Source organism: Arcanobacterium hippocoleae, from assembly GCF_040360365.1.
Taxonomy (GTDB): domain Bacteria; phylum Actinomycetota; class Actinomycetes; order Actinomycetales; family Actinomycetaceae; genus Arcanobacterium_A; species Arcanobacterium_A hippocoleae_A.
Map to the genome: position 1 here is coordinate 1 of NZ_CP136412.1, position 230,686 is coordinate 230,686.

Here is a 230,686-nt window from a genome sequence, read left to right on the forward strand (position 1 = left end):
TTATGTGGTGGGGGTCATGTTGTTTTGGTTTGGTGTTTTGGTTTGTTTGTGTGTAGAGTATTTATTCGTTGCGAGGGCGATGGTGATTGGCTGTGATGGTGGTTTTGCTGCTTGAGTGGTTGTGATTGTTGTTTTTGTGATGTGTCTGACTGGGTTTTGATTTGACTTTTGTTGGTTGGGTTGGTAGGCTTGGTTGGGTTGCTGCTTTGGATGGCTGTCCTGGTTTTGGGGTGGTTGTTTGGGTGTTGGTGTGTTGTTTGGAATCTCAATAGTGTGTCAGCTTTTTATGATGATGTTTTTTGGTTGACTGGCTTTTGATGTGGGCTCTTTTTGGGGTTTGTGTTTTTGGTTGGTTGATTGTTTTTGCCTGGCTGATTTTTTTGGTTGGGTTTTTGTTTTGCCAGATTGTTCTGGTTTTTGTTGAGTCTGTTTTCGGGCTTTCCTTTTATGGATTGGATGCCTTTTTGGGTGTTTGGTTTTTGTTTGGAGAGTTTGATCCTGGCTCAGGACGAACGCTGGCGGCGTGCTTAACACATGCAAGTCGAACGATGAAGCGGAAAGTTTTCTTTTTGTGGATTAGTGGCGAACGGGTGAGTAATACGTGAGTAACCTGCCCTCTTCTCTGGGATAAGCCTTGGAAACGGGGTCTAATACTGGATATTCTGCTTTAACCGCATGGTTTTTGTTGGAAAGGGTTTCTGGTGGGGGATGGGCTCACGGCCTATCAGCTTGTTGGTGGGGTGATGGCCTACCAAGGCTTCGACGGGTAGCCGGCCTGAGAGGGTGACCGGTCACATTGGGACTGAGATACGGCCCAGACTCCTACGGGAGGCAGCAGTGGGGAATATTGCACAATGGACGCAAGTCTGATGCAGCGACGCCGCGTGGGGGATGAAGGCTTTCGGGTTGTAAACTCCTTTCAGTACAGAAGAAGCGTAAGTGACGGTATGTGCAGAAGAAGCGCCGGCTAACTACGTGCCAGCAGCCGCGGTAATACGTAGGGCGCGAGCGTTGTCCGGAATTATTGGGCGTAAAGAGCTCGTAGGCGGTTTGTCGCGTCTGCTGTGTAAGACCGGGGCTTAACTCCGGGGCTGCAGTGGGTACGGGCAGGCTAGAGTGCGGTAGGGGTAACTGGAATTCCTGGTGTAGCGGTGGAATGCGCAGATATCAGGAGGAACACCGATGGCGAAGGCAGGTTACTGGGCTGTTACTGACGCTGAGGAGCGAAAGCATGGGGAGCGAACAGGATTAGATACCCTGGTAGTCCATGCCGTAAACGTTGGGCACTAGGTGTGGGGCCTTTCCACGGGTTCTGCGCCGTAGCTAACGCATTAAGTGCCCCGCCTGGGGAGTACGGCCGCAAGGTTAAAACTCAAAGGAATTGACGGGGGCCCGCACAAGCGGCGGAGCATGCGGATTAATTCGATGCAACGCGAAGAACCTTACCAAGGCTTGACATACACTGCGACATGCTAGAGATAGTGTGGCCTTCGGGGTGGTGTACAGGTGGTGCATGGTTGTCGTCAGCTCGTGTCGTGAGATGTTGGGTTAAGTCCCGCAACGAGCGCAACCCTTGTCTTGTGTTGCCAGCACGTTATGGTGGGGACTCACGAGAGACTGCCGGGGTTAACTCGGAGGAAGGTGGGGATGACGTCAAATCATCATGCCCCTTATGTCTTGGGCTTCACGCATGCTACAATGGCTGGTACAGAGGGATGCGATTCCGTGAGGTTGAGCGGATCCCTTAAAGCCAGTCTCAGTTCGGATTGGGGTCTGCAACTCGACCCCATGAAGTCGGAGTCGCTAGTAATCGCAGATCAGCAACGCTGCGGTGAATACGTTCTCGGGCCTTGTACACACCGCCCGTCACGTCACGAAAGTTGGTAACACCCGAAGCCCGTGGCCTAACTTTTGGGGGAGCGGTCGAAGGTGGGATTAGCGATTGGGACGAAGTCGTAACAAGGTAGCCGTACCGGAAGGTGCGGCTGGATCACCTCCTTTCTAGGGAGCCTTTTGGTCGCTGTTTTTGTCTAGTTTGGTGGCCGGCTTTGGATTTTTGTTCAGGGTTTTGGTTTTCTTTTTGTGGGCGTCATTGTTTTTGGTTGGCATGCTGTTGGGTTTCGGGGTAACACCTGGTTTTTGCTGCCTGGGCTGATGGATGCTTTTTTGGTGTTTGTTGGTTTGGTGTTGGTTTGGTGGTTGAGAATTGTATAGTGGACGCGAGCATCTTTGGTTTGTTGAAGAAGCATGTTTTTATGTTTTTTGATTTAATTGTTTTTGTTTTGTAAGTGTTTAAGGGCGTTCGGTGGATGCCTTGGCACGCATGGCCGATGAAAGACGTTGTAGCCTGCGATATGCCTCGGGGAGTTGGCAAACGAGCTGTGATCCGAGGATTTCTGAATGGGGGAACCTGGCTGGAGTTGTGTCCAGTTACCGGCATCTGAATGTATAGGGTGTTTGGGGGTAACGCGGGGAAGTGAAACATCTTAGTACCCGCAGGAAAAGATATTGCGTTAGTAGTGGCGAGCGAAAGCGTAGGAGGCTAAACCGGGTGTGTGTGATAGCATCGGGCGTTGCATACTCGGGGTTGTGGGACCGTCTTAGACCTTCCGATAAGGGTCTGGCGAGTTATAAAACCAGGGCATAGATGAAAAGGCTGGGAAGTCTTACCGTAGAGCGTGATAGTCGTGTAGTTGAAATGTTTTGGTCTTGTTGGCGTGTTTTCCCAAGTAGCACGGGACTCGTGAAATTTCGTGTGAATCTGCAAAGACCACTTTGTAAGCCTAAATACTGTGCGTGACCGATAGTGGATTAGTACCGTGAGGGAATGGTGAAAAGTACCCCGGGAGGGAGTGAAATAGTACCTGAAACCGGACGCTTACAATCCGTCAGAGCCTTCTTGGTGGGGGTGATGGCGTGCCTTTTGAAGAATGAGCCTGAGAGTTAGTGGCATGTAGCGAGGTTAACCCGTGTGGGGAGTCGTAGCGAAAGCGAGTTTTAAAAAGCGTTTAGTTGCATGTTCTAGACCCGAAGCGGGGTGATCTACCCATGGCCAGTGTGAAGCACGTGTAAGAGCGTGTGGAGGCGCGAACCCACTTCAGTTGAAAATGGAGGGGATGAGCTGTGGGTAGGGGTGAAAGGCCAATCAAACTCCGTGATAGCTGGTTCTCCCCGAAATGCATTTAGGTGCAGCGTTGCGTTTGCTTGCTGGAGGTAGAGCTACTGGATGGCTGATGGCCCTTATCGGGGTACTGAGGTCAGCCAAACTCCGAATGCCGGTTTAAGTTTAGCGTGGCAGTGAGACTGCGGGGGATAAGCTCCGTAGTCGAGAGGAAACAGCCCAGATCATCGGTTAAGGCCCCTAAGCGTGTGCTGAGTGGGAAAGGATGTGGAGTTGCTGTGACAACCAGGAGGTTGGCTTAGAAGCAGCCATCCTTGAAAGAGTGCGTAATAGCTCACTGGTCAAGTGATTCTGCGCCGACAATGTAGCGGGGCTAAGTACACCGCCGAAACCGTGGCAGCAATTTTTTATTGTTGGGTAGGGGAGCGTCGTGCATGAGGTGAAGCAGCCAAGTGATTGTGTTGTGGATTGTGTGCGAGTGAGAATTCAGGCATGAGTAACGAATGAGGGGTGGGAATCCCCTCCGCCGTATGACCAAGGGTTCCAGGGCCAGGTTGTTCCGCCCTGGGTTAGTCGGGTCCTAAGGCGAGGCCGACAGGCGTAGTCGATGGGCAACCAGTTGTTATTCTGGTACCGGCGAAGAACCGTCCGTGCTGAAGCTTGTGATACTAACCATCCAATCCTGGCTTTCTTCCTTTTGGGTTGAGAGTTTTGGTGCGCGTGGGAACTGATCTTGTTGTAGGCAAGCGTGTTAACAGGGGTGACGCACAGTGGTAGCTTCCGCGTGGCTTATGGCTTGCCACGTTTAACAGCGCAGCCCGTTTCTTAGGTAAATCCGGGAGACTTTGTGGGTGAGGCTGGATGATGACCGTTTTTACGGGAAGTAGGGTGATCCTGTGGTGCCAAGAAAAGCCTCGACGTTAGGTTCTAGCCGCCCGTACCCTAAACCGACACAGGTGGTCGAGTAGAGTATACTAAGGCGTTCGAGTGAATCGTGGTTAAGGAACTCGGCAAAATACCTCCGTAACTTTGGAAGAAGGAGGACCAGAGACTTGAAGCTCTTTTACGGGCTAGGGTTGATGGTGGCACAAACCAGGGAGAAGCGACTGTTTATCAAAAACATAGGTCTGTGCGAACACGTAAGTGGATGTATACGGACTGACGCCTGCCCGGTGCTGGAAGGTTAAGAGGACTGGTTAACCCTTTTTTGGGTGAAGCTGAGAATTTAAGCCCCAGTAAACGGCGGTGGTAACTATAACCATCCTAAGGTAGCGAAATTCCTTGTCGGGTAAGTTCCGACCTGCACGAATGGCGTAACGACTTCTCCACTGTCTCAACCGCGAACTCGGTGAAATTGCATTACGAGTAAAGATGCTCGTTACGCGCAGAAGGACGGAAAGACCCCGGGACCTTTACTATAGCTTGGTATTGGTGTTTGGTACGGTTTGTGTAGGATAGGTGGGAGACTTTGAAGCATTGACGCTAGTTAGTGTGGAGTCATTGTTGAAATACCACTCTGATCGTGCTGGATGTCTAACCTTGGACCATGATCTGGTTCAGGGACAGTGCCTGGTGGGTAGTTTAACTGGGGCGGTTGCCTCCTAAAATGTAACGGAGGCGCTCAAAGGTTCCCTCAGCCTGGTTGGCAATCAGGTGTTGAGTGTAAGTGTACAAGGGAGCTTGACTGTGAGACCGACAGGTCGAGCAGGTACGAAAGTAGGAACTAGTGATCCGGCGGTGGCTTGTGGAAGCGCCGTCGCTCAACGGATAAAAGGTACCCCGGGGATAACAGGCTGATCCTGCCCAAGAGTTCATATCGACGGCATGGTTTGGCACCTCGATGTCGGCTCGTCGCATCCTGGGGCTGGAGTAGGTCCCAAGGGTTGGGCTGTTCGCCCATTAAAGCGGCACGCGAGCTGGGTTCAGAACGTCGTGAGACAGTTCGGTCCCTATCCTCTGCGCGCGTTGGAGAATTGAGAAGGGCTGTCCCTAGTACGAGAGGACCGGGATGGACGAACCTCTGGTGTGCCAGTTGTACCGCCAGGTGCATGGCTGGTTAGCTACGTTCGGGAAGGATAACCGCTGAAAGCATCTAAGTGGGAAGCCTGCTTCAAGATAAATTCTCCCGGACACATTAGTGTTGAAAGGTCCCCGGCAGACTACCGGGTTGATAGGCCAGAAGTGGAAGCATGGTAACGTGTGTAGAGCTGACTGGTACTAATGACCGATCACTTAAAAACAATAAATCATAAACATTTTGTCCTCGCGTCTGCTATACATATCTGGACCACCACAACCAGTAAAAAACACACACATACAGCAAAAACACAACACACAAGAAGACTTGTTCTCATGTTGTTACTCCAAAGCTTTGACGGTGGTCATAGCGGTAGGGAAACGCCCAGCATCCATCCCGAACCTGGAAGCTAAGCCTACCAACGCCAATGGTACTGCCCCCGCGAGGGAGTGGGAGAGTAGGAAACCGCCGTCACCAAACCAAAAAACAATTTTAAAGCCTTAACCCACAAAAAACAGGGTTAAGGCTTTAAAACAACACAAAAACAAAAAAACGCCTTGTGTTCTTCCTTCTACGATAAGCACGCTGATATGATACGGGCGAGTATACGGATAGTCCCGCAGTTATTGCTGATTCGATTGATTGTTTCTCGTCATTGCAATATTTTGGAAATCGCTAAAGGAATGGAGCATTTTGTTTGCCGCGAAGTCTGCGGCAAATGTTTTTTGCTTTCTAATCAAATTTTTTGCATAATTCGGATTATCTAATTTGGATAAATAAACGGAAGAAAAATCGGATTATTTCCCGCAGCATTAAATTATAAAATCTTTATTTATACGTAAAATGCAATTAAGTAATGTTAGAACACAAAAGTTCTGGGTTATCAATAATAGCGAACCCAGAACTTTTAGTTTATCAGCAAAATATATTGTCAAAGTTTGTGCAGCAGCAGTGCAGCTTACAGTAACCAGCACCATCCCTTTGGTTTATTCGACGCATATCAAACAAACTAAAAGGATAGTGCAATCCAGAAGCGTACTGCACCTGTACAAGCAGAAACAGAATCCGACACGATGATTGTGTTAATTCAACCTTTTATTTGAAGGTAAATTATCGAGTTACACGTGCACCTTTCGGAACAACAACTATTCCGCTTTCCGTAACACTAAATCCGCGCTCAATATCATGTTCGCGGTTTATGCCCAGCTGCGCACCTTCCTCAATTACCACATTTTTATCGATAATCGCGTTCACGACGGTTGCATTACGACCGACATTTACACTATCGAAAAGTACAGAATTGCGTACGGAAGCCCAAGAATTAACTCGCACATGCGGCGAAAGTACTGAACTCATTACTTCGCCGCCAGAAACGATTACTCCGGGAGAAATAATTGAATCAAGTGCGTGCCCGAGACGTTCATGATGTCCGTAAACAAACTTCGCCGGCGGCAGACCAGTATAGCCAGTGAGAAGCGGCCACTTTGAGTTATAGAGATTAAAAATCGGAGTGACCGAAATTAAATCCTGATTTGCTTCAAAGAAAGCGTCAATTGTGCCGACATCCCGCCAATAATTGCGGTCGCGATCGGTTGAACCCGGCACGTCGTTAAAGGTGAAGTCGTAAACCCCGCAATCGTCGTTATTTACGAAATTCGGCACGATATTACCGCCCATATCATGGCTTGATTCAGAATCTCCGGCATCACTATGGAGCGCTTCAACAAGCGCATCTGCGGTGAATACGTAATTTCCCATTGAGGCAAGAATCTCATCTGGAGAATCGGGCAGGCCGGCGCACTCAGCAGGTTTTTCAAGGAATTGGCGAACCTTGCCGGGATGATTCGGATCGGTGTCAATTACACCAAAATCTTTTGAAAGCCCTTTCGGCTGGCGGATACCGGCAACTGTGAGACCGTAGCCAGATTCAATATGCTGTTCAACCATCTGCGAGAAATCCATCCGATAGATGTTATCCGCACCAGTGATTACCACATAGTCCGGCCGTTCATCATCGATAATATTTAAAGACTGATACACAGCATCTGCTGAACCTAAATACCAGTTCTTCCCCACACGCTGCTGCGCCGGAACTGATGCAACAAAGTTGTTGAGAAGTGTCGACATTCGCCAAGTCTTCGAGATATGACGATCAAGTGAATGCGATTTGTACTGTGTGAGTACCACAATCTTTAAATAGTCTGAATTAACTAGATTTGAAAGCGAAAAATCGATAAGACGATAAATTCCGCCGAAAGGAACTGCCGGTTTTGCGCGTTCCTGAGTAAGCGGCATCAGGCGTTTACCTTCACCGCCAGCTAGGACAATTGCAAGCACATTTGGTTTTGACTTCATACCAACACCTTAACTTATTAATCTCGTCATTGAGGAAGCGTTTCACACTCGCTTAATAATCAGTTTACTAGTTATTTATCTTCCAGTCATCGCAGATCGGGAAAAAGTTTAGAATTGCCGAATCTAACCAATTTTTATTCCGCACCATTATGGATAAATATTTTTCTCAATCTGAAAACCGGGAACTTTGTAATGAAATTGGTCTACACTTGGAAATAAGTAAGTTTGTACGCTGGCAATGCTGCGTATAGATTTATATTTCATATTCCGCAGCGATGCCGTCGTAAAGGCATAAGTAATAACCATAGTCAAAGGGGATTTTCATGCGCGTCGATCTTTTAACCCGCGAGTTTCCGCCGCACGTTTATGGCGGGGCAGGGGTACATGTAACTGAGCTTGCGCGAGTGCTGAAAGAACATATCACAGTGCATGTACATGCATTCGACGGGGCACGCCAAGAATCCCCGATTTCCGGGGTGGAAGTTCACGGTTATAACTATCCGGATGTACTGAAAGCAGAAAATGATGCTTTAAAAACTATGGGACTCGATTTAGCGATGGTTCCTGATACACAAGGTGCGGACATTGTCCATTCGCATACCTGGTACGCGAATTTCGCTGGTCAGATAGCTTCATTGCTGCACGGAATTCCGCATATCATTTCGGCGCATTCACTTGAACCGCTGCGTCCGTGGAAGCGGGAGCAGCTTGGCGGCGGATATGAGCTTTCCTCGTGGATTGAAAAGACGGCATACGAAAATGCGGCCGGAATCATTGCTGTTTCGTACGCGATGCGGAAAGATATCTTGCGCTGCTATCCGAGTATTGATCCGCAGCGTGTGCATGTGATTCACAATGGGATTGATCTTGATGACTGGCAGGCTCCAACTACTGATCTGCAATGGCAGCAGGCACGCGAATATTTTGCAAGCTACGGGCTCGATCCCGATCAGCCGACAATAATTTTTGTCGGGAGAATCACACGGCAAAAAGGGGTTCCGGGTCTGCTTCGCGCACTTGGGAAAGTAGATCCGAATGTACAGGTGATTCTTTGTGCGGGTGCTCCGGATACTCCGGAGATTGCAGCCGAAACTCGCTCTCTTGTAGCAGAATTACAGACGAAACGGAAAGGAATTGTTTGGATTGAGGATCATCTCCCGCATGACCAAATCGTTGCACTTGAAGCATGTTCTACCGTTTTTGTTACTCCATCGGTTTATGAACCGCTCGGTATTGTGAATCTTGAGGCGATGGGGGTAGGGCTGCCGGTTGTCGGTACTGAAACCGGAGGTATTCCCGATTGTATTGAACACGGGAAAACTGGCTTGCTCGTACCAATCGAGCAAATGGACGACGGTACTGGAACACCGCTCAATCCGGACAAGTTTGAAGCAGATCTTGCTGCAGCTTTGAATGAACTTTGTGCTAATCCGCAGAAAGCAAAGGAAATGGGAGCTGCTGGCCGGAAGCGGGTGGAAGAACATTTTGCTTGGAGTGAGATTGCGAAGAAGACTGTCGCTTTTTATGAACAAGTGCTGCAAAATCGTTAAACTCGAAAATAGAAACGGGTATCGCTGTTAGTAATTGCGGGACCAGGTATGTATTTACGTTTCAGTGTGCGCACTCCAAACGCAGATACATAGACTCTTTTCTTTCCGCGCTAGGTACGCGGCATGAGGTTTAGCTAGTTTGAAGATTGGAGAAGTCATGGGAGATGTGCTCACTATAAGTGATGTCACTGTGCAGCGAAATGGAAAGAAAATCCTGCAAAATTTAAATTGGTCAGTGAATGAAGGCGAGCGTTGGGTAATTTTTGGGCCGAATGGTGCCGGAAAAACTACGCTTGTACAGCTCATCTCCGGTTTTTACATCCGACCGTCGGAAAAGTAAAAATTCTTGGTGAATCAGTTGGAAATGTTAATCTAGCTGAGCTGCGTCCGCTGGTCGGGCTGGCCTCGGCCGCACTCGACAAGAAAATTCCAGGTAATACCAGAGTGCTTGATGTGGTACGTACCGCGGCATACGGGCAGACGGCTGCTTGGCGGGAAGAATATGAAAAAGAGGATGATGCGCGTGCAATGCAAATCCTGCGTCTGCTAGGTGTGGAAATGCTTGCCGAACGTAAATATAACTCAATTTCATCTGGTGAAATGAAACGTGTCGGCATTGCGCGTGCGCTTATGCCGAATCCAGAAATTTTAATCCTTGACGAACCAGCTTCCGGGCTTGATTTGGGCGGGCGTGAACAGTTGCTTACCGCGCTCACTGCACTTGCAAATGATCCGCACGCTCCAGTGATTATTCTGGTAACTCATCATATAGAGGAAATTCCGGCAGGGTTTACTCATGGTTTGCTATTGAAACAAGGGCAGATTTACGCACAAGAGCAGCTCACGCAAGTTTTTACTTCGGAAAATATTTCCGGGCTATTTGATTTTTCTGTAGAAATTAAACCGAACGGCGCGCGTTTTGCCGTATCAGGCATCCGATCAGGAATAGAATAAGGCTGGTTGATTTTTTGCAGTTTTAACTCGGATTATCTGGCGGCAGATGCAGCGTTTTGTTAGTTCTGCCGCCAGTTTATCTTTAAATCAATACTTAAGTATGAGCTGGTATACAGCGGCAGATAGCGTTTATTGATATCCTGATTGTAGTTGTCAGCAACAATTCTAAACTCGATATTGCGTGTTTCGAGAGCTCTGGTTACTGAGCGAAAAATAATTTCGTGAATATCAGAAATAATTTAAGGAGCAGGTATGGCATGGGGGATTTGGGCGTTAATCGCCATTGTACTTTTGATTCTTGAGACTATCACTGTTGATTTTTCTCTTTTGATGATTTCCCTTGGTGCTTTTGCGACGGCAGTAGTGGCTGTTTTCAGTTCCAGTCTCGCCTTGCAGATTATCGCGTTTTCTGTGGTTTCTGTAGTCGCGCTGTTTTTCGTTCGCCCATGGGCGCGAGATCATGTGAATACAGCTTCTGGAAAAGAATCGAATATTTATGCGATGGCTGGTCGGGAAGCTATTGCGCTAAGTGATATCACTGAAACTTCCGGTCGAGTGAAAATTGGCGGCGAGGTATGGAGTGCGCGCGCTGCGGACGATACAGTTATCCTTTCCGGTATGGAAGTGATTGTGGAAAAGATTGACGGTGCGCATGCCGTCGTAAAAGAGATTCAGGCTTAATTCAAAGCAAAACAAAATCGACTTTTCACAAAAGAAAGAGTTAGGAGCGAGAATGACGCCAGAAAATATTGGCGGCACCGTCGTCACAGTTGTGCTAGTGGTCTTTGCACTAGCTGTAGTTATTGCAGTTATTCGGTCAGTGCTGCAGGTGCATCAAGGATACACTTATATTATTGAACGGCTCGGTAAGTATCATAAAACGCTGACTCCGGGTCTGCACTTTTTGGTTCCGTTTATTGATTCGGTACGGCAGCGAATTGATATGCGTGAGCAGGTTGTGCCATTCCCGCCGCAGCCCGTAATCACATCAGATAATATCGTCGTCAATATTGATACGGTGATTTATTACCAGGTAACTCAGCCCGAAGCTGCTACTTATGAAATTGCAGATCCGATGTCCGCTATTGAGCAGCTTGCTGTTACTACATTGCGAAATATTATCGGTTCAATGGATATGGAACAGGCGCTCACCGGGCGAGATCAAATTAACGGTCAGCTGCGTGGTGTACTTGATGAAGCTACCGGCCGTTGGGGTATTCGCGTCTCACGTGTAGAACTGAAAGCAATTGATCCGCCGGCAACTGTCCAATCTGCGATGGAACAGCAGATGAAAGCAGAACGTGACCGGCGTGCGGCTATTTTGACTGCGGAAGGTGTGAAACAGTCTGCAATTCTCACCGCTGAAGGTGAAAAGCAATCGGCTATTTTACGGGCAGAGGGACAAGCACAGTCCACAATCTTGAAGGCGCAAGGCGAAAGCCGTGCGATTTTGCAGGTGTTTGATGCTGTACATCGCGGAAATGCTGATCCGAAGCTGCTTTCCTATGAGTACATTAAGACATTGCCGCTTATTGCCAACTCTTCATCTTCGAAGCTTTGGATTGTGCCGACAGAACTTACTGCGGCACTTGATTCGGTTACTAAAGGTTTTGCTGGAAAGACTCCGGAAGAGGACATCAAGGTTGATTTCTCTGGCGGGGAAGAAAGCATTTCTGCCACCTTGGCAAATACAGTACTTCCAGATATTAATGAAGCATTAGCAAATGCAAAGGGCGAAGCCGACCGTGCAACCAGCGAAGCAGAAGAATCTGGAACCCGTTCCGGGAAATCGGTTAATCCGGAAGATTTGCTTGGGCAGCAGCCGAACTAAAATCTGAACTAAATCAAATATCTGGATGGATATTTGATTTTGGATTCACGGTATTAAAAGTAAATAACTTTACCCCCAGCTGCGATAAGTTATGCAACGGCTGCGGGGTAAAGTTTATTTCGCCGAAGTTTAAAATATATTCAGATACACATTCATGATCTGCGGTGTTTTCAGAAAACAGAGATTAAAATCAACTGGCAGGGATAATGATAACGATGGGGAGGGGTGAATACCTTGCGGATTATCGAAAACCTTGATCTGAATGATTCGCGGCTGAAAGATTTTACACAGCTGACGGATGTGGCTTTGCGCCGTAAACTCGAGACAGAACGCGGGCTGTATTTGGCGGAAGGACTGAAAGTTATTAAGCGGTCTCTTGCTGCCGGGCATATTCCGCGTGCGGTTCTTTCCGCACGCAAGTGGCTGGGGCAAATGGAAAAGCTTTTTGCTGATAGTGCTTTTGACACTTCACAGCTGCCAATCTTTGTGGTTGACGAAGATCAGATTAAGGAAATTACCGGTTTTCGGATTCATCGCGGAGCTATTGCTGCAGTAAATCGCCCTCCGCTTGAGTCATTGGAAGTATTTCTGCAGCGTTTTTCCATTGATCGGCCCGCACGAATTTTTATTCTTGAAGATCTTGTTGACCACACAAATGTGGGCGCGATTTTCCGCTCTGCCGCGGCTCTTGGAGTTGACGGTATTCTTGTTACGCCTTCATGTGCGGATCCGCTTTACCGGCGTTCAATCAAAGTTGCGATGGGAAATGTTTTTCATATTCCGTGGACACGTCTTGAAAATTGGCCGGCAGATTTAGCGTTATTACATCAGAGAAACTGGGTTAGCGCAGCTCTTGCTCTTGGATCAGATTCGATTAGTCTTCGTGAATTTTCGGCATTACCGCAGGTTCGGAAGTATAACTCGCATCTTGCACTCGTACTAGGTACTGAGGGCGACGGATTGTGTGAGAAAACAATTGCATCCACGCATTATCGTGTAGTGATTCCGATGAAATCGGAAGTTGATTCGCTAAATGTCGCAGCTGCCGGTGCGCTTGCAGCTTGGGAGCTGCAGCCAGCAAATATTCGGGATTAGCGGATAATTTATTCATTTGCGGATAATTTATTCATTTTCGGCGAGTTTATTCCTTAAACAAATTGAGATTTGGCTTTGGTGTAAATGTAATTTACATGGACTAAATGTTAATATGTTCGTGAAAATGCCGTCTTGCTGTTTTTCGCAGCAAATTTTCATCCGCGGCTATCTCAATGATAGTTGTTGCCTGGTTGCAATGAGCGATGGTTCAGCATAGTATTTGTGCAAGAATACTGGCAAATAGGCTTTTAAAGGAATTGACTCGTGAGTTTTCATGCATTGTTTGTATACGATTCTGACTGCGGGTTTTGCTCCCGTTTTGTTCGATATTTTTCAGATAAAGAGCGGATTAATAACGTAAACTGGGTGACCAGTATCGAATATAACGGTGCATTTTCCGGTTACGTTTCGCAGTCTGCGCTTTTTATTGAAGATGAAAAAGTGTTTCTTGAAAATAGGGCTATTGGAAAGCTGCTTATTCAGTCCAGTAGAAAAATATGGAGGTTCGTCGGCCGGATACTCTTGATTCCCAGATTAAACTTTTTATTTAGTAAGTGTTATCGGACTATCGCTAAAAACAGAAAGTCTCTTGGATGCCGTATTCGTTAAAGTATTTTGCAATATCCATGAAAATATCCGTAGTATCTAAAATCGGAAAATCTGGGAAATGGATTGCCTAAGACGGCAGTTTCTATTGACGGCTGCAGCAGTTGTTGTAGTTAGTTAGATTATTTGTTTTCTTCGTTTGCTCCAGTTGAGTGTTTTTGTCCGGTCGTTTAATTCTTGGACTGCTGTGTCTAAGCAGGGTTCGGAGTATTGGCTCAAATTGAGATACCTTTGGCGAAGTATTGACAGAGCAGACTGCTAGTGTTTTTGTTGGTACTGCGTTGCCAGGGCGAGTGTGAATCATAAAAGGATTGACTTCCCGACGGGATGAGAAAAATTGGTTCGAAGATGAAAAACTGCCCTCCGCACGTTTTATTATCACCTTGAAAGATTACTTGCTTGCAGCGAAAGAAAACTAGAAAACTATATAGTTTTTGAGATGGTCTCTGTCAGGCAAGTCCGCTGCGAACCGCATTGAGGGTGAGCTCCCCGCGGGTTGCTGAGCTGGTTAGTTCGAGAATGTGGGAAACGTAGGAACGAACGGTTGATTCGGACAAGTGCAGCTCTTCGGCGATTACTTTATTTGACTTTGCTTGAATAACAAGTTTAAAAATGGGTTTTAAGTGTTCGGGAAGCTCGTTGACGTCTTGCACAAACTGTTCATATTGCTTTTGTTTCGCTTTCTTCTCGAGGTACTCCTGAGTAAGCAGTTCTGTTGGTCTCTCTCCCATGACTGTTTTCCTTTTCACGGCTTCTCTGAGGAAAAGAACCATTTTTTCGATTGGTGTGTCTTTAGTAAGGAAAGCACGGACGCCGACGGCGAGAGTTTCTTCGAGGGAGTCTTCGTGGGCGAAGGCTGTAAGCATGACAATAGTGATGTTCGGAAGCATCTTTTAATTGTTCCAGCGGCTTGAATACCATCCAAAACTGGCATATCAACGTCGAGAATTACGATGTCAGCGTGTACGCTGGAGCAAGCCCCGATAGCTTCGGCACCATTTTCCACAGCGGCAAGAACTTTAAAGCCTTCTTGAGCTTCGAGTAGTTTGGCGAAGTTTTCGCGAAAAAGTTATCATCATCAGCAATAACGACATTAAGGTTATCAGTCATTTTGCCCCTCCGGCTTTATCGGGATTTCGGCGCTTAAAATCCATGTTAAATCTGTTTTTCCAAAAATAAGAGTTCTGCCTTCTTGGCTAATTTTGTCTTCCAAATTCCTCAGTCCGAACCCTCCCGTGATTCCAGTGTCGGAGATTTCTGCTACCTCATTTTGGAGCACAATGTATATATTGTGCTCGGAATCAAGTTCTGCCTCAAGTTTCGCTATGCTCTTCTCGGGTGCATATTTCAAAATGTTGGTGGCAGATTCTCTCACTACAAGAGCAGAGATGAGTTTTTGCTGCCTGGTGAGAGACTCGTCGAGGTTATCGGGCGCGCATTTTGCATTGCTGTGCGCCTTGCATCAATCCGCCGAGTCATTTCACGAACCAAATCTAGCCATTCATCAAATGTTTGAGGATTCATGTTCGGCAACATGATTGCCTGACCTTGCTCGTCAATCCATTCACTAAGGAATAAAGCGTCGCCTTGTTCGATGCTGGCAGAGACAAGCTTGTGAAAGGGTGTGCCAACGTCGTAACGCCTTTTTGGGGGTGACTGCCTTGGTGGGGTGTACTCTAGCGGGGACTTCGAATTGAATTCCTCGAAATAAAGCCGCATAGTTTTGTCCCAGTAATCGTCGGTACCACGATTACTGCGCGCTGTGTTAAACCCATCAGGAACGACGATGAAGTTAGCTAAGGTACATGCTGACCGTACAAACTCTTGCACAATCTTGAGACCAAATACTTCATCAAACTCGTCAAAGTGATTAAGAATTCCTTTATACGTGCGTTTTGTAACTCCATCATTCTCATCGAACGTATCGATAATGCCCGGTTTTTGCCACCACACATCATTCCCACGGTCGTTTTTACCATATGCAAGCTGCAGGCCAAGTTTAAGAGTTGTCCACACTGAGCACATCCAATCGCCCTGAACATACCTAGACGGGTCTTTGCTAAACTCTGTCGGCTCCGGTCGCAACGACGTTCCAACAGACATCAGGAACTCACCCCACACTTCCTGATAGAACTCGCGGGTCTCAACCGTCGCGTCAGGATCTGGCCATAATTTAAGCGATGTCAACTCATATTCAAGCCATTGCCGAATATGCTGTTCCGAAGTCCGAATTGCCGATAGTGAAGGATTGAGCAAAAAATTGTTGAGATCAAAGTAGTTCATGACATTTCCTAACTATATTTATCAGTGTTATTTCGTTTGTTATCGCTGTTTTCATACTTCTTTAACGCCTCTTCTAGCCGCTCTTTAATTGCACGGCGCAAACTCTGCGGGGATAAAATCTCGACGGACTCTGCGTATTGGAGCGACCACCACACCATTGAATTCGGCTCTGCCCGAACCTCAACTTCATACTCCTTGTCTGCATCATTAACGAGCTTCGCCCGCGCGTGAGGAAACCAGGCGTAGGTTCCGTCCAGTCCTCCTTTGACGCGATAAATCACGTCAATTGCCTGACCGCTATAGAGATATGGACGTTCGTTTATATATCGGACGAAATCAAAATCCGATTGCTTGGCATTTCCATCACCGTCGTCGAGAATCTCGATGTCTATCATGCGATCAATAACAAAATGCCGAATCCATGTACCTGAACTTACTTGCGGGTCTTCACCAGCTAGGAGAAAGTAATCGCCTCTCTTAAAGACCGTGGAGTACGGGTAATACTCGTAGACCTTATCTCCAGTTTCGATATCTACTCGTGGTATCCGATAACGTCTGCCAAGTCGCTGTGCTTCCAATGGGCTATAACGAGGTTTGAGTGCGACGTGCCCGTACCGGAATCGGATCTTGGTCCCTGCACTGATAGCCCGACTGAGTCTTTCGATAGTTTCGGGCACACCACGAAAGAGCGGCATGCCTGGCTGCAGAATCTGACCGTTTTCTAGCCAGTCTGATCCCACACCCGCAAAGGACGCAAGAAGTGAACGCAAATCTGTTACGTCATCAGGGTGAAAATGTGAAAGCTGAAGACTATCTGCGAGCATCCTCATCTGAGCCAAACTAATGATTGGTGATGCAAACCAATTCGTGCGTCGCTCGCCCGCAGGAATCTCTGCATCTTCACCCAAATCTGAAAACTGTTGAATTCGAACACCGAAAGGCAAACTATCGCCGAGAGCTCTCAGATCACGCAGGCACTCTCGAACAGTTTTCTCAGTCAGAACCGGAGCACCCCACCCGAGATCATCAGAGGAAAGTATTTCCGCAAGCTCACTCGCACCAACCCCGAGAGATGAGTTGGTGTTTTCAACCATGTACTTGAGTATCGCTAGCGTATTTGTGCGCTGTCGATATTGGGCATAGCCGCTTAGCTCGTCGAATTCCATACCTCAACGGTACCAACACATACACTAAAGCGGAAGAAATTTACTGTTTTTGATGTTACGTTCTATATTACTCGGTACAGATTCTTATTTAGTTGGAAGAATTAGAAAGCGGAGAGAATAACGAAATGATCTATGCACTCAGCGACATTCACGGTTGTCTCGATGCGTTGGAAGACGCGCTTGCTCACATTGGGGACTTAGCCGAGATTCTTTCCGACGACTCCGAGAACCTTCTCATCTTCCTTGGGGATTATGTCGACGGCGGCTCTGATAGCGCAGCCACACTACGCCGAATTTACGACATACAACAACGCTACCCTGGTCACGTCGTGGTTCTGAAAGGAAACCATGATGAATGGCTTCTGGACTTCCTCACCACTGATGAACCAATCCTCACGACTAATTACACCAGCGAAACGTTGACGAGCTTTCTTCCGGAGTCCTCTACTAAATTCCTGCCCAAGTGCAACCTCGAAGAAAATCTGATTCAGATACGTCATTACATTTTAGTGCATTACTCATGGTTGGTGCCTTGGCTAGAATCCATGCCGTTGTACTTCAAGACTAAGACTCAGGTATTTGTCCATGCCGGCATTGATGAAGATGCGGGCGAATTGTGGGAGCTCGGCACAAGCGAAGACGTGATGCTCAACAAGTACCCACCAACCACCGGCCCCTTTCTCATTGATGTCATAGCTGGGCATAATGGATCGTGCCAACTAGCGGAGGATCCTGATTTTCATGGCGTATATTTCGACGGGAAATCTCACTATTTCATCGATGGAACAGTACTAATCTCCCATCGAATTCCGGTTCTTACCTACGATATAACCACCGGGAAGTACAGTTCACTCTGAGACAACCAGTTCGTACACAAAGTGGGCAATCACCTCGTCGGTTCGTGAAAAGAAATTGCTAGTTTCATCGTCAGGCCCTGCCGATGCCAGGAGTTCTTCACCGGAAATAACCTTCACGTCATCCGAAAATGCTCTCAAGTCTGTCAATGCAGCTTCGGCCACTTCATACCGACGTTTACCTTCAAAAACCATCGGCGTGGTGACAATAGCCTTGACTTGCGCACCCAGATTCTTCGCAATCTTTGCAACATAGGGACATGTGTATGAGCCGGCTAAACCGCCAAGCCCGGCAACGACGATGACTCGTTCGGAGTTGCTAAGCAATTCGTGAATTTGCTCTTCATATATCTCGACTAGCTTTAACCAGTATGTTGGCGACACGTTTCCATCGGCCACAGAGCAGTCATTCGGTACAACGATTCCCATTTTGTATTCCGCTTTGGAACTCTCAAGGCTCTTCTGGCTCCGATTAATTGTGATAGTGCGGACGCCATCCCTTGAGTTTTCTCCAAAAGCTTCAATGTAGTCGTTGAGAACCGACGTTCCCATGCCGCCAATACCAACAATTGCACTCTTCATTACACTCACATCCTTCTCAGAATTAGGAAATATCGCTTGCCATCATAGATTCACTGTGAGAAAGACGGAAGATTCCTACCGTCGCTTTACCTGGCGCTTTAGCCTTGATGCTACGTCCTCATAATCCGGATCAGGATACGAAGACGCTCAAGTTTGAGGGGAGGGAGTCACCGACGGCTCTAGTGATGCAGGCTTGCCATTCGCAAGCCTCCGTCAATCAGAACGGTATCGGGTTTTCCGCACCATTGGTTCATAGATTGACATGATGTAAGCCGCCCTACGGCCGCCTCACCTAAGCCCTAGGCTGACAGTAGATCGTTATGGAACTTCCTCCTTTCACTCCCATAGTTCTTCCGGCGAGAGTTATCCCTGTAGAGATTCGCTCGCTACGACACCTCATCCGCATGTACAACCAGCAGAACCCGGAAGAACCCATTTCATATAAAGCCGCCCATGTTGCGGTGAGCAGTCATTGCACCGCAAAAATACAATTGAGCACTGATGATTGTCCGCTGTTTTATGCGTATCGTAGTGTTCCCAAGTCTTCTGGTGGAATGCGAAAACTTTCGTCGCCAAGCTCGAGTTTGAAGAGTTTGCAACGATGGATACTTCGTAACTGCTTTACGGACGAGATGATCTCTACTTCTGCATACGCGTACCGACCAAAGCGATCTATCCAAGATTGCGCGGCAATTCATATCGGCTCTCGATGGCTCATTAAGTTCGATCTCACGGACTTCTTTGGATCAATCTCCGAAGCACGTGTCTATGAGCTCTTCCGCGCACTGAGCTATGGAGAGCTCGTATCGTTTGAACTAGCGCGCCTGACAACCTTCGTTCCTGATATCAACACAAGGCGCAATATCCAAGGCTCTTATAGCGAACGAATTAAACGCAATCTGGATGCCTGGAAGTACTCGAATATCGGATTGTCGATCGAATCAAAATCGGGGCCGTATCCGAAGTATTTGAGCCGGGAAGGCAAACCGATTCGAGGGGTGCTTCCACAGGGTTCGCCTACGGCAGGAATCATCGCGAACATCTGTGCTGGGGAGCTTGATAGGGAGCTCGAATTGTTAGCAATCCAATTCAAACTTCGGTATTCGCGATACTGTGACGATCTTTTCTTCTCAACGGATTGTGCGCAAGGAGAGTTCGATCGTCACGAGGCAGTTCGTTTCATCTGCGAGGTGAATCGTAGCGTATTGCGACACGGTTTCCGGACAAACCAGAAAAAGACACGAGTGGTACCGCCAGGATCAAAGAAGCTCATTCTCGGCTTACAGGTCGATGAATCCGTCAGGTTAGACACGACGTTCAAGCGAGATCTTGACTACCACATTCGTGGTATTGAAAAATTCGGTCTATATAATCACACCGCCCATATTTCTGGAAAACCACGAATCGTAAGTTTCCTTCATCACTTAGAAGGAAAAATTGCATTCGCCAAAGGCGTTGAGCCTCGTTACGGGCGTTCACGCGAGCTTAGCTTAAAGACCGCATTACAGGCGGGGAACGACACCGATTCGAATCACACGACTCGAATCACTGAGTGAACCCACTTCCCGCGTTACGCGACAAATCCAGAAAGCGCCAAGCTGCGCCCCATGTTTGATCGCTAATTCATCAGCAAATTGTGACGCAGTAAGCCTAACCAAGAAAGACAGACTACCGAACCGTCAATGCTACACCGGAATTACTCATTACTAGCAGGTGCTCGCCCGTAACCGCGCAGGAAAGGCAGGTCAACACCCACCACGCCGCGCCAGCATTGCCAATCAGCCCGGCTTCAATCAGTCAGAGGCAATATTGCGGGGTTAGAGGAAAATGGACTACGGACGTTTATTTAGAGGGTTTTGTGGTTAACGTTTTTTCACGGTGGACCTGGATTGTCAGTCTACCGAGTTCGGTTTTGATTCTCGTATTGTTGTGCCAATTGACGTACCAGTCGATAGCTTGTTCAATTTCGGTTACCGATTTCCAGCTACGCCCGTAAAACATTTCATTTTTCATTGTTCCGAAGAATCCTTCGCAGCGAGCGTTGTCCGGACTACATCCTTTCTTGCTCATAGAGCGGCGAATCCCGGCCTGGTTGGTTCGGGCGATCCAGTCTTTGCATCGGTAGTGCCCTCCACGGTCTGAGTGCAAGATTGGCAGTTCATCAGCGTTGTCAATCTTAGACAGGGTAGCGATTGCGTCTTCGAACATTCCTTGCGTTAGCGTTTTCTCAGCATTGCGTTGCCGCCGGTAAGCAACAATATAGCCGTCATAGCAATCCATGATTGGGCTAAAATATACTTTTCCGTCCGGTCCTGCGAACTCCGAGACGTCAGTGAGCCATTTCTGATTAGGCTGCTCAGCATGGAAATCACGCTTAATGTGGTCTTCAGGGGCGGGGCTAACTTCACCTTCATACGAAGAATAACGACGCTTCTCTACACGCATACAGAGTTCCCACTCACCGCCAACGAGATCCACCACGCATGATGCCATGACAGCAGACCAGAGCGGACAATCATCTCCCGTAAAAAGAAACGCAAACACTCTCGCCCAGGACCAGTCGAGATCGATCACGCTATCAGCCTCACCACACCCTACGAGGACGGGCTCACCCTACGAAAAGGCTGGGCAGGACGATCAACATAAACCACGACACGCCGCCATAAGCAACGATTTTTGGCGCTTAGCCCGCGGAACCCATACTTTTTAGCGGCAACAAGAACTCACCGCCCAAAGCCACCTAAACCGACAGGAAAAGGAAGCGAAACCACCGCCGCAAACCCTCACCAAACACCCCAAAGACAGGACCAAAACCGGCGCAGCACCCTCACTAATAACGCCCTGACAAGCACAAACACCCCCGACACAGCAAAAACGCTCACCTTGATACTTTGTATCAAAATGAGCGTCTAAATGGTGTTCCTCGCAGGCTTTGCCTGCTCGTCAACCATTTCCTTGGTCTCGGAAATGCAAGCGAGCTTGCATTTCACTCAGCCTGCGTCGTGGTGGAGCATAGGGGATTCGAACCCCTGACCTCTTCCATGCCATGGAAGCGCGCTACCAACTGCGCCAATGCCCCGAACACTTCTCAATGGTACCTATTGGTATGGATTTTTCCAATTTTCTATGATAGCTACCTGTGTGGGGCATGTCACTTAGATTTTTGGTAATTTGATTTTACAAATTTGTAAATACTCCGTAAACTCATTTACGGACTCTTAGCTCAGTTGGTAGAGCACCTGGTTTACACCCAGGTTGTCATCGGTTCGAGTCCGGTAGGGTCCACCGCTAAATGTCGCTCTTTCGAAAGAGCGACATTTTTGCATTATACGAAAATAAGAGCTAATAACGGATTGCGGGTTTTACGTTGGGGTTAAACGTGGGCTAAGTGCGGGCTAAGTGCCAAAATGTGGGTCTTATGGCGGCGTGTAGTTAGAGGCTAAGCACAGGCCAAGTGACAGGTTTGCGAATCGAACGTAACTGGTGGAATAATCCGCATTTTTTAACGTAACTGGTGGCGAAATGCCCGCGAGCTTACGTAAGTGGTGGTGAAATCCTCTATATGGTTACGTAACTGGTGGCGAAATGCGCGGTTTTATGTAACGACGGCAATCCCGTCGTTACCTTAAGCCTGTGACCAGTACAAACACAAGCACTTCCGACGGCAAAAATCTCAGCCCGAGTTCTTGCCACCTCTTACGTAACGAAACCAACTTCCCGCCATCAGTTGCGTAACTTTTCCTGCTTTTGCTGCTTCTTGTGCAGTGTCGGCTTTTCCGTCGTTAATGTGTAATAAAAACGTAATCTTGCCGCTAGTTGCGCAGACATTCCCGTTTTCCCTGTATTTCACCTTATATTTTTCGCAATATTTCGCTGCGCTTCACCCTGTATTTCACCTTATATTTCGGTGCAATTCGCGTTAAACTTTATCCATGTCTATTACAGTTGCGCACATAGTTGAAATGATGAACAAGTTTTACTCTCCGCAGATTGCTGAGGAGTGGGATCGAGTCGGTCTTATTGTGGGCGACCCAAGCCGTGAGGTTAACTTAGTAGGATTCGCAGTTGACCCGTGTGAAGCTACAGTCTTGGAGGCTATTGAGCGCAAAGCACAAATGCTGATTGTACATCATCCGTTATATCTGCGCGGAACCTCATCAGTTGCAGCTACCAGCGGAAAAGGGAGATGGGTGCATGAACTTATCAAAAATGATTGTGCGTTATTTGCGGCTCATACGAACGCAGATGCAGCCGAGAACGGTTCCGCTGACGCTCTGGCAAATCTCCTAAAACTTGAAGATCAGCAGCCATTAAATCCGCGTCCGGAAAATCCTAAAATCGGTATCGGGAAAGTTGGAAATCTTCCGCTAACAATGAGTGTACGGGAATTAGCACACCGTTTAAAGGAGCTAATTCCGCAAACTCCCGTCGGGATTACAATTGGCGGCAATCCGGAAAAGATTGTGAAGCGTGTGGCGCTATCTCCTGGAGCAGGAGATTCTTTCCTGGATACAGCTAATTCGGTTGGTGCAGATGTTTATATCACTGCAGACCTCCGCCATCACCCGGCGACAGATCATTTATGGAACGACGGATGTGCATTGATTGGTCTGACGCATTTTGCTTCAGAATGGCCCTTGCTGCCGAACCTGCGGGATCGGGTTGCGGCAGCATTTCATGTAAATACCTATATTTCGACAATTGTTACAGATCCGTGGGCGGAACGGATTTAACCGAAATAAGCTGATGATTTCTGCTCGGCTGTAAGTTGCTGGCATAAATCATGTATCTCCAAAATCATGTATCTCCAACAATAAGCAGTAGACTGAAGAAAGAGGAAAAGGAGAATCCTATGCTTACTGCGCCGCGGGCAGAACAATTACGGCTGCTTGACATTGCTGAACTTGATTCGCAAATTGCACGGATAAAAGCACAAATTCGAAACCATTCGCTCAAAAACGAAATAGCCGTGCTTAATACGGAGCTTAATACATTAAAACAGCAGCTTGCAGCTGCAGCGGAAGCAAAATTAAACGCCGAAGACGCGGCTCGCAGCTTAGCTGCGCAAAATTCTGATTTAGCTGTGAAAGTTGCGGCAAAAGAATCGCAGCTGCGAACTGGTACTGGGATGGATTCACGCCAGCTTCTCGCACTGCAGCAGGAAATAGATAGTGCTCGCGCAAAAATTAATCAAATTTCCGATGCAGAGTTTTCACACCTTGAACAGATTGAGACACACACGAGCGAAATCGAAAGTTTGAATAGTGAAATTGCGGGCAATAATGCTAAACTCGCACAAACTCAGAGTCAGCTCGAAATAGAATTAGCTGATTTCACAGTTCAGCTGCATGAGTTGAATCATAAACGCGAAAGTGAGTTCAGCACTATTTCTGAATCATTAGCGAAAGTTTATGAAACCGCCCGGATTTCAGGAGGGCTCGCCGTTATTGGGGTGCAGCGAAATGGTGATTCAACTGGCGGAGTAGAGATTTCACCAACTGAACTTGCCTCGCTGAAGTCAGCTGACCCGGATTCAGTGTATATCTCTGACGACTATGATTGCGTGGTTGTGCTGCTCGAGAGCTGAAAAACTAGTTGCGGTGATATCTTGCAGCAGAATTATCAGTGAAGTTTAGCTGCAAAATGAAAAGGTTTGTAACCTAGTGCTGCCTGGTGCTTTCAGCATTTCTGAACCAAGATTAGCTTGCGTGCCCCGTTTGCAGCTGCCGGTGTGAGCTCGGCACTATCAATTTTGCTGTTGCCAGCCAGATTGGTCAGGACAAATTCGGTAAGCTGCTCTCCGTCTTCAATATCTATCTGGGATTTTATCAGCGCATTTGCAAGCAGACCGCGGAAATACTTGGTATTATGCGAAATTACTTTGCGCTGTCCGTTTTTATCGCGCACTGCAGTTACCGTAATCCAATCTGCGCTTTCCGGCGGATTCCAAACTTGGTAACTGCCGGAACGGCAGTCAATAACAAGTTCGCGATTCCCGGCAGAAAAATCTTTCAGCTCATGTTTCCAAAGGGTCTTGTTATTTCCGAGGTTCGGCAGTTTTGTTCCCATTGCGAGCCGATATGCTGGGATTGAATCATTTGGGCTGAGAATACCGAATAAGCCGGAGAAAATTAATATTTTTCTGCAGCAAAAGCGAGTTCGGATGGGGTTGCATGGGAAAAGTCCAATGCTTCGAAGAGTACACCAGTATAGATATCGCGTGCAGGTGCGCAGGGAAGTGAATACAGTTGCGTCTGTGCAAAAACAGTTTCCGATACAGACGCACCCGCCTGCAAAATATCAAGCGCATTTTCGCGTCCGGAAATTTCTATCAGTTCGTCGGCTAAATTTTTCCGCAACCCGTTGAACTGGGGATACCGCAGTTGTGAAAAATCGAGTGCCGGCCCGGCAGTTGGCGCCGTCTTTCCTTCAGAGGGCGGAAGTAAAATCAACATACAATAATCCTATCAATCCCGTATCGTATTATCCGCAGGAAATAGCTGACGGATTGAAATGATGTGAAAATATTTTCAAAAGGCGCCGGATGCAGCGGATACGATACATTGTGTTATTTGCCGGCGGCAGATTTATTCGAAAATTGCCTGCAGTTTATATCCCGCACTAGGTTCGTGCGAATCTCTAGTGCTACTATTGGAGAGCGAACGAGTTGGCCAGGCAGCCGCGTGTGTTTTTGCGTTTGCGCATTTAACACCCGAGGAACGTCCGGGCTCCGCAGGGAACAGTGGTGGGTAATACCCACTCGGGGTGACCCGCAGGAAAGTGCCGCAGAAAACAGACCGCCAGTGATTCTATTTCCAGCTTCGGCTCGGTAGATTCCAAGGTAAGGGTGAAAAGGCGAGGTAAGAGCTCACCGCGTTTCTGGTGACAGAAACGGCATGGTAAACCCCACTGGGAGCAAGACCAAGCAGCACACATTGAGGCTTCCCGCTGAGTGTGCGGGTAGGTTGCTAGAGCCTTGCAGTAATGCAAGTGCGTAGATGGATGGCTGCCGCGGGGCTGCGCTTTGCGAAAGCTCCGAACAGAACCCGGCGTATCGGCCAACTCGTTCGCTGCAGCTTCCGCCTGCGCTTCACCTTTACACATTTTTTCACATGAATACATTCGGATCTGCCTGCGAAATCGGAGTAATTGTGCGAAAAATTGCCTGTCAGTTATTTTGTGCTTCTTGATGTGCCAGCAGTGCAGCGCCGACAATTCCTGCACCGTTTCGGAGCTCAGCAGGGACAATTGGGGCACGGGTATCAATCAGCGGAAGAAACTTTTTATATTTCTTTGAGATTCCGCCGCCGATAATGAATAAATCTGGGCTGAAAAGCAGTTCGTAGTAACGGAAAATCTCTTGCAGCCGCCCGGCCCATTCTTCATAGGAAAGTTCTTCCCGTTCAAAAACTCCCGAAGAAGCCCATTTTTCAGCCGCAAGACCGTTTGGCATCAGCACATGACCGAGTTCAGAATTTGGTAAAAGTATGCCGTTTCGTACGAGTGCTGAACCAATTCCAGTGCCGAGTGAGCACGATAATTGTGCCGTCGTGCCGATGCGCTGCACCAAAATGTACTTCCGCATATCCGGCTGCATCGGCGTCATTAATCACCGTTATCGGACGCCGCAGCGTTTTCGTAAGCAGCTCGCTGATTCGCATATCTTTCCATTCTTGGGAAAGATTCGCAATCATCGGCACCACACCGTTTACAATCGGGGCTGGGAATGATACGCCGACGGGAATCTCATCCGGCAGTTCAAATGAATCAGCAATCTGTTTAATAATTGCAGCAATCTCTGTCGGGCTGCCATTTTCCGGAGTCGGAATCCGCAGCCGTTCGTCTAAAAACTTTCCGGTATTTAAACTTACCGGCGCTCCTTTGATTCCGGAACCTCCGACATCAATACCGATACTAATTTTTCGAAATTTTCGCTTCACGGCAATAATCCTTTCTTCCGGGAAAGCAGTGAGTGTTTTTCCTGTTGGGAATGGCTCTGTAAGTATTTAAAGCAGCCGTAAATATTTTCAGATGGCTTGCAGCTGTAAGCATACTTGAGTCTCCCGTGAGGCACAGTTTCAGAATCTGCGAATCTATTTTGGCATTGCCGGCGAAACTTGACCTCGTGTCGGGAGAGTAAGAATCTCAGCCCCGTTTTCTGTGACTAAAATCGTGTGCTCCCACTGGGCGCTTCGTCCGCGGTCTTTTGTGAGCACAGTCCATCCGTCGTCCCATTGTTCCCAATCAATCTCGCCGAGAGTGAGCATTGGTTCAATCGTGAAAACCATGCCCGGCGCAATTAAATCGTTGTACAGCGGTGCAGCGTCATAATGCGGAACAATCAGCCCGGAATGGAATGCTTCACCAACTCCGTGTCCGGTAAAGTCTTCCACCACGCCGTAGGAAAACCGTTTTGCATAAGATTCAATCACACGGCCAATCACATTAATTTCACGGCCAGGTTTCACGGCTTTAATTCCGCGCATCATTGCAGTGTAGGTGCGTTCGCACAGCAGCTGTGATTCTGAATCCACTTCGCCAACATAGAACATCGCATTCGTATCGCCGTGAACACCGCCAATATAAGCTGTTACATCAATGTTTACGATATCGCCAGCTGCAAGCGGACGTGAATCGGGAACCCCATGGCAAATAACTTCATTTACTGATGTACAAATCGATTTTTTGAAACCCATATATCCAAGACACGACGGATATGCCCCGTGATCACACAGATATTCATGTGCAATCCGGTCAAGCTCGTCAGTTGTTACACCCGGTGCGACTGCACTGCCTGCTTCGTACAATGCGTCAGCTGCAATCTGGGAAGCAACTCGAATCCGCTCAATAGTTTCAGCATTTTTAATTTCAGACGCATTCACCTGTTCGGGGCCGTCGTGAAATAAATATTCTGGGCGCTCAATGCTGTTTGGAACTGCGCGTTTCGGTGAGAGTTTCCCTGGATTCAATGTGCCAAGAGGAGCGCGGTGCGGATCTTTATTCAACTTATTAACCTCAAATTTCTTTCGCCGGTAAGTATGTGCTGCTGTAATTTTTGCTATTTTCCCGTGACCTTGCAGTCTTGCAATCTTTAACTATTGCAGGCAAGATTTCGAAACTCTGCAATGTGAATGCCGGTTCGGGAAAAATATCATCCGAACTTTACGGAAAACAAAGAATCGTGTGCGGAATCAGCCTTCGAAAGAGTGCTGATAATCAGGGAACTGGCGTGTGCGGACGGCTTCATTGTATTCGAGTGCTGCTTGAGTGAGCGCTTGCCCGACTTGCCCGAATATTTCCGCAAAGCTTGGCCGCCAATCAGTCATCCCGGCCATATCAGACCAGACAAGTACCTGACCGTCACATTGATTTCCTGCCCCGATACCAATAGTTGGAATTTCGAGTGAAGCAGTAATATCTGCAGCCGTATCAGCCGGCACCATTTCGAGTACGACGGCAATTGCGCCAGCTTTTTCAACGGCAAGCGCATCAGCTTTTACTTGCTCTGCAGCATCTCCGCGTCCTTGCACGCGAACCCCGCCAAGTGCATTTGTAGACTGCGGAGTGTAGCCAATATGCCCGACTACAGGAATCCCTGCCTGGACAATTGCTTGAATTGTGTGTGCCTGGCGTTCTCCGCCTTCAAGTTTTACCGCTTCCGCACCGGCACGCACAAGTTCGACAGCTGAACGCACTGCCTCTTGAGTGGAGGCTTCATAAGTGCCAAAAGGAAGATCTGCAACTATAAACGCACGTTTCACTCCGCGTGCTACTGCCGCGGTTGCCCGAACCATATCTGGAAGTGTTACTGAAACAGTGGAATCGTATCCGAGACACACGTTTCCGTAGGAATCTCCGACAAGCAGCATGTCTGTTCCGGCTGTATCAAAAATATGCGACGTTATCGCGTCATAGGCGGTAAGCATCGTAATTGGAGTTTTCTCATTTTTCATTTGCTTCAGATGGTGTATCCGCACCTTCTTGGTCATTGCTAATCTCCTAAAATTAACTGTTATCCGCGCCGAATTTCGCCGCGGGCAGCAACTATTTTGTATTTCGTGGTACCCCGAGAAACGAGAGGTCTGCGATTTGGAAAGTCGAAAACTTCCTGCAAATTCCGGCAGCGGTACCAAAGTTAATTTCAATCTTACATCCGTCTGCGAAGATTGCAGATAATAAGGCAGAATAGAAGTAGTTTCAGAGATAGGAATACCGGTATGGATCGTCAAGAAGAAGCAGTACTGCGAAAAGTGCAAGAACAGGGTGTACGTTTTATTCGGCTCTGGTTTACCGATGTAGTCGGCACACTAAAATCAGTTGCAATCGCCCCGGCAGAACTGGAATCGGCGTTTAATAACGGAATTGGTTTCGACGGTTCCGCTATTGAAGGCCTGACGCGAGTGCATGAATCAGATATGATTATGCACCCGGATGCCAGTACTTTCGAAATTTTGCCGTGGTACGATTCGGGAGAACTCACAGCACGAATGTTTTGTGACATTCGCACCCCCGACGGTCTGCCGGCACGTTCGGATCCGCGTGCGGTACTCAAACGTGCTTTAGAGCACGCATCCGATATGGGGTTTACTTTCTATGTGCATCCAGAAATTGAGTTCTATCTTTTCCACCAGCAGGAAGATCCGGCATTGGAGCCGCGTCCAATCGATAACGGATCATATTTCGATAATATTTCTCGTTCGTTGGCGCGAAATTTCCGTTCCGACGCGGTCAAATGTCTTGAAGAGCTCGGAATCTCTGTAGAATTCTCACACCATGAAGCCGGACCAGGGCAAAATGAGATCGACTTGCATGTAGACGATGCGCTCGCGATGGCAGACGCTGTAATGACTTTCCGTGTAGTTGTCGATCAGATTGCAATCCAGCAGGGTGTGCAAGCATCATTTATGCCAAAGCCGTTAATTGAGTATCCCGGCAATGGAATGCACACTCACTTTTCACTTTTTGAAGGTGAAAATAACGCATTTTTCGATCCGAGTTCACAATTCCAGCTTTCAAAAATTGGACGGCAATTCGTAGCCGGATTGATTCGGCACGCCCGCGAAATTACTGCAATCACAAATCAGCATGTGAACTCTTATAAACGGCTCTGGGCAGGATTCGAAGCGCCGGCGCATATTGCCTGGGGAAAAAATAACCAGTCTGCCCTAATCCGAATCCCAACAATCAATTCGCGCAAACCGCGTTCGGCACGCATTGAATACCGCGCGCTTGATTCTGCTGCGAATCCTTATCTTGCCTATGCTGCAATTTTGAACGCTGGTCTAGCTGGAATTGAAAATAATTACGAGCTAATCGAACCGGTAGATACTGACGTTTCTGATCTTTCCGATCGTGAACGCCAGATTCTTGGAATCGAGCCGCTGCCGTTCTCACTGAAAGATGCAATTGATGCAATGCAGCGCTCTGAACTGGTTGCGGCCACGCTCGGTGAAGATACTTTTGCATACTTCCTCCGAAATAAGCGGCATGAATGGGAACAGTATCGCTATCAAGTCACCCCTTTTGAGCGCCTAGGTTTTATGCGCGGGAATTAAATCGGGGTACGCGGATGAAATGCAGCTGGGAAACTAAATAACTGAATAAGACGGGTATAAGAGCGGGGAAGAACGGGGAGAGCTGAGCATGGATTGAAATCACGTCTTGAAAACAATATTTCATAAAGAAATATGCGCAATATGCACGAAATGATTTTAAGCGAGCCGAAGTGAAGGTGGGAAATGGTAGAAAGAGCTGAAAGTATTCAAGCAAAACTCGCGCGCGCCGGTTTTCAAGATTCGCTGCAGGCTGCGCGTTTGTTTACTGATCCGCTATTAGAAAACACGGATAAAGATTGGCTTTTGGCACTTCTCGGGGAAACTGCAGATCCAGATTTAGCACTGCTCGGATATGTACGTTTAACTGAAGCAGTTAATAATATCGGAAAACCAGCATCTGAAGTCCTCGCGCACACATGCCAAACTAAAACGGGGAGCAGTTTACTTTTCGCCGTTCTCGGCTTTTCCGCTGCACTTTCAGAGTTCCTCATCGCCAATCCCTTACTCCTTGAGATCTTTACACCAGCACAGATTGCGCACTCTTCATTGCACTGCACTCCAACGCAGGAGCGGGAGAAAATGTATTATGCGCTCGCGGAATATTTAGATTTAACAGCTGATATTATGCCGCACTTTGCTGCGGGGAAAACTGTAAATAAGAACTGGCAGATTCCGACTGGAAGTAGTAAAAAACTTTCTGCTGATAACTACAAGCGGGCTGTGAGCGCATTGCGCCGCTATTATTGGCAGCGAATTGCGCAGATTGCGGCAATTGATTTATCCGCGTTAGATGCAACCGAAATTTTCACAGATGTTTCGCAGGCGATTACCCGGCTTGTTGATGCTGTGCTCGACGGGGCTCTGGCAATTGCGGGCAGACAGGTCAGTGAATCTGAACGTATAAAATTTAGCATTATTACAATGGGGAAAGCCGGCGCCCAAGAGATTAACTATATTTCGGATGTAGATGTAATCTATTTAGCTGCTGAAAACAAAAACGAAACTGAAGCCGAATTAGAAAATGAATCCGGCAGTATCGAAAATAGCAAAAATGCTGATTCCGTTTTAGATGAAGCAAAGCTAATTGAAATCGGGACGAAAATCGCTTTCGAAATTGCAAAAATTGTTAGTGCTCCTGGGGAAGTGCCCGCACTGTGGGAACTTGATCCGAATCTGCGTCCGGAAGGGAAAGACGGTCCGCTGGTGCGCACACTTGATTCTTATCTGAGCTATTATCAGCGTTGGGCAAAAGGATGGGAATTTCAAGCTTTGCTCAAAGCACGTCCAGCAGCAGGAGATTTAACGCTTGGCTCAAAGCTAATCGCTGGTGTGCAAGAGGGGATCTGGAATGTGGCGCAGCGAGAGAGCTTTGTTGCAGAATCGCAGGCAATGCGGCGGCGTGTGCTTGATCTTGTTCCTGCAAAGGAGGCGCCGCGCCAACTTAAACTTGGGAAAGGCGGATTGCGCGATATCGAATTTACTGTCCAGCTGCTGCAGCTCGTTCATGGACGAACTGATGAATCTTTGCGGGTTTGTGCTACGCTCGACGGCTTAGCTGCGCTTAGTGATGGCGGATATATTTCCCGCGCAGACGCAGCGAAATTGGCGCAGTATTACAAATTCTTGCGGGTACTTGAACATCGGATTCAGCTTTATCGCTTCCGTCGTTCACATCTTGTACCGACGGCGCAGCTGCAGCTGCAGCGAATTGCACGAAGTCTGCGGAAAAGTATTCCGGGGATTTACAGCGGAGAAGATCTTGAGCGGTATTGGCAGCAGGTTCGCGGCAATGTGCGTGCCTTGCATTTGGAAATCTATTATCGTCCATTGATTCCGGCTGTAGCAAAACTTAGCGCTGATGATGCGGCGCTGGAACCGGAAGCGGCAAAAGCACGGCTTTCGGCAATCGGTTATCGCGACCCGCGGGGAGCTTTAATGCAGATTAGTGCGCTTACAGCAGGAATTACGCGCACAGCTCTCATTCAGCGGCATTTACTGCCGGTGCTGATTGGGTGGTTTGGTGCTGGAGCTGATCCGGATCAAGGATTGCGTTCATTTCGGATTCTTTCCGAGCAGATGGGGGCAACTTCCTGGTATTTACGCACATTGCGGGACTCCGGCACTGCAGCAAAACGCCTCGCGAAGATTCTTTCTTGTTCGAAATATCTTGCGCAGGAGCTTCCCAAACTTTCGGAAGCAATCTCCTGGCTTGATGACGATGCTTTACTTCTTCCGCGTTCTGCTGAAGAACTGCAGGAAGAACTTGATGCACTTCTTTCGCGGCGTACGGAACCATCTGAAATCGCAATGGCGGGGCGGTATTTGCGGCGAAAAGAATTGTTGCGCACAGCTTTAGCGCAAGTACTAGGCCTAATTGATGAACGGCAGGTGCAGAGAGTAATCTCAGCTGCCGGTGATATTGCAATTGCGGGAGCGCTGCGGGCAGCTGAATGTAAATTTCGGCAAAAATATTGTGTCTCCGAGCTGCCGTTCGAATTTGCTGTGATTGCACTAGGGCGTTTTGGCGGAAATGAGCTGAGCTATGCTTCAGACGCTGATGTGATTTTTGTCCATCGTCCGTTTTTATCTGACAGCGTTTTATCTCACACTGTTTTATCTGACAGCGGCGAAATAAAAACAAATAACGAAAATGTACAGCCGGCTGATGTCTGTGCAGATAGTTCGCGGTTGAATCCTGCACAGCTAAATATTACGCAGTCAGATAGTGCACAGCTCGATAATGATCAGCTTGCAATTGAATTTACACGTGATGTGCTGAATTTTCTGAACGATCCTGGCAGCGAGCCAACCTTTGAGATTGATACGAGATTGCGTCCGGAAGGGAAAAATGGTCCGCTTTCACGTTCCCTTGCAAGTTATGCTCAGTATTATGAACGTTGGGTGGAGCTTTGGGAACGGCAGGCACTATTGCGGGCACGTTTTTGCGGCGGCAGCACAGAGTTGGGGAAAGATTTTTGCAGCTTATCGATTCTTTGCGGTATCCCGTTAATGGGCTTAGTGAAAGTGAAATCCGGACGATTCGCACAATGAAGGTGCGGATAGAAAATGAGCGAATTCCGCGCGGTGTTGAATCGGTGCGGCATTTAAAGCTTGGCCCGGGAGGATTAAGTGATATTGAGTGGCTCGCACAGTATCTGCAGCTGATTTCGGCAAAAGAAAATGTGAATCTGCAAACTGCAAGCACGCTTGAAGCTTTAACTGCTGCAAGCACCGCAGGTTTACTTACCGAAACAGACAGTCAGGTACTGCAAGAAGCATGGATTCTTGCTTCGAATTTACGCGACGCAAATTTTCTTGGCACCGGCAGAGGGCAGGCTTCAAAAGTTGATGTGATCCCGCTCGACGTAAATGAATTTGCTGCCGTCGCGGCAATTATCGGATATTCTCGGGAACGGCGGAAAGATTTATATGATGATTATCTGCGTCTTGCGCGGAAATCCCGTGAGATTATGGTGCGGGTTTTCTATGGTGATAACTGAAAAGAGTTTTCAGGGATAAAACCTGCATTTAAAGTTATGTGTTACAAGAAAAAATGCTTGCGGACCAGCTTAAAACAAAAAGCTTGTATTGTTCCAACGAGCGTTATCGTACTTTTGAAAGGAAATCTTTCGTGCGCGGATGCTGCGGATTTTCAAAAATCTGCTCTGGTGCGCCAGATTCAACGACAATTCCAGCATCCATAAAAAGTACGTGGTCTGATACTTCACGGGCAAATCAATTTCATGGGTTACCACAATCATTGTGGTTCCGGTATACGCTAAGTCTTGCATTACGGAAAGAACTTCATCAACAAGTTCTGGATCGAGTGCAGAGGTTGGCTCGTCGAATAACATTAGCTGCGGATTCATTGCTAATGCGCGGGCAATTGCTACGCGTTGCTGCTGTCCGCCCGATAATTCGGCAGGGTAGTGCGAAGCTCTTTCGGAAAGCCCAACGCGTGCAAGTAACTCCCGAGCCTGGATTGCGGCTTGTTCTTTTTCTTTACCAAGCACATGAATTGGAGCTTCCATCACATTTTCAAGTGCATTCATATGCGGAAAGAGATTGAAGCGCTGGAATACCATTCCGATTTGTGCACGTTGGTGTGCAATCTGCTTTTGATTCAGCTCGTGGAGTTTGCCGTTTTTCTCGGTGTACCCAATTTGTTCTCCATTGACTGAAATTTTTCCAGCCTGGATTTTTCGAGCTGGTTGATGCAGCGCAAAATTGTAGATTTTCCAGATCCGGAAGGGCCGAGTATTGTGCAGACTGATCCGGTTGGCACATCAAATGAGACGCCTTTCAGCACATGCAGATTGCCGAAAAACTTATGTACGTTTTGCACACTAACCATTGGGCTGCAGGGATTATCGGATTGCATTGTCATTCCTAGAAGTAAAGCTATGCTGTGAATTTGGAAAATCTGGAGAATCTGGAAAATTAGGGAGTATATTCAATGAACGGATCACGGTAAATTGTTTCAGCGCGATTGATAGCTTCCTGCCTTGCGGTGCGCAGTTTCTTTGCCCGTTTTGTCTGCATTTTGCTGCCTTGATATTCCATTGTTCCTTTTCCGTAATACTGTTCGAGATAGTGCTGCCCAACCATTAGGATTGAAGTGATTACCAGGTACCAAAATGCGGCCACAAGCAGATAGGGTATTGGTTTGAAAGTTGAACGCCCAATAGCGTTTGTGAAATAAGTCAATTCAAGAGTGAATGGCACTGCAGTTACCAACGATGTTGTCTTTAACATCGAAATAGTTTCATTTCCTGTTGGCGGAATGATTACGCACATTGCCTGCGGTAAAACGATTCTCCGCAAAATTTGTCCATTGCTTATGCCAAGGGCTTTTGCGGCTTCTTCCTGCCCGGAATCTACGGAATTCAGCCCTGAACGCACGATTTCAGAAAGGTATGCACCCTCGTTTAATCCCAATCTGAGTACTGCGCAAATAAACATTGTGTGCTGCATATTTGCCAGCACTTTATAGGGTTCAAAGGTGAAGAAATTGATTGATGTAAAAGGGATTCCAAATTTTATTTAAACATTTCACGATGCTGTGCGGTAAAAGTTTGAATCGATTCAATCTGGCGTTCAACTTCTTTACGTGCCGGACCGCCGATTACTTTACGCCCATTTACGCATGTGTTTAATTCGAGCGCATCATAGATGTCGGTTTCGAAACTATCGCAAACGGCACGGAAGTTTTCAAGCGAGAGTGTTTCAAGTGTTCTTCCGCTCTCGATACAGATGTTCACAAGTTTGCCGACAATCATATATGCATCACGGAAAGGCATCCCTTTCCGGACAAGATAATCTGCACAATCAGTGGCGTTAATGAACCCATAAGCGGCAGATTTGCGCATATTTTTGGTATTTACCGTCGCTGTTGCAAACATTGCCCCAAATACTGGAAGGCACTGTTTTACGGTATCAATTGCGTCAAACACGGGCTCTTTATCTTCTTGCATATCTTTGTTGTACGCAAGCGGAAGTGCTTTCATTACGGTTAAAAGCGTGATGAGATCACCGTAAACACGCCCGGTTTTGCCGCGAACCAGTTCCGCCACGTCTGGATTCTTTTTTGCGGCATAATTGACGATCCGGTGGAGTATGCGTCGTCTAATTCAAGGAATCTGAATTCCCCGGTGCACCAGAAAATTATTTCTTCAGAAAATCGTGAAAGATGCATCATGATAATTGAAGTTGCGCTGATGAATTCGATTGCAAAATCGCGATCAGAAACGGAGTCAAGACTATTTTCAGTCGGTTTGCTAAACCCGAGGTCAAAAGCTGTAGAAAAACGGTCAATCGGGTAGGTTGTGGCTGCTAACGCACCTGCCCCAAGCGGGGATTCATCCATGCGCACTAAACAATCTTCAAGCCTTGTGATATCGCGGCGGAACATATTTGCGTAAGCCATAATATGGTGTGCGAAAGTAGTTGGCTGAGCGTGCTGGAGGTGAGTAAAACCGGGCATTACCGTATCGAGATGCGCTTCGGCTTTTGAAATTAACACTTCTTCAAGGTCGAGTATTAATTCGCGGATTGCAATGATTTCTTTCTTTAGGTGGAGCCGTAAATCGAGTGCGACCTGATCGTTTCTGCTGCGGGCTGTGTGGAGTCGTTTTCCGGTATCGCCGATTCTTGAGGTGAGCAGGCGCTCCACATTCATATGGATGTCTTCGTTTTCAAGTGAAAACTCAACCTGATCAGCTTCAATATCGTGCAAAATTAGCTGCAGCGCCGCAATAATTTTTTCTGCTTCTTCAATTTCAATAATTCCTTGTGCGCCCAGCATTTTTGCGTGTGCAATGCTGCCGGTAATATCTTCATGATACAAGCGTGCGTCGAAAAGAATCGAGGAATTGAAATCGTTTACGGCGGTATCGGTTTCTTTTTGGAAGCGTCCGGCCCAAAGCTTCATTATTTTTCCGTTCTGATGTAGTTGGGTTTGTCTTCGGTGAATCTTGAATGATTTTTAAAGACAAACCCAGCTTTTAGTTTTTTAATTCTTCAGATTATTCATTGTAATTAATTATGTAATTAATTATCGAGCAGACCCTGTGCAAGCATTGCTTGAATCTTGACTGGCAAGCCGTAGAGATTGATGAATCCCTGTGAATCCATTTGGTCATAATCGCTTTCGTCAAATGTGGCGATTTCTTCACTATAAAGCGAGTTTGGCGACCATACGCCTGCAGTGATGATATTTCCCTTGTAGAGCTTGAGTTTTACTGTGCCCGTCACTTTCTCTTGCGTCTTATCGACGAAAGCTGAAAGTGCTTCACGCAGCGGAGTGAACCATTGCCCGTTGTAAACAAGATCTGCGAAAGTGAGTGCAAGTTCTTCTTTCTTGTGTGCGGTGAGTTTGTCAAGCGTAACTGTTTCAAGTACTTCGTGAGCGCGGTAAAGGATTGCTCCGCCCGGTGTCTCATAAATGCCGCGGCTTTTCATTCCAACCAGCCGGTTTTCAACAAGATCAAGCAGCCCGATTCCATTTTCTCCGCCGAGTTTATTTAGCTCGGTAATGATTTCGGCGCAGGTTAACTTTTCACCGTTAAGAGCTGCCGGTGTGCCTTGTACGAATTCCAGTGTGAGATATGCGGGGAGTCTGGGGCAGTGAATGGTGAAACACCTAATTCAAGGAAACCTGGCTTGTCGTATTGCGGTTCATTGCCGGGGTTTTCAAGGTCAAGCCCTTCATGTGAGAGGTGCCAAAGGTTCTTATCCTTTGAATAATTGGTTTCACGGTTAATTTTGAGCGGTATATTGTGTGCTTCGGCGTAGTTGATAGCATCTTCGCGGCTGCGGATATCCCAGACCCGCCACGGAGCGATAATCGGCATATTCGGGGCAAAGGCTTTGATTGCAAGTTCAAAACGTACCTGGTCATTACCTTTTCCGGTGCAGCCGTGAACAATCGCATCTGCATTTTCCGCAAGCGCAATTTCGACGAGCCGCTTTGCGATCACTGGACGGGCAAAAGCGGTTCCGAGCAGGTAACCCTCATATTTTGCGCCGGCTTTCATGGTCGGAATAATGTATTCGTCAACGAACTCATCTACCAAATCTTCAATATAAAGTTTTGCAGCTCCGGTTTTTAGTGCTTTTTCTTCAAGACCTTCCAGTTCTGAGTCGCCTTGTCCGACATTTGCGGCTACTGCGATTACTTCGCAGTTATTATAATTCTCTTTTAACCACGGGATGATTACGGAAGTGTCTAGTCCGCCAGAGTAGGCGAGAACTACTTTCTTGATTTCTGACATATTTACTCCTTAAAAGCTTTTAGTATAAATATACGTTATTGTGTATATAATTCCAAAATTAAATAAAATTTATTTTGTGGCAATTGCTGCATGCAGCGAAAAGGAGAAAATAAAAGCCGCTTAACCTGCGGACGAACTCAAGTTAAGCGGCGAAAATATTTCGGAAGCGGTAAAAGTTTAAAGATCCCAGTAGAGCGCATACTCATATGGGTGCGGACGCTGTGCAAGCGGCGCAATCTCTTTCTCGCGTTTGTATTGAATCCAAGTCTGAATCAAATCTTCGGTAAACACATCACCTTCGGTGAGGTAATCATAATCAGCTTCAAGTGCGCGCAGCGCATCCTCAAGTGAACCTGGCAGCTGCTTAATCTGTGCATGTTCCGCTGGCGGAAGCTCATAAAGGTCTTTATCAATCGGATCATCTGGTTCAATCCGATTCTTAATTCCATCTATCCCCGCCATCAACTGCGCTGCAAAAGCTAGATACGGATTCGCCGACGGATCTGGAGTACGATACTCAACACGTTTTGCTTTCGGTGAAGATCCGGTTACTGGAATTCGAATACAGGCAGAACGGTTACGTGCAGAATAAACAAGATTTACCGGAGCTTCAAAACCCGGCACTAACCGGTGGAAAGAATTAACCGACGGATTTGTGAAAGCTAATAGCGAGGGAGCATGTTTGAGCAGCCCGCCGATGAACCAACGAGCCAAATCTGAAAGCCCGCCATAACCTTTCTCATCATAGAAAAGCGGCTCGCCATTCTTCCAGAGTGAATGATGGCAATGCATTCCCGAGCCATTATCTCCAAACAGCGGCTTCGGCATAAAAGTTGCCGTTTTTCCAGCTTGGAATGCAGCATTTTTAATCACGTACTTAAACTTCATCATGTCATCAGCTGCCGCAAGCAGTGAGTTGAAAGTATAGTTGATTTCCTGCTGACCGCCAGTGCCGACTTCATGATGTTCACGCTCAATATTTAATCCAACCTGTTGGCAAATAGCCGTCATTTCATCGCGCAAATCAGCAAGCTGGTCATTCGGCGAAACCGGGAAATACCCGCCCTTAATACGGGTCTTATAACCAAGATTTCCTCCGTCTTCTGCTTTATCAGTATTCCACCATGCTTCCTTTGCGTCGAGCTCATAGAAGGACTTTTGGGGTGAATCTCCAAAGCGAATCGAATCGAAAATATAGAACTCAGCCTCAGCGCCAATGTACGATGTATCGGCAATACCGGTTGAACGCAGATATTCTTCTGCCCGCGCAGCAATATTCCGCGGATCACGACGGTAGCTCTCACCAGTAAAAGGATCAACTACTGAACAATTAATCGCCAATGTTTTCCGCTTGCGGAAAGGGTCAAGAAACGCTGTTTGCAAATCAGGAATCAGCTTCATATCCGATTCATGAATTTCAGTAAAACCGCGAATCGATGATCCGTCGAACATCAATCCCTCGGTCAAAATATCGGCTTCGAATGCGTGGACCGGAATTGCAAAATGCTGCATTACGCCAGGCAAATCACAGAATCGAATATCAATAAATTCGATTTCTTCATTTTTAATAAAAGCGATAGCTTCGGAAACAGACTTAAACATCGAGCTAACTCCTTGACTTCACAAACTTATTTGCAATTCGAGCAAACGGGCAAACCGAAAGATTTTGCTGGAATCAACGAACGATGCAGGCATACATTGATTTTCTAATGTATATCATGCGTCAATTCCACAATTAGAAATTTTAGCGTACAAAACGATACAGTTTCGCATTTGCACAAATCTCGGACAATGCCAGCGCAGATACGGAAATGGGCAGACCAAGCTCCGGAAAAAGATGAGAACTTCAGCCAATACCTGCAGCAGTAAAGCAAAAATAAACAAGTTATTTCAGCAATCTATAATCCGGATTTTATCAGCTTTGGCTATTGTGCAGATACACTTGCGGGCTGAAGTCAGCCAATGTATCACACGCCGGCATTACTTCAACCCGCAGCAGAAATTTCTGCAGCTCACAAGCTGCAACACTTAAAATAATTCGCAAATTATCCGCGCATCGCCCGGCGATTTGCCCGGGCTTTCATCGGATCAATTCCCTTTGGAATCGGAAGTGAATTTGTGCGCACTGCGCTAAGGCGATTGGTTAGTGCAGCAACTTCTTGGTTCGTAATCTGTTTTGGCAGCTTCCGCATTGCTCGCTGCAACTTCGCAATCGGTACCTGCCCATCTTCCATCCCAACTTGAATTACGGAAATTGGTGCTGAAGGAGCAACACGTTTAATCGCCTGGCGTTCTTCGCGAATCAACTTTTGGATACCAGCTCCGGATCCTTCCGATACCAGCACTACTCCCGGACGCCCGACTGCACGAAAAACAAGATCTTTCGTCCGCGGATTAAAACGAACCGGTTCTTCTGAAATTGCCCAGCCGCGTTTGATTTGCCCCATAACTGCAGCGGAAGCGCCAGGCATATTCTCAATTTGCTTATAGGAAGCACGCTTTACTAATTCAGTAAGGAATAGCAGCGGACAAATTATCGCAAACATCAGACCGAAAATTAAGCTGAAAATCCAATTTTTTGTGAATACACCAAGGAGAATTGCGAGAACGATAATCCCAAAAATACTCCAGCCAGTGCCCAGCCGGTCCACGGATAGGTTTTTTGGATACGCGATATGCATCTGCAAGATATGACCACCAACGCTTCTTCTTTGGCTTCTTTGGTTTTATTTGTTTATCTTCAGACTTCGCCATTTTCAGAAATCCCCTTTAATTCCGACTAATTTTGCGCACAATTACTTCTTGAGTCTAGTTGAAACAGATAATTTGTGCCAAATATTTTCCGTCGGTTTATATTCCAGTTTGTTCGCGTCGGATTTATTTCGCACCATATTTCTTTGATATCTATGCGATCCGAACCTGTTAATTCCTGTTATTTTTTGATTTTACAAGAACCGCAATTGCAGTGGAAGCTGCCATCAGGAAACCTGCTGCAGCCGGTACATAAAATCCGGCATGGAGACTAATCTCCACTACTTGTCCGGCTGTAATTGATGCGATTGAAACACCAAGTACATTCATCGATCCAAGCGCTGTTACGGCTACAGCACTGCCGCCTTTTGGTGCGCTATCTCCAGCAAGAGTAAAGATTGCGACGGATGGCGGACCAATCATCATGCCTGTGATGAATAATACGATAATCATCATTGCCGGAGAGACAATCAACGAACAGACGGCTGCGCCGATACCTACGCCAAGTGCGCCGAAAATAATACGCCGTTCTGATGTAATATGCTTCGGAATAAACACTGCTCCGAGTGCGGTAAGTGCAGCGCCGAGCCCTTGGAACGCATAAACCAGACCAGATTTTCCGGCAATGCCAAGATTCTGCATAAAAGCAGCAAGTGCTGCTTGTATTGAACCGAAAAACATGCCCAGACAAAACATTGCTATCAGCGGCACAATCACTGCACGCATCACAACAAAAAAGCCTGGACGTATTTCACCCGGAGTAAGAACAACCGGTTTTGTCGCGTGCTTTGAAAGTGCAAACGGGATTACGCAAGTAATAATAATCACTGCTGTAACCGCAAGGGGCGCAAGCGGTGAAATTGCAGCTGCCATAATTCCGACGAAAGCCGGACCGAGCACAAAAGACAGCTCATCAATCGTTGACTCCCAGGAGAGCGCTGTGGCGAGCTGGGGAGCAGTATTCGTAATTTCATACCAACGAACACGTGCAAGCGCCCCAATAGGGGACGTTGTAAAACCGACGATTCCAGCCAGCACTGAAAGCAGCAGCAAGTCAGCGTAACCAAAATAAACCGTGCAGATAATCCCAACTATTGCGGTAAAACTAATCGGAGCTGCAATAAGAAGCGGCAGACGCTGCCCGTATTTATCAGAAATTCGACCGATAATTGGATTGCCGATACCGGTTGCGATTGCGTGTACGGCAGAAACAATTGCTGCATTCGCAACAGAACCTGTCACTACGGTCACTAAGGTCAGGATGGCGATGATATTCATTGCCAGCGGCATCCGCCCAAGGAAAGATATCACCATCTCACGCCCGCCCATTAGACGTGGTAAATCACGGTAATTACTGAATATCGCGAATATTGACCGACTTTTGCGCAAAAATCCCTCACTCAAATAAATAAACAAGATAACGGCGATACTGCGTTATCTTACTTGCAAGTAAACTCAAATAACTTTACCGAAACTTTGAATTAAAATTGCAGTTTAATGAGTTAGGTACCCCACCGTTGGAATAAATGCTCAACCAAAGTATTTCTGGTTTGCTGCTGCGCGTACTTGCGCTTGAATCTTTTCGTACAAGTCAGATGTTTCTTTTAAGAGATCTATTATTGAGCAATCTAAAGTGTCGGCTATTTGCAGCAGTGTGTTTAAACGCGGATTAGCGGGAGTGCGCGTCTTTCGATTCGCAAGACCAGCCTCAATTATTTGATAATGCGAACGGTCAATTGACGCCTTGTATGCGACCTGTTCTTGCGAAAGGTGAAGTTCTTCGCGGCGTTTTCGAATTGTTTTTGCAAGCGATTTCGCTATTAGTCTTTCAATCTCGCTATGTTGACTCATGATAAACATGTTTAAGGGGTTTCCTGCTTATTACTGCAGGGTATACCCCTCATCTCTGTGACTTTTGCAGAACTGAAATGAACAAACGAATCGAAAACTGTTTTGGGTTGTGCGGTATCGATAAAGCGGCATCGATAAGTATGCGGCGGCGAATTTATTTCATCAGATGTTTCACAAAGATTCGATGCTGATAACAAGAATCTTAGTTGGGATTAGTTTGCGGCTCCCGCTCCGGGAAAACCGAGTTGGCGCCAGGCTTCATATACAGCAATCGAAGCTGAATTGGAAAGATTTAGTGAACGACGTGCTGGAAGCATTGGAATCCGCAATAATTTAGTGATTCGGGAGTCATCTAGAATCTCTTGCGGCAGCCCAGTGGGTTCTGTGCCAAAAAGTAGAATATCGCCGTCGTGATATTTTTCCGCAGCATAGTTATTTTCAGTATGTGAAGTAAACGCAAAAATTCGGGCTTCACTGCCGAAATATTCTTTTGCAGCTTCCCACGAGGGATGAATCTGCAAATCTGCTAAATCGTGGTAATCAAGTCCGGCACGTTTCAGATGCGTATCAGCAAAATTGAAACCGAGCGGTTCAATTAAATGCAAAGTTGCTCCGGTGCAGGCGGCAAGCCGAATCGCGTTGCCTGTGTTTCCGGCAATTACTGGGTTATGAAAGACGAAATGCAGCATTCTAAATTAATTTCTTTCAGATTCGATTAACAAACGGTAAATTTCGCGGGTGTGCCGCGCAGCTTTTCCAGGCATCGCAAAACTCTGCTTTCGCGGTCGGCGGAAAGCAGCAAAACGAAAATTTTAATTTTGGTGGGTAACAGTAATCCTTGCGCGGGCGATTGTATGGAATAGCGCCGCAAATGCGGCGGCTGCAGGTGAAGTATTTTCGGGGTCGATTTCAAGACTCGGAACATCGAGAGCATGGACAGCGAAAATGTAGCGGTGCGGGCGGTCGCCAGCCGGCGGATTAGCGCCGTAGTACGAAGGTTCATTGATATCATTGCGGATATGCGTCGCTGGACCAGGCAGAAATAAATCAGATTTTCCGGCATTGAACGGCAGCGAGGTTACATCGCCAGGCACATCGATAACCGTCCAATGCCAGAAACCAGATGGAGTTGGGGCGTCAGGATCAAAGCAGGTTATCACAAAACTTTCTGTTTCCGGCGGGAATCCTTGCCAAAACATATCCGGAGAAGAGTTTCCTCCTTCGGCGAGTAGTCCGCAAGGCATCGGTTCCCCGTCGCGCATAATTTCACTGCGAAGTTCGAAACTTGGAACAGGAGGAAGCTGATCATATGGGTCTGGAGCAATTGGGCGTTCTAAATTCATATTTTTAGAGTATCCATTTGTGTACTTGATAGCTAGTTAAATGCTGCGCTTAATTTGTTTTAAATATCGCGGGAGCAGTTTCGCAATCAGGTTTCGCGGGTAATTTATTTTGCAGCATATTTATTGTTTTACAGTATCGGATTTTCCGACAATCAGCGTGTTGCCGAAAACAGCGAATTATGCATATGGGATTATGCGCTGATTTGCCGGCACTGCATCTGCACTGCTGACGCATCCGGATAATGCGGTATAAATGCGAAATATTCCGCAGATGTGATAATCGAATGATATTATGCAACGTCTGTAATGTCAGATTTCCCGCAAAATATTTTATTCTGAATTTTATCCAATTTATTTTTAGTGCAGCGGTGACTCGTAGTTCGGGTAAATCTTCGCAGCTGTTTTTGGAAAATGCCTGGCAGCAAAGAGGCTTTTCAGCTAATACCGAAGCGTGAAGAATAGCTGGGATTTTTTCACTATTCAGATACGCTTGAGAGCAATAAACGTGAAATGTTCTGATTTTGAATACGATGTTGGAGGAAAATTGCTCAACCCGAAGTTACTTTTTAAACTCGTGACGGTTGCCGGACCGGCGATATTTAAGATTGTCCGCAAATACGGACCGCAGCTGCGTGAAATGCATCAGCGCAATCCAGAAATGTTTCAGCGTGTTACCGGGAAAATCGGGGCGATTGCAAATGCCCGAAAGAGTGAACTAAGCCCGGAAAATCTTGGTAAGCGTGTTGAGATTCTCCGTGAGCAAATCACTTATCTTTATGCTTCTGCAAATAATTCAGAAGTTGCCGAACAGACGCGGAAATGGCGTACGGAATTAGCGGGGATTCAGAAATCTATTCCGCTTCTTGAGGCGATGGCGCAGAAAAATCGAAAAATTGAGATGAAACTGCTTAATGAACGGATTGATAAATTATCGGCAGAAATTATTGCCGCAAATATTGCGGATCAAGTCGAGGATGCAGAGCTTGACGATACCGGAAAAACAAACGATCGATTTTTCCGTGACGATACTGCATACTGAGCACACTGGGGGTGCTGCGCATACTGACCATGCTGGATATGCTGAGCATACTAGGGCGGGGAGTATTAACGGAGAGCGTTAACGGAGAGTGCTAAATCGTTTTTAGATATTTGCGGGTGCCTGATTTGAACTGCTCTCCGTTAGCTGGATTGCAGAATTAGTTTTCAATTAACGGAGGAGCAGTTCAAGTCAATTCGCAATTTATGTGAGATTAGTGCGAGTAATTGCGTTAATAGGTTAATCCAGACCCAGTGCGCGGGCGATATTCGGCGGAAAAAGTTTGGCCCTTTCAGCACTTTTCCATCTTCACGGTAGATAGGTTTCCCGTCTGTGCCAAGTTTTGAAAGATTTGAAGCTTGAACCTGCGCTAATACTTTCGCGAGCGGGATTCCCATCTCAAGCGCCATCCCGTATATAACGTAAACCAGGTCAGCCAGTGCGTCAGCAGTTTCGACGACATCACGGTTTTGATTGTCTAATTCTACTGCTTCTTTATACGCAGTTTCGATTTTTGTGCGGGCTTTCTGGCCGTAAATCGCACCTACTAATTCCGAGAATTCTTCAGCGATGAGATTCATCCGCATACCGACTCGTTCACGGCGAACATTTGGTCCATCTGCAGCAATCGGAAGATTGTAAGTTTTGTGGAATTCCCGTACAAGAGATTCGGGGTTTTCAGAATTTACTGCTGCTTTTTGCATATGTGCTCCTGAATCTATTAATAATTTTGCTAATTTTGATTTGCAGTTTCAAAAAGATTTGTTCTATCTAATGATAGACATGGGAGAGATGATATTTAACTTGCTGTAAATCACACTCTCCAAGGGGATGAGAATTGGAAAATTGTGAAGAAGGGTGATAGATTATTACCCGTTGCAAACGCAAACGTGCTGCGCGGGTGGCGGAATAGGCAGACGCGCTAGCTTGAGGTGCTAGTCCACATATTACGTGGGTGGGGGTTCAAGTCCCCCTCCGCGCACGTTTTAATGTCTCGCGAGATAGTTTCGGCTATGTCGCGAGACATTTTATTTTCAGACTGTGCATAGACTCTTGGGGCTTGGGCTATTTCGCCACCACTTACGTAGTCTCGTGCCCGTATCGTCGCCGACGGGTGTAGTCCTGTAGTCCGAAAATACGGAAAGTTCTTTTGTTTGGGTCCAGTTTGGTCGGTTCCAAGCGGTGTTTTTGCATAGCGGTCAGGTTTGATCTATACAAAAACACCGCTTTCCACCCCGAACAGACACCGGCTTTTTATTCCGCTAAGCCGAACAAATGTGAAGAGTCGTTAAAGTCGATTTCGCCACCAGTTCCGTGTGTTCGTGGGGATTTCGCCGTCAGTTACGTAGTCTCGTTCCTGTTCCGCTATCGTCTGGCGTATTCTCGCAGCTTGAAGAACCCAGAACACCAACAATTAACAACACGAGCAGCTTCCCTCTACGTAACTGGTGGCAAGAAGTGGAAAAGTTACGTAACTGGTGGCGGGAACTCAAGTTCCTTACGTAAGTGGTGGCAAGAACTCAGTCTGTATTTTTCACCGTCGAAAGTATTTGCGTTTATGCTGGTCACAGGATCACAGGAACGACGGATTTCCCGTCAGGAAATAAAACCGCGCATTTTGCCGCCAGTTACGTTAAAAAATGCTGATTTCGCCACCAGTTACGTAAGTGAAAGTAGATCTTGCCGCCAGTTACGTGCGCTCACGGGGAATATGCCATCACTTACGTAACCTTGCAAAGATCCTGCCGCCGCTTACGTCAGCCAATACCCGCGGAGAAACAAAATATGCAGCACCCTCTTAGTTGGGTCAAGTTTAGCCGGGTCCAAGCGGTGTTTTACGCGGCAGTTAAACATACCTGCACAAAACACCGCTTTCCACCCGAACAAACACCAGCTTCATCACGCCAACACATACAAAATTGTGAAGCGCCCGGAAGCTGATACTTGCGGCATAACAAAATGAAAAACGCCCTTTTAGCTGCGGGCTGCAATAAATTCAAGCAGCGTACGCAGCATCACTCCGGTTCCGCCCTTTGGGGTATACCCATAAGCAGCGCCGCGGTTGAACGAGGGACCGGCAATGTCAATATGCCCCCATGGCGTATCTCCCACAAATTCCTTCAGGAATATCCCGGCAACCAGCATTCCGCCATAACGGGATCCGGAATTTTTCAGTGTCGCAATATCCGATTTGAGACTTTCGCGAAGCTGCGCTGGAAGCGGCATTGCCCATGCTTCCTCATCTGCAGAATTAGCTGCAGCCACGATTTCGTCACGAATTGTGTCGGTACCCATCACTCCTGTAATCCGTTCGCCGAGCGCAACCATCTGTGCGCCGGTGAGTGTTGCAATATCGATAACCGCATCTGGTTTTTCTTCGGCTGCCATAATCAAACCATCAGCCATCACGAGACGGCCTTCAGCGTCAGTGTTATTGATCTCTACGGATTTACCATTTCGGTAAACAATTACATCGTCTGGGCGGGAAGCAGCAGCAGAAACCATATTTTCAGCTATGCACAGCCAACCGACAATCTTTACTGGTGTATTGAGTTTCGCTGCAGCAATGACAGTTTCGAGTACGGTTGCCGCTCCGCACATGTCGGTTTTCATCTCGGTAATGTGAGCTGCCGGCTTAAGCGAGTATCCGCCAGTGTCGAATGTAATCCCCTTGCCGATGAGAGCGACGAATGACTTCGCATTTTCTGGCGCCCACTCCAAGCGTACCAAACGCGGCGGTACAGCCGAGCCTTTCCCAACTGCAGCGAGACCAGCGAGTTTTTCTTTTTCCAGATCTTCGCCTTCGTAAATCTTTACACTCACGCCAGCTGCTTTCGCTGCTTCGGAAGCAAAATCTGCAAATGTCTGCGGGGTGAGGTCGTTTGCCGGAGTATTGGTTAAATCACGTACATGATTCATTGCTGTTGTGATGATTTTTGCTTGCGCAAGCAGAGATTCCGAATCCACGTCAAGGTCGGTGATGATGTTAATCTGTGTGATTGCCTGATCGGCATTCTGTAAATACTTGTTGAAAGTGTACGCGCCAAGGAGTGCGCCTTCAGTGATTGCGGAAAGTTCTGCCGCACTCTCGTGCGGAAATTCGATGGTGAGAGATTCCTTTCCTGCGGCGGCGCGAGCTGCAGCTCCTGCGCCTTGACGCAGTTCGTCGCGCTTTAATTCGCCAAGGCCTACTGCGTAAACGATGGAACCATCTACAGCGAGTTTCGTGATTTCCCCGGGATTCGTACCGGCTTCCAATGTGTCGATTCCGTTTGCTACAGCTGTTGTGAAATCACAAACACCCTTAATAGTAGCGCGGTCGTTTCCGTCTTTTTGTAGACGCCTACTGCAAGAATCTGTGTTTGTGCATAAATTTCGTGATCAGCGGACTTTGCAAATGTAATCTTTGGCATGAGAGGGTTTCACCTTTCTGTTGAAAATTCAGTGTTTAAGTACAATAAATCTGTGCTGGCTGGAGGTTCACACTTTGGTTTAGCGATTTTACTGACTCCAGGTTTAGTTTGCTGCAGTTTCCCGATCGGCTTTCTTTGCTCCATGCGGAAATTCTCCGCGCTTGACCATTGGTTTTGGCAGCCGCCACCGCCGCGGGTAGAAGCAGCGGGCAATCATTTGAAATGCGTATCCGCGCGGCACTTGCGATATGCCGAAAATTTCACGTGCGAGTTTCTTTGTGCGGTTTCCGAGATAGACTGCATGCGCACCCATTACAATAAATATTGCGTAAAGGAAAATAGTCAGATATATGGCAGCTTTCGGGAAATAGCTTTGGACAACTACAAGCGGCAAAATCATAAAAGCAAGCGGCATAAACCAACCTGAAATCGGGCCGGACGCATCGATATAGTCGCGTCCCCAACGGCGTACTTTTCCTTTGTGCTGATAAGGCAGATTGTTTTCATCGCCAGTGCGCAAAGCTTCTTGCTGCTTCCGGTAAATCTCATCAGCACGGCGGCGCTCTTCAATTCGGCGTTCTTTCTTTTCCGCTTTCGTCAGATTTGCTTTATTTGCAATTAGCGGACGTTTATTTTTTGCTTCGACGATTTTCCGTTTCGGGGTAGCACTGCCTTTTGGCGGATTGTAACCCTTGGGTAGTTTTTCTGGCTGCGAAGCTTCGTTGCTTGTGCTATCAGTATTGTCATGCCTGGAATTTTTCTTACCGAACACGAATTAACCATTCTCTTTGTTGAACAAAATATAACGAACGTGGTTAAGTCTAGCGTATTTGGCGGGAGAGCGAATTTTTGATTACGATCCGGCAGAACCGGACGGCAGTGAAGATGACTAAACATCTGATTCGGCGAATATGACTAAACGTCTAATTAAACGTAAAAACTTTTAATATGCTGCGGCTTTTGGAAATCGCGCTAGGATAGAGACATGAGTATTGATAATGTTGCCGGCCGGGTGGCCGAAGTTTATTCAAAAACGTTAAAAGAACTGACTGAGCTAGTTGCGATTCCCTCGATTTCCGCAAGTTCTTTCGATCAGTCAGCCTTGGTTGATTCTGCAAATTGGATTGCGGAAAAAACTAGAAAACTTGGGCTGGAAACTGAAGTAATTCAGCTCACTACTGCTGATGGTAAAGTTGGGCGTCCGGCGATTCTCGCAGCGCGCAATGCTGATCCCGGTAAACCAACAGTTTTGCTTTATGCGCATCATGATGTGCAGCCGGTTGGCGAGCTCTCGCTTTGGGATCAAGCTGATCCGTTCAAAGCAGAGGAGCGAGATGGGCGGCTCTTTGGGCGGGGTGCTGCTGATGATAAAGCCGGTGTGATGCTGCATTTGGCGGCAATTGAAGCTGCACAGCCCGGTGTGGGAATCGTACTTTTTATCGAAGGTGAAGAGGAAGTTGGTTCGCCGACTTTTGTTGATTTTCTGGAAGCTTATCGGGAGCGGTTGGCTGCTGACGTAATTATTGTTGCCGATTCGAATAATTGGAAAGTCGGTATTCCGTCGCTTACTACCTCGCTGCGTGGTGTGGTGCAGGTGAGCGCCACTGTTTCTGTACTTGATCATGCCCTCCATTCGGGAGCATATTCCGGGCCGATACTTGATGCGCCGACGATTGCCTGCCGGTTAGTCAGCACTTTGCATGATGAAAATGGTGAAGTTACTGTCGGCGGTTTATTGGCATACGACAATGCGCAGGTAGACTACCCAGAAGCAGATTTGCGGCGGGATATGGGAATGCTGGATGGGGTGCAGCTCACCGGCACTGGTTCGCTGACTTCGCGGCTATGGACTAAGCCGACGGTGACACTGATTGCGATGGATATGACGCCTACTGCGAAAGCTTCAAATACTTTGCTTCCGAGCTGTAAGTTTGTGCTTTCCCTGCGTGTAGCTCCGGGGCAGGATTCGCGTGAAGCCGGTGCGGCATTAGTGAAGCATCTGGAAGAAAATGTACCTTTTGGCGCACATCTTGATGTGCAAATTAACGAGTGCGGGCCTGGTTTTGAAGCCGGTGCGCAAACGGAAGTAACTAAGCTTGCAAAGTGGGCTTTGCGTGAAGCATGGGGTACGGATTCTGTCGATATTGGCGTTGGCGGTTCGATTCCGTTCATTTCTGAACTTGCAAAAGTTTTTCCGGCAGCTGAGATTCTTGTCACTGGTGTGGAAGATCCGGATACTCGAGCACATTCGGCAAATGAATCGCTCGAATTAAGTGACTGGAAAAATGCAATTGTTGCAGAGGCATTGCTTTTAAGCAGGCTTGGAGAATAGTTTCCGTATTTATTCGCTGTGCTGGTGCGGTTGTTCTTTGAACTTACTTACCTGCGAACCAGTATTTGATGAAAAACAACAGTAAGGGTTAAGCGTTTGCGTATTACCGCGATATGCAATCCGCTCTCGTGCCTGCAGTCTGCTGAAGTTGCAGAGATTTTTGCGCAGCAGTGGCTGCAGGCACGGAGTGTGCAAGTGCAGACGAACGAAAATAAAGCTGCAGGTGATTCTGGCAAGTTAGCTGTTAACGCAGAGCATACTGCGGCAGATGCAGTTAAGACTTTCCTTTTTTCGCAAGGCCGTTTTAGTGACGGCGGCGGTACTGGTCTGCGCGCGGCGCTTGCGCATAATTGCTCAGATGCAGATGATGACTATTTACTAATTGATTTGGCGGAGCTGAGCGCGTGGAATGGCGGAGCACAGGCTCCTGTCGGCAGTTCGGCTGCTGTTGGGATGCTGCTTCGCCGTGCTCTGCACGCGAATAAGCGGCAGATTCATATCCATTTACCGCGTTTTTCGCAATACTCTGATCTCGGGCTTGGCTTGCTTTTGGCTTTTAATAATTTGCAGACTGCTGATTTGGGCGGATCTGACTTGTATTTTTGGAACAAAGTGAATTAGCTTCTGAAGCAGGACTTGCAGAATGTGTGAACAATCTGCGTACTGCATTGAGTGAGACCGCACTGACTCTCACTTATAGTGATGAACAGCAATTACTTGGGTTTTCCGGTATGGCAAAATCATGGACAAATTATGGGGTATCTCATGAAGCAGCGCAGGAAGCTGAAACTTTGTTTAGTAAGGTGAGTGCGCGCATTGAGCGGGCTGTTTTCCCGCGGATGCTTTTCACTTCTGCAAAGCAGCAGCCTTTTCCGGCGTCGGCGGCGGTCTTGGTTTCCTCTTTCACTTGTTGGGATACGATCTTTTGGAGGTTAGTCAATTTCTGTTTTCAAACACTGCTTTGGGCAGAGAAATTCGCCGGTCAGTTGCGAAATCAGATTTAGTGTTTTACATTTGTGCGAAACTTGGCGCACAAGTTCCCGGCGGTTTGATTAAACTTAGTGAAGTTGCTGCCGAGTTCGCTGTTCCGCTGGTATTAATTTCCGAGGAAAGTGAGCTGCGCCGCGGTGATTTGCCGCGGTTTGGTCTTGCCGGCAGCTATGATTTGTTTCCTGCCGATACTTCCCGCGGTACTTTTCATACATTTAATTTTGCTGCGGATAATAATGATTCTGTTAAGCGAAATGATTTTTCGTTTAAATATGCGCATACACTGCGGGAAACAGTAAACCGATGTGTAAATACGTGGGGCTGGTAGAGATTTAATTTCGCTGGAGGTAGAAGCAGTGCGGTTTATCTTGGTTGTTTAATATTAATCCATGTAGAGTAGCACTACTTGAATCTTTAGCTATGAAAGGTTATAAATGAGCGAATCTGTTGAGAATGCTGCTCATGGTGTGGATCTCACCGATGTGGCAGCGCAGAAAGTGAAATCGCTTCTTGAACAGGAAGGCCGTGATGATTTGCGCCTTCGAGTGGCGGTACAGCCGGGCGGATGTTCCGGTTTGATGTATCAGCTTTACTTTGATGAGCGTTTGCTTGAAGGGGACGCTACTCGTGAATTCGACGGGGTAGAAGTAGTGGTAGATAAGATGTCTATCCCGTATCTTGATGGTGCAACTATCGACTTTGCAGATTCAATCGAGCGTCAAGGCTTTACCATTGATAATCCAAATGCTAAAGGCACCTGCGCTTGTGGAGAGTCTTTCCACTGAGTTTCAGCAAGCTGCCAAACTGAGAAGAAAATTCGGCTGGCGTTTTGAATATCTTCTCGTTTGGCAGCTTTGCTGCAACTTTCGGCTGCTATCTGAAGGAAAACAATTTTGAATATGCGAAGAATTGCTTCTGCTTTAATTGCTGTTTCGATGCTTGTCGGGTTATCTGCGTGCAGCTCGGATGAAGAGCAGAAAAAACTACACAGTCTGAAGAAAAAGATCAGAAAGCTCCTTGGAAAGATACCAAGCTAACTACTCAGACAAAGAATGGGGTGGTATCGCTCGTCTTTCCGGATACTTTACCGCCAAAGGACCTAGTCGTACAGGTACTCGCGGAAGGGACCGGGAGGAAAGTAACGGAGCAGGATTTTGTGATTGCAAACTATACTGGTCAGGTCTGGGGGAATGAGAAGCATTTTGATTCCTCATTTGAGCGCGGCGCGCCTTCTGGATTTTCGTTGCAGCGGGTGATTCCGGGATGGACGAAAGGTCTTTCCGGGCAGAAAGTCGGATCGAAGGTTGTGGTCATAGTTCCGCCCGAGATGGGATATGGAAAGTCTGGCGGTAATGCCAATGCCGGCATTGGTCCCGATGATGTGATTGCATTTTATGTTGAAATTGCTGACGCATATAGTCTTGATCAAGCGAATGATCCAGCAGCAAAAGTTGAGGCAGATTTAGCAGCACTGCCGGTGGAGATTACTGGAAGTAATGGTAAACCGGTGCAGATTAAGGTAAAAGCAGGGCAGGAGCCGCCAAAAGAACAGCAAATTACGGTGATTGCCCGCGGTAATGGCGAGCTGATTCAAGAAAAAGATTCGGATATTTATATACAGTATGCGATGAAATTCTGGGATAATTCTTCAGGCGAAACCACATACGGTACATCTGGTCCGGAGGCTGTTCCTATGGGAGCGGGGACAATGTTTGATTCGCTTCAGGGTTTGCCTGTCGGGTCGCGGGTGCTAATTACTATTCCGAAGATCGGATCTCCTGGTTCAGAGAAACCAGGTGCAGTAGTCGTTGATATTATCGGGCAGCTTCCGCATCAAAAGCCTGGAAATGCTGAAGATAAATAGCTAAAGCTTAGTAAGCAGCTGCCGGATTACGGAAAATAGTGCAGCCGCGGCTTAGCTTATTGTAAGTGAGGGGTCAACCAATCTTGGTTGACCCCTCACTGCCGTATCTGCTGGAAATTCAACGAGATATCTGATGAATAACTAAATCTGGCCGAATTACTTCAAGACAAGCTTATTTGTATTTGCTTTTGCGTTTTCAAGACGTTCGTTTACGTCCTGCCAGTTTACGATATTCCAGATTGCCTTAACATAATCAGCTTTCACATTCAGGTAATCGAGATAGAAAGCGTGTTCCCACATGTCAAGCATAAACAGCGGGACGGTCGCTACCGGCACACCCTGCTGCTGATCATAAAGCTGGAATGTGCGCAGACCGTGCGAAATCGTATCGTATGCAAGTACCGCCCAGCCTGATCCTTGAATACCGGCAGCAGCGGCAGTGAATTGCTTTTGGAAATCTGCAAATGAACCGAATGCGGCATCGATTGCGGCTGCGATTTCACCTTCTGGCTCGCCGCCGCCATCCGGGGAGAGGTTTTTCCAGAAAATTGAGTGATTTGTATGCCCGCCGAGGTTAAATGCGAGATCTTTTTCGAACTGATTAATTTTTGAAAAATCTCCAGCTTCACGTGCCGCTGCGAGATTCTCAAGAGCAGTGTTCGCACCGGTTACATACGCTTGATGATGCTTATCATGATGCAGTTCCATGATTTTACCGGAAATATGCGGCTCGAGAGCTGCGAAGTCGTATTCGAGTTCAGGCAGAGTATAGATAGTCATTTCGGTTTTCTCCTTCGTGTTGTGAATTTCGCGATGGATAAGCTCACTGTGCATTTATTGCTTCCTCTTACAAGCGAACCATGCCGTCGCGATAGGTCTAAATGCCTAATCTGACTATCCCATTTTATAGTGCGGATTGTTCATTCCGGCAGAATTTTTTCGCAAAGTGCGCCAAAAGCAGAAAATATCCGCAAATTGATGAAAATTTTATTATTTATATCTGCTTCCGATTCCGAGAATCTGTTTTTTCTAGGTAGAATGAATCATATATTCGGCTTGTTTGTCTTTATAATGTTTACGAAACCGGATAACGGATAAGATATTCAGCCAACCGATTCCTGGAGGAAATAATGGCGCAAGATTTTGCTCCCAACAGCAAAAATGAAGAATTTTTGCATATTCTGGTCTATTCAGACAACCGTCTTATTCGTGAGGATGTGATGCGTGCTGTGGGGAAACAGGCTGCCGCGAATCTTCCGGAAATTCGTTTCACTGAAGCCGCTACTTGGGAAGGCGCTGAACTGAAAGTTCAAGAGCAGAAGTTTGATTTGCTGATTCTTGATGCGGAAACACCGAAGCTCGGCGGGATTGGTCTTGGCATGAAGATTCGCGACGAAATCGATCCGAATGTACCATATATTGTGTTGATTGCCCGTCCGCAAGACGACTGGTTGGCACGAGTTGCGAAACCAAAAGCAATTCTCTCTTACCCGATTGACGCCCGTGCGCTGAGCAGCGCCGTCGCAAAGGTGCTTGCTGCGAAGCAACAGTAAATGCTGCGCAGTTTCTGCAAAGTGATTCAGGTGTTTTCGCTGCAGGATCAGCTTTGCAATGTTTGTTTTCGGAAAAGAAATTTAATTTAAGCGAACTAACTCAAAGTTTGTTAATACAAAAATCAGAGAAAGGGAAACGGATGACTATCCGTCGTGTAGCTCTCCTCACCGCAGGCGGTTTCGCACCATGCCTCTCCACTGCAGTAGGCGATTTGATTAAGCTCTACACTGAGAAAGATCCAAATATTGAAATTATTGGTTACCAGTATGGATACCATGGTCTGCTTACTGGGAATTACGTAGTTTTCGATGCGGAAGCACGGAAGAATGCTGAGGTACTGACTCGCTTTGGCGGTTCCCCGATCGGTAACTCCCGCGTAAAGCTGACGAACTCACAGAATCTTGTTGACCGCGGTTTAATCAAGGAAGGCGAGAACGCGCTGGAAGTTGCTGCAGAAAATCTTCGTCGCGACGGTGTTGACGTCCTCCATACTATCGGCGGTGATGATACCAACACTACTGCTGCTGATTTGGCTGCATATCTGCATGAAAATAATTATGAGCTGACAGTCGTTGGGCTTCCAAAGACCATCGATAATGATATCGTGCCAATCCGCCAGTCGCTTGGTGCTTGGACAGCAGCAGAGCAGGCGGCGGAATTTGCCCAGAATGTAATTGGAGAACACCGTTCTAATCCGCGGATGCTGATTATTCATGAAGTCATGGGCCGTAACTGCGGTTATCTTACTGCGCAGGCTGCACACGATTACCGTGCATGGCTTGCGCAGCAAGAATGGGTGCCTTCGGCTGGTTTGACCAAAGAGCGTTGGGATATTCACGGTCTTTACATTCCGGAAATAACTTTCGATCTCGATGTAGAAGCATCGCGTTTGCGCAAGATTATGGATGAGCAGGGGAATGTAAATATTTTCCTTTCAGAGGGTGCCGGAGTAAAAGAGATTATCGAAGAACTGCTTGAAGAAGGGATTGAAGTTGAACGCGATCCTTTCGGGCATGTCAAACTGGATACGATTAATCCGGGGCAGTGGTTTGCAAAACAGTTTGCAAAGGCGATTGGTGCAGAAAAAGTAATGGTTCAGAAGTCCGGTTACTTCTCCCGCTCTGCAGCTTCAAATGAACGTGACCTGGAACTTATCGGCAAAATGTCTGAAATGGCTGTGGAATGTGCATTGCGCGGCGAATCCGGAGTAATCGGGAACGATGAAGAAGATAACGACGTGATGAAAGCGATTGACTTCAAGCGGATTGCTGGAGCGAAACCTTTCGATATCAGTCAAGAATGGTTCAAAGCAACAATGGCAGCAATCGGTCAGGATTGGGAACCGCAGAACTAAGCGTTTATTTGAATGTGTTATCTTATTTTGTGAAATATTATTTGATTGCACATGAAAACGTTTATTGCTGCAACAGAATATAAAGAAAACTATTTGGACTTCGACGCGGTTTTGATATTTGCAAACTGCGCGAAAGTTCCGGGGATGTGCTCGCAGAATAGATTAATTCCAATTCTGCGAGCACAGCTATCGAGAATCCGAGCATCATACCGCAAATGTTTGAAACACTTCCAAAAGAATTTACGTCGTGGCGTGAGCTGCCTGCCGCTCATCAGCCGCAGTATCCGGATGCCGAAAAAGTCGCGTTGGTAACGAAAGAATTACGCAGTTATCCTCCGCTTGTATTTGCCGGCGAGGCGGATAAACTTACCAGTTTGATTGCGAAAGCCAGTGCCGGTGACGCATTTGTACTGCAAGGCGGGGATTGTGCTGAGACTTTTGCAGATTCAACAGCAGAACGGATTCGGGCAAAAATCCGCACGATTTTGCAAATGGCTGTGGTGCTCACTTACAGTGCTTCTGTGCCGGTGGTAAAACTTGGGCGGATGGCTGGTCAATATGCCAAACCGCGGTCAAAGCCGTTTGAGGAACGTGATGGTGTCAGTTTTCCGTCTTATTTTGGCGATGCGGTGAATGGATTTGAATTTACCGCCGAATCTCGTATTCCGAATCCGCAGCGCTTAATTGATGCATATCATCGATCAGCTACTACGCTGAATCTGATTCGGGCTTTTACCGGCGGCGGATTTGCTGATTTAACGAAAGTGCATGAATGGAATAAGGGATTTTCTGCGAACCCTGCATACAAAAAATACACTCAGTTGGCGCATGAAATTGATCAGGCAATGCGTTTTATGCATGCGGCCGGAGCAGATACCGAGTCTTTGCGCACAGTTGAGTTATATTCTTCGCATGAAGCTCTGCTGCTTGAATATGAAGACGCCATGACACGGATCGACTCACGTACCGGGAAACTTTATAACACTGGTGCGCATTATCTTTGGATTGGTGAGCGTACACGGCAGGTTGCGGGTGCACATGTTGAAATGCTTTCAAAAATTGAGAATCCGATTGGGGTGAAACTCGGTCCGAATGTTTCGCATGATGAAGTGCGTGCGTTGATTGATAAGCTAAATCCGGAGGGTATTGCCGGCAGATTAACATTTATTACCCGAATGGGAGCTAAGCAGATTACGGAAAAACTTCCGGCATTAATTGCATCTGTGAAAGAAGACGGCCGGCCAGTTACCTGGGTTTGTGATCCGATGCATGGGAATACGATTAGCGCTTCAAACGGATATAAGACGCGGCGGATGAGTGATGTGCTTGCTGAAATAAAGGGTTTTTTTGACGTCCACAGCGCTCTGGGAACGCATGCGGGCGGAGTGCATATTGAATTAACTGGTGATGATGTAACCGAAGTTCTTGGCGGAGTGGAAGAAATTGTTGAAGACACACTTGGCAATCGGTATGAAACTCTGGTTGATCCGCGGCTCAACCATCAGCAGGCGCTTGAAATCGCATTTTTAATGTCGGACATATTGCGTTATCGGTAAGTTTTCCCGGTACCGATTATTGCTTATTGCTTATTGCTTATTGCGGAAAATGAGTGTTTTCTGATTTCAGCTTTTAAATGCAGCGGTGTTTTCGTATTCGTTTTCCGAAATTACGAAAACACCGCTGTTATTTGCTGCAGCTGATTCGTTAATAATCTTCAGTATTTCAACGGTTTTCCATTTACGGATTTTCCGGGAAAGAATTTTCGTTTCAAAACTGCCAAGCGGAGCTTTTAGACTACGCTGAGTTTGATTACGCTTCCCGGGTGAACCATTTCACCTGATCCGGGAGATTGCAGGCGAACCGTGCCGAAGAAACCGCCAAGAATTCGTTCAATTTGTACTTTAAAACCGGCTTGTTCTAACGTTTTTTCGCAGATCCTTCTTGCTGGCCAACTACATTTGGCACTGCCACAAGCTCTGGACCTTTCGATACTGTAATCTTGATAACATCATTACGGTAACGAGTTTCACCTTCTGGTGTATCCTGTTTCAGTACTGTTCCTTTTTCGATTTCATCAGAAAATTCTTCAGTGACCTCAGATTTTAACCCGAGGTTAGTGAGTGCCGATTTTGCATCTTCGATTTTCAATCCGGAAACATTTGGAACTGTGATTGGTTGTCTCCCTTTTGAGACAATAATTTTCACATTTGAATCGTGCGGGATTAATTCCGCTGCTGCAGGCGCTTGGCTGATTACTGCGCCTTCTGGGACTTCTTCTGACCAGTCTTCGCTTGTTTCCACATGGAAAGTCGCAGCTTGCAGCATCGAAATTGCTTCTGCCATGCTCTTTCCGATAACATCCGGCACGGTTTTCTGTTCGACGCCGTCGGAAATAATCAAATCCACTGGATTCGACGGATGAATCTTTGTTCCCGCTCCCGGTTCAGTACCGATGGCAAGGTCCTTTGCAATATGGTCGGAAAAAGCGTGTTTGAGCTGAAATTTCAACCCGGCTTGCTTTAACTTGGATTCAGCATCTTTTTGGGAAAGTGATTGTATTGCCGGTACGGTTACACGCAAACCGGGACCAGCGGTGAAATACCAGTATCCTCCGGCTGTAAATAAACCCAGTAAGAGTAAAATTACGGGAATTAAAATTGCGAGACGGCTTTTGCGCTTGTGCTGCCGGTGCGGCTGCTTCGGTACACTGCTGGTTGTGCTGAGATCTGCGGTTCCAGCAGTGGAAGACGTGCCGAGACTATTAGTATTTTCTTCCGGACGCAAATCTAACTGGTCTGTTGGGAGTATTTGGAAATCAGAAATATTATTTTGTTCCGCGAAAATATCCGGTTCTGAATCGTGATCCGGCAGAGCTGCAGCAGTCTCGGCTGTGTCAGCAGTGCCGGATTTATTGCTGTCTGCTGTAATTCGCTGCGTGCCGAAAAGTGTGCTGGTACGTTTTGCCGGGAATACTGGAATTCTGCGGATCATTAATTCTTCCGCAATGGCAGCAGTGATATCTTCCAGTACATTGAGTGCCGCCCGCGCATCCTGCGGGCGTTGCTGGACGTCTTTTGCCGTGAATAATGCAATAAGCGAGTCGATTGCCGGCGGCATCCAAATCACATCATCGCTTAAACGCGGGACGGGTTCATTTACATGCGCATAGGCAATCGCAAGCGGAGATTCTCCTGAATAGGGAGTTTTCCTGCAAGTAATTCGTAAATCATAATCCCGACGGAGTAGATATCGGCAGCTGGGGTAACTTTTGCGCGCGAAACTATTTCCGGAGCAATATAGGCGACGGTTCCAAGCACAGACGATGTTTGCATTCCGGTTGAGTCTGATGCAGCCCGCGCCAGCCCGAAGTCTGCCACTTTCGCATTTATGCTCCGTCGATATGACAGGTCGGAATTAGTAAGCTGCGCGGAAAGGAGAATATTCTCTGGTTTTACGTCGCGATGTACGAATCCTTTTTCGTGAGCAGTGGCGAGTGCAGTTAGTGTTTGCCGTGCAATTTCGAGTGTAGTTCCAAGTGAGAAAGAACCATTTTCACTTAAAGCACGGCGCAGATTTGGCCCGGTAACCAGTTCCATTACGAGATAGGCGCGGTCTCCGTCAGGCGTTTGCGCAATACCTTGATCGTGGACGCTGACGATGTGGGCGTTCGAAAGGGCAGCAGCAGAGCGGGCTTCTTGGATGAAACGTTTCGTAAAATCTTCTTGTTCAGCCAAATGCGGATGAATGATTTTCATCGCCACTTCACGCCCAAGGCGCTGATCGGTTGCCTGATAGACACTTGCCATTCCGCCGCGCGCTAATCGTGCGTTTATTAGATAGCGGCGGTCGATAGTTTTGCCAATTAGGGAATCGAGAGTACTCACTTGTTAAGCCTATCGAAAAAGATGCGAGCCGAATTGACGGCCCGCATCGTGTGTTTGTTTTTTAATCGCGCTGTTTCGAAAATATCCGGGATGAGAATCGGTTAGATATTGGGGTTGAAATCAGAAGCGAGCCATTGCTGCCTTTACAACATTAACATATCGAACCGTGTCAGTTTTCATTCCATATTTTCGTACTCCGCCAAGCCCCTGGTAATATCCGGCAATACCTTGTTCCAGCGAATCTGCATTTGCCTGCAGCCAACGAATAATTGCAACGCCGGCAGTGATATTATCGCGGGGATTAAGTAAATCGAGTTTTCGGCCAACAAGCTGGCTTGCCCATTTGCCGGAGCTGGGGATGACTTGCATGGCGCCGATTGCGTTTGCGGGAGAGACGGCGGTGGCATCAAATCCGGATTCAGTATATGCGTGTGCGAGTGCAAGACGCGGGTTTACTCCCATCTGATTCGCAGTCTCAATAATCATTTGCTGAACCTCCGCTTTCGAAGGAATAGCGCCCATTGCGTTTAATGCGTATTTATTATTGTTTGCTGCAGCAACAGTTTCCTCAGCGTAAGTGTATCCGGGATAGTTATTTGTAACCAGCTGTTTGCGGGCAGCGGTGGATGCAGATGCGCCTGCAGCGGATTTTGCAGGTGCATTGCCGATTTGGAGTTTTTGACCGACGTATATTAACGACGGGTTGGCAATATTGTTTGTTTTTGCGATTGCTGAAACGGTGGTGCCGTATTGACGGGCGATTGCACCGAGAGTGTCGCCTGCTTTTACAGTATATGTATCGCTCGGATGCAAAGCCGGGGAGGTGTTTGCGGTATTCCCGGTATTTGCGGGGGCAGCTGGTTTTGCTGCGGTTGGCAGGGAATTTGCCGTATTTGTAATTTTGAGTTTTTGGCCTGCGTAGATGAGCGACGGATTTGAGATTGCGTTTGCGTGTGCCAGAGCGGAAACTGTGGTCTTGTATTTTGCGGCGATTGCGCTTAGCGTGTCACCGGGTTTTACGGTGTAGGTTGCGCCAGCGGTTGCCGGTGAAGATTTGGCAGCGGGTGCCGCAGCGGTTTGCGGGAGGTTTTTGCTGGGAATTACGAGACGCTGACCTGCGTAGATGTAATTACGTGCGTCGATATTATTTGCAGCTTCAATTGCTGCAACTGTAGTTTTGAAACGTTTTGCGATTGCCCAGAGACTGTCGCCTTGTTTTACCTGGTAGTTCGTTTTTAGTACTGCCGTCGTTTTTATTGTCTGCGGTAGTGAAATATTATTTTTCACCGCAAGGTTGCCGTGAATCGTTGGGGTGAAAGTGGCTGCCTGCGCTGCGCTGGGTGATAGCAAACCAATTACGGTAGCCGTCGCAATTGCAGCACTTGTGCCCTTTGCTATTTGTTCTGCCAAGATCGCCTCCGTGAGAGTTGAGAATTTTGTGAATCATGTGATTTTTGCGGTAAATAATTGTAGATGAGTAATGTGATTCAAATGTTACAAATGAGATAATAGTGCACTCATCGGCGTGTCGTAAAGCTGTCGCGTAAATTTGGGTTTACTGTTCGAATGATGGATGAGAATAAAAACCGTGAAACTGTTCATTTTAATCAGGCGGAAAGCGGCGAGTGGCTTTCTATTCCGGAGGTTGCGGGTCTGCTGGGAGTGCGGCAGCGTGATGTGCGCGCAATGCTTGCGAAAAACGAATTAGTTGCAGTTCGGCGCGGTGCTAATAATTCACTGCTGATTCATCGGCTGCAGCTAACGGAAAATGACGGGATATTTTCGGTGCTTACCGCACTTAAAGGAACATATATTTCACTCTCGGATGCGGGTTTTAGCGACGAAGAAAAAATAGCTTGGATTCTTGAATTTAACGCAGAGCTTGATGCTGCTCCGATTGCGGCACTGCATTCCGGGCGGGTTCACAGCGTACGGCGTGCAATTATGACGGCATAACAGCACAATTGAAACTTTCCTGTACGCTGCACCGAAACGAACGCACTGAAATCTGCTTTCTGCAGAATTAGCTTTTACACAAGATGAAATCGCAATCTGACCGCAGCAAGATTGTTTCAGTGTTCGTCTGATTTATGTGTTGTTCGTCTGATTTATGTGTTTTCACGTAATTCAACTAGGATTTGCGTGAACTAAGCTGCTGCACTAACGCATTAAGAATCGATGAGCTTTGTTTCATTTTGCCGATTTCTTCTTTTGCGGCATTCTCGCGGGATTGAATCATTTCTTCATGGATTTCATAAGCTCCGCACTGTTTGATGATATTTTGCAGTTCAGATATCTGTGCGCCTGTCAATGGTTTGCCGAGTGCAGAATCAAGCAGCTCCCGATTACTTGCTGATGTAAGTTTGCGGGTCAAACCGATAAGTACAGTGCGTTTTCCTTCAATCAAATCTCCGCCGCTTGGCTTTCCAGTGGCAGATTCATCCCCGAATACTCCAAGCTGATCGTCGCGAAGTTGAAATGCCTCACCCAAGGCAATACCGATTTTTGAGAGTTCGTGTATTTGTGTGTCGGTTGCTCCGGCGAGTGCTGCGCCGATTTTCAACGGACATTCGACGGAATAACGCGCAGATTTGTGGTAAATCACATTAAAAGACTGTGCTATTTCTTCATCGTAATTCGCGGTAAACGGCATAAATTCCCGTCGGTTATCAAGGTATTGGCCAAAAGCCACCTCTGCTGTCATGCCATGAAAAATTAATCGTGCTTTTGTTAATGCTGCTTCACTTATATGCTCAGACTTTTCAAAGGTATGGCAAGCGAGTGAGAGCAGGAAGTCTCCGAGTAAAATTGCTGAATTCAATCCGAATTTAGCGGATTTACCTTTAAGCTTTGCGGATTCATGAATTTGGCGAAAAGCAATATGAGCAGCTGGAAGGCCGCGCCGTGAAAGTGCAGTATCGATGATGTCGTCGTGTATTAATGCTGATCCCTGGTAAAGCTCCAGCGCAGCACCGGCGGTGATTGGAAGCAGCGAATTTCGAAAATCATCATCTGGAGAAAATGCGGTAAACAATTGCCATCCGGATCCGGCAAATGCGGCGCGAGTGCGTTTGCCATAGGAAAGAAGCGCTTTTGCCGGAGCAGAAAATTCTTCGTAAAAGTCAGACGAGCGCATTGAAGCTAACCAGTCAGGCGAATCGATTGCCTGAAAAATTCGTTCATTAACTTGCATCCGATAGTGTTCAAGCAAAGAGGTCATGTACTTAGCTTAAATGAAAATAAAGTTTTTTACTGTGATTGCAGATTTCGTGCGGGAAAGCTTTGATTGTCCACATTGTCAAAAAATGTTTTATTTGTGCACAGCAAACAATGATGCGCTAATACTGACTTGCTTACTGAGCAAAACTTTCTGATATGAAACAGAAACAGATTCTTCACAATGCGCATGAACTTGTGGCGATAGTGCCGCAAGTGCTTGGATTTCGTCCGAAAAACCGGCTTGTTATTTCCGTTGTGACATGCGGTGAAAATAAAAACTCATCTGCCGATTCAAAAATTTCGTTTTTGATTGGCGATGGCGAATCCGCAAAATTCACTTGTCCGCGGTGTAAACAGCAGCAAATTCATTTTATTGGTCCGATTCTCTCGATTAACCTCAAGATGTATTACGGAAAGAAACTTTTCTCACGGGTAGCTAAAGTTCTCACCGGAGTGCCGATATCGCTAGTAAGTATTGATTGGTACGGCGAACAAATTTCCGAAGATACAAACAATATTGAGCTGCTTAAACAAATACAGCAAATTCAGCGCATAGTTACAAGTTCTTCGCAGCCCCGGAAGAAACCAGAAAAATCTGCTCTCGATAAGCTGCGAATTCCGATTGACGCACAATACGATAATCCCGTAGTTGTTTCACATCTTACTGATTATCAGCAGTGGATTGAAACAAAATATCTTCTTTCTTCCGCATTTTTCAGCGGCTCAGCTGCTGCCGGATTAAATAATCCGCAGGATTCTTGCCGCAGGCAGAGAACGGAAACTGCGAAAGCGCAGATTTGCGGTAACGGAATATCAGCTGCGGAGAATCTTGAGTATGTGCACAGCTACGCGGCATTAGAAGCTGAAAGTTTTGCGCAGAATTTTATCGAATCCGGTGCTCCGGCGCTGGCGGCAGCAAACTCTTTGGTGCAGCCGCGGATAACGAACAAAAACTGCTCAACTCATTATCGGCGGAAATAATCCAGTTCCAGATAAAAGGAGGTGCTGGGTTAGCACAATGGGGAGATTACTTGGAGTCAAAAGAACTGCTTATTCTTCCGGAAGATGAGTCTGGTATCAATACGATTGCTGCGCTGCTTGGGAGCTGTGATGATTTACGCTTGCGGGACGCACTTTTGCTCTATGCAATCAGCGCGAATGTGAAAAAATTACTGAGATTGATATTGCGCGAGCTGAAATACACCTCCAGGAAGCCAGCCGAAATGAACCGCCGATTGCGCGGATTGAAAGAATGATTGGAAAAATTGCTTCCCTTGCGAAATATTCAGGAGTGCAGCAAGGAACACTGTATGCAGTAATTGCTTATTTGTTTTGGTGGATTGGAAAGCCTGCAGCCGCATTGGAAAATGCGCGATATGCACTTGCTGCGGATCCAAGTTATTCACTCGCAAAACTGATCGTAAAAGCAGTTGAAGCACAAGTGCCCCGCCTTGGCGGAACTAAATCTGAATATCGGCTAAGCTGCTGCGCAGATATGCGCGGCAAACATTATCTGCGGACATCGAAACAGGTTTGGAAACTGCAATTCCGGAACAAAACGGAATAAAAAAGAGCGCAAAAACGTTTGAGGTGTCGAGTCTTATATGTTTTTATTTTCGAAATATCAAGATTAAGCCGATATACTTAGAGTTCGGATAATCTCGAGTTTTCTAGAATGAATACTGATTCGGTGTAGTTCTTTGCATTCAAAGTTCGTATTCATTCTCATTCGCCAATATGAAAGGGCACACGTGGCTGTTTCCAAAAAGACCGCAGAAGCTAAGAGTACTTCAAATGCTGTGATTGAACGTCCAAAAACTGTCGCTCCAAAGGCAGACTGGATTTCCTATCGTGTAAGTACTGGCCAGCTAAGTGTAGAAGTAGCAACGTTACTGACAAAAAAGAGCTGATTGACTTTAATGCTAGTGATTCTGATTCCGCTGCGGGAAAAAGAAATCTGAGAATAGCGGTGTAAATGCCGAAACTGCAGCTGCTGCAGCGAAAAAGAACACGAAAGTACAGCCTGCAAAGCGGAAATCGCATGAAGATAAAACGCCTGAAACAGATTCGCGAAAGCTGAAAACACCTGGCAGTGCTAATAGTACGGATGCTGCTATTGACATCGACGAAATAGCCGAAGATGAAGAACTCGACGTTATCCAGACTCCGAATGAACCAGATCATCTTGAGGACGAGGAAATTGATCTCGATGATGTGGAAAATACTGACGATGATGAAGACGACCACGACCTTGCAGATGATTTAGAAATTGAATCAGGCGAGGAGCCGGAAGAGACCGAAGACGAGAAGCACGATAAAGCACAGACCAGAAAGTCTGGCGGTTTCGTGATGAAAGATTCGGACGATACAGACGAACCGCAGCAGCGCGTAATGGTTGCTGGCGCAACAGCCGATCCCGTGAAAGATTATCTGAAGCAAATCGGTAAAGTTGCATTGCTTAACGCAGAGCAGGAAGTTGAACTTGCGAAACGAATCGAAGCTGGTCTTTTTGCCCGTCATCTTCTTGAAAATACCGAGATTAGCGACACGAGATACCGTCGGGAGCTGATTGCGATTTCGCGCGACGGTCACGCTGCGAAAAATCACTTGCTTGAAGCGAATCTCCGGCTGGTCGTCTCTTTAGCGAAACGCTACACTGGCCGCGGAATGCTTTTCCTGGATTTGATTCAAGAAGGAAATCTCGGTCTTGTGCGTGCAGTTGAAAAATTTGACTATGCCAAAGGATATAAGTTTTCTACCTATGCAACCTGGTGGATTCGGCAGGCAATTACACGTGCGATGGCAGACCAGGCCCGGACGATCCGAATTCCGGTGCATATGGTCGAAGTGATTAATAAACTTGCACGTGTCCAACGGCAAATGCTGCAAGATCTTGGACGGGAACCCACCGTCGAAGAACTCTCGCTTGAGCTTGATATGACTGAAGAAAAAGTTATTGAAGTGCAAAAGTACGGACGTGAGCCGATTTCTTTACACACTCCGCTCGGCGAAGATGGCGACTCAGAATTTGGAGACTTGATTGAAGACTCCGAAGCAGTGGTACCCGCTGATGCGGTTGGTTTCACGCTGCTTCAGGAGCAGCTGCATCAAGTTCTCGATACCCTTTCAGAGCGTGAAGCCGGCGTAATTTCAATGCGTTTCGGTCTCACCGATGGCCAGCCAAAGACGCTTGACGAAATCGGCAAAGTTTATGGCGTTACCCGTGAGCGCATTCGGCAGATTGAATCAAAAACGATGTCGAAGCTCCGGCATCCTTCCCGCTCGCAGGTTCTTCGCGATTATCTCGATTAATCTTTGATAATTTACCGCGAAATTTTGTTTTTTGTTTTCACAAGTTGCTGGCAGGCAGCCGGCAGGAGGAAAATGGTGTTCTTGCTGCCGGCTGATTGCATTGCCGGATTGCTTGAAAACGAGTGAAAAGCGATACTGATTCTTTAGCAAATTCTTTAGCAAATCCGGAAAATCGATTTTCCAGAACTTTTCGAATCTATCCGATTTTTCTCCGCTCCGGTAATATCCCGGTAATCGTTAAAAAATAATTTCGGTGTGCAGGCCTGAATGATATGCTCACTGGGAAGCACTTTCTTCCCGGTGCGGTCAAACGCAATATTCGTGAACCGCTGCCCGATTAATTCCGACGAAACATAAGTTTGGAGTAACGCAGCGGCGGCTTGTGCGTCAGCTAACGCCCGATGCTTTGGCTGATACTTAATTCCGAGCCGAACTACGAGATTTTTCAGTGAATGTGAACCAGGCGGACAATAAATACGGGATTGGTTCATGGTACAAATAGATTGAGATAACTTTAGCCGCAAATCATTCCCGCTGCGTGCAAACTCCGCATTGAGAAAACTAATATCGAAAGCTGCATTATGCGCGACGATAATTCGTTTTTTCAGAATTTGCGCAAGTTTTAGCTGAATATCTTCGAAAAAAGGGGCGTCTGCAATATCCTCGTTACGGATTCCGTGAACGAAAACTGCGCCGGTATCACGCCGCGGATTGACAAGTGCGGAAAATTTTCCTTCAACCTGCAGATGCTTATTGAACAGAATTACCCCGATTTCAACGATGCGGTCATGGCGCGGGTTCAGCCCAGTGGTTTCAACATCAACCACAGCAAGCGGGTTGCTGAAGTCTATGGCAGGTAAATTACGGTTCTCCGAAATTGCACTATTTAACGGAACATATTCTGCTGCAAAAAATCTTGATCTTCCGGTTTCCGCAAAACTGCACGCATAAATTCACTCACAGACTAAAGCATACACATATCGTTCACAGACTAAAGCACCCACATGCGCACCCGCATTTTGCTGTGCGCTTTCGTCATTTGCGAAAGGAGTGAACATCACCGGATATTTTATTCCAGTTATGGTTATATCTAAGTATGAACGAAACGAAAGATTCTCAAATCAAAAATATCCAAACTTCTGCAAAGAATTTACCGGCATCAGCTTCAGAACCAGTACTCGGAAAACAAGACCGCTGCGATGCCTGCGGGGCGCAAGCGTACGTGAAAGTACAGCTGGAATTCGGTGTATTGCTCTTTTGCGCACACCATGCAAAGCAGCACGCAGAAAAAATCGCTGATCTTGCAGTCGATATAGTTGATGAAACTTATCGAATTCAAGCATAAACCGCAGTATCGGCAATAACTGGAAAGTATAAATCACGTCACCGGACGATACTTCCGGATTCCGAACTCAATCATCCTGTATACCCGGAAAATCAATATTTCCATTTCCGTTTCAGATTCGGGCTGGTTAGCGTCCAGCGTGAATTAGCTTAGTGCAGTTAAGCGTGCAAGGCTCATCACATTAGATTTGATGTGATGAGCCTTGCACGCGGATATGCCTATTGAAATCGAAACAATAGATAGTATTTCCAAGTGACTCAAACTGAAGTAAAAAAGAAGCATATACCGCACGCCACCTTTCCGTGCTTGAAGGTCTTGAAGCTGTCCGGAAACGCCCCGGCATGTACATCGGTTCTACGGATTCACGCGGCTTAATGCATTGCGCGTGGGAGATTATTGATAATGCTGTCGATGAAGCAATTGAAGGGTATGCAAACGAGATTCTCGTTACCCTCCACGCTGATAGCTCCGTCGAGGTAGTTGATAACGGCCGCGGAATCCCGGTAGACGAGGTTCCAGGCACCGGTGCTTCCGGCGTTGAAGTCGTGTATACGAAACTTCATGCCGGCGGTAAATTCGGCGGAGGATCTTATTCTGCCTCCGGCGGGCTGCACGGTGTTGGCGCATCCGTCGTTAATGCGCTTTCAATGCGTCTTGAAGTTGAAGTAAACCGTGACGGTAAAATCTGGGCAATGTCTTTTCGGCGCGGAGAGCCGGGAATATTTAAAGATAATCACGGTGAGATTCGGCCGGATGCGGTATTTGAACCTTTTGTGGAGTCCTCACAGCTGCGTGTGGTGGGAAAAACTGCAAAAAACAAAACTGGTACGCGGGTGCGGTACTGGGCGGATCCGCAGATTTTCCCGAAAAATGCCGAATTTAGTTTTGCCGAATTGCGTGAGCGTGTGCGTGAGAAAGCTTTTTGATTCCCGGGCTGAAGATTCGGCTGCGCGACGAGCGCCTCAGCGATAAACGTGATGAGCCGGAAAATAACCGTTTGCATGGTGAAATCGCGCCAGTGGTTGAAGAAGAATTTTCCTATGCCGGGGGAGTTGTTGATTTTGTGAATTTTCTTGCTCCGGATCATCCGGTTACTGATGTGATTCAAATTAGCGGAAGCGATACCTTTACCGAAATCGTCCAGACGTTAGATAAAGAATCAGGGCATTTAAAACCGCAGGAAGTAGAACGCGAATGCAAGGTCGATATCGCACTGCGCTGGGGAACCGGATACGAAAAGCTGGAGCAGTCTTACGTAAATATTATTGCCACACCGAAAGGCGGCACACATTTACAAGGATTTGAAAACGGCTTAGTAAAAGCTGTACGTGCGCAAATTGAAGCAAAAGCACGGCAGCTGAAAGTTACTGCACGTGATGCAAAGATTGAAAAAGACGATGTGCTTGCAGGTTTGACATCCGTTGTGACGGTTAAATTTCCCGAACCGCAATTTGAAGGGCAAACGAAAGAAATTCTTGGTACCGCCCCAATTCGGCAGATCGTTGCGAAGATTGTTGATACGCAGATTACTGCCGTATTCAATTCCAAAAAGCGTGACCAGAAAACTGAAAATATGCGGGTTCTTGAGAAAATTGTTGCGGAAATGCGGGCGCGTATTGCCGCCCGCACGCAGAAGGAAATTTCACGGCGCAAAAATGCTTTGGAAGCTTCCACATTGCCGGCGAAACTTGCCGACTGCCGCTCAGATAATATTGAAAAGTCAGAACTGTTTATCGTTGAAGGTGATTCGGCGCTGGGGACAGCGAAACTTGCGCGTTCTTCTGAATTTCAGGCGCTGCTCCCGATTCGCGGAAAAATTTTGAATGTGCAAAAAGCTTCACCGGCTGACATTTTGAAAAACCAGGAAGTCGCGTCGATTATTCAAGTTATCGGGGCGGGATCTGGACGCACATTCGATTTGGATTCTGCACGATACGGCAAAGTTATTTTTATGACCGACGCAGACGTTGATGGCGCGCATATTCGGACACTTCTGCTCACACTGTTTTTCCGGTATATGCGGCCGCTAGTGGAAGCTGGCAGAGTATATGCGGCGGTACCGCCATTACATCGGGTTGAGGTAGTTGGGAAAGGGAAACAGAAGCGCGAATATATATACACCTATTCCGATTTTGAGCTGCACCAGGTTCTCGCAAAATTACAAAAGCAGAAACGCACATATAAGGAGCCGATTCAGCGTTACAAGGGACTTGGTGAAATGGATGCAGACCAGCTGGCGGAAACCACGATGGATCCGGCGCGCCGCACGCTCAGGCGAATTTCGATGGAAGATGCAGCAGCGCTTAGTGATGCCGAGGAAACTTTTGAGCTTTTAATGGGATCCGATGTTGCTCCGCGAAAAGACTTTATTGTTGATGGTGCGACTTCAATTACCCGCGAGCAAATCGATGCATGAGGTTTTATCAGCTATTTTCACATTTTAAAAGTCGGCGGTAAATAGTGGTTAACTAATAAGTCTTTACGATTTTTTATGTTATCCATATCCTATTTTGACGTATTTGAAGTGTGAAATACCTCTATAGATTGTGAATATGCAGCTTCTTAAGCGGATAACTTCAATCTTCATGTAATAGAATGTCCACAGCTTGCAGGTATTTTCTGCTAAACTTCAGTTTCATCTTAAAAGTTATCTGAAGATAACAGCAGAGGGTGCTGAAAGGTGATATTTTGTTTGCCGGTCAAACATCTAATCACGGTTTATGCGCAAGTAAAATTTCCGTAATAATTGTCCATGTGTCTTCGGGATTCCTGTTTCGGATTGCGGCGGCACTCGAGTAGATTGGTACGCTTTTAGTTTTTCTGAACTAAATTTAGTATCCAAGGAGAACCAATGGTTCGATACCTTTTAAGGAAAGTACTAACGTGGTTTGTGACGATTTTTCTTGCCACTAATATTACGTACTTTCTAGCTAACTTTTTCCTCGATCCAACTTCAATTTATGTTGGCCGACGGCCGCCGCTTCCGCGGGATCAGATTCTCGCCACACTGCAGCCGTTAAACCTGAATCCGGAAGAAAATATTTTCATTCGTTGGTGGCGCTGGATTTCAGGGATTGTTACCCGCTGGGATTGGGGATATGCTCCGCTGGGAACTCCGGTGGGTGAAGAAATCTCGTATCGAATTTGGGTTTCTGCGCAGCTGCTCCTCGGCGCAACTGTGATTGCGGTTATAATCGGAGTACTTCTTGGTGTGTTCGCTGCAGGGCGGCAGTACTCGGGTTGGGATCGGGTAATTCAAGGTGCAGCAATTTTTGCGTTGAATCTGCATATTGTTGTTGCCGGGATGCTCGTGGTGCTGCTTGCATTATGGATAAACCGAACTGCCGGTGTTCGTCTGCTCTATGTAACCGGAGCTGCTTCGCTTGATGTTGAAGGATTTTTCCCGAGTTTAATTGATTTTGTGCAGCATCTGACTTTGCCGACGATTGCCTTGGTTACTACGTCTTTTGCGAGTTACTACTTCATGCAGCGTTCACTTTTGCTCGATAATATTGAAGCTGATTATGTCCGCACTGCGCGGGCAAAAGGTTTAACGCGAACGCAGGCGATTCGCCGCCACGCATTACGGACCTCGATTATTCCGGTAGCCACATCGGTGGCATTCTCCATTCCCGGCATTTTTACCGGCGCAGTGCTTACCGAAACCATTTTCAACTGGCATGGGATGGGAGAGTATTTTATTAAGACTTTGAATGGCAACGACATTAACGGTGTAGTTGCGGTTGCCGCTTTTGGCGCATTAACTACCGCAATCGGCGCAGTGCTTGCTGATTTCTTAGTCGTTTACCTTGATCCGCGAGTGAGAGTGAGCTAAAGATATGTCCAATAATTTCGAGAGCCGCACGACTACGTCGGATATTAACGCAAATTCGTCAAGCGAGACCCAATCCCCGCAAGCATATTCGCTTCCAAATCACGTTGAGCTGCGTGAAGAAAATGACCCGCAAGCAGAACGGGAAATGTCGAAATTAACCTTGTACCGCAAGCGGTTTTTTCGGAATAAAGCTGCGGTTGCAGGATTAATAGTTTTTATTTTTCTCGTAATTGCGGCAATCATTGGTCCGATTATTGCCCGGTATACGTATGATTTCCTTGATTTTGCCGCACTTTCAGAGCCGCCGAACGCGACGCACTGGTTTGGTACTAACGGCGACGGCGGCGATTTGTTTGCAATGTCAATGCATGGGCTAGGCCGCTCAATCATAATTGCGGTTTCTGTTTCGGTGGCAACTGTGATTATTTCCGCGATAGTCGGCTGCGTAGCGGCTTTTGCCGGAGGAAATGTTGAGAAAGTAATTCTTACCGTAATCCACTTTTTACTTGTGATTCCGTCGTTCTTGATTCTGGCGCTTGCAGTTTCCTCCTATGGCGGCGATTGGAAGATTTTGATTATTGCGCTGATTGCTTTTGGCTGGATGTATCAGGCACGTGTGATTTGGTCGCTTGCGATTTCGGTGCGTGAACGCGAATATGTGACTGCAGCGCGTTTTATGGGAGTTCGCGGATTCACTATTGTGATGCGGCATATGATTCCGAATATTGGTTCGCTGCTCGTGATTAATCTGGCTCTTGGCGTGGTGTCGACGGTGATGAGTGAAACTGGTTTGTCTTTCCTTGGTTTGGGTGTAAAAATTCCCGATGTTTCTCTCGGGACACTGCTTAGCTCGGGTGTGAATTCTCTCGAATCCCAGCCGTGGCTTTTCTTATTCCCAGCAGGTATTCTCACGCTTTTAACAGTGTCGATGGCACTGATTTCTGATGGTCTGCGTGACGCTTTAGATCCGAACTCTGCGGCTGGAGGCCGAGCATGAAACCAATTCTTTCTGTACGCAATTTACAAGTATCTTTTCCTTCTGAAGCCGGCCGCGTGGACGCTGTCCGCGGTGTTTCTTTCGATCTTGAACCTGGAAAGACCCTCGGTATTGTTGGCGAATCCGGTTCCGGTAAATCCGTAACATCGTTGGCGATTATGGGCTTGCTGCCGGAGTATGCTTCGGTGAATGGCTCGGTGAAATTTGCCGGGAAAGAACTTGTTGGTTTAACTGACCCGCAGATGGCAAAGCACCGCGGTTCCGATATCGGCATGATTTTCCAGGATCCCTTATCTGCTTTAACTCCCGTATTTGATGTCGGAACACAAATTGTTGAAGCGCTTCAGCTGCATAATAAAATGTCGAACGAAGCTGCGTGGGAACGTGCAGTTGAACTGCTGGATATGGTGGGAATTCCAAATGCGAAAGAGCGTGTAAAATCTTTCCCGCATGAATTTTCCGGCGGTATGCGCCAGCGTGTAGTGATTGCAATTGCAATCGCAAATAATCCGAAAGTCCTGATTTGCGATGAGCCGACTACGGCTCTTGATGTAACGATTCAGGCGCAGATTCTTGATGTGATTAAGACTGCCCAGCGGGAAACCGGTGCGGCAGTAATTATGATTACACATGATATGGGGGTAGTAGCTGGTACCGCTGATGACGTGCTGGTGATGTACGCCGGAAAACCAGTGGAGCACGCCCCGATCAATGAGCTTTTTATGCTCCACGGCATCCATATTCGGTCGGTTTGCTCGGTTCAATTCCCAAAATAACCCAGCGTGAGCATGAAGCGTTGGTGCCGATTGAAGGAAATCCGCCGATTGTAATTGATTTACCGGATGAATGTCCGTTTATTTCACGCTGTCCGGCTGCCGCTGCGGCATGCCGAGTGAGTGAACCGCCGATGCTGGAAGTGGTTTCTGAATATGAGAAAGATGCGGCGCATTGGTCTGCATGTATCCGTGCAAAAGAAATTTCCGACGGGAAAATCGGCGGAAATGCGATTTTCCCAATTCCAACTCTTTCGGAAGATAAATTCAAGGATATTCCGCGCCAGGAACGCGGCACCGTGCTGGAAGTGCGCAATCTGGTAAAGACTTTCCCGCTGATTAAGGGAGCGCTGCTGAAACGGCGCGTTGGCAGCGTCTATGCCGTGAACGATGTTTCATTCGACTTAAAAGAAGGCGAATGCCTGGCAATCGTCGGTGAATCCGGCTGCGGTAAGTCCACTACTTTGCTCGAAATTATGGATTTAGGAGCACATATCACTGACGGGGTAGTGGTACTTAACGGTGAAAATGTTTCTACTTTGAAGCGCGCTGAGCGCCGTGCGATGCGCAAAGATATTCAGATGGTGTTCCAAGATCCGATGGGGGCGCTTGATCCGCGGCTGACGGTAAAAGAAATTATTCAGGAGCCGCTGACTGCGTTCGGGCAGAAAACCGGACTGCGTGAGCGGGTGCAGGAACTGATGTCATTGGTTGGGCTTGATCCGAAGCATATTGATCGGTTCCCAGGAGCATTTTCCGGCGGGCAGCGGCAGCGTATCGGGTTGGCGCGGGCGTTGGCAACAAACCCGAAAGTAATCGTGCTTGACGAACCGGTTTCGGCTCTTGATGTTTCAATTCAGGCGGGCATGATTAACCTTTTGGATGAACTGAAGAATACACTCGGGATTTCTTATCTTTTCGTGGCACATGATCTTTCGGTGATTCGGCACATTTCTGACCGTGCTGCTGTGATGTACCTTGGAAAGTTTGTGGAGTTGGGCGACACAGATGCAATTTTGATGATCCAGTGCATCCGTACACGCAAGCTCTGCTTTCAGCAATTCCAATCCCAGATCCAAAAGTGGAAAAAACTCGGGAGCGGATCACTTTGCAGGGTGATTTGCCTTCACCGACTTCAAATGAGCCGGGGTGCAGGTTCCGCATGCGCTGCCCGCTCTACCAATCACTTAGTGCAGATGGAAAAGCAAAGTGTGATACTGAAACTCCGCTTTTGCAAATTCGTCCAAATCATGATCATGCGTATGCATGTCATTATCGCTAAAGCTATACTGTTAGAAATTCACAACAACAAAGGAGAAGAGAATGCGAAAATCAGCAAAAGCATTCGTCGCTCTGGGAACGGCATCTTTGATGCTGCTCAGCGCATGCGGCGGAGCAAAGAATGAATCATCTGCCGGTTCTGGCAAAGAGTCAGGAGAGCAGGTTGAAGTTAAGGGTGCAGATTACCTTAAGGCAGATTACAAGGATCTTAAGGACGGCGGCACACTCACCCTTGCAATTAACGAACTCAGCCCGCAGGGTAACCCTTACCATCAGGACGGTACGAAGTACACTACTGATCTTTGGTATATGTACAATCCGCAAGTTGCACTGTTTAAAGATAATGGTGAATATTATCCGAATCCAGCATACGTAACCAGCGCGAAAGCGGAAGAAAAGGACGGCAACACCGTCGTTACTTTCGATATTAACGAAAAGGCCAAGTGGAACGACGGCACCGATATTGACTGGACCGTATTCCGTGATACCTGGACCATCAATAACGGCAAGGAGCCGGAGAAATACCCGGCTTCCGGCACTGATGGATACGATCAGATCAAGTCCGTTGAACAGGGCAAAAATGCAGATCAGGCAGTCGTAACTTTCGACGGAATCTACTCGTGGTGGCAGGGTCTGTTTAACAATTGGGCGAATCCGCACCTGGTAGATGCAGATGTTTACTCCAACGGATATTTAAAGCAGTTCCATCCAGAATGGGGTGCCGGCCCGTACACAGTAAAGTCTGTTGATTTCAACCAGGGCGTTGCCTCTTTTGAACCAAATGACAAGTGGTGGGGCGATAAGCCGAAGCTTGATACAATCACCTATCGCTATATGGAAACCCAGGCAGCAATTAACGCTTTCAAGAACGGCGAAATTGACTCTGTAGGCGCATCTTCTAAGCAAACCTACAGTGCAGTGAAAGATATGGAAGGCATTGAAATTTTCAGCTCAATGATGCCCGGAAATTATCTTCTGATGCTGAACTCTGAGTCGGAAAACCTGAAGGATATCAAGGTCCGGCAGGCAATTATGGAAGGCATTGACCGCTCGCAGCTTGCAAAGATTGTGTTTGACGGTCTTCCTTACACCGAAGAACTTCCTGGTTCTTTCACCCTTTTTGCCTCGCAGCCTGGATATGAAGATAACTTCTCGAAAGCGGTAAAGTTTGACGCTGCAGCTTCAAAGAAACTGCTTACAGAAGCTGGCTGGAAAGAAGGATCTGATGGAATCCGCGAAAAGGACGGCAAGAAGCTTTCCTTGATTTATACTGTCACTGGTGATTCTGAGCGCACCAAGTCGCTCGCAAAGGCATATCAGCAAATGCTGAAGCAGATTGGCGTAGATTTGCAGATTAGCGAACGGCCGTCGAGCGAATTCTCCCAAGTTTACACGAAGAAAGAATTCGATTTGTTTATGATGGGATTCAATTCCACCGATCCATTTGGCGTGGCATACTTTGATCAAATTTATGCTTCTGATTCTGGTTTGAACCTTTCAGGTACCGGCAGCAAAGAATTCGATAAGAAGATTGCGGAAATGAAGAAGATTGCGGATCCTGAGAAGCAAACCAAGAGAGCGCATGAACTTGAAGTAGAAGCATTCAAGACCTACGGTATCATGCCGATTTATAACGGTCCGGCTATGACTGCAGTGAAGAAAGGTCTGGCAAACTACAGCAGCTATTCACAGGGATTTGCAAAGATTCCAATCGAACACATTGGCTGGGTGAAGTAAAATTTCATGCTGCGATAATAGATTGCAGCTGAAAAGGCAAAACAGCAGCAGCTGAAAATAGAGTGAATGGGCGGGGAGCAATTCCCGTCCATTCACTTTTCTATATTATGATGGGAGTTATGAATAATCAGCAGTGGTGTTGGGAAGAGCTTACCCCAGATAATATCGGAGAAGTATTTGCACTCATTGCCACTGTGGAACGTGCAGATTCGGCGCCAATCCGCACTGCCCGGCAGGAAGTTGAGTCTTACTTCGGAGAATCTTTGCCGTGGAAAGCGCAGGGAGCGCGCTGTTTGGATTCAAATGCGCTGATTGCTTTTGGTTTTGTACGCGCAGATTATCTTTCAGGTGAATCTGTGATTACGATTTCCGGAGGGGTGCATCCAGATTGGCGCCGCCAGGGACTCGGCAGTGAACTGCTCGAACGGCAAGTTGATTTGGCAGGAGTTTTGGCGCAGGAGATTAACCTATCTGAATATACTGTAAAAATGTATATTGATGAGCGGCAGCATGATTTGGCAGATTTAGTGCGCTCGACAAAGTTTGTACACGAGTATAGTTTTGTGCAGGCACAGAAAATAATCAATCCGGATTTTCCGCAAAACGATATCGGAAAATATCTCCAGATTAAACCGCTTTCAGCAGAGTATTATCTGCCAGTATATGCATCACATTTGCAGGCAGTTAATCCTGATCAGAAATATGAAAATGTGCAGGAATCAGATATCGACTTTGCTGCTTTGGGGTACGTGCCGCAATGGTGTTTTGTGGCAGTTGATACTTTTGGTGACAGGCCGGAACTTGCCGGATATATCCTTTGTTCGCGTTTTACTACCAGCGGAGCAAATCAGGCTGATGAAGAGGGATATATTGAAGAACTCGCCGTATTCCCGAAATGGTATCGCCGCGGCCTTGAAGAAGCATTAATTGATTACGCCTTACAGAAGTTTTTTACAGACGGGATTCAAATTGCCGGCGTGGATTTGATTCAAAAACCCGACGGAAGCGAAAAAGAAATTAACCAGAAGATTCGCGCTGCCGGTTTCCGCCGGGTTTCAAAGACTGTCGTCGTAAGTACAAAAGTCCAGTTGCCGTAAATCTGTAGCTGTTTCTACAGGTGTGTTTTCCGGCTTAACTGGAAAACTATCCGATAGCTGCAATGATTCCGGCAGCTTGTGTTCCCGAGGCGTCGCGGCGCTCGTCAATATCAGGTAAATCAATGGGGGCACCGCTTGCAGAAACTGCACGCGGTATTCCTTGCCCGACCCACGCTATGCTCAGCTGATCTTCACCGCGGAGAAAACGCTGCGCACGGACTCCGCCGGTTGCCCGCCCTTTCGCTGGGAATCGGTCAAGCGGGCTTACTTTCACTGATCCGGGCTGTGTACCGGGAATAGCAGCGGCAGAATTTGCGATTGTTACTACAAATTGCGCCGCTAAATCATTTGCCGGCACAGCAGCAAAAGCAATTACATTTGCGGCTTCATTGAGCCGAATCCCGGCAATACCCTGACCGGTACGGCCTTGCGGGCGCACCGCAGCGGCATCGAAGCGCAGCAGCTGCGCATCAGAGGTAATTAACACAATCTGTGAGTCGTCGGCCGCATTCGCTGCACCGATGATTTCGTCACCGGCAGAAAGCTTAATTACTTCAAACGGTGCGCGGGCAGGATAATCGGGAACTACGCGCTTAATCTTTCCCTGCTTTGTCGCGATAGCTAACGGTGTAATTTCCGGGAGAAATTCGGGGCTGTTTTCGCTTTCAGCAGCAGTATTTTCACCCTGCGGACCGGGCAGTGCAATAATGTTAATAATTTTTGCAGATTTTTCAAGCATTAAAATATCGCTTAAAGCACTTCCGGCAGTAAGGCTGGGGGCATTCTCGGTAGCCGGAATCGCCGGAATGTCCAATACACGTAAATGATGGATGTATCCGTCTGCGGTGAGCACGCCGATAGTTGCAAGATTTGATGTTTCGATAACAGTTTTAATTGCGTCATGCTGCACGCGCGGCCCGGCAGCAGAAATCGCGTTTGTGCCGACGATTCGGGCAATCAGCCCGGAAGCGGAGAAGAGTACTTTGCACGGATCATCGGCAATCTTTAACTGCAGTTCATTATCCGCAGCTGCAGAATTTGCAATTCCGTCGGATTCGAGAAGCATAGTGCGCCGCGGTGTGGCGAAATCGTTTGCAATGTCTTGCATTTCCTGTGCAACAAGCGACTTAAGTTCTGCTTCCGAACTCAAAATTTTCTCGAGATTTTCAATTTTGGCACGCAGCTCCTCGCGTTCGGTTTCCAGTTCAATCTGCGAAAACTTTGTCAGGCGCCGGAGCCGCAATTCAAGAATATATTCTGCCTGGGCCGGACTTAAATCAAATACGCTTATCAGCCGCTGCGCTGCCTCAGCTGAATCTGCGGCAGAACGAATCAGCTGAATTACTTCGTCAATATCAAGGATTGCAATCAGCAGACCTTCCACAAGATGCAGGCGGTCCTGGGCTTTCTGCAGCCGGAATTGGCAGCGCCGGCGGGTGACGCTCAGCCGGTGATCAATATATACCTGCAGTAATTGTAATAATCCGAGTGTGCGCGGCTGCCCGGCAACAAGTGCAACATTATTGATTCCAAACGATTCTTCAAGCGGCGTATGTTTATAAAGCGACGCAAGCACAGCTTCCGGGTTGAAAGCGTTTTTACTTCAACCACCAGCCGCATTCCATGATGCCGGTCGGTAAGATTTTGTACTCCGGAGATTCCCTGGAGCTTTTTTGATTGCACGCCGTCTTTAATTTTCTCGATGATTTTTTCCGGCCCGGTCAGATAGGGAAGTTCAGTAAAAACGATTCCTTTCTTCCGTGCGGTAACATTCTCGATATGAGCTGTAGCGCGGGTTTTAAAGATACCGCGTCCAGTTTCGTAAGCCTGTTTAATGCCGGTAAGTCCAACGATTTTTCCGCCCTCAGGTAAGTCTGGACCGGGAATGAAGCGCATAATCTCATCGAGTGCAGCTTCCGGGTGAAATAAAAGATGGCGGGCACCGGCAATCACTTCCCCAAGATTATGCGGCGGCATATTTGTTGCCATTCCGACGGCGATTCCGGCAGAGCCATTTACCAGCAAGTTTGGAATTGCAGCTGGAAGCACCTCCGGCTGCATTAACGTGTTGTCGTAATTCGGCACCATATCGACAACATTTTCATTTAGCGAAGCTGTCATTGCCAGTGCCGGGGTGCCATCCGGACTTCAGTATACCGGGGAGCTGCCGGGCCGTCGTCAAGTGAACCGAAATTACCGTGACCATCTACCAGCGGGAGCCGCAATGTAAAATCCTGGGCAAGACGCACCATTGCGTCATAAATTGCGGTGTCTCCATGCGGGTGGAGCCGGCCCATCACATCACCGATTACCCGTGAAGATTTTACATGACCTTTTTCCGGACGCAATCCCATTTGATCCATCTGGAAAAGAATTCGCCGCTGCACGGGTTTCAAACCATCGCGTGCGTCAGGCAAAGCGCGGGCATAGATTACAGAGTAGGAGTATTCCAGAAATGATTTGCGCATTTCTTCGGATACGTCGATATCGATAATATTTTCATGAACTGCTGCTGTGTCTTTACTCTTTGCCATTCTTTAATTATCTTGGATAATCTGCATTTCGCTAATTTCGGCGCCCCGATATCTGCCGTGATATTGGCGACGGCTGCCGGATATTTTTGTATTAGTTCGGTAATAACTGTGCCGGCGTGGAAAAATGGAACGGGCCAGGAACAAAGATTGTGCAGATAATGAGAATTTTTCATAAGGAGACAAAGCAGATGTTTGATCGTGCCAGCTGCTTGCAAGGGGCGGTACTTCCAACTGAAAAGAATCTTTCGCAGGTAATGCTGGGAGCGCTGGGAGCTGTGGGAATCTTGCTTGACAACGATTCGGGAAATAATTTTTCTGCTGAAAATTCTTTGCAAAATACAGAAAAATCTGCCGAAGTTGCTGAAAGTTTTTTAATCCTGCCAGCAGCGCGCAGCAGCTGCTGGGTTTTCCGGAAGCAGATCGAGTCTGTGTGGTGCTTGTAGATGGTCTGGGAAGTCTGCAGTTATTACAGCGCCGCGGGCATGTGCCGAATCTGCGGACGCTGAACCTTGAAGCTCAGATTACAACGGTTGCGCCGTCTACGACGGCAGCGGGGATTTCTGCGCTTGGTACCGGGATGCTGCCTGGAGAAAATGCGATGGCAGGATATTCGCTGCGCTCTCCGCGTACCGGGCAGACGTTCAGTTTGATTAAATGGGATGGGTCAGGATATCAAGCTCCGGAATGGCAGAGCAAACCAACTCTTTTTGAGCGTTTAGGAAAAGACGATCTTGCACTTACCGGAGTTATTCAGCCTAGTGATTATATTGGGTCTGGACTGAGCCTTGCCGCGCTTCGAAGTGCCCCCGCTTATTCTGCGCAGCGGCTTGATCAGCGTTTTGGGCGTGCGGCGCAATTGCTCCGCACGGGGATAAAAGCAGTTTACGTTTACTGGGGAGAACTTGATAAAGTCGGGCATAAACACGGTTGGCAGTCTGAGCGCTGGATTGACGAACTTGAAAATTTTGATCGCGAATTTGGGGTGTTCTTAAGGAATCTGCCGAAAGGAACATTGGTTGTTTTGACTGCTGATCACGGAATGATAGATGCTGCAGAGAAAATTGATATCGCGTTAAATCCGCAGCTGCGGGCAGGAGTAGAACAGGTGGCGGGGAAGAACGCGCCTTTCAGATTTATACGCAAGAGCCGGCAGCTCTCGCTGCGCGCTGGCGTGAAGAGCTGGCAGATTTAGCCTGGGTACTGACGAAAAACGAATTGATTAAAAGCGGTCTGTTTGGTTCAGTCAGTAAATTTACGGAGAGTGTGCTCGGCGATGTTATTGCCTTTTCAAAAACAGGTGTTGGTTTTGTAGACTCGAGGGTGCATTCGGCGAGTGCAATTAATTTGATTGGGGTGCATGGTTCGTTGACAGCACAAGAGATGTATATTCCTTTGATTACGGAGGTTTGCTAAATGGCTGAGCTGGTTTTTATTCGGGAACAATGGATTGCGGGAAATCTACTCTGGCATTGCAGACTGCATATAACTATCAGCAGCGCGGGCTGAAAGGAATCATTTTCACAATGAATGATCGGGCTGGGGAAGGAAAATTATCTTCTCGGCTGGGATTGGTTACTGCCGCATATGAAGTGACTGCACAGACTAATTTTTGGAAAGTAATTAATGATTTTCGTCTTGCGGGGAGGGTTGACTACGTGATTTGCGACGAAGTGCAGTTTTATCGCCGTGAACAGGTAGATCAACTTGCACGAATTGTGGATGAGGTACGGATTAATGTTTACGGTTTTGGGATTACGACCGACTTTTTAACACGTCTTTTTCCTGGTTCAGGACGAATGCTGGAGCTTGCTGACCGGGTGGAACGTTTGCAAGTGGAAGCGCTCTGCTGGTGCGGGGCGCGTGCAACCATAATGCGCGGACAGTAGATGGGTTGATGGTGCGTGAAGGTGCGCAGGTGGTCGTCGGGGATACCAACACCGGAGCAGTTGCTTATGAGGTTCTGTGCCGGAAGCATCATATGCAGGGAATGACAGCTATTTCCGCAAAAGCTGATGCACTTTCACAGCCGACACTTTTAGATCATGCGGAATAATCTTCTAGATTATGCGGAATAATCTTCACGTTCCCGCAGTGTGAAGATTATTCGCGTTCCTTTGAATATCCGTAAATAATCTCGTCCCATGAGGGCATTTCCGGCCTGCCGCGGCGAGATTTTCCTTTTGTTTTTTCACCGGAATTATGTGCTGATTTCTCGTGTGTTTTCTCACTATTATCAAGACCGGGAAGAGTTTCGAAAGCAGCTGCGGTTTCAGTTTTTTCTGCAGCTGTATCTTCCGATTTTTCACCTTTGGCCGGCAAATCAATAACGTTTTCGGCATTAACTTTTTCGCCGGGTACAACAGCTTGTTTATCTGGGAATTTGAGAATTTGCGCATCCTGCGCATTTTCCGGTTCGGAGTATGCCGGATGAGCGCCTTGAAATTCCGGCAGTTCATCTAAACTCGGAGTTGGCTGTGAAATTCCTCTCTGTTCATCCAAAGAGACCAGGACCGCATCAATATCTATTGCGGTCTTTTCAGTACCTGTATTTTCAGTTTTTGCTGGTACCGATACTTTTTCCGGTATCTTCTGCGCCGCCGCAAAATCCGATGATCCGGTGCCGGCAGCTGCACGGTTGTTTTGATTGCGTGCCTGGGAGAAATCTGCTGTTTTGGGTGTATTCAAAGGACGCCACGGATCGTTCGGCGTGGGAAGCGGAGTATCTGTAAGCCATGTGGCTTCATCATTTAACGGAGTGATGAAATGCGCTTTTGAATTGACTTGCCAGCGAGCCTCAGCAGCCTTATCTGCAACAATATAACGTGCGATAAGAATCCACGGGGCGCCGGCTTCCCGTACTGCGTCCCACTTGATTGTATCGGTGTTTACTCCGCGGCTGAGCAGCCGGGAGACAACAAGCTCATCGATTCTCATTTCAGCAGAGTCTTGATTTTTTTGATAGCTGCGGGCTTGGTTTGCAATAAAGTTGCGTTCGGAAAGAATCGGCGAAGCTAATTTCGAAAGCTGCAGCGGAGGAAGACTGCAGATTTCTGACACTTGGGAAATAGTCATTCCGGATCGGAAATATGCTTGAATTTCTTTCGGCGACGCAGCTTTCGGAGCAGTGTTTGTTTCGGAGTGATGATTTACCGGATTTAAATCTTTCCGCAATGCTCCCCGCAGTTCGGCGCTGATTACGGTTTCGTAACGGTTTCCGTCGGCATCGTTGAAAGTAAGTTTCTCACCGGTTGCGTCTAAGCCTAGAAACTCAAGCTCAATCATTAAAATCCTCCACGACGGAAATACTGAAAATATCTGTTGAAAATAGCTGCCTGCATTCACTCTAATCAAAATCGAACCAGAATTAGCACAGCGGCAATGCAACTAGTTTCGTCTTTAAATTTTAGCTGAAATTACACTGTAGTTTAGCAGCAACACTTAATGCAGACTACATAATTTAAATTATTTTCGGAAGAAGTGCATTTTCCTCTTGCAAAACTCACCAAGCTTTGATACAAAGACTTCGAAAAGTAATATATCGAGATGTTTCGCAGAGTGTCCGCTGCTGCGGATTTACGGAATGATTATTTGCCGAGTAGTCATTTTTCAAACCAAAGGCGCGACTCGCTATTCGAAACAGTACGGTAATACTTGAAACGATAATGTCACAAAATTCCTGAAAGGCAGCTCATGGCCACCGATTACGATGCTCCACGCAAGCAAGATGAGGAGCTTAAAACAGATTCGCTCGAAGAACTTGCCTCGCGCCGCTCTGATAACCAGTCAAATTCTGTTGATGTTGATGAAGCAGAAGCCGCTGATGGTTTTGAGCTTCCAGGTGCAGATCTTTCTAATATTGAACTTTCAGTAGCAGTCATTCCAGCGCAGGACGACGAATTTACCTGTTCCCAATGTTTCCTTGTCCATCACCGCTCGCAGCTTGCCTATGAAGAAAATGGGCTTCCGGTATGTTCGGAATGTGCTTCATAAAAAAGTTGATTTCGGCGAATTAAGACGAATTAACGCGAATTAAATCGGCGAATTAAATAGCTGCATCAGCTATCGGCGGCTGGTGCAGCGGTCTGGCAGATTAAATTTTCTGAGACGATTATGTATCTGTACCTGAACTGATATTCTGCAATCTTCGAACAAGGAATATGAGTTTATTTATTTTTCGATACACGAATCTGATTTTTCAGCAGACCGGCAAGGCTCGCTCTGCTTGCTTTCGCTTGCTAGACTTGAAACGTTAGTGGTTTTATCATTTGGAGGCCTGGTGGGTTTCTTTTCTCGGAAGAAAAAGCTTCATGAAATTGAAGATCGGTTTGAAACCGAAGCCATTGCGGAAGATTTTTCGGAATCTGCCGCAAAGAAGAATAACGACGGCTCCGCCGCAGTTCATCCGGCAGATACGGAAAATACTGATAATACTGCCGAAGCGGATTTTTTGACCGGACTAACGGTCCGTTTGATGCCGGCGAGCTTGATGGAATTGGTTCCCGTATCGACGTGGGCGCATTGTGGCTGCCCGTAATTCCCGAAGCAAAATTGCAGTTTTCCACAGATTCGCAGCAAAATATTCTTGGCGTGGTGTACGTGCTCGGTGATTCAGCTTTGCAATTACAGCCGTTCGCTGCTCCGAAATCGTATGGAATCTGGGATGAAGTCCGGCTCGATATGCGTACTTCGATTGCGCAGCAAGGCGGATCATCGCAAGAAATGACTGGCCGATTCGGCAAGGAGCTTTCAGCAATGATGCCGCTTCCAGACAGCAAAAATTTTGCTCCGCACCGTTTTCTCGGAGTTGATGGACCGCGGTGGCTGCTTCGGGCAACGCTCTATGGACGTGCCGGAGCTGATAGCAAAGCTGCTGAACCTTTGCTGCAGATTTTACAAAACGTCGTTGTTAATCGCGGAAGCGTTCCGCTGGTTCCGCGGTCCCTGCTGCCGCTTACGCTCCCGAAATTGGGGAAACTTTAAGAATGTTTTGGTGAATCCTTTTGAATCGATGGATTGATGGAACCGGGATTGTTAGCGCAATTTCTTATCCGGGGAAAGTCACGAATCCGGCTGTGCGTGTCGTCCTTGATTTTGCGGCAGGTCCGTTACTGCTGATTTTTCAGTCCCGGACGAATCTGCGGGCAATAGATATCGGGCAGCGGCTGCATGTTTACGGCAACTGCGTCCGCCGCGGGGATACCCGGATACTCTATAATCCAAGATACGAGATTCTTAGTTAACCAAATAGACTATACGGCTTATTTAAGATGATATGAGCTTTGTCCTGAACACAGAAAGCAGAAGTTTTGAACTCCCACACAAATTCTCCGCAGCCGGAAAAAACAAAAACAGATGCGGAAAGCAGAACTCTTCCGCAAACTAGACTTAATCCGAACAGCACGGTGGGAATGATTCTTGGTGAAGATTTCGATGTAATGGTCTCTGTTGGGGGTGTGCGCGGAATTTTCGAAGCAATCCTTCCGACGGTAGTGTTTTTAGCAGGATTTGTAATCGCCAAAGATCATTTGATTCCAGCAATACTTTCACTTGCTGTCAGTGCGGCGTTTATTTTAGTGCGGTTAATTCAGCGGATTCCGATTTCTCCGGCAATTGGCGGCTTACTTGCAATGGTAATATCCGTCGTTCTTGCATGGCGCACCGGTGAAGCAAGCAATATATTTTTGTGGGGAATTTTAGTAAATATTGCTTATTTTGCGGTACTTGCCATCTCGGCAGCGGTGAAATGGCCGTTAGTCGGTGCGGCGATTGCTTTTGCCAAAGGTGAAGGAATGGGATGGCGAAAGCGCGGTGTGCAGCCAATCATGCGGCGCTGCTACTATCGGCTAACCTGGCTTTGGGTGATGGTTTTCGCACTGCGTTTGCTGGTGCAGCTGCCATTGTATTTTTCCGGATCCACAGAAGCGCTTGGGATTGCGAAGCTTGCAATGGGATTGCCGCTTTTTGCTCTCGCAGTCTGGTTTTCCTGGCTGATCTACCGCTCTGCAGAAGCGATGGAAGCAGCTGCGAAATCCAGCTAACAGCAGCGCTTCCGCAGACTTTCTCGGTTTTGGTGTGATCTGGCTTTTATTCCGTTTTTTCAGCTGATTCGGATTTCCGGTGCGATGCGCCGAAAATCTTTGACACGGCTGCTTCATCTTCCGCTGTAGCCCGATATCCCATCAAAATCAATCTATCTTCGGCCGCGATTCGAATTGCGTTCTGTGCCTGCAGCGGTACGCCGTCGCGAACAATACCGGAAATAAAGAACGGCTCTGGTAAGTTTGTATCAATTACCCGCTTTCCCACTACGGTTGATTCAGGAGAGACTACAGCCTGATATAACGCAGATTCTCCATTATAAAATTCACTGGTTTTCGTGAGTTCTCCAGATGCGACAGCGTCTTCAATCACCATTGTCATAATTCGCGGTGTGGAAACAGCAAAATCTATTCCCCAAGAGTCATTAAAAAGCCACTCGTTTGACGGGTTATTTACTCTGCCAACTACCTGCGGTACCCCAAACTCTGTTTTTGCCAGCAGCGCGAGTACCAGATTGGCTTTATCGTCACCGGTAGCGGCAACCACCACATCGAAAGTGTTCAAAGCAATGTCTTGCAATGTCGATATTTCGCAGGCGTCAGCGAGAATCCAGTTAGCTTTGGGGACGCGTGCAATCCGCATTGCCCGCGAATCGGAATCTATAAGCGTAACTGCGTATCCGCGGGAAATAAGTTCTTGTGCAATTGAACGTCCAACAGATCCTGCTCCGGCAATCATCACTTTCATAGTACGTCCTCATTTACCGGGTGATTTAGAATCCGTTGAATACTCAAGACTTTATCCGAAGGTGCGGTCAGGTAAAGTTCATCTCCGTCTTGCAGCACTAATCCGGAACTTGGTGCGATTGCCTTAACTGCCCGCCCGATATACGCAACTCTGCCGCCAGTAATCCGTTCAATATCGCCGCAGGTATTGCCGAACCAGGAAGGATCTAAATCAGCAAGAAAAAGCGACATTTGATACGCAGCATCCTGAAAAATTACGTACGGGCCTAGTTCTATCAGCTTGCGCATTATTGATTCGGCAGTCCATTTCACAGCCGGCACCGTAGCGATTCCAAGGCGCTCATAAACATCAGCACGTGAAACATCGTAAATCCGGGTGACAACATTTTGGATTCCAAAACTATCTTTTACCACGCGCGCGGCAATAATATTCGAATTATCACCGGAAGAAACCGCTGCGAAACCTGCTGCATCTTCAATTCCCGCCTGCTTCAAAGCGTCTTTATCAAATCCGACACCAGTTACCCTTTGCCCGGGAAAATCTTCGGGCAAACGGCGGAAAGAATCGGAATCTTTATCAATAACTGCTACTGAGTGGCCCATATTGACAAGACTCACAGCAAGCGAAGCCCCGACCCGGCCACATCCCATAATGACGAAATGCACGTATTAAACGCTACCTTAAAGTTTGCAAGAGCGTAACCTATTGGTGTGTCGATTTACAAACACCAGGATTTCCATCCGCGTTTTGCAATCTCTGCTTCATGGATTTTGCTTTGCGCGATGATTGCAATAGTGCCGCAAATTGTGCTCCGCCCGACGGCAGGCACCGAAGCAGGGTTTCAGGTTTTTCTTCCAATATTCCTTGGTTTTTAGTATTCGCAGTATCAGTTGCGGTGCTGCACCAGCTAAACGCGGTAGTTCCGCGAAAAACTTCACGGAAAGTAGTTAGCGACTATCTTGGCGCTTCGATGGGAGTCGCGGCAGGTGCAGCGCAATTTTTGGCGTATGCCATGATTGTGCTGCTTGGCGTTGAAGTAATTATCGGCGCATTGCGGTTTGTACTGCAAGTGAACGATTACAAATCGTGGCTGATTTCTGTTTTGGTGTTTATATTCGCATTGCCGACACTTTTTGCACGCCCAAAATGGGCTGCCGCATTAATTACCTGGGTTTCGGCGGTTTCAATAATAATTTTCGCTTTAGTTATCGCAGGCGCCTTGATTATGGAGGTGATGGGAGCTGGGATATTCGGTACAAGTATTTTGGAAGCGGATCCGGCAGGCACGGGGAATAATTTTCCATTAACAGCACAAGTTGAGTCATTTCTTGCCGCTTGTTTGCCTGCAGCTGCAATAATTTTGCTTGGCGAACGGATTCTTGTCAGTCCGGAATACCGCCGCGTGCGTTTGCATCGAAATATTCGGGTTTTCTTGCCGATAATGGTTTTAATCGCACTAACCATATACATATCGGTGATATTGTTTCATCCCTATCAGCTTGATGTGGTACCGATTATCGCAATTTCGATATTGCTTTTCCCTGCCTGGATCTGGCGGACAGTGATTATTGTTTTAGTGTTGCTTGGGGCGCTGCTCACGATTAGTTCCTATTGGCAGCTGCCGCGGATTTTGCGCGAAATGGCTCTCGAAGGTTTGCTTCCGCGTAAGCTTGGGGTGCAGGATTCAATCAATAGCCGGCGTTTTGTGGTGCTTGCCGTCGCCACGCTTGCTGCTTGCGCTGCTTTCTATATTTCGACGGCCCGCGCACTGGCAATGGTTTTTATTCTCGCTACTTACCTCACCGCATTGATTACCTGTTTAGCAATGATTGCGCGTTCGCAGTCTATTTTACGGATCTCGCTTGAAGCTGCTGAACGCCGGGAGGCGAAGCGGTTACGGCTGATTTTTGGCGGATATTCGATTTTTTGCTGATGATTTCGTTAAGTTTTCTGCTCATTTCAGTGAAATGGGTTTTGTGGACAGTTTTTATGCTGATTGGTCCGGTGCTGATATTGGGTTTTTACAGTTTCGGGCGCGGACGGGTAAAGCGGGCATTAAATGTTGAAGATTTTCTTGAAAACCGCGAAATTCCAACTAAAACACATGGCGTAATTTTGCTTTCGCAGTTAGATGAAGCTGCTTTGAAAGCTGTAGATTGGGCAAAAGCAATGCGTTTTGCTTCAACCCAGGCAGTTTGTGTAGACATTGACCCGACCCGGACCAGGCAGCTGCGCAACGATTGGTTAGACGCGGAAATCTCAATGAGCTTAACCGTACTTGGAACTCCGGCCGGCGCACTCCGCGGTCCGGTAATTGAATTTGTGCGCGATTTCCGGGCATTGCATCCGCATGAGCCGCTTACGGTGATTATTCCGCGTGTAATGAGAGCGAATGCGCTTTCGCAGCTTTTTGCAAGGTTTTATACACCGGGAATCGCGGCAGAGCTGCGCCGAGAATCAAATGTGATGATTCTGGAAGTGCCTTACCTGCTTGATACGGATGCAAATGATGAATGATTCGCTGGATTTCAGATCAGGTTTTGATTATTTGGCCTGAACGTGTATTGATTAAAGGCAGCGAAACAAAAGATTGGCGGTTGAGATGAAGCTGGAAGTCGGCTCGCGGGTTGAGCTGGAGATTATTGATGTTGCTTATGGGGGCGAGTTTATCGCCCGTTATGGTGACGCAGTGATTTTCGTGCGCGGTGCAATTCTTGGCGAACGGGTAATTGCGGAAATTACGAAGAAGCAAGCAAAACTTTATCGTGCAATTGTGCGTGATGTGCTGCTCCCTGCAAAGGGGCGGATTGCGCATCCATGGCATCTTGGCACTGTGGAAGCAACCGGAGCTGCAGATTACGGACATATGGATTTAGGCGTGCAGCGGCAGATGAAATCGCTGATGCTGCAAAATCAGCTGCGGCGCATTGGCGGAGAAGAAGCAGAATCGCAGTTTTCTCCGGAAATGTTTGCGGTGAAAAGTGCTGAGCAGGGGCGTGACGGTTCACTGCGGGAAGATCCGAAAGCTCAAGGATGGCATTACCGCACCCGAATTGATGTGCTGAAACTAAAAACCGGTGTCGGAATGCATATTTTACGGACGAACAAACTTGTACCATTGCAGGAGATGCCGCTTGCTTCCCGCCGGCTTTGCGATTTGGATTTATTTGGTGATAAGTGGGACGGGTTTGTGCCGGTGAAAAAGCGAATTAGACTTGTTGCGCCGAGCGGCAGCGATCCGGTTGCTGTAATTGATGGAAAGGTTTTTTCGGCGCCGGATATGCCGGGGAACGCAGCAATTCGTGAGATTGTGAGCTATCGCGGCGAGCAGTATTCATATGATATTAATGCCGGCAGTTTCTGGCAGATTCATGAGAATGCGCCAAGTGCGCTTGCCGCGCATGTGTTCGACGGTCTGGAAGTGAGCAAAGGCGATACGCTAGTTGATTTATACTCCGGATCTGGGTTGTTCTCCGTGGTTGGCGCAAATATTGTTGGTGCAGCTGGCGGAGTCCGTGCATTTGAGGGTGATGAGCTTGCAGTATCAGCTGCAAAACACAATTTGCGGATGATGGATTGGGCGAGTGCAGATACGGCAAATATTAATGCCGAAAATATTAGCGAGTTGATTGCTGGTGCTGATTTTGTAATTGCAGATCCGCCGCGTGCCGGACTCGGCACGGCTGCTGCGCAAATCCTTGGACAGTCACAAGCGAAAAAGATTGCGCTTATTTCATGCGACTCAGCATCGATGGCTCGCGATATCAGCGCTTTGTTAAAGGCGGGACGAAAAATTGAATCTTTTACCGCCGTCGATATTTTCCCCAATACGCATTATGTCGAGACAGTGTGTATAGTTTCGTGAAAACTGGTGCGTACTTTTTAAACATTTGAAACTTTCAAATTTACGGCCGGAATCTGCGGTGAAACAAAAATCCGAAATTTTTTACAGTGAAAGCAGGTTTGAAATATGAGCAGTGCGTTTTATCCTTCAGAACCGCAGTGGCTATCTTGGGCAAAAGAGCTGCAGGCTTTGGCGCAGTCCGGGCTTTCGTATACGCAAAATGCGTTTGAACGTGAACGTTATGAGCGGATTCGTGAGATTTCAGCAGAAATGCTTGCTGCCTATTCAGCGGAGGAGATTTCGCTTGATACGGTGAAAAATCTTTTTGTAATGAAGACGGGTATCAAACGCCGAAACTTGATACCCGTGCGGCTGTTTTTGATGAGAGCGGGGAGAAAATTCTGCTTGTGAAAGAAAACAACGGGCTTTGGTCACTGCCGGGAGGATGGGTTGATGTGGATGAAACCGTCGCTACAAACACCGTAAAAGAGGCGTGGGAAGAAGCCGGGGTGAATGTGGAACCGCAGCGTTTGGCAGCAGTGATGATTCGTGATAATCGTGCCGGGCACACTTGGATTCATAATATTGTGAAGATTTTTGTGCTTTGCAAATCGCTCGGCGGGAATTTTGTTCCCAATCTTGAAACTCTTGATGCACAGTATTTTACGGAGTTTGCGCTGCCGGAAATCTGCGAAGCAAAACAGACAATTGCACAAATCAAGCTTTGTTTCCGTGCGGTGAAAGATCCGAATTGGCAAACAGTATTCGGATAAAATGTGTGTTCCCGCATTATTTTGCGGCGTATTCCAGATTATGAAATTTAAATTGCTGATTTGTATCGAAATATGAAATAAATTGATTTCATTTCGACTTTTGATGAAACTCGCTGCTAGATTAGGAACGTAAGACGGTTTTGGTGACTGACGGTTTGAGTTGAATGAACAACATGAAGCCAGAACCGAAAGCTATCGTCCGTCTGGGTGCAATCGAACCAAAACGAGTGCGCCCATTTTTTATCCCTTCTTAACTGGATTCTTGGAGGATTTGTGAAGAAAATCGGCATCGTAATGGGATCCGATTCGGATTTGCCAGTCATTGCAAAAGCGATTAACTATCTGAATGAAATAGGTGCCGAATTCACAGTAAATGTGTACTCAGCACACCGCACCCCGGATGAAGCAATTTATTTTGCCCGCAATGCAAAGAATAACGGATACGGTGTAATTATTGCTGCCGCTGGAATGGCGGCGCACCTTGCCGGAGTATTAGCTGCAAACACGGTACTTCCAGTAATCGGTATTCCATGCACAGCAAAAGCGCTCGACGGAATAGACGCGCTGCTTTCTACTGTGATGATGCCTCCGGGGATTCCGGTTGCAGCCGTCGGGATTGATGGAGCAAAGAACGCGGCAATCCTTGCCTGCCAAATCCTGGCAGTCACAGACAGTGAACTTGCGGAAAAACTACTTACCCAACGCGAAGCGAACACCGCTGCGATTCTGGAAAAAATAAAAAATAACAGCCGAATATTCTTCGGTGCAATAGGGAAGCACACCTTTTCCTGGGAGCTTTCCGCCTGCCAGGTAAAGGTTCCGATAAAACCGCAAAAAGAAAATTTGCGCAGGCAGAAAGTTCAGCTTCCCAGATTTTTCAGTGAAGCGCTGATACTTGCTCTGAGCTATTTTCAACAGCCAAAAATTTTTCACCAAGCCAGACCTGCACATCGGTGCAATTAAGTACTACGTCACTGAAAGGACTATCACATGGGTGGTTTTTTGCTCTCACATCTCGGCAGCAAATCGCGGAGGAAATTTTCTTCGGTACCGATTATCACAGCCATTTAGGTAATTATCGTGCCGGAATGGTGCTCTGGGATCAAGAGCTGGGCTTCCAGCGTGAAATTCACAGTATTCAAAAAGATTCTTTCCGTTCTCGTTTTTCTGATTTTCTCGCAGAATCACGCGGCACTGCCGGAATTGGCTGTATCGCTGATGATGCGCCGTCTCCGCTGATCATCTCATCGCATTTAGGTGCGTACGCAATTTGCTTCGTGGGGGTAATCAATAATCTTGCTGCCTTATGCGATGAGCTTTTAAACCAGCACGGAATCCATTTCAACGCCCACAGTGCTTCGCGGATTAACCCGACTGAGCTGGTGGCGGCACTGATTAATACGAAAGACAATTTCACCGACGGTATCCGGTATGCGCAAAACCGGATCACAGGTACCTGCAATCTTGTTTTGTTAAAAGACGACGGGACACTGATTGCTTCGCGCGACCGGCTTGGGCGCCTGCCGATTGTTATTGGGAAAGATACTTCCGGTGAAGGCTATGCGCTTGCTTTCGAATCGTTTGCGTACGAAAAGATTGGATACGAATACGATTACGAACTTGGTCCAAATGAAATAGTTGCAATTCAGCCTGCAGGTTTGCGGCAGCTTGCCGAACCAGGCGAAGAAATGAAAATTTGCTCATTCATGTGGAATTACTACGGCTATCCAACTTCCACTTATGAAGGGGTAAACGTTGAAATTATGCGCAACCGCAATGGTGAAGTGATGGCGGAAAACGAAAGCAGCAGCGAGCTTTTCGAATCGCTCGATTATGTGTGCGGAGTACCGGATTCCGGCACCCCGCACGCAATGGGTTACGCATTCGGCAGCGGCGTAAAATTTGCCCGCTGCTATATTAAATACACTCCAACATGGTCGCGTTCATTTATGCCGCATTTGCAAGGTTCACGCAATCGGATTGCAAAGATGAAGCAAGTGCCGGTAAAAGAACTAATTGACGGAAAGAACGTCCTTTTTGTGGATGATTCGATTGTGCGCGGTACACAGCTGCGTGAAACAGTGGAATTTTTGAAAGCAAACGGGGCGCGGGACGTGCATATGCGTTCGGCTTGCCCGCCAATGATGTACTCATGTCCATTCCTGAATTTCTCCGCGTCAAATTCTGAAATGGAGCTTGTGACCCGGCGGATTATTATGGAATTTGAAGGTGAAGCCGGTTTTGCGCATATCGACGAATATGCTGATACGAATACTGAACGCGGGAAGAAACTTCGGGAAAATCTTGCACAGCGGTTTAATTTCACCACTCTCGAATTTCAATCTCTCGACGGAATTATCAAAGCAATCGGAATCGACCGGGAGAAGCTTTGCACTTACTGCTGGAATGGCGATAAAGCTGCTTTCGGAAAACCAGCGCAGATAGCGGAAGAAAAATAGATATTTAATTGCGCTGCAAAAGTTACCTCAGCTGCGCAATCTAAAGAAAAATCTGAAGTTAAGCAAAACATTAAACAAAATCATTAAACAAGGCACAGCATAAATCACGGGAAGAGCGGAAGAAAAATGCGTGACTCACAGTCTTTGAGCTATAAAGAAGCTGGTGTGGATATCGAGGCAGGATATGAAGTTGTTTCGCGGATTCAAAAGCATATTAAAGAAACAATGACCGGCGGTAATGAATTTGATAGTGCTGGTTTTGGCGGAATGCTTCCGCTGGAAATTGCCGGAATGAAACAGCCATGCATTATTTCAGCGACCGACGGAGTCGGTACTAAACTGAAGCTTGCATTTTTGCTTGATAAACATGACACCGTCGGTATTGATTGTGTGGCGATGTGTGTAAACGACGTGCTCTGTGCGGGGGCAAAGCCGATTAATTTCCTTGACTATATTGCGTGCGGAAAGAATTTTCCAGAAAAAATCGAAGCGATTGTCAAAGGCGTAACTGCAGGATGCAAACAGTCGGGGATTCCGCTTGTCGGCGGTGAAACAGCGGAAATGCCGGGTTTCTATCCGGAAGACGAATATGATTTAGCAGGTTTTTGTAACGGTTTGGTCGACCGTGCGGATGTGCTTGATCAGAACAACGTTAATGCCGGGGATGTGCTGATTGGAATTGCCAGCTCCGGAGTTCACTCGAATGGATTCTCCCTTGTCCGGAAAGTTTTTGATATTACTGACCGTACTGTGCTGGAACAGGAATATGCACAACTTGGCGGGAAAACACTCGGGGAAGTGCTCCTCACGCCAACCAAAATTTATGTTAAGCCGGTGAGTGAACTGCTTGCACGCAAGCTGGTGAAATCACTGGCGCATATTACCGGCGGCGGTTTCTATGAAAATATTCCGCGTTCACTGCCGGCAGGGCACGGCGTGGTTATTAATCGTGATGCGCTGCAAATATTGCCGATTTTTAAGTTGATTCAAGAAACCGGCGGGATTAGCGAACACGATATGTTCAATACGTTCAATATGGGTGTGGGCATGACTATCATTGCAGCTGCGGAAAATGCGGCGGAAATAATTGAAATCCTTGCGGCAAGCGGTGAAACAGCTTATGTTCTCGGGCATGTGGTGCAGTCGCAGACGCTTGTAGAATTTGCGTAATTTCCGCGATTTCTCAGATTTTACAACAATGATGGAAAGTTATTTGAAACAAGGTGATTTGCGAAATGGCGGGTAAAGCGAAAGTTGCGGTGCTGATTTCCGGCGGCGGAACGAATCTGCAGGCAATTATCGACGGCATTGCTTCCGGAAAGCTCACGCATACCGTTATCGATTTAGTGGTGAGCAACCGTGCCGGAGCATTCGGAATTGAGCGGGCAAAATCTGCCGGAATCGAAACCGCAGTGTTAGCCGGCGCTGAATATCGGGGAAATAAGCCGGTATTTGAAGCCGAACTATTGCGTTTGCTGCGCGAGCATGAAATCGAGCTTGTAGTGTTAGCTGGATTTATGGCGATTTTGAGTGCTGATTTTATTCAGCGCTGCCCGTGCCGAATCGTAAATATTCATCCGTCGTTAATTCCCGCATTTTCCGGTGAAGGCTTCTATGGTTTGCGGGTGCATCAGGCTGCAATTGCTGCGGGCGTGAAAATCTCGGGTGCCACAGTGCATCTTGTAAATGAGGTGTGCGACGGCGGGCAAATCTTGGCGCAGGAAACTGTGCCGGTGCTGGAAACTGACACTCCGGAAGTGCTGCAGGAGCGAATTTTGCACGAAGTTGAACACGTGATTTTCCCGCGCACAATTGAACAGCTTTGCGCAGAAATTGTAAACCAGCGGCAGCGCACAGCTGCAGCGCATTAAACCGCGAGTACTAAATAAAATCCGATAACAGAACCCGAGAAAACAGCTTCCCGCAGAAACGAGCAAGAATATGACAAATAAATCACTTCCTGAATATCTTGGTGCGAAAACCTATCCTGGGCGCACACTGGCAATTGCCGCAGATCCAGCCGGCGGCAGCGCGGTAATCATATATTTTATTATGGGGCGCTCAGCAAATAGCCAAAACCGGATTTTCGCTCAAGACGGCGAAATTGTGCGCACCCAGGCTTTTGACGAGTCAAAACTGGAAGATCCGAGTTTAATTATTTACCCGGTCTACCAGCATTTGGGAGAACACCATATTGTGACTAACGGTGACCAAACCGCAACGATTTACGATGGACTAAAAGCTGGTAAGAGCGCATTTGCTGCATTAAAAACGCGCGAATGCGAGCCGGATGCGCCAAATTTCACTCCGCGTATTTCGCTGATTACTGCACCTGCGGGGTACGAGCTGCACATTACGAAAGCAGCAGTTACCGACGGAACACAATCTGTTCATTTCAATTTCGCATATCCGTATGTGCCTGGCGCCGGGCATTGCATCCACACCTATATCGACGATGCAGATCCGCTGCCAAGTTTTGCCGGCGAACCTGTCTCATTCGCATATCAGCAAGATCTCGGAGAAAAAGTCTGGAATGCAATTAATCCGGACTACAAGATTTCACTGCTTGAATGCGTGCTGGATCTAAAGACACATGAAATGCGTTCGATACGCATTTTTAACAAACACAACGGCGAGTAAAACATAATGCCGTCGGCGGAATAAATAAAATTCAAAACAAATCTGAAAAGTGAAGCATGAATCATGAAATCATTGGAATTAAAGTACGGAAATAACCCGCATCAGAAACCCGCAAATATCAATATGGCTGACGGTAGTGAACTTCCGCTGAAAGTGCGGAACGGCAAACCCGGATATATTAATCTGCTTGACGCGTTAAACTCGTGGCAGCTGGTACGTGAACTGCGCGCAGCTTCCGGACTTCCTTGCGCTGCTTCTTTCAAGCATGTATCGCCGACTTCCGCTGCTGTTGGCAAACCGCTTTCTGCTGATTTGAAAAAGCTGTTTTCACTGATGATATTCCTGATCTTGATAATTTTCCATTGGCATGTGCTTATGCGCGCGCACGCGGAACTGACCGGCTTTGCTCATTCGGCGATTTCGTCGCGCTTTCCGATATTTGCGATGTAACTACAGCGCAGCTAATTAAACGCGAAGTTTCCGATGGTGTAATCGCTCCAGGATATGAACCGAAAGCACTGGAAATTTTGCAGGAAAAGCGCGGCGGAAACTATACGGTGCTGGAAATCGACCCAAATTATGAACCGGCAGCCGCTGAAATCAAGACCGTTTTCGGAATCAGCTTCCATCAAGGGCGAAATGACGCAGAAATTAACGAATTACTGCTGGAAAATATTGTGACGGAAAATAAAGATTTGCCGGCACAGGCAAAGCTTGATTTGGTTCTGGGGCTAATTACTTTGAAATATACGCAGTCGAACTCGGTTTGTTTTTCTTATGACGGACAGGCAATCGGTGTGGGAGCCGGGCAGCAGTCACGGATTCACTGCACCCGTCTCGCCGGTTCGAAAGCAGATACGTGGTTTTTACGCCAGCATCCGCTGGTTTTAAATCTTCCATTCAAAGCAGACTTACGCCGTGCAGACCGAGATAACGTGATTGACGGATATATCAACCAAAATGAAGCGGACGTTTGCGCCGACGGTATTTGGCAGCGTTATTTTACGGCGCAGCCTCCGGTGCTTGATGCACAAACAAAAGCTGAATATTTGGCGCAGATTAAAGGCGTAAGCTTAACCTCAGACGCATTCTTCCCATTTTCCGACAATATTAAACGGGCAGCAAAAAGCGGCGTTTCATATGTGGCGCAGCCCGGCGGTTCAATCCGCGATGACGCGGTGATTGCAGAGTGCAACGCGCACAATATGGTGATGGCATTTAACGGTTTGCGGCTATTCCATCACTAAAATCAGTATTGATGGTATTACTGGAAAACGGATTCAAAATATTTTTGAGGAAGAAAATTTCAATGAAATTGAGTATCATCGGCAGCGGCGGCCGCGAATATGCGATTGCGAAAAACTGCTCGAAACAAATCCAGACCTTGAACTCCACATGCTGCCGGGGAATGCGGCAATGGAAGATTTCGCCGCGGTGCACCCCGAAATCGGAGCTACGGATATTGCTGGTGTAGAAGAATTTTGCCGGCGTGAGAAAATTGATTTTTGTGTTGTCACTCCAGATGATCCGCTCGTGCTGGGAATGGTGGATGTACTGGAAGACGCCGGAATCGAATGTTTCGGACCGCGGAAAGCAGCTGCAATGCTTGAAGGATCAAAGAGCTTTGCGAAAGAATTTATGGCACGCCACAGCATTCCAACTGCTGCCTATCAGCATTTTGCCGATTTTAATGCGGCACTCGAATATGCGCGCAAATCTGCTTATCCGCTTGTAATTAAAGCCGACGGGCTGGCACTTGGCAAAGGCGTTGCAATCGTCACTGATTTTTCCCAGGCAGCGCAGACTTTGCGTGATTTTATGCTTGACCATAAATATGGTGATTCTTCAGCAAGCGTGGTGATTGAAGAATTTTTAACCGGTCCCGAGATTTCAGTACTTACTTTCTGCGACGGCAAATCAATTCAGCCGATGGTTTCTTCAATGGACCATAAGCGAATTTTCGACGGAGATACCGGACCGAATACTGGCGGCATGGGTGTGATTGCCCCAAATCCAGTATTCACCGCAGAAGCTGCAGCAGAATTTGCCGAAAAAATTATGCTGCCAACTCTTGCCGGACTGCAAAAAGACGGGCTTGATTTCCGCGGCTGCCTCTATTTCGGTTTAATGCTCACAAAAAACGGGATGAAAGTTATTGAATATAATGCACGTTTTGGAGATCCGGAAACACAAGTTGTACTTCCGCTGCTGAAAGGAAATTTGCTCGAAATTTTCCAGGCAGTCTCGCGTGCTGAACTGAGCAGTAAAACCATCGAATCTGATTCGCGCAGCGCTGCATGCGTGGTAATGGCAGGAGCCGGATATCCGGAAAATCCGGCAAAAGGAAACGAGATTTCGTATTCCGAGAAAGCAGCTGACAATATTGTTTTTGCCGGTGTAAAACACGGCCCGGCAGGTAAGCTGTTAAGCAATGGCGGGCGGGTATTGAATGTGCTTGGTTTCGGTGAAACGTTGCGAAGTGCCGTCGATAATGCTTACGAAAATGTTCGCGAAGTAAAGTTTGCACAAAGCCATTACCGCACCGATATCGGCGCGCAGGCACTCAAGATTGAGGCAGGAAAATGATTTACCGAATTTATGTGGAAGCAAAGACTGAAACCAACCCAAGTGCGGCAGCTTTAACTGCGCAATTGCAGGACTTTCTCGGGATTAACACGCTGAAAGATTTACGGATTGTGAATTGTTACGATGTCGAAGGCGTGAGTGAAGAAGTTTTCAATGCGGCAGTCACGAATGTGTTTGCCCAGCCGCCGCTCGATGATTATTTTACGGAACTGAAAATAGCTGAAAACGATACTGTATTTGCGGTAAGCTATCTGCCAGGGCAATACGATCAGCGTGCAGACAGTGCGGCTGTATGTATTCAGATGCTTGCACAAACAGTAAAACCGCTGGTGAATTATACCTGTGTGTATATTCTTTCCGGCGCATTGAGTGCGCAAGATATTGCGCAAATTAAAAACTATCTGATTAACCCGGTTGATTCGCACGAAGTCGGGCTGGAAAAACCGCAAACACTTGAGCTGAAAACTGTCCCGCCGGATCCGGTGCCAACCGTCAGCGGTTTTAACAGCTTCGATACCGCAGCGCTCACGGCTTATCTGGAAGATAACGCCTGCGCGATGGACTTAGCTGATTTACAGCTCGTGCAAAGCTATTTTCAGTCGGTTAACCGCGAACCTACCGAGACCGAGCTGAAAGTGATTGACACTTACTGGTCTGACCATTGCCGGCACACCACATTCAATACTGCGCTTGAAAATATCGAAATTGCTGATTCGCGTGTGGCGCACACTTATGATTCTTATCTTGCAGTGAAGCGAGAAATAAATCCTGAACGCCCAGTGACACTGATGAACATTGCAACAATGGCAATGAAGCAGCTCAAACGCGCCGGAAAGCTTTCGCAGCTCGATGAGTCAGATGAAATCAATGCTTGCACGATTAAAGTTACGATTGATGTCGATGGAAAAGATGAGGAATGGCTGCTGCTTTTCAAAAACGAAACACACAATCATCCAACCGAAATTGAACCATTTGGCGGGGCAGCCACCTGTATCGGCGGTGCAATCCGCGATCCGCTTTCCGGGCGTGCTTACGTATACGCGGCAATGCGTGTCACCGGCGCAGCTAACCCGCTTACGGAACTTGCAGACACTCTTGCCGGGAAACTTCCGCAGCGGAAGATTGTCACCACCGCTGCCGACGGATACTCTTCTTATGGGAACCAAATCGGACTTGCCACATCTTTTATTGACGAAGTCTACGATCCGTCTTATGCCGCAAAACGTCTCGAAATCGGCGGTGTGCTTGGTGCGGTTAAGCGCAGTAATATTAAGCGTGAAAAACCGGCGGCAGGCGATATCGTGGTGTTAGTTGGCGGAGCGACCGGACGTGACGGAATCGGCGGAGCAACCGGATCTTCACGTGCGCATAATCTTGAATCTGTGGCGGAAAGCGGGGCGCAAGTACAGAAAGGAAACGCGCCGGAAGAACGGAAACTGCAGCGGTTATTCCGCCGCCCAGAAGTGACAAAACTCGTAAAAAAGTGTAACGATTTCGGAGCCGGCGGCGTTTGTGTGGCTGTTGGGGAACTCGCCGACGGTTTAGATATTCACCTCGACGCAGTATATAAAAAGTATGAGGGATTGAATGCTACTGAGATTGCGGTGAGCGAATCTCAAGAGCGAATGGCGCTGGTAATTGCCCCGAACGATTTGCCGGCGCTTGCACATTACTGCGATGCAGAAAATCTGCGGTATGCGGTGGTCGCAAATGTCACTGCAGATCCAGTGCTCGTAATGAGTTATCAAGGGCAGGAAGTAGTGCGGATTGCGCGTTCTTTCCTTGATACGAACGGCGCACCGAAGCAAATGAATGTGAAAGTGCCTGATTTTTCGGCACAAACATCTGCGGAAACTCAAACTGTGCAAGCAGCAGATTGGCGTGAACGGATCAGCGAATTAGTACAAGATTTGAACCACTGTTCAAAAGAAGGATTAATTCAGCAGTTCGATTCCACAATAGGCGCCAATACGGTACTCATGCCGTTAGGCGGAAAATATCAAAAGACACCGACGCAAGCAATGGTACACAAATTCCCAGTTTTGAACGGGGAAACGAATAGCTGCTCGGTAATGGCATTCGGATTTAATCCGGAAGTAAGCAAATCCGACCCGTATCGGGGTGCATACGAGGCAGTGATTGATTCGGTTGCGAAACTAATCGCAGTCGGAGCAGATCCGGAGCAAGTACATTTGAGTTTCCAAGAGTACTTCCCGTCGTTAAAAGCTGATCCTGAAAAATGGGGATTGCCGTTTACAGCACTAATGGGTGCATTCCAAGCCCAGATAGATTTGGAAATGGCGGCAATCGGCGGTAAAGATTCCATGAGCGGTACTTTCGAAGAACTTGAAGTTATCCCGACTCTTGTTTCTTTTGCTGTCTCACTGGCGAAACTCGGCGGCGTAATTTCGCCGGAGCTGAAACAGGCAGGGGAGAAGCTGTATCTTGTAAAGCCGCGTGCGAATCCCAGTGCAGATTCAAATACCGGCGCAAATACCGGTGCGGGTGCCGGGATTACGAAAGCTTACTTCCAACAAGCGGCACAGCTTTTCGCTAACGGCGGTGTAACCGCGGCGTATTCACTCACCGGCGCTTCAATTTTCGAAGCAGCATTTAAGATGGCGCTCGGCAATCGGCTCGGCATAGAGTTTGCTGCTGACTTTACTGCTGATTACGCTAACTCGCACGGTTTTGCAAATATTTGCGGCGGATTCTTAATAGCTGCGCAAAATCTTTCTGCCCTGACCGTGCCTGCTAACGGGCGGGAAAATAGTATTGATTCGGGTGCAGCATCTGATTTGCTTGAGATTTGCGAAGTCGGTACCGTCGTTAATGAATACGAATTGCGCATTGGCGGGCAAACGGCTGATATTGCCCGGATACAGCGTGCTTATGAAGCAAAACTTGAGCCGGTCTATCATGTACATGCTGCTGATGAGCATATTGGCGAAGCAGAATATGCACCGATTGAAAACAGCGGGGAGCCGGTTAAATACAGCGGGGAAGCCATTGCGAATCCGCGGGTTTTAATTCCAGTGTTTCCTGGTACGAACTGTGAATTTGATACCGCTCGGGCATGGGAAAAAGCTGGCGCACAACCAGAAATTCTGGTGATTAAGAATCTGACGGTTTCCGCAATTGAAGCAAGTATTGACGAATTCGCTGCGAAGCTGCGCCAATCCCAAATTCTTTTTATTCCTGGCGGATTCTCGGGCGGAGATGAACCAGACGGATCGGCAAAATTCATCACCTCTTTTATGCGGAATGAAAAAGTTGCGCGTGAAATTACAGCGTTGCTCGATGAACGCGAAGGGTTAATTGGCGGAATCTGCAATGGTTTCCAGGCGCTGATTAAACTCGGGCTATTGCCGTACGGAAAGATTGTGGAACCAAATCCGCAAATGGCGACACTCACGCATAATCATATTAAACGCCACCAGTCTTCAATTGTGAATGTGCGTGTATGTAATAACACCAGTCCATGGATGCAAAAAGTTTCACTTGGCGAGATTTATCAAGTGCCGATTTCACATGGTGAAGGACGAATCGTCGGAGAAGTAGCAGCAAAGAATGTGGCAACCCAGTATGTAACTTTTGCGGGTGTGCCGACATCGGCAATCGAATTTAATCCGAATAATTCGCTATTGGCAATCGAGGGAATCGTTTCTGATAACGGGCGTGTATTCGGCAAAATGGGGCATGCTGAACGTTTCTCAGACGGTACTTATGCGAATGTACCGGGAAATTACGATATGCAGATTTTCGCTTCCGCTGTTGCATACTTCCGGAAGTAAATACTTCAGAAAGTAACTAATTTTATCAAGAATAAACCAGCGGAATTAACAAATCTGCGGATTTTTACAGCTATTAATACGGTAAGCGAAATCTGTGAATCGAAATTAAAGAGAGCAGAAAAGGACAAGAGGATAAATAATATGGCTTTTCTTTCCGATATTGAAATTGCACAGCAGGCAGCGCCAAAACCAATCGGAGAAATTGCGGCAAAATTAGGTGCGGCGGGTGCGCAGATCGAACCTCACGGGCATTACAAAGCAAAACTTGATTTTGCCTTAATTGATGAAAATAAAATTGCGAAAAATAAACTCGTACTTGTAAGTGCGATGTCGCCTACACCAGCGGGAGAAGGGAAAACTACCACCACAATCGGGCTTGCCGACGGGCTTTCCCGGATTGGGAAAAAGTCTGCGTAGCCTTGCGTGAGCCGTCGCTCGGTCCGGTATTTGGGATGAAAGGCGGGGCTTGCGGCGGCGGATATGCGCAAGTGATTCCAATGGAAGATATTAACCTGCATTTCACCGGCGATTTCCATGCAATCGGGGCAGCAAATAATCTGCTTTGTGCAATGTTGGATAACCATATTTATCAGGGAAATAAGCTGCGAATCGACCCGAAGCGGGTAATTTTGAAACGCTGTGTTGATATGAACGACCGGCAGCTGCGCAATATCGTCGGCGGACTTGGGAAAGTTACCGACGGTAATGTGCGTGAAGACGGTTTTGAAATCACCGTCGCCACTGAAGTAATGGCAATCTTCTGTTTGGCAACCTCGCTTTCTGATTTGAAAGAACGCCTTGCAAAAATAATCGTCGCCTACAATTATGACCGTGATCCGGTAACTGCCGGCGATTTACAAGCTGCCGGAGCAATGACGGCACTTTTGAAAGACGCGCTGAAACCAAATCTGGTACAGACCCTTGAAGGCACTCCAGTAATTATCCACGGCGGACCTTTCGCAAATATCGCGCACGGATGTAATTCGATTATGGCTACGAATATGGCGCGTTCCCTCGGTGATTACACTATTACGGAAGCTGGTTTCGGGGCTGATCTTGGCGGTGAAAAGTTTATTGATATTAAATGCCGGCTTACTGGTACAAAGCCGGATTGTGCAGTGGTAGTCGGCACAATCCGTGCGTTGAAAATGCATGGGGGCGCAGCCAAAACAGAGCTTGCAGCAGAAAATCTGGCAGCGCTTAGTGCGGGTTTGCCGAATCTTTTGCGGCATATTGAAAATATGCGTGAAGTATTTGGGCTTCCCACAGCTGTTGCTTTGAACGTATTTCCAACCGACACTGAAGCAGAAATTGCGCTTGCAACAAAGGAATGTGCAAAACTTGGGGTGCAGCTCGTGCGTTCAGATGTTTGGGCAAAGGGCGGATCCGGCGGTGTGGAACTTGCCCGCGAAGTTGTCCGGCTATGCGAAAACGAATCAGCTGAATTAAATTTCGCCTATGATTTGGAAGATTCAATCGAAACAAAGCTAAATCAGCTTGTGCAGCGTGTTTATGGCGGAGCTGGGGTAGAGCTGGAAGCAGCGGCGCGCCGGGAAATTTCCCAGCTGGAAGCACTCGGTTTTGGTAATTTACCTGTCTGTGTGGCGAAAACACAGTACAGTTTTTCTGATGACGCAAAACTGCTTGGTGCGCCGAGTGATTTTCAGATTCGCGTGCGGAATGTGAAAGTAAATGCGGGTGCTGGATTTATTGTGGCGTACGTTGGTACTTTGCTGACAATGCCGGGGCTGCCGAAAGTGCCTGCAGCAAATCAGATTGATGTTTGTGCCGACGGGAAGATTCTTGGGCTGTTTTAAAGCTTGATTTCGGTACGTAATTTTTGGTGTGCTTCACGGTAGTTTTTGCAGTTAACTTCAGCGGTTTTTACGGCGCTGGGACATTGGCGGTACTTGTATGCCGGCAGTGCTGAACTTTTTGGGGAGGGCGGGTTCCGGAGTGTCTCGAAAAGGGCGGTCAGGATTAATCCTTTCTTGAGACACTTTCCGTCCAAATATGTTCTCGTAAATTTTCAGAAATATATTGAATTTGACTGGACGGGCGGGGTGAGGAAGTTTGTATTAAGAAAGAATCGTCAGCTTTAACAAACAAATAGCAGCGGAAGTGGCTTACGGCACAAGTAGATATTTAAAAACTGCTAACTTTGTTAATTGAATCACTGTGCAATCAAGTTGGAAGGGTTTTCCTTCCTATATCAATTCACCAAAATTCGAAAGGGTACGTGATGAAAACAAACAACAAGAACCCAAAGCTGGCGGCAATGTCTGCAGCAGCTACTCTCGTTTTTGCATTGTTCCTTCCCGGGGTTGCTCACGCAACTACATACAGTGTGGATGGATATCTTGATACTGGCGGGCACTTAATTTAATATTCGACTTTCCGTCCGCATATTGCAGGTGATGCCGCTCTTAAGGTTACGAATAATGTCGGGACCTACTCTAGATTCGGTTTGCGTGACTTATACGGGAATCAAGTGACAAACTCAAATCAATATAACGGCAGTGGTGGTGACGCGCCATTTACGATGAAATCAACCGGAAGCACGACTATTCCTGCAGGCTCTTATGCGCTTAATGGAAGAATGGGATCGAGGTCTGGAGCAGACAATTACTGGGTTGGGATACTATCTCTCTAAATGAATTTGGCGGGTGTCTTCTACTTGCTGTTGAAACACCCGCCTTACAAGTTCTTATTCTAAGAAAGGGAATTAATGCGTAAATTTTGTCCGCATTCGTAACTGTGTTGGCTCTGTTTTGTTTAATTTCGTGTTCAGTTAATCGGGGAGGATCCGGCAGTGGTGAATTTATGGATTTAGCTGCCACCCAGCAAGGATACGAAACTGCAGTCAGAGAATTTCCTTATTCGTTACCTGCAGGTTACTTTATATCGCAACAGTGGCGGCATTGCGGCATTGCGGCATCGCGTTCGCAGTATTTTAACTGCTATTAGTCTGCTGCTTGGAATCGTTGCACTGACATCTGTTGCCTCAGCACAAGAAGTTATAAATGAAACTATCACTCGAAAAGCAATCCTAACCGGAGGTCCTTCGATTACTTCTACTGTGCAATTCAGTCTCTCATCAAACCGGGAAGAAAATGCCAATTTTTGGGTATCTAAAGTTCACTCTCGGTACGGCAATGAAGCGAGAACGTCTCTAGTATTTAAACCGTCTGAAATGCGTTTGTTTTCAAACAATATCGCTCAGCCGACTGTAGAAGTTATATTCGTTGAGCCGAGCATAACCCGGATTCGTCCTTTCAAAGTTCTTTCTGGTGCGTGGTTTGAATCAAATCGGTCATATCTTGCGCCTAGAATAGTATTGAATTCGGTAGCTGCAAATCTATTTCATAGCTCAGATACACAATGGAAGTTTGGGTGGGGATCTCAGGGAGAAATATCTAATGCTGTCGTGCAGGGTATTGTGGATGACGGGGAAATTAACGCAATTGCATATGTTGACTGCAATCAAGACGGTAAATGGAATTTTTTTCAGATAACGATATTTTCTCGATGCTTGTGCGTATTCCGGGAGTTTCAACTGAAAATCTTAAAATGGGGTTAACATAAATTGCTGCGATAGCTGATAAACAAGAAAATTTTACGGAAATCATACGAATAGATACGTTAGGTACTCTCCAATCAGAATTGGATACTACTGCAGTTGTTTTTATTGGAATATCTATTTTGTCGCTTGCAGTATCCGCTATTGGAATGTTGAACATAGGTCTTTCGACACTGAATGAAAGAGCGGACGAATTATCGCTGCGGCGATCTTTTGGAATGAAGAAGTATCAAATTGCCGCCATAATGCTGCTTGAAGTACAAATCACTGCGATACTTGCAGGAACTATTGGGGTGGTGATAGCGTACTTTTCACTTCCAGTAACACTCAATCTGTTTGGAATGACAGATACTTTACCCAGTTTCCTGTTGGAGCAGCAGTTATTGGGATGTGCGCTGGGAATATTGCTGCATTTATCGGATCTTTATCCCCGGCAATAAAAGCGATGCAAGTACCAATCGCAAATATTATGCGCGGATAAGACTGATTAGGCAGGAGAGGGGAGCATATTCTGCACTATTCCAACTTTAGTGACTGTAATTACTGCAATGGAAGCCTGCCGGAATGTCTGGATTTACTGCCTTAATTTAACTCTTGCATGCGTGCCTGCGTTCTGGAATTTTCATGGCTCTTTTTCGCTTTGTATTATGCCTTACAAAGAGCGTCAATTTGGCAAAATCTGATTTATCGGATAAAGTTTTCCGCGGACTCTTAGCTCAGTTGGTAGAGCATCTCGTTTACACCGAGAGGGTCATCGGTTCGAGTCCGGTAGGGTCCACAAAATCAGCGGGGCGCCAGTCAGCAGCCCCGCATTTTATTTGCCGGAAGCTGCAAGATATTGCAGAGTGCTGGTGATTTTCACTTTTTGTCCGCTTCCTACCTGTTTTTTGGGGAGGGGAGCTGAAAGTACTTGGAGAAATTTGTGTTTTCAGCGGCGGTGCCGGAAATCTGCGGTCATCTCAGTTCGCAAGTTGGGTGATTTGCTGGAGGAACGCGGGGATTATGCCGTCGGTTATGTTAAAAACATTGTTCTCGCCGCCGCGGATATGAAATTTTGGGCGTTATGCGGGCTAGCGGACAATGGTTATTTATGGTTTTGATGTTTTTCATTGATGCGGCGGGATCTCTGCGAATTCACGTAACTGGTGGCGAAATGTGCTGTATGGTTACGTAACTGGTGGCGAAATCAGTGGTTTTGATTTCCGGCGGGAGTGCCGTCGTTATCGCGAGCTTGTGAACTGCGATAATGCAAATGCTTTCGACGGCAAAAATCCTAGCCTAAGTTCTTGCTACCACTTACGTAAAATTTTCCGCTTCCCGTCATCACTTACGTGACGGAAATGAGTTCCTGCCGCTAGTTACGTAACTAGAATTGGTCCTCACTATCTGATTGTGCGGTGCTGCGGATTGGATATTTGTGTTGGTGCAGTAAAGCTGGTGTTTATTCGGGTGGAAAGCGGTTTTTGCAGAGATTAAGCCTGACCGCTATGTAAAAATACCGTTTAGAACCAGTTAAATTGGACCCAGCTAAAATGCGCTGCACATTTTCGAGCTGCAGGACCGCGTCCGTCGGCAATGAGCATACTGTTGCTAATTCGCACCCATTTCCTTTCGTAAATAGCCGAATTACAGCTCAAAATAAGTCTCTCGATATCAAGATAAGTGTTATGATTGAAACGAGCTTTCCGGAACGAATCAGGAATTTAGTTATTTGAATGTTTAGATGTTCAAATAAAAAATAAAACCGGAAATCGGAAAATTGCAGGTCTGCCAATCGGATAAATCACATCGCCGGATCGCATGAATTAGACAAATGTGAGGAGCTTCAACATGAGTAAAAACAGCTTTAACGCAAAGCAAACCCTGCAAGTAGGCGGGCAAACCTATACGATGTTCAGCCTGTCGGCAGTTCCGGGATTAGAAAAATTACCGTACTCACTGAAAGTGCTTGCAGAGAATTTGCTGCGTACTGAAGACGGGGCAAATGTGACATCCGCTCATATTGCAGCTCTCGCAAGTTGGGATGCAAAAGCTGCGCCAAGTCAAGAAATTCAATTCACTCCGGCGCGCGTAGTAATGCAAGATTTTACTGGCGTGCCATGTGTGGTCGATCTTGCCACGATGCGTGAAGCAATGGCAGAACTTGGCGGTAATCCGGATAAAATAAATCCGCTCAACCCGGCAGAAATGGTGATTGACCATTCAGTGCAAATTGATGTCTTTGGGCGCAGCGACGCACTCACCCTCAATATGGATATCGAATATCAGCGTAATGGCGAACGCTATCAGTTCTTACGCTGGGGCCAAGGCGCTTTCCAAAATTTCAAAGTTGTTCCGCCCGGAACCGGAATCGTGCACCAAGTAAACATTGAATATCTGGCGAGAGTGGCAATGACCCGCGATAGCGGCGGCGAAACTTTCGTCTACCCAGATACTTGTGTCGGAACCGATTCACATACCACGATGGTAAACGGGCTGGGCGTGCTCGGCTGGGGTGTGGGCGGAATCGAAGCAGAAGCAGCAATGCTCGGGCAGCCGGTTTCAATGCTGATTCCGCGCGTAGTCGGTTTCAAACTCACTGGAGAAATCCCCACAGGAGCTACCGCAACAGACGTAGTTCTAACCATCACGCAAAAACTTCGTGAACATGGGGTAGTAGGCAAATTTGTTGAATTCTATGGTGAAGGCGTATCCCAAGTTCCGCTGGCAAACCGCGCAACCATCGGCAATATGAGCCCAGAATTCGGTTCCACTGCAGCAATCTTCCCAATCGACGAAGTGACACTTGAATATTTACGTCTCACCGGGCGGGATAAGAATCGAATCGCACTTGTTGAAGCATACGCAAAAGCGCAAGGACTCTGGCACAACCCGTCGCGTGAAGCTGAATATTCCGAATATTTGGAACTTAACCTGTCTACCGTCGTTCCATCTATCGCCGGTCCGAAACGGCCGCAAGACAGAATCGAACTTTCTGCAGCGAAAGAATCTTTTGCACAGACGCTGCCAGACTACCTCGCACAAACGGCAGCAGCAGATGCAGTCAATTTAACTCTTGCCGACGGCACGAATACAAAACTTGAAAATGGCGACGTCGTAATTGCCGCAATTACTTCCTGCACGAATACGTCGAACCCATCGGTAATGCTTGCAGCTGCAATCTTGGCGAAGAATGCCGTCGCTAAAGGGCTGAAATCGAAGCCGTGGGTGAAAACCTCAATGGCTCCCGGATCAAAGGTCGTCACTGACTACTATGAAAAAGCCGGACTATGGCCGGCACTCGAAGCTCTCGGATTTAACCTCGTCGGATACGGATGCGCCACCTGTATCGGAAATTCTGGTCCGCTCCCGGCCGCAGTCTCACAAGCAGTGACCGAAAATGACCTAACCGTCGTCTCGGTGCTCTCCGGAAACCGGAACTTTGAAGGACGAATCAACCCGGATGTGAAGATGAACTATCTTGCTTCACCTCCGCTCGTAATTGCATACGCGCTGGCAGGAACAATGAATTTCGACTTCGGCACTGAACCGCTTGGGAAAGATCAAGCCGGCAATGACGTATTCTTAAAAGACATCTGGCCAGATCCAAGCGAAGTGCAGGCAACAATTGATACAACTATTGACTCACAAATGTTTACCCGCAACTATGCGTCAGTATTCGCAGGCGATGAACGCTGGCAGGCACTCGAAACCCCGCAAGGCGAAACCTTTACCTGGAATAAAGAATCTACCTACATTCGCAAACCAACCTATTTCGACGGCTTAACGATGGAACTAACGCCAGTTACAGATATTGCAGGTGCACGGGTGCTTGCGAAACTTGGCGACTCAGTGACCACTGACCACATCTCCCCAGCCGGAGCAATTAAGCCGGATTCGCCTGCGGGACGCTACCTGCAGGAGCACGGTGTAGACCGAAAAAATTTCAATTCTTACGGTTCGCGCCGCGGAAATCACGAAGTAATGATTCGCGGTACTTTCGCCAATATTCGCTTAAAGAACCAGCTGCTCGACGGGGTAGAGGGCGGATATACGAAGAATTTCCTGAACGGAGAACAGGAAACAATTTTCGATGCCGCCCAATCCTATCAGGAAGCTGGAATCCCGCTTGTAGTGCTCGGCGGAAAAGAATACGGTTCCGGATCGTCGCGTGACTGGGCAGCCAAAGGCACGGCACTCCTTGGAGTGAAAGCGGTAATCAGTGAATCATTTGAACGGATTCACCGCTCGAATCTAATCGGGATGGGCGTACTTCCGCTGCAATTCCCGGCCGGGAAAAGCGCCGACTCGCTCGGAATCGACGGCACTGAAACATTTGCAATCTCCGGGATTACTGCACTGAATGAAGGTGTAACTCCAAAGACGGTGAAGGTGAGCGCAATCAAAGCTGACGGAACACTAATCGAGTTCAATGCTGATGTGCGAATCGATACCCCAGGTGAAGCAGACTACTTCCGCAACGGCGGAATCCTGCAGTATGTTTTGCGTGAACTTGCCAAATAAATTACACCGCAGAGTTAACAAAAAATACATATTTAAAAATTAAAACTGACGGCAGGTGCGGTTACGCCCTGCCGTCTGCAGCGCCTGTGCTGCTGCAGATATGAAAACTTTGCGGCGAATTGGCTAGAATAGGGTAGTTGTTTTCGATAGCACTTTGATTGCTACGGCAAAAATTTAGATTCATGAGTGAGGCGCTGATATGAGCATTCTAAGCTCGATTGCCGGACCGGCAGATTTGAAACGATTACCAGAATCGCAGCTGCCGATATTAGCTGCAGAAATCCGTGAATTCCTGATTACAAACGTAGCGAAAACAGGCGGCCACCTCGGGCCGAATCTCGGAGTAGTGGAACTTACAATCGCACTGCACCGCGTCTTTGATTCACCCCGTGACGTGCTGATATTTGACACCGGGCACCAAACATACGTACACAAAATTCTTACCGGAAGAAAAGATTTTTCGCACCTGCGTCACCGCGGAGGGCTTTCCGGTTACCCTTCACGGGCAGAATCTGAACATGACGTAGTTGAAAATTCACATGCGACCACTGCACTTTCCTGGGCGGATGGAATCGCGCGCGGAAAGCAGCTTGCGAATGATGATTCATGTGTGGTGGCAATTATCGGCGACGGCGCGCTTACCGGCGGAATGGCTTGGGAAGCGCTAAACAATATTGCTGAAGATCAAGACCGTCCGTTAGTGATTATCGTCAACGATAACGGGAGGTCATATTCTCCAACCGTCGGCGGATTTGTGCGGCGCCTTGACGTGGCACGAAAACTAGACAATCTCCGAGTGAATAAGAAATACGAAGATTTTCTTGAATGGGGAAAGCACAGCTGCAAAATGCCGGAAATCCCGGGAAATTCGCTTATGACGCACTTCATGGGCTAAAGCGCGGTGTAAAAGATGTACTTTTTGACGCCGGGATTTTCGATTCTCTGGGATTAAAATATCTCGGTCCGGTGAACGGCCATAATATCTTACAGCTTACAGAAGCCTTGAAAATGGCAAAAAAATACGGCGGTCCGGTAGTTGTACATGCGATAACCGAAAAAGGCCGCGGATATCGGCCCGCCGAAGAAAACAAAGAAGATCATTTCCACGCTGTTGGGATAATACATCCGGAAACCGGGCTGCCGGTTGTGCAGTCGCGTTTCGGATGGACAAAAGTATTCGCTGATGAAATTGTGAAACTCGCCCGCAAAGATGACCGGATTATCGGAATCACTGCAGCGATGATGTACCCGGTTGGTCTTGAGCCAATGTATCGTGAATTTCCGCGGCGGGTCATTGATGCTGGAATCGCTGAACAGCATGCAATGACAATGGCGGCAGGTCTTGCACACGCCGGATACCGGCCTGTGCTCGCACTTTATGCTACCTTTATGAATCGCGCATTCGATCAGCTCCTGATGGACGTTGCCTTACACCGCGAACCTGTCACAATATGTCTCGATCGTTCAGGTATTACCGGCGACGACGGCGCATCGCATAACGGGATGTGGGACTTAGCAATCGCCGCAATGATCCCTGGTTTGCATACAGCTGTACCGCGCGACGGCACACGGCTGCGTGAATTACTTGCACAATCAATTGCGCTTGCAGCTCCGGCACTGATTCGCTATCCGAAAGGTGCAGTCCCTGCAGATTTGCCGCAGCTTTCACGATTCGGCGATGTAGATATACTCTATCGTTCCAGCGATACCATCGAAGACACAGTACTTGTAATCGCAATTGGGGCGATGGCGCATAATGCTGTCGCTGCGGCAAAGAGTCTTATCCCGCAGTGCCCTGTGACTGTGGTTGATCCGCGCTGGGCACTCCCGATTTCTAATGATTTGCTGGTAATCGCGCAGAAAGCGAAAGCCGTCGTCACGGTCGAAGACGGGATTACCGATGGCGGTATCGGATCTGAGATTGCGCTTAAACTTTGCCGCAGCGGAAGCGATACCCCAATTACCTGTTTGGGAATACGCAAAGAATTCCTGAAGCATGATACACGAAACAATATTCTGCAGCAGCAGCAGCTTGATCCGGAATCTATTGCTGCGGCGATTCAGGCGGCTGCAGTACGCCGGAACAATGCACTATAGCGGGTTTTGAATCAAATAAATAGAATCAGCGTTCCTGTGTATCGCGGCAGAAACATTAATCCTGCTTTCAAGCTAACTCGTTGCGCTTTAAATCTTTTACTCTGATAAGTGTTTCCCCGCCTGAATTATTACCGGCATACATTGCGCAATCTGCCACGGCCGAGCTCCCCATTGCGCGAGTTTTGTGTGCAGTTCAGCTGGTGATTCCCATCCCTCCCATGCAATCTTTTTCTGCAGTTTTGGTTTGAGTAAAATATCTTGCCGGATTCCTAATTCCGCGGCATGTGCAAAAATTGCGCTGCGAAGCGTTTGCCAGCGGATAAATCCTGTGGGATTCTGTGATGTCCATTTATTCAGATATGGAATCGTTTTCCGATTTTCAGAATATGAGCGTTCCGGTAAATTCTCTTGCGGTGTTTTCCAAGCCTGCGCAATTGCCGTCCATAAAGGGGTGCCGAATTCGCGCAGATTTTTCGCCGCAGCAGCGGCGAACGTACTACATCAGCTCGTGAGCGCGGTTTACGCCTTGCAAGTTCTCCAAGAATTGTTGAGTTAATCAGTCTAGACGGGGCAATATCGCGTTCCTTAGCGATATTTTCGCGAACCCACCACATGTTTTCCAACATTGCCAAAGCGCGGCGGTCTTCAATCTCCACCCGATTTGCTGTTTTTCTCCACGGCTGCTTTTTTGGTTCGGGCGGTATCCGCAGCCGAATTTCTTCACACTCTTGTAAAAACCATTCATAGCGTCCGCTGCTGCGGAGCATTTTTGTTAGTTCATCCTTTAAAGGATGTAAAAGTTCAACATCCAGTGCCGCATAATTACGCATTTGAGGTGAAAGCGGACGCATCGACCAATCCGCAGCTGAATGTTCCTTTGCTAAAGCATAACCCAATATTTGTGCAGTTAATGCTTGTAATGAAACATGTTCGAAACCGAGTAAAAGTGCAGCGACTTTCGTGTCGAAAATCTTTTCCGGTACCAGACCGAGTTCAGCTAAGCATGGTAAATCTTGATCGGCTGCATGTAAAATCCATTCTCCCTGCATTACTTGCGCAAGCTGCGGAAACTGATTTTCAATTCCAACCGGATCAATTAGAAAAATTTCATCACTTTCCCGTTTAATCTGTAAAAGATAGGCACGGTTTGAATAACGAATTCCATTAGCGCGTTCAGTATCGACGGCAAATGCTCCGGTGCCAGCACAAATGCGTTTCACTGCGTCGAAAAAATCTGTATTAATCACCTCAGGAATCCCGCCGCTTGGCTGGTCTAATGGGGTAATTTCAGTTCTTTTTGGAATATCAAATTTGCTCCACCCGCCGCGGAAGCACGGCAATATTTTCGCCAATCGGCGGCAGGCCAGTAAGACGCTGCGCAAAATATGCCCACGCAAGTAAATGTTCTCCCAGATATGGTGTCGCAGGACTCCAAGAAGCGCGCAGTTCAAATTCGACTCGTGCTGAATTTAGCTGGAGTCCGCCGAAAGTTTCGTTAAAAACCCGAGTGGTGGTGCCGTTCAGTGAATGGAAAGACGCACCTTTTTCGGAAAGAGATTCATGCAGCCAAGACCAGACAACTTCACCAAGCAGCGGATCATCTCCCATTTCGCTGTCCATCGGTGCACGGGCATGTAAGACTATTCGAAATTCACCATTCCATGCACTTTGCCCTGCAGGATCAAAAAGCACTACAAATTTTGTGTCGCCGCGATAAAACGCCGGATCTTTATCGGATGAATCGTTTATTTCCGCCTGCAGCGCGACACTCCAAGGCGCAATTCTAGTTGGAGCCGGAATTTGGGTGAGATGAAATTCCGGTCGAAAAACGTGGCCCTTGAGCGATTCAAGAGCCGTCACAAAATCTTGAGGGGGAGAATCAAGATTATCCGCCAAATTAGTCACATGATGACTTTAACGACGAGTTTCGGATCATCCCACAAGGCGCGCCGCTCAAAAACGCATTTCACAGTCAGACAACATATTGCGAAGCGTTTTCGAATCGTTACAGTAATTTTAGTGCCGGCGACGGTTAGATGTTTTATTGTCGATTTAAGCAGATCGGCATGTTTCAGCTGCAGCTGCAGTGTTTTTAACTTCAGCTGCAGCTGAAACATACTCTGAATTCTATAGTTTTACAGCATTTGCCGGCTGCTGCAGTTTTTCTGGCAGCCGCTGATTTTGTTTTTGAAAAATCTGTTTTTTATCTTCCTGATTTGCAGTATTTACATTTTGTTTATTATCTGCATTATTAGTCAGATACGGCATCACATCCTGCCGGAGCCGTTTCCCGAAAGATTCACGTAAATATTTCGCTTTATATGTTTCCCGATTCTTCGGCCGATTAATTATTTCTAAAAGTGCAAACAGCACAGCAGGCAAACAGCGAGTTGCGGGATACACTAAATACCGTGACTCCCAAACAGGTTTGAACTTTTCCTTGTATGCGCGAATCCCGCGGAAATTGTATATCTGATTTCCAAAGTCATGAACATACTTCACAACTTTCTCAGTACCGTGCGAATATTTCTGCCGTCCCACATTTGAAAGCGGCGCCATTCCAATATTCAACTGTTTGAAACCAAGTGCTTTCGCCCACTCGATAAGGGAAACCATTATGCCATCCATAGTTCCGCCTGGAGAATCCGGACGAAAACGCATTAAATCAAACGACACCCGGTTACTGTCAATAAAAACGATATTTGCAAACCCCTCAATTCGGTCTTTGCTCTTTACCACCCCAATCGGCCCGGCAGAAAGATATTCTGCACAGAAAAACCCGAGCGAAAATCCCATTTCTTCACGTGAGCCAAGCCAGGAATCGGAGACTTCACGCAGCTGCTGAATTGTTTGCGAATCAAATGGCGGATAAATTATTTCAAAATGAGTTCCGTTTTGCACCATCCGATTCCGCATTCGCCGATATATTTTCCCTGAATTGCCAACATTTGAATATGCGTCAAGCTGGATTGAAGCGTCTTCACCAACTTTAATAAAGCGCATCCCATGTTCGACAAGGTTTTCCAAATATTTTGCGCTGACTTGATAGAAAGCAATCTTCATATCATGGGCAATTGCGAATTGAATCAGTTCTGCAAATCCGTCGGCAAAATCTTCCGTTTCCCCAATCGGATCTCCGAGCACAAGCATTGAACCTTTATGCGGACGATAAAGAAAAGCCACGGTTTCCTGCTGGTTATAGAAAACCTGTTTATCACCTAATGCGAATAGATACGAGTATGAAGAACCTTGATGGTGCAGCAAAAAATCTGCAAATCGATTAATTTGCGCTTCATTCGGTGTTTCAAAACTGAGCTTTTTTGACTTTGCAAACATCAGCATAAACACAATCACAAGCGATATTGCGGTATTTATCGCAACCGTATTTGCTAAATTCCCTGAAGTGGAAATTCGGTGATAAATCGTGTTCGAGTTAAATCCAAATTCACGAATCAACACAATGCTGATCGGCAAAACAATTACGAGAAGCCCGGAAATCACGAGCCGGATTGGCGTCGGCTTAAAAGGTTCAGCATGGAAACTATCCCGTGCCAGAATTAAGAGCACTGCGAATACTGAAAGCAGAATCGCTTCCTCATAATTCAGCCCGGAAAGCATGACTGAAATTGCACCGGTAATCAGCAGCGACACGCATACCGAATAGATTCGCGCTACACGTGCACGAATCCCAATTGAAAGTACCAGCAGCGCAATCCCAATGCTGAGCGTAGTAAGCGATGAAGCACGTTGAATAGAATGCGGAATTATTGCGTTGATTCGCAATACCCGCACAACAATTTCCGGTGTCAGAGCAGAAACTACCAGAACAGTACCGCAGAAGCAGGTGCCAATCCAAAGAAACGAATGAAAAACATTCCGTCGGTTGTAAATTCCGGTAAGTGAATTTCGATTCGTGAAAAACTCATTCGTGCTCAATAAAATTGCGAGAAGCCAAGGTACAAGATAGTAGGCGACCCGGAATAGTAAAATTCCCAAAACAAGATGCGACGGATCAGATCCGGCTGCTGAAAGCATCGAAATTACAGTCACGTCAAATGCGCCAATACCTGCTGGAAGCATAGAGAGCAAGCCGATAATCGTGGAAAAAGAATATACGAATAATGCGAATGCGAGATTTAATTCCGGCGCAAACAGATGCAGGCATGACCAGAAGAAAAGAGCTGCAGCAAGCCAATCGGCTACGGATGCAAAAAGTAATTCACCTTTTTGCCGGGCATTTGGTATCGACAGGAAAGAACGACGGAAATCTAACTGCTTAAAATGAATTTTTTGCCCGCAGAAAAAGAACGCAATATATCCGACTCCGACGATTGCAACAATTATTTCTTTTCCTAAATATTCGTGCGCATATGCAATAGTGGCGATTGTGAGCACAAATAGTCCAAGTAAATTTGCTAACCAAATCAGCAGCGTAAGGTTAAGCGCATTTTTCGGATTAATTCCGCGCGAAGTGTAATGTTTTGTGCGCAATGCGCCGCCAGTAAGCCCGCCAAGACCGGCAAAATTATTAAAAGCCTGAGCAATGCAGCCAATAGTTAATGCTTTCAGCGGCGGAATGTCGATTCCGAAATGGCGGCGTGCGAATACATCATAAATACCGGTAGCGAGAAAAGCTGCTAAGCCAAGCAGAAACATTCCGATTACCATTGCCGGCTGCTGCGAATGAAAAATTTCCTGCAGCTGTGATAGTGAGATGTTCCGCAGTTCACGGTAAGCTGCAATACTAACCGCTGCAAGCATGAATACGTAAAAAGACGCAGTAAAACTTTTTATGCGCGAAAGCAAAACTTTTCAGTTTTGAAAAATTCAATATTTTTTGCAAACCGTTTTTCGAATCTGCCGGAGAATCCATTTCAGGCTTATTTATGCTCATATATACAGCCTATTTTGTGCTTGCGATATACTGTTCAAACGATGGATGGATAAGCGGAAGGAAAGTTTCAGACCCAGGTATGAATGCGGCCCTGATTCTCCCTTATTCGCTGCACTAATCTATCCCTTAGCAGGAATTCATTTCAGCTCGGAAAATCAGATTCGATATTTGTAAAGATAATGTAAATGTTTCAACCTACTTCGCGTTTTTTGTTTTGGGTAATTTTACTTTCGGCGTTGGGATTATTCGCGGTTGCAGCCCTGATGTATCGGCGTAAATACGGGATAAAATTTATGATTTCAGCAGTGCTCAGCGCAGCGCTATGTGTAGCTGCGGCTGGAATTCAAATCAATATTGCCCGCGAATATATTAAATCTTGGAGTGAGCTGCCGGCATTAATCGGGATAAGTACATCCGCGGCAGCTAATTTTGCAAAAGTTCATGTTCCAGACATTGAAATTCAAGAACTCAGTTTCGATAACCCGGAATCAAACAAATATAAACTTGATTTGAAAAATATTGCGAATACTAAATTTGGCGGGCAATATCTGGAAACGATTTTCACCGGACCCAGCTCAGGGATATCCCAGCCAGTACGCATTTGGCTGCCGCGCGGTTGGAATAATCTCCAAAATCTGAAAGTACTTATCTTTTTGCATGGGTTCCCAAGTAATCCGCCGCTCACAATGGATAATCTGGGCGTAGATAAACAGCTGAGCGAACTTATTGCGCAAAATCAGGTTGCCCCGACAATAATGGTATTTCCGGAAATTCGCCCAGATAATCAAGAGCCAGACTGTACGGATATCGACGGACGTCCAAAAGTTGGTTCCTATGTGATAAACGATTTAGTAAACATGGTGAAAGCAAATTTTCCAGTATCTGCAAATCGCAATGATTGGGCAATTTCCGGAAATTCAGCCGGAGCATATTGTGCTGGACTGCTCGCCGGATTATATCCGCAGCGATTCGGAAGCGCCATCATACTTTCCGGATACGACAATCCGGAACTTGGCAGGTTAGCGAAGTCGCACCCTGATATTCAACAGCAGTACACCGTCAGTAAAAATATTGCGCAAACAAGACTCCCTTTGCGGATTTATAATTTTGCGGCAGGAAATGACCGGGATGCGCTCGAACTAAAACGAAATATTGAAAAGGTGGATAATTCTCAAGTTGATATTACAAATGTGTATTACCATTCAGGCGCGCACAACTGGAAATCTTGGCACAAAGCTTTTCCGGATGCGCTGAAATGGTTTGCTCCTGCATCCAAAATTTCTGCAGCGAAAAAATTACAGCAAAATATAGATCACAGTCTTGAAGCTGAACACAATTGGTTATCAAAAGTGACAATCGGGCACATCCACACTGCATACATAATTTTCTGTGTACTATGGACCATATTTTTGATTCGTTACTTCAGACAAAAAACTGGTGTAAAACACGATTCGGAGAAAAATATTACGCCCCCGCGTTTACAGAAAAATACCGCATTAAACGCAAATTCAACACAGGATTCGGATATTGCAGATACTGAACGTTATCAGCTTTTTCCGGAGTTTTTCCCGCAATCTGCGCCGCGGCATTTACCCTCATCCTAATCGGCGGCGGAGCTGCACTTCTCGTAAATCAAAAGATGGGTACAATTTCGAATCTCAGCAATTTTTCGGCAATTTTCCAACTGCTTGGTTTCTAACCGCAAATTTAATTTCGGACAAAAATTGATTCCGGATACTAAACCGTATTTCAGCAGATACTGCAAGCAAACCAGCAGGATCTGCTGAAAAGATTTCACTTTTGAATTCCTCATTATTTAATGATTGCCACTCCAGCACGCCGAAAGCGAATTTTCTTCCCGTGATTATCTAATTCAGCTGCACCCCATTGAATCAGCACTTCATATTTCGGATTCTGATCTTCACATCCGAAATCCAAAACAAACTCAGTATTATCGTCGCGTGCAAAAACAACTGCCATATTGCCGCGTTTCATCCAGCCATGCCGATTATTGACTGACACGGAAGTATTGGCACGGTCGCCGTTAAATATTTCCGGATCCGATTTTCGCAGGCTAATCAGAGCTTTCACAAAGCTGAAAAATTCGTGATTTTCGTTTCGGGAAAGTTCTTGCCACGGCAGTTTTGCGGATGTAAATGTGCTCAACGCCTGCGGATCCGGCATTTCGAGTACTCCGCCGGAAGCTTCACGAATTTTCGCAAAATCCCAGTCGGCAAACTCATTCATTCTGCCTTGCAAAATTTGTGAACCGATTTCTGCACCATGATCAGTAAAAAATGGGAACGGATTCTTCGTTGCCCATTCCTCACCCATGAAAAGCATTGGGGTAAAAGGTGAAAGGAGAATGAGCGCACGTGAAATGGCAAGATCGGAAAGCGGGAGCGTGGCTGCCGGGCGATCTCCAACCAGCCGATTCCCAACCTGGTCATGGTTTTCGTCGCAAACAATGAAACAATGACCGTCGATACTATCAGGTACTTTCGCACCGCGAATCTTGCGATTAAAGCTGCTCCAAATACCGTCATGATAAAAACCGTTTGTGAAAACTTTTTCAAGTGTTCCGTCGTGCTGATATTCACGATAGTAGGCATTCTTTTCACCGGTCAGCCAAACATGCAAACCATGATGAACATCGTCAGCCCACTGCATATCCGCACCGCGTCCGCCCTGATTTGTGGGAGTAACCATTTGAATATTATTCGCATCAGATTCTGTGCTAAGAGTAAACTGTTTGCCAAGTTCGGTGCCTAAACGCGCTAACTCATCAGAAATTTCAGCAATAATATGGTATTCCGAATCATCTTTCAGCTGATCAACAGCGTCCATCCGGAATACGTCAAAATGAAAATCACGCGCCCACTGCAAAATATTATCGATAAAGTACCGCCGCACATGTTCGGATCCCGGACCATCCAGATTCACTGCCTGACCCCACGGAGTGTGATGCCGATCTGTTAAATACGGACCATAAAAACCAAGATAATTTCCATCCGGACCAAAATGGTTGTAAACCACATCCAAACATGCATACAAACCGCGTGCATGCATTGCGTCGATTAACGCAGCAAGATCTGCCGGAGAACCGTACGGTTCAAAAGTTGCCATAATTGAAACGCCGTCATAACCCCAGCCGCGGTTTCCCGGAATCGGATTTAACGGCATGATTTCAATTACTTCTACTCCTAATTCAACAAGATAATCAAGTTTGTCAATCGCACTGCGGAAAGTACCCTCCGGTGTGAAAGTTCCGATATGCAATTCATAAAATACTTTCCCGTTTGCTTTTTCCGCATGCCAATCTTGATCAGTCCACAAAAATTCAGCAAAATCGACGATTTCACTGGGGCCATGAATCCCATCAGGCTGGCGCCGCGAACGCGGATCTGGGAGAAGCAATCCGGCATCAACTTGCAGAAAGTACTTTGTACCGCCTGTATGCAGTGCCGGCGCATCAGTAACCCAAACCCCATCAGCAGCAGGTTTTAAGTTGATGATTTGCGCGGTTAAAGATGCAGTCAATTCTGATCCCGATTTACATTTGACCCCATTTTTTAGCACGTATGCGCTGACCTTTTCCGCATTTGGCGCCCAAACTTTAAACTGCTGCATCAGTAAATAATCCTTAACTTGTTTCTCCGGGAAATATTTATTTTCAAAATCTGCGGTCACAATCGCTGATATATCTTATTATTCTTCTTATTATTCAGCTTTCGTGAGTTGCCATGATTCATCATAATTTACTTGTAAAAATTCAAATTTAATCCGGCAAGATAAATCCGGATTAAAAAATCTGCATTTAGATCTTTTCTAAAATCGCTGCAGGAAAACGGCCAAGAATTGCGGAAACACCGCATTTTCCGCCGCCGAATTCAGCATCAGTGAAAATATTGCGCCAAGTACCGGCGGGAAGCACCACGGACTGTTCTCCGCGTTTTTCGGCATCTTGGAAGCTGCGTTCAAGACGGCTGAATAAACCGATAAGCACTGGTTCGCCCGCAATTGAACGTTGGAATCCAAGCGCATATCCAGTGGTTAACGGAAGCGCATCGTAGCTTGCCAAAGTGGAAACAAGTTTCGGATATTTCGCACGAATCCGCATTGCCCGCGAAGTCACCCAAAGTTTTTCCGTATCTAAATCAGCATTTCCGGGAAGACCGGCAGTATCGAGATTTGTAAGTATTTGCCGAAGCTTTTGATAGTCAACGTCGCGCCGGTTATCCGGATCTACAAGCGAATTCTGCGTAATTTCTTCACCCTGATAGTTATCACTCACCCCTGTCAGCAGCAGTGACAGCGCTTTTCCGCTTAACACATTTGTACGTACAGAATTCGAAATCAACTTATAGAACGCAGCGAAAAGCGCTATTGCATCCCCAGTCGCAGTCACGCCTTGCGCATATTCAAGAAATTGATTTTCCGCTTGTTCATTCTGTTCAGTCCAAGTAGTCCATGATTTCTGTTCGCGTGCAGCTTTCAGCAGATAGTCTTTTAACCGATCAAATTCAAGCGGACCTTTTTCGGTCCATGTTCCGATAAGCGTTTGATAAAGCAAGTTCTCAATTTGGCCGTCGAGTGAATCAGGGCGAATTGGGCTAAGCACATCGCGAAGTTTCTCAACAAGCTCGCGCCACTCTTTCGCATATTCAGAAAGTGCCGCAATCTGTGCGCGTACATCTTCACTGCGTTTTGTGTCGTGAGTTGAAAGACTGTTCAGCGATACCGGCCAGGCAGTTGCCATATGAGCCTGCCAAGTATGGAACTCATCCGGGGAAATACTTGGATGAGCTGGCGAAGAACCAACTTCATTTGCACTCAACAGTGCTGTGTAGCGATAGAAAGCAGTATCTTCAATACTTTTCGCCATCACCGGACCGCAAAGCTGCTGGAAACGCACAATTGCTTCGTGGCGTAAATCTTCATGAGTCCGGCCAGCTGAGCCAACCTCATTGCCAAGCAATAGTTCAATCACCACACCAAGAGTTTCATTCAGCTCGTCATCAAGCTTCCGCATCGCCCGTTCACCAGCTTCACGAAGCGCTTTTTCATCTTCAGGATGCGGCCGTTCACCAGGAACTACATATGCGCGGTAGCGGTCCATATTCGTCACTAGTGCAAGAAGCGAATCACGAATCATCCGGAAAGTGTGGTCGCGCAGCCGGACATCATTTTTGAAAATTTGCTCAAGCATCCGAGCTAAACGATTAACTTCAGCGAAAAGCACAGTATCAACAATTTGTTTCTTTGCTGCAAGCACACTCGCCCCCACTCCGAGCACACTGCCGGAAAGCTCAGTATAAATGCTTGTCAGCTCCGGAATACCTGCAGGGTCAGTGTATAACCCCTGCATCATCTGCATTGAATCATATCCGGTAGTTCCCGCGCACGGCCAGTCGCTTGGCAGCTTTTCGCCGTCTTCAAGAATTTTTTCTGCAACAACCCACGCGCCATTTGTCACTTGATGCAGCTGCCGCAAATATCCGCGCGGATCGGCTAATCCGTCCGGATGATCAATTCGGAATCCGTCGATAAAACCGGCATGAAATAAATCAATCAGCAGCGCATGCGATTGGCGGAAAACTTCCGGATTTTCCACGCGAATTGCGGCAAGCGTGTCGACGTCAAAAAGCGGCGGTAGTTTAACTCATCGTTGGCAACGCGCCAATAGGCTAAACGATAGTATTGGCTGTCAACAAGTTCAGAAATCGGCAAAGATTCAGTTCCCGGACGAATCGGGAAAATATGGTCGAAATATTTCAGTACCGGAACTTCACCTTCAGCTTCGAATCCGGGAATAGTTTTATATTCAACTGAGAATTCGCCGTCAGCAATCACTGTTCCAATGCGCTTGCCGAGAACTGGCATTAGCACACCCTCTCCATGCTCGACAAGGCTGATATCAAACCAGTTTGCATATTTTGATTCTTTCCCGAAACGCATTACATCCCAAAGGGCGCGATTCAGGTAAAGCGGTGTGGGAACAGCCATATGGTTCGGCACGATATCTACAATCACATGCATTTGGGCAGCATGAATTTTCTTTGCAAGATTCTTGAATGCGGCGAGTCCGCCCATTTCCTGCGAAATTTCACTGTGATTTACTACATCATAACCATGTTTAGACCCAGGAGCTGCCTGCAAAATTGGCGAAAGATAGACATCAGTTACGCCAAGCTTTGCAAGATAATCGACTATTTCTTCAGCTTGCCGGAAAGTAAACTGCGGCCCCAGCTGCAGCCGGTAAGTGGTAATCGGAGTGCGCTGCGAATCAGCAGGGGTGTGTGAGTGATGCCTGTCTTTAGCTGTTTTGAAACTGTCGGTATTCTTGTTTGCGGCAGATGTTTTCGCAATTACGTTCACTGAACTTTCCCTTAAATCTTCCGATAATCCTGCAGATAAAATCCGCAGCTTTAAATTTCTACTCTTGTTTATTTTCTTTATTTTCCGGATCCGAAGTGTGTGCGGCAGCGGCTGCTGCAGCGTCTTCCTCCGCAATTTGGTCACTGAAATCAAGTTTCCGTGTTTCGGAAGTAATCGCGTCAAGGAACGAATCATCTTCCGTCGCTTTCATCTTTCTGATGAGGACCCATACAGAACGCGAGCGCACAGTAAAAGATGTTTCTGACGCAAATTCGGCACCGTCGCTGACATCAGCATCTGTGCAAAGAACCAGTTTCCACGGATTCTCACTTTCAGTGGCAGGAATCTTGAATTCGAGATCCTCGCTGGAAGCGTTAAATGCAAGCAGGAAATCATCATCCACAATTTCCTCGCCGCGCATATTTGGTTCAGCTATCTTTCCCCATTCAGGTAGACCATTAACGACCGTGCATAATGCGTATCCCAGTCGGCGTCTTCCATCAGTGAAGAATCGTTACGCATCCACTCAATGTCGCCTTGACGCGAGCTGCCTCCGCGGCTTGATTTCCCTTGGAAAAACGGCGGCGGCGGAATACCGGATGGTCTTTGCGGAGTCTGATTACTTTTTGTGTGAAAGTAAATAAATCAGTGGCTTCGGGGTCAAGATCCCAATTCATCCATGCAAGTTCATTATCTTGCGCATAGGTATTGTTATTGCCTTGCTGTGTTCTCCCAATTTCATCACCGTGTGAAATCATGGGGACTCCCTGGGAGAGCAGCAGCGTGGAAAGCATATTCTTAATTTGCCGCACACGTAAAGACCTGATTTCCGGATTATCAGTTGGGCCTTCTGCTCCGCAGTTCCAAGAACGGTTATGCGACTCTCCATCGCGGGAATCCTCTCCGTTCGCTTCATTATGTTTTTCGTTGTAGGAAACCAAATCACGCATAGTGAAACCGTCGTGTGCGGTAATGAAGTTGATTGAAGCAACCGGACGGCGCCCGGAATGTGCATATAAATCAGAAGAACCAGAAAGCCGGGAAGCGAACTCGTCAAGTGTTGAAGGCTCACCGCGCCAAAAATCACGAATCGTATCGCGATACTTGCCGTTCCATTCGGTCCACAGTGAGGGGAATTCGCCGACATTGTAACCGCCTTCGCCGACATCCCACGGCTCAGCAATCAGCTTTACCTGTGAGATAATCGGATCTTGCTGAATAATGTCGAAGAATGTTGAGAGTTTGTCTACTTCGTGCAGTTCGCGGGCAAGGGTGGAAGCCAAATCGAATCGGAATCCGTCGACATGCATTTCTAAAATCCAGTACCGCAGTGAGTCCATAATTAACTGCAGCGTATGCGGGGCACGCATATTCAGCGAGTTTCCGGTACCCGTTGTGTCGAAATAATGGCTGCGGTCGTCGGGAACAAGCCGATAATAGGCATTGTTATCTAAGCCGCGGAAAGAGAGTGTTGGCCCAAGATGGTTTCCCTCAGCTGTATGGTTGTACACCACGTCCAGTATGACTTCGATATTGGCTTCGTGGAGTGCTTTCACCATTGACTTGAATTCTTCTACCTGTTCGCCGCGCGTACCTGAAGAGGAGTAAGTGTTTTGCGGTGCAAAGAAACCGATTGTGTTATATCCCCAGTAGTTAGAGAGACCTTTTTCGATTAGTGAAGTGTCGTTTACGAATTGGTGTACCGGCATTAATTCGATTGCAGTAACACCGAGTTCTTTTAGATATTCAATATTTGAGGGATGGGCAATACCCATATATGTGCCGCGAAGCTGTTCCGGAATCCGCGGATTCTGTTTTGTCATTCCCTTTACATGGGCTTCGTAAATGATTGTGTCGTGGTATTCATGCTGCGGCGGACGGTCGTGCCCCCAGTCAAAGAATTGATTATGAACGACGGAAAGCATTGTTTTCCCAAGGGAGTCTTGCGGCAGGAACTCGTCGTGATTTTCGAAGTTGTATGAGAAATTCGCCTGACTGTTCTCAATTTGCCCATCGATAGCTTTCGCATATGGGTCAAGCAGAATTTTTGTATGATCAAAGCGCAATCCGGCTTCCGGATTATATTCTCCGTGCGCCCGGAAGCCATAACGCTGCCCAGGGCGAATCCCAAGCACATAACAGTGCCAGACATGGGCGTCAACCTCACGCATTTCGATACGTTCTTCGTGTAAGCCGTCGTCAATCAGGCAAAGCTCCATTTTTTGAGCTGCCGATGAGAATACTGCAAAATTAGTGCCGGCGCCGTCAAAGGTGGCGCCAAGCGGATAGGGTTTTCCTGGCCAAATTTCCATAGTTCTAGGTTCTCACTTTTTTCTTGTATGTGGGTAGATATTCCACCGAAAGCGTGACGCATATTTAATAGCAAGCAGTTAGATTTTCCGGAAAATTCTTCGGAAAATGTTTAAAAACTGTTTTTGAAATTGTTTCGGATTCGGAAAAGTAAAATGGTTTTCAGCTAAGCTGCGGCGGCATAATTTTCCGAGATTTTGCAGCGGCGGTTCTGCGGGGAAATCTGCTGCGGCTTAACTGTTTTTATCTAATTATCTAATACTGCTGTTTAGCTGCTTTGCTGCAGTGATATTGCTGCAGCACTGTTCCATCGCGCCGTGTTTAGGCGGATTTACTGCTGTGTGCTGGAGTGTGGGGTGAACTATCGGCTAAAAGTGTGCTCTGCTGATTGGGAAAGAAATGCGGACGCGGTATAACGCGGTACGAGATGAAGCGCGGAAAAGTGCAGCGAAAGATGAAAAACCGGCGTGGGGTAGGAGCTGGTTTTTGTTTCAGCACACACCGTCTTTTAAAGGTGGCACAGGTCACGGCTTGTGAATTGGACATATCTCTAAAACGCTCGCTATATTAGAACAGTCGCAAGGGCGGTAACGAAAAAGTTAAGCCTTAGTAACAGTCTGCGGATGTAGCTCAGTTGGTAGAGCGCAACCTTGCCAAGGTTGAGGTCGCGGGTCCGAGCCCCGTCATCCGCTCGATGGCCAAGCAGTAGATTGCTCAACCACATGGTGGGTTGGCCGAGAGGCGAGGCAGCGGCCTGCAAAGCCGTATACACGGGTTCGAATCCCGTACCCACCTCACATGCGATTTAAAGTACGCCAGTAAAATCGTTAGATTTTCTGGCTTTTTTATTTGTGTGATGAATTTCGGTTTCAAAATTCAATACGGGCGATTAGCGCAGTGGTAGCGCGTTTCCTTGACACGGAAGAGGTCGCTGGTTCGATCCCAGTATCGCCCACGTTTTCGGCTTCGCAGCAATATTTTTGCCGATTTTTCTTATCTGATTTAACTGCCGCTGTTTTCTGCTTTTCGGCAGGAGCTGGTTTGCGAAGCTGCGTGTAAAACCGCCGCTGAAGAACTAACCTCGGCTGAAGCAATCTCCGCACAGATACGCCTGCTGCAATATTTGCTCAACTCTGCTAACCAAGAATGAATAACTTTTGTCTGCTATCCCTGGGTTTGGGGCTAGTCTGTGCTTGCGGTTGGATTCTTTCGGTGCCGCAGTTGGGAAAGATGGAGAATACAGACCGCTTTACTGTGAATACATATTAAATTAGCTGCGGATGAAATAATGGTTGAATTTTTGGTTGAAAGTGTGACTTTCACATAATTTGCTGACAATAATGTGAAAATATGTTTATCATGTGAATAAAGATAATCATTTTCATAGTTGGGGATAGACGTGCAGATTCATCTTGGTTTCATTGCCGCTCGGGGGGAGCTCCTGCTCTCATCGTTCCGCATGAATCTCTTTCCCCATATTTTCGATATCAAAACGGCTGCAGTAATTTAGATTTTTCTGCGCGCTTTCATCTCCATTCCTTTTTATATCGCGGCACCGCGGAAAAGTGCCGCGATATTTTGGTATCAACTTTGAATTTTTGCTGCGCAATGTACAAAAACTAGATTAAGGCTGGGCGGGCTGCGCGATGCGCTTGCGTTCAGACAGCGGCGTGCACGGATCTTCGGAAAAGAAATAATGATATCCCCGCTGCGAATATAATGCCTTGATTTTCATTCCGGATAAATTTCGCGAAGCAAACTGCAGCACGGTGCTGCAGCGCATATTTAATCGTGAGGATTTTCAATGACAGAACGGCATTTCACTGAAATTCTATTTCTGTTTTGGGTAATCGTCTCAACTCATTGAGAACTTCATTTTCTAAACAACACATTTATACAACATAAGGAGAGGATCGTTATGAAACGACTTCGAATTTCTGCTGCCCTCGCACTGGGGTCGCTGCTGGCTTTGTCCGGGATGGGCGGATCTGCGGCGTTTGCAGCTCCTCCCGCTTCTGCAAGCGTGAGTGTCTCTGCAGCTTTCCACGTTTATCCGATTTCCGAGGATGACAACCTTATTATGGGTAAAGATGCCCCAAAGAGTCAGGTGAAAGTGAAGCTTCCTGGAACAAACGGGGCAGCGAAAAACGTCACGGTTAACGGCGGCGGATACTGGTTTTACCCAATCCCTAAAGGTACAGTGCTTAAACCTGGTCAGCAAGTGACCATAACCGATTCCAAACAACATGAAACTTCCGTGAAAATTGGTAAGAAAACTGAGGTGAATCAGCCGGTTGAAGGGCAGGATGCTGTAACGGGTACGGGTGAACCTGGCACGTTTTTGAGAGTGGCGCTTCAAGATAAAGAGAACGGTGATTCTGTTGTCGGTACCATTGTCAAAGTCATTGTTGGTGATGATGGAACATGGTCTGCTCTTATTGGGCGGGGTTTGGAGATTGGGGAAACTGTAATTGTTTCTCAGTCATACAAGGTAGACATTGCGAAAGATGTTAAGGCTAAGGAATCGCAGAATGTGACTGTGTCTGTTGTTTATAATCAGCTGCGTGCTGATGGTGGTTTTGAGCAGATTCCTGGTACTGGTCGGACGGCTGTATTGTCTCAGCCAGCGTTGGATTCCAATGGTTCTAATCTGAAGGTTGATTTGTCTGGTTTTGAGAAGGTGACTGTTAAAGGTTTGCCGTGGAAGTTAACTGAAGTGAAGTTCCCTGCCGGCATCACAGCTGTTGATGGTTCTTCACGTATGGGTGAGGTTGATCGTCATCTTGAGGGTGAGCTTGTGATTAATCTGATTTACGAGAAGGAATATGCTTCTGGTAAGCCGTTGACTCAGCCGGAGAAGCCTGTGCTTGATCCGAGTGAGTTGCGTCAGAAGGTGAATGTTTTTGTTGAGTATGACGTGCTGCGTGCTGATGGTGGTTTTGAGCAGATTCCTGGTACTGGTCGGACGGCTGTATTGTCTCAGCCGTCACTATCTGCTGATGGTTCTAATCTGAAGGTTGATTTGTCTGGTTTTGAGAAGGTGACTGTTAAAGGTTTGCCGTGGAAGTTAACTGAAGTGAAGTTCCCTGCCGGCATCACAGCTGTTGATGGTTCTTCACATGTGGGTGAGGTTGATCGTCATCTTGAAGGTGATGTGGTTGTTCATCTTTTGTATGAGAAAGCCTATGCTTCTGGTAAGCCGTTGACTCAGCCGGAGAAGCCTGTGCTTGATCCGAGTGAGTTGCGTCAGAAGGTGAATGTTTTTGTTGAGTATGACGTGCTGCGTGCTGATGGTGGTTTTGAGCAGATTCCTGGTACTGGTCGGACGGCTGTATTGTCTCAGCCGTCACTATCTGCTGATGGTTCTAATCTGAAGGTTGATTTGTCTGGTTTTGAGAAGGTGACTGTTAAAGGTTTGCCGTGGAAGTTAACTGAAGTGAAGTTCCCTGCCGGCATCACAGCTGTTGATGGTTCTTCACATGTGGGTGAGGTTGATCGTCATCTTGAAGGTGATGTGGTTGTTCATCTTTTGTATGAGAAAGCCTATGCTTCTGGTAAGCCGTTGACCCAGCCGGAAAAGCCGGAAGTAACTGAGATTTCTGGTACGCCGTTGATCCAGCCGGAAAAGCCTAAGGGTGAGATTGGTATTTCTGGTGATCCGTTGATTCAGCCGGAGAAGCCGAAGGGTGAGATTAGTGTTCCTGGTGATCCGTTGGTGCAGCCGGAGAAGCCGGTGTTGGATCCGGATATGGTGAAAACAGCAAAGGCTCCGGAGCTGAGTAAGACGGGTGCTGCTGTTGAGGGTGTATTAGCTGGTTCCCTAGCCCTTATTATTCTAGGCGGTGCAGCCCTCACAGCCCGCCGCAGAATGAACTGAAAGAAGCTAGCTGCTGGCGAATTCACATTGATGCTTCGGAAGAAATTCTGAGCTAAAGATAGCAGGGGTACGGACGGAATCTTGAAATGGTTTCATCCGTACCCCTTTTTATCTTTAACCGAAATTTTCCGTCGTTCCGCAAGCCGGTGCCAGTGAAAACGCAAAAGTTAGCGGCGGGTGAAATTCCCAGACTGAGTTCTTTCCAGCAGTCATGTAAGGAAAAGAGGTTCTTGCCGCCAGTGCTGCAGTGAATCCGAAGTTCATCTCACAGTAATTCATGTCATATATTTCAGGAGGATAAAAATCTTGAAAAATGCGGGGGGGTAATAAAGTATGATTCGCGTGCTCTATGCGCAATGCACACCTGAGATTTTAATTCACATGTTTTCAGTGTGCTGATGTGCCTGTGCGTGAAACTGAAACAAACGGAGGAGTTTTCATGTTTGGTAAAAATGGCGGGAAGGATGCGTATCGAGCGCGTCATAAGGTTGAGGTTTCCTCGAAATATTCATCATTCGGAGTGAAATCCGCTATGGTGGGCAGCTTATTTGCACTTGGTGTTCCTACAGCTTCCGCTAATGACGCTGCGTTCATCGACGCTATTGGTGACTATACTTCTGATCATGCTGATGCGACGGATATTGATTTCATTGGGGATGAGACCCCAGGGCTTGAAGAGCTAGTCGATAATGATGCTACAGATATTGATCACATTGATTCTGAGACTCCGGGTCGGGAATATCTTGTAAATAATGATGCTACATTCATTGACGCGATTGATGACTATACTCCTGATCATGCTGAGGCGACAGATATTGATTTTATTGGAGATGAGACTCCTGGGCGTAGTGAGTTAGCGGCTAATGATGCTACCGATATTTATAATATTGATTCTGAGACTCCGGGCCGGGATTACCTGGTAAATAATGACGCTACCAATATCGAAAATATTGGTTCGGAAACTCCGGAACGTTTAGAAATGGCTGATACTCCAGCTAAGGATATTGCAAATATTGGTTCTGCTGCACCAGTTCGCGGTGCTATTCTTGGTAACCACCGGGAAGCAAGATCCGTTGCCGAATTAGATGCAACACCATATGAGACAGTGGCATGGAACGAGACTCCATCCGCAGCAGAAGATGAAGAAGTCTGGGGCAGCTTCCACACCGGCAGCGGCGGTAGTTTGGATGTTACTGTTACTACTGAATCAGCTGATGGTGACGCTGCGCTCATTGACGCGATTGATAGCTATACTCCTGATCATGCTGAGGCGACAGATATTGATTTTATTGGAGATGAGACTCCTGGGCGTAGTGAGTTAGCGGCTAATGATGCTACCGATATTTATAATATTGATTCTGAGACTCCGGGCCGGGATTACCTGGTAAATAATGACGCTACCAATATCGAAAATATTGGTTCGGAAACTCGGAACGTTTAGAAATGGCTGATACTCCAGCTAAGGATATTGCAAATATTGGTTCTGCTGCACCAGTTCGCGGTGCTATTCTTGGTAACCACCGGGAAGCAAGATCCGTTGCCGAATTAGATGCAACACCATATGAGACAGTGGCATGGAACGAGACTCCATCCGCAGCAGAAGATGAAGAAGTCTGGGGCAGCTTCCACACCGGCAGCGGCGGTACACTTGGAACCGTTATCACCGGCACCGGAAATCAGCCAGGTACAGCGTCTGTGCTTCCAAAGGCTGCAGCAGGTTCATCGTTTACCGGAAAACTTGCGTATCCGGAACTTACTGGTTTATCTGATTTCGGTACCCCAGTAAATGAAGCTGATACCAAAGATCGTCTCGGTCTGCCGGCAACACTTCCGGCAACGGAGAACGGTTCTGAATTTAGAGGCGCACTCGAATATCCGGAGCTTACTGGTTACAGTGCAATCGGTACGAATGTGAATGAAGCAGACACTAAGGATCAGCCAGGCACAGCGTCTGTGCTTCCAAAGAGCGCCGCAGGTTCTGCATTCGCTGGTGAACTAGAATATCCGGAACTTGCTGGATACAGTGCAATCGGTACGAATGTGAATGAAGCAGACACTAAGGATCAGCCAGGTACAGCGTCTGTGCTTCCAAAGAGCGCCGCAGGTTCTGCATTCGCTGGTGAACTAGAATATCCGGAGATTGCGGGTGTGAAAGATTTCGGTCTTTCGGTATCTGGTGCTGATACAAAGAACAAGCCGAATACGCCAGTGCTCGATAGTACGGCAGCAGCTGCGGAATTGCCGCAAACTGGTACGGATCAGCGCGGCGGTTTGCTTGGGGCAGCAGCTCTCGGTCTTGCTGGTGTTATCTCGATTTTCGGATCACGCAAGCGCCGTCAAGACTAATATCTCGTAAATCATTTTTGAAATGGCTGGGAATATTGAAAAGATACTCCCAGCCATTTTTTACCTTACAAGCACAGACACCGGATATAAATTACGGAGTACCCGATATTTTGCAGCCCAGTTGATTCACAAATCTATTTGGTTTCTTTTTTTGAAGCTGCGGCAGTACGGCTGGGAAATCTCTTAGAGCTGAATGCCGTCGTTCTGCGGTACACATCCGCGCCTGCCCGCAATCTGCAGACAATCATTTCCCGCAGATGCCCATCCCTATTTTTCAGCCGTAGTTTCCCGGTGTTTATCATAAAAATCCGACGGCAATGAAAGTTCGGAAATCACATATCCCTTACCATGTTTTGCCGTTAACGTTTCTTGATTGGAAAAAGGTTTGTACCCATTCCAAGTCTTTCACCATCGATTTTCACCCCAATCGCTGCGAGAATTGTCGGGAAAAAGTCATATGGTGCATATATCCGGTTTTGTGTTAATTTTGCGTCGATTTTATTTCCCTGAACCGGGTTTAGAAAGACATTCACAACAGTACGATTGTAATTGGGATCCCAATTTTCAAAGTAGTTTCGTTCCATAGATTGATGATCGCCGGTGAGCACAATCGTGGTGTTCTTCGCCCAAGGCTGCGCCTGAATCCATCGTACAAGAGCGACGGTATCTTGCTGCGAATAGTAAATCGCATTCGAATAGGGTACGGTGTACGGCGGATTCGTATGTTTCGGAGAATAATATCCGTCAGGGAAGTGGGTGTCAGCGTTTTCAAGGATGAAATAGAACGGTTGTTTCCCTGCTGCGAGTTTACTCAGCTTCAGTTTTGCTGCTTCGTAAAGTTTCTCATCTTCAAGACCCCAACGTACTTTATATCCGTCTTCCACAAAACCAGTATCGTAAGCTGTTTGCAGATCATAAATTTCAAAGTTTCCATGCCGGCGATAATAATCGGCCAGTCCGCCCCAATTGCCGTCGCTGCCAAGCATGAATACATTCTGATATCCCGCTTTTGCAAGCAAATCGCCTGTAGTTGCAAAGTCTGGGTATGAGAGCCTTTGCCCATTACGGTGTCCGGCGCTCAGCATTGGAGATCCGGCGCCCATCGCAACCATTGCGGCGACGGAGTGTTCAGTACCGGGAACTTGCTGCGGACCGCCGAAATTTGTTGTATCAGAAAATGACACACCTTCATGAGTGAGCTCAGCTAAATCGGGCATTAGACTCTCTGCGAGATACCCTCCCTCGTCTTTTGAATAGTATGAATTCTCCATTGACTCCAAATAAATATGGATCAGGTTGCGTTTTTCTTTCGGGAACTCCAGATTCACAGAATCCGGATGTACATAATTTTTTGTAAATATACCGATGTGTCAGTTTCATGCGCTAGAACCTGTTTAATCGGAAAAAGATAAAATGCCTGTACAATAGCACCGGCAAGTGCAAAAGTAAGAAATGTAATAAAAGTACTGTTAAGGTACCTGAACCTGCGAAAATCCTGTGCATGATTTTGTTTGTAAATCAGTAAGTCAGAGTGCAGCATCCCGAAAGCGAAACTGAGTACCGCAGCTGCCAGCCCTGGAATAATAATGAAATAAATAATCGACTGGTTAATTTCGGTTGCGGAATTACTTAAATCCTGGCTAAGAAAAAAGAAAGCTGGTTTGCGCTGACATATCCGAAAGTGTGATATCCCCAGCGTGCAGCAAAAAATACGATACCGATAATCAACCCGAAAAGTCCGGTAAAACTGGCAAAAATCCAAGTTCGCCAACTGCGCGGATTATCTTTTGCACAAGTCTCATCCGGCCAAAACGTGATAAACCGCAGCAAACCGCACCGACTAAAATTACCGCGATAACGATAAGAATATAATGGATATAAATCAGAATCGAAGAAACGATTCCAAACACATTTACTTCCGGATGTGTGATTGCAGCATGCAGGAACGCTAACGCATTTGCGCCGAAACAAATGAGAAGTGAAATAACTGCAGTAGATTTTTTATTCCGCAGGTAAATGCACAGCATAAAAAGCTCAAAAACAGCGAAAAGCCCGCAAACAGAATCATCATGCAAAATACACTAATAATTACATCAGAGTTTTTAAAGTATACTGCGGTCTGATGTTGGTGTGATGTTTATTAAGTCACAGTGCATAAAAACTGTATGAAAGCTGCATGAGAGCCGAAAATACGCATTTCAAAATAACAGTTTTCCGAAAATCAAGCTGACTTCCGGCTTCCTGAATTCTTATTAACAAATAGTCACATTCACCGCTAGCCCGCCAAGTGAGGTTTCCTTATATTTTGACTGCATATCAAGCCCAGTATCACGCATCGTCTTGATTACCGAATCAAGCGAAACAATATGCGAACCGTCGCCGCGAAGCGCAGTCCGCGCAGCAGCAATTGCTTTGATTGACGCGATCGCGTTGCGTTCAATACAAGGAATCTGCACCAGACCGCCAACTGGATCACATGTTAATCCCAGATTATGTTCCATCCCGATTTCCGCAGCATTTTCGACCTGTGCGGGTGTACCGCCAAGCACAGCCGCCATCCCTCCAGCCGCCATCGAGCATGCCGACCCAACTTCACCCTGACACCCGACTTCAGCTCCGGAAATTGATGCCGTCGTTTTAAAAATTATGCCAATTGCACCGGCAGTGAGTAAGAAAGTGACGATATCTTCTTCGTGTGTGCCGTCTACGAACTTTGTGTAATAACGCAACACGGCTGGAATAATTCCCGCAGCTCCATTGGTCGGAGCCGTCACCACACGCCCGCCGGCAGCGTTTTCTTCATTCACTGCAAGTGCATAAAGCGTTACCCAGTCCATTCCGGCAAGCGGATCTGCACTTATTTTTTCATTGCAGAGTTTGCGGTATAAGCCAGGAGAGCGGCGTAAAACGCGTAGTGAACCAGGAAGCATCCCTTCGGTTTTGATCCCGTTCTCGATGCTTTCATTCATTACATTCCAGATTTGGAGCAAACCGTTGCGGATCTCTTCCTCGCTGCGCCAGGACTTTTCATTTTCAAGCGCTACTTTCGCAATTGAAAACCCGGTTTCTTTGCAGATTGCAAGTAAATCTGCTGCGTTACGATACGGATACGGAACAGTTTTTCATCATCATCACAGGTGTCGAGGAAATCAGTAGATTCAGCACATCCCGATACTACGAACCCTCCGCCAACAGAGTAATAGTAGCTTTCTTTCAGCAGCTCACCGGCAGCATCAAAAGCTTGCAGCCGCATTCCATTCGGGTGTGCGGGCAGTTCAATCATTCCGGCAAATTCGATATCGGAACTTGGATGAAACTCAATTTCATGTTTGTTGAAAAGCTTTAACCGATGATTTAGATTTACTTCCGCGACGAACGGCATTGTGCAGCGCGGATCTGTAGTTTCCGGTTCCTCACCCATCAGCCCGAGAATCACCGCAAAATCGGTGCCGTGCCCCTTGCCGGTGGAACCAAGCGATCCGTAGAGAACACAGTTAATTTTTGCGACCTTGTTTAAATTTTCACCGAGCGATGCAAGAAAAATTCGTGCCGCACGCATTGGGCCAACAGTATGAGAAGAAGAAGGACCGATACCAATTGAGAAAAGATCAAAAACACTTAATGCCATATAAAATAGGATAGCTTAGAAATAATTGAAAATCGGAACCGGTAACAACTCTTGGAAAAATTAGTTTTCCGAAAATTAAAACAATTAGGATTCGCAGCGGTTCGAGCTAGGTTTCGCCGGCGGTTAGCGGTAGGGTAGATACCGTAAGAAAAGTGCTGGTGTCCCAGGTATCGCTGCCAGCCAACAGCTAGACACCCCTCGTACGGTATCTAGCCCGATTATGGAGGCTCAATTTGAAGCTCAATATTGACGGCGCAGCTGTCGAATTCGCTGAAGAAATTAATGGTATTGATTATTTTGCAAAGCAAAAAGAAATTGTGGCTTTGCGGGTAAATGGAGAATTGAAAGATCTCGCAACTGAGCTCACTTCACTCTCAGAAGGGGCTGCCGTCGAAACGGTTACGATAAATAGTGCAGACGGTTTAAATATTCTGCGTCATTCAACAACGCATGTGCTCGCGCAGGCAGTGCAGAATAAGTTTCCGGAAGTGAATCTGGGAATTGGTCCTTTCATTACCGACGGTTTTTACTATGATTTCGGCAATATTGACGCGGTTACTCCTGAACTGCTCAAAGAACTTGAAAAAGACATGAAGCGCATCGTGAAGGAAGGGCAGCGGTTTGTACGCCGCGAAATCAGCGACGAAGCTGCACGCGAAGAACTTATTTCACAGCCGTATAAACTTGAGCTGATTGAGCTGAAAGGCGGATCAGATGCTGATAACAACCAGGCGGCTGACGGTGCAGCAATCGAGGTCGGCGGCGAACAGCTAACAATGTACGATAACGTAAATCGCAAGGGGAAGTGGTTTGGACTGATCTTTGCCGCGGTCCGCACTTGCCGAATACGAAGCTGATTGGAAATGGTTTTGCCCTCACTCGTGCCTCTGCTGCATATTGGCGCGGAGATCAGGCAAATGATTCCTTGCAGCGGGTTTACGGTACTGCTTGGCCAACTAAAGACGAACTCACGGCATATCAGCAGCGGATTGCAGAGGCTGAGCGGCGTGATCACCGCAAACTTGGTACTGAGCTGGACTTGTTCTCTTTCCCTGATGAAATCGGTTCGGGATTAGCAGTATTCCATCCAAAGGGTGGAATCGTGCGAATGGAAATGGAAAATTATTCGCGTCACAAGCATATTGAAGGCGGATATTCCTTTGTGAATACTCCGCATATTACGAAGTCGAATCTCTTTGAAGTTTCCGGGCATTTAAGTTTTTATGCTGAAGGAATGTATCCGCCGATGCATTTGGATGAAGAAAAGGATGCCGAGGGGAATATTACAAAGCAAGGCGCTGATTATTATCTCAAGCCGATGAATTGCCCGATGCATAACTTGATTTTCCGTTCGCGCGGGCGTTCATACCGCGAGCTGCCGTTGCGGCTTTTTGAATTTGGCACTGTTTATCGCAATGAGAAATCGGGCGTGATTCATGGGCTTACCCGTGCACGCGGATTCACTCAGGATGATGCACATATTTACTGTACTCGGGAACAGATGAAAGATGAGCTTTCACGTTTGCTGCAGTTTGTGCTGGATTTGCTGAAAGATTATGGGCTCGATGATTTCTATCTGGAGCTTTCCACAAAGGATCCGAAGAAGTTTGTTGGCGCCGACGATATTTGGGATGAAGCTACTCAAACTTTGGAAGAGGTAGCAAAAGAATCTGGGCTGGAGCTTATCCCAGATCCGGAAGGTGCTGCATTCTATGGGCCAAAGATTTCGGTTCAGGCACGTGATGCGCTTGGGCGTACCTGGCAGATGAGCACGATCCAGTTAGATTTCAATTTGCCGGAGCGTTTCGAGCTGGAATACACGGCTGCCGACGGCTCACGCCAGCGTCCTGTGATGATTCACCGCGCACTTTTCGGTTCAATTGAACGTTTCTTTGGGGTATTGACTGAACATTATGCGGGAGCATTCCCAGCATGGCTGGCACCGGTGCAGGTGCGCTGCGTGCCGGTAGCTGATGCGTTCGATGAATATCTTGACGGCGTAGCTGCGAAGCTTCGCGAACGCGGTGTGCGTGTAGAAGTTGATAAATCCGGCGACCGCTTCCCGAAGAAGATCCGCAATGCTTCGAAAGAAAAAATTCCGTTTACACTGATTGCTGGCGGTGAAGATGCGGAAGCAAATGCGGTATCTTTCCGGATGCGCGATGGTTCGCAAGATAACGGGGTACCAGTAGATGAAGCAATTGAGCGGATCGTAGAGCAGATTCGCCGTCACGCGAATCAGTGATCGTCGGCGGCTGGATCAGCAGCTTAGATCATTGGGAATAAACCAAGTGAAATGAAAGCAGATGCCGTCGCCGCGAGAATACTTTTGCTTTGAAAAGCAGCAGTTGCTGACGGCATCTGCGTATTGCAGACGAGTGAGGAAATAGTGCTGAGCAAAACCGGGCGTCCTTTTGCGCAAAAATTTTTCGGTCCTTTTGCGAAACTTTTTGTGAAAGCTGGAATCTCAGCCAATGCCGTCACTGTAGTTGGCACAGTATTGAGCTGTACGATTGTACTCACGCTGATTCCGAGGAATCAGCTAATCGCTGGTTCGCTGTTAACTACTGCGGCGATTCTTTTTGATAGTCTTGACGGGCAGATTGCGCGCCTTACTGGAACTACCTCTGAATGGGGTGCCTTCCTTGATTCCACGCTTGACCGGATCGCCGACGCAGCAGTGTTTGTGTCAGTTATTCTGTGGGGTTATTTTTGGGCTGCGCATCCGGAGCGCGAATGGGTAATGCTGGGGGCGCTAATGGCTTTGGTTTTTGGTTCAGTTGTGCCTTATGCCCGGGCGCGGGCGGAAGCAATTGGGAAAACTGCAGCAGTTGGGATCGCCGAACGTACAGATCGGCTGGTTTTTGTTGGTGTTTGTGCGCTGCTTGTCGGATTAGGGGCAAGTGTTTGGGTGCTTGCAGCCGGATTATGGCTGCTGGCTTTCGCTGCGCTAGTGACAGTAATCCAGCGAATGTATGTTGTATTTCAGCAGTGCAATCAGGCGCAGCATAATCCGTAAATCCGAAGTGGAGCGAAAATTAGCGGCTGTACTTTGCTTTTACGTTTTCACGGGCGAATTATATTTACAGCAGATTTTAGGGGTGAGTTGTGTTGGAAAAAGCGGAAAATAAAAATGAAACACTTTCGTTAGTAGAAGAAAACTTAAAAGAGAGTGGCCGCTGGATGCCGATGGTTTTCCGCACCGAAAAGCAGCGCGGATAGTTTTGATTAATTCTCTTGGGCAAGCCTATTTGATTCAGGGGCACGACTATTTTGATCTCTCGCACTGCTGGTGGTTTACCGTCGGCGGTGGTTTGGAGCCGGAGGAAGATCTTCGCGACGGGGCATTGCGGGAACTTTTTGAAGAAACTGGTTTGCGTGTGGAAGCCGAGCGGTTAGCAGGTCCAGTGCTTTCGCGAAAAGCTACTTTCCATTTCGCTCGTGAAACCCGCAAACAAGACGAATTATTTTTCATTTTGCGGGTAAGCGAAGCGGAACAGGAAGTAATCGATTCCGGCAAAGGGCGTGCGCTGACGGCTCTTGAAAAGCAGGTTCATGATCGCGAGGGGTGGTTTAGCGCAGCAGAATTGGTGCAGTTAAGCCAGGCAGGAGAGAAAGTGTACCCGACAGGTTTTGCACAGATGCTTGAATCATGGGTTATTAGCTGGGATGGAGTAATGCGCGAAATAGCAGAATAAATAGCGCACTTGTGCGATTGCTTTTGAACGGTGTTAAGCTCATTATCGCAACACATGACCTTGAACTTGCGAATGCGTGTGATTATATTTTCGAGTTAAAACATCAAAAATAAAACAAGATTACAGCGGGAGTTTCGCTCAACTTGCGCTTCAGGGTAGAATGAGCGCGGTAATGATATCAATGCGTTAGGAGATCTAGTGTCCGGGCATTCTAAGTGGGCAACAACTAAGCATAAGAAAGCAGCAATTGATGCCAAGCGCGGCAAGCTGTTTGCACGTCTGATTAAAAATATTGAAGTCGCTGCACGTACAGGCGGTCCTGATCCTGCTGGTAATCCAACGCTGTTTGACGCTGTACAAAAGGCAAAGAAAAACTCTGTGCCAAACGACAATATTGACCGCGCACTCAAACGTGCAGCCGGTGAAGGATCAGATGCCGTCGTATATGAAGATATTATGTATGAAGGATATGCTTCAGGCGGCGTCGCGGTACTAATTGAATGTTTGACCGATAACCGCAACCGTGCAGCTTCGGAAGTGCGCGTGGCACTTACACGCAACGGCGGTACGCTTGCTGATCCTGGATCCGTTTCCTACCTTTTCAACCGGAAAGGCGTAGTTGAAGTTCCAAAATCCGACGGGATTGACGAAGATACCATTCTGATGGCAGTACTTGATGCGGGTGCGGAAGAAGTTACCGACGAAGGCGATGTCTACGAAGTTACTTGTGAACCAAATGATGTAGTGGCAGTACGCAGTGCGCTGATGGATGAAGGGATTGATTACAATTCTGCTGAAGTGCAATTCGTGCCGTCAATGAAAGTAAGCGTAGATAAAGAAGGAGCGCAAAAAGTATTAAAGGTACTTGATGCACTCGATGATCTTGACGATATTCAAAACGTCTACTCGAATGTAGACATTCCAGATGCGGTGATGGCTGAGCTAGAAGCCGCAGACTAAATTTCTGGTAAATCAGCAATACTATTTGAAAACAGCTTTTATTTTTAAGTTGCCGCGGTCTGCGGTTTCCGAACATAGATCGCAGACCGCGTAATTTGGATAAATAAAACAAAACTCATGTCAAATTTAAAGTTTGCAACTATCGGCACCGCGTTCGAAACCAGCTCGAAAACGTTGCTTTCACGGAAGTTTACCGCGATTACTTTTCAAAAATAAGATAACTGCATATCGCAAAAGGCAGACGGACGGTAAAATGCGAATTCTCGGAATTGATCCCGGGCTTACAAGATGCGGTCTGGGAGTGATTGATTTTGCAGGTGCACGGCGGGTATCGCTCGTCGATGTCGATGTGGCGCGATCAAGTCCGCAGCTGCTTCCGGAAAAGCGGTTACTGCTGATTCATAACAAGCTCGAAGAAACGATTCGGCTGATGTGTCCGGACGTAATTGCAATTGAACGTGTTTTTGCGCAGGAAAATGTACGTTCGGTGGTGAGCACCGCGCAAGTAGTCGGGATTGCAATGCTCTGTGCTGCGCAGCATGGGTTCCGGTACAAATGCACAGCCCTTCCGAAGTAAAAGCTGCCGTAAGCGGACACGGGCACGCAAAAAAGCGCAAGTACAGTTGATGGTAAAACAAATTCTTGGATTGAAAGAAATTGTGCGTCCAAAGGATGCTGCTGATGCGCTGGCAATTGCGATCTGCCATGCCTGGCGCGGAACTCTTGGTGTGAGTGCTGCAGCTGCCCGCGCACAACATGGCGGAGCAAACACTCTTCCGCGTGCAGAAGGCGGGGACCTTACTCCGGCGCAAAAATGTGGGCGCAAGCTGAACGCTTGCAGGCGCGGCACGGAGCCGTCGCTCCGAAGAAAAAATAACAAATTGTGGATCTGCGGGCTGCTTCAGGTATGCTCTAACTATTGAAACAACTGTTCGAAAGTGTCCGGAGGCGCAGAAAATGATTTCTTCATTAAACGGGGAAGTACTAGCAGTAAACGCATCCGGCGCTGTAATTGACGTCGGCGGAGTCGGATTTGCATTTTCAGCTACTTTCAGCACACTTTCACACCTGCATGTCGGCGCGCAGGCCCGAGTGCTCACCACACTGATTGTACGTGAAGATTCTCTTACCCTATACGGTTTTACCGACAGTGATGAACGTGATGTTTTCAACGCATTGCTGGGAGTATCGGGAATTGGTGCAAAAATAGCATTAGCTGCACTCGGGGTACTCACCCCAAATCAGCTGCGCCGGGCTTTGATCGTGAAAGACGAAAAAACAATCTGCAAAGTGCCGGGAATCGGTCCGAAAGTTGCCAAAAGAATCATTCTGGAAATTGGCGATAAACTTGGAACCCCGGATGGGGAAAATGAAACCTCTAACGGCGGCGGAACTGAAAACAATAAGAAAAATCTAAACGCCGGTGCAGTTTCACATTCAGATGTACTTTCAGCGCTCGTGAATCTTGGCTGGCATGAACGTGAAGCAGACAGTGCTGTGAATAAAGCACTGGCGCAAATGCCTGACGGCACCGTAGCTGAACTTTTGCGTTTGTCACTGCAAATTTTAGGCAGTAGGAGATGAGTGTGGAACAAGATTGGGAATTAACACAAGCTACGGCTACCGATACTGAGCGGGCACAGGAAGCTGCACTGCGCCCAAAGCAGCTCGTAGAGTTCGTGGGGCAAAAAGTTGTGCAAAATCAGCTTTCGCTGGTTCTCGAAGCAGCGAAAGCGCGGAAAAAGCGCCAGATCATGTGCTTCTTTCCGGGCCGCCAGGACTTGGGAAAACCACACTGGCGATGATCATTGCAGCTGAAGTAAACGGTTCGCTGCGGCTGACATCCGGACCTGCAATTCAGCATCCAGGCGACTTGGCTGCGGTACTTTCCTCACTGCAGGAAGGCGATGTCTTATTCATTGATGAAATTCATCGGCTGGCACGTACCGCGGAAGAAATGCTTTACCTTGCGATGGAAGATTTTCGCGTTGACGTGATGGTTGGTAAAGGGCCTGGGGCTACTTCGATTCCGCTTCCGTTACCGCCTTTTACGGTAGTTGGGGCAACTACACGTGCGGGCCTGCTCCCGGCTCCGTTACGTGATCGTTTTGGTTTTACTGCACATTTGGATTATTACTCACATGAAGAATTAGCATTGATCGTAGAACGAAATGCAATCAAACTGGGAGTAGTGCTGAAGGCGGATGCTGCGATGGAAATTGCGTCGCGATCGCGCGGAACGCCGCGAATCGCGAATCGCTTGCTGCGCCGAGTGCAGGATTGGGCGCAAGTGCGCGGTACAGGCGAGTTAAATTTAACTGCGGCGCAGGCGGCTTTGAAAGTTTTTGAAGTTGACGAACTTGGTCTTGACCGGCTTGACCGCAGTGTACTTGCTGCAATCTGTAAACGTTTTAAAGGCGGACCAGTTGGTCTAACCACCTTAGCTGTTTCAGTAGGGGAAGAACCAGAAACCGTGGAAACTGTTTCTGAACCGTATCTTGTACGTGAAGGGTTCCTGATTCGAACCCCGCGGGGGCGGATGGCCACCGCATTAGCTTGGCAGCATCTTGGGCTCACTCCGCCGCAGGAAGAAGGGCTGCTTTTCGGCTAATTAGCAGCTAAATCGGAGCTAAATAGTGGTGCTATCCACATGAAGCTAATTGTTTTATTAATTGCCGGCAAGAACATGTAAAGTTCTGTTTAGTCCTGTCTTTTTCTGATGCCTGCCTGTTTTACAGTGCAATGGTGTCCAATAACAAATGGGAGATAACAAACTCATGGATGTCCAGATGATGATTATAATGTTTGTTGTCATGCTGCTTTTTCTGTGGCTAATGACCTCAGGTGCGAAGAAAGCACAAAAAAGCAGCTTGAGCAGCGGAAAACTGCGCTCATAGTTGGCAATAATGTGATTACAACTTCTGGTTTTTTGGCCGCATTGTTGATATTGATGGAGACGCAGTCACTCTCGAATCTCCAGCAGGCGACGAAACAGTATGGCTCAAGACTTCAATCATGGCGCAGATGGATATTCCTTTCGAACAGCTTTCTGAAGAAGAAGCATTAGCTGCTGACGAAACCGCTGATGCAGAAGAAGTACAAAATAACAATTCTGCAGCTGATGCGGAGCTTAGTCCGGCTCTCACGGAGGAAGATTCAGACGAGAATACAACAGGTACTCCAAAACTGAACTGACTGCGCTGATTCGCTTGAAAAATTCAGTTTTATAAAAATATCAAAGCAAATGAACATTAGTTTGAGAGAAAAGATTTCCCTTGGCACAAAAAAATGAGGCAGATGCTCAGCCATCGCCGTTAAAGAGACTCATTGTGCTTTTGGTTCTCGTGGTCGTTCTTATCGGCGGCCTGATTTACGGAAGCATATCAACAAAAGAAACTCGATTCACTCCGTCGCTTGCCCTCGATCTTGAAGGCGGGACGCAGCTGATTCTTACTCCGGTAACCACCGACGGATCAGATATTACGCAAGAAGATGTAAACCAAGCAATTGAGATTATCCGCCAGCGCGTGGACGCATCAGGTGTTGCAGAAGCTGAGATTACTGCGCAAGGCGGTTCAAACATTGTGGTTGGTCTGCCGGGTTCACCGTCGAAAGAAACCCTCGATTTGGTGCGTACTTCTGCGGTGCTGCGGCTGCGTACTGTAGTCGGTGCGCTTGGTCCGAACGCATTGGATTCGGAAGCAATCGCACAAATGAAAGCACAAAAAGCAGGTCAGCCAGCTCCTGAAGCCGGAAAAGCGCCAAAATTGAGTGCGGAGGAAATCGATGCAGAGCTGATGAAACTCGCTGACACGAATGGCGACGGGAAGCTCTCTGATCAGCCTGCAGCCAAACCTGCCGACAGTTCTGATGAGGCATGGATTACAGAGCAAATGCTTTACGACGCATACCGGCTGCAGTGCGGCAGCCAGGCTGCGCAGATTAAAGGTACAGCAGATAACCCCGAGACTGGGGTAGTGGCTTGCGATGTTACCGGGAATATGAAGTACTTGCTTGGACCAGCTGAAATCCAAGGAACAAATTTGACTAAGGCATCTTCAAATTTAGCCGTTGATCAGCAGGGAAATCCGAGCGGCGGCTGGGCAGTATCAATGAGTTTTGATAAAGTAGGTGCAGACAAGTTTGCTGAAATAACCGGTAGAATTTATCAGCTGCCTGCTCCGAAGAATCAATTCGCAATTGTGCTTGACGGAAAAGTGATTTCAGCTCCGGTACCGCACGGAACAATTGCTGGCGGACAAGCTCAAATCACAGGAAACTTTACCGCAAAAGAAGCAGCGACACTTGCAAATCAGCTTTCTTTCGGATCACTGCCGCTGAACTTCGAAGTACAATCTGAAGAACAGATTTCCGCTACTCTCGGTATTTCACAGCTTTCGGCAGGATTAATTGCCGGTCTGATCGGTTTACTGCTCATTGTGGCATACATGGTTTGGCAGTATCACACGCTGGGGTGGATTTCAGTTCTTTCCATCGTGCTGTCAACCGGTCTTTCGTATTTCGTGATTTGCTTGCTTTCATGGACGATGGGCTACCGTCTTTCAATGGCAGGCGTTCTCGGAATGATTATTTCCGTCGGTGTGACTGCCGATTCATTCATCGTCTACTTTGAACGTATCCGCGACGAAATCCGTGACGGACGCAGCGTACGCGGCGCAATTACCCACGGATGGTACCGTGCGAAACGGACGATTATTATTTCTGACTGCGTAAATCTGCTTGCATCCGCGGTGCTGTATATTCTTACCGTCGGTTCGGTACGCGGATTCGCATTCACGCTCGGCATCACAACTGTGCTTGATCTTATTGTCGTAATGATGTTCACGTATCCGTTAATGGAGCTTTTGGGCCGCACAAAATTCTTTGGGCACGGTATGCCGTATTCTGGTCTAAATGCGGAAAAATTGCGCCATGTGCCGCTCTATCGCGGCCGCGGTGCAGCAACATTGCGGAACTCCAGTGCTTTCACTGCCAATACACTTGAAAACACGGCGCAAACCCCGGAAATTGTCTCGGCAAATAATGAAGTAAATACGGAAGATGAAACTATCCGTGAAACAAATCCGGAAGCAGCTGCACTGGCAGGAGTTAACCGCACGTCAAATATGTCGCTTGCGCAGCGACGTGCTCAGGAGCGCCGCGCAAAAAGAAACATGACACCGATAACCTTGCTGAAGGGAGTGATGAATAATGTCGATGTATTCATTCGGTAATAATCTCTACTCTGGACGTAGATCATTTAATGTTATCGGGAAACGCCATATCTGGTTTATTACCGCCGTGGCTGCAATTATCATTTCACTGCTTTCTTTCGCGGTTAAAAGTCCGAATCTCGGAATCGAATTCCGCGGCGGATCACAGTTCACCGTCTCTGGTGTTACAAACACTTCACATGACTTGGCATACGAAGTGATTAAAAAAGTTGGTGAAGACGATGCTCCGCGTGTTTCCTCTGTTGGATTCGACGGAGTTCGGGTACAGACAATCCGGCTTGATGATCAGCAAACACAGCAAGTTAAGGAAGCTCTCGCCGAAGCATATAAAGTACCGGCAAATGATGTGACTTCGACTTATATCGGACCATCTTGGGGGCAAGACATTCTCAGCAAGGCGATTCGCGCCATGATCGTGTTTATGGTGCTTGTTTCGATTGTGATGATTGCTTACTTCCGTTCCTGGACCATCGCAGTGGGGGCGATTGGGGCACTCCTGCACGACTTTATAGTTACCCTTGGAATCTATTGGATTCTTGGCCTTGAAGTTACGCCCGCTACGATTATTGGTATTTTAACAATTCTCGGATATTCCCTTTACGATACGGTTGTGGTTTTCGATAAGGTTCGCGAAAACACGCAAAAGCTTCGGGCGCAATCAAAGTATACTTTCGAAGAGTCGGCAAATCTTGCAATCAACCAGACGCTGATTCGTTCTTTGAACACATCAATTACGGGTTTACTTCCGGTTATATCCGTACTTTTTATCGGTGTTGGTTTTCTTGGAGCCGATACGCTGCGCGATCTTGCACTCGTGATGTTCGTCGGAATGATCCTTTCGACTCTTTCGTCGATTTTCCTCGCAGCTCCGCTGGCAGTTTCGCTCGGGATGCGGAATAAAGATATCCGCTCCCACACTGAAAAAGTACATCAGCTGCGGGAGAACGAAAAAGCTCTCGCGTCTAATGATGTGGACGATAAAACACGTGAAGCGATGAAATCGGATATGCTTGCACATGCAGGAATTGAAGACCGCGTGGCCGGAAGCCACCGCGGTCAGCGTTCGCAGCCAAAGCGAAAGAAGAGGATTAAGAAATGAATGAGCCAACGGCTTTCCCGCAGGATGTGGTAAATCTAGTTGAAAGTCATGTTCGAGAAGTTGAAGATTTTCCAGCTCCCGGTGTGCTTTTTCGCGATATCACACCTTTGATTGCTGATGCACATGCTTTCGGTTCCCTGATTAAAATTCTTGCAGATCATTACCGAGGCAAAGTTGACGCAATTGCCGGTCTTGAGTCCCGCGGTTTCATTCTCGGTGCTCCGCTCGCACTGGAACTGGGAATCGGTATGCTTACCGTGCGCAAAGCGGGGCGTCTCCCAGGACCAGTTGTCGGTATAGATTATGATCTCGAATACGGGTCAGCACGGATGGAACTTCAACCTTTTACCGTCGAAGACAATCAGCGGGTACTGATTATTGATGATGTTCTCGCCACCGGCGGTACCGCAGATGCTGCAGTAAATCTGATTAAACAAGCCGGCGGCGTAGCTGCCGGAATTTGTGTGCTGCTTGAGCTGAAAGATTTGGGCGGACGCAAACGGCTTGGAAATGCTGTTCCAATCGAATCAGTGTTAACTTATTAGTCAACTGTTTTGGATTCCACTTTTTGGACGCAAAACAATATCGTAAATGGCTAGCTGTTCAAGGTATTGCACAGCTAGCCATTACTGTAATGCTGATAAATACACAAAACGGAAGCTGAAATCAGATGCGGAAAACTTAAAACATTTCCCGCCGATGGATTCTGAAATTGTATTTGCATTTTCATTCAGCATGAAAATTTCAGCTGAAAATCAGCACAGTCAATCATAATTAGAAACTTCAGCTTTGCGGAACAAAATTCCGCCGTATAATTTCTACATGGATGCAAATAATATGAATTCGGCTTTGACACCCAAAAAACAGCAATATGCTTGGCTTAACGATGAAGCGGAAGCAGAGAAAATTCCGGATCTGCTGAAACCGGTTATTGAAGCGATTGGAATGCGCCCGGTAAATCTTGGACGCATTATGCAGGCTTACAAAGTAGCTTATAAGCAGCATGACGGTCAAAAACGTAAATCCGGTGAACCCTATATCACGCATCCAGTTGCTGTTTGTACGATTCTTGCCGAATTGGGGATGGATGAAGACACACTAGTAGCCGCACTTTTGCATGATACCGTCGAAGATACCGGTTATACGCTAAAAGAACTCACTAAAGAATTTGGAAGCACTGTTGCACTTCTTGTCGACGGGGTAACGAAGCTTGATAAAGTAGAGTTTGGAAAAGCGGCACAGGCTGAGACCGTCCGGAAGATGGTCGTCGCGATGGCAAAAGATATCCGGGTACTGCTGATTAAACTTGGCGATCGTTTGCATAACGCCCGCACATGGAAATATGTGCCATCTGCTTCGGCGCAAAATAAAGCCCGTGAAACTTTGGAAATATATGCTCCCTTGGCGCATCGGCTCGGCATGAATTCGATTAAATGGGAACTTGAAGATCTTTCTTTCAAAACACTTTATCCAGCGGTGTATTCAGAAATTGAGCGAATGGTGAAGGAACGGAATCCTGAACGTGACGCCTATATTGAAAAAATTACGGAACAACTCCAACGTGAACTGGATAATGCGCATGTAGAATGTAAAATTTCCGGGCGGCCAAAGCACTATTATTCAATTTATCAAAAGATGATTTTGCGCGGCCGTGATTTCGAAGATATTTACGATTTAATTGGGGTGCGGGTGCTCGTAAATGAAGTGCAGGACTGCTATACCACACTCGGATTAGTGAATTCTGTTTTTACGCCGGTGCAAGGCCGGATTAAAGATTATATTGCCAGCCCGAAATTCAATTTTTACCAGTCTATCCATACGACGGTGTTTGGTCCGGAAAAACGGACAATCGAAGTGCAGATTCGGACTTTCGATATGCATCGCCGTGCTGAATTCGGTGTTGCTGCGCATTGGCGCTATAAAGAGAATCCAAATCGAACTTCCGGCAACGCCCAACAATCAGAGCAAGATTCGCAGCTTGAATGGCTCCGGCAGCTTGTTGACTGGCAGCGTGAGACGGCAGATCCGGCTGAGTTTTTAGATTCCTTGCGCTATGAGATGTCCGGATCCCAAGTTTATGTATTCACACCTGCTGGTGAAGTAATGGAACTTGCACTTGGCGCCACACCTGTCGATTTTGCGTATGCGGTACACACTGAGGTTGGGCATCGGACTGTTGGCGCGAAAGTCAACGACCGGCTGGTAACACTTGATTATCGGCTTGAATCTGGAGATACCGTCGAGATTATTACGGCAAAGTCTGATGATTCCGGACCGTCGCAAGGCTGGCTTGATTTCGTTGTTACCCCGCGTGCACGGGCGAAAATTAAAGCTTGGTTTACAAAGAACCGTCGGGATGAAGCACTTGAACTTGGTAAAGAAAAGCTTGCGAAAACTTTGCGGCGAAAAAATGAGCCGGTTCAACGGCTGATGTCTCACGAAACTCTGCGTGCAGTAGCTGCCGACTTAAATCGGCGGGACGTTTCGGATTTATATATCGCAATCGGCGAAGGATCAATTTCGCCTGAAAGCGTGGTAAATCACCTGATTTCAAGCCAAGGCGGGCGCCAGGGTGCAGAGGAAACAATGGCAGAAGCTGTTACGCCGACGCGTATCGCACATCGCCGTGATGGATCTGTTTCTTCCGCAGTAGTAGTTTCCACTATTGAAGACACTGATGTTCTGGTGAAACTCGCTAAATGCTGTACGCCCGTTCCTCCGGATAAGATTGTTGGTTTTGTTACCCGCGGCAAAGGGATATCAGTACATCGCGCAGACTGCCCGAATGTGGATCAGCTGCGGAATGAACCGGAACGTTTTCTCGACATTGCCTGGGACAATCAAGCTGAGGGAGCGTTCCTGGTACAAGTGCAGATTGAAGCCCTTGATCGCCGCGGGCTGCTTGCCGATATTACACGGGTGCTTTCTGAACATGATGTAAATATGCTTACCGGATATATCAACACTTCAAGTGAACGTGTCGCTCGTTCAAACTTCACTTTCGAAATGGCAGATCCGCGTCATCTGCGGCAGGTATTGAAAGAGCTGAAGAAAATTGCGGGAGTTTACGACGCATATCGTGTGACTAATTCCAAGAAAGAAGGCTTGCGCCGAGTTTAGTTTAATAACAGATGCGCAATCAGGATGCCGCGAACGTGCTGCAGCTGATATAAGTTATCCGGCAAGAGCAGGTACTTCTCTAAGTTGTGATAGGACACTTCTTACGCAGGAAAGACCTTGGATACCATTTAGGGAATTGACTAAATTTTGAATCTTTTGAATATTTGAACCGGCTCTGATGATTTTTGGGATTGCGGTGATTCCCAATTCAAGATCAGATAGTAAAAGATCAGCAGCAGTGCGCTCCAAGGTTGTTGTGAAAATTCCTTCAATCAGCTGTAAATGCTGTGCGGGAATTCTTCTTCGTACTGACCCTTTGCGTTTGCGCCCGTCTAAACGCGCCGTTTTAACTTTATCTAACACATGACACGGGTAAAAACCGGTATGGAGCCAGAGAGCTGACTCGTTAATTACAGTATCGTTTTTCGCAAGAAAAGGTTTTAGGGCAAGCGCGCGAAGCGCAGGCGAATACACATCCGGATATGAAACGAAATGGTTGTCCGGTAATTCTAAATAGTATTCGCGATGTGCACGGTAATGGTTCAATTCGGCAAGTGAATAAGCGTATTTGAGCGGATAATCCGGATTCTTTCGCGGAGTTCGCTGTGCGGTATCTGATTTTTATTCGCATAAACGTGCGGCTGCGATCTGATTTCGAAATTCTTCTGAATCTTGAGATGATTTTTTATCTCAAAATAAGCAGAGTGTGTTTTCGTTGCAGCGAGATGTTCGGTGCAGTTAAAACTAGCAGCCAAAGATGGGGCAATGCGCGTATTCCGCCGCTTTTTTCCTTTGCTTTCCAAAATCTCAGCCCGAATTTTTGCTTGATATTTCACTGGACGCTGACTGTGCATATAGTCAGTAATTAGTTCATTTTTCACAAAGCAAAGGCTATAAGAATGCCGTCGAATTTTTGCAATCCGACGGCATTTCTGTGGAGTATTGGATCATCCTTCGAGTACTGTGGACAACCACGCTTTCCGTGCTTCGAGAGCTTCCGAGTACTCTGCAACTTTCTTGGTATCGCCGGCTGCCTGAGCTTCCTGAATCTGCAATTCAAGCTCCGAAATCAGCGCTTGCAGCTGTGCGGCCATACCTGAAGACCGCTCTTCAATTTCCGGATCAGACTCTGCCCACTGCTGGTTCTCAGCATCACGAATCGCCCGCTCAATTTCCCGCATTCTGCCTTCAGTGCGGGAAATATCAGCGCGCGGCACACGCCCAATCTGATCCCATTTCTCGCCGATACTGCGAATCTGTTCCTTTGCAGATGCAACATCGGTCACTGGAAGCAGTTCTTCAGCGGCTGCCAGCAGTTCAAGTTTCGCTGCCAGATTCGCCCCAAATTCTTCATCAACCGCGGCATTGTGCCCGGCACGTGCATCAAAGAATACTTGCTGCGCCGTGCGGAAGCGTTCCCAAAGGGCATCGTCTTCTTTCTTTGTTGACCGGCCAGCACGCTTCCATTCTTCAAGTAAATCACGGTACGCAGCCGATGTTGCATTCCAATCGGTTGAAGCCTGCAGCTCTTCAGCGCGTTTGATAATCCCTTCTTTTACCGAAATTGTTTGCTTGCGCTGCACATCCAGCTCCGAAAAGTGCTGACGGCGATGCCGGTCAAACTTTGTCCGTGCAGCTGAAAAACGCTTCCAAAGAGCATCTTCCGTCGGGCGGTCAATACGTGCATTATTACGCTGTGCCTGCTTCCACTGATCAAGCAGGTTGGAAAGCTCATCACGTGAATTACGCCAATGAGTCTTGTTTACATCCTGCTCCGCGATTTCTTCCGCACGTTCAACAATCTTCGTACGGAGCGCGAGCGCTGCTTCTTTCGCTTTCGCACGCTCAGCAGCAACAACTTCTGCTCGTGCCGAAATCTTTTCATCAAGAGCGGCGGCACGTTCCCGCAAGGACTCCACATCACCTACAACTGCTGGGGAAACAAGTTCTGCATTGATTGTTTTAAGCGACTTGCGGGCCTCCTCCGGGGAGATATGTTCAAGACGAGTTTCGAGTAACGCAACTTGTGCCTGCAAATCTAGGAAGCGCCGAACATACAAACTAAGCGCAGCATCTTCCGTGCCGCCGGCAGCATATTGCCCGACGATACGTTCGCCGTCAGCGCTGCGCAAATAGACATTTCCGGCGTCGTCCACGCGACCCCATTTGGCCGCTGCCACTGCTGCTTCGTCTGTACGCGAAGTGACAGTAGCTTCGGGCACATGTTTTGGTTTTGGCATTGGGGTAGGCTTATTTGTTTGCATGGTATCGGCCATTTTTGCTCCTTAACAAGTACAAGCCGGGGTTGGGATTATATCCGCACCGTTCACAGAAATTCACTGAACAATAACAACTCTAGTTTACGCACATTTTCCAATGTTTGCGCGGTTTGTTCTGCTTTCGATATTTCTTAGCTGTATTTTATACAGTTTTGAAGTAGATTTTTGTGTTATTTCGATGGTGTGGGGAAGCGGACGTGATGAAAATAATCTGGGAATAATCTTCAGTTCGCTCCAGGCACAGTGCACAGGTATGCTTAAATTATGATTATTTTGCGCTATTCTAAGACTTTCCTTGATGCAAACTGTTATATTCTTGCAGATTCTGTTTATCGCCAGGCGCTGGTAGTAGATCCGGGCGCAGGTTCGCGTTTTTGGGTTAAGGAAACATTAGCAAAGCACAATTTAACTCTTGGGGCTGTACTTTTAACACACGGGCATGCCGATCATATTTGGGACGTTAGCGCATTTTCCGGAAATGTGCCGGTATACGTGCCGCAGCCTGATTTATATCGGCTTGATGATCCGCTCGGCACATTAGGGCTGCCGAATTTTGCTTTAGCTTTTACCAGAATGGGAATCAGCCAATGGGAAAAGCCGAAAAATTTGCAGTCTGTGCCGGATTTTGCTTATGAAACCGGATTTGAGTTTGTTCCGGGAATTACGCTCCGCGCAGTTTCAGCTCCCGGGCATACCGAAGGTTCGAGCGTATTTCTTTTCGACGGCAATATCGATAATCTCGCTGCTGTGCCGGAAGCGTTTTTGCAATCGGATTTGGTTCCGGGGCGGCAGGAACATTTTATGCTCAGCGGCGATATAATCTTCAAAAATGGAATTGGACGCACTGATTTACCTGGGGAGACGAGCAAAAGATGGTTTCATCGCTGCGTTTTCTTGTAAACTCAATTCGTCCCGAAACATATTTGCTTCCGGGGCACGGAGAATACACGACGATGTTCCACGAAACGCGCCATTCGCCGTATCTCCATTCGGCAATGAGCTGATAATACCCGATTGTGCCGGCTGTGCAGATCTGCACATAATTACGATATTAAATTAGCGAAAGACGAAACGAAAGTAAACAAAATGGCGAAAATTGCTCCTCTTTCCGGTTTTCCAGAATGGCTCCCTGCAGGGCGGATTGTTGAACAGGGAATCCTTGATACACTGCGCGATACTTTTGAGTTACACGGCTTTTCCGGTATTGAAACCCGCGCAGTTGAGCCAGTTTCACAGCTTCTGGCAAAAGGGGAAACTTCAAAGGAAATCTATCTGCTCTCGCGTTTGCAAGACCGCAGCGGAGCAAAAGATGCGGAACTCGGGCTGCATTTCGATTTAACTGTACCGCTTGCAAGATATGTGTTGGAACACGCTGGGCACCTTGATTTTCCGTTCCGTCGGTATCAGATTCAAAAAGTTTGGCGCGGCGAGCGCCCGCAAGATGGCCGTTTCCGCGAATTTATTCAAGCCGATGTGGATGTTGTGGGGCAAGATACGCTGGCATTTCATCATGAAATTGAGCTTCCGCTAGTGATGGCGGATGCGCTTGCAAAGCTGCCGATTCCAAAAATCACGATTCACGCTTCGAATCGGAAAGTAGCGCAAGGTTTTTATGAAGCCGCCGGCATTGAAAATGTGGAGGAAACGCTGCGGATTATCGACAAGCTCGATAAGGTCGGGGAAAAGGTTGTGAGGCAGCTGCTTGCTGAACGTGTTGGTGCGAATGACGAACAAATTCAAGCAGCACTCGCTTTAGCACAGATTCAAAGCGGTGATGCGTCTTTCGCGGAGCAGGTGCTTGCGTTTGGTTATCGAAGTGAGCTGCTCGATACCGGACTTGATGAATTGGTGCGGCTGGTGGAAGGAGCAAATGAGTTGCTTCCCGGATCACTGGTAGCAGATTTGAAGATTGCACGCGGGCTTGACTATTACACGGGTTCAGTTTACGAATCAGTAATGGAAGGGCATGAAGATCTCGGATCGGTTTGTTCTGGCGGACGTTATGATTCGCTGGTATCCGACGGGAAGCGGACTTTCCCAGGAGTTGGGCTGTCAATTGGTGTTTCACGGATGCTTTCCCGAATTATTGGAAAAGAAGTGATTGTTCCAAGCCGGAAAGTGCCGGCTGTGGTGCTTGTGGCAGTGAATACAGAAGCACAGCGCCTGCACGCGGAAAAGACGGCAATGGAATTACGCAGCCGCGGAATTGCAGCGGAAGTTTCACCAAATTCAGCGAAATTCGGGAAGCAGATTAAGTATGCTGATAAGCGCGGAATCCCGTTCGTTTGGTTTACTACTGACGACGGTGAGCAAGTAAAGGATATTCGCTCCGGGGAACAAGTTGCAGCTGACGGAAAAGAGTGGAATCCGCCAGCTCATGATTTGAAACCGCAGCTGTGCGCGAATGCGGAATAATCATTTTCGGATTATTATCATCCGAAAATGATTCGCCGGGAACGGTTTAATATCGGCAGTATACTGTTTATCCGCAAATATATTTGAGATACTAATGGAGTTGGCCGCAACAAAAGTTCGTTGCGGCCAACTCCATTTTTGATTTATTTTTCAGCAGAAATTCGGAACTAGCGGTTTCCTAGCGCAGAGTTACCGTTTTCTCAGCTCCAACGTTTATTTAATTTACCTGCCTTTTTCACACTGCCGAAACTTTTCCCGCCATGCTTTGAACCAAAAGTATTTGCTTGCTTTCCGCTGCCAAAGTTCTTTTTACCAAAAGTTTTAAATGCAGTCTTGCCTGCCGCAAACTTACCTTTCACAACTTTTCCGGGTTTCTTTCCGCGCTGCTCAGATTTTTGGATACGGCGCTCATCGCGGCTGAGTGATTCAAGCCGCGCACGTTTTTCATCACCATACTTTTTATCAGCACGGTACTTCCGAGTTTGGGTTTCACTATACTCATTGAAATCACCGTCGAAATTATTATGACGCTTTTCGCGTTTGAATTTTTCGCCTTTTTTGCAGCACCCGGACCATTATCGCGTGAAATATCAAGCGCACGCCCTTGGACTTTCGCGCGGGCAATTTTTTGTATTGTTTTCGCATCAAGCTCTTTTTCAAATTCAACAATCGAAAACGACGGGTAAATATCAATTCTGCCGAGCTGTGAACTACGCAAACCGCCTTCACCGGTAATCGCACCAACTATGGAACCTGGTTTCACACCGTCGCGTTTCCCAACCTCCACACGGTACATCGTACCCATGCCTTCGAACGTCCGGGCTTTACCTGATTCTTTGCGGCGTTTACTTTTCTTACCGTCACCGCTGCCGAAATCATCAAATTTTGCGGTTAGCACATCCGGTTCGCTGTCAGTATCAGCAGGCCCGAAATCGCGCACAGCTAACGCCATTAACGCAAGAAGCAGCTCATCACGAGTAAGCTTCGGCTGCCCAGAAAGCCCATTTCCGTTTTCTTCAATATTACTCGAAGCTGATTCAGTAACCCCATGTGCAGCAATATCGGCATTTTTCTGTTTTTCGGCACCGCCATCGGGAAAACCATTCGAAATATAGGTTTGTAAATCAGCAGTTTCATCAGAATCTGCCTCATATTTGGCGAGGACATCCGCATATACCCAAAGGCGTCCGGCAGCAAAACGCGCTTCTGCCTGTTCAATTAGTTTTTGACTGCGGTAGGCCGAAACTTCTGCCGGTGTTGGCAAATCAACCTGAATCATGCTTGATTTGGTAACAGCTTCAATTTTACGCAAACGTGAGCGTTCTTTTGGTGTGACGAATGTAAGTGCAGTGCCTTCACGTCCGGCTCTCCCGGTGCGTCCGATACGGTGAACGTAAGTATCAACTTCTCGCGGCACATCAAAATTAACCACGAGTCCAATCCGCTCCACATCAAGACCGCGGGCAGCGACATCTGTTGCGACAAGGACGTCAAGGAAACCTGAACGGAGCCGATTTACCAGCTTTTCACGTTCAACCTGCGCCACATCACCTGAAAGTGCTGCTGCATGCACTCCGCGCGCAGTAAGTTCAAGCGAAAGTTCTTCTGCCGTCGCACGCGTGCGTACGAATACGAGTGCAGCTTCCGCTTCCGTAGTGGCAAGCACACGTGAGAGCGCACCAATTTTATGGCGGTTGGGAACCACGGCGAAAGTCTGCGCAATTGTATCCACTGTGGATGCTGCGGGAGTCACAGTGATTTCGAGCGGATCTTGCAAATGTTCAGTCGCAATTTTACGAATCGAGCTTGGCATAGTTGCCGAAAACAATGCAGATATCCGCATCGATGGTAATTCACCAGCGATTTTCTCCACGTCTTCAGCAAATCCCATCCGCAGCATTTCATCGGCTTCATCAAGCACGAAATAGCGCACTTTATCCAGCTTAAGCGCACCGCGGTCCATCAAATCCATAATTCGCCCTGGAGTTCCAACAACAACTTGTGCGCCATTCTTCAGCGCATTTAGCTGCGGGCCATAAGCTGAACCGCCATAGACTGCGACTACATTTAATTCCGCCGTCTTACTTGCAAAAGTTGAGATTGCGTCAGCTCCTTGCAGCGCAAGTTCACGGGTTGGTGCAAGAATTAAAGCTTGCACGCATTTTTCATTCGGGTCTACATGCGTCAGCATCGGCAATCCGAATGCCGCAGTTTTCCCGGTTCCGGTTTGTGCAACTCCAACTACATCACGCTGATTCAGCAATGCCGGAATTGCTTTTGCCTGAATCGGAGTGGGAGTTTTAAATCCGAGATCAGTAATTGCTTGTAATAGGTTTTCTGGTAGTCCGAGCTCGCTGAAGGAGATTATGTTTTCAGACATTAGGTTTATACGTTCCTCTTCGGTATTTGTGAGTTTAAGATTGCGCCGGCTTTCGGATTTCAATAAATATTTGGCTTATGCACTTGTGAAATATGAATTTAAGTTCACACTTCACGGCATAATCTGAATGAAAGCAGAACAGTGATTTTTCTGGACTTTAAGTGCTTCTTCGGCATGTTTAATTCCTTATATTGTCACGGCAAGCAGATATTTCATGCAATTCAGCGGTAAGCAGCGCATTGAAACACACCGTTTCATGCCGTTTGCGGAGCAAAGACGTATTAGTATCTCTGTACCGCAGCATTAGATTTTTGTGAAAACTACTAGGCTGTTACGGTAGATCCCATCTTGATTCGACTCGTGATAATTAAACCAAACACGACCATTGCGGATGCAAAGCCGAGCGCATAAAGATATGCAATGTAGCCAGCTGGTTCAGTAAAAGCAAAAATGATTCCACCGAATGCGATAAGCACTGCAGCTCCAAGAGTATCAGAGACTTGGACAGCTGAAGACGTTTGCCCATGCTGTTCAGGCACAGTGAGAGCAAGCGCATGTGCAGCGAGCGCCGGATACACTAGCCCGACACCAAATGATGCAAAAAGCCAGCCGATGTAAACAATTGCCCCATTAATCCCCGAAAACGCGCCGAGGAAAGTAATAAGTGTGCCCAGTAATTGCAGCACGGAAGCAGCTAATGGAAGTTTTGCCCGAATCTGCGGATTAAAAATCCGGCCTTGAATCCACGATCCAAGCGCCCACGTTATTGATCCGACGGTAAGGACCATTCCCGCTGCTGTCGGATTATATCCGTGCAGATTCTTCAACATTAACGGAAGAAAAAGTTCGACAGTAAGATACGATCCGTTTATTATTCCGCGATAAAAAATTGTTGCCGGTAATCCGGGGAGAATCCGGAATGTATGCGGCGGGAGCAGCGGACGGACTGCAGCGAAACAAACCACTGTGAGCACGAGAATCGCAAGGAACGTAAGCGGAGTAAAATCTACTGCTTTCGTACCGGAAATAATTTGCAGCGCACCGACGGAAATACCGGAAAAAGTTGCAAAAATAAACATTCGCTTCAAACTGGGAACTTTCCTGCGGAAGCCGTCGGCGGGAACTGCTGCATTTTCATGACAATAATCGGCATTGATAAGACAATTAGTGCTGCCGGAACGCCAAAACCCAACGCCAGCTGAGATGTTCAACAAGAATTCCGGCAATCATTGGACCAATCAACGACGGAAGAATCCATGCAGCAGCAAAGGCTGCAAAAAATGCCGGCTGTTGGCGCGGCGCTACGAATTTCGCAATCATCACGTAGAGCGGCACAATTATCAGGCCCCCGCCGAATCCTTGAATTGCACGTCCGAAGACGAGCAGTTCGATATTTAATGCAGCGGTTTCAATTAACAGCCCGAGAATGAAGAATGAAATTCCGGCATAAAAAATCGGCTTCGGCCCTTTCACATCACACCAGGAACCGGCGAGCACCGTGGTAACAAGCTGGGTTGCAAGTACGACTCCGGAAGCCAGGGCATACATGTGTTCGCCGTTTAACTCTTCAACCACGTAGGGCATTGCAGTAGCTACTGCAATAACTTCAAACGCGACCAGCGAAATCACAGATACGGAAATTATCTTGAGCCATTTTGCCAGCGACACACTCACTGTTTCAGTTTTCTTTTTCCGCTGATTAAACTTGCGGTTTCTATTTTTCCTGACTCGTCCGCTCTGCGGGGCAGAAGGAACTTCGCACATATTTTGCCTGCTTTGAAACTCCATTAGCTGCGGCTACCTAACTTCATTTTCTAAATATTTCCTCTACTGCCATGTTCTCAAGTTCGCCGCAATCAGCGCAATTAGTCTGTCTGTGAGGTTTCGCTCGCTCAAAAGAAAGTCTTTATGCGTTTAATTTTTGAAAAACATTGTGTTTTTTCCTGTGGATTTGCTGTAAAAATTACCTACCTGGATTTCAACGCAAAAACTTACGGTAAATTTGCACCTGTAACAGCGGATTAAATTTTTCATAAAACACACATTCTAATTTCTGAGAGTACTGCTGAATTTTACCTGTGAATTTCGGCTCGCTAAAAGCAGGAATTTTCGTGCCGATTCTGTGCCGTCGTAAAATAAATCCGTGGCAAGCTCCCGTCTCGAGCTGCCTGTAGCCCGCTCGTCTCGCGGGTGAATCAACACAATTGAAAGAGGTCTAAAGTGCTCCGCACGCGAATGGCAGGATCCCTGCGCAAGGAAGATATTGGCAAAACCGTCACCCTAACAGGCTGGGTGGACCGTCGGCGTGATCACGGCGGCATTGCTTTTATCGATCTTCGCGACGCATCAGGGATTGCACAGGTAACGATTCGGGAAGAAGTCGCGCATGAGCTGCGCTCAGAATTCGTTGTAAAAATTACCGGCATCGTGAACGAACGTCCAGAGGGCAACGCTAATGCGGCGCTGCCGACCGGCGATATTGAAGTTGCAGCCAGTGAAGTGGAAGTTTTGAATCCTGCTGCGCCGCTGCCGTTCCAGATTTCGGATCATGCGGAGGATGCGGGCACAGTAAATGAAGAGACGCGGCTAAAGTACCGTTATCTTGATTTGCGCCGCTCTTTTGAACAGAAAGCAATTCGTTTGCGCGCGAAAGTTTCACAGGCTGCACGCCGCGTGCTCGACGGTCACGATTTTGTGGAAATTGAGACTCCAACCTTGATTCGTTCGACTCCGGAAGGCGCACGTGATTTTATTGTTCCGGCGCGGCTTTCACCCGGTTCATGGTATGCGCTTCCGCAATCTCCGCAGCTTTTCAAACAGCTGCTAATGGTTGCGGGAATGGAGCGGTACTACCAAATTGCGCGCTGCTACCGTGATGAAGATTTCCGTGCAGACCGTCAGCCGGAATTTACCCAGCTTGATATCGAAATGTCTTTCGTCTCCCAAGAAGACGTGATGGCAGTTGCAGAAGATATTATTAAGGAAGTTTGGGGTTTGATCGGGGTTGATATTCCCACCCCGATTCCGCATATGCCATACAAGGAAGCAATGGAGCGTTTCGGATCGGATAAACCGGATCTGCGCTTCGGATATGAACTTATTGATCTCACTGCGTACTTTAAAGAAACGCCATTTCGGGTATTCCAGGCGCCATACGTGGGCGCCGTCGTAATGCCGGGCGGCGGATCGCAGCCGCGCCGTACTTTCGATAAATGGCAAGAATGGGCGAAAGCTCGCGGTGCGAAAGGTCTGGCATATGTAACGATTGCGGAAGACGGCACATTGGGCGGCCCTGTTGCAAAGAATATCTCGGAAACTGAACGCGATGGTTTGGCGGAAGTAACTGGCGCAAAGCCGGGAGATTGCATTTTCTTCGGTGCCGGCGAACCGACTGCTTCACGCGATTTACTTGGTGCGGCACGTTTGGAGATTGGTAAGCGCTGCGGTTTAATCAATGAAGACGACTGGGCTTTCGTCTGGGTGGTAGACGCTCCGTTGTTTAAACCGACCAAGGATGCGGAAGCTGAAGGAGATGTGGCAGTAGCCGGCGGCGCCTGGACTGCAGTACACCATGCTTTCACTTCACCAAAACCAGAATGGCTCGATAAGTTTGATAAAGATCCGGGAAATGCACTGGCTTATGCATACGATATCGTCTGCAACGGCAACGAAATCGGCGGCGGTTCGATTCGTATCCACCGCCGCGATGTGCAGGAGCGAATCTTTAAAGTGATGGGCTTAGATCAGGAAACTGCACAGGAAAAGTTTGGCTTCCTGCTCGACGCATTCAAATTCGGCGCTCCGCCGCATGGCGGTATCGCGTTCGGCTGGGATCGTATCGTCGCTTTACTCACAAAGGCTCCTTCGATTCGCGATGTGATTGCATTCCCGAAGATTGGTAATGGCTGGGATCCAATGACTGACGCGCCAGCGCAAATTACTCCGCAGCAGCGCAAAGAAGCTGGTGTGGATGCGAAGCCGAAAGAAAAGAAAGCTGCAGCTGCAGCTAACGAAAAAGCTGAGTGAATACTTTCGAAATTAGCTGCGCGGCAGTTATTTAACTAGCTGGAATATTGGTTAAATCACTGCTTCAGCGGCAAAAGCGATTTTGCAATGGGTGCGGGGCTGGATTTTATTTTCCAGCTTCGCACCTGTCTGTTGTTTATTCAGATATTCGCGGGCTTTTGCTGCTATTTGTTTGCGGCGAAAATATTGCGTTTGACATTTAATCCAGCTCGGATTGATGGCTTGCGGCAAAAAGTTTGCGGCTGGCGAATATTTTTTATGAGGTGAAAAGTTTATGGATTTGGAAACAGCAGAAGGAGTGAATTCGCCGTTCTGGATGTTTGAAATTGGCGGACGGGCCCTACCAGCGGGAACAAAAATTATCTATCACTATTTCGGTGCAGATGCGGCTGTGCGGCTGACGCAAACGCAAGGCGCCGGCGGCGGATATTCATGGGAACCGCGAACAGTGCTTTACGCTTTTGGGCAGGCGCAAGCCGGGGTGCGTGAACTTGCAAAAATTGCGGCTGAGTTTACACGTCCGGAAATGGTGATGATAGATCGGCGGATTTATAAAGCGTTGCCGCCAGAGTTAAAAGAATTTTATGGACCGTACTGGGGAAAAGGATGGGAATTTTTCTATGCAGCTTCTCCGCTTGCCGATGTACCTGAAACCGGAAATGTAGTCCGTTTGAAAGCTGGCAGCATGGAAACAATTTCCGCGATTTCAGAAATCGAGCGTGTGCTGCGTGCTTCGATTAAAGAAACTCACGCCTTGCATGAAATGGAAAAGTTCGACTGGTTTGTACATCGGCTTGCGGATGGGCGAATCACTGCCGCAATGGGTGCAGAAGATGACCATTTGCCTGATCCGGGGGCATACCTTTCCAGCGTCGGTGTGGATTTGCGTGAAATTCTCGATACAAAGATTCTGCCGGCAATTTCCGGCAGGTGCGTTCAGCGCATTTTGCAGGCCTTGGTGCAGATCCTGAGTTTCAAGGGTGCGGTTATGGTACAGCTGTGATGGTGGGAGCGATTAACTGGTACTTAACACATGGATATGACTTCATTCGTTTCGGAATGTGGGACTGGAATGATAAGGCGCGCAGATTGTACCGCCGCCTTGGAATTGGTTGGAATGGCGGCGTGATTTTTGGGCAATCCGCTGATGATTGGAACTGGAATTAAACACAAAATCAAACGCAAAATTAAATATGCAATTTCTGGTGCGGTTGTAAAATCATCCTGATTTTGTGCTGTATGCAGCTTCAGAAAATTGCCGCATACTCCAGTGAACTTTCGGAAAACCCGACCCGGTTATTTTTACTTTGGTCTTAATCTTTTAGTTCGGAGAAAAATTTTTATTTGCTGCGAATTTCAGATTTAATTGGCAGCTGGATTGTATTTTTAATACATAATCAGTGCACAATTTTGAATTTTTCGTAGAATTTCAGCAGCGGTTTCGGCGCCCACCAGTTCCATCTGCCCATTAGTGTCATTAATGCCGGTACAAGCAGCATTCGTACAAGAGTCGCATCCACAAAAACGATTACGGCGAGCGCGACGCCAATTTGCTTAATGGGGAGCAAGTTTCCGAACGAAAAACCAATAAACACGGCAATAATGATCGCGGCAGCTGCGGTAATAATTCGCCCGGATTGCTGTAATCCATGTTCGACGGCAGAATCATTATCCATACCAGCGTCCCAATATTCTTTGATTCTGGCGATTAAAAATACCTCATAATCCATTGCTAAGCCGAAACCAAACGCAGCAGCACAAGCAACTACAAATGTCTCTAGACCCTGGCTTACCGGCATTCCAAAAAGTCCATGTTGGAAAATAAAGACGGTAATTCCCATACTTGAAACAAGTGAGAGCGTATTAATGATTAACGCTTTGAGCGGAACAACTATTGATCCGGTAAGCAAAAATAACAGCAGCAGCACTGCAAGCACAATTACTGCAGCCGCATAGGAGCTCCGGTATATAAAGCGTGGGAAAAATCGAGCTGCATTGCAGCCGCACCGCCGACATGGATTGGATATCCCGGTTCTTGGGTGCGTAAATCTTCTACCAGCCGCGTGACTTCCTTTCCGACGGAATCTTTCGCATTAGTAAATATTGAAATCATTGTTCCGTCGTTTTTATCTGCTGATGTAAAAACATCTGTTATTTCATCATGTTTCTTAATATCTGTAATTAAATCTTGTACTTCATCTGCTTGCGTTTCTGCATAGATTAAAATATCCGGGGTCTGAAAGGCAGGATATTCCGAATTCACTTTCTCCATTGCCTGTGATACTGGGGAATTTTCCGGAACGTATTCGATAAAGTTTGACCGCAGCTGCAGACCTTTGACCGGGAGGGTTACACATACAAGTAAAACTGTGATTACGATCAGCACTCTCCACGGCCGTGCATGTACCCAAGATGCGAGCTTGGAAAAAACACCGCGTTTTGTGGAGGCATCACCCAGATGCTGGAATAAGAAAGCGAATCCGGGAATTTTTTCCAGCGGTGATGGTTTGAGCAGCCGCGAACCAAGAAGAACGATTAGTGCCGGGACGAAAGTTGCGGCAGTGAATACCGCAAAAAGAGTTACGATTACACCGCCGACGGCAATCATCTGAATCATTGGCGCTTTAATCATAAAAAGCCCAGCAATTGCAACGGCAATCGTGATTGCTGAGAAAGAGACAGTTCTCCCTGCTGTCATTACCGTATCAGTAACAGAATTGCGAATAATAGATTCCAGTTCATCCGAGTGCAGTTTCGCCGCTTTTTGCGGGGAGAAAGCTTCGCGAATTCAGCATGAATGATTTCACGATATCGTGAGACTACAAGCAAACCGTAGTCGATTGAAAGCGCCACACCGATAATTGAGAGAATATTCAGCACGAAAGAATCGACGTTTACGGTAAAAGTAACTCCCCAAATAATTCCCATGGAAATCAAAATAGTTACAATTGCAGAACCAAGCGGGAGACCGGCTGCGAGTATTCCGCCGAATACAAAAACCATTAAAAGCAGTGCAATTGGAATGCCGACAATCTCGCCGCGAATAAGATCCGATGTAACCTGTGCAAGAATTACATTTTTAATTATTGTGGTGGACATAATCTGCACTTGAGCATGTTTTGCCTCATTTTGCTGCAGCTTTTTCTGATAGTCATGCAAAACAGCCGTTACTTTGCTGTGCGCAGTACCATGTTCGCCTGGTTTCAGCCGGATGACGACTGCAAATCCGGTAGTGCCGTTTTTATCTTCAGCGGGCAGAAAATTTGCGGCAGGGTTTTCAATTTTCGCAAGCTCTGCATCAATTTTCCTGCTTGCTTCAGTTTTTACTTGTGCAGCGGCTTTTTCTCGAACTTGTGTTTTGATTTGTGCTTCTGTTTGGCTGCGGATTGGGGCAGGGAGGTGTGCTAACTGTGAAGCTTGTGCAGTGAGCGCCTGATTTATTGCAGTTTGAATTTGCGGTTCTGCTTCTTTTAATGCTTCAGTTAGCGCCTTTTGTTTTTCGATGGCTAATTTATTTTTGAAATCCGCGTCTATTTTCACCGGTTCGAGCACTTCGGCAACATTTTGGATTCTCATTAGTTCAGAGCGCAGCTCTGCCAGAGTTTTCTTTGATTTTTCAAAACTAGCGCCGGTTACTATTGCGGTAATATTTTCCCCTAAATTTTCCACGGATTGCTGCTGTGCGACGATATCTGACTCTGAACCGGGAACCAGTGAGGTGGAAGATTCAACACGCTGGAAAATGTTTCCTTCTCCAAAACCTGAAAGTGCAGAAATCCCGCCGATTGTCAGAAGTACGCACCAAATAATCACGTACACCAGCGGACGTTTTGCAACCGATTTTCCGAGAAAAGTAAACATACTTTAATTCTAGTCTTTCGATATGTTTTAGGTAATATGAAATGTAAATTTTCGGCTAATTCTCTGATAACGAACGGTAAAATATTTCACCTGTTACGAAGTATTTTTCTCCCTTTTCTATCCCTTTTTCTCTTTTTCCTTTCCGGGAAATAACAAATAGTATTGAATCTTTGTTCTCGCTAAATCGCAGAAAATGCTGCACTCCGAAATAGTGCTCGTTTAAGAATCGTAATTTTATGGATACTGGTAAGATGAACTCCGTGCAAGAAATGATCCACATATAGGGTGCTCGTGAGCACAATTTGAAGAATATTACCGTCGATATCCCCCGTGATAAGCTCGTGGTTTTCACTGGGCTTTCCGGTTCGGGAAAATCGTCACTGGCTTTTGACACAATTTTTGCCGAAGGGCAGCGGCGTTACGTTGAATCGCTCAGCTCTTATGCGCGGCAATTTCTCGGGCAAATGGATAAACCGGATGTTGATTTTATCGAAGGCCTTTCACCGGCTGTTTCGATCGACCAAAAATCAACGAACCGGAATCCGCGCTCCACCGTCGGTACAATTACTGAAATCTATGATTATTTACGTTTGCTTTATGCGCGTGCCGGGGTGCAGTACTGCCCGGTATGCGGCGAAAAATCCAGGCACAAAGTGCTGAACAAATGGTAAATCTGCTGCTTGAATACCCAGAAGGAACTCGCGTCGAGCTGCTTGCTCCAGCTGACAATTTGGTTCTGAATGGTGTTAACAACAAGACTGAGGCATATGTGAATGCTTCAGGTAAGAAGGGTGCTACTCGCGGTGGCATCGAAGAACTGACCGCAAAGGCTGATGCTGCTAAAGCTGTAGAAGCAGCTAAGACCGCTGAAGCTGCTAAGAAAGCTGCTGATGTGAAGAAGACTGAAGTTAAGAAAGCAGCTGTGAAGGCTGCTTCCGGCAAGAAGTTAGCTAATACTGGTGCTGGTGTTGCAGCTGTTGCAGGTATTGCAGGTCTGCTTGGTCTTGCAGATGCTGGTCTTCGCCGTAAGTTCAACTAATTACAAATTAGTGTAATTTTTTGTACTAAGCGTGATTTATAAGTGGTGTTACTTGAAATTCAAGTAACACCACTTTTCACTATCAAAAGTCAATAAATTCACACCATAGCAATAGCAGAACATTTGTTCGGAAAAATTAATCTGGAGAGAATTATTTCAGGCAAAAGCTATATTAGGCTTGTGCTTTATTGAGATGATTTGAACTAATTTTCTTCAAATATTCACAATCAAAATTATGTTGCATTGTTTTGCACACTTTTTATTCTTCAGATTGCAGATATTGCTTGACAATCATTCGGGGGGTACGTTGAATTACGTTAAGGCTTCAATGTCTAACGACACTTAAACTCATGAGAAGAATACGAGGTTAACATGGAACTGAAGAAGACGATTGCGGGCGTGATTCTCGCTGGCGCACTTTGCTTCTCTGGTACAACAGCAGCATTCGCTGCTGAATACGCTCCAGGCTCAGGCAAGGCTTCGGTCGAGAATGCAGTTGCTGCTCGCGACAAGGTCGTAACCGATACCAATAAGATTGATCGTCCTGCTGAAAAGAAGAAGGCTGACAAAAAGCTTGAGGAAACTTTGACTGCGCTGAAGGCTCAGATTGAAGCAAAGCGCACTGAGCTTGAAAAGTCTGCTGCAGATCTTGAAAAAGCTCTCAAGGCTTCTGATAAAGCAAAGGAAGATTTGAAAGCTGATGCTGCGGCAAAGATTCCTGCTATCGACGCAGAAATCAAGGCACTTAACGACGCCATTAAGAAGATCGAATTCAACTACGAGATTCGCAAGGCTGGTGTTGGTGAAACTGCAGCTAAGGCACAGATGAAGGACGAACTTGCAAAGATCGACCTCCACAAGAAGGAAATTAAAAAGAAGGAAGCTGAAAAGGCTCACTATGCAGGTATTGAAAAGTCCCCTGCATTTGCTGTGGCAAACCAAGCAATCAAGGATAACACTGCAAAGCTTGCTGAAGTGAAAAAGCAGCTTGAAATTGTTTCTAATGATGCATACTTGGTTGGTAATGCACTGCGTAACTTGAAGTACGGTACCAATGTAAAGCCGAAGCAAGATATCACTGTTACTCCAAAGGCTGAGAAGAAGAACGAAGATCCTGCTCCGAAGCCGGAAAAGAAGGATGCTCAGAAGGGTGCTGACGTAAAGAAGGCTGAGGCAGCTAAGAATGCTGAGGCAAAGAAAGCTGAAGCTAAGAAAACAGCTGTTAAGGCTGCTTCCGACAAGAAGTTGGCTAATACTGGTGCTGGTGTTGCAGCTGTTGCAGGTATTGCAGGTCTGCTTGGTCTTGCGGGTGTAGGTATTCGCCGCAAGTTCAACTAAACAATTGGTGTAAATTTTTACACTAAAGCGTGATTTCAAAGTGGTGTTACTTGAGAAGATTAGGTAGCACCACTTTTCACTATCAAAAGTCAATAAATTCACACCATAGCAATAGTAGAACATTTGTTCGGAAAAATTAAGACTGGTAGAATCACTACGTGCAAGAAATGATCCACGTACAGGGTGCTCGTGAGCACAATTTGAAGAATATTACCGTCGATATCCCCCGTGATAAGCTCGTGGTTTTCACTGGGCTTTCCGGTTCGGGAAAATCGTCACTGGCTTTTGACACAATTTTTGCCGAAGGGCAGCGGCGTTACGTTGAATCGCTCAGCTCTTATGCGCGGCAATTTCTCGGGCAAATGGATAAACCGGATGTTGATTTTATCGAAGGCCTTTCACCGGCTGTTTCGATCGACCAAAAATCAACGAACCGGAATCCGCGCTCCACCGTCGGTACAATTACTGAAATCTATGATTATTTACGTTTGCTTTATGCGCGTGCCGGGGTGCAGTACTGCCCGGTATGCGGCGAAAAATCCAGGCACAAAGTGCTGAACAAATGGTAAATCTGCTGCTTGAATACCCAGAAGGAACTCGCGTCGAGCTGCTTGCTCCAGTGATTCGCGGGCGCAAAGGCGAACATCTCGACATAATCTCCGAATTAAAAACAGAAGGTTTCACACGTGTACGGATTGATGGTGAAACATATCGGATTGCGGAAGTCCCAGCACTTGAAAAAATAAAAAACACACAATCGAAGCAGTAGTAGACCGGATCGCGTTAAAACAAAATGCACGTTCCCGAATCAATGACTCTGTTGAAACAGCATTGCGCTTAGCAAAAGGCTTGCTGATTGCATACTTTACTGATGCAGCAAAAGCGGAAACACAATCTGGTACCGAAGCTGATCAGAAAGCACAGATTCCCGTCGGCGCAAATGGAAAACCGCTGGAAGTGCAGCGAACTTTTTCCGAAAACCGCTCCTGCCCGAATCAACACCCGCTCGAACTGGATGAAATTGAGCCGCGCACATTCTCATTCAATGCTCCCTACGGCGCCTGCCCGGATTGCGACGGAATCGGATTTTCCTTACAGGCAGATCCAGACCTCGTAGTGCCGGATACCTCCAAGAGTATCGCCGACGGAGCAATCATGCCGTGGTCTTTAGCAACCACCAAAAAAGCTGCCGACTACTTCATGCGGCAGCTGCGCTCTTTGGGAAGTGAACTTGGTTTCAGCGTGAAAACCCCTGGAAAGAACTTACTGCAGAACAAAAAGAAGCAATTCTTTTCGGGCATGATTTTCATGTGAAAATGCGGTATAAGAACCGCTGGGGACGCGAAAAAGAATATTCTTCCGGATTTGAAGGCGTAGTCCGGTATGTGCGGCGCAAATATAACGAAACCGAATCAGACTACTCAAAAGAACGCTTCCGCGGATATATGCGTACTGTGCCTTGCGAGACCTGCGGCGGTGCACGGTTGAAACCGGAAGTGCTTGCAGTGCGCGTCGGAAATTTGAATATTACCGAACTGACCGATCTTTCAATTGAAGACGCCCTGACATATCTTTCCGGGCTGAATCTCGATGCACGCCAAAGCAAGATTGCCGCGCAAGTGATGCGTGAGATTCTTGCACGCTTAAACTTCTTAGTTGCTGTCGGATTAGGGTATCTTACTATGAGCCGTTCAGCAGGTACGCTTTCCGGCGGGGAAGCCCAACGGATCCGCCTTGCCACGCAAATCGGATCAGGGCTGGTGGGCGTGCTGTATGTGCTCGACGAACCCTCAATCGGATTACATCAGCGTGATAATACGAAGCTTTTGCAAGCCTTGATTCGGCTGCGTGATTTAGGAAATACACTCGTAGTGGTTGAACACGACGAAGAGACAATCCGGGCTGCAGATTGGGTCCTTGATATCGGGCCGCGCGCAGGGGAACACGGCGGGGAAGTAATCTACTCCGGCACACCGGAAGGCATTACGAAAGCACCCGAGTCTATTACTGGGCAGTACTTAACTGGAGAACGCCGAATCGCAGTACCCGCTGTTCGCCGCAAAACAGTCAAATCACGGCAAATCAAGATTATTGGTGCAACCGAAAACAATCTTCGCAATGTGAACGTTGAATTCCCAATTGGAGTATTCACTGCGGTTACTGGAGTATCCGGATCAGGTAAATCTTCACTTGTGAATACGATTCTCTACGAAGTGCTTGCAAACAAGCTCAATAATGCCCGGCATGTTCCCGGCAGACATAAAGATGTGCGCGGACTCGAAGAATTAGACAAAATCGTGCACGTTGACCAATCTCCAATTGGGCGCACGCCGCGATCCAACCCTGCCACTTACACCGGGATGTGGGATCCGATCCGGCAGCTCTTTGCTGCTACCGAAGAAGCAAAAATGCGCGGATACGGACCGGGAAGATTCAGTTTTAATGTGAAAGGCGGGCGCTGCGAATCCTGTTCCGGCGACGGCACACTGAAAATCGAAATGAACTTCCTGCCGGATGTGTATGTACCGTGCGAAGTCTGCCATGGTGCACGCTATAACCGTGAAACGCTGGAAGTGAAATATAAAGGGAAGAACGTTGCACAAGTGCTCGATATGACGATTTCCGAAGCGCGGGAATTTTTCAAAGCTGCACCGCGTATCGTGCGGCATCTTGAAGTGCTCGATTCCGTCGGGCTTGGATACATCCGGCTCGGGCAGCCAGCAACTACGCTTTCCGGCGGTGAAGCGCAACGTGTCAAACTTGCCTCTGAGCTGTATAAACGCTCTACAGGGCGCACGGTTTACGTGCTTGACGAGCCGACCACCGGATTGCACTTTGAAGACGTGCGCAAACTGCTGGAAGTATTGCAAGGCCTGACTGATAAAGGGAATACGGTAATCGTCATCGAACATAATCTTGATGTGATTAAAAGTGCCGACTGGATTATCGATCTCGGACCTGAGGGCGGCAAAGGCGGCGGTTTAGTGATTGCTGAGGGAACACCTGAAGAAGTCGCGAAAGCAGCTGAGTCTTATACCGGGCAGTATCTGGCACCTTTGCTGGAAAATATTCCGGCACCAAAACTTGTGGAATCCGAATCTACAAAAGCTGCGAAACTGCGGAAAGCTGCAGCAGAAGTAAAAACTGCCAAAGGAAAGAAACCCGCAAAGGGAAGAAAATAGCGAACTGGCAGAAACGAATAACAAAATGAGTCCGAAACAGGAAGTACGATCCGAGAAAGTAAAAGCGAGCTAGTTGATGGCTGATCCGCAAAGTTACCGTCCGAAAACTGCAGATATTCCCACAGATCCAGGAGTTTACCGATTCATCGACGGTGAAGGGCGAATTATTTACGTTGGCAAAGCGAAGAATCTGCGAAACCGCTTGACCTCGTACTTCCGCAATCCGGCACAGCTGCATCCGCGGACCCGCCAAATGGTATTCACTGGCGAACGGGTAATTTGGGTGGTGGTGAAATCAGAACTCGAAGCACTTACCCTTGAATACGCTTGGATTAAAGAATATAATCCGCTGTTCAATGTGATGTATCGCGACGATAAATCATATCCGTATCTTGCAATTACTTGTGCTGAAGAATATCCGCGGCTCACCGTCACCCGCAATGCTCATCGGAAAGGAAATAAGTATTACGGGCCGTACACCCAAGTACGGGCAGTACGTGAGTCGGTGGATTTACTCCAGCGGGTTTTTCCGGTACGCACTTGCACCAAAGGCGTATTTAATGCTGCTGCGCGCTCCGGGCGTCCCTGTTTGAACGGATACATCGAAAAATGCGTGGCGCCGTGCATTGGGAGAGCAAACGTAACGGAACACCGTGAAATCGTTGATTCACTTGTGAAATATCTTGAATCGGACGGATCTGCGCTGATTAGCTCGAAGCGTGCTGAAATGGCGCAAGCTGCAGCAGCATTAGAATTTGAGCGGGCCGCAAAATTGCGCGACCAGATTTCGGCACTGGAAACTGTGACGGAAAAAATACTGTTGTACTTGATGCGAGTGTAGATGCGGATATTTACGGGATTAATGCAGATGAACTTGAAGCGAGCGTCCAGGTATTTTACGTGCGGGGCGGGAGAATCCGCGGGCAGCGCGGCTGGATTACCGAAACTTCCGGATACAGTATTCCGCAGCTGCTGGCAGAATTATTACTGCAAGTCTACGGTGTTTTTGCAACGCCAATTACTGCAGAAGCTGCAGCAGCTACACAGCAAATCGAAAAAAGCGATGCAAAATCTGTAGACGATGTGGCGCACACTGCGGTAAATGCAATCCCGCGCGAAATTTGGCTGCCCCAGCTTCCGGAAAACGGGGCAGAACTCGAACAGTGGCTCGCTGAGCTGCGCCGCGGTGCCGTCACAATTCGGACACCTCAACGCGGAGCAAAAGCAAAACTGCTCGATACTGTGGAAGTAAATGCGAAGCAAGCACTCACTAGGCATAAGATTTCCCGCTCAGGAGATATCACTCAACGCTCGCAAGCACTCGAAGAATTGCGGATTGGGCTGGATTTGCCGCGTGCTCCGCTGCGGATCGAATGTTACGATATTTCCCATATTCAAGGGCAGCATCAGGTAGCTTCAATGGTGGTGTTCGAAGATGGGCTGGCGAAGAAAAAGACTACCGGCATTTTATTGTGCGCGGAGAAGACGGAAACGGCGCGCGAGATGATACTGCGGCAATGAGTGAAGTATTGCGGCGGCGCCTTACCCGGCTTACAAGCAGCGACTTGCTGGAAAGCGTTACCGTTGCCGGAGATTCTGTGCAGCCGCGCGATTCCGAAAATAAAACAGCTAATTCGTGTGAAACAGATAATTCCGCAGTTGCTGCGGAATCCGGTGCAGCCACACTAGCCGCAGCAATAGCGCAAACAAGGAAAAACCGCGTTTTGCATATCGCCCGGATTTAATCGTGGTCGATGGCGGATTGCCGCAGGTAAATGCGGCGCAAGCAGTGATAGATGAAATGAAAGCTGACGTAACTGTAGTCGGATTAGCGAAAAGGCTCGAAGAAATCTGGATTCCCGGAGAAAACTATCCGCTAATCCTCAGCAGAAACTCACCGGCGCTGCACCTTTTGCAATATTTGCGCGACGAATCCCATCGTTTTGCAATCACCTTTCATCGTAAACGCCGCGGGAAAGCCCAAACTGTTTCCATTCTCGATGAAATTCCGGGGCTTGGCGCGGCAAAGCAGAAAGCACTGCTGCGTAAGTTCAAATCAGTAAAACAAATTCGTGCAGCGAGTATCGAAGATTTGCAGCTTGCCGACGGGATTGGGCCGGCACTTGCGCGCACAATCCGCGAATATTTCGATCAGCTGTGAAGAATGCGGAAACACACAAACGAAACCATTACCTGCTGCGCATATCTAGCAATAGATAAAAATCTTATATTTTAGAGTTAGAGTATCTCTTTGAAAAATATTTCAAAATATAATGCAAAACCATGCGGCGCAATGTGAAAAATTTACACTTAGATTAAATCTGCTTTTTGAATCTGATTTATCGGATTTCAACTAGGTTTTTCTCAGCTTTACATGGCACGATTACTACATGAACGATTTCGATTCCATCAACGATACCGGCAAAATCCCACTCGATATTCTGCGGCTGGAAGCGCAGGCAGAGCTTCCCAAACCAGAACATTCCGAAATATTAATTATTACTGGGATGAGCGGGGCAGGGCGGAGCCGGGCAGCAGCCACTTTGGAAGATCTTGGCTGGTATGTGATTGATAATCTTCCTCCGCGCCTATTACTCCCAATGGCAGGTTTAATTGGGCCAAACGGTTCGGTAAAACAGCTTGCCTGCGTGGTGGATGTGCGCTCTCGTGAATTTTTGTCGAACTGCTGGAAGTTCTCAATACTTTACGTGAGCAAAACTTTGATTACCGCATCGTCTATCTTGATGCTTCAGATGCGGCTCTTGTGCAGCGTTTCGAAAATGTGCGCCGCCCGCACCCGCTGCAAGGCGACGGCTCCCTCTTGCAAGGGATTCAAACTGAACGCCGCACACTCGCAAATCTTCGCTCACGGGCAGACGTAATTATTGATACGTCAAATCTTTCGGTACACGATCTTGCCCGGAAGATCCGCAATAATATTGCTGCTTCCGCAGAAACAAAAATTAACCTCACCGTAATGTCTTTCGGTTTCAAATACGGGATTCCGCTCGATGCCGACTACGTGGCTGATGTGCGTTTTATCCCGAATCCGTATTGGGTTACTGAACTGCGGCACCTGACTGGAAAAGATGCGCCGGTGCGCGATTTCGTGCTTGGAATCGACGGCGTAAAACAGTTTGCTGCGAACTATGCGGCATTGCTGCATTCAACCGTCGCCGGATATGAGCATGAACTAAAACCATACGTGACAATCTCAATTGGCTGCACTGGCGGAAAACACCGCTCAGTAGCGATTACTGAAGAAGTAGCGCGCATTTTACGTGAGTATGGGCATAGCGTGCGGACGATTCACCGTGACTTAGGGCGTGAATAACATGGGTGAAACGCGAAGTGAGAACTATTTACCGGATACTGAAAATAACCGTGCCGAGAACACTCATCCGGAAAAGTTTAGCGCGGCGTATAATTTCGCCGGATATCCAAATTCTGGCGCACGCGGTCCAAAAGTAGTCGCGCTCGGCGGAGGACATGGGCTCTATGCTTCGCTTTCGGCATTAAAATTACTTACCCGCAATATTACGGCAATTGTCACTGTCGGTGACGACGGCGGTTCTTCCGGGAGACTGCGAGCGGAGTTCGGTGTACTGCCTCCAGGAGATTTACGGATGGCGCTTGCAGCTTTGTGCGACGATGGGGATTGGGGACAAACTTGGCGTGATGTCTTGCAATATCGATTCAGTTCGCACGGAAATCTCAACGGTCATTCACTTGGCAACCTCTTGATTACTGGTCTTTGGGATTTACTTGATGAACCCGTTGCCGGATTAGACTGGGTGGGAAGACTCCTGAACGTTAAAGGGCGAGTTATTCCGATGGCTGCGGTTCCGCTGCAAATCGAAGCTGATATTCGTGATTCGGAAGGCGGAAGCGAAACTGTATTCGGACAAGTATCTGTAGCAAAGTGCCGGGCGACAATCACTGCACTGCGGGTGCATCCGGCAGATCCGCCCGTATACCGGGAAGCACTCACCGCAATTGAAAACGCTGATTGGATTATTTTCGGTCCTGGTTCCTGGTACACCTCAGTGCTGCCGCACTTAATTGTGCCGCAGCTCAGCAAGGCAATCTGTGATTCGAAAGCAAAGAAAATGCTGGTGCTGAATTTGATGGAAGATTCGGAAACTGCGCGAATGACTGCAGCTGACCTTGTACGCACATTTCATTCCTATGGGGAGGAATTGTCTCTTGACGCGGTACTTGCTGATTGGAAAACAGCTGCCGATACATCAGAGCTGGAAGAAGCTGCGAATCAGTGCAAAGCACATCTCTATTGCCGGAATGTCGCAAATCCGCAGGCATTGGAGCAGCATGACCCGCTTTATCTCGCTGCAGCTTACCGCGATATTTTTGGCAATTTCGCATCGATTCGTTAGGCTTTTAACACAGTGTTTTGAGTTAACAGCAAGAATAATAAAAATTTTATTGTCAGTGTTCGTGCACTGACGATTCAGCGTAATGGTTGTAATAATAAGGTTATGTTTTAGGAGAATTCGGCGTGCCCGCATTGACGACGAGCGTAAAAGATGAAATTTGCGGAGTTTATCCGCAGTCTGCTGCATCGATGGTGGCAGAGATTTCAGTGATGTTTCGGTTCGCTGGAGGGATTCAGATTAATAGCGGAATGGTTACGCTCCAAGCGGAGCTTTCACATCCCGGCGCTGCACGTCACCTCTGGGAGCTTGTGCGGAAAGTGTTCAATATTGAAGCTGAGATAATTGCGGTACGTAACTCGATGCGCAACGGTAATCACTACTTACTGCAAATTAATCAAAACGGTGAACGAATCTCGCGGAAAATCGGGTTAATCGATGCTAAGGGCCGATTGGTGCGCGGACTTGCACCGCAAGTAGTGGGCGGAACGAAAGCTGATGCCGCAGCCGCGTGGCGCGGAGCTTTCCTTGCCCGCGGCACGCTGCTGGAACCGGGGAGAAATGCATCTCTGGAAGTAATTTGCCCATCCTTAGAAGCTGCTTATGCTATTGGCGGGCTTGCACGCCGGCTTGAAATTCCGTATCGTGCCCGCGAATCGCGCGGTGCGCACCGCGTCGATATTCGTGAAGGGGATGCGATTTCAGCGATGTTGGCACGTATTGGTGCTAATGACGCGGTATTAAAGTGGGAAGAGCTTCGTACCGCACGCGAAGTAGCTGGAAACGCAAATCGGCTTGCGAATTTTGATGATGCGAATATGCGGCGTAGTGCCGATGCAGCCGTCGTGGCTGTATTAAGAGTGAAACGGGCATTTGCGATTTTAGGTGAGGGGATTCCGGAAAATCTGCGGGAAGCAGGGGAATGCCGAATTAAGTATCCGGAGGATTCGTTGAATTTATTAGGGGAGCGGCTGAATCCACCGGCCACGAAAGATGCAGTTGCGGGCCGTTTGCGGCGGTTGAACACAATGGCGGATAAGAAAGCGGCAGAACTTGGGATTCCCAATACGCTTGATGCGGTGGCGCAGTTGGGTGCAGGGACTTAACTTGCGGCAATAAAATAAGCTGTGTGTGAAAGTTTTGGATTTACTGGCCGTTAGTCCTTAGAAAAATACGGTTTTTGGGTTAAAATTGTGGAGGATCGAACGCGGTATTTACCGCGAATCGTGAAGTCTCGAGTTTAGCTCGGGAATTAACCTAAAACTACGTGCATTATTTAATGTACAAGGAGGAATTAGAGTGACTGTTCGCGTTGCAATTAACGGTTTTGGTCGCATCGGCCGTAACTTCATTCGTGCCGCATACGCAAAGGAAAATCTGAACTTCGAGGTTGTTGCAGTTAACGATCTCACCGATAACAAGACCTTGGCACACCTGCTCAAGCGTGATTCAATTCTTGGCACCTGGGATCACGAAGTATCTTACAACGATGACGCAATTATCGTTGATGGCCGCGAGATTAAAGCTTTCGCAGAGCGTAACCCAGCTGATCTTCCATGGGCAGATCTCGACGTTGATGTTGTAATCGAGTCTACTGGTTTCTTCACTGATGCCACCAAGGCTGCAGCTCACAAGGAAGCTGGCGCAAAGAAGGTTATCATCTCCGCTCCGGCAAAGAACGAAGACGCAACTTTCGTGATTGGTGTGAACGAAAAAGATTACGATTCAGAAAAGCATCACATTATCTCGAATGCTTCCTGCACCACCAACTGCTTGGCACCGCTGGCAAAGGTTCTTAACGACGAATTTGGTATCGTAAAAGGTCTGATGACCACTGTTCACGCTTACACTGGCGATCAGCGTCTGCTCGATGCTCCGCATTCAGATCTTCGCCGTGCACGTGCTGCAGCTCTTAACATCGTTCCAACCAAGACCGGTGCTGCTCAGGCTGTTGCACTCGTACTCCCAGAACTTAAGGGTAAGTTCGACGGATACGCATTGCGTGTTCCAACCCCAACCGGTTCTGCTACCGATCTTACTTTCGAAGCATCGCGTGAAGTTACCGTTGAGGAAATTAACGCTGCTGTGAAGAAGGCTGCTGAAGGTCCAATGAAGGGTGTGCTTGCTTACTCTGAAGAACCGCTCGTCTCCAAGGATATTGAGACCGATCCGCACTCTTCAATTTTCGATTCAGGTCTCACCAAGGTTATCGGTAACCAGGTGAAGGTTGTATCCTGGTACGACAACGAATGGGGCTACTCCAACCGTCTCGTTGAACTTGCTGACATCGTTGCAAGCAAGTTCTAATTAAGGCCATTGGTCTAATGAGCTAACTGATAGGTGCCTGTGCTTTGCTGTGCGGGCACCTATCTTTTGATAACGCAGTATCGGCTTTTACTAATGTGATATTTCGCAGTTTGCAATAGTAAGTTTGCCGAAATCTGGAGAAATCTCGAAACAAGAAATAGGAATAATATGCGTACGATTGATTCTCTCGGAGATCTCGCGGGTAAGAAAGTGCTCGTCCGCTCCGACTTTAATGTACCGCTCGATAAAGAAAAGAACATCACAGATGATGGTCGGATTCGGGCAGCGTTGCCAACTATCAAACGTCTGCTTGCGGCAAACGCGAAAGTGATTGTGGCTGCTCACCTTGGCCGGCCAAAGGGACAGGTGAATCCGGAGTTTTCACTCGCTCCGGTAGCAAAACGCCTCGGCGAACTTCTCGGCGCAGAAGTAAAGCTTGCAGCAGATACAGTCGGTGAAAGTGCAGCGAAACTGGCAGCAGAAATTAATTCCGGTGAAGTTGTGCTGCTTGAGAATGTGCGTTTTGATGCACGCGAAACTTCAAAGGTAGATGCAGAACGCGAAGAGTTGGCGAAAGAATATGCAGCTCTCGCAGACGCATACGTCTCCGACGGATTCGGCGTCGTACACCGCAAGCAGGCTTCGGTGTACGACATTGCAAAGGTACTTCCAAGTGCAGCCGGCGAACTTGTGTTCAAGGAAATTGATTCTCTTTCGAAAGCAACCAAAGATCCATCCCGCCCATACACTGTTGTGCTTGGCGGTTCGAAAGTATCCGATAAACTTGGTGTAATCGACAACCTTCTTGAAAAAGCCGATCGGCTGCTCATTGGCGGCGGCATGGCGTACACTTTCTTGAAAGCCCAGGGATACGAAGTGGGCAAGTCGCTTTTGGAAGAAGACCAAATCGAAACTGCCGCAGCTTATCTGAAGAAGGCTGAAGAAAAAGGCGTAGAGCTGCTTCTTCCAATCGATAATGTAGCTGCTCCAGAATTTAAGGCAGATGCTCCTGCTTCCGTGTACACTGCTTCAGAAATGCCAGCAGCTGAAATGGGGCTTGATATTGGTCCGGAAACTGCAAAGAAATATGCTGCCGCAATTGCTGATTCAAAGACGATCGTCTGGAATGGACCAATGGGCGTATTTGAGTTTGCGGCATTTTCTGGCGGTACTCGTGCAGTCGCACAGGCAATGCAAGATGCGGATGGATTTACTATCGTTGGCGGCGGCGACTCTGCAGCAGCAGTACGCACTCTCGGCTTCGACGAAGCAAAATTTAATCATATTTCCACCGGCGGCGGTGCTTCCCTCGAGTTCCTTGAAGGAAAGACACTTCCAGGAATCGCAGTATTGGAGGACTAATCATGGCACGAATTCCACTTATGGCAGGTAACTGGAAGATGAATCTTGATCATCTTGAAGCTACTGCGTTAGTTCAGAAACTTGGCTGGACTCTCACCGATTTAAAGCATGACTACAACAAAGTTGAAGCTGCAGTAATTGTACCGTTTACCGATATTCGTTCGGTGCAGACTCTTGTAGAAGCAGACGAATTCGAAATCAAGTATGGTGCACAAGACGTTTCAATTCACGATGCAGGTGCATACACTGGTGAAATCTCCACTGCAATGCTCACCAAGCTTGGCTGTACATATGTGGTAGTCGGGCATTCTGAGCGGCGCGAATATCATGGCGAAACTTCAAAGCTTGTGGGGCAGAAAGCGAAGAAAGCTCTCGATGCCGGATTGATTCCAATTATGTGCTGCGGTGAAGCACTCGAAATTCGCAAGGCCGGCACACATGTTGAATATGTGCTTGAACAGATTACCGAAATGCTTGCTGGACTTTCTGCGGCCGAAGTCGCAAAGTCTGTAATTGCATACGAACCAATTTGGGCAATTGGCACCGGTGAAGTCGCAACTCCAGAAAATGCGCAAGAAGTTTGCGGTGCAATCCGAGTAAAGATTGCTGAACTTTTCGATCAGGCAACTGCGGATGCTGTACGGATTCAATACGGCGGATCAGTGAAGAGCTCGAATGTTGTTGATATCATGGCGCAGCCGGATGTCGACGGCGCACTGGTTGGCGGTGCTTCACTCAAGGCTGAAGAATTTGCAAAGATTGTTCACTACGAAGCTTAAGCATTTCAATTTTATAATGTTGCGCTTCGCAAGGTGATTTCTGCCTATATTTCAATGTTTGGGAGTTTTGCAGCTTCGCAAAACTCCCAAACATCTTGTATGATGACTGGTGTTAAATTAGTTTCTTATTCATAAAGAAACCGTCGAAGAGAAAAGTTTTACCATCGTGACAGTTTTGATGATTATCTGCCAAGTTCTGCTTGTGATTTCCAGTTTGCTTCTTATTGGGACGATTCTTTTGCATAAGGGCAAAGGAGGCGGTATTTCTGATATGTTCGGCGGAGGCATCTCTACCTCGATGCGCTCTTCCGGCGTAGCTGAACGTAATCTTAACCGGATTACTGTCGGTGTAGCAGTTACCTGGTTTGTAGTAATCGTATTGATTGGGCTAATCACTAAATTTGGTGCATAAGATATTTCGCCAACTTTGGGAATACATCAAAGCTAAGAACTAAAATTTCAGCTTCCAGCGGGGTGTTCAGATATCAATTTTCAGATTTGAACACCCCGGGAGTCTATCTTCAATCCGGTATTTGCGAAAAATAATAGATAAAAATACTAGATTTGCAAAATATTATTACCCGGCAGGAGAGCAGCTGCAATCATATTCGGGTGTGGTTTTTCTTCCAGCAATATTCTTCAGCACTTGCTCCAGGCTTGCAGGAAAGTAGTACTTTAAAAGTGATACGCCCCCTTCCATTCGGGCCTGCGGATTACTGTGTAGAAATCGAAAGAACTTTTCTTGACGCCGATTATGAAACAAATGAAGCCGAACAACATGCTGAAATGATTTGGTCCATATTATTGGGATTAACCCCTTACGGCTGTTCAACTTCACCGGAACAAGTTGAATCCCGCCGCATTGCCTTGCCCGATAGTGAAAGTGTGAATCTAGATATACTTGCAGATGCGTTAAGAGTTGCAGCAAATAGACATCCAGATTTAGCCGTATTGGCGATGTCAGCGATTGTCAGCTCTCCAAAACTAGAGCAAGCGAACGGATGAACCAGTCTGGAACCTTAATTTTAGCTAGTTCAGGAAACTTCTCGGGATGAATGCTGGATATCCCGCAAGATTGCCAGCTGTTACAGCAATTGATTCTTTAGATGAGAATAGAGAAATAGCATTTTTAACCCAAGAGTAAGTGTTGATATCTATTTCCCGGGTCATAATACGTTTTTTCTAAACGCAGCAGGAATGAGAACTCCGGTAGGTTCCGAACGAGATAGATCTGGTTCAGGAAAGTATTATCATTACCACCCTTCGGGACGTAACCCCGGATCGCATCTGTTATACGGCACTGGGGCGCGAGGCGGTACTCCATGCCGCTAAGAGGAATTGAAGAGTTACTCGATAGATGGAAAATCACAAGACCAAAGCAACCAACACTAGGAGAGATTCAGTCTTTGCTCGTAGACGAATACCGTGCCTACACACTCCCAGTATCTTTCATGGAACCTGATGGGATTGAGTTTGACAACGATCTGCGTCAAGATTTGGTGAAAGCAATGTTTACGATCACTAATCCGCTGGTTCTCAATGAAATTTCATACGCTGCCGACTCTTTTAATGCAGATTTCACGAATGAACTGGGCTTTTTAGAAAGCAAAGAGGAACGAGCTGAATTATTCGATAAAGTATGGCAAGAGCTATTCCGAGATTCGTCAACTCCTTTGGAATATCGAATCATTTCTGCGCAGCATTCCTCCGGGCAGAGAGCATCAGTTCTTCTTGAGGAAGAAGATGGGCTGATTACTGGATTCAAGCTCTACGGAATTCGTGGTCAAGGGAGCCGCTTAGACCGGCACCTACTTGCCCGCATCGGTTTCCCGAAAAGACGACCAATTGACCCAGCGGATGGTTCTTTCATGCGCCCAGGAGATATCTCAGACGAGTTGTTCGTCCAATATTTGAAAGCCGCGAGTGAATTTAACATAATTTAACGATAATCTATCTACCCAAAGGTTTATTCGCTAGTTACCGTTTCAATGGTACTATTCGCGTATTGGCAGTAGCTGCCTATTATGAGTCCGCTAATTTTTCTGAATCGGATGTGCGGGGGTTTGGGAGAAATATTCCGAACCCCGCACAAATTTTTCAGCAATACTTAAGCTCGCGCGGCTGCAATAGACGCTTTGGCTGCAGCAGCTACAGCTTCAGCTGTAATCCCGTATTTTTTGAAAAGCAACGCACCGGAAGCTGACTCACCGTAGTGATCAATTCCGATACAACGGCCAGCTTCGCCAACAATAGCTTTCCAAGGCATTGTAATCCCAGCTTCCACACTCACCCGTGCACGCTGCGATTTTGGCAGCACACTTTCACGATATTCACTATCTTGCTCCGCAAACCAGGTAAGACACGGAGCTGAAACTACACGTGCGGAAATATTTTCTTTCGCCAGCAAATCACGTGCTGCGAGTGCTATTGAAACTTCCGAACCGGTCGCAATAATTATGACATCATCACCGTCGGCAAGGACATAGGCACCGCGTTCTGCACCTTGAGCAGCAGCATATTTTTCCCGGTCAATTACGGGGAGATTTTGCCGTGAAAGCACAATCCCAGCCGGCCGGTTTCGCAATTTGAGAATTCCGGCCCATGCAGCTGAAGTTTCATTTGCGTCCGCTGGACGCACGAGGTCGAATCCGGGAATCATCCGATATGCCCATAAGTGTTCAATCGGCTGATGTGTTGGACCGTCTTCGCCTACGCCGATGGAATCGTGCGTCCAGACGTAAATTGACGGAATTTCCATCAATGCAGCTAAACGCACTGCCGGGCGCATATAATCAGCAAATACGAAGAAAGTGCCGCCGTATGCGCGGGTAAGACCGTGCAATACGATACCATTTACGATTGCAGCCATTGCATGCTCACGGATACCAAAGTGCACAGTGCGCCCGTAGGGATGCCCCTGAAATAGCTTCGAAGAACGATTTTCCGGCAAGAACGACGGCTCATTAGCCATAGATGTATTATTGGAACCTGCCAAATCAGCAGAGCCGCCCCAAAGCTCTGGGAGTACATCTTTCAAAGCAGTCAATACTTTTCCGGAAGCAGCACGGGTTGCGAGCTGCGTGTTAGCTTCAAAAGTCGGGAGCAGTTTTTCCCAACCTGCGGGAAGTTCGTGTTTCGTTAAACGTGCAAGTAATGCAGCGCGCTCTGGATTGCGTTCTTTCCAAGATGCGAACTTGGTATCCCAATCTGATCGTGCCGCAGCCGCACGGTCAGCAGCCTGTTTCCGAGTGTGGGATAAAATATCAGAATCAACTTGGAATGTCTTATCCGGATCGAGTCCGATTTTTTCTTTCAAACCACGAATTTCCGCTTCGCCAAGAGCTGCGCCGTGCGACGCGCCGGTATTTTGTTTCGTTGGGCAAGGCCACGCAATAATTGTTGAGAGCTTAATAATAGATGGTTTATCGGTGACTGCTTTTGCGGCTTCAATTGCATCAAATAAAGCCTTTGGATCCTCTTGGTATCCTTGGGATGTCCGCCAATTAACTTCGTGCACATCCCAGCCATAAGCCGCATAGCGGGCGAGCACATCTTCCGAAAACGCAATCCGAGTATCATCTTCGATTGAAATCTGGTTTTCGTCAAATATGAGAATCAAATTTCCGAGGTTCTGTGTACCAGCCAGCGAACACGCTTCACTGGTGATTCCTTCTTGGAGACACCCCTCACCAGCGACAGCAAAAATAAAGTGATCGAACGGACTTTCCCCAGCGGGAGTTTCCGGATCAAACAATCCCCGTTCGCGGCGGGCAGCCATTGCCATTCCGACGGCAGAAGATAATCCCTGACCAAGCGGACCGGTAGTCATTTCAACTCCAGCGGTGTGCCCGTATTCCGGATGTCCTGGCGTGGAAGATCCTTCACTGCGCAATGCTTGCAGGTCCGTGAGTTCAATACCGTATCCGGAAAAAACAGCTGATTATAAAGTGTTAATGAGGAATGCCCAATTGAGAGAATGAAGCGGTCACGTCCAAGCCAGTTCGGATCTTTCGGATCGTGCCGCATTACTTTTGGAAAAGCGTATATGCCATTGGGGATAATGAAATTGCTGTGCCCGGATGACCATTTCCGGCTTTCTGCACAGCATCAGCAGCAAGCCCGCGTCCGCAATCTACTGCTTTTTGATCGAGTTCGGACCAAACAAAAGATGTCATTAGGATTCCTTATTAGATGCTCAAGTAAGAATATCTTTGCGCCAGCAGCGCTGTTCCCATTCTAAATCACTGCAGGCAATTCATCCTCATTCTGGAACTTCTTAACTTTTGCAGCTTGCCGATATTCAATATTGCGCAGCCAATTCGAAACCGGTCAGCTTGCATAAACTTAATTCTAAACTTAGCTGCGAAAAATTAATACGCGATATCAGCTGAGCTTTGCTGAAAACTTGAATCCTATTTGTTATTGTGATCCGCCGCAGTGAATTAAAATACTGCAGAGAGTTAACTTTTAATCCAGATATAGCGTATGAAAGTGTTTGATGAAATGAAAATAGCTCGTGTGAGTTCCCAATTTTTAGCGCATTTACAGATTGAACGCACGCTCTCAGCAAACACACTGCTGGCATACAAGCACGATTTGAAATATTATGAGCATTACCTTGGAAGCCGTAATATCTTTGATTTTGATTTAATCAATAAAGCTGCAGTCAGTGAATTTATTGACTATTTGCATGGGAATATAAATCCTTACAGCGCTGAAAGAAATGAGAAAAATTTCGCTGCTGAAAAATCTGAAAATCTCGATAACGAAAAAAATCCCGCTTTCAATCCGATATTGGAGATATTTCCGACGGAGTTCCCGCCTTAAGCAACTCTTCTATTGCCCGTGTCCTCGCAACTGTGCGCGGATTGCATAAATTTGCTCTCGCAGAAGGAATGGCAACTCAAGATCCTGCTCGTGAAGTGAAACCGCCAAAGTTAGCAAAACGCCTGCCAAAAGCGATTAGCATTGCCGAAATGAACTCGCTAATTGCAGCTGCAGGAGCGGGAAATACGCCAATTCAGCTGCGTGATAAAGCACTTTTTGAAGTACTTTACGGTACCGGAGCACGAATTTCTGAAGCAGTGAATTTGAGTGTGGATGATATTGATATCGAAACTCGTTTTCTTCGGCTTTTCGGAAAAGGGGCGAAAGAACGCGTTGTGCCGCTCGGGAGTTTTGCAGTCAAAGCAGTCGAATCCTATCTTGTACGCGGCAGGCCCGCATTAGCGCTAAAAGGGAAAGGGAACACTGCACTTTTTCTAAATAAACGCGGAAATCCGCTCTCACGCCAATCTGCGTGGGAAGCAATTCAAGGTGCGGCGAAGCAAGTACATTTAGAAAATATTTCCCCGCATACTTTCCGGCACTCATTTGCGACACATTTGCTGGAGGGCGGGGCAGATATTCGGACAGTCCAAGAGCTTCTCGGACACGCTTCCGTCAGCACCACCCAGATTTACACAAAGGTTACTCCGCAGTCGCTTCGGGAAATATATTTAACTTCGCATCCTCGCGCACAGGCAGGAAAATAAAGTTTTAACAAAAACATCGATTTGCGGCAGTGTTATTCATCCGAAAAACCTGCACAACATCACACTTTAAAGTTTCGGAATCGAATTTACACCGGCATTACTGTTTCTGGTGTTTTTACATAAATTGTGACAAAGCGAAGCATGGGTGAGGAATTCGCGTTAATCAGGTAAAATCAGACGCGTGAGCTCAGAACAATCAGATATTTTCACAGAACTGCAGCCGAATGGTGAATTTCGGCTGCCTCCGGATCTCAAATCACACGGCCCAGCCAGAATTATTGCAATGTGCAATCAGAAAGGCGGGGTTGGGAAAACTACTACCTCGATTAATTTAGCTGCATCTCTTGCCGGATACGGGCGGAGAGTGCTGTTAGTTGATTTTGATCCGCAGGGAGCCGCATCCGCTGGTCTCGGTATAAATGCGATGGCGCTTGAGCGCACAATTTATAATGAGCTGATTGCTGCCAAGCCGGATGTGCGCGAAGTGATTGTGCAAACCAGCGTCGAAAATCTTGATTTGCTGCCGGCAAATATTGAGCTTTCTGCCGCAGAAATTCAGTTGATTAACGAAGTTGCGCGGGAGCAATCACTGACGCGGGTATTACGTCCGGTACTGAATGATTATGATGTCATCATCGTTGACTGTCAGCCGTCGCTGGGATTACTGACAGTAAATGCATTAACTGCAGCTCACGGTGTGATTATTCCGCTTGAAGCAGAGTTTTTGCGATGCGCGGCGTCGCGCTGCTTGTTGATCAGATTGAACGGGTGCAAGATCGTTTGAATCCGGGTCTCCAAATTGACGGAGTTCTGCTCACGATGGTAGACACACGCACAATTCATGCACGCGAAGTCATCCAGCTCGTGCAGCAGCGTTTTGGCGATAAAGTTTTTGATACCCAAATTACGCGTACTGTAAAATTCCCTGATGCCACAATTGCAGCGGTGCCGATAACTGTTTATGCGCCAAACCATGCCGGAGCCCGCGCATATAAACGGCTTGCACGGGAACTAATTGCCCGCGGAGCTTCTGCCTAAGGCGGCATAATTTCAAATTTCGGATAACCGCGATGAGATTTATGACAAACAGGGGAAATCTTCGAAAATAGCTGCAGTATTATATTTAGACTGTTCAATAAAAAAGTACTAACTGGGAAGTTATTAAACTATGGCACAGCTTGGAAAAGAAAAACGAAAACAAGTGACGCAAGGTCAGGAACAAAACAACCAAACTGACCTTTTCACACGTGAAAGTGAAGATTTCGCTGTTAAGCTTGACGTATTTTCCGGACCTTTTGAAGTGCTGCTTTCGCTGATTGCCAAAAAGAAACTTGATGTTACTGAAATTGCTTTGGCGCAAGTAACAGACGAGTTTTTAACTTTCGTGAAGACGCAAGAAAACTTAAATCTTTCACAAGCCTCACAGTTTTTGGTAGTTGCAGCAACATTGCTTGATTTGAAAGCGGCACGGCTTCTCCCGCACGATATCGAAGATGAAGAAATTATCGAACTGCTTGAAGCACGGGATTTACTTTTTGCAAAACTGCTGCAATATCGGGCTTTTAAGGAGGTAGCTGCAGATTTTACAGCTCGTCTTGCGATGCAGAGTTTATCCGCCGCCCGGGATGTGCCGCTGGAACCGCACTTTAAAGCTGCACTGCCGGAATTAAAAATCAACTTTGATTCAGAATATTTAGCACAGCTTGCCGCCGCAGTTTTTTCACGAAAACCTGATAAAGTTCGCTTTGAGCACCTTCATGATCCGCTTGTTCCGGTAGCGAGTCAAGTTACTTATATTCGTCAACGGCTTTCACCCGGAGAACGGCTCTCTTTTGAACAGCTTTGCGCAAATGCGCGGAATATCCCAACGGTAGTGTCGCGTTTTTTAGCGATTCTTGAGCTTTTACGAAACGGAGAAATAACTATCGAACAAGAATCTCCGCTTGCACCGCTCTATGTGCTCCGGAAGAAGTTCAGTTTCCAAAAATTGAACCGAGTATTGATATTTCCGAACGAAACGAATTGGGGAATCCAAATGAATGAAACTCCGGAAATTGCAGCCGGATTCGTGAAAGGCGCGCTTGAAGCAATTTTGATGGTCGTCTCTGAGCCGGTTCCGGTTGGAAAACTCGCGAAAGCATTAAATCTGACAGCGGGAACCGTCGATCAAATTTTGCGTGAACTGGCAGCAGAATACGCTAACGGTGCGCATCCGCGCGGTTTCCAATTGCGTGAAATCGCAAACGGCTGGCGGTTTTATTCGCATCCGCATTACGCCGATATTGTTTCCGGATTTGTAACGGCCGGCCAGCAAAACAAGCTTTCCGTGCAAGCCCTTGAAACCCTTGCCGTAATTGCCTATCGTCAGCCGGTGACGCGGGCGCAAATTTCAGCTATTCGCGGCGTGGATGTAGACGGCGTGGTACGCACACTCCAGATTCGCGGCCTGATTGAGCAAATCGGTACCGCACAAAGTAACGGAGCATCGCTGTACCAAACAACACCATATTTTTTAGAGCGAATGGGATTAAACTCACTTGATGAGCTGCCTAATCTCGCACCTTATTTACCGGATAACGATGTTCTCGAAGAAATAGAAAAGGAAATTAAATGAGCCGAGCAGTACAAGATATTCATGTCCGCGACGGCGAGCGGCTGCAAAAGTCCTCGCACATGCAGGAGTAGGTTCACGGCGCGCATGTGAAGATTTGATTGAATCTGGACGTGTAAGTGTAAATGGCGTTATTGTTACCCAGCTAGGTATTCGGATTAATCCGGAAACAGCAGTAATTCATGTCGACGGCAAACGGGTGCAGCAAGATGAAAGTAAAGTGACGATTGCGCTTTACAAGCCGCCGGGGGTAGTCTCAACAATGCAAGATGATCAAGGCCGGAAAACCCTCCAAGATTTGATTACTGACCGGACAGAACGGCTCTTCCACGTCGGGCGTCTTGATGTGCAGACTGAAGGTTTGATTTTACTTTCGAACGACGGAGAACTCACACATCGTCTCACGCATCCTTCATACGAGGTCCCAAAACTTATATTGCCCGCGTTGAAGGCAGTGTAACCCGCGGTTTAGGGAAAGTACTTGAAAAAGGAATCACGCTTGATGACGGAAAAATTAATGTGGATAAGTTTGTTTTGCGTGAAGCTGCTCGGAAAAACTCAATTATTGAAGTAACATTGCATTCGGGGCGGAATCGAATCGTGCGGCGAATGATGGAAGAAGTTGGACATCCAGTGATGGAACTGGTGCGGACGCGCTTTGGTAACATTACCGTCGGACATTTAAAGCCGGGGCAGAGCCGGATAATTGCTGGTTCTGAACTCGGTGCGCTGATGCACCTAGTAGATTTGTAAGCAATATTCAGGAAGCTGAGAATATGTCGATTCCTTCGCTCTTGCTCACACCCTCGCCGGTATTAGTAATCGGCACTGGCTTGCTTGGCACATCGATTGCTTTACGCCTGCGTCAAGGCGGAATTCAGGTTTATCTCGCTGACTCTTCACCGGTTGCTGCGCGCTTAGCGCAGGATTTAGGGGCAGGGAGAGCAGAGCCGGTAGCGAATCCGCGGCTCGTGGTGGTAGCAGTTCCGCCAGATGTTACTGCAGCTGTAGTTGCTGATACGCTAGAGAAATACCCGGAAGCAGTTGTCACTGATGTATCTTCAGTGAAAGGAATTGTGCTCGATGTAATCGCAGACCATCCGGACGCAAAACGCTTTGTCGGATCGCACCCAATGGCTGGAAAAGAACGAAGCGGGGCAGTAGCTGCGGATGCTGATTTATTCATGGGACGTCCGTGGGTAATTGTGCCGACGGAAAAATCGGGGCGCAGTGCGCTGCGGATGATTCAAAATTTGGCTGTCGATATGGGCGGGGCAGTAATCAATATGAGCGCGGTTGAACATGATCATGCAGTATCGGTGGTTTCGCATTTGCCGCAGATTATGGCTTCCCTGGTGGCAAGCCAACTTCGGGAAGAAACTGCAGATTCTTTAAGCCTTTCCGGGCAAGGTTTGCGCGATGTGACACGAATTGCAAAATCTGATCCGCTGCTGTGGACTTCGATTATCAGTGCAAATCGGAAAGAGATTGCGCAGGCATTGAAGAATGTGCAAGACGAACTGCAGGAGCTGATTAATGCTGTTGAAAGCGGCGGAGCATTAAACCAAATTTCGCGCGTAATCGCACAGGGGAACGATGGAGTATTACGAATTCCAGGAAAACACGGCGGGGCGCCGGCGCGGTATAACGAGGTTACCATCCTGATTCCCGACCAGCCGGGTGAAATGGGCCGGCTTTTTGCGGAAATCGGTCAGATCGGGGTAAATATCGAAGACTTTTCACTTGAGCATTCCGTCGGGCAACCGGTTGGCCGCGCAGTGATTTCAGTTATTCCAGCGCACACGCGGGAACTTGAACTCGGCCTTACCGCCCGCGGATGGCAAATTATTTCGGCAGGAGAAACCCAAAAATGAGTATTGTAATTGCAATTGACGGTCCATCCGGATCAGGAAAATCTACTGTGGCGCGGCGTGTTGCCGAACAGCTTGGTTTGAGTTACCTCGATACCGGAGCGATGTACCGTGCTGCTGCTTGGTGGGCACTGCACTGCAAGCTAGATTTAGCTGACCAAAATGCCATTGCGGCAGCAGTGAAAAATATGCCCTTAACAGTGCAGCTTGATCCGGCAAATCAGCGGTTCACGTGCGGAGGTGTTGATATTACAGCCGAAATTCGCACTTCGCAGCTTTCAAAAGTGGTTTCGAAAGTGGCAGTAAATCTTGCTGTGCGTGCTGAAATGAAACGTTTACAGCGGGAGATTATCGCAGCTGAATGCGGCACAGGCGGACGCTTGGGAGGAGCCGGTATTGTGGCAGAAGGTCGGGATATTACTACCGTCGTCGCTCCAGATGCTGATGTCCGAATATTGCTTACGGCTTCTGAAGAAGCACGCTTGGCCCGCCGGGCAAAAGAAGTGCGCGGAAGTGCGGATGCGGACGCGATTGCAGCAACACGCGACGAAGTGCTGCGCCGTGACCGTGACGATTCCACGGTTTCAGATTTTCTGACCGCCCAAGATGGCGTGACCACGATTGATTCTTCGCACCTGAGTATTGAACAGGTGGTTGCTGCGGTGATTGAATTAGTAAAGGAAAGGCAAAATGGCTGAAATGCGGAATAATGATTTTTCTGATGATAGTGCAATACACGAAAGTGAAACTGGCTCGCTGCAGAACACGGAAAATCCTGATGATGAATTGACGCAAGCACAAATGCTGAAGTCTTTTCTTGCCGATTATGATCTTGAAGAAGAAGATTTTTCGTATTTGGATGAAGATTTCGATTTCGTTTCGCAAGATATTGCTGCCGGGCTGCCGGTGCTTGCAATCGTTGGCCGGCCGAATGTTGGAAAATCAACGCTGGTAAATCGGATTGTGGGCAAACGTGTGGCGGTAGTGCAGGATGAGCCGGGAGTGACTCGTGATCGTGTCCGCTATGACGCCTCGTGGGCCGGGCGTGATTTTACGGTTGTTGACACCGGAGGCTGGGAATTTGATGCTGCAGGCATTGACCGTTCTGTCGCTGAACAATCTGAGTTTGCAATAAATCAAGCTGACGCAGTAATGCTCGTAGTTGATGCGCTTGTGGGGGCGACACAGACGGACGAAGAAATTGTGCGGCTGCTGCGCAAATCTGGAAAGCCGGTAGTTTTGGCTGCCAATAAGGTTGATTCAGCGCAATCTGAAGCTGACGCAGCTTATCTTTGGTCGCTTGGTTTGGGCGAGCCTTATCCGGTTTCAGCACTGCATGGACGCGGTACAGGAGATCTGCTTGATGCAGCAATGGCGGTTTTGCCGGAGATTTCTGCTTTCGCGGATGTGCGTCCGAAAGGCGGACCGCGCCGAGTGGCGCTTGTTGGGCGGCCTAATGTGGGGAAGTCTTCGCTGCTGAATCAGTTAGCCGGGGAAAATCGGGTAGTTGTTGATCCGCTTGCAGGCACCACCCGCGATCCAGTCGACGAGTTCCTGGAGTTGGATGGGAAAATTTGGAATTTTGTTGACACAGCGGGTGTTCGCCGTCGGGTACATCTAACTCACGGTGCAGATTATTATGCATCGCTGCGCACCCAGAATACGATTGAAAAGGCAGAACTTGGACTGGTACTGATTGATGCTTCACTTCCGCTTACTGAGCAAGATATTCGTGTGATGCAGCAGGTAATTGATGCGGGCAGAGCAATGGTTGTAATTTGTAATAAATGGGACCTAGTTGCAGAAGAACGCCGGATTGAACTCGACCGTGAGCTCGAACGTGAACTGGTGCAGATGCCGTGGGCGGAACGTGTGAACCTTTCAGCACTTACTGGGTGGCATACGAACCGGCTTACCCGTGCAATGGAAACAGCTTTGGCTTCATGGGATCAGCGGATTCCGACTGGCAAACTGAATGCTTATCTGGGGAGGTAGTTGCTGCGAACCCGCATCCGGTACGTTCAGGGAAACAGCCGCGGATTTTGTTCGCAAGTCAAGTTGCGAATCAGCCGCCCAAATTTGTGCTATTTACGTCAGGATTCCTTGATCACGGGTACCGGCGTTTTATTGAACGGAAGTTACGGGAAAAGTTTGGATTTGGCGGTTCTCCGATTCAAATTTCGATGCGGGTGCGCGAACGCAAACAGCGGAAATAGTTGGCGGCTGCCGTGATACAAAACGCCGCTTTCCGCCCGAACAACTACCAGTTTCATTGCGTTAACATAAGCAATCAGTCTGCAGTACCGTACAACTGATAGTGAGGACTCGTTCTCGTTACGTAACTGGCGGCGCTCAGCCGCTGCCCGCGCGCACGCCGAAAACCCAGAAATCGTCCTGAAATGGGAATAGCGCGAAAATTTTAGGTAGGTGGGGAGTAATGGGGGGGAGTTAGGCGATTTTGCTTTTTAGCTTCACGCTACTATTCCGCATGATTTCGCCATTTTATACCGTCGGGCTGACCGGATTTGAACCGACGACCCCTTGACCCCCAGTCAAGTGCGCTACCAAACTGCGCCACAGCCCGTGATACGCCAGCCGTCGGAATCTGAAAACAAGACTGCGATTTGTGAGCTTACGATATTCGCAATGTATCAAATACTGAAAACCGCTTCGACTTTTGTAACATCTTGATAATAGCCAATCCCGACTGGAAATTTCAATTTTCGTAAAGACCGGTGTTACTGCCTAGAATGGATATATGTCTGAAAATCTCACGCGCGAAATTGCTGAATATCGCAGTAAACTACTAAAAATTGACGAATACAAGATTGAACTTGATGTTAGTGAAGCCAAAATGGCTGCGCCAAATTTTGCTGTGAGTTCCACAATTGTTTTTGATCTGCTGAATCGGGGAACTTTCATATTGATTTTATTGGGCAGAGTGTCCAGGCAGTTTATGTAGACGAAGAGGATATTCCGTTTGAATACGATGGTGCACGGATTACCTTTTCCCAGCTTGAACCGGGAAAACATGAAATCGGAATTGAAGCAACAGGGATTTACTCAACTTCCGGTGAAGGATTGCATCGTTTTCGCGACCCGCTTGACGGCGAAACGTATCTCTACACCCAATTTGAGCCAGCGGACGCGCGCAGAGTGTTTCCGAACTTTGAACAGCCTGATTTAAAAGCAAAGTTTTCAATTGCGATTACTGCTCCGAAAACGTGGACGATTCTTTCGAATGGTTGCGAGATTCACACCCAGCCGGCTGGGGATAATTCGCAAGGCGGGGCTTGCAAACGGGTAATTTTTGCTACGACGAAACCGATGTCTACCTACCTTACTGCCTTTATCGGCGGACCGTATCGAAAATTTTCGGACGTATTCGATGGTCCGGATGGAAAAATTCAGCTTGGATACTATTGCCGCGAAACTCTCGCACAATATTTTGATTTCACAGATATTAATGAGGTTACGAAGCAAGGTTTAGCAACTTTCCCGAAAGCATTCGGCATGCCGTACCAATGGGGAAATATGATTCTGTTTTTGTACCAGAATATAATCTTGGTGCAATGGAGAATCCTGGTTGTGTAACTTTCAACGAAAATGCTTATATCCATCGTGGTCATACAACTCGTTCACAAGCTGCAGGGCGTGGAAACACAATTCTTCACGAAATGTCGCATATGTGGTTTGGGGATCTCGTTACCCCGAAATGGTGGAATGACCTTTGGCTGAAGGAATCTTTTGCAGAATTTATGGGAGCATGGGGGCTGGTCGAAAGTACTAAATATAAAGAAGCATGGCAGAATTTTGCCGGAGCACGGCTTTCCTGGGCATTAGCAAATGATCAATATCCGACCACACATCCAGTTATTGCTGAGGTTCCAGATTTGGAAGCTGCGGATCAGGTATTCGACGGAATTACTTACGCTAAAGGCGCCGCAGTATTACGTCAGCTTGTAGCTTGGGTCGGAGAAGAAGAGTTTTTTCCGGAGTGCGAAAGTATTTTGCAAAACATGCATTCTCGGCAGCGACTTTTGGGGACTTACTCGATGCGTTAACTGCAGCTTCCGGAAAAGATGTCCGCGCGTGGTCAAAACTTTGGTTTGAGACGGCTGGGGTTTCATTGGTAAGCGTTGAACGCAATGCGAGCGGCGTGGTGCTGCGGCAGATAAGTTCGGCAGATACTTCCGTGCAAGAAGTCATCCGCCCGCATTTGTTAAAACTTTCTGCATGGAATATCGGCGCTGATGGAGTATTGGAACGCGCAGCATCAGTTGACGTTGAACTGCTTGATGAGCTGAGAATTCCCTGGAGTGATCTCGGTGTACTGAATGGAAAACAGCCAGATGCAATTTTGCCGAACGACGGTGCGCTCTCATATTTGAAAATCGGTTTCGATAATGCTTCGCGGCACGCTTTTTGGCGCATGATGTTAATGATCCGCTTTCTCGTGCGGTAATAGTAAATGCACTTTGGCAAGAAGTTCGTGACGCGCAGCTTCGGGTAGATGAGTATCTGCAGTATGTAATTCGCAATTCAAATCTTGACGATACTGCTCTGCTGACCCAAATGCACAACACTGCAGTTCAAGCTGTAAAACAATACGTACCTTCGGCATATCGTGAAGCTCTTGCTTCAGTACTGATAAATGCGGGGATGGAAACAATTGCGAAATATTCCGAAGACGAAGATCGGGGGATGATTTGGCGGCATACTATTGCCGCAATTGCACCTTTCGCGCCGCAAGAAGTGCAGAAAATTCGGCAGTTGCTTTCTGAAACTGCAGATCAAGAGCTTCGTTGGGAGCTGCTTGGTGCAGTTGCTGCGCTAAATGCACTTTTCCCGGACGAGTTAACTGCGGAATTAGCGAAAACAAGTTCCGCTCAAGATCGGGTGGCACATTTGCGGGCGGTGTCAAGTATACCGGGAACCCAACATGAGACTCTTAGCGAGTTGCTTAACCCCGATGCCCGCTATTCGAATCTTGAAATTGGCGCACTTGCTGCTGGTTTTACAGCTGCGACTACTCCGGCGCAGGCACGGGCTGCTCTTCCGGACTTTTTTAATCGGATTGATAGTATCTGGGCGGTACGTTCACAAGAAATTGCAGAGCGGATTATCTACGGGATTTTCCCGCGAACCGTAATTGCTTTGGAAAATCCGGATGCTGAACTTGACGTTCAGCGCAGTGCGCGGCTGTGGTTAGAACACGGAAAGCATGAACCGGCATTAATGAAAATCGTGAAGGATTGTCTTGACGATAGCTATCGCAGTGCTCGAGCGCAAATGTTTAATGCGTAAGCGTATTTCTTAGTGCGGCGGCAGGATAAAACATTCCTTTGTGAGTTTTAGTTAGAAACTGTCAAGCGTGAAGCGAATGCATTAAAGTAGGATTATCACAGATATAGGGAGCGAAATATGATGAATCAAGATTTTGATTTGAATCGTGATGAAACGGAACAAGATCCATCGGCTACCTCACGTTTTTCAGCTATTACTCGGCCCCAGCCGGAGGCGCCAATTCATCTGCGCGGTATCGATGGCGACGATGTTGCTGCAATTGCAGCGCTTCCGGTTGGATCGGCTTTGCTGATTGTTAGATTTGGTCCAGGTGAAGGAGCGCGCTATCTTCTTAATTCGGATCAGGCATATGCAGGTCGTCATACTAAGTCTGATATATTTCTTGACGATGTGACCGTTTCGCGTAAGCATGCTGTTTTTGAGCGCCGCGAGGGTGAATTTTTGTAAAAGATTCCGGTTCTTTGAACGGTACGTATGTAAATGATGAATTAGTTGAAGAGGCGAAACTGAATAACCACGATGAAGTACGTATTGGGAAGTTTCGTTTTACTTTCTTTACGAGCGTGCAAGGAAAATAAGAATGGCTGCGCAAGGCAGAGCTGCCGAGCAATGGCATGCTGAGAGAATATCGTGGCCGCAGGAAGTTTCGCATGAGCCGAATTTGCGGATTGGAGAAGTGATTACACTTCTGAATAAAGAGTTTCCGTTCCTGCAGGCTTCGAAGATTCGGTATTATGAGTCGCAAAATTTGATTTCAATATTTCGGACAGAATCAAATCAACGGCTTTTTCGCTTGCTGATGTTGAGCGGCTGCGGTTTATTCTGATTGAACAGCGTGACCGCTATGTTTCTCTGCCGCAGATTAAAGAACAGCTGCGGCAGCTGGATTCTGGGCGGGTATCGGCTGAGCATCCGGGAAAAATGCGGGTTTTAAAAGACACAGAGCGCTTTACAATTCATTCTGATACCCGTTTGCAAAAGGATGAGCTTGCTACGCTCGCCGGAACTTCTCTGGAGCAAATTGAGGAGTTTACAAAGATTGGTTTAATTTGTGCAGATGCTCGCGGGCGGCTTACTTCGCAGGCGATTGATATTGTGCGTTACGCATTGCTTTTGGAAGATCTGGGATTCGATTTGCGGCAGCTGCGTGCAGTGCGAAATTCAGCACATGCACATGCAGTGAATGCGGTGGGGATGCTTGGAATGGAAGGCCCGCGCGGTACCTCACGCGGTAAAGAACGCATGATTGCGCAAGCTGCGGAAATTGGTTCATTGCTAACGAATTTTTATCGTGCGCTGCTTGTTGAAAATATTGATATTGAGCTGCGTTAAGTGTTGCGGCAGCGGTAATTTTTGTTTTTCTTAAAGTTAAACTTTAGCTACGCCGATGCGACACGCCGATATAACTTTGAGCGATTTTGTTGTCATAACTCGTTTCAGGCAATAAGCTGAGAGTTAGGTATTTTTAGGTTTAAAGGAGACTCTCGTGTCTAGTGACGCATCCGCGCAAAGCGTCCACCCGCAGCGTGCACAGCAAATGCTTTTTGGAGATATACTTCCGGATCTTGATAATGAAACAGGCTATCGCGGTCCTGCGGTTTGCCGGGCTGTCGGTATTACATACCGCCAATTGGATTATTGGGATCGCACTGGTCTGGTAGTGCCGAATATTCGCGGAGCAAAAGGTTCTGGTTCACAGCGCTTGTATTCGTTCCGTGATGTGTTGGTTTTGAAAGCAGTAAAACGTCTGCTTGATACGGGAGTGTCGCTGCAGCAGATTCGTCTTGCCGTCGAACAGCTTGAATCCTATGGGGTTGAGCATTTGGCAGGAGTTACGCTAATGTCCGACGGTGCTTCTGTTTATCTGTGTACATCGAATGACGAAGTAATTGATTTGATTAACGGCGGTCAGGGTGTGTTTGGTATTGCACTTGGGAAAGTCTGGCGTGAAGTCGAAGGTTCGCTTTCGGAATTGCCTGTTGAACATCTTGAGGCAGGGGAGAGCCACGTTGATGAACTCGCATTGCGGCGCGCAAAACGAAATGCGGTTTGAGAAAGTGCATCTGAGTATATTGCACTGAGGCTAAATATTTTAATGCGGCACGCTGGTTTTGCACAGCGTGCCGCATTCGATATAATTTTGTGCTTTAAACTAAAACTTTATTTTAGTTTGTGTACTTTGATTCCCATGAAGCGATAATTGGATTTGCATCAGCAACGATTTTATCGAAACGGTCATTGGCAATTTCGGATATTTCGGAAAGCAGTGAAATCCGTTCACGGGCAGGAGAGTTTTCTAAGCGCCGCAGACCCTCGGCAATAATCTGCTGCGGCATATCATAAATCCCAAGGTATGCGACCCAGGGGCAGCTGAACTTCTCCCGATACTGTTCAGAGATTTCTTTTAGCTGTGCAAGTTCATTATCGGTAGCTGCATCAAGTGCAAGCGAACCAATATCTTGTGAAATTTCTGCGGCTTCATCAGCCGGCGCCGAAATGAGCTGGTACATATCCGGATAGTCACGAATCAACTCGGTTTGCAAATCTGGGTGAGCAGTGAGTACAGACTCTTGAATTGCGCTTCGCAGCTCCAATGCGTCAGCAAATGGACGGGCTTCCCACGCCTGTTCTAACGGCCAAATCTGGTTATTAAATACTTTTCGGAATGCCGCAACGAACTCTTCCTGCGACATCAAATTTATATCGTCAATTGAAACTTTTCCGGCTTTTGCAGCGCTGACGGGTTCGTTTTGGTTGCCGAGATGGAAAAAGAGCAAATTCAGCAAGATTGCGGTAATTGCGCCAATCGTCATGCCGGAAGAGAAGAAAATCTGTGCCCATTCTGGGAAGACACTTGCAATGCTGGGTTTAAAGGTTACGAGCATTGCCAGACCGAGAGATGTGGTAACGATAACTGCATTCCGGGAACTTTTCATGTCAGCTTTTGCAATTGTTTGCAAACCAACCCAGGCAACATTTGCAAAGAGCGCGAGCGAAGCTCCGCCGAGCACTGGAGCAGGAATTGCGGCAACTACAGCTCCGGCTTTCGGAATTAATCCGATGAAAAGCATGATTATCCCGGCACCTGCAGCGACCCAACGCGATTTAACTTGCGTGATCCGCACGAGTCCGACGTTTTGTGCAAAACAAGTGTAGGGGAAAGAATTGAGGACGCCGCCGAGTAAAGTGGAAAGCCCGTCGGCGCGAATAGCTGCAGATACATCTTTTTGCGTAATGCGTTTTTCAACGATTTCACCAGTTGCAAATACATCGCCGGTAGTTTCGACCATTGTAATGATCATCACGATAATCATTGAAATAATGCCGGTTGCAGTAAAAGCAGGAATTCCGAAGTAAAACGGGGTAGTAATTCCGATTGCATCAGCGGCACTAATTGCGGAAACTTTTGCCGGGTCAAGATGACCGGAAATTGCGGCAGCGGCAGTTCCGCCAACAAGTCCGATAAGTACTGCGATAGTACCGAAAAAGCCCTTAAAAACCGCTGTGCAAGTACAATTACTGCGAGTGTGCCGAAACCGTAAGCAAGCCAAACTGGGTCTGGGGCAGCTTCAGCATAGTTAATGAAATCATTTGCGGAAACTGAAAGTAAGGAAGTTCCCATTACGAGCAGTACAGTGCCGGTAACGATGGGCGGAAAGAAGCGCAGTAATTTCGCAAAATACGGAGCGGCAAAGAAAGTAAACAAGCCTGAACAGATAATCGCCCCGTAAATATAAGGCAATCCGGAAATTCCGCCTTTTCCGTCAGTCGTCGCCAGTCCGATTGCAATAATCGGTGCGACGGCAGTGGTTGTAACGCCTTGAATAATTGGCAGCCGGACGCCAATTTTCTTACCGAAACCAACTGACTGAATTAGCGTTGCGATGCCGCAGGTAAAAAGATCGGCGTTAATCAGGTGAATCGTGGTTGCGGAGTCGAGATTCAGCGACGAAGCAATAAGCAGCGGGACGATTACCGCGCCAGCGTAAAAGCTAATACATGCTGCAGGGAAAGAATTGAAAGTTTTGCTGGAGTTGGGACCGCATCAACTGGATGCATTTTCAATATTTTATTCACGTAATTTATTTTATTCACATGATTTATTTTCAAGAAAATATGTCAAAAGGCAGGTAGTGATCATAATTTGGACGAATATCATTTTGAATTCTGAGATGAATGCGGGGTAGGTGTTCAGTTTTCACTGATGTAAATATTGTGCCGGTAACTTCAAAAGAATCTGACATAATGTACATTATCGGCGTATAGTGAATTTTTCGATAAGGCTGTGAACTGCGAAAATAATACGTCTACTGTACTTGAATGTAAAATAAAACTAATATTATCGAAAGATTTGAGGTTTAATTATGGCAGAACGTTCACTTCGCGGAATGCGTATTGGCGCTAACTCACTTGAGTCGGAAGCTGGTGTCGCGTTTGTAGAACGGCGTGATGAAGAATATGTTTGTGAAAACGGGCATCGTTTTCGGGTAACTTTAGCTGAGGATGCGGAAGCACCAATGTTCTGGGAATGTAAGTGCGGTGCCGAAGCACAGATTATCAGCGGTGAAGGTCACGAAGAAGAAACGAAAATCGTCAAACCAATTCGCACGCACTGGGATATGCTTCTGGAACGGCGAACTGAAGAAGAACTGAAAGAGATTCTAAACGAACGTCTTGAACTGCTGCGCACCGGAAAACTCTATAAGCGGATGCACTGAAAGCTGTGTCCGAATTCGGAAAATTCGGTATTAAATAAAGCGGGTTAAGCATCCGTAATTTGATTTGCAGCTTAACCCGCTTAACTCATAACTCAGTAAGCTGTTTCGAAGCAAACAGCTTTTCACTTCACTCTTGCCGATCTGAATCCGCACCGCTGCTTAGTTTTCCGGAAAATCTGACATAACGTATCAAACCGACGGCAGCAGCAAGGATCGCAAATGCGTAAAACAACAGTTCGCGCTGCTGATAACTGCTCGTCGCAAAAGTTTGTGCAGCCTGCAATTGAACCGGCACTATTCGCGCATCCGTCGTAAATAAATCAGTCTGATACGCCACTATTCCATTTGGATTAATTACACCGGTAATCCCAGATACAGCCGCTTGCACCGAAGTTTTTCCATGCTCGACGGCTCGCAGTTTTGCGATTGCAAATTGCTGCGCTGCCTGCCCGGAACGTTTAAATGCGGAATTATTCGTTGGAAAAATCAAAAAATCCGCACCCAATGCAGCTTCTGCAACTATCTGATCAAACGCAACTTCAAAACAAATTGGTGTACCTGCCACTACCCGGCTGATATTCGAACCGCTACCCGACTCTAGCTCTCTCTTCAACGGTATTGTGAGTTGCGCCGCGTCTGTTCCCGGAATCATATCTGTGGATATCTGCTCGATTTCAGTAAAATATTTTCCAATTGTTTTCCGCCACGGCACATATTCGCCAAATGGTACCGGATGTTGTTTTGCGTACTTTCCTGCAATATTCCCATTAGCGTAAACAAGATAATCATTTGTGCGGGTCTTGTTCGCAAAATACTCTTGCGTACCTAAAAGGATTGGCGTTTCTCCGATTAGACGCAGCGTTTTACGGAATACTCTGCGTGCATCTGCATCTTTCCGAATATCTGATTCCGAGGCAGACTCAGGCCAAATCACTACATCTACTTCCTGATCAAAGACAGCATTAGTAGCAGCAACATGATTTTCAGTGATTTCAAGTGCCCGCTGCCCGCCCATATATCCAGAAAATGATTCCGGAGCATTTCCTTGGACAACAAGTGCTTTTAATTGCGGACCGGAAAGCTTTAGATTCGGAATTCCAAGCGGCGCTGCAATAAGCAAAAATGCAGTGAACCCAAGCACCACACCAGGGAAAACTTTTCGTTTCCGCAAAGCGAAGAACATAAAAACAAAACACAAACCAATAATGACAGCAAAAAATTGAATCAGCTGCGTTGAACCGAAACGTGCAAGCGAAAGTAACGGGGAATCAGTTAAAGAAAATGCAATATTTCCCCAGGGCATACCGCCAAGAGGAAAATTCATTCGCAATTGTTCAATCCCGATCCACACAGCCGCACCAAGAATAATCGTCCCCAAAAACGAAAATAAGTGCGGCGGTTTTGCGGCGCACAAATACCATCGCAAGAGTTATCCAGATTCCGGTACGGAGCAAACAGCCAAGACCAAACCCAGCCAAGCACAATGAAAAAAGTGATAAAACAAAAGCTAAAGCGATACGTGCCACCGGAGTTCCGGCAGATACCGTCGCCCAATCAAAAAGTGCATAAAAATATGTAAAAGCCCAAATGAAACTAAAAAATCCGGCGCGTATCGGACGGTTAAATAAAGCAATCAACCCCATCGCAGCGACGGAAACAAACACCAATGGCCAGAAATTATATGGAGGTGCAGCAAGAAATGCAGCAAACCCGCCGAATAAAGCAATAATACAGCCAGCGAAAAAGGCGGATTTTTCCGCGGATTACGCCCTGATTTTTGCGGATTTTTCATTTTCGCACCTCCACCAATTTATGAATTATAAAATTATCGAAACCGCTTACCGAATCAAAAATGCCATCCCAGATTAAGCGCGCACACCGAACTCAGAGCCATTCCCAACGGCGGACAAGTCTGATTGCCTCATCAGCACGCATCCCAATCCAAGTATTATTTCCAACTCGTGACAGCTGACCGAGAAGATCAATAAGTCTCCGCGCACTCCCAATAAAATCACCTACTTCTACCCCGCCCAGTTTCAGCACTTTTGCAAGATTTTCTCCCGCTGCCCACAATGCAAAAAGCTGGACACCTGACGCATTCGGCTCAGTAGTCAGTTCAATATTATGTTTTGCTTCCAACTCGTGCAGATACCAATAATTCGTTTCAACACGCTTCCATGCGGTAAAGAGTTTCGATTCAGTTATTGGCAGACGGCCAATCCGTTTATCGCCAAGAAATCCCGCACAAATACCGGCAAAGTGCGGCGCAGCGAGTTCGCTGATTGAATTTTCACTCAGACAGAGCGTGATTAGCAGATCATTCTCATTATGTATCCCCCGCAGCAAAGGCGCCGCCAAACCCAGCCGAATCCGATTCTGTGAAGCAAAATCAGATTCAGTATTGTACACTGATACTTTTCCAACGGCGTCCGTATTTCCTTGCAGCAGTCCGAGACGGCAAAGCACATTCGCAGCGGCATCAAACTTTTTGCAACAGAATCGTTGAAAGACTCAGCTTCATGAAGTAAAACAGTATTCCGATTCAACAGGGCAAGATACTTTTCGCTATCACGCAAATGTGCAGACAAATCAGCACAGTAATGCACCGGATGCGAAATCAGCTCCGGTGTCTCACGCACCGCAAAACGATTCCACGAACCGGTAAGATCAATATCTTCACCAAGTTCAATCCGCTCACTAACTCGTGCAAAAATACTTTCAGCAATTATTTCCCGGGCATCCGATTTTTTAGTGAAATTCCATGCGGAAGTGAAAAACTTCCAAGATGACGCAATGGTGAGCGGAGATCGTCTTTATAAATCCAAGTTAGTTCCCCATAAAGGTTAACAACACGCGCCTTGCGCGCATTATGTGAAAGCACCACTGCATATTCAAGTTCATGGTTCACTGCTGCCACATATAAATCTCCGTTTACAAGATTGCGCCAAGTAGATTGAATTTCACGATTGTATTCTGCCCGTGCTTTTTCCGCGCAGCTTTCGCAGCACGGCCTGCACGGTTCCGCAGCTCCAAATATCCAGCTAAATCCCCGCAATGACACAAATTGTTTACTTCGTGCTGCATCCGTGCGATTTTTGCCTGAATCCGCGAAATTTTTCCTTGAATTTGTCCAAGCTGCGAATTTAACTGATACTGCGCGAAAGAAGTTCCCATAATCAGGCGCGCTTTGGTATAACCGTAGTTCGCAATCAAATTAATAACCGTGTTATACGCCGGAAAAAACGCAGAATTCAGCTGTTCTAACTTCCCGCTGCTCAAATCCTGCAGCTGTGCAAGATCGGTATGCGGCCGGGCAAGAATAACAGCAGTTCCTTTCTGGTCTTTTCCCCGCCTGCCTGCCCGCCCAATCAGCTGCGTATACTCAGTACCGGAAAGATTTTCAAAGCTCTCCCCATTCCATTTATAAAGCTCTTCCAAGACGACACTGCGCACCGGCATATTAATTCCGAGCGAGAGCGTGCCGGTTGCATAAATAACAGAAAGTAAACCGGCAGCAGTGAGTTCTTCCACCAGTTCTTTAATTGCCGGAAACATCCCGGCGTGATGCGCCGCAAATCCGCGAACCAAGGCTTTTTCCCAAAGTCCGAAACGCACTGCTTTACAATCTTCTTCTGAAAGTGTTTTGCGAAGTTCACTGAGCCGCTGCCGAATGATTTTTTGCTGTTCCCGGGTAGTAAAAATAACTTCCCGATCAAGTAAATCTTTTACCGCATTATCACAGCCTTTGCGGGAAAAAATGAATTCGATTGCCGGAAGGAGTCCGGTTTCACGCAGCTGCAGCGCAATCTTCTTCCGTTGTGCCGGAGAAATTCTTCTCCCGCTGCGGTTCCGAGTTTTCTCCTGATTACCAAAATTATGTTTTTCACGCGAAATCGCGGCGAATATTAAATCCTGGTTGAACTGCGCGAGCGTGTCTGCGCCGTCGTTTTCTTTCGCCGCACTGCCAAGAAGCAGATTAGCGCCGCGCAATAGCGGAATCACTTTCCCGTGACTCAGCAGCACTTGTTCCAATGGCACTGGACGGACCTTTGAAACGACGCATCTGGTTTCACCGCGCACTGAGCGCAGCCATGCAGTAAATTCATCAAGATTTTCAATAGTTGCGGAAAGGGAAACTAAACGAATCGCAGGCGGAAGCTGTAAAATCAGCTCTTCCCAGACTGGTCCGCGAGACTTGTCTGCAAGGTAATGCACTTCATCAAGCACCACATAGCCGATATTTTCCAGACTTGCGTCCTGTGCAAAAAGCATATTTCGCAGGACTTCTGTAGTCACTACTAGAATTTCCGCATTGCGGTTAATCGTCAAATCTCCAGTTAACAGCCCGACATTTTTGCTGCCGCAGCGTGCGGAAAGTTCACGGTATTTCTGGTTCGAAAGCGCCTTAATCGGTGCGGTATAAATACAGCGAAGCTCACGTGCCAGGGCAAGGTCAACCGCAAATTCAGCGATGAGAGTTTTTCCTGATCCTGTTGGAGCGCTAACGAGCACATCGTTATCCGCCAATAAAGCAGCAATAGCTTCCTCTTGGAAATCATCGAGTTTAATCCCGTACTGCAAGTATCTGTCGCGAAAATTTTTCATGAAATAATCGTGCATATTTTTCAAATCTGTTCAGTTGCGTACATAGTTATTGCACAGTGCCTGTTCAATACGCATTTGCCTGCAAAAAATCACCGATAAAAATAGTTCTCTACAATGCCAATTTTAGCGCGCCCGGAAGCACAGAAATTGTCGCTGGAAGATTGCAGATAAATTCGCCGTCAGCCATCAGCGACGGCGGTTGAATTCCTTTCGATAAATCCGGCGCAACAAAAATTTTATTTGTCTGAAAATAATGTACACGATTATCGTCAATATGCCGTGCCATTATCAGCTTCGGAAGAAGTCTGCCGAATGTGCCCAGCTTTAACCCGCCCACAAGAACAACATCGAGCAAACCGTCGTTTGGGCTCGCATTCGGCGCAACATTAATTCCGCCGCCAAAGTATCGGGTGTTGGCGATAGACAGCAATGTAACTGAACCAGCCAAACTTCTGCCGTTGGCGCGAATATTAACACCATAAGGTTTATACTCACGGATAGCCGGCAAAATCGCACGAAAATAACGGGTATTTCCACGCGGCCAGCTCATTTTATTTGCCCGTTGATTCACATCAGCATCAATTCCAAGACTCGCGATTGCTAACGCATAATTCGTACCTGATTCAGATTCGATTTTAATCACATCGGATAGATAATATTTTTTCGCCATAAATGCCGTCATAATTTGCTGCACAGAGCTCTCAATATCATGCGCGGGAAGCATAAACTCACGTGCAATATCATTTCCCGTTCCGACGGCCACAATTCCAAGCGGAATTTCTGAACCAACTATCCCTTCAACGGCAAGATGAATCATCCCGTCGCCGCCAACCGCAATTAAGGCATCAATTTTTTCTTCGTTACTGCTTTCCGGATTGCCGCAAGCCGCTCTTGCGCATTATTGGCAATTAATTCGTGCACATCTGCTTTATAGCTGGCGAGTATCCGCAGTATTTCACGCCGGTATTTCTCTGCGCGGCCTTTTCCAGATACTGGATTCATCGAAAGCCCGATAATCATCCGTAACTACTCCAAATCTGTTTTTCCATAATTAAATATGCTGAATATGCGGATTTGTTATCACTTACAGTGTATTTTTCTTCTGTAAAAATTTTGGTGAATTTTCGTGATTCAAGACTGGTTACAGTTTATTTCATTTTGTCAGATAGTTTATTTTGCTTTTCTTGGCGACGGTGTTGCCGGTATTCTTTTGCTTTTGCCTGTGCAAGAGAATCAATATTCGCGAAACTGTTATCAGATAAGACATCCCATCGTTTCGCAGCTGCATTCAGACGCTTCTGCCGATTTGTATTACGCACTTCACGAACTTGTTTCCGTGCTTTCCGGGCAGCTGTAACTCGGCTTGGATCTGCAAAAACATTTTTTGCCGCCAGATAATCTTTCAAATGCGGTTCAGCATAATTTTCAAACGCCGCACCGAAAGCCGCTCCAGATGCAAAAAGCCGTTTCGCAGACTGCCAAAGCTGATACACAAGATAACCGAAGTAAACAGTAAGAATCAATAGTCCGATAACGAGAACTTTCCAGACCATACGGTACCTCTTCGCAATATGTGTGACGGTAATTCGTGAAAGTATTTTTCAGCTGAAAAAATGCCGGAAGAATCAGGCATCCTGATAGGAACGAAGAAGTTTCTCCGCCCGCTCTGCCAGTTTAGCAGCAAGCTCCTGAGGTGCAATATGTACAACACTCGCACCGAGCCGGATGAGAATCGAAAGTAAGCTGCTGAGATTGTTGTATTTTAGTTCAATTTGAATATTCGCTGAGGCATTCTGTGAAAGACTTGCGGGAAATTCGCTTGCAGCAAGCTGGTCCGAATCATTTTTTGCGATTATCCGTACTTCGGGATAGGAATCTGTAATCCAGGCCGCATCCGGAGTGCATTCGAGGTATGCGGTACCGCCGTGAAAGGAAATGGATTCGCGGCGTACTTTTGCGCGAGCAGTATTTAGTGTCTTTTTGTTATGCCGTGCCGGTAAAATTTCCAGATTACTAATCCGATCCAGCCGATATGTGCGGATACCTTTTCCGTTGTCTAAATGTAATAGCGGATGATTTAGTGCAACAAGTTCAAGCGGTGTCCCGCTAACTTTGTGATAATTTGCAACCGGTTCAGTTTCGTCTGGTTTCCAATAGTGAAAACGAACATCATTCTGTGCTTTAATCGCCTGATTTAAGATATGTGCTGCCTCACGGTTTGCTACGGTAGCTGGAATCGGCCAAAGTGCATTATCGTAACCATTTTTCGCAGCGCCGGAGACGAGTGTTTCCCGTAATTTTTCCAATGCCGCATACTGTTCCGCGTCAGCTACCGGAGCCAAAAATCAATCCAAGCTACCACTGCCATTAGTTCATCAAACCCGAGCTGCAGTTTATGAAACTTTTGTGTGGAAACTGTTCGTAAAGCAATATAATCGTCGATTGAGTATTCATCATTAAAATCAATATCGATTGGACATTCGTATCCGCTGGACGTCGCAAGTTCTACCATAAAAAGATCTTGCAGCTCTTGATGCATCACATTCGGTTCGACACCGTAATGTGCAGCTAAATCACGTAACGGCAGCGGACCTTGCGCACGAAGATATGCCAGAATCGAAAGTTTTCGTGAAAGTGAAATATCCATATTTCATGCCTTTTCTGCTGCGGTTTGCGAATTATTTTCATGTTTCCGGCACAGTTCTGAAAGCATGCGGAGACGGCTTACAAATTCGGTGCGAAGCGCAGCAGGTTCGAGCAACTGGACATCGCTGCCGTAAAAGCAAAGAAGTTCAAAAAGATCATCACGATACATTTCATTTAACTCAATAATAGTATTTTCAGAAGTATTCCCCTGATTTTCAGAAATCGGGATTGCAGAAAAAGCATGTAACGGCAGTGCTGTCCCCTTTTAATTGCAACGACGGCTTTCACTTTTGAAAAATATGATTTGCTGCTGTTTCCCGAAGAAAAAACAGCGTCTGTGCTGATATTCTTCTCTCCGTTACCTTGCATGAAATGTTCTTCAAGTATGCCGCTCTTCGGTAATGCGAACTCTTTCGGAGAAGTTAAAATACGTGATGTCCGAAATAACCGCGGGGTGGAATCAACGGTTATTTCTGCGGAATTTTCCAAGCTTGTCACTTTAAAACCGCGCAAGTAGAACGACTCAAAATGAAGTTCGAGCCTTTTCGGAATAATCCGATATTTTACCGGCTCATCTGCATGTGATGAACAGTATGCGAATTCAATTCCTTTTTCGCTGCAATCGCCTGCGCAAGCTGCGGAATAAACGCACCTTTCGGCAGTCCGGCAACAACTTGCGAACTTGCAAGTTGTTTCGAATCTGCGGGTTTTGCGTCAGCTAAAAGTTTGTTCACGCCAGACTTCGCATAAAGTACCTGTTCAATATCAGAATGGTACTGCAGGATTGCCCGCAGCATTTCGGCATCAAAACTGCCATCGAAATTCAGGGAACTTCGTCGCTTGCATCAATATAGTAATAATGCGTACCGTGCTGTATTACACTAACTACGTCTATTCCCGATTCACGCAGAATCTTGATATCTTCGTGGATTCGATTCATCAGCTCTGTTCGGGATACCTGCAAACGCTGATAAATTGGCAGTCGGGCGATTTGCGCGGCAGTGACCCGCGAATTACTTTGCAAGAAAATCTGCAGCGTAATTCGGCGTTGGCTAATTTCTGAGGTCTTCTTTTTGCCATAATTTATATTCTAGTGAAGTAGGATGTTTTTATGATGATTTGGCGACGTGGAAAAGTTATTGCGTTTGGGAAAAGCTGGAGCGAAGCACTTGAGCTCGAGGTAGAACTTATCGCTGGCGAAGAAGATAGGTTTGGCAGCAGTGATGACGGTTTGCTGGTGAAAGCACTTGCATATACACAGATTGTCGGAGATATTTCGCTTGGAGACACACTGCTTCTTTCAGCTTCCGCTTTTAAACGCGGACTCGGCACTGGCGGTTACATGTTTGTAGTTGCGAATACGAGCCGATTACCTGCCGATCCGCATCCGCAGCCGGGACATTTAATGAAGGCGCGTTACACGGCAAGCCAATTCATGGTACAGGGCGTGGATGAACAAGAATCTGCGTATCATCAACTGCTGGAAAATGCTGATAGTATCGGCGGAATGCCGGTGATTTGTGCCGATTTACATTCTGCACTCCCGGCAATTGTTCTTGGGCTGCATAGTGTAAACACCGAAATTCGAATCGCTTATGTGATGAGTGACGGCGGTGCGCTGCCGGCATGGTTTTCGCGTGCAGCTGCACAGCTGAAAAATGCGAAAGCGATTATCGGCACTATCAGTTGCGGGCAAGCTTTCGGCGGCGACCTTGAAGCCGTAAATATTTATACTGCGCTGCTTGCGGCAAAGCACGTCTGGAATGCGGATGCTGCAATTGTGGCACAAGGGCCGGGAAATCTTGGTACCGGTACAAAGTGGGGGTTTTCCGGGACACAAATTGGTGAAGCAATTAATGCTGCAGGGATTTTAGGCGGACGCCCAATCGCAGTTTTACGGCTTTCAAATGCTGATGCGCGCAGCAGACACTATGGAATCTCACATCACACCGCGCGAATTTTACAAGATATCGTAACAGCTGCCTGTGATGTGCCGATTCCGAATTTCACTGAACTACGCAAGCTTGAATCCGGATTGCAAATCTGCGCGAATACTGCTCAGAAAAATACTGGAATTACCGAATTTAACGATAACGATTGCAATATTTCATCCGCACTTTTACCGAACGGATTCACACAGACACTCGAAACACAAATTTCGGAAATCACTATCCGGAAAAATCTGCATTTTAGTGAGATTTTATTTTCCGACCTGCTTCCAGCACTTGTCTCCAGTCCTTATCCGCTGCGCACAATGGGCCGGAGCTTCCCGCAAGACGCAAGTGCGTTTATTGCCGCAGCTGCAGCTGGAAAGTTTGCTGCAGAATTTTAAGATTTTCTTCTGCTCCTCTCCCCAGCTCGCTTCCGTCGGGAAAATGACCCAGTTTAGCTGAGAGTGCCGATTACTTGTGCAGGGGATGCATTCGTAATCGGCACTTCTCGGATTCGGGTTTAACTGTGTTATTTCGCTTCCAGCACCGCTGTTGTATATGCTTCGCTGGCTTTTACCGGTGTTTTCAGAATCTTGTTATCTGCAAGGAATTTCTCCATTGCATTCCAAGTAGCTGCATCCTGCCGCCCAAAACTTCCGTCGCCTTGATATAGGAGCAGCGTTTGCTCCAGAACAGCTAATGCAGTACTTGCTGCTTTCGTTTCAGATAAAGAGGGAACGTATTTTTTCGTGATTTCTACGGCTCCTTTTGGATCTGCAACCGCATCTTTTACTGCTTTTTCTACTGCGCCGAGAAACTTCTTGTAAACGGCAGGCTGAATTTTATCTGCAAGTGAACCGAATCCGACCCCGACAAGCGGCGGCTGTGCATTTTCCAGGATTGGAATATTTATCACGTCAATTCCAGCATTTTTCAGCGCAACCGTATCATTGTTTGCGAATCCGATAATTGCGTCGACCTTTTTTCTTGCAATGCAGCAGTCTGAGTGTAACCGATAAACTCTATTTGTACTTTGTCTTGCAGATTATGAATTTCGAGTGCTGCAAGTAAGCCATAATAATTTTCACCGTACGGACCGGGTAAGCCAACCTTTTTTCCAGTTAAATCTTCCCACTTTGTAATACCTGCAGATTTGGGAGCAATTAACACAACCGGATATTTTTGATACATTGTTGCCCAGTTGACTACTTTAATCCCAGTTGAACGGCCTTGCATCATTTCGTCTCCGCCCGCAAAGACAATATCTTCCGTACCGGATTGCAGCGCGCCGAGTAATGCTTCTTGCGCACCATGATGCCGCAATTTTACATCCAGTCCGGCATCCTGAAAGTATCCTTTTGCTTCCGCAATGTAAAGCGGCGCGAATTGAACATCAGGGATATAAGTTAAACCCACCGTAATTTTCGGCATAGATTGCTGCTGGGAGTTAGCGGATTGACTTTGTGAATTTTTAGTTTGCTGATTGTCGTTTGTGCAGGCACTGAGTTGAAACAGCGCAAGAAATAAAACTGAAACAATTCCGAATAGTTTCTTCATGAAGTTCTTCCTTATCTTCGTATTATTCCCGCTAATTTGAAGCATGATTTCGAAAATGATTTTACCGACGCACATTTTCGGCCATACTTTAGGAAGCGGCAAAACGTACCGCCCGATTTTCAAGGGCACGCAATATGAGATAGATTCCAACTGCCGCTATTGCCAGAAGAATGATTGCAGCGAACATTGCCGGTAAGTCATTTAGATGTTGGGCAGTAATCAGTGTAATCCCTAATCCAATCTGGCCGCCGATAACCATTTCACCTACCACGGCTCCGGTAATAGCTAGTGTGAATCCGGTACGAAGTCCCGCGAGAATATTTGGCCCGGCAAGCGGTATCTCAATGAATAACAGGAGATTAATTCCTCCGGCTCCGTCGAGACGAGCAGCCGCTATCACATCTGAATCAAGAGATCTGATACCGACTGCAGTTCCAATCACTATTGGAAAGATAACGATGATAGCACAAAGCGTAACAATCGGCGCCATCCCGTATCCAATCCAGGTGACTAGCAGCGGCGCAATAGCAACCGCTGGGATTGCCTGTGAGGCAGCCAAATATGGCTCAATTGATGCACTTAAGAATCGCCAATGTGAAATAGCAAGACCAAGCGGAATACCAATACATGCGGCAAGAAGACAACCGAGAAAAGCTTCCAGCATTGTTTGTCCTAATGCGCTTAGAAGATATCCTTCGCGGATTCCGGTGATTAGTCTGAAGAAAACTAATACTGGATCTGGTAATGCGTACTCCCCGATTAATTTGAAACCGACGGCAAGAAACCAAGCAAGAATCGCTAAAAGCCCAAGAAGTAACGGTGCAATCCAGCGAGGTGTACGCAATTTTTCATCCCTTTTGTATTTTCGATATTCTCTTTGCATCAAAAGAGCACCAGGAACGAGAACACAAAAGGACAGACAGAACTTGCGAGCCTGTAAATTCGTGCGCCTCCCATCCGGACTTTTACCGTCGGTAGAGGAATTTCACCTCTTCAGCCAAAAACTAAGAAACTCAGATATTTCTGTAAATTTTTGGGTCGCGGACTTTCACCGCCGGTTCAGATTTTCACTGACCCTGGAGCACTTCTGTACACGGTCAGTATAGACCTTTGCGCAAAAAATTGCATTAATTATTGAATCATATTGCGCATTAACTGGAGACATACGCTAATCTGTGCTGCTGGTAGTCTGTTCCGCACGTTTTAAAATTTATTTCCGGCGAATATTCGCCGGATAGTTTTTGGGTGAAGTACGAATTTAAATATACGTGATGAAATTTTGTGTTCGGCCGTAAAAACCGGCAAAATCGCGATTCCAAAACACTAAATCCGGCAGAGGTGTTCCTTTCAGTAATTTCCGAAAGGAGTATCAAAAACAATGCTGATGTGCGATTGCGCGCAGCGTTTCAATTTCGGCGTAAGCGTCAGCTGCATTATAGACGGCTGATCCGGCAACAAAAGTATCTGCTCCGGCAGCAGCTGCAAGAGCAATCGTATCGCGCGATATTCCGCCATCGACCTGAATCCACACGTCAAGACCAGTTTTCTTCACGGCTTCACGGGTACGAGAGATTTTATGCTGCATTTGCGAAATGAATTTTTGTCCGCCAAATCCTGGTTCAACTGTCATGATTAGAATCATGTCAAATTCATTGAGGATATCAACAAATGGTTCGATTGGAGTGGCAGGTTTTAGTGCAATTCCGGCGCGTGCACCGATTTTGCGTAATTCGCGGGCCAAACGCAGCGGCGCTTGTGCAGCCTCGGCATGAAAAGTGACAGATTCACTGCCGGCTTCTGCATATTGCGGCGCCCAAACATCTGGCTGCGCAATCATCAGGTGGCAATCAAGCGGAAGATTCGTTGTTTTTTAATTGATTCAACGATTGGCAGTCCGAGCGTAAGGTTCGGAACAAAATGGTTATCCATTACGTCAATATGCGCAAAGTCCGCGTTTGAAATCTTTGCAAGTTCTCCGCGTAAATCTGAAAAGTCGCAGTTTAAAATTGACGGATTAATCCGCACGCTCATCCATTTTCCTTTCGATTTATTTACCCGAATCTGTATTTATTTTATTTTCTTAATAACTGCCGCAAACATTGCATCGCTTGCATGCTCATCAGGCCAAAGCTGCAGCATTTCGGTATTGCTTGTAAGCTTCACTTTTGTGAAGCTATTGGCGATTTTCGCAGCATTCAGCAGATGGGCATCTTCACGGCGGGACATAAACTTCGCAATAATCTCATGGGTTTCCGGCAGATATGGAGAACAGGTTGAGTAGAGGAGAATTCCGCCTTTCTGCAGAGCCTTCCAACCCGACTCGAGCAATTCGAGCTGTAATTTTGCTAAATCCAGCGCATCTCCGGCTTCTTTCCGCCAGCGTGCTTCGGGACGGCGGCGGAGTGCACCGATTCCAGTACACGGAGCGTCAATCAGGATCCGGTCGTAGCTTTCGGGTTCTTCTGCACCAATTTCACGCCCGTCTCCCTCCCGTAATGCAACTAAATCAGCCCAAGGATCGATTGCTTGCGATACCAGCCTGAGCCGATGCGGATGGAGTTCATTCGCAAATACTTGCGCTCCGCGCTGTGCAGCGATTGCCGCAATCGTCGCACTCTTACCGCCAGGGCCGGCACACATATCAAGCCAACGACGGTCTGGTGTTTCTACAGCTGCAGCTGTAAAAAGCCGTGAAATCAGCTGCGAACCTTCATCTTGCACCCCGGCAAGCTTGTCTTGTACCGCAAATATCCGTCCCGGATCCCCACGCGTTAATAGCAGCGAGCTGGATATTAATTTTCCGGGCTGATGCGTCATTTTGCCTTTTTCGATATCAAGTTTTAAATCGGAAATTTTGATATCACGGGCAACCAGTGCAACTTCCGACGGAGTATTGTCTGCTTTCAATACAGAAATAATATCTTTTGCGGAACGGCCGTTAGCTTTTAATGAGTTTATCAAACCGCGGACGACCCACTCCGGATGTGAAAACCATTTTGCAAGAAATGCGACCGAACCATAGTTACCGCCGCTTTGTTCACGCACGTACTCGCGCCACTGTGTGAGCGAACGTTCAGATACGCGGCGCAATACCGCATTCACAAAACCGCTTGCACCGCTGCCGATTTCATTTCGCGCAAGCGTCACAGTTTCGTATATTGCGGCATGTGCTGGTGTGCCAAATTCAAGCAGTTGGTGTACCCCCATCCGAAGCAGCACCAGTACCGGCAAATCTATCTCCGAAAGCGGACGGCCGCTGGTGCAGCCAACGATAATTGCATCCCAACGCCCTTGTAAGCGCAAAGTACCATAGCAAAGATTGGTAGCATATGCTGCGTCTTGTTTGCTGAAATTTCCGCGGTTGAGAGATTTTGGAAGAATTAGATTTGCGTATGCATCCTCTGTTGCTACTCGGATTAACACTTCAAATACAAGGCGGCGGGCACGATCTGAAGCTGACTTACCAGGACGCCAGTTGTTTGGGCGGTTATTACTCATTATTTGTTCCGTTTTCTTTTTCCAAGTCGGTCCGCTGCGGCAGATCAAAACGCGGATTTTCTTCACGAATTCCCCGGAGCCAATCGGCAGCATTCATCCATTTTTCCCCGCAGGTGAGATTGTAGTTAGTTCAACTTCTCCATTTCCAGTTGCAACATGTACATTCTTTCCGACGAAATATACGCTGCCTGCCGAATGGGAAGATGCGGGCATAATACTGGGAGAATTCTTTATTTTTACTGCGCCGATTTTCATTCGCATTCCGTTTAACGATGTCCATGATCCTGGTTCGGGAATATACGCATGAATTTGCGATTGCACTTCAGCTGCACTGCATTGCCAATCAATTTGCGCAATTTGTGAATTCAATAAATGTGCATAAGTGCTCTCCCCTGTCTGCTCACGATAGACGGCAGTGCCTGACTCGATTTGGGCAAATGTTTCAAGCATCTGCTGTGCTCCAGATTCGGAAAGCTGTGTTAGTACTTCACCGGCAGTAAGATTATGGTCTAGCGGGAAGCGCGCCGTGCTGAGGATATTTCCGGTATCAAGACCCTTTTCAATTTGGAAGACGCAGGTTCCGATTTCTGTATCACCTGCGGCAATTGCAGCTTGTACTGGAGATGCCCCGCGCCAGCGCGGCAGTAAAGAATAGTGCAGATTTATCCATCCATATTTTGGTATTCGTAAAAGGTTTTCCGGAATTAAAAGTCCGTAAGCTACAACTGCAACAGCGTCGGGAGCAAGATTTGCGATCAGTTCTGCTGCAGAATCATTTTTCAAAGTCCGCGGTGTGTAAACCTCGTATCCCTTTAAAAGTGCGTAATCGTGCACTGGGGAGTTCGTAAGAACCTTCTTCCGTCCCTTCGGAGCTGGTTCGCGTGTGAGAATTCCGATAATATCGTGTTGTTCCGCAAGAGCAGCAAGTGTTGGAATTGCAGTTTCGGGTGTCCCGGCAAAAATTATTCGCAAAATATCTCCTTGGTGTTAGAATCAAATCTATTATAGTGGCGGGTTTCGTCGGATTCGAAGACTTAACGCATTACGATTTATTGAGACGATTCGGTTTACAGTACCAATCGCATTAACATATTGCGGAAGATCCTCCTTATTCGGATGCACGAAGATTCTGAGGATGCCGTCTTTGTGCAGATGCGGACCGAGAATCCGCGCTTTGGGAAGTATATTGTGTATACCGCCGGTAATAAGCGGATCGTTTGGACCGCCAAATTCAAAACTTTCGGAAAAATCATCCTGCCCAGCGAGCTTTGTTTCCATATTTAACTTTGCAGTCTCAAGCTGGAGCAGACCAAGAAAGCGGCGCAAATCAGCCCGCGTCCCCAAAATTTCAAACCAGTCTTCCGCCGGCGGAAGACCGAAATTACTGCGTTCTGTGAAAGCTGCACGCTCCCAATCAGCAAAATCCCATCGTCCAAGGACATCAATCAAATTATTCGGTACATTGCCAACCAACAGGACTTTACCTCCGGCATCGCGAGTTTTGACTAAACGCATCACTTTTGCAGCAGCACGTAAAAACATTAACTCAGCATTGGCATTATCTGCGGCAAGTAAGTACCCGCAGTCAAGGATAATTGCTGCTGAATATCCGGCAGTGTTTTCTGGTTCACTTCCCGGAGTGGCAACAATGATTTGTCCGGGTTTTACTTCTGCCAACCCGGTAATATTCCCAGCCAGATTAATCGATACTCCAGGAAATGCGCGCCCGATTTCAAGTGCAGTACGTTCAGAACCAATCTGACGCAGTTTCAGCTTTCGCCCGCGGCAGTTGCGGCAAACAAAATCACGATCAATAAATCCGCAGCGGACGCATTCAGGCGGCATATTTGGAGCCGAAATCTGTATTTGCCCGCCGCATTTCGGGCACTCTGCCGGTAATCCGCATTGCAGGCAGGAAAGTTTTGGAATATATCCTGCCTTTGGGACAACAATTAAAACTGCACCGCGGAGCAGCCCATCACGCACTATCGCAAAAAGCGAACTTGGCATTCGGCTCCACGGTGAAGATTCATATTTGAATTGGTTTGCCCCAAGCACTTGCGGCACTAGATGTTTTCGCGCAATCAATTCCGGCTGCACAATAAGTTGCTGAGTTTTTGTTTCGCGGGAATAGCGTCTGCTATTGCCGCGGGAATCATGTTTCTAGAAATATCTTTGAGCAAACCAACACTTGCGATACTTGGACCAAAGCTGACAACACAAAATTGGGCATGTTCGATTTTGGCACGGGCAGCAAGAACATCACGAGCATTGATATAAGGATTTCGCCGTTCATGGTATGCCGAGTGGGAGTCGTCAAATTGAATAATTAAACGAAGCTGCTTCAGCGGCGCCCAGATTGCACTGCGCGTGCCGACAATAATTTTGGTATGTCCGGCGAGTGCTGAAAGAAACTGCGAATAACGTGTTGCATGATTATTTTCGGAAGTCCATTGCGCTATTGAAAGCAGTGGAAAAATTTTTCGAAGTTTATTCGCAATGCGTGCGGCTTCACGGGGCGTTGGCGCAAGCAAAAGTACCGATTCATCTCTCTCGAGAATCTGCTGAATCCGAATCACGAAAATCTCTACATCATGCCCTGGGAGCGGATGTACAAGTTTAATATTTTCTGCAGTATCAAGGTTTATCGGAGTAAGCGAATCTATGTTTTCATATTCTTGCGGTGCCGAAAACGAACTCACAATTTGTGTATTTATTCGTGCCGGTTCCGGCAGTGCGGAAAAATCTTTTTCTGCACGCGCATGACGCTGCGGAACGGCAAGCGGGAAAAAATCAGCAATTGGAGCAATATATTCTTTGCTTAATTGTTCAAGCAAAACACGAATCTGCGGCTGCAACACCGGGATATTCGAAACAACAGCAGAAATTGGACGAAGCTTTCCGGCGGTGGCTGCAGTGTCTGTTCGTTCGACCACAAAACCTTCAATTTTCCGACTGCCTAACTGCACTTTTACCCGGCATCCTGCCTGCAAATGAGCGAATTGTTCGGGTATTTCATAATCAAACAGCTGGCTCATATGCGGTACCGGCAAATTGAGATAAATCCGCGCAACAGGATTCACTACTGCAGAGTCAATGTTTATCGGAACAGGATTGACGCTAAGCAGCTCATCCTGCGCAGAATAACTGGGCAAGACGTCAAAAAGTGAATCAGCGAAAGAATCTTTTTTGGTTCCATATATCTATTGAATCATGCCCTATGGGTGAAAATATCTTGCCTTTTCAAATATACCGGTAAAACTGTATGCCGACGGCAATAATCCCGTTCAGAAAATCCGAACGGGATTCGGCGGCGCAAAATCTGCTCCAATGCTAAAGCGCAGCAAGCAAATCTGCTACGCAATCGGTGCGTTCCCAAGTAAACTCCGGAAGTTCGCGGCCAAAATGCCCGTAAGCTGCAGTTTTTGAATAAATCGGACGCAGTAATTCAAGGCGTGAAATAATCGCTGCAGGGCGTAAATCAAATACTTTTTTCACAGCATTTTCGATACGCGCAAGCGGATACTTTTCAGTACCGAACGTTTCCACACGCACCGAGACTGGGTGCGCTCGTCCAATCGCGTATGCTACCTGAATTTCACAGCGGTCAGCCAGACCGGCAGCAACTACATTCTTTGCAATCCACCGTGCGGCATAGGCAGCTGACCGATCAACTTTCGACGGATCTTTTCCGGAGAACGCGCCGCCGCCGTGACGTGCCATACCGCCGTAAGTATCAACAATTATCTTTCGTCCAGTCAGCCCAGCATCTCCCATCGGACCGCCAATTACAAATCGTCCAGAAGGATTAACCAAAAGCTGCGGCGGCTGCGGTAAATAGTCGGCTGCTTCAGCTGCAAGCACTGGATCAACAACATGTTCTTTGACCATGGCTGCCAGTTCATCTTGCTGCAGTTCGGCATCGTGCTGCGTTGAAATCACAATGGTGTCTACTGATACAGGCACACCGCCGCGATACGAAACTGTAACTTGTGTTTTTCCGTCCGGACGTAATCCGGATACTTCCCCACTCTTCCGGACAGCAGCAAGACGTTCAGCCAAGCGATGTGAAAGATGAATCGGCAGCGGCATCAGCACTGATGTTTCGTTAGCTGCATATCCAAACATTAAACCCTGATCGCCAGCACCTTGCAGGTCAAAATCTTCAAGTGTTCTGGCACTGCCGCTTCGTGCTTCAAGAGAATTTACAACTCCGCCGGCAATATCGGGAGACTGCGAACCAATCGAAACTGAAATCCCGCACGAACCTGCATCAAAACCGATTTTTGAAGAAGTATATCCGATATCAGTAAGCACACTGCGAATAATATCTGGAATTTCAACATAAGCGGTGGTGGTAACTTCACCTGCCACGTGAACAAGCCCGGTAGTGGCAAGGGATTCTACTGCTACGTGCGCAAACGGATCTTGTGCCAGGATTGCATCAAGAATTGCATCAGAAATACGATCGCAAACCTTGTCCGGGTGACCTTCTGTCACTGACTCGGAAGTGAATGCTTGAATACTCAAAATAAACTCGCTTTATATTAGATTATGCAGCTACAGAAATTCACTGCAATGACTTGTTGGATTAACTCGGCTCTATTCTAATCATTTCTCAAAAATGAAGATAGTCTAGCCTAACGATTTAATATTTTCTCACTTATCAGGCGTGCCAAATTTTTCGCCGCATGAGTTTTGCTGCCGCTGATAACACTTTGTGCTTCACCCATGTTATTTACCACGAAAAGGACAGTATCAACGTTTCCAAATCCGTCATTTACCCCGACCTGGTTTATTACTAGGAAATCGGCTCCTTTTCGAAGTGCCTTTTCAAGTCCAAGTTCATAAAAGTTCTTTTCGGCGCTGCCGGTTTCCGCTGCGAATCCGACAATCACTTGTTCTTTGCGGTTCTTGCGCGATTCCACCAAAATCCGAAGAATGTCTGGGTTCGGCTCAAGCTCAAGCGTCAATTTCCCGCTGCGTTTAATTTTCGTATTGCTGCGATTTTTCACACGATAATCTGCAACAGCAGCAGCCATAATCACCGCATCGGCATTTTCCGCGAAATACATTATTTTTTCCTGCAGCTGTCTTGCCGTAACTACCGGAATAATTTCGACGGATCCGCGGCAATCATTTCCATTTTGCGGAGAAAAATCTGCCGCCGATGCGAAAATATCTTGTGAAATATTTGCAGCTACCAAATTTACCTGTGCGCCAAGCGCGGCGAATTCTTGTGCAAGTTTCACCGCCATTGTGCCAGTTGAACGGTTTCCAATATACCGAACCGGATCGATTTCCTCGTGTGTTCCGCCGCCGCTGAGAAGAATTTTTTTCCCGCTAAAATCGGTTCAGAATCATGATTTGTTAAATCTGCTGCAGATTCATCCGGAGTCAGCAGTTCTTTTACACGCAGGAAAATATCTTCAGGTTCGCTCATCCTGCCAAGACCGGAATCCGTACCAGTTAGCTGCCCGCTTTCCGGACCGATAAATTGAAATCCGCGGGACTTTAAAACGGAAATATTTTCCATCGTTGCAGGATTGTTCCACATTTCAGTATGCATCGCCGGAGCGAGCAATATTGGGCAGCGGGCAGCGAGTACAGTGCTGCATAAGAGATTGTCAGCAATACCGGCACGAAGTTTGGCAACCGTATTTGCGGTAATTGGTGCAATAACAATTAAATCTGCCTGCTGCCCAAAACGTACGTGTGTAACGTCCGCTGCATTTTCCGCGGTACCGAGATAGACCTGGTTGCCGCTAATTGCCTCCCATGTAGTTTTTCCGACCATTTCAAGGGCGGATTGAGTCGGAATTACATGGACTTCAATACCCGCTTTCCGCAGTAGGCGCACAAGCGTAACACTCTTATACGCAGCAATTCCGCCAGTTACACCTAATACTACCTGCAGCGGACGGCTGCGCCCGACGGCACTAATCTGATTTGCGAAAAATCCCATTTAAACCTACGTTACGGTTGCCGATATTATCGCGGTTGAATTGAAACTAAGCCGGAATATCCAAAATCGTAAATTTTGTCGAATTATGCTTCGTCTGCGAAGTGTTTTTCCAGTTTATCTGCAACGATTTCTTCGAGTGCGACAGAAAGCGGTTTATCTTCCGGAGTAACCGCAATAAGCGGACCAACTTCAGTAATATTTCCGTCGCCGGATTTCATTTCTTGGCGGTAAGCATTAATTTGCCGCGCACGTGCAGCACCATAAACTGCGAGTTCGTACTTTGACTCTACACGGGCAAGAAGCTCGTCAATTGCAGGTTTGGTAATTCCCTCTGGATTTGCTGATGTACCGAACATTCATCCCTCTCAAGTTTGTTGTCAATCATTGCTGACGGCAATAGTTTCGATAGCTTTATCTTATATCGGTATCTATTAACCAAGCAGACGCAACTATCTGCAAAGTTCAATACTACCGAGCATCTGCAATGATTTGCAGAATCTTAGCGGTGGCATTAGCCACTGTGTCATTTATGACCACATAATCAAATTCATTTTGCGCTGCAATCTCGCATTTTGCAGTGTTTAGCCGGCGTTCTTGTTCTTCACAAGATTCAGTAGCGCGTCCAACCAACCGCGATTTTAATTCTTCCCACGATGGCGGCGCCACGAAAATTTGGGGAACATCCGGCATTGATTTGCGAACCTGCCGTGCACCTGCAAGATCAAGTTCGAGAATCACTGTTTTTCCTGCCGCTATTGCTTCATAAACGGGAACTGCAGGTGTGCCGTAACGGTTAATCTTGTGTACTGTGGCCCATTCAAGCATCTGTTTTGCTGCAACTAATGCCGAAAATTCATCTTCACTTAAAAAATAGTAATGTTTTCCATTTATTTCACCTGGACGGGCATCACGAGTGGTTGCTGAAACTGAGTACCATGCGTGATCAAGGCGGGTTAGCACCTCTTTGAGGATTGTTCCCTTACCGACTGCTGTCGGCCCGCAGATTACAAATATTCGCCCGGAATATGTGCTGCTATTTGGGATGCTGATGGATTGCTGCGCGTTAAGCAGTTTCTTGAAGAAAGGGTTTTCCGTCATGCGTCAATTATCTAACTCTCGTCTTTTCCTGCAAAACTAAAAGGACGCGAGAGAAATCTCAAAATAGGATATAAGCAACGATGAAGCTCGGCATTAAGCATCTCCGAGCTTCATCAAAAAGGTACTTTCCAAAGGAGCGTATTTGGATTTAAGAAGAATCAGGCGTGTTAACCAAAAATCTTTATCAACTCTTCGGCTTGGTGCGGACCAAGACCAGCAACTCGCCGCGATTCAGAAATTCCGATTCTTTCCATAATCGCAGTTGCTTTCGCCACCCCAATCCCAGGAAGCGAAGTGAGAAGTGCGCTAACTTTGAGTTTCCCGGCTACGGGGCTGTCTTTGCCTGCGCCAAGAACCTCCGATAATTTCAGATTTCCATCTTTTAAATCTTTCTTCAAACGAGCGCGTTCTTTTCGGACGGCAGCAGCTTTTTCAAGGGCTGCTTTACGCTGTTCATCAGATAATTTCGGGAGTACCATTGTGCTTTCCTCCTGTTAAACAAGTGGCTTTGCAGCTGCCGATATCGGCAGCTGCATATAACTATACTTTAACGTTAAAGCTTTTATTTTGCGGATGTTTCCACATAAAATTCAAAAGTAATTTGCGTAAGGTTAAAGAAATATACTGTGTACAGAGCCGAAAGGCCTAGAATTTGTAACAGAATAGCCACAAATTTTTCGGCATAATGTCTGTTACGAAAAATTTGCGGCTGCAGCAACTCTGAGAAACAGATTTAAAGCTGCGTATGACAAAAGCTAGTCAATGTTATCTGAATTATTTGCCAGTTCCATTAATGCGTGAGAATCTGCTGCTTCGATTTGAGCTGCGGATGAATTATTTGTTTCGCCTTGATATTCAGCTCGGATATCTTGAATCAGCAAATCTTCGCGCACACCATTACCGGAGGTTTCAAGTGCACGGATTTCATTAATCCGATTCAACACGCCCATCGTAAAACTGATCGCTTTTTCAGTTGAAAAATCACGCGCAAGACCGGAAATCTCTTTCACAATCACCGGCACGTCGACGGATAAAAACATCAACTCAGTAGCGCCAATCCGCAAAAGATTCCGATCCACCGCACTCATGCGATTTAATGCCCAAGCCGGAGAAGCAGCTTCAATCATTGAATCTACATCATCAGCCCACTTCGCATAGGTTTCAACAATTTTTACGCCGTACTCTTTGATCGGCTGCTGTGCGGTTGAAATACTGCGGCGCTGACTAAGCAAATCAAGCAGACCGGATTCGAGGATATCCTTTGTGTCTGCTTCAAATAACACATCTAACGCACGCTGGCGCTGAAGCGAACGGCCTTTCCGTTTAGAATCGCGGTAATTGCGATATTCTGCCACTTTGTTGCTTCCAATTCTGATTGTTCGTGAATAGTAAATCGTTTCTATTCGGAATATCTGAAAATTTTCGTAAAGAAAAACGGGAAACTAACGCGGCCGATACAAAACAGTTTTCACATCTGTTATATCGGCCACGCAGTTCGAAAAAATTATGCGCGGTTAATATATTCACCGGTGCGGGTATCAACTTTCAGTTTATCGCCTTCATTTACAAAGAGCGGTACCTGAATTTCATAACCGGTTTCCAAAGTCGCCGGTTTGGTGCCAGCATTGGAACGATCCCCTGCAGACCCGGTTCAGTGTGCGCTACCTCAAGAATAACTGAAGAAGGAAGTTCAATAAAAAGTACTGTCCCTTCATTCGTCGCCACCACTACGTTCTGATTTTCAAGCATGAAATGTGAAGCGCCGCCTACGACTTCAGCTGAAATCGGGAGCTGCTCGTACGATTCGAGATCCATGAAAATAAAATCTTGACCGTCGTTGTAAAGGTACTGCATATCCCGACGATCAACTGTGGCTGTTTCGACTTTTACACCAGCGTTGAAAGTCTTATCAACATTCTTTCCAGAAAGCACATTCTTCAGTTTGGTCCGCACAAATGCCGGGCCTTTCCCTGGCTTTACGTGCTGGAATTCCACAACCTGCCAAAGCTGGCTGTCAATCTTCAAAACCATCCCATTTTTCAAATCGTTGGTTGTTGCCATGATATTACCTAACCTTTTCGCTGCCATAAATTCCAAAGAATCTGCTGGCATTGTTACCCGTTAAAATATAACTCCCATCCAAGAATAGCGAATGGCTGCCGGTGTGCGCTTATCGAGACTTAAAGTGAGTGACGTTTAACTATTAGTACGTTAAACCTGATCCGCATTGCGATTCATATCGTCGTTCCAAGCCTGCAGGGTCATATCTGTTCCAGCAGTGATTGCTGCAGCAGACGTATCTGCAGCTGCTGTGCTAATAGCCTGCGTTATCGGTACAGCAAAAGTACTGTTCCTGCGAACAGCGCCATAATTTTGCTGCTGATTAATGTTCGCAATTTTTTTGTTTTAGTTTGCGATGTTTTCCCCTAAGCACTCGGGATGCGGCAGCGGTTTCTTTGTCAAACGCGAAATTAACGGTATGTACTCGGAAAACAATTTGCGGTATCACGGACTTTAGTGGGATGCTAAAATTTCCGCTGCAATTTTACTTGGAACAAAATCGCTGGTCGTATCAACGTAAGTTGGATGAAATATCTTAACCGCATTAGCAAAATCAGCAACCTGCTCACGCAGAATTCGTCTGGGCATCAACAATCCGTTTCCGCCGCCAAACAAATGATTGCGAACTATCAGCTTTGAAATATCAGCATTTAATACGGTAAGGCTGACGGATGCTGCGGTAAGTTTGGATGCAAGTATTGAGCTGCTTTCCGGACACAAACGTTCTAGAAAAGCGATGGCGGGAACCAAAATAACATATTGGATCTTCTTGTCTGCACGATACGTGTCTGCAGTATTTATATCGCGATTTTGTAAATCGCAGCTGCAGTGATAAGTTTCGATATCGGTAAAAAGTGCTTGCAGTATTCGGGCCATACCTGCATCAAACAATTCATAATTTCCGGTTTCAACCGCACACTTCAGACTTGAATCAGCGTCTGAATGCGCTGTTAACCCGGCGGCGTCTGCCGCCATCAAGCCGAGTTCTTGAAAGGCGAAAGCGACTTCGTTTCCACCGGCACCGGGAGCACCCGTGAGAATTATGACTTGCGGTTTTTGAGATGTCATTTATCTTGCTTCAATTTTCTAGCGTGAAATTTAGTTATCTGAGCGGGATACGTGTGCAGTGACTTCACTGGTCCGCAGCTGGTTTCAATTAGTTTCAATGCCGACGGCAGAAAATGCTTGCGTCAGAATTTGTGTATCTGGCTTATCGAGAATCAGCGGTTTGCCAATATCTTCAAGCACCACAAAGCGAAGGCGGGAGCGGCGAATTTTCTTATCAGATCCCATCAAATCATGAAGCTGTTTGCAATTTCCCTTTGGATAATCCACCGGTAAACCGAGTGCGAGAAATGCATCATGGTGTAATTTGGTGAACCCATTTTCTGCAATTCCCGCAGCTTCTGCTAATGCGGCAGCGAATACGCATCCGATTGCAACAGCTTCTCCATGCCGATATTGATAGTCTTCGGCGCGTTCAATTGCGTGGGCAAGCGTATGCCCGTAGTTCAGAATTTCGCGCAACCCGCTTTCGCGAAAATCTTGTGAGACGACATTCGCCTTCACCTGCACCGCGCGGTAAATTACTTCTGCAAGCCCCGGATTTTGCCAATCCAAAATTTTCCGGCCATGCATTGCAACCAGCTGCAGGATTTCACGGTCTTGGATGAAACCGCATTTCACCACTTCCCCCATTCCGGCGCGCAGCTCTGCAGCCGGCAATGTGGCGAGAGTATCAAGATCGCAATACACGCCGACCGGCGGATAGAAAGATCCGGCAAGATTTTTCCCGGTCTCAGTATTGATACCTGTTTTCCCGCCGACGGCAGCGTCAACCATTCCCAGGAGCGTCGTCGGGACATGGATTACATCCACGCCGCGGAGCCATGTTGCAGCTACGAACCCGCCGAAATCGGTAGTTGCTCCGCCGCCGACAGTAATAATAAGTCCGTCGCGGCCAAGATGATTTGTCCCTGCGTGCTCCCATGCTTTTGCAAGCACGTTGACATTTTTGCAGCTTCACCAGCAGGTACCGCAAATTTGCTGGTCTGTACATCGCAAATTTGCAAGCTTTGCGCAATCTCAAAGGCGAACTCTTGTACATCCGGTGAATAAATCACCATTGCTGCGGGATAATTTTGTGCTTGGGCAATTATTGATGCTTTTAGGTGATGCCCAATATACACAGTATATTGCTGCTCTCCGCTGACAGTTACTTTTTGCGGAGGCGACTGAATCGTGGCAAGCGCATCATCAACTACTGAAAATACTGGTTCTTGATTCGAAATCAGCACTTCATGAGCAAGCTGCCGATACAGCGGAAGACGTGTTTGGCGTAATCCGGCGAGCTTTGCTTCCACATCGTCGGCGAGAATCGGACGAATATTGGGAGAGTTACGCAGCCGCGCTGCGAGTACTTTGTCTTCTGCTTCAATCAAAATCACGCGCTGATTTCGTAATGCTTTACGGGTTTTTTCCGTGGTGACGGCGCCGCCGCCGAGCGAGATTACACCGGTAAAGTTACGCAGTGCGTCTGCAATCACTTCCGCTTCAAGCTGCCGAAACGCAGCCTCTCCGTCTTGGGCGAAAATATCTTCAATACTTTTTCCCGCCCGTTCTTCAATCAGCCAGTCGGTATCGGTGAAATCTACGCCAAGCCTGCGAGCGACACGTTTGCCGACAGCAGATTTCCCGACCCCCGGCATTCCAATAAAAACTGCTTTCGGAAATGTCATCAGCGCCGCTCCTTCGGAATTGTATGCAAAAACGCCTTGAGATTATGGCGTGTTTCGCTAATGGAATCTCCGCCGAATTTATCGTTGAGCGCGCGTGCGAGAACAAGCGCAAGCATTGCTTCGCCGATTACCGCGCCGGGAACGACAGCTGTTGTATCGGAACGCTGGTGGAGAGCTGCGGCTGCCGCGCCTGTCTCAATATCGATGGTCCGAAGCGCATGCGGAACTGTGGAAATTGGTTTGTATGCGAGCCGTACTATTATCGGCTCACCGTTACTCATTCCGCCTTCAATTCCGCCGGCGCGATTTGTTTCCCGCAAAATTGGTTTCTGCGGAACGCTGATATCGCGCAGAATTTCATCATGTGCCTGGCTGCCGCGCCTGCCTGCCGTCGTAAATCCATCTCCGATTTCTACACCTTTCACGGCTTGAATTGACATCATTGCACCTGCAATTTGCGCATCAAGGCGAAGCTGATTATCGGTATAGGTACCTAGTGCTTGCGGCACATTAAATGCGATTACTTCCGCTACTCCGCCGAGGGTGTCGCCGTCGTGTTTTGCTGCGTCAATTTCGTTGATAAAAGCTGTTTCCACAGCAGTATCAAGCGTTCGTACTGCAGATTGATCAAGTGCGATGAAATCTTTCGGAGTAAAGTTGGTCCGCACAGATTCAGGCGCTTTTACGCTGCCGATCTGAATTACTTGTGATCCGATTTCAATACCCGCAGCCTGTCTGAGATATGCTTTTGCAACTGCGCCAAGTGCGGCCCGGGCTGCAGTTTCGCGCGCAGAGGCGCGTTCAAGGACATTGCGTGCGTCGGAAAAACCGAATTTGTTCATTCCCACAAGATCGGCATGCCCGGGACGCGGCTTGGTGAGCTTTTTGTTTCGCGCAATTTCACGTTCATCTCCGATACCGGCATTAACCAATAAGTCTTTCGGATCTACCGGATCTGCGCTCATCACAGTTTCCCATTTTTGCCATTCTGAATTCCGGATAATCAGCGAAATCGGTGATCCAAGTGTTTTCCCATGGCGTAACCCTGAGACCACTTCCAGCAGATCTTCTTCAAACTTCTGCCGGCTTCCCCGCCCGTATCCGCGGCGGCGGCGAGCCAGTTCAGATGAAATTTCGGTACTGGTAATTTCTACGCCTGCGGGGATTCCTTCAATTAAGGCGACAAGCGCTGCGCCATGCGATTCTCCAGCGGTACTCCAACTTATCATGTTTCGATTTTGCCATGTATATGTTACGTTTGCGCAATCGAACCAAATAATGTCAGGAATGCCGAGATTACAATCGCAAGTCCCATCGGCGCACTGTGTGCGGAATAAAGTCTTGCGGAAATATTTATTTGATCAGATTTTGCGTTGCTTTGACTTTGGTTTAAATAAAATTTCTCTATTCGGGCAGGCAGCGGAAATGGTTTTGCGTCAGTTTTAACTATGTGCTCAATGTACTCGAATACAGCAAGAATCATAAAAAGTAACAGCATTCCGCATCCCGATAGTACAAGTGCAAAAAGTGCGAGCGTCGGTGATTGGAGTGCACACAAATAACTTGTAATCATGATAATGCGGTAATCTCCCCGTCCGAGTAAAAATTCGTTTTTGCCGGCATTGTGCCGAAAGCGGATGAACCCTGATTGCGTACACCAAAGGAGCAGCAAAATTAAAGCTGCAGCAGCTATTGCTGCGAAAATCTGATAGCTGGTGAGGATTGAAGAATACCAGAGTACGGCAGTTCCGATTACGGCAATAAAAGCAGCAAAATGCGTGAGCGGGCGGTATAGATAACCAGTTATCGCATCATAAAGTGAATTTGCGAAAAGCGGCAGAATTACTGCAATAACGAAAACTATTAGTGAAATATTTTCCATAGCACAAAACTATGCTCATCACACAATTCTGTGCACCCATTAAATCTATTGCTGTGGAAATATCGGAAAATTGTGGAGAATAATTCCAAGAGTTTTGATTTTCCGTTATTGTGAGCTGTTTTTCGCCGTAAGTGCTTGGTTCAGTGCTTTGCGCATTGCACTGATATCGGGTGTTTTCCCAGTAAAAGGCGTGCCTGATCAATGGCTTGATGTAAAAGCATTAACCATCCTGGGACTACCGTTCCTCCGTGTTTGGTCCAGACTTGCATTAGCTGAGTTGGATTCGGCTCATAAACCACGTCAAGAAGAATCTTTTCAGCGAGTGCAGTTTCCGGAGACGGCGTATTTGAAAGAAGTTCTGCAAGCTGCTCTGCTGCCGAATCTGCAGCGCCAGCGGGCAAAGTTGAAATCACAAGTTCACTGTGCGACATCGTCTTCACGCAATTTTCACTTGCAATATGCTGATAGTTAAGGTCGAGATGTAGACGGTGCGCCGCAGCAAACACAGTATTCGGGCCGGCGGATTTGCGGGCACACACAGTCACCTGCTGCGCGCCAAGCTGAATTACTGCCGCTAGTGCCGACGAAGCCGTCGCTCCGGATCCAAGAATCGCAGCTGTTGGAAAATTTCGCTGCGCCGCCAGCTTCCGGGAAGAATCAACTGATATTGAATTCCGGTTCGGTTCGGCAGAATTTGCGTCGAAAACGCTATCGGTAACTTCACGGATTGCATTCACAATTCCCGCAACATCAGTATTGAATGCGACGCTCATCCGTGTTTTCGGTCCGGTGGGCTGAAATACAATCGTGTTCGCTGCGCCAACTGACTTTGCAAGTCCGTCGACAATATCTGCGGTTTGGACTGCCGCAAACTTGAAAGGCATGGTAACTGCAAGCCCAATCCAGGATGTATCCCGCGAATTTAAATATTCGGCAAACTTACCTTGTTCAAGGTGTTCCCGGATAAAATATGGCGCGCCCCAACCGGCAGTATGCAGCTGCGGGGAAAGCGAATGTGAAATTGGGTTTCCGACGACGGCAGCCTTTTTCACAGTTTTACCAGTTTGTGCAGACATATAACCCTAAAATTGAATGTTGGCAATACGGTAATTGCGGCAGCAAGGAGCAGCAAAGGAAACTTAACTGCGGTTCGCTTCGTACCAATCTCTGAACTCGGCTACATACTTGCTGTGTTCTTCGTAGGTTGAAGAAAACTTGGTTTCACCAGTATTAAGGTTAACAGTTACAAAGTAAAGCCAATCGCCTTCAGCCGGATTCATTGCACCGGCAATTGCTTTTGCAGACGGTGTAGAAATCGGACCGGGAGGCAAACCTTTATACATATGGGTATTGTATGGAGTATCTGTTGCTAAATCAGCTGCAGACGCCACAGCGGACGATTTATTCAAACCGTACATTAAAGTTGATTCCATCTGTAACTTACCGTGTGTCTGAACAGTATCAACCAGACGATTCTCAATAACCCGGGCAACTTTCGCATACTCATCCGGGTAGCTGACTTCGCGTTGCGCAATAGAAGCTACGATTAAAGTCCGTTCCCACTTGTCCCTGCTCAAACCAAGTTTTTCGAGTTCTTTTACTCGATGTGCCACCATCAGCTGCAGCGCTTCTGCGGCAGTGGTATCCGGTGACAATTCGTAAGTCAATGGAGCAATCCAGCCCTCAATATCCCCTTTTGCCTCCGGCGGCAAGTTAATCGCAGCAGAATCTTCCGCAGTTTTTGCAATTTCATCCGCACTGATCTGCAACACATTTGCAAGGCGTTCAAAGACTTGTGTTTTCCGGAATCCTTCCGGAATTGTGACACGCAGTTCAGCTTTGCTTGCCGGATCGAGTAAAGCCGATACCGCATTCACTCCGGACATTTTTAGCTGAATTTTGAAAGTACCTGCCTGGATTGAGTTTGCACGCGGATTGTTTTTGAATGCTTCAGTAAATGCGCGCGCAGAAGCAACTACATCTTTTTCCGCAAGGATCTTCCCGATTTCAGTTCCGGAAGCATCTTTTGGAATTTCAATAATTACTTCAGTTCCATTGCCTTTCCCCTGATAGTCTTCATATTTTGGTCCGGTAATTATTGTTGTGATTCGCGGCCAAACAATCACAAGCGCCATTACGATAAGCAGAATTGCGAAAAGTGAAATTATTGCAGCAAGATACCGGTTTCCGCCTTGTGAGCGTTTCTTCTGCGGATTTCCGTGAAGCGAACGCCGCCCGTCGCTATCCTGAAAAATTTGTGTCAATGGAGTCTTGCCCTTCTAGCCGATACTAATCGAGATTAGCTTCCGCGAATCTTCTATATAACAGTTTTATAACACAACCAGCGGTACTTTCGGAGTTTTTTCGGTGTGATATTTATTCGGTACGAATCTATATCAACATCTGGCAAAAGTGCAATAATCGAATCTGTTTTAATCCAGTGTAAGTTATTTTCG

Annotated in this window: 198 protein-coding genes, 8 tRNA genes, 3 rRNA genes, 1 other RNA gene, 27 pseudogenes and 2 riboswitches; of the genes and pseudogenes, 133 read left to right on the plus strand and 104 right to left on the minus strand. The window is 47.2% G+C overall.

From position 1 onward, the window contains the following. The first annotated feature begins 480 nt into the window (after positions 1–480). The 3 genes from RQN30_RS00040 to rrf all read left to right on the plus strand — a co-directional run bounded on the left by RQN30_RS00040 (position 481) and on the right by rrf (position 5,612). Positions 481–2,001: ribosomal RNA gene (locus RQN30_RS00040) — 16S ribosomal RNA — on the plus strand. 281 nt (positions 2,002–2,282) lie between these two features. After that, positions 2,283–5,361, plus strand: a 23S ribosomal RNA gene (locus RQN30_RS00045). Between the two features lie 133 nt (positions 5,362–5,494). Beyond that, a 5S ribosomal RNA gene (gene rrf / locus RQN30_RS00050) occupies positions 5,495–5,612 on the plus strand. Together the 16S, 23S and 5S rRNA genes form the textbook arrangement of a ribosomal RNA operon. 636 nt (positions 5,613–6,248) lie before the next feature. On the opposite strand, the gene glgC is transcribed toward rrf, so the two are convergent. Beyond that, on the minus strand, positions 6,249–7,493 hold the full coding sequence (gene glgC, locus RQN30_RS00055; RefSeq protein ID WP_353060737.1) for a glucose-1-phosphate adenylyltransferase: 1,245 nt from the start codon (positions 7,491–7,493) through the stop codon (positions 6,249–6,251). Between the two features lie 323 nt (positions 7,494–7,816). Here glgC and glgA point away from each other — a divergent pair, with 323 nt between their 5' ends. The 6 genes and pseudogenes from glgA (at position 7,817) to RQN30_RS00085 (ending at position 13,532) form a co-directional block, all read left to right on the plus strand. Next, a complete protein-coding gene (gene glgA, locus RQN30_RS00060) occupies positions 7,817–9,043 on the plus strand; it encodes a glycogen synthase (protein ID WP_353060738.1) in 1,227 nt (408 codons plus the stop codon). A 157-nt stretch (positions 9,044–9,200) separates the two neighbouring features. Continuing rightward, positions 9,201–9,997: pseudogene (locus RQN30_RS00065) on the plus strand (ABC transporter ATP-binding protein). Positions 9,998–10,249: 252 nt separating this feature from the next. Further along, on the plus strand, positions 10,250–10,678 hold the full coding sequence (locus tag RQN30_RS00070; protein WP_353060739.1) for an NfeD family protein: 429 nt from the start codon (positions 10,250–10,252) through the stop codon (positions 10,676–10,678). A gap of 52 nt (positions 10,679–10,730) precedes the next feature. Continuing rightward, on the plus strand, positions 10,731–11,828 hold the full coding sequence (locus RQN30_RS00075) for an SPFH domain-containing protein (RefSeq protein ID WP_353060740.1): 1,098 nt from the start codon (positions 10,731–10,733) through the stop codon (positions 11,826–11,828). A 234-nt stretch (positions 11,829–12,062) separates the two neighbouring features. Continuing rightward, on the plus strand, positions 12,063–12,923 hold the full coding sequence (locus RQN30_RS00080) for a TrmH family RNA methyltransferase (protein ID WP_353060741.1): 861 nt from the start codon (positions 12,063–12,065) through the stop codon (positions 12,921–12,923). Positions 12,924–13,187: 264 nt separating this feature from the next. Continuing rightward, positions 13,188–13,532 carry a DCC1-like thiol-disulfide oxidoreductase family protein gene (locus RQN30_RS00085; RefSeq protein ID WP_353060742.1) on the plus strand — a complete coding sequence of 115 codons (345 nt, stop codon included), beginning with the start codon at positions 13,188–13,190 and terminating at the stop codon, positions 13,530–13,532. A 446-nt stretch (positions 13,533–13,978) separates the two neighbouring features. Here the strand turns inward: RQN30_RS00085 and RQN30_RS00090 are convergent, their stop codons facing one another. The 5 genes from RQN30_RS00090 to RQN30_RS00110 form a co-directional block, all read right to left on the minus strand. Further along, on the minus strand, positions 13,979–14,302 hold the full coding sequence (locus RQN30_RS00090; RefSeq protein ID WP_353060743.1) for a response regulator transcription factor: 324 nt from the start codon (positions 14,300–14,302) through the stop codon (positions 13,979–13,981). Beyond that, the gene (locus tag RQN30_RS00095; RefSeq protein ID WP_353060744.1) at positions 14,275–14,535 is read right to left on the minus strand and encodes a response regulator transcription factor; all 261 of its coding nucleotides are present in this window, start codon (positions 14,533–14,535) and stop codon (positions 14,275–14,277) included. Before RQN30_RS00095 ends, RQN30_RS00090 begins: the two co-directional genes overlap by 28 nt. Next, a complete protein-coding gene (locus RQN30_RS00100) occupies positions 14,478–14,639 on the minus strand; it encodes a hypothetical protein (protein WP_353061865.1) in 162 nt (53 codons plus the stop codon). Before RQN30_RS00100 ends, RQN30_RS00095 begins: the two co-directional genes overlap by 58 nt. A 264-nt stretch (positions 14,640–14,903) precedes the next feature. Beyond that, positions 14,904–15,812 (minus strand): hypothetical protein, encoded by a 909-nt coding sequence (locus RQN30_RS00105; protein WP_353060745.1) that lies wholly within the window; start codon positions 15,810–15,812, stop codon positions 14,904–14,906. Positions 15,813–15,820: 8 nt separating this feature from the next. Beyond that, complete coding sequence (locus RQN30_RS00110) at positions 15,821–16,978, minus strand: helix-turn-helix transcriptional regulator (protein WP_353060746.1); 1,158 nt, start codon at positions 16,976–16,978, stop codon at positions 15,821–15,823. A gap of 92 nt (positions 16,979–17,070) precedes the next feature. On the opposite strand from RQN30_RS00110, the gene RQN30_RS00115 reads away from it, so the two are divergent. Further along, complete coding sequence (locus tag RQN30_RS00115; RefSeq protein ID WP_353060747.1) at positions 17,071–17,835, plus strand: metallophosphoesterase; 765 nt, start codon at positions 17,071–17,073, stop codon at positions 17,833–17,835. Here the strand turns inward: RQN30_RS00115 and RQN30_RS00120 are convergent. Next, the gene (locus RQN30_RS00120; RefSeq protein WP_353060748.1) at positions 17,827–18,414 is read right to left on the minus strand and encodes an FtsZ/tubulin family protein; all 588 of its coding nucleotides are present in this window, start codon (positions 18,412–18,414) and stop codon (positions 17,827–17,829) included. The two genes, RQN30_RS00115 and RQN30_RS00120, sit on opposite strands and share 9 nt — an antisense overlap. 320 nt (positions 18,415–18,734) lie before the next feature. Between RQN30_RS00120 and RQN30_RS00125 the strand changes: the two genes are divergently transcribed. Then, complete coding sequence (locus RQN30_RS00125; protein ID WP_353060749.1) at positions 18,735–19,970, plus strand: reverse transcriptase family protein; 1,236 nt, start codon at positions 18,735–18,737, stop codon at positions 19,968–19,970. 286 nt (positions 19,971–20,256) lie between these two features. On the opposite strand, the gene RQN30_RS00130 is transcribed toward RQN30_RS00125, so the two are convergent. Both RQN30_RS00130 and RQN30_RS00135 read right to left on the minus strand, forming a co-directional pair. Continuing rightward, entirely contained in the window at positions 20,257–20,988 is a 732-nt protein-coding gene (locus RQN30_RS00130; protein ID WP_353060750.1) for an IS3 family transposase, read from the minus strand. A 429-nt stretch (positions 20,989–21,417) separates the two neighbouring features. Beyond that, positions 21,418–21,493: transfer RNA gene (locus RQN30_RS00135), tRNA-Ala, on the minus strand. A gap of 133 nt (positions 21,494–21,626) precedes the next feature. Here RQN30_RS00135 and RQN30_RS00140 point away from each other — a divergent pair. The 3 genes from RQN30_RS00140 (at position 21,627) to RQN30_RS00150 (ending at position 24,001) form a co-directional block, all read left to right on the plus strand. After that, positions 21,627–21,699 (plus strand) — tRNA-Val (locus RQN30_RS00140). A gap of 647 nt (positions 21,700–22,346) precedes the next feature. Further along, a complete protein-coding gene (locus tag RQN30_RS00145) occupies positions 22,347–23,147 on the plus strand; it encodes a Nif3-like dinuclear metal center hexameric protein (RefSeq protein ID WP_353060751.1) in 801 nt (266 codons plus the stop codon). A 119-nt stretch (positions 23,148–23,266) separates the two neighbouring features. Then, entirely contained in the window at positions 23,267–24,001 is a 735-nt protein-coding gene (locus RQN30_RS00150) for a zinc ribbon domain-containing protein (RefSeq protein ID WP_353060752.1), read from the plus strand. Positions 24,002–24,093: 92 nt separating this feature from the next. Here RQN30_RS00150 and RQN30_RS00155 read toward each other — a convergent pair. After that, positions 24,094–24,869, minus strand: a pseudogene (locus RQN30_RS00155) (YaaA family protein). 208 nt (positions 24,870–25,077) lie between these two features. Between RQN30_RS00155 and rnpB the strand changes: the two are divergent. After that, an RNA gene (gene rnpB / locus RQN30_RS00160) (RNase P RNA component class A) lies at positions 25,078–25,484 on the plus strand. Between the two features lie 98 nt (positions 25,485–25,582). Here rnpB and RQN30_RS00165 read toward each other — a convergent pair. The 4 genes from RQN30_RS00165 to panB form a co-directional block, all read right to left on the minus strand. Continuing rightward, positions 25,583–25,873 (minus strand): hypothetical protein, encoded by a 291-nt coding sequence (locus RQN30_RS00165; RefSeq protein ID WP_353060753.1) that lies wholly within the window; start codon positions 25,871–25,873, stop codon positions 25,583–25,585. Positions 25,874–25,883: 10 nt separating this feature from the next. Next, positions 25,884–26,354 carry an ROK family protein gene (locus RQN30_RS00170; protein ID WP_353060754.1) on the minus strand — a complete coding sequence of 157 codons (471 nt, stop codon included), beginning with the start codon at positions 26,352–26,354 and terminating at the stop codon, positions 25,884–25,886. Positions 26,355–26,507: 153 nt separating this feature from the next. Then, on the minus strand, positions 26,508–27,419 hold the full coding sequence (map, locus tag RQN30_RS00175) for a type I methionyl aminopeptidase (protein WP_353060755.1): 912 nt from the start codon (positions 27,417–27,419) through the stop codon (positions 26,508–26,510). Positions 27,420–27,605: 186 nt separating this feature from the next. Next, positions 27,606–28,403, minus strand: coding sequence for a 3-methyl-2-oxobutanoate hydroxymethyltransferase (panB, locus tag RQN30_RS00180; RefSeq protein ID WP_353060756.1), 798 nt, complete (start codon positions 28,401–28,403; stop codon positions 27,606–27,608). A gap of 228 nt (positions 28,404–28,631) precedes the next feature. On the opposite strand from panB, the gene glnA (RQN30_RS00185) reads away from it, so the two are divergent. From glnA (RQN30_RS00185) to RQN30_RS00195, 3 genes are all read left to right on the plus strand, one after another. Further along, on the plus strand, positions 28,632–29,969 hold the full coding sequence (gene glnA / locus RQN30_RS00185) for a type I glutamate--ammonia ligase (RefSeq protein ID WP_353060757.1): 1,338 nt from the start codon (positions 28,632–28,634) through the stop codon (positions 29,967–29,969). Between the two features lie 183 nt (positions 29,970–30,152). Next, complete coding sequence (locus tag RQN30_RS00190) at positions 30,153–33,020, plus strand: bifunctional [glutamine synthetase] adenylyltransferase/[glutamine synthetase]-adenylyl-L-tyrosine phosphorylase (RefSeq protein ID WP_353060758.1); 2,868 nt, start codon at positions 30,153–30,155, stop codon at positions 33,018–33,020. Further along, the gene (locus tag RQN30_RS00195) at positions 33,017–33,469 is read left to right on the plus strand and encodes a [protein-PII] uridylyltransferase family protein (RefSeq protein WP_353060759.1); all 453 of its coding nucleotides are present in this window, start codon (positions 33,017–33,019) and stop codon (positions 33,467–33,469) included. Before RQN30_RS00190 ends, RQN30_RS00195 begins: the two co-directional genes overlap by 4 nt. Positions 33,470–33,572: 103 nt before the next feature. Here RQN30_RS00195 and RQN30_RS00200 read toward each other — a convergent pair. The 12 genes and pseudogenes from RQN30_RS00200 to RQN30_RS00255 form a co-directional block, all read right to left on the minus strand. Beyond that, a pseudogene (locus RQN30_RS00200) lies at positions 33,573–34,350 on the minus strand (amino acid ABC transporter ATP-binding protein). A 59-nt stretch (positions 34,351–34,409) separates the two neighbouring features. Next, positions 34,410–35,012: pseudogene (locus tag RQN30_RS00205) on the minus strand (ABC transporter permease subunit); the annotation flags it as partial. Next, on the minus strand, positions 35,009–35,476 hold the full coding sequence (locus RQN30_RS00210) for a hypothetical protein (protein ID WP_491608677.1): 468 nt from the start codon (positions 35,474–35,476) through the stop codon (positions 35,009–35,011). The pseudogene RQN30_RS00205 and the gene RQN30_RS00210, both read right to left, overlap by 4 nt. Before the next feature lie 5 nt (positions 35,477–35,481). After that, positions 35,482–36,399, minus strand: a complete 918-nt coding sequence (argH, locus tag RQN30_RS00215) for an argininosuccinate lyase (protein ID WP_353060761.1) — start codon at positions 36,397–36,399, stop codon at positions 35,482–35,484. A 119-nt stretch (positions 36,400–36,518) separates the two neighbouring features. Then, positions 36,519–37,115, minus strand: a complete 597-nt coding sequence (locus tag RQN30_RS00220) for an adenine nucleotide alpha hydrolase family protein (RefSeq protein ID WP_353061717.1) — start codon at positions 37,113–37,115, stop codon at positions 36,519–36,521. Continuing rightward, positions 37,019–37,741 (minus strand): argininosuccinate synthase domain-containing protein, encoded by a 723-nt coding sequence (locus RQN30_RS00225; protein ID WP_353060762.1) that lies wholly within the window; start codon positions 37,739–37,741, stop codon positions 37,019–37,021. Before RQN30_RS00225 ends, RQN30_RS00220 begins: the two co-directional genes overlap by 97 nt. A gap of 177 nt (positions 37,742–37,918) precedes the next feature. Next, positions 37,919–39,343, minus strand: a complete 1,425-nt coding sequence (gene glnA, locus RQN30_RS00230) for a type I glutamate--ammonia ligase (RefSeq protein WP_353060763.1) — start codon at positions 39,341–39,343, stop codon at positions 37,919–37,921. A gap of 443 nt (positions 39,344–39,786) precedes the next feature. After that, positions 39,787–40,422, minus strand: coding sequence for a DUF4191 domain-containing protein (locus RQN30_RS00235; RefSeq protein ID WP_353061718.1), 636 nt, complete (start codon positions 40,420–40,422; stop codon positions 39,787–39,789). A 241-nt stretch (positions 40,423–40,663) separates the two neighbouring features. Beyond that, positions 40,664–41,881, minus strand: coding sequence for an MFS transporter (locus RQN30_RS00240; RefSeq protein ID WP_353060764.1), 1,218 nt, complete (start codon positions 41,879–41,881; stop codon positions 40,664–40,666). A gap of 141 nt (positions 41,882–42,022) precedes the next feature. Continuing rightward, positions 42,023–42,352, minus strand: coding sequence for a helix-turn-helix domain-containing protein (locus RQN30_RS00245; RefSeq protein WP_353060765.1), 330 nt, complete (start codon positions 42,350–42,352; stop codon positions 42,023–42,025). 203 nt (positions 42,353–42,555) lie between these two features. Then, positions 42,556–43,032, minus strand: coding sequence for a tRNA (cytidine(34)-2'-O)-methyltransferase (locus RQN30_RS00250; protein WP_353060766.1), 477 nt, complete (start codon positions 43,030–43,032; stop codon positions 42,556–42,558). Between the two features lie 123 nt (positions 43,033–43,155). Further along, positions 43,156–43,686: a YbhB/YbcL family Raf kinase inhibitor-like protein gene (locus tag RQN30_RS00255; RefSeq protein WP_353060767.1), complete on the minus strand. Its 531-nt coding sequence runs from the start codon at positions 43,684–43,686 to the stop codon at positions 43,156–43,158. A gap of 505 nt (positions 43,687–44,191) precedes the next feature. Here RQN30_RS00255 and RQN30_RS00260 point away from each other — a divergent pair. After that, positions 44,192–44,725, plus strand: a complete 534-nt coding sequence (locus tag RQN30_RS00260) for a hypothetical protein (protein ID WP_353060768.1) — start codon at positions 44,192–44,194, stop codon at positions 44,723–44,725. Between the two features lie 237 nt (positions 44,726–44,962). On the opposite strand, the pseudogene RQN30_RS00265 reads toward RQN30_RS00260, so the two are convergent. Further along, positions 44,963–45,432 (minus strand): annotated as a pseudogene (locus RQN30_RS00265) (pyrophosphohydrolase domain-containing protein); the annotation flags it as partial. A gap of 185 nt (positions 45,433–45,617) precedes the next feature. On the opposite strand from RQN30_RS00265, the gene RQN30_RS00270 reads away from it, so the two are divergent. Then, positions 45,618–45,704, plus strand: a tRNA-Leu gene (locus RQN30_RS00270). 992 nt (positions 45,705–46,696) lie between these two features. Here RQN30_RS00270 and RQN30_RS00275 read toward each other — a convergent pair. The 3 genes from RQN30_RS00275 to RQN30_RS00285 all read right to left on the minus strand — a co-directional run bounded on the left by RQN30_RS00275 (position 46,697) and on the right by RQN30_RS00285 (position 48,907). Further along, positions 46,697–47,980 carry a leucyl aminopeptidase gene (locus RQN30_RS00275; protein ID WP_353060769.1) on the minus strand — a complete coding sequence of 428 codons (1,284 nt, stop codon included), beginning with the start codon at positions 47,978–47,980 and terminating at the stop codon, positions 46,697–46,699. Between the two features lie 17 nt (positions 47,981–47,997). Then, entirely contained in the window at positions 47,998–48,135 is a 138-nt protein-coding gene (locus RQN30_RS00280) for a hypothetical protein (protein ID WP_353060770.1), read from the minus strand. 103 nt (positions 48,136–48,238) lie between these two features. Next, the gene (locus RQN30_RS00285) at positions 48,239–48,907 is read right to left on the minus strand and encodes a DUF3043 domain-containing protein (RefSeq protein ID WP_353060771.1); all 669 of its coding nucleotides are present in this window, start codon (positions 48,905–48,907) and stop codon (positions 48,239–48,241) included. Between the two features lie 213 nt (positions 48,908–49,120). Between RQN30_RS00285 and RQN30_RS00290 the strand changes: the two genes are divergently transcribed. The 6 genes from RQN30_RS00290 (at position 49,121) to RQN30_RS00315 (ending at position 53,321) form a co-directional block, all read left to right on the plus strand. Beyond that, positions 49,121–50,467: a dipeptidase gene (locus tag RQN30_RS00290; protein WP_353060772.1), complete on the plus strand. Its 1,347-nt coding sequence runs from the start codon at positions 49,121–49,123 to the stop codon at positions 50,465–50,467. A 96-nt stretch (positions 50,468–50,563) separates the two neighbouring features. Further along, on the plus strand, positions 50,564–51,088 hold the full coding sequence (locus RQN30_RS00295) for a hypothetical protein (RefSeq protein ID WP_353060773.1): 525 nt from the start codon (positions 50,564–50,566) through the stop codon (positions 51,086–51,088). Positions 51,089–51,114: 26 nt separating this feature from the next. Beyond that, positions 51,115–51,471 carry a hypothetical protein gene (locus RQN30_RS00300; protein ID WP_353060774.1) on the plus strand — a complete coding sequence of 119 codons (357 nt, stop codon included), beginning with the start codon at positions 51,115–51,117 and terminating at the stop codon, positions 51,469–51,471. After that, on the plus strand, positions 51,471–51,785 hold the full coding sequence (locus RQN30_RS00305; protein ID WP_353060775.1) for a hypothetical protein: 315 nt from the start codon (positions 51,471–51,473) through the stop codon (positions 51,783–51,785). Before RQN30_RS00300 ends, RQN30_RS00305 begins: the two co-directional genes overlap by 1 nt. A 106-nt stretch (positions 51,786–51,891) precedes the next feature. Further along, positions 51,892–52,242 carry an iron-sulfur cluster insertion protein ErpA gene (erpA, locus tag RQN30_RS00310; protein WP_353060776.1) on the plus strand — a complete coding sequence of 117 codons (351 nt, stop codon included), beginning with the start codon at positions 51,892–51,894 and terminating at the stop codon, positions 52,240–52,242. 272 nt (positions 52,243–52,514) lie between these two features. After that, positions 52,515–53,321 (plus strand): FKBP-type peptidyl-prolyl cis-trans isomerase, encoded by an 807-nt coding sequence (locus RQN30_RS00315; RefSeq protein WP_353060777.1) that lies wholly within the window; start codon positions 52,515–52,517, stop codon positions 53,319–53,321. A 156-nt stretch (positions 53,322–53,477) separates the two neighbouring features. Here the strand turns inward: RQN30_RS00315 and RQN30_RS00320 are convergent, their stop codons facing one another. Next, positions 53,478–54,101, minus strand: a complete 624-nt coding sequence (locus RQN30_RS00320; RefSeq protein ID WP_353060778.1) for a superoxide dismutase — start codon at positions 54,099–54,101, stop codon at positions 53,478–53,480. A 350-nt stretch (positions 54,102–54,451) separates the two neighbouring features. On the opposite strand from RQN30_RS00320, the gene RQN30_RS00325 reads away from it, so the two are divergent. The 3 genes from RQN30_RS00325 to RQN30_RS00335 all read left to right on the plus strand — a co-directional run bounded on the left by RQN30_RS00325 (position 54,452) and on the right by RQN30_RS00335 (position 57,785). Beyond that, positions 54,452–54,874 (plus strand): hypothetical protein, encoded by a 423-nt coding sequence (locus RQN30_RS00325; protein ID WP_353060779.1) that lies wholly within the window; start codon positions 54,452–54,454, stop codon positions 54,872–54,874. 140 nt (positions 54,875–55,014) lie between these two features. Continuing rightward, positions 55,015–56,229, plus strand: coding sequence for a pyrophosphate--fructose-6-phosphate 1-phosphotransferase (locus RQN30_RS00330; RefSeq protein WP_353060780.1), 1,215 nt, complete (start codon positions 55,015–55,017; stop codon positions 56,227–56,229). A 215-nt stretch (positions 56,230–56,444) separates the two neighbouring features. Continuing rightward, positions 56,445–57,785 (plus strand): class II 3-deoxy-7-phosphoheptulonate synthase, encoded by a 1,341-nt coding sequence (locus RQN30_RS00335; RefSeq protein ID WP_353060781.1) that lies wholly within the window; start codon positions 56,445–56,447, stop codon positions 57,783–57,785. 233 nt (positions 57,786–58,018) lie between these two features. On the opposite strand, the gene RQN30_RS12415 is transcribed toward RQN30_RS00335, so the two are convergent. The 4 genes from RQN30_RS12415 to RQN30_RS00350 form a co-directional block, all read right to left on the minus strand. Further along, the gene (locus tag RQN30_RS12415; RefSeq protein ID WP_491608709.1) at positions 58,019–58,219 is read right to left on the minus strand and encodes a PASTA domain-containing protein; all 201 of its coding nucleotides are present in this window, start codon (positions 58,217–58,219) and stop codon (positions 58,019–58,021) included. Further along, a complete protein-coding gene (locus tag RQN30_RS00340; protein WP_353061719.1) occupies positions 58,147–59,346 on the minus strand; it encodes a PASTA domain-containing protein in 1,200 nt (399 codons plus the stop codon). Before RQN30_RS00340 ends, RQN30_RS12415 begins: the two co-directional genes overlap by 73 nt. Before the next feature lie 38 nt (positions 59,347–59,384). Further along, positions 59,385–60,113 carry a protein kinase domain-containing protein gene (locus RQN30_RS00345; protein ID WP_353060782.1) on the minus strand — a complete coding sequence of 243 codons (729 nt, stop codon included), beginning with the start codon at positions 60,111–60,113 and terminating at the stop codon, positions 59,385–59,387. 120 nt (positions 60,114–60,233) lie between these two features. Then, positions 60,234–61,523, minus strand: coding sequence for a LysM peptidoglycan-binding domain-containing protein (locus RQN30_RS00350; RefSeq protein WP_353060783.1), 1,290 nt, complete (start codon positions 61,521–61,523; stop codon positions 60,234–60,236). 156 nt (positions 61,524–61,679) lie between these two features. Here RQN30_RS00350 and RQN30_RS00355 point away from each other — a divergent pair, with 156 nt between their 5' ends. Beyond that, on the plus strand, positions 61,680–62,069 hold the full coding sequence (locus tag RQN30_RS00355; RefSeq protein ID WP_353060784.1) for an Rv2175c family DNA-binding protein: 390 nt from the start codon (positions 61,680–61,682) through the stop codon (positions 62,067–62,069). A gap of 175 nt (positions 62,070–62,244) precedes the next feature. On the opposite strand, the gene RQN30_RS00360 is transcribed toward RQN30_RS00355, so the two are convergent. Continuing rightward, a complete protein-coding gene (locus RQN30_RS00360; RefSeq protein WP_353060785.1) occupies positions 62,245–63,333 on the minus strand; it encodes a polyprenyl synthetase family protein in 1,089 nt (362 codons plus the stop codon). Positions 63,334–63,488: 155 nt separating this feature from the next. On the opposite strand from RQN30_RS00360, the gene RQN30_RS00365 reads away from it, so the two are divergent. From RQN30_RS00365 to RQN30_RS00385, 5 genes and pseudogenes are all read left to right on the plus strand, one after another. After that, entirely contained in the window at positions 63,489–64,313 is an 825-nt protein-coding gene (locus RQN30_RS00365; RefSeq protein ID WP_353060786.1) for a hypothetical protein, read from the plus strand. A 50-nt stretch (positions 64,314–64,363) separates the two neighbouring features. Beyond that, positions 64,364–64,588: a hypothetical protein gene (locus RQN30_RS00370; protein ID WP_353060787.1), complete on the plus strand. Its 225-nt coding sequence runs from the start codon at positions 64,364–64,366 to the stop codon at positions 64,586–64,588. After that, positions 64,585–64,899 (plus strand): hypothetical protein, encoded by a 315-nt coding sequence (locus RQN30_RS00375; RefSeq protein WP_353060788.1) that lies wholly within the window; start codon positions 64,585–64,587, stop codon positions 64,897–64,899. Before RQN30_RS00370 ends, RQN30_RS00375 begins: the two co-directional genes overlap by 4 nt. Positions 64,900–65,083: 184 nt before the next feature. Further along, positions 65,084–65,242, plus strand: coding sequence for a hypothetical protein (locus RQN30_RS00380; RefSeq protein WP_353060789.1), 159 nt, complete (start codon positions 65,084–65,086; stop codon positions 65,240–65,242). Between the two features lie 64 nt (positions 65,243–65,306). Further along, positions 65,307–66,644 (plus strand): annotated as a pseudogene (locus RQN30_RS00385) (RNA polymerase sigma factor); the annotation flags it as partial. Between the two features lie 155 nt (positions 66,645–66,799). Here the strand turns inward: RQN30_RS00385 and RQN30_RS00390 are convergent. Continuing rightward, positions 66,800–67,471: an exonuclease domain-containing protein gene (locus RQN30_RS00390; protein WP_353060790.1), complete on the minus strand. Its 672-nt coding sequence runs from the start codon at positions 67,469–67,471 to the stop codon at positions 66,800–66,802. Positions 67,472–67,740: 269 nt separating this feature from the next. Here RQN30_RS00390 and RQN30_RS00395 point away from each other — a divergent pair, with 269 nt between their 5' ends. The 7 genes and pseudogenes from RQN30_RS00395 (at position 67,741) to RQN30_RS00435 (ending at position 77,709) form a co-directional block, all read left to right on the plus strand. Then, the gene (locus RQN30_RS00395) at positions 67,741–67,989 is read left to right on the plus strand and encodes a DUF7455 domain-containing protein (protein ID WP_353060791.1); all 249 of its coding nucleotides are present in this window, start codon (positions 67,741–67,743) and stop codon (positions 67,987–67,989) included. 302 nt (positions 67,990–68,291) lie between these two features. Beyond that, positions 68,292–70,405 (plus strand): annotated as a pseudogene (locus RQN30_RS00400) (DNA gyrase/topoisomerase IV subunit B). Positions 70,406–70,840: 435 nt separating this feature from the next. Further along, on the plus strand, positions 70,841–71,824 hold the full coding sequence (locus RQN30_RS00405; protein WP_353060792.1) for an ABC transporter permease: 984 nt from the start codon (positions 70,841–70,843) through the stop codon (positions 71,822–71,824). Between the two features lie 4 nt (positions 71,825–71,828). Beyond that, positions 71,829–72,821 carry an ABC transporter permease gene (locus tag RQN30_RS00410; RefSeq protein ID WP_353060793.1) on the plus strand — a complete coding sequence of 331 codons (993 nt, stop codon included), beginning with the start codon at positions 71,829–71,831 and terminating at the stop codon, positions 72,819–72,821. After that, positions 72,818–74,876, plus strand: a pseudogene (locus tag RQN30_RS12420) (dipeptide ABC transporter ATP-binding protein). Before RQN30_RS00410 ends, RQN30_RS12420 begins: the two are co-directional and overlap by 4 nt. 41 nt (positions 74,877–74,917) lie before the next feature. Beyond that, a complete protein-coding gene (locus RQN30_RS00430; RefSeq protein ID WP_353060795.1) occupies positions 74,918–76,612 on the plus strand; it encodes an ABC transporter family substrate-binding protein in 1,695 nt (564 codons plus the stop codon). Between the two features lie 62 nt (positions 76,613–76,674). Beyond that, positions 76,675–77,709 (plus strand): GNAT family N-acetyltransferase, encoded by a 1,035-nt coding sequence (locus RQN30_RS00435; RefSeq protein WP_353060796.1) that lies wholly within the window; start codon positions 76,675–76,677, stop codon positions 77,707–77,709. A gap of 46 nt (positions 77,710–77,755) precedes the next feature. Here the strand turns inward: RQN30_RS00435 and RQN30_RS00440 are convergent, their stop codons facing one another. The 3 genes and pseudogenes from RQN30_RS00440 to RQN30_RS00450 all read right to left on the minus strand — a co-directional run bounded on the left by RQN30_RS00440 (position 77,756) and on the right by RQN30_RS00450 (position 80,243). Continuing rightward, the gene (locus tag RQN30_RS00440; protein WP_353061721.1) at positions 77,756–78,817 is read right to left on the minus strand and encodes a DNA gyrase C-terminal beta-propeller domain-containing protein; all 1,062 of its coding nucleotides are present in this window, start codon (positions 78,815–78,817) and stop codon (positions 77,756–77,758) included. Positions 78,818–78,874: 57 nt separating this feature from the next. After that, positions 78,875–79,830, minus strand: a pseudogene (locus tag RQN30_RS00445) (DNA gyrase subunit A); the annotation flags it as partial. After that, the gene (locus tag RQN30_RS00450) at positions 79,827–80,243 is read right to left on the minus strand and encodes a DNA gyrase subunit A (RefSeq protein WP_353060797.1); all 417 of its coding nucleotides are present in this window, start codon (positions 80,241–80,243) and stop codon (positions 79,827–79,829) included. The pseudogene RQN30_RS00445 and the gene RQN30_RS00450, both read right to left, overlap by 4 nt. Positions 80,244–80,431: 188 nt before the next feature. On the opposite strand from RQN30_RS00450, the gene RQN30_RS00455 reads away from it, so the two are divergent. From RQN30_RS00455 to RQN30_RS00470, 4 genes are all read left to right on the plus strand, one after another. Continuing rightward, the gene (locus RQN30_RS00455) at positions 80,432–80,686 is read left to right on the plus strand and encodes a hypothetical protein (RefSeq protein ID WP_353060798.1); all 255 of its coding nucleotides are present in this window, start codon (positions 80,432–80,434) and stop codon (positions 80,684–80,686) included. Further along, entirely contained in the window at positions 80,674–81,435 is a 762-nt protein-coding gene (locus RQN30_RS00460; protein ID WP_353060799.1) for an alkaline phosphatase family protein, read from the plus strand. The genes RQN30_RS00455 and RQN30_RS00460 overlap by 13 nt, the downstream gene beginning before the upstream one ends. Positions 81,436–81,685: 250 nt before the next feature. Next, positions 81,686–82,129 carry a thymidine kinase gene (locus RQN30_RS00465; RefSeq protein WP_353060800.1) on the plus strand — a complete coding sequence of 148 codons (444 nt, stop codon included), beginning with the start codon at positions 81,686–81,688 and terminating at the stop codon, positions 82,127–82,129. An 8-nt stretch (positions 82,130–82,137) separates the two neighbouring features. Next, positions 82,138–82,296, plus strand: coding sequence for a hypothetical protein (locus RQN30_RS00470; protein WP_353060801.1), 159 nt, complete (start codon positions 82,138–82,140; stop codon positions 82,294–82,296). Between the two features lie 47 nt (positions 82,297–82,343). On the opposite strand, the gene sepH is transcribed toward RQN30_RS00470, so the two are convergent. Further along, positions 82,344–83,525: a septation protein SepH gene (sepH, locus tag RQN30_RS00475; RefSeq protein WP_353060802.1), complete on the minus strand. Its 1,182-nt coding sequence runs from the start codon at positions 83,523–83,525 to the stop codon at positions 82,344–82,346. Between the two features lie 408 nt (positions 83,526–83,933). Here sepH and RQN30_RS00480 point away from each other — a divergent pair, with 408 nt between their 5' ends. The 5 genes from RQN30_RS00480 (at position 83,934) to RQN30_RS00500 (ending at position 86,281) form a co-directional block, all read left to right on the plus strand. After that, positions 83,934–84,233, plus strand: coding sequence for a DUF4193 domain-containing protein (locus RQN30_RS00480; RefSeq protein WP_353060803.1), 300 nt, complete (start codon positions 83,934–83,936; stop codon positions 84,231–84,233). Positions 84,234–84,519: 286 nt separating this feature from the next. Continuing rightward, the gene (locus RQN30_RS00485; protein ID WP_353060804.1) at positions 84,520–84,777 is read left to right on the plus strand and encodes a hypothetical protein; all 258 of its coding nucleotides are present in this window, start codon (positions 84,520–84,522) and stop codon (positions 84,775–84,777) included. Beyond that, positions 84,753–85,223, plus strand: coding sequence for a DUF3710 domain-containing protein (locus RQN30_RS00490; protein ID WP_353060805.1), 471 nt, complete (start codon positions 84,753–84,755; stop codon positions 85,221–85,223). The genes RQN30_RS00485 and RQN30_RS00490 overlap by 25 nt, the downstream gene beginning before the upstream one ends. A 20-nt stretch (positions 85,224–85,243) precedes the next feature. Continuing rightward, a complete protein-coding gene (locus tag RQN30_RS00495) occupies positions 85,244–85,483 on the plus strand; it encodes a hypothetical protein (RefSeq protein WP_353060806.1) in 240 nt (79 codons plus the stop codon). Positions 85,484–85,549: 66 nt separating this feature from the next. After that, positions 85,550–86,281 carry a DUF3159 domain-containing protein gene (locus tag RQN30_RS00500; protein WP_353060807.1) on the plus strand — a complete coding sequence of 244 codons (732 nt, stop codon included), beginning with the start codon at positions 85,550–85,552 and terminating at the stop codon, positions 86,279–86,281. 46 nt (positions 86,282–86,327) lie between these two features. Here the strand turns inward: RQN30_RS00500 and RQN30_RS00505 are convergent, their stop codons facing one another. Both RQN30_RS00505 and RQN30_RS00510 read right to left on the minus strand, forming a co-directional pair. Continuing rightward, entirely contained in the window at positions 86,328–87,029 is a 702-nt protein-coding gene (locus RQN30_RS00505) for a potassium channel family protein (RefSeq protein WP_353060808.1), read from the minus strand. Further along, positions 87,026–87,679, minus strand: coding sequence for a potassium channel family protein (locus tag RQN30_RS00510; protein WP_353060809.1), 654 nt, complete (start codon positions 87,677–87,679; stop codon positions 87,026–87,028). The genes RQN30_RS00505 and RQN30_RS00510 overlap by 4 nt, the downstream gene beginning before the upstream one ends. Before the next feature lie 60 nt (positions 87,680–87,739). On the opposite strand from RQN30_RS00510, the gene RQN30_RS00515 reads away from it, so the two are divergent. The 23 genes and pseudogenes from RQN30_RS00515 to RQN30_RS00625 all read left to right on the plus strand — a co-directional run bounded on the left by RQN30_RS00515 (position 87,740) and on the right by RQN30_RS00625 (position 113,305). Continuing rightward, positions 87,740–87,904, plus strand: a complete 165-nt coding sequence (locus RQN30_RS00515; protein WP_353060810.1) for a hypothetical protein — start codon at positions 87,740–87,742, stop codon at positions 87,902–87,904. A gap of 20 nt (positions 87,905–87,924) precedes the next feature. After that, on the plus strand, positions 87,925–88,962 hold the full coding sequence (locus RQN30_RS00520) for a hypothetical protein (protein ID WP_353060811.1): 1,038 nt from the start codon (positions 87,925–87,927) through the stop codon (positions 88,960–88,962). Beyond that, positions 88,962–89,546, plus strand: a complete 585-nt coding sequence (locus RQN30_RS00525) for a hypothetical protein (RefSeq protein ID WP_353060812.1) — start codon at positions 88,962–88,964, stop codon at positions 89,544–89,546. The genes RQN30_RS00520 and RQN30_RS00525 overlap by 1 nt, the downstream gene beginning before the upstream one ends. Before the next feature lie 73 nt (positions 89,547–89,619). Further along, positions 89,620–90,894: a class I SAM-dependent RNA methyltransferase gene (locus RQN30_RS00530; protein ID WP_353060813.1), complete on the plus strand. Its 1,275-nt coding sequence runs from the start codon at positions 89,620–89,622 to the stop codon at positions 90,892–90,894. A gap of 105 nt (positions 90,895–90,999) precedes the next feature. Further along, positions 91,000–91,284: an NUDIX hydrolase N-terminal domain-containing protein gene (locus RQN30_RS00535; protein ID WP_353060814.1), complete on the plus strand. Its 285-nt coding sequence runs from the start codon at positions 91,000–91,002 to the stop codon at positions 91,282–91,284. After that, positions 91,281–91,646, plus strand: coding sequence for an NUDIX domain-containing protein (locus tag RQN30_RS00540; protein WP_353060815.1), 366 nt, complete (start codon positions 91,281–91,283; stop codon positions 91,644–91,646). The genes RQN30_RS00535 and RQN30_RS00540 overlap by 4 nt, the downstream gene beginning before the upstream one ends. Positions 91,647–91,779: 133 nt before the next feature. Further along, positions 91,780–91,862: riboswitch (ZMP/ZTP riboswitch) on the plus strand. Between the two features lie 57 nt (positions 91,863–91,919). Next, the gene (gene purE, locus RQN30_RS00545; protein WP_353060816.1) at positions 91,920–92,609 is read left to right on the plus strand and encodes a 5-(carboxyamino)imidazole ribonucleotide mutase; all 690 of its coding nucleotides are present in this window, start codon (positions 91,920–91,922) and stop codon (positions 92,607–92,609) included. Positions 92,610–92,734: 125 nt separating this feature from the next. Next, positions 92,735–94,105, plus strand: a complete 1,371-nt coding sequence (locus tag RQN30_RS00550; RefSeq protein ID WP_353060817.1) for an amidophosphoribosyltransferase — start codon at positions 92,735–92,737, stop codon at positions 94,103–94,105. A 126-nt stretch (positions 94,106–94,231) separates the two neighbouring features. Next, positions 94,232–95,275, plus strand: coding sequence for a phosphoribosylformylglycinamidine cyclo-ligase (gene purM, locus RQN30_RS00555; RefSeq protein WP_353060818.1), 1,044 nt, complete (start codon positions 94,232–94,234; stop codon positions 95,273–95,275). 65 nt (positions 95,276–95,340) lie between these two features. Next, on the plus strand, positions 95,341–95,976 hold the full coding sequence (gene purN, locus RQN30_RS00560) for a phosphoribosylglycinamide formyltransferase (protein ID WP_353060819.1): 636 nt from the start codon (positions 95,341–95,343) through the stop codon (positions 95,974–95,976). A 70-nt stretch (positions 95,977–96,046) separates the two neighbouring features. Further along, the gene (locus RQN30_RS00565; protein ID WP_353060820.1) at positions 96,047–96,745 is read left to right on the plus strand and encodes an IMP cyclohydrolase; all 699 of its coding nucleotides are present in this window, start codon (positions 96,047–96,049) and stop codon (positions 96,743–96,745) included. Between the two features lie 63 nt (positions 96,746–96,808). Beyond that, on the plus strand, positions 96,809–97,195 hold the full coding sequence (locus tag RQN30_RS00570) for a hypothetical protein (protein WP_353060821.1): 387 nt from the start codon (positions 96,809–96,811) through the stop codon (positions 97,193–97,195). Beyond that, entirely contained in the window at positions 97,108–97,992 is an 885-nt protein-coding gene (locus RQN30_RS00575) for a phosphoribosylaminoimidazolecarboxamide formyltransferase (protein ID WP_353060822.1), read from the plus strand. Before RQN30_RS00570 ends, RQN30_RS00575 begins: the two co-directional genes overlap by 88 nt. Before the next feature lie 148 nt (positions 97,993–98,140). Further along, complete coding sequence (purD, locus tag RQN30_RS00580) at positions 98,141–99,331, plus strand: phosphoribosylamine--glycine ligase (RefSeq protein WP_353060823.1); 1,191 nt, start codon at positions 98,141–98,143, stop codon at positions 99,329–99,331. After that, positions 99,328–103,125: a phosphoribosylformylglycinamidine synthase gene (locus tag RQN30_RS00585; protein WP_353060824.1), complete on the plus strand. Its 3,798-nt coding sequence runs from the start codon at positions 99,328–99,330 to the stop codon at positions 103,123–103,125. The genes purD and RQN30_RS00585 overlap by 4 nt, the downstream gene beginning before the upstream one ends. Positions 103,126–103,266: 141 nt before the next feature. Beyond that, positions 103,267–104,942 (plus strand): annotated as a pseudogene (locus RQN30_RS00590) (formate--tetrahydrofolate ligase). Positions 104,943–105,367: 425 nt separating this feature from the next. Beyond that, positions 105,368–105,511 carry a hypothetical protein gene (locus tag RQN30_RS00595; RefSeq protein WP_353060825.1) on the plus strand — a complete coding sequence of 48 codons (144 nt, stop codon included), beginning with the start codon at positions 105,368–105,370 and terminating at the stop codon, positions 105,509–105,511. A gap of 543 nt (positions 105,512–106,054) precedes the next feature. Then, entirely contained in the window at positions 106,055–106,705 is a 651-nt protein-coding gene (locus RQN30_RS00600) for an ABC transporter permease (RefSeq protein ID WP_353060826.1), read from the plus strand. A gap of 83 nt (positions 106,706–106,788) precedes the next feature. Then, a complete protein-coding gene (locus RQN30_RS00605) occupies positions 106,789–107,145 on the plus strand; it encodes an ABC transporter permease (RefSeq protein ID WP_353060827.1) in 357 nt (118 codons plus the stop codon). Between the two features lie 265 nt (positions 107,146–107,410). Beyond that, a tRNA-Val gene (locus RQN30_RS00610) sits at positions 107,411–107,483 on the plus strand. 1,052 nt (positions 107,484–108,535) lie between these two features. Further along, positions 108,536–111,208, plus strand: a complete 2,673-nt coding sequence (gene acnA, locus RQN30_RS00615; RefSeq protein ID WP_353060828.1) for an aconitate hydratase AcnA — start codon at positions 108,536–108,538, stop codon at positions 111,206–111,208. A gap of 199 nt (positions 111,209–111,407) precedes the next feature. Continuing rightward, positions 111,408–112,103 (plus strand): 1-deoxy-D-xylulose-5-phosphate synthase N-terminal domain-containing protein, encoded by a 696-nt coding sequence (locus tag RQN30_RS00620; protein ID WP_353060829.1) that lies wholly within the window; start codon positions 111,408–111,410, stop codon positions 112,101–112,103. Next, positions 112,034–113,305: a transketolase C-terminal domain-containing protein gene (locus tag RQN30_RS00625; protein WP_353060830.1), complete on the plus strand. Its 1,272-nt coding sequence runs from the start codon at positions 112,034–112,036 to the stop codon at positions 113,303–113,305. Before RQN30_RS00620 ends, RQN30_RS00625 begins: the two co-directional genes overlap by 70 nt. Positions 113,306–113,401: 96 nt before the next feature. Here RQN30_RS00625 and RQN30_RS00630 read toward each other — a convergent pair whose 3' ends face one another. From RQN30_RS00630 to mprF, 4 genes are all read right to left on the minus strand, one after another. Further along, positions 113,402–113,773, minus strand: coding sequence for a hypothetical protein (locus RQN30_RS00630; RefSeq protein WP_353061722.1), 372 nt, complete (start codon positions 113,771–113,773; stop codon positions 113,402–113,404). Beyond that, on the minus strand, positions 113,659–114,645 hold the full coding sequence (locus RQN30_RS00635; protein ID WP_353060831.1) for an HRDC domain-containing protein: 987 nt from the start codon (positions 114,643–114,645) through the stop codon (positions 113,659–113,661). The genes RQN30_RS00630 and RQN30_RS00635 overlap by 115 nt, the downstream gene beginning before the upstream one ends. Next, the gene (locus tag RQN30_RS00640) at positions 114,611–115,210 is read right to left on the minus strand and encodes a DUF3000 domain-containing protein (protein WP_353060832.1); all 600 of its coding nucleotides are present in this window, start codon (positions 115,208–115,210) and stop codon (positions 114,611–114,613) included. Before RQN30_RS00640 ends, RQN30_RS00635 begins: the two co-directional genes overlap by 35 nt. Before the next feature lie 222 nt (positions 115,211–115,432). Further along, positions 115,433–118,111, minus strand: coding sequence for a bifunctional lysylphosphatidylglycerol flippase/synthetase MprF (gene mprF, locus RQN30_RS00645; protein ID WP_353060833.1), 2,679 nt, complete (start codon positions 118,109–118,111; stop codon positions 115,433–115,435). A gap of 273 nt (positions 118,112–118,384) precedes the next feature. On the opposite strand from mprF, the gene RQN30_RS00650 reads away from it, so the two are divergent. After that, positions 118,385–119,803, plus strand: a complete 1,419-nt coding sequence (locus RQN30_RS00650) for an alpha/beta hydrolase-fold protein (RefSeq protein WP_353060834.1) — start codon at positions 118,385–118,387, stop codon at positions 119,801–119,803. Between the two features lie 208 nt (positions 119,804–120,011). Here RQN30_RS00650 and treZ read toward each other — a convergent pair whose 3' ends face one another. The 4 genes and pseudogenes from treZ to glgX form a co-directional block, all read right to left on the minus strand. Continuing rightward, positions 120,012–121,889: a malto-oligosyltrehalose trehalohydrolase gene (treZ, locus tag RQN30_RS00655; RefSeq protein ID WP_353060835.1), complete on the minus strand. Its 1,878-nt coding sequence runs from the start codon at positions 121,887–121,889 to the stop codon at positions 120,012–120,014. Between the two features lie 127 nt (positions 121,890–122,016). Continuing rightward, a complete protein-coding gene (gene treY, locus RQN30_RS00660; RefSeq protein ID WP_353060836.1) occupies positions 122,017–123,813 on the minus strand; it encodes a malto-oligosyltrehalose synthase in 1,797 nt (598 codons plus the stop codon). Beyond that, positions 123,771–124,577, minus strand: a complete 807-nt coding sequence (locus tag RQN30_RS00665) for an alpha-amylase family glycosyl hydrolase (protein ID WP_353060837.1) — start codon at positions 124,575–124,577, stop codon at positions 123,771–123,773. The genes treY and RQN30_RS00665 overlap by 43 nt, the downstream gene beginning before the upstream one ends. Before the next feature lie 58 nt (positions 124,578–124,635). Further along, positions 124,636–126,889 (minus strand): annotated as a pseudogene (glgX, locus tag RQN30_RS00670) (glycogen debranching protein GlgX). Positions 126,890–127,506: 617 nt separating this feature from the next. Between glgX and RQN30_RS00675 the strand changes: the two are divergent. From RQN30_RS00675 to RQN30_RS00700, 6 genes are all read left to right on the plus strand, one after another. Further along, positions 127,507–127,579 (plus strand) — tRNA-Gly (locus RQN30_RS00675). Positions 127,580–127,611: 32 nt separating this feature from the next. After that, positions 127,612–127,682 (plus strand) — tRNA-Cys (locus tag RQN30_RS00680). An 88-nt stretch (positions 127,683–127,770) separates the two neighbouring features. Further along, positions 127,771–127,842 (plus strand) — tRNA-Val (locus RQN30_RS00685). Between the two features lie 963 nt (positions 127,843–128,805). Beyond that, a complete protein-coding gene (locus RQN30_RS00690) occupies positions 128,806–130,764 on the plus strand; it encodes a hypothetical protein (protein ID WP_353060838.1) in 1,959 nt (652 codons plus the stop codon). Positions 130,765–131,203: 439 nt separating this feature from the next. Further along, a complete protein-coding gene (locus RQN30_RS00695) occupies positions 131,204–132,205 on the plus strand; it encodes a hypothetical protein (RefSeq protein WP_353060839.1) in 1,002 nt (333 codons plus the stop codon). Between the two features lie 2 nt (positions 132,206–132,207). Beyond that, a complete protein-coding gene (locus RQN30_RS00700; protein ID WP_353060840.1) occupies positions 132,208–133,110 on the plus strand; it encodes an LPXTG cell wall anchor domain-containing protein in 903 nt (300 codons plus the stop codon). A gap of 359 nt (positions 133,111–133,469) precedes the next feature. On the opposite strand, the gene RQN30_RS00705 is transcribed toward RQN30_RS00700, so the two are convergent. The 4 genes and pseudogenes from RQN30_RS00705 to RQN30_RS00720 form a co-directional block, all read right to left on the minus strand. Further along, positions 133,470–134,438 carry an LTA synthase family protein gene (locus tag RQN30_RS00705; protein ID WP_353060841.1) on the minus strand — a complete coding sequence of 323 codons (969 nt, stop codon included), beginning with the start codon at positions 134,436–134,438 and terminating at the stop codon, positions 133,470–133,472. A 396-nt stretch (positions 134,439–134,834) separates the two neighbouring features. After that, a complete protein-coding gene (locus RQN30_RS00710) occupies positions 134,835–135,137 on the minus strand; it encodes a hypothetical protein (protein WP_353060842.1) in 303 nt (100 codons plus the stop codon). A gap of 225 nt (positions 135,138–135,362) precedes the next feature. Then, a pseudogene (locus tag RQN30_RS00715) lies at positions 135,363–136,223 on the minus strand (L-serine ammonia-lyase); the annotation flags it as partial. After that, the gene (locus tag RQN30_RS00720; RefSeq protein ID WP_353060843.1) at positions 136,151–136,738 is read right to left on the minus strand and encodes a serine dehydratase beta chain; all 588 of its coding nucleotides are present in this window, start codon (positions 136,736–136,738) and stop codon (positions 136,151–136,153) included. The gene RQN30_RS00720 and the pseudogene RQN30_RS00715, both read right to left, overlap by 73 nt. Before the next feature lie 233 nt (positions 136,739–136,971). Here RQN30_RS00720 and thrS point away from each other — a divergent pair. From thrS to RQN30_RS00780, 12 genes and pseudogenes are all read left to right on the plus strand, one after another. Beyond that, a pseudogene (gene thrS / locus RQN30_RS00725) lies at positions 136,972–138,983 on the plus strand (threonine--tRNA ligase). A 144-nt stretch (positions 138,984–139,127) separates the two neighbouring features. Next, the gene (gene pgsA, locus RQN30_RS00730) at positions 139,128–139,757 is read left to right on the plus strand and encodes a phosphatidylinositol phosphate synthase (protein WP_353060844.1); all 630 of its coding nucleotides are present in this window, start codon (positions 139,128–139,130) and stop codon (positions 139,755–139,757) included. Positions 139,758–139,962: 205 nt separating this feature from the next. After that, on the plus strand, positions 139,963–140,436 hold the full coding sequence (locus tag RQN30_RS00735) for an NUDIX hydrolase (protein ID WP_353060845.1): 474 nt from the start codon (positions 139,963–139,965) through the stop codon (positions 140,434–140,436). Positions 140,437–140,634: 198 nt separating this feature from the next. Further along, positions 140,635–141,396 carry a YebC/PmpR family DNA-binding transcriptional regulator gene (locus tag RQN30_RS00740; RefSeq protein ID WP_353060846.1) on the plus strand — a complete coding sequence of 254 codons (762 nt, stop codon included), beginning with the start codon at positions 140,635–140,637 and terminating at the stop codon, positions 141,394–141,396. A gap of 253 nt (positions 141,397–141,649) precedes the next feature. Then, positions 141,650–142,273: pseudogene (gene ruvC / locus RQN30_RS00745) on the plus strand (crossover junction endodeoxyribonuclease RuvC). 80 nt (positions 142,274–142,353) lie between these two features. Further along, on the plus strand, positions 142,354–142,980 hold the full coding sequence (gene ruvA, locus RQN30_RS00750) for a Holliday junction branch migration protein RuvA (RefSeq protein WP_353060847.1): 627 nt from the start codon (positions 142,354–142,356) through the stop codon (positions 142,978–142,980). Further along, a pseudogene (gene ruvB / locus RQN30_RS00755) lies at positions 142,977–144,007 on the plus strand (Holliday junction branch migration DNA helicase RuvB). Before ruvA ends, ruvB begins: the two are co-directional and overlap by 4 nt. 404 nt (positions 144,008–144,411) lie before the next feature. Then, positions 144,412–144,591: a hypothetical protein gene (locus RQN30_RS00760; protein WP_353060848.1), complete on the plus strand. Its 180-nt coding sequence runs from the start codon at positions 144,412–144,414 to the stop codon at positions 144,589–144,591. Positions 144,592–144,671: 80 nt separating this feature from the next. Next, positions 144,672–146,630 carry a protein translocase subunit SecD gene (gene secD / locus RQN30_RS00765; protein ID WP_353060849.1) on the plus strand — a complete coding sequence of 653 codons (1,959 nt, stop codon included), beginning with the start codon at positions 144,672–144,674 and terminating at the stop codon, positions 146,628–146,630. After that, the gene (secF, locus tag RQN30_RS00770) at positions 146,608–147,729 is read left to right on the plus strand and encodes a protein translocase subunit SecF (protein WP_353060850.1); all 1,122 of its coding nucleotides are present in this window, start codon (positions 146,608–146,610) and stop codon (positions 147,727–147,729) included. Before secD ends, secF begins: the two co-directional genes overlap by 23 nt. Beyond that, positions 147,726–148,274: an adenine phosphoribosyltransferase gene (locus RQN30_RS00775; protein WP_353060851.1), complete on the plus strand. Its 549-nt coding sequence runs from the start codon at positions 147,726–147,728 to the stop codon at positions 148,272–148,274. The genes secF and RQN30_RS00775 overlap by 4 nt, the downstream gene beginning before the upstream one ends. A gap of 292 nt (positions 148,275–148,566) precedes the next feature. Next, positions 148,567–150,849: a RelA/SpoT family protein gene (locus RQN30_RS00780; protein ID WP_491608678.1), complete on the plus strand. Its 2,283-nt coding sequence runs from the start codon at positions 148,567–148,569 to the stop codon at positions 150,847–150,849. Positions 150,850–150,903: 54 nt separating this feature from the next. On the opposite strand, the gene RQN30_RS00785 is transcribed toward RQN30_RS00780, so the two are convergent. Then, a complete protein-coding gene (locus RQN30_RS00785; RefSeq protein WP_353060852.1) occupies positions 150,904–151,395 on the minus strand; it encodes a hypothetical protein in 492 nt (163 codons plus the stop codon). 401 nt (positions 151,396–151,796) lie between these two features. Beyond that, entirely contained in the window at positions 151,797–153,125 is a 1,329-nt protein-coding gene (locus RQN30_RS00790; protein ID WP_353060853.1) for a DUF349 domain-containing protein, read from the minus strand. 267 nt (positions 153,126–153,392) lie between these two features. Here RQN30_RS00790 and RQN30_RS00795 point away from each other — a divergent pair, with 267 nt between their 5' ends. Both RQN30_RS00795 and hisS read left to right on the plus strand, forming a co-directional pair. After that, on the plus strand, positions 153,393–154,028 hold the full coding sequence (locus RQN30_RS00795; protein WP_353060854.1) for an MBL fold metallo-hydrolase: 636 nt from the start codon (positions 153,393–153,395) through the stop codon (positions 154,026–154,028). Positions 154,029–154,214: 186 nt separating this feature from the next. Continuing rightward, positions 154,215–155,543 carry a histidine--tRNA ligase gene (hisS, locus tag RQN30_RS00800; protein WP_353060855.1) on the plus strand — a complete coding sequence of 443 codons (1,329 nt, stop codon included), beginning with the start codon at positions 154,215–154,217 and terminating at the stop codon, positions 155,541–155,543. Positions 155,544–155,743: 200 nt separating this feature from the next. Here the strand turns inward: hisS and RQN30_RS00805 are convergent, their stop codons facing one another. The 4 genes from RQN30_RS00805 to RQN30_RS00820 form a co-directional block, all read right to left on the minus strand. Then, entirely contained in the window at positions 155,744–155,902 is a 159-nt protein-coding gene (locus tag RQN30_RS00805; protein ID WP_353060856.1) for a hypothetical protein, read from the minus strand. Further along, on the minus strand, positions 155,899–157,923 hold the full coding sequence (locus RQN30_RS00810; RefSeq protein ID WP_353060857.1) for a DEAD/DEAH box helicase: 2,025 nt from the start codon (positions 157,921–157,923) through the stop codon (positions 155,899–155,901). The genes RQN30_RS00805 and RQN30_RS00810 overlap by 4 nt, the downstream gene beginning before the upstream one ends. Before the next feature lie 323 nt (positions 157,924–158,246). Then, positions 158,247–159,134, minus strand: coding sequence for an MFS transporter (locus tag RQN30_RS00815; protein ID WP_353060858.1), 888 nt, complete (start codon positions 159,132–159,134; stop codon positions 158,247–158,249). After that, positions 159,088–159,597, minus strand: coding sequence for an MFS transporter (locus RQN30_RS00820; RefSeq protein ID WP_353060859.1), 510 nt, complete (start codon positions 159,595–159,597; stop codon positions 159,088–159,090). Before RQN30_RS00820 ends, RQN30_RS00815 begins: the two co-directional genes overlap by 47 nt. Positions 159,598–160,143: 546 nt before the next feature. Here RQN30_RS00820 and aspS point away from each other — a divergent pair. The 3 genes from aspS to RQN30_RS00835 all read left to right on the plus strand — a co-directional run bounded on the left by aspS (position 160,144) and on the right by RQN30_RS00835 (position 163,116). Continuing rightward, positions 160,144–161,949, plus strand: coding sequence for an aspartate--tRNA ligase (gene aspS, locus RQN30_RS00825; protein ID WP_353060860.1), 1,806 nt, complete (start codon positions 160,144–160,146; stop codon positions 161,947–161,949). 274 nt (positions 161,950–162,223) lie between these two features. Further along, positions 162,224–162,952: a hypothetical protein gene (locus RQN30_RS00830; protein WP_353060861.1), complete on the plus strand. Its 729-nt coding sequence runs from the start codon at positions 162,224–162,226 to the stop codon at positions 162,950–162,952. After that, positions 162,880–163,116 (plus strand): GNAT family N-acetyltransferase, encoded by a 237-nt coding sequence (locus RQN30_RS00835; RefSeq protein WP_353060862.1) that lies wholly within the window; start codon positions 162,880–162,882, stop codon positions 163,114–163,116. Before RQN30_RS00830 ends, RQN30_RS00835 begins: the two co-directional genes overlap by 73 nt. A 230-nt stretch (positions 163,117–163,346) precedes the next feature. On the opposite strand, the gene RQN30_RS00840 is transcribed toward RQN30_RS00835, so the two are convergent. From RQN30_RS00840 to RQN30_RS00850, 3 genes are read right to left on the minus strand one after another with little or no spacing between them, the layout of a single operon-like run. After that, positions 163,347–163,886, minus strand: coding sequence for an MMPL family transporter (locus RQN30_RS00840; RefSeq protein ID WP_353060863.1), 540 nt, complete (start codon positions 163,884–163,886; stop codon positions 163,347–163,349). Positions 163,887–163,888: 2 nt separating this feature from the next. After that, complete coding sequence (locus RQN30_RS00845; RefSeq protein WP_353060864.1) at positions 163,889–164,647, minus strand: MMPL family transporter; 759 nt, start codon at positions 164,645–164,647, stop codon at positions 163,889–163,891. Beyond that, on the minus strand, positions 164,647–165,810 hold the full coding sequence (locus tag RQN30_RS00850) for an MMPL family transporter (protein ID WP_353060865.1): 1,164 nt from the start codon (positions 165,808–165,810) through the stop codon (positions 164,647–164,649). The genes RQN30_RS00845 and RQN30_RS00850 overlap by 1 nt, the downstream gene beginning before the upstream one ends. 302 nt (positions 165,811–166,112) lie before the next feature. Between RQN30_RS00850 and RQN30_RS00855 the strand changes: the two are divergent. The 13 genes and pseudogenes from RQN30_RS00855 to RQN30_RS00925 form a co-directional block, all read left to right on the plus strand. Continuing rightward, positions 166,113–166,531: pseudogene (locus RQN30_RS00855) on the plus strand (excinuclease ABC subunit UvrA); the annotation flags it as partial. 690 nt (positions 166,532–167,221) lie between these two features. Beyond that, complete coding sequence (locus tag RQN30_RS00860; RefSeq protein WP_353060866.1) at positions 167,222–168,187, plus strand: hypothetical protein; 966 nt, start codon at positions 167,222–167,224, stop codon at positions 168,185–168,187. 158 nt (positions 168,188–168,345) lie between these two features. Next, positions 168,346–171,369 (plus strand): annotated as a pseudogene (gene uvrA, locus RQN30_RS00865) (excinuclease ABC subunit UvrA). Between the two features lie 76 nt (positions 171,370–171,445). Beyond that, positions 171,446–173,530: pseudogene (gene uvrC, locus RQN30_RS12425) on the plus strand (excinuclease ABC subunit UvrC). A gap of 229 nt (positions 173,531–173,759) precedes the next feature. Then, positions 173,760–174,703: pseudogene (gene rapZ / locus RQN30_RS00885) on the plus strand (RNase adapter RapZ). A 1-nt stretch (position 174,704) separates the two neighbouring features. Beyond that, positions 174,705–175,763 carry a gluconeogenesis factor YvcK family protein gene (locus tag RQN30_RS00890; RefSeq protein ID WP_353060868.1) on the plus strand — a complete coding sequence of 353 codons (1,059 nt, stop codon included), beginning with the start codon at positions 174,705–174,707 and terminating at the stop codon, positions 175,761–175,763. A 122-nt stretch (positions 175,764–175,885) separates the two neighbouring features. Then, complete coding sequence (gene whiA / locus RQN30_RS00895) at positions 175,886–176,866, plus strand: DNA-binding protein WhiA (RefSeq protein WP_353060869.1); 981 nt, start codon at positions 175,886–175,888, stop codon at positions 176,864–176,866. 193 nt (positions 176,867–177,059) lie between these two features. Continuing rightward, the gene (gap, locus tag RQN30_RS00900) at positions 177,060–178,067 is read left to right on the plus strand and encodes a type I glyceraldehyde-3-phosphate dehydrogenase (protein ID WP_353060870.1); all 1,008 of its coding nucleotides are present in this window, start codon (positions 177,060–177,062) and stop codon (positions 178,065–178,067) included. Positions 178,068–178,235: 168 nt separating this feature from the next. Beyond that, on the plus strand, positions 178,236–179,429 hold the full coding sequence (locus RQN30_RS00905) for a phosphoglycerate kinase (RefSeq protein WP_353060871.1): 1,194 nt from the start codon (positions 178,236–178,238) through the stop codon (positions 179,427–179,429). A 2-nt stretch (positions 179,430–179,431) separates the two neighbouring features. After that, positions 179,432–180,208 carry a triose-phosphate isomerase gene (tpiA, locus tag RQN30_RS00910; protein WP_353060872.1) on the plus strand — a complete coding sequence of 259 codons (777 nt, stop codon included), beginning with the start codon at positions 179,432–179,434 and terminating at the stop codon, positions 180,206–180,208. 166 nt (positions 180,209–180,374) lie between these two features. Next, a complete protein-coding gene (gene secG, locus RQN30_RS00915; RefSeq protein WP_353060873.1) occupies positions 180,375–180,620 on the plus strand; it encodes a preprotein translocase subunit SecG in 246 nt (81 codons plus the stop codon). Positions 180,621–180,772: 152 nt separating this feature from the next. Next, complete coding sequence (locus RQN30_RS00920) at positions 180,773–181,213, plus strand: hypothetical protein (protein ID WP_353060874.1); 441 nt, start codon at positions 180,773–180,775, stop codon at positions 181,211–181,213. Between the two features lie 317 nt (positions 181,214–181,530). Next, positions 181,531–182,151 carry a hypothetical protein gene (locus RQN30_RS00925; RefSeq protein WP_353060875.1) on the plus strand — a complete coding sequence of 207 codons (621 nt, stop codon included), beginning with the start codon at positions 181,531–181,533 and terminating at the stop codon, positions 182,149–182,151. A 164-nt stretch (positions 182,152–182,315) separates the two neighbouring features. Here the strand turns inward: RQN30_RS00925 and tkt are convergent. After that, a pseudogene (gene tkt, locus RQN30_RS00930) lies at positions 182,316–184,383 on the minus strand (transketolase). A gap of 310 nt (positions 184,384–184,693) precedes the next feature. Between tkt and RQN30_RS00935 the strand changes: the two are divergent. The 10 genes and pseudogenes from RQN30_RS00935 to der all read left to right on the plus strand — a co-directional run bounded on the left by RQN30_RS00935 (position 184,694) and on the right by der (position 192,440). After that, positions 184,694–185,035: a site-specific integrase gene (locus RQN30_RS00935; protein ID WP_353060876.1), complete on the plus strand. Its 342-nt coding sequence runs from the start codon at positions 184,694–184,696 to the stop codon at positions 185,033–185,035. Further along, complete coding sequence (locus tag RQN30_RS00940) at positions 185,011–185,742, plus strand: site-specific tyrosine recombinase XerD (protein WP_353061725.1); 732 nt, start codon at positions 185,011–185,013, stop codon at positions 185,740–185,742. Before RQN30_RS00935 ends, RQN30_RS00940 begins: the two co-directional genes overlap by 25 nt. 202 nt (positions 185,743–185,944) lie before the next feature. Then, positions 185,945–186,780: pseudogene (locus RQN30_RS00945) on the plus strand (ParA family protein). A gap of 130 nt (positions 186,781–186,910) precedes the next feature. Beyond that, a pseudogene (locus RQN30_RS00950) lies at positions 186,911–187,690 on the plus strand (segregation and condensation protein A); the annotation flags it as partial. Between the two features lie 87 nt (positions 187,691–187,777). Beyond that, a complete protein-coding gene (gene scpB / locus RQN30_RS00955; RefSeq protein WP_353061726.1) occupies positions 187,778–188,356 on the plus strand; it encodes an SMC-Scp complex subunit ScpB in 579 nt (192 codons plus the stop codon). 94 nt (positions 188,357–188,450) lie between these two features. Beyond that, on the plus strand, positions 188,451–188,813 hold the full coding sequence (locus tag RQN30_RS00960) for a pseudouridine synthase (protein WP_353060877.1): 363 nt from the start codon (positions 188,451–188,453) through the stop codon (positions 188,811–188,813). A 59-nt stretch (positions 188,814–188,872) separates the two neighbouring features. Then, complete coding sequence (locus RQN30_RS00965; RefSeq protein WP_353060878.1) at positions 188,873–189,106, plus strand: pseudouridine synthase domain-containing protein; 234 nt, start codon at positions 188,873–188,875, stop codon at positions 189,104–189,106. A 23-nt stretch (positions 189,107–189,129) separates the two neighbouring features. Then, positions 189,130–190,227 (plus strand): prephenate dehydrogenase, encoded by a 1,098-nt coding sequence (locus tag RQN30_RS00970; RefSeq protein ID WP_353060879.1) that lies wholly within the window; start codon positions 189,130–189,132, stop codon positions 190,225–190,227. Continuing rightward, on the plus strand, positions 190,224–190,922 hold the full coding sequence (gene cmk / locus RQN30_RS12430; RefSeq protein WP_491608679.1) for a (d)CMP kinase: 699 nt from the start codon (positions 190,224–190,226) through the stop codon (positions 190,920–190,922). The genes RQN30_RS00970 and cmk overlap by 4 nt, the downstream gene beginning before the upstream one ends. 103 nt (positions 190,923–191,025) lie before the next feature. Next, positions 191,026–192,440, plus strand: a pseudogene (der, locus tag RQN30_RS12435) (ribosome biogenesis GTPase Der). A gap of 294 nt (positions 192,441–192,734) precedes the next feature. Here der and RQN30_RS00980 read toward each other — a convergent pair. Further along, positions 192,735–192,808, minus strand: a tRNA-Pro gene (locus RQN30_RS00980). Positions 192,809–192,982: 174 nt separating this feature from the next. Between RQN30_RS00980 and RQN30_RS00985 the strand changes: the two genes are divergently transcribed. The 9 genes and pseudogenes from RQN30_RS00985 to RQN30_RS01025 all read left to right on the plus strand — a co-directional run bounded on the left by RQN30_RS00985 (position 192,983) and on the right by RQN30_RS01025 (position 197,584). Then, positions 192,983–193,186: a hypothetical protein gene (locus RQN30_RS00985; protein WP_353060880.1), complete on the plus strand. Its 204-nt coding sequence runs from the start codon at positions 192,983–192,985 to the stop codon at positions 193,184–193,186. A gap of 11 nt (positions 193,187–193,197) precedes the next feature. Then, a complete protein-coding gene (locus RQN30_RS00990; RefSeq protein ID WP_353061727.1) occupies positions 193,198–193,818 on the plus strand; it encodes a hypothetical protein in 621 nt (206 codons plus the stop codon). After that, the gene (locus RQN30_RS00995; RefSeq protein ID WP_353060881.1) at positions 193,749–194,288 is read left to right on the plus strand and encodes a M1 family aminopeptidase; all 540 of its coding nucleotides are present in this window, start codon (positions 193,749–193,751) and stop codon (positions 194,286–194,288) included. The genes RQN30_RS00990 and RQN30_RS00995 overlap by 70 nt, the downstream gene beginning before the upstream one ends. Further along, positions 194,222–194,689 (plus strand): hypothetical protein, encoded by a 468-nt coding sequence (locus RQN30_RS01000; protein ID WP_353060882.1) that lies wholly within the window; start codon positions 194,222–194,224, stop codon positions 194,687–194,689. Before RQN30_RS00995 ends, RQN30_RS01000 begins: the two co-directional genes overlap by 67 nt. Continuing rightward, positions 194,650–195,531 carry an ERAP1-like C-terminal domain-containing protein gene (locus tag RQN30_RS01005; protein WP_353060883.1) on the plus strand — a complete coding sequence of 294 codons (882 nt, stop codon included), beginning with the start codon at positions 194,650–194,652 and terminating at the stop codon, positions 195,529–195,531. Before RQN30_RS01000 ends, RQN30_RS01005 begins: the two co-directional genes overlap by 40 nt. 120 nt (positions 195,532–195,651) lie before the next feature. Continuing rightward, positions 195,652–196,109 (plus strand): annotated as a pseudogene (locus tag RQN30_RS01010) (FHA domain-containing protein). A gap of 2 nt (positions 196,110–196,111) precedes the next feature. Then, positions 196,112–196,357, plus strand: a complete 246-nt coding sequence (locus RQN30_RS01015; RefSeq protein WP_353060884.1) for a MerR family transcriptional regulator — start codon at positions 196,112–196,114, stop codon at positions 196,355–196,357. Between the two features lie 95 nt (positions 196,358–196,452). Next, the gene (locus RQN30_RS01020) at positions 196,453–196,863 is read left to right on the plus strand and encodes a hypothetical protein (protein WP_353060885.1); all 411 of its coding nucleotides are present in this window, start codon (positions 196,453–196,455) and stop codon (positions 196,861–196,863) included. A 205-nt stretch (positions 196,864–197,068) separates the two neighbouring features. Next, positions 197,069–197,584, plus strand: coding sequence for a MerR family transcriptional regulator (locus RQN30_RS01025; protein WP_353061728.1), 516 nt, complete (start codon positions 197,069–197,071; stop codon positions 197,582–197,584). Between the two features lie 112 nt (positions 197,585–197,696). On the opposite strand, the gene RQN30_RS01030 is transcribed toward RQN30_RS01025, so the two are convergent. Both RQN30_RS01030 and RQN30_RS01035 read right to left on the minus strand, forming a co-directional pair. Then, positions 197,697–198,344, minus strand: coding sequence for a 2-oxo-4-hydroxy-4-carboxy-5-ureidoimidazoline decarboxylase (locus RQN30_RS01030; RefSeq protein ID WP_353061729.1), 648 nt, complete (start codon positions 198,342–198,344; stop codon positions 197,697–197,699). A gap of 27 nt (positions 198,345–198,371) precedes the next feature. Continuing rightward, a pseudogene (locus tag RQN30_RS01035) lies at positions 198,372–199,528 on the minus strand (nucleobase:cation symporter-2 family protein); the annotation flags it as partial. A gap of 367 nt (positions 199,529–199,895) precedes the next feature. Here RQN30_RS01035 and RQN30_RS01040 point away from each other — a divergent pair. Then, positions 199,896–200,249, plus strand: coding sequence for an RNA polymerase-binding protein RbpA (locus RQN30_RS01040; RefSeq protein ID WP_353060886.1), 354 nt, complete (start codon positions 199,896–199,898; stop codon positions 200,247–200,249). A 127-nt stretch (positions 200,250–200,376) separates the two neighbouring features. Here RQN30_RS01040 and lnt read toward each other — a convergent pair whose 3' ends face one another. After that, a complete protein-coding gene (gene lnt, locus RQN30_RS01045) occupies positions 200,377–201,675 on the minus strand; it encodes an apolipoprotein N-acyltransferase (RefSeq protein WP_353060887.1) in 1,299 nt (432 codons plus the stop codon). Next, on the minus strand, positions 201,584–201,913 hold the full coding sequence (locus tag RQN30_RS01050) for a hypothetical protein (protein WP_353060888.1): 330 nt from the start codon (positions 201,911–201,913) through the stop codon (positions 201,584–201,586). Before RQN30_RS01050 ends, lnt begins: the two co-directional genes overlap by 92 nt. On the opposite strand from RQN30_RS01050, the gene RQN30_RS01055 reads away from it, so the two are divergent. Then, complete coding sequence (locus tag RQN30_RS01055) at positions 201,837–202,118, plus strand: hypothetical protein (protein ID WP_353061866.1); 282 nt, start codon at positions 201,837–201,839, stop codon at positions 202,116–202,118. The two genes, RQN30_RS01050 and RQN30_RS01055, sit on opposite strands and share 77 nt — an antisense overlap. Positions 202,119–202,133: 15 nt before the next feature. On the opposite strand, the gene RQN30_RS01060 is transcribed toward RQN30_RS01055, so the two are convergent. From RQN30_RS01060 to RQN30_RS01110, 11 genes are all read right to left on the minus strand, one after another. Next, entirely contained in the window at positions 202,134–202,715 is a 582-nt protein-coding gene (locus tag RQN30_RS01060; protein ID WP_353060889.1) for a hypothetical protein, read from the minus strand. Positions 202,716–202,974: 259 nt separating this feature from the next. Beyond that, a complete protein-coding gene (locus tag RQN30_RS01065) occupies positions 202,975–203,166 on the minus strand; it encodes a hypothetical protein (protein WP_353060890.1) in 192 nt (63 codons plus the stop codon). A gap of 14 nt (positions 203,167–203,180) precedes the next feature. After that, positions 203,181–204,854, minus strand: a complete 1,674-nt coding sequence (locus RQN30_RS01070; protein ID WP_353060891.1) for a DEAD/DEAH box helicase — start codon at positions 204,852–204,854, stop codon at positions 203,181–203,183. A gap of 109 nt (positions 204,855–204,963) precedes the next feature. Next, the gene (locus RQN30_RS01075; protein ID WP_353060892.1) at positions 204,964–205,671 is read right to left on the minus strand and encodes a diacylglycerol/lipid kinase family protein; all 708 of its coding nucleotides are present in this window, start codon (positions 205,669–205,671) and stop codon (positions 204,964–204,966) included. A 20-nt stretch (positions 205,672–205,691) separates the two neighbouring features. Further along, positions 205,692–205,874 carry a diacylglycerol kinase catalytic domain-containing protein gene (locus RQN30_RS01080; protein WP_353060893.1) on the minus strand — a complete coding sequence of 61 codons (183 nt, stop codon included), beginning with the start codon at positions 205,872–205,874 and terminating at the stop codon, positions 205,692–205,694. Between the two features lie 128 nt (positions 205,875–206,002). Further along, positions 206,003–206,407, minus strand: coding sequence for a hypothetical protein (locus tag RQN30_RS01085; protein WP_353060894.1), 405 nt, complete (start codon positions 206,405–206,407; stop codon positions 206,003–206,005). A 72-nt stretch (positions 206,408–206,479) separates the two neighbouring features. Then, positions 206,480–207,196 (minus strand): helix-turn-helix transcriptional regulator, encoded by a 717-nt coding sequence (locus RQN30_RS01090; RefSeq protein ID WP_353060895.1) that lies wholly within the window; start codon positions 207,194–207,196, stop codon positions 206,480–206,482. Beyond that, positions 207,184–207,501, minus strand: a complete 318-nt coding sequence (locus RQN30_RS01095; protein WP_353060896.1) for a hypothetical protein — start codon at positions 207,499–207,501, stop codon at positions 207,184–207,186. Before RQN30_RS01095 ends, RQN30_RS01090 begins: the two co-directional genes overlap by 13 nt. 3 nt (positions 207,502–207,504) lie before the next feature. Next, positions 207,505–207,669, minus strand: a complete 165-nt coding sequence (locus RQN30_RS01100) for a hypothetical protein (protein ID WP_353060897.1) — start codon at positions 207,667–207,669, stop codon at positions 207,505–207,507. 394 nt (positions 207,670–208,063) lie between these two features. Then, on the minus strand, positions 208,064–208,297 hold the full coding sequence (locus tag RQN30_RS01105; RefSeq protein WP_353060898.1) for a hypothetical protein: 234 nt from the start codon (positions 208,295–208,297) through the stop codon (positions 208,064–208,066). Between the two features lie 26 nt (positions 208,298–208,323). After that, complete coding sequence (locus RQN30_RS01110) at positions 208,324–208,524, minus strand: hypothetical protein (protein WP_353060899.1); 201 nt, start codon at positions 208,522–208,524, stop codon at positions 208,324–208,326. A gap of 87 nt (positions 208,525–208,611) precedes the next feature. Between RQN30_RS01110 and RQN30_RS01115 the strand changes: the two genes are divergently transcribed. Continuing rightward, positions 208,612–209,832, plus strand: coding sequence for a DUF3866 family protein (locus tag RQN30_RS01115; RefSeq protein ID WP_353060900.1), 1,221 nt, complete (start codon positions 208,612–208,614; stop codon positions 209,830–209,832). A 128-nt stretch (positions 209,833–209,960) separates the two neighbouring features. Here RQN30_RS01115 and RQN30_RS01120 read toward each other — a convergent pair whose 3' ends face one another. The 23 genes and pseudogenes from RQN30_RS01120 to mltG form a co-directional block, all read right to left on the minus strand. Then, complete coding sequence (locus tag RQN30_RS01120; RefSeq protein ID WP_353061730.1) at positions 209,961–210,425, minus strand: ABC transporter substrate-binding protein; 465 nt, start codon at positions 210,423–210,425, stop codon at positions 209,961–209,963. Continuing rightward, entirely contained in the window at positions 210,365–210,862 is a 498-nt protein-coding gene (locus tag RQN30_RS01125) for an ABC transporter substrate-binding protein (protein ID WP_353060901.1), read from the minus strand. Before RQN30_RS01125 ends, RQN30_RS01120 begins: the two co-directional genes overlap by 61 nt. A gap of 214 nt (positions 210,863–211,076) precedes the next feature. After that, on the minus strand, positions 211,077–211,832 hold the full coding sequence (locus tag RQN30_RS01130; RefSeq protein ID WP_353060902.1) for an ABC transporter permease: 756 nt from the start codon (positions 211,830–211,832) through the stop codon (positions 211,077–211,079). A gap of 97 nt (positions 211,833–211,929) precedes the next feature. After that, a riboswitch (FMN riboswitch) is annotated at positions 211,930–212,076 on the minus strand. A gap of 281 nt (positions 212,077–212,357) precedes the next feature. Beyond that, positions 212,358–213,019: pseudogene (gene rpe, locus RQN30_RS01135) on the minus strand (ribulose-phosphate 3-epimerase). 36 nt (positions 213,020–213,055) lie between these two features. Then, complete coding sequence (locus tag RQN30_RS01140; RefSeq protein WP_353060903.1) at positions 213,056–214,486, minus strand: RsmB/NOP family class I SAM-dependent RNA methyltransferase; 1,431 nt, start codon at positions 214,484–214,486, stop codon at positions 213,056–213,058. Between the two features lie 93 nt (positions 214,487–214,579). Beyond that, on the minus strand, positions 214,580–215,458 hold the full coding sequence (fmt, locus tag RQN30_RS01145; protein WP_353060904.1) for a methionyl-tRNA formyltransferase: 879 nt from the start codon (positions 215,456–215,458) through the stop codon (positions 214,580–214,582). A gap of 30 nt (positions 215,459–215,488) precedes the next feature. Next, entirely contained in the window at positions 215,489–216,574 is a 1,086-nt protein-coding gene (locus tag RQN30_RS01150) for a hypothetical protein (protein ID WP_353060905.1), read from the minus strand. Next, a complete protein-coding gene (locus tag RQN30_RS01155) occupies positions 216,571–217,641 on the minus strand; it encodes a primosomal protein N' family DNA-binding protein (protein ID WP_353060906.1) in 1,071 nt (356 codons plus the stop codon). Before RQN30_RS01155 ends, RQN30_RS01150 begins: the two co-directional genes overlap by 4 nt. A gap of 178 nt (positions 217,642–217,819) precedes the next feature. Then, entirely contained in the window at positions 217,820–219,016 is a 1,197-nt protein-coding gene (gene metK / locus RQN30_RS01160; protein ID WP_353060907.1) for a methionine adenosyltransferase, read from the minus strand. A gap of 110 nt (positions 219,017–219,126) precedes the next feature. Further along, positions 219,127–219,819, minus strand: a complete 693-nt coding sequence (locus tag RQN30_RS01165; protein WP_353061731.1) for a phosphopantothenoylcysteine decarboxylase domain-containing protein — start codon at positions 219,817–219,819, stop codon at positions 219,127–219,129. After that, the gene (locus RQN30_RS01170; RefSeq protein WP_353060908.1) at positions 219,735–220,451 is read right to left on the minus strand and encodes a flavoprotein; all 717 of its coding nucleotides are present in this window, start codon (positions 220,449–220,451) and stop codon (positions 219,735–219,737) included. Before RQN30_RS01170 ends, RQN30_RS01165 begins: the two co-directional genes overlap by 85 nt. Positions 220,452–220,534: 83 nt before the next feature. Beyond that, on the minus strand, positions 220,535–220,807 hold the full coding sequence (gene rpoZ, locus RQN30_RS01175; protein WP_353060909.1) for a DNA-directed RNA polymerase subunit omega: 273 nt from the start codon (positions 220,805–220,807) through the stop codon (positions 220,535–220,537). A 112-nt stretch (positions 220,808–220,919) separates the two neighbouring features. Next, positions 220,920–221,549 (minus strand): guanylate kinase, encoded by a 630-nt coding sequence (gene gmk, locus RQN30_RS01180; protein ID WP_353060910.1) that lies wholly within the window; start codon positions 221,547–221,549, stop codon positions 220,920–220,922. Between the two features lie 167 nt (positions 221,550–221,716). After that, positions 221,717–222,028, minus strand: coding sequence for an integration host factor, actinobacterial type (gene mihF / locus RQN30_RS01185; protein ID WP_353060911.1), 312 nt, complete (start codon positions 222,026–222,028; stop codon positions 221,717–221,719). A gap of 276 nt (positions 222,029–222,304) precedes the next feature. Next, entirely contained in the window at positions 222,305–222,904 is a 600-nt protein-coding gene (locus RQN30_RS01190; RefSeq protein WP_353060912.1) for a transcription antitermination protein NusB, read from the minus strand. Between the two features lie 149 nt (positions 222,905–223,053). After that, a pseudogene (gene efp, locus RQN30_RS01195) lies at positions 223,054–223,610 on the minus strand (elongation factor P). Between the two features lie 453 nt (positions 223,611–224,063). Then, on the minus strand, positions 224,064–224,678 hold the full coding sequence (locus RQN30_RS01200; RefSeq protein WP_353060913.1) for a hypothetical protein: 615 nt from the start codon (positions 224,676–224,678) through the stop codon (positions 224,064–224,066). An 84-nt stretch (positions 224,679–224,762) separates the two neighbouring features. Beyond that, the gene (gene aroB / locus RQN30_RS01205) at positions 224,763–225,614 is read right to left on the minus strand and encodes a 3-dehydroquinate synthase (RefSeq protein ID WP_353060914.1); all 852 of its coding nucleotides are present in this window, start codon (positions 225,612–225,614) and stop codon (positions 224,763–224,765) included. Beyond that, positions 225,509–226,348 (minus strand): shikimate kinase, encoded by an 840-nt coding sequence (locus RQN30_RS01210; RefSeq protein ID WP_353060915.1) that lies wholly within the window; start codon positions 226,346–226,348, stop codon positions 225,509–225,511. The genes aroB and RQN30_RS01210 overlap by 106 nt, the downstream gene beginning before the upstream one ends. After that, complete coding sequence (gene aroC / locus RQN30_RS01215; protein ID WP_353060916.1) at positions 226,348–227,577, minus strand: chorismate synthase; 1,230 nt, start codon at positions 227,575–227,577, stop codon at positions 226,348–226,350. Before aroC ends, RQN30_RS01210 begins: the two co-directional genes overlap by 1 nt. Before the next feature lie 23 nt (positions 227,578–227,600). Beyond that, a complete protein-coding gene (locus RQN30_RS01220) occupies positions 227,601–228,230 on the minus strand; it encodes a hypothetical protein (protein WP_353060917.1) in 630 nt (209 codons plus the stop codon). Positions 228,231–228,370: 140 nt separating this feature from the next. Next, complete coding sequence (locus tag RQN30_RS01225) at positions 228,371–229,306, minus strand: shikimate dehydrogenase family protein (RefSeq protein ID WP_353060918.1); 936 nt, start codon at positions 229,304–229,306, stop codon at positions 228,371–228,373. A 63-nt stretch (positions 229,307–229,369) separates the two neighbouring features. After that, positions 229,370–230,494 (minus strand): endolytic transglycosylase MltG, encoded by a 1,125-nt coding sequence (gene mltG, locus RQN30_RS01230; protein WP_353060919.1) that lies wholly within the window; start codon positions 230,492–230,494, stop codon positions 229,370–229,372. Positions 230,495–230,686 lie beyond the last annotated feature (192 nt).

Excerpts from the sequence above, each read along its gene's own strand:
- glgC (WP_353060737.1), bottom strand. The coding sequence starts at position 7,493 with ATGAAGTCAAAACCAAATGTGCTTGCAATTGTCCTAGCTGGCGGTGAA.
- glgA (WP_353060738.1), top strand. The coding sequence starts at position 7,817 with ATGCGCGTCGATCTTTTAACCCGCGAGTTTCCGCCGCACGTTTATGGC.
- RQN30_RS00070 (WP_353060739.1), top strand. The coding sequence starts at position 10,250 with ATGGCATGGGGGATTTGGGCGTTAATCGCCATTGTACTTTTGATTCTT.
- RQN30_RS00075 (WP_353060740.1), top strand. The coding sequence starts at position 10,731 with ATGACGCCAGAAAATATTGGCGGCACCGTCGTCACAGTTGTGCTAGTG.
- RQN30_RS00090 (WP_353060743.1), bottom strand. The coding sequence starts at position 14,302 with ATGGTTCTTTTCCTCAGAGAAGCCGTGAAAAGGAAAACAGTCATGGGA.
- RQN30_RS00100 (WP_353061865.1), bottom strand. The coding sequence starts at position 14,639 with ATGACTGATAACCTTAATGTCGTTATTGCTGATGATGATAACTTTTTC.
- RQN30_RS00105 (WP_353060745.1), bottom strand. The coding sequence starts at position 15,812 with ATGAACTACTTTGATCTCAACAATTTTTTGCTCAATCCTTCACTATCG.
- RQN30_RS00110 (WP_353060746.1), bottom strand. The coding sequence starts at position 16,978 with ATGGAATTCGACGAGCTAAGCGGCTATGCCCAATATCGACAGCGCACA.
- RQN30_RS00120 (WP_353060748.1), bottom strand. The coding sequence starts at position 18,414 with ATGAAGAGTGCAATTGTTGGTATTGGCGGCATGGGAACGTCGGTTCTC.
- RQN30_RS00125 (WP_353060749.1), top strand. The coding sequence starts at position 18,735 with ATGGAACTTCCTCCTTTCACTCCCATAGTTCTTCCGGCGAGAGTTATC.
- RQN30_RS00145 (WP_353060751.1), top strand. The coding sequence starts at position 22,347 with ATGTCTATTACAGTTGCGCACATAGTTGAAATGATGAACAAGTTTTAC.
- RQN30_RS00150 (WP_353060752.1), top strand. The coding sequence starts at position 23,267 with ATGCTTACTGCGCCGCGGGCAGAACAATTACGGCTGCTTGACATTGCT.
- panB (WP_353060756.1), bottom strand. The coding sequence starts at position 28,403 with ATGACCAAGAAGGTGCGGATACACCATCTGAAGCAAATGAAAAATGAG.
- glnA (WP_353060757.1), top strand. The coding sequence starts at position 28,632 with ATGGATCGTCAAGAAGAAGCAGTACTGCGAAAAGTGCAAGAACAGGGT.
- RQN30_RS00190 (WP_353060758.1), top strand. The coding sequence starts at position 30,153 with ATGGTAGAAAGAGCTGAAAGTATTCAAGCAAAACTCGCGCGCGCCGGT.
- RQN30_RS00195 (WP_353060759.1), top strand. The coding sequence starts at position 33,017 with ATGAAGGTGCGGATAGAAAATGAGCGAATTCCGCGCGGTGTTGAATCG.
- RQN30_RS00210 (WP_491608677.1), bottom strand. The coding sequence starts at position 35,476 with ATGAAAGCACTTCCGCTTGCGTACAACAAAGATATGCAAGAAGATAAA.
- argH (WP_353060761.1), bottom strand. The coding sequence starts at position 36,399 with ATGAAGCTTTGGGCCGGACGCTTCCAAAAAGAAACCGATACCGCCGTA.
- RQN30_RS00225 (WP_353060762.1), bottom strand. The coding sequence starts at position 37,741 with ATGTCAGAAATCAAGAAAGTAGTTCTCGCCTACTCTGGCGGACTAGAC.
- glnA (WP_353060763.1), bottom strand. The coding sequence starts at position 39,343 with ATGTTTAAGTCTGTTTCCGAAGCTATCGCTTTTATTAAAAATGAAGAA.
- RQN30_RS00235 (WP_353061718.1), bottom strand. The coding sequence starts at position 40,422 with ATGCATATCGCGTATCCAAAAAACCTATCCGTGGACCGGCTGGGCACT.
- RQN30_RS00245 (WP_353060765.1), bottom strand. The coding sequence starts at position 42,352 with ATGTTTATCATGAGTCAACATAGCGAGATTGAAAGACTAATAGCGAAA.
- RQN30_RS00250 (WP_353060766.1), bottom strand. The coding sequence starts at position 43,032 with ATGCTGCATTTCGTCTTTCATAACCCAGTAATTGCCGGAAACACAGGC.
- RQN30_RS00255 (WP_353060767.1), bottom strand. The coding sequence starts at position 43,686 with ATGAATTTAGAACGCCCAATTGCTCCAGACCCATATGATCAGCTTCCT.
- RQN30_RS00280 (WP_353060770.1), bottom strand. The coding sequence starts at position 48,135 with ATGCCAAAGATTACATTTGCAAAGTCCGCTGATCACGAAATTTATGCA.
- RQN30_RS00290 (WP_353060772.1), top strand. The coding sequence starts at position 49,121 with ATGAGTATTGATAATGTTGCCGGCCGGGTGGCCGAAGTTTATTCAAAA.
- erpA (WP_353060776.1), top strand. The coding sequence starts at position 51,892 with ATGAGCGAATCTGTTGAGAATGCTGCTCATGGTGTGGATCTCACCGAT.
- RQN30_RS00320 (WP_353060778.1), bottom strand. The coding sequence starts at position 54,101 with ATGACTATCTATACTCTGCCTGAACTCGAATACGACTTCGCAGCTCTC.
- RQN30_RS00325 (WP_353060779.1), top strand. The coding sequence starts at position 54,452 with ATGGCGCAAGATTTTGCTCCCAACAGCAAAAATGAAGAATTTTTGCAT.
- RQN30_RS00330 (WP_353060780.1), top strand. The coding sequence starts at position 55,015 with ATGACTATCCGTCGTGTAGCTCTCCTCACCGCAGGCGGTTTCGCACCA.
- RQN30_RS00335 (WP_353060781.1), top strand. The coding sequence starts at position 56,445 with ATGTTTGAAACACTTCCAAAAGAATTTACGTCGTGGCGTGAGCTGCCT.
- RQN30_RS00340 (WP_353061719.1), bottom strand. The coding sequence starts at position 59,346 with ATGCCGCCGGCAATCGACTCGCTTATTGCATTATTCACGGCAAAAGAC.
- RQN30_RS00355 (WP_353060784.1), top strand. The coding sequence starts at position 61,680 with ATGATGGATGAGAATAAAAACCGTGAAACTGTTCATTTTAATCAGGCG.
- RQN30_RS00360 (WP_353060785.1), bottom strand. The coding sequence starts at position 63,333 with ATGACCTCTTTGCTTGAACACTATCGGATGCAAGTTAATGAACGAATT.
- RQN30_RS00365 (WP_353060786.1), top strand. The coding sequence starts at position 63,489 with ATGAAACAGAAACAGATTCTTCACAATGCGCATGAACTTGTGGCGATA.
- RQN30_RS00375 (WP_353060788.1), top strand. The coding sequence starts at position 64,585 with ATGATTGGAAAAATTGCTTCCCTTGCGAAATATTCAGGAGTGCAGCAA.
- RQN30_RS00395 (WP_353060791.1), top strand. The coding sequence starts at position 67,741 with ATGAACGAAACGAAAGATTCTCAAATCAAAAATATCCAAACTTCTGCA.
- RQN30_RS00405 (WP_353060792.1), top strand. The coding sequence starts at position 70,841 with ATGGTTCGATACCTTTTAAGGAAAGTACTAACGTGGTTTGTGACGATT.
- RQN30_RS00410 (WP_353060793.1), top strand. The coding sequence starts at position 71,829 with ATGTCCAATAATTTCGAGAGCCGCACGACTACGTCGGATATTAACGCA.
- RQN30_RS00430 (WP_353060795.1), top strand. The coding sequence starts at position 74,918 with ATGCGAAAATCAGCAAAAGCATTCGTCGCTCTGGGAACGGCATCTTTG.
- RQN30_RS00440 (WP_353061721.1), bottom strand. The coding sequence starts at position 78,817 with ATGCAAGACATTGCAAACGATTTCGCCACACCGCGGCGCACTATGCTT.
- RQN30_RS00450 (WP_353060797.1), bottom strand. The coding sequence starts at position 80,243 with ATGGCAAAGAGTAAAGACACAGCAGCAGTTCATGAAAATATTATCGAT.
- RQN30_RS00455 (WP_353060798.1), top strand. The coding sequence starts at position 80,432 with ATGTTTGATCGTGCCAGCTGCTTGCAAGGGGCGGTACTTCCAACTGAA.
- RQN30_RS00465 (WP_353060800.1), top strand. The coding sequence starts at position 81,686 with ATGGATTGCGGGAAATCTACTCTGGCATTGCAGACTGCATATAACTAT.
- RQN30_RS00470 (WP_353060801.1), top strand. The coding sequence starts at position 82,138 with ATGGTGCGTGAAGGTGCGCAGGTGGTCGTCGGGGATACCAACACCGGA.
- sepH (WP_353060802.1), bottom strand. The coding sequence starts at position 83,525 with ATGATTGAGCTTGAGTTTCTAGGCTTAGACGCAACCGGTGAGAAACTT.
- RQN30_RS00480 (WP_353060803.1), top strand. The coding sequence starts at position 83,934 with ATGGCCACCGATTACGATGCTCCACGCAAGCAAGATGAGGAGCTTAAA.
- RQN30_RS00505 (WP_353060808.1), bottom strand. The coding sequence starts at position 87,029 with ATGAAAGTGATGATTGCCGGAGCAGGATCTGTTGGACGTTCAATTGCA.
- RQN30_RS00510 (WP_353060809.1), bottom strand. The coding sequence starts at position 87,679 with ATGGGATGTGGCCGGGTCGGGGCTTCGCTTGCTGTGAGTCTTGTCAAT.
- RQN30_RS00525 (WP_353060812.1), top strand. The coding sequence starts at position 88,962 with ATGATTTCGTTAAGTTTTCTGCTCATTTCAGTGAAATGGGTTTTGTGG.
- RQN30_RS00535 (WP_353060814.1), top strand. The coding sequence starts at position 91,000 with ATGAGCAGTGCGTTTTATCCTTCAGAACCGCAGTGGCTATCTTGGGCA.
- RQN30_RS00550 (WP_353060817.1), top strand. The coding sequence starts at position 92,735 with ATGGTGCTCTGGGATCAAGAGCTGGGCTTCCAGCGTGAAATTCACAGT.
- purM (WP_353060818.1), top strand. The coding sequence starts at position 94,232 with ATGCGTGACTCACAGTCTTTGAGCTATAAAGAAGCTGGTGTGGATATC.
- purN (WP_353060819.1), top strand. The coding sequence starts at position 95,341 with ATGGCGGGTAAAGCGAAAGTTGCGGTGCTGATTTCCGGCGGCGGAACG.
- RQN30_RS00565 (WP_353060820.1), top strand. The coding sequence starts at position 96,047 with ATGACAAATAAATCACTTCCTGAATATCTTGGTGCGAAAACCTATCCT.
- RQN30_RS00570 (WP_353060821.1), top strand. The coding sequence starts at position 96,809 with ATGAAATCATTGGAATTAAAGTACGGAAATAACCCGCATCAGAAACCC.
- purD (WP_353060823.1), top strand. The coding sequence starts at position 98,141 with ATGCTGCCGGGGAATGCGGCAATGGAAGATTTCGCCGCGGTGCACCCC.
- RQN30_RS00585 (WP_353060824.1), top strand. The coding sequence starts at position 99,328 with ATGATTTACCGAATTTATGTGGAAGCAAAGACTGAAACCAACCCAAGT.
- RQN30_RS00595 (WP_353060825.1), top strand. The coding sequence starts at position 105,368 with ATGAAAACAAACAACAAGAACCCAAAGCTGGCGGCAATGTCTGCAGCA.
- acnA (WP_353060828.1), top strand. The coding sequence starts at position 108,536 with ATGAGTAAAAACAGCTTTAACGCAAAGCAAACCCTGCAAGTAGGCGGG.
- RQN30_RS00620 (WP_353060829.1), top strand. The coding sequence starts at position 111,408 with ATGAGCATTCTAAGCTCGATTGCCGGACCGGCAGATTTGAAACGATTA.
- RQN30_RS00625 (WP_353060830.1), top strand. The coding sequence starts at position 112,034 with ATGGGGAAAGCACAGCTGCAAAATGCCGGAAATCCCGGGAAATTCGCT.
- RQN30_RS00650 (WP_353060834.1), top strand. The coding sequence starts at position 118,385 with ATGTTTCAACCTACTTCGCGTTTTTTGTTTTGGGTAATTTTACTTTCG.
- RQN30_RS00690 (WP_353060838.1), top strand. The coding sequence starts at position 128,806 with ATGAAACGACTTCGAATTTCTGCTGCCCTCGCACTGGGGTCGCTGCTG.
- RQN30_RS00695 (WP_353060839.1), top strand. The coding sequence starts at position 131,204 with ATGTTTGGTAAAAATGGCGGGAAGGATGCGTATCGAGCGCGTCATAAG.
- RQN30_RS00700 (WP_353060840.1), top strand. The coding sequence starts at position 132,208 with ATGGCTGATACTCCAGCTAAGGATATTGCAAATATTGGTTCTGCTGCA.
- RQN30_RS00710 (WP_353060842.1), bottom strand. The coding sequence starts at position 135,137 with ATGCTGTGCATTTACCTGCGGAATAAAAAATCTACTGCAGTTATTTCA.
- RQN30_RS00720 (WP_353060843.1), bottom strand. The coding sequence starts at position 136,738 with ATGGCATTAAGTGTTTTTGATCTTTTCTCAATTGGTATCGGTCCTTCT.
- ruvA (WP_353060847.1), top strand. The coding sequence starts at position 142,354 with ATGATTTCTTCATTAAACGGGGAAGTACTAGCAGTAAACGCATCCGGC.
- RQN30_RS00760 (WP_353060848.1), top strand. The coding sequence starts at position 144,412 with ATGGCGCAGATGGATATTCCTTTCGAACAGCTTTCTGAAGAAGAAGCA.
- secF (WP_353060850.1), top strand. The coding sequence starts at position 146,608 with ATGTCGATGTATTCATTCGGTAATAATCTCTACTCTGGACGTAGATCA.
- RQN30_RS00775 (WP_353060851.1), top strand. The coding sequence starts at position 147,726 with ATGAATGAGCCAACGGCTTTCCCGCAGGATGTGGTAAATCTAGTTGAA.
- RQN30_RS00780 (WP_491608678.1), top strand. The coding sequence starts at position 148,567 with ATGAATTCGGCTTTGACACCCAAAAAACAGCAATATGCTTGGCTTAAC.
- RQN30_RS00790 (WP_353060853.1), bottom strand. The coding sequence starts at position 153,125 with ATGGCCGATACCATGCAAACAAATAAGCCTACCCCAATGCCAAAACCA.
- RQN30_RS00795 (WP_353060854.1), top strand. The coding sequence starts at position 153,393 with ATGATTATTTTGCGCTATTCTAAGACTTTCCTTGATGCAAACTGTTAT.
- hisS (WP_353060855.1), top strand. The coding sequence starts at position 154,215 with ATGGCGAAAATTGCTCCTCTTTCCGGTTTTCCAGAATGGCTCCCTGCA.
- RQN30_RS00810 (WP_353060857.1), bottom strand. The coding sequence starts at position 157,923 with ATGTCTGAAAACATAATCTCCTTCAGCGAGCTCGGACTACCAGAAAAC.
- RQN30_RS00830 (WP_353060861.1), top strand. The coding sequence starts at position 162,224 with ATGGATTTGGAAACAGCAGAAGGAGTGAATTCGCCGTTCTGGATGTTT.
- RQN30_RS00845 (WP_353060864.1), bottom strand. The coding sequence starts at position 164,647 with ATGACAGCAGGGAGAACTGTCTCTTTCTCAGCAATCACGATTGCCGTT.
- RQN30_RS00850 (WP_353060865.1), bottom strand. The coding sequence starts at position 165,810 with ATGTTTACTTTTCTCGGAAAATCGGTTGCAAAACGTCCGCTGGTGTAC.
- RQN30_RS00860 (WP_353060866.1), top strand. The coding sequence starts at position 167,222 with ATGGAACTGAAGAAGACGATTGCGGGCGTGATTCTCGCTGGCGCACTT.
- RQN30_RS00890 (WP_353060868.1), top strand. The coding sequence starts at position 174,705 with ATGGGTGAAACGCGAAGTGAGAACTATTTACCGGATACTGAAAATAAC.
- RQN30_RS00905 (WP_353060871.1), top strand. The coding sequence starts at position 178,236 with ATGCGTACGATTGATTCTCTCGGAGATCTCGCGGGTAAGAAAGTGCTC.
- tpiA (WP_353060872.1), top strand. The coding sequence starts at position 179,432 with ATGGCACGAATTCCACTTATGGCAGGTAACTGGAAGATGAATCTTGAT.
- RQN30_RS00925 (WP_353060875.1), top strand. The coding sequence starts at position 181,531 with ATGCCGCTAAGAGGAATTGAAGAGTTACTCGATAGATGGAAAATCACA.
- RQN30_RS00935 (WP_353060876.1), top strand. The coding sequence starts at position 184,694 with ATGAAAGTGTTTGATGAAATGAAAATAGCTCGTGTGAGTTCCCAATTT.
- scpB (WP_353061726.1), top strand. The coding sequence starts at position 187,778 with ATGAATGAAACTCCGGAAATTGCAGCCGGATTCGTGAAAGGCGCGCTT.
- RQN30_RS00970 (WP_353060879.1), top strand. The coding sequence starts at position 189,130 with ATGTCGATTCCTTCGCTCTTGCTCACACCCTCGCCGGTATTAGTAATC.
- cmk (WP_491608679.1), top strand. The coding sequence starts at position 190,224 with ATGAGTATTGTAATTGCAATTGACGGTCCATCCGGATCAGGAAAATCT.
- RQN30_RS00985 (WP_353060880.1), top strand. The coding sequence starts at position 192,983 with ATGTCTGAAAATCTCACGCGCGAAATTGCTGAATATCGCAGTAAACTA.
- RQN30_RS00995 (WP_353060881.1), top strand. The coding sequence starts at position 193,749 with ATGGGGAAATATGATTCTGTTTTTGTACCAGAATATAATCTTGGTGCA.
- RQN30_RS01015 (WP_353060884.1), top strand. The coding sequence starts at position 196,112 with ATGGCTGCGCAAGGCAGAGCTGCCGAGCAATGGCATGCTGAGAGAATA.
- RQN30_RS01020 (WP_353060885.1), top strand. The coding sequence starts at position 196,453 with ATGCGGGTTTTAAAAGACACAGAGCGCTTTACAATTCATTCTGATACC.
- RQN30_RS01025 (WP_353061728.1), top strand. The coding sequence starts at position 197,069 with ATGCTTTTTGGAGATATACTTCCGGATCTTGATAATGAAACAGGCTAT.
- RQN30_RS01030 (WP_353061729.1), bottom strand. The coding sequence starts at position 198,344 with ATGACGATTGGCGCAATTACCGCAATCTTGCTGAATTTGCTCTTTTTC.
- RQN30_RS01040 (WP_353060886.1), top strand. The coding sequence starts at position 199,896 with ATGGCAGAACGTTCACTTCGCGGAATGCGTATTGGCGCTAACTCACTT.
- RQN30_RS01055 (WP_353061866.1), top strand. The coding sequence starts at position 201,837 with ATGAAACTAAAAAATCCGGCGCGTATCGGACGGTTAAATAAAGCAATC.
- RQN30_RS01070 (WP_353060891.1), bottom strand. The coding sequence starts at position 204,854 with ATGAAAAATTTTCGCGACAGATACTTGCAGTACGGGATTAAACTCGAT.
- RQN30_RS01075 (WP_353060892.1), bottom strand. The coding sequence starts at position 205,671 with ATGATTCATCTTGCCGTTGAAGGGATAGTTGGTTCAGAAATTCCGCTT.
- RQN30_RS01080 (WP_353060893.1), bottom strand. The coding sequence starts at position 205,874 with ATGATTATCGGGCTTTCGATGAATCCAGTATCTGGAAAAGGCCGCGCA.
- RQN30_RS01085 (WP_353060894.1), bottom strand. The coding sequence starts at position 206,407 with ATGGTCTGGAAAGTTCTCGTTATCGGACTATTGATTCTTACTGTTTAC.
- RQN30_RS01095 (WP_353060896.1), bottom strand. The coding sequence starts at position 207,501 with ATGGATATTTCACTTTCACGAAAACTTTCGATTCTGGCATATCTTCGT.
- RQN30_RS01100 (WP_353060897.1), bottom strand. The coding sequence starts at position 207,669 with ATGTATCGTGATGATCTTTTTGAACTTCTTTGCTTTTACGGCAGCGAT.
- RQN30_RS01105 (WP_353060898.1), bottom strand. The coding sequence starts at position 208,297 with ATGCTGCGGGCAATCCTGCAGTACCATTCTGATATTGAACAGGTACTT.
- RQN30_RS01115 (WP_353060900.1), top strand. The coding sequence starts at position 208,612 with ATGATGATTTGGCGACGTGGAAAAGTTATTGCGTTTGGGAAAAGCTGG.
- RQN30_RS01125 (WP_353060901.1), bottom strand. The coding sequence starts at position 210,862 with ATGCCGAAAATTACGGTGGGTTTAACTTATATCCCTGATGTTCAATTC.
- RQN30_RS01140 (WP_353060903.1), bottom strand. The coding sequence starts at position 214,486 with ATGAGTAATAACCGCCCAAACAACTGGCGTCCTGGTAAGTCAGCTTCA.
- RQN30_RS01170 (WP_353060908.1), bottom strand. The coding sequence starts at position 220,451 with ATGGGATTTTTCGCAAATCAGATTAGTGCCGTCGGGCGCAGCCGTCCG.
- rpoZ (WP_353060909.1), bottom strand. The coding sequence starts at position 220,807 with ATGTTCGGTACATCAGCAAATCCAGAGGGAATTACCAAACCTGCAATT.
- gmk (WP_353060910.1), bottom strand. The coding sequence starts at position 221,549 with ATGACGGAAAACCCTTTCTTCAAGAAACTGCTTAACGCGCAGCAATCC.
- mihF (WP_353060911.1), bottom strand. The coding sequence starts at position 222,028 with ATGGTACTCCCGAAATTATCTGATGAACAGCGTAAAGCAGCCCTTGAA.
- RQN30_RS01200 (WP_353060913.1), bottom strand. The coding sequence starts at position 224,678 with ATGACATCTCAAAAACCGCAAGTCATAATTCTCACGGGTGCTCCCGGT.
- RQN30_RS01210 (WP_353060915.1), bottom strand. The coding sequence starts at position 226,348 with ATGACATTTCCGAAAGCAGTTTTTATTGGAATGCCGGGGGTCGGGAAA.
- aroC (WP_353060916.1), bottom strand. The coding sequence starts at position 227,577 with ATGATAAGTTGGAGTACCGCTGGAGAATCGCATGGCGCAGCGCTTGTC.
- RQN30_RS01220 (WP_353060917.1), bottom strand. The coding sequence starts at position 228,230 with ATGGAAAATATTTCACTAATAGTTTTCGTTATTGCAGTAATTCTGCCG.
- RQN30_RS01225 (WP_353060918.1), bottom strand. The coding sequence starts at position 229,306 with ATGTCTGCACAAACTGGTAAAACTGTGAAAAAGGCTGCCGTCGTCGGA.